Genomic DNA, 228,211 nt, shown 5'->3' with positions numbered 1-228,211 from the left:
TCGACAACTACGTCAACGACCTCGACGACGGCTTCGCGCAGTACTTCCTCAACACGGCGATCGTCACGGTCTGCGTCGTCGGCATCGTCCTGCTGCTCGTGCCGCCTCTCGCGTACGCCATCGTGCGCAGCGACGGCAAGGCCACCGGCCGGGTCTTCCGACTCTTCCTGCTCGGGCTTGCCATCCCCTCCCAGGCAGTGATCGTCCCGATGTTCTACCTGATCAACGAGGCCGGCCTCTACGACAACCTCCTCGGCGTCATCCTGCCGACCGCCGCCTTCGCCATGCCCGTCTGCGCCCTGATCCTCTCCGGCGTCATGCGGGACATCACGCCCGAGCTGTACGAGGCCATGACGGTCGACGGGGCAACACCCTGGCGGATCTTCCTCCAGTTGGTGCTGCCCCTCTCGAAGAGCGGTCTGTCCACGATCGTGGTGTTCTCCTCGCTCCAGGCCTGGAACGGCTTCCTGTTCCCGCTAGTCCTCACCCAGTCCTCGGAGAACAAGGTCATCACGATGGGCCTGTACGACTTCCAGACGGAACACGGCGTCGACATTCCCGGCCTCCTGGCGGCGGTCGTCCTGTCCATGCTCCCCATCCTGCTCGTCTATCTGTTCGCCCGTCGTGCCCTGGTCCAGGGGCTGATGGGAGTCGGAGGAAAGTGACCGACGACGTGGCCACACAGCCCGAAGCCCCGCACTCCGCCTGGCAGGACCCCGCGCTGACCGCGGAAGCCCGTGTCGACGCGCTGATCCGTGAGATGACCCTGAAGGAGAAGACCGCCCAGCTGTACGGCGTGTGGGTCGGTGCCTCCGACGAGGGCGCCGAGGTCGCACCGCACCAGCACGACATGGAGGAGCCGGTCGACCTCGACGATCTGCTGCCCGACGGTCTCGGCCAGCTCACCCGGCCCTTCGGCACCGTCCCCGTCGACCCCGCGCTCGGCGCCCTGTCCCTGATGCGGACACAGGCGCGGATCTCCGCCGCGAACCGCTTCGGCATCCCGGCCGTCGCCCATGAGGAATGCCTCGCCGGCTTCGCCGCCTGGGGCGCCACCGCCTATCCCGTCCCCCTCTCCTGGGGAGCCACCTTCGACCCCGCGCTCGTACGGGAGATGGCCGCCGCGATCGGCCGCGACATGCGCGCGGTCGGCGTGCACCAGGGGCTCGCCCCCGTCCTCGACGTCGTCCGCGACGCCCGCTGGGGGCGCGTCGAGGAGACCATCGGCGAGGACCCGTACCTCGTCGGGACGATCGCCACCGCCTACGTCCAGGGGCTGGAGTCCGCCGGCGTCGTCGCCACCCTCAAGCACTTCGCCGGCTACTCGGCGTCCCGGGCGGGCCGCAACCTCGCCCCGGTCGGCATGGGCGCCAGGGAACTGGCCGACGTGATCCTGCCGCCGTTCGAGATGGCGGTCCGGGAGAGCGGTGTCCGGTCGGTGATGCACGCCTACACGGACACCGACGGGATTCCCTCGGCCGCCGACGAGCAGCTCCTCACCGGACTCCTGCGGGACACCTGGGGCTTCACCGGCACCGTCGTGGCCGACTACTTCGGAATCGCGTTCCTCAAGACCCTGCACGGCGTCGCCGGCACGTTCGGCGACGCGGCCGGCACCGCTCTCACCGCAGGAGTGGACGTGGAGCTCCCCACGGTCAAGACCTTCGGGGCGCCTCTCCTGGACGGGGTCCGGCAAGGACACGTCTCCGAGACGCTCGTGGACCGGGCTGTACGGCGAGTCCTCCTCCAGAAGGCCAGGCTCGGGCTTCTCGACCCCGGATGGGACCCGGTACCGCCGGCGCTGCGCGGGGTCGACACCACTGCAGGCCCCGACTCCCTCCGGGGCACGGTCGACCTGGACCCGGCCGCCAACCGTGAGCTGGCCGGCCGCATCGCCGAACGGGCGGTCGTGCTGCTCCGCAACGACGGCACCCTGCCGCTCGACCCGCGCACTCCCCGCCGGATCGCCCTGATCGGACCCAACTCCGAGGCCCCCACGGCCGTCCTCGGCTGCTACTCCTTCCCCGTCCACGTCGGCGGACAGCACCCCGACGCCCCTCTCGGCATCGACCTGCCCACCCTGCGCGAGGCCCTCGCCGAGGAGTTCCCCACCGCCGAGGTGCTCGTGGCGCACGGAACCGGCATCGACGACGCCGGGACCGAGGGCTTCGCCGAGGCCCTGGCACTCGCCCGCCGCGCCGATGTCGTCGTGGCGGCCCTCGGTGACCGCGCGGGGCTCTTCGGGCGGGGCACCAGCGGCGAGGGCTGCGACGCCGAGTCCCTCGTCCTCCCCGGAGCGCAGCAGCAGCTGCTCGACGCCCTCCTCGACACCGGGACACCGGTCGTGACGACCCTGCTGACCGGCCGGCCCTACGCGCTCGGCCGCGCGGCCGACGAGTCCGCCGCCGTCCTGCAGTCCTTCTTCCCCGGCGAGGCCGGGACGGCCGCCATCGCCTCCGTCCTCAGCGGACGGACCGGCCCGAGCGGCCGACTGCCCGTCAGCGTGCCCCGCCACCCCGGTGCCCAGCCGTCGACCTACCTGGCCTCCCGCCTCGGCCACACCAGCGAGGTCTCCAGCATCGACCCCACTCCGGCTTTCGGCTTCGGTCACGGCCTCACCTACACCTCCTTCGCCTGGAGCGACCTGACCGTCGAGGACACCGAAGTCCCCACGGACGGCGCGGTGCGGCTCGCCTTCACCGTGGCGAACGCCGGTGACCGCGCCGGCACCGAACTCGTCCAGCTGTATCTGCACGACCCGGTGGCCTCCGTGGTCCAGCCCCTACAGAGACTCGTCGGGTACGTACGTCTCGATCTGGCCCCCGGAGAAAGGAAGCGGATCCACGCGGTCGTCCCCGCGGACCTCGCGTCGTTCACCGGCAGGACGGGGACGCGCACCGTCGAACCGGGAGAGCTCGAGCTGAGGCTCAGCGCCTCCAGCACGGATCCGCGGCTGACCGCCCAGGTGACCCTGACCGGTCCGGTGCGGCCGCTGGACCACCACCGGCGCCTGCATGCCGACTTCGAGGTCCGCCCGCACGCCGTCCGCTGATTCCGCCTGGCCGGCCCCGCTGCCCGTTCGGGCGGCGGGGCCGAAACTTTCGAAACCCTGCCGGAGCTCAGAGAGCGGGCACCGAGTTCGCGCCGATGGCCCTGGCGTACCAGCGGGCACTGGCCTTCGGGGTGCGCAGCTGGGTGGCGTAGTCGACGTGGACGACTCCGAAGCGCTTCTCGTATCCGTACGCCCACTCGAAGTTGTCGAGGAGGGACCAGAGGAAGTAGCCGCGTACGTCGGCACCGTCGCCGATGGCCTGGTGGACGGCGGCGAGGTGGCGGTGGAGGTAGTCGATCCGGTCGTGGTCGTGGATCTGGCCGTCCGCCGTGAGTGCGTCGGGGAAGGCGGCGCCGTTCTCGGTGATCGCCAGGGGGAGGCCGGGGTGGGCACGGGATGTGGCCATGAGGAGGTCGTACAGACCGGTGGGGTCGATGCTCCAGCCCATGTCGGTGGTATCGCCGGGCGGGAGGTGGAAGTTGACGTCCTCGGAGCCGGGCCACGGGGAGTGGTCGCTCTCGCCGTGGGCGTGGTTGACCGCTGCCGTTCCCGGAGTGGGAGCCGAGACCACGGCGGGGGTGTAGTAGTTGATGCCGAGGAGGTCGATGGAGGCGGCGATGGCGGCCTCGTCCCCGGGCCTGACGAGGGTGTTCCAGTCGACGACGTGAGCGGTGTCGGCGAGGAGGTCCGCAGGATAGCCGCCGGAGAACATCGGGCCGGTGAAGACGCGGTTGCCGACGGCGTCGATGCGGCGGGCCGCGTCGAGGTCGGCGGGATCCGTGGTGAGCGGGCGGACCTGGTGAAGGTTGAGGGAGGCCGCGACCTGGGCGTGGGCGGGCAGTGCCGCACGCAGGGCGGCGGTGGCGCGACCGTGGCCGAGGTTCAGGTGATGGGCGGCGCGCAGGGCGTCGGCAGGGTCGGTACGGCCGGGAGCATGGACGCCGGAGCCGTAGCCGAGGAAGGCCGAGCACCACGGTTCGTTGAGGGTCGTCCACAGCGCGACCCGGTCGCCGAGGGCCTCGGCCGCCAGGATGGCGTACTCGCCGAAGCGTTCGGCGGTCTCGCGTGCCGTCCAGCCGCCGGTCTCCTCCAGCGCCTGGGGGAGGTCCCAGTGGTAGAGGGTGGCCACCGGCTGGATGCCGGCGTCGAGGAGTTCGTCGACGAGCCGGCGGTAGAAGTCGAGGCCGGCGGAGTTGGCGGGGCCCCGGCCGCCGGGCTGGATGCGGGACCAGGACAGGGAGAAGCGGTAGGCCTGGAGTCCGAGCTCGGACATCAGGGTGACGTCCGTGCGGTAGCGGTGGTAGTGGTCGCAGGCGATGTCGCCGGTGTCTCCGTTCGCGACCTTGCCGGCGGTGCGGGAGAAGGTGTCCCAGATGGACGGTGTTCGGCCGTCCTCGGCCGCGGCGCCCTCGATCTGGTAGGCGGCGGTGGCCGCGCCCCACAGGAAGCCCGGCGGGAAGGGCAGTCGGCGGACGGCGGCTGGGGCGGTGACGGGGGTTGCGGGCATGACGAAGTCTCCCTTTGGCGGAGGTTGTCGGACGAGAGAGGAAGAGCGCGGAGGTCAGCCCTTGATGGCGCCCTGGGTGATGCCGCCGACGATGTGGCGGCCGAAGAGGGCGAAGACCAGGAGGAGAGGCAGGGTGCCCATGAGTGCTCCGGCGGTGATGACGGACCAGTCGGTGGACCAGCCGGTGCCCAGTCCGGCGAGGGCGACCTGGACGGTGGGGTTGGTGGAGCCGTTCATGACGATGATCGGCCAGAGGAAGTCGTTCCAGGACTGGACGAAGGTGAGCATGCCCAGGACCGCCATCGCCGGGCGGGCGACGGGAAAGACGACGTGCCAGATGACACGCAGGGAGTTGGCGCCGTCGACGCGGGCGGCTTCGAGGAGCTCGGAGGGCAGCGCCTGGGACAGGAACTGGCGCATGAAGAAGACGCCGAAGGCGGTGACGAGGACGGGCAGGATCAGCGCCCCGAGGTGATTCCCCAGCCCCAGGTTCTTGGTGAGGATGAACAGGGGTACGACGCTGAGCTGCGCGGGCACGGCGAGGGTGGACAGGACGAGCCCGAGCAGGACCTTCTTCCCCCGGAAGCGGAGCTTGGCGAAGGCGTATCCCGCGAGGACCGAGAAGGTCACCGTGCTGACGGTGACGGCTCCGGCGACGAACGTGGAGTTGAGCAGGGCGACGCCCATGCCGCGCCCGCCGGCGTTGTGCCATACGTAGCCGAGGTTGTCGAAGAGGTTGCCGCCGGGCAGCATCGGAGGCGGGCTGGAGACGACGGCGTGGCTGTCGGTGGAGGCCGCGACCAGAGTCCAGTACAGCGGGAACAGCGAGGCCAGGGCCGCGAGTGCCAGGACGATGTGTGCGATTCTCCCGGCCCGGTGCTGGCCACCGGCCCTGCCGGCGCGGGCGGACGGCCGCGTCGCCGCGTGGTGACGACTTTCGGGGACGGATGCGGTGGTGGTCATGTCGTACTCCACGTCACTGGGAGCCGCGCAGGCGGCGGGTGATCAGCGCGTTGACGAGCCCGATGAGCAGCAGCAGGCCGAACATGATCCAGGCGACCGCGCTGGCGCGCCCGAGCATGCTGGAGTGGAATCCCTGGTCGTACATGAGGATGCCGAGGGTCTCGTACTGGTGGTCGGTTCCGCCCTGGTGGCCGCTCTGGCCGCCGAACAGGTAGGGCTCGCCGAAGAGTTGGGTGGCACCGATGGTCGAGACGATCACGGTGAACAGGATCGTTGGGCGCAGGGCGGGGATGGTGACGTGCAGGAACTGCTGCCACCGGCTGGCGCCGTCCAGGGCGGCGGCCTCGTACAGTTCGCGCGGCACGGCCTGCATGGCCGCGAGGTAGATGAGGGCGTTGTAGCCGGTCCAGCGCCAGGTGACGATCACGGAGATCGCGAACTGCGAGCTCCAGCGGCCGGCCTCCCAGTGCACGGGCCCTGCGCCGAACAGGCCGAGGAGCCAGTTGGCCATGCCGCCCTCGGGGCTGAAGATCAGGGCGAAGACGAGCGTGGCGGCGGCGACGGACGTCGCGTACGGAGCGAGCAGCGCCGTGCGCAGGAATCCGCGGGCGCGGAGCCGGTAGTTGAGAAGGTGGGCGAGGCCCAGCGCCATCAGCAGCTGGGGGACGGTGGACAGCACCCCCAGGGTGAAGGTGTTGAGCAGGGCGTTCCAGAAGTAGTGGCTGACCTGGCCGGTGAACAGATCCGTGTAGTTGCGCAGGCCTACCCACTCGGCGCGGTCGACGTTGTAGAGGCTCACCCGGTGGAAGGAGAGCCACCCGGTGTAGAGCAGCGGGAAGAGGCCGAAGGCGGCGAAGACGAGGAAGAAGGGCGCGACGAGGGCGTACGGCGTGCCCTTGGTGTCCCAGCGGTGCAGGCGGCTGCGCCAGGCCACGGGTCCGGCGGGGCGGGCCGGGGGCGGCTGGGTGTCCTGCCGGCCTGCGGGGCCGTTGCGGCTGGGTGCGGTCGTGGAGGCCACGGGCGGGTTCCTTCGGTGGTCACGGCCGGTCGCGTCGGTACGGGGAAGGGGCGGCCGGTCCCCCGGTGACCGGCCGCCGCCTCCCCCGCGGCGGCGGCCGGGGAGGGGCGGGAAGGGTTACTGGATGGTGCTGTCGATCTGGCGCACGGTGGCGTTCCAGGCCTCTTCCGGGTTCTTGCCGTTCTGCTCCATGAGCAGGACGCCGGTGCCGAACGCCCCGGTCAGGTCGCCCGCGCGGGGGCCGGTCTCGGCCGGCTTGATGGCCTGGGCGGCGGTGGAGAAGATCCGGCCGGTGGCGGCGTCGGGGCCGATGTACGCGTTCTTGTAGTCGACGACGCCCGGCAGGTCGTAGGCGGCCTGGTTGGCGGGGATGTTGCCGACCTTCTGGAAGACCTTCGCCTGCTGCTCGGGCGCGGTGAGCCAGGCCACGAGCTTCTTGGCCTCGTCGACGTGCTTGCCGGAGGCGGGCACTGCAAGGAAGGAGCCGCCCCAGTTGCCGGCGGCCGGGGGCTGGGCGATGTTCCACTTGCCCTTGTTGGCGGGGCCGGAGAACTGCTGGATGTTGGCCTGCTGCCAGGAGGGGCAGACCGTGGTGGCGAAGGAGGACTTGGAGAACGCGGTCTGCCAGGGGGTGTCGAACATCTTCAGGCCCTGGCTGGTCTTGCCCTGAACGGCCTTGACCGCCAGGTCCCAGGCGGTCTTGACGCTGGCCGAGTCCTTGTAGGCGAGCTTGCCGTCCTTGTAGTACTGGACGGGGCTGCTGGAGACGACGGCGTTGAACAGTCCGCCGGCGCTGTCCATGAAGTAGGTGCCCTGGGGCGCCTTGGCCTGGTACCGCTTGCCCGCCTCGACGAACTTCGCCCAGTCGCCCGCCCACAGCTTGCCGACCGCGGCGGGGTCGGAGGGCAGACCCGCGGCCTTGAACAGGTCCTGGCGGTAGCAGATGGCCATCGGACCGACGTCGGTGCCGAGGCCGATCGTCTTGCCGTCGGCGGTGGTGGCCTGGTCCCACTTCCAAGGCAGGTAGTCCTTCTTGTCGACGCCGGGGGCGTCGGACAGGTCGGCGAAGGCGCCGGCGAGATCCTCGGAGGTGGCCAGGGAGATGCGGCCGACTTCGAGGGCCTGGACGTCGTCGAGACCTCCGCCGGAGAGCCGGGTCTGCAGGGCGGTCCAGTAGTTGCCCTCGACGGTCGTCGGGTTCTCCTTGATGGTGATCCCGGGGTGCTGCTTCATGTACGCGTCGTACAGACCGGCCTCCTTGTACCCGAAGGTCCCGAAGGTCCCGACGGTCAGGGTGATCTTCCCGTCGGCGGAGACGGACCCGGTGTCGGAGGACGAGCAGCCGGTGAGGGCGAGCGTGAAGGCCACGGCCGCGGAGGCGAGGACGGCGGAGCGGGTGCGGACGCGCGGCACGGACGAGCGGGACATGGCATCTCCTCGATACGTCAACGGGGTTGAGGGGTGTGCGCCGGGCAGAGCCTCGCCTCATCGGCGGTCGGCTCAGGGGGCGGCCTTCGAAGGCCGGGGCCAGAACACGTTCTGGGGCGTGCTTCCCGGATTGGGAGCGCTCCCAAAAGATGGCATCGAAACCCTGCCGCCCCTTTGACGGCCTGTCAAGGGTCGTCTGCAGGGGGCGACAGGGCACTGCTCGCGGGGGGGAGCACAGGGGTGAGTGCAGGGGTGTGCGCAGGGATGCGCACAGAGGCGTACGCAGTGGATAGCGCAGGAATGAGCGCAGGGGCGACCGCGAGGGGGCGACCGCAGGGTGTCCCGTCAGGCGCTGGCGCGGGCGACCAGGCGCGTGGGCAGGATCAGCGGGGTGGGGGCCTGTCCGTTGATGAGCGCGACGAGCATGCGCGCCATCTCCCGTCCGAGACCCTCTATGGGCTGGTGGACCGTGGTCAGCGGCGGGTCGGATATCCGGGCCACGGCAAGATCGTCGAAGCCGACCACGGCGATGTCACCGGGGACCGGCCGGCCGGCCTCGCGCAGCGTGCGCAGCGCGCCGACTGCCATGTTGTCACTGGCGGCGAACACCCCTTCCAGGTCGGGGTGGTCGGCCAGCAGGGCGGCCATGGCGTCGGCTCCGCTGGACTCGGTGAAGTCGCCGGCCTCCGGCGGGTACGGTTCGAGGCCCGCCGCCAGCATGGCGTCCCGGTAGCCGCGGTACCGGGCGCGCCCGACCTCGGTGTCCAGACGTCCGCAGATGGTGGCCACACGGGTCCGGCCGGCCGAGATCAGGTGCTCGGTCGCCGCACGCGCTCCGCCGATGTTGTCGACGTCCACGTACCACCGGGGGTCTAAACCGATGGGGCGCCCGCCGAACACGACGGGCATCTCCGCCTCCTGGGCCATGTGGGCCAGCGGGTCGTCCTGGCGCAGCGCCATCAGCATCACGCCGTCGGCGCCCTTGGACCTCAGAAGCTGCTCCACTCTCCTGCGACCGCGGTCGGAGGCGGCCAGGCACAACATCAGATGCAGATCGGCGTCTTCCAGTGCGGCCGAGGCCCCCACGATCACCTGGGCGAAGAACGGATCCGCGAAGATCGACGGATCCTCACCCGAGACGACCAGGGCCGCCGCGCCGGTCTGACGTGTCGCCAGCGCACGGGCTGTCGGATTCGGTACGTAGTCGAGCCGGTGGACGGCCCGTTCGACCGCCTCGCGTTTGGCGCGGCTGACGTGCGGGGCGTTGTTGAGCACGCGGGATGCCACCGACCGCGAGACACCGGCCAGTTCGGCCACTTCGTCGAGTGTCGACTGCCGGCGTGGCACACCTTCAGCCATGATCTGCCTTCCTGTCGCGCTCTGAACTGATGGAAGACTGGGAGCGCTTCCAGTTCCAGGACTGTAAAGCCTTCTTGCCGCCATGTGAAGTGCGGGTTACATGACGGCTCTTGACAGTGCCTGGCGGTGCGTCACACGATACGGCCACACCCCAGGGATACGGAGCATGCACTGGAACCGCTTCCAGTGGGAGCGCTTCCACGCATCCCCCGCAGGTCCGAGTCGAGCTGTTGTCCCTGCTGTCCCCGCCCGTGTGCCACCACCGCAAGGGGACGCCGTACCACCGCACTTCCTCAGTGCGTCGCGGGCTCCGGACGAGAGACCGCGCGACGCGTCCGCCGTCAGGAAACCGAGGTACCGTCATGCGCCGCAGAATCCGCACCCTCGTGGCAGCCCTTTCCGCGCTGCCGTTGGCGCTCGCCGTCGCGCCGTCCGCCCACGCGGCGGACCCGACCACCATGACCAGCGGGTTCTACGTGGACCCGAACTCCAGCGCGAAGCAGTGGGTCGCCGCCAACCCTGGTGACGGCCGAGCGCCCGCGATCAACGCATCGCTCGCCAACACCCCCATGGCCCGCTGGTTCGGCTCCTGGAGCGGCACCATCGGCACGGCCACCGGTGCGTACGTGGGGGCGGCGGACCACTCCGACAAGCTGCCCGTGCTCGTCGCCTACAACATCTACAACCGCGACACGTGCGGCGGGCACTCCGGAGGCGGCGCCGCCTCCCCGTCCGCCTACGCGACCTGGATCGCGCAGTTCGCCGGCGGGATCGCCGGCCGCCCGGCCGCCGTCGTCCTCGAACCGGACTCCATCGCGGACTACGGCTGCCTGAACCAGGCGCAGATCCGCGAACGCCAGAGCATGATCAGCGGAGCGCTCGCCGAGTTCAACCGCCAAGCGCCCAACACCTGGGTCTATCTCGACGCCGGCAACCCCGGCTGGGTGAGCGCGGCGACGATGGCCCAGCGCCTCCACGAAGCCGGCCTCCGGCAGGCCCACGGCTTCTCCCTCAACATCTCCAACTACTACACCACCGCGCAGAACACCGCCTACGGCAACGCGGTCAACAGCGAACTGGCCGCCCGCTTCGGCTACACCAAGCCGTTCGTCGTCGACACCAGCCGGAACGGCAACGGCTCCAACGGCGAATGGTGCAACGCCGCGGGCCGCCGCATCGGTACCCCCACCCGGCTGGGAGGCGGCGCGGAGATGCTCCTGTGGATCAAGGCCCCGGGCGAGTCCGACGGCAACTGCGGCGTCGGAGCAGGATCCTCGGCCGGACAGTTCCTCCCCGAGGCCGCCTACAAGATGATCTACGGCTACTGACCCCTGACTCCTGTGGCCCGGTTCCCGCCGCCCCGCGACCGGGCCACAGGCACCGCAGCCCCGCCCCTCATCCATCCTTCGACCAGGAGCCCTCATGAAGCCACGCAGCCTACGGCGCCGTGCGACCGCCGTCCTCGCGGCGCTCGCGGCCTGTGCCACCCTCACCGCGACGCAGGGGCAGGCACAGGCCGCGCCCTCCGGGGACGTGATCACCCCGACCACCCGGTTCTACGTGGACCCGCACAGCAAGGCCGCGGAGCAGGCTCTCGCCGACCTCAGGGAGGGCGACTTCGCGAACGCCGTGAACATGGCCAAGCTCGCGAGCTGGCCGCAGGCCGAGTGGTTCACCGAAGGCACGCCCGACGAGGTGCGGGGCAAGGTGAGAACTCTCGTCCGAGAGGCCCGGGCGGTGAACCGGACCCCCGTCCTGGTCGCCTACAACGTGCCGGGCCGGGACTGCACCCAGTACTCCAGCGGCGGAGCCGCGTCCTCGGCCGCCTACCGGCAGTGGATCGACGCCTTCGCCGCCGGTATCGGCGACAGCAGGGCGGTCGTCGTGGTCGAGCCCGACGGCCTGGCCCTCCTCCCCAGGGACTGCGGGCCGGCCGTCGACCCGACCGGCGAACTCACGGCGACCCGCATCGCCGATCTCGCCTACGCCGTCAGGACCATCAAGTCCAAGGCCCGCACCGCGGTCTACCTGGACGCGGGCAACGTCCTGTGGCGGCCCGTCGGTGACATGGCGCGGCGGTTGCTGGACGCCGGCGTCCGGTACAGCGACGGCTTCGCCCTCAACGTGTCCAACACCCACCCCACCGACCACAACGCCAGGTACGGCACCTGGATCGCGAAGTGCATGTGGTTCGCCACCGAAGGACCCGAGGAGGCGCGCGGCCACACCGACTGGTGCGCCACGCAGTACTACTCGCCCGCCGCACCCAACGACGGCTCCCCCGGCAACGCCGTCGACTCCGCGAATCCCGCCACCTGGCGCTGGACCGACGCATGGTTCGACCAGAGCATGGGCACCCCGCCCACCGACGCGCTGCACCACTTCGTCATCGACACCAGCCGCAACGGTCTGGGCGCCTGGACCCCGGAGCCCGGCAAGTACAGCGGGGACCCGGAGATCTGGTGCAACGCGCCCGGCCGTGGCCTCGGCCCGCGTCCCACCGCCGACACCGGCGTCCCGCTCGTCGACGCCTACCTGTGGGTCAAGATCCCCGGTGAGTCCGACGGCTCCTGCACACGCAACACCGGGGGCACCATCGACCCCGAGTACGGCATCGTCGACCCGCCCGCCGGAACCTGGTGGCCCGCCCAGGCCCACACGCTCGCCCGCAACGCGGCACCGCGCCTGACGCTCAACCGCTGAGCTCAGTCCCTGCCCGGGGAGTCGGCTCGCCCCCGCGCCCGGGGCGGCTCGGGCCGGACGACCAGCGCCGGTCAGGGGGCGTGGTCGACGACGAAGCGTGCGGCGGGGCCGAGGCCGTGCGGACCGAGATGGGTGCGGTCGCCGTACCGGGCCAGGATCAGCAGGCCTCATCCGTCGGCTGCGGCGAGGACCTCGCGCTCGACGCGCCCGGTGCGCTCGGTACGGACGCAGGGGCGGCCCAGACGGTCGGCGGCGTCCTGGAGCAACTGCCGCCCGGAGGCGGCGGCGAGGCTCGCGGGTACCGCGTACACGCCGAGCCGGGTGAACTCCTTCAGCTCCACTTCACCGTCGTGGCAGGGCCGCGGACAGCGCCTCCGTGAGCTGGGCGTCCAGGATCGGATCCTTCCGTGGTGGCGGACGGGCCGTCCGCACCGTCCAGCCGAACGCCACGCCCTGCGACTTCGCGCCCCGCCCACTGGGCTGGTGGCCGACTTCTCGCTGCTCCGGTCGAGCCCGTTGACCGTGTCGAGAGGCGTCGTTACTGTGCGCTCGAGATCTCCGGCCTATCGACCGGTGCTCGACACTCCGTCACCTGGGAGCGCTCCCACGCCCCATGTGCCAGGGCATGGACCCCGCCGCCTGGGGCGACTGCCTCCGCCTGCCCCGGCGGATGGGCCTGCTCACCCGGACCGACTCCCCCTGCCGACCGACCACGACGCCACACAGGAGCCGCTCATGCCCCGCACCAATCCGACGTTACGCCGCCCTCTACGCCTCTCCACCGCGCTGCTGGCCGGGACCCTCCTCGTCGGCGTTCTCACGACCGCACCGGCCGCCGTGGGCGCCACCGCCTCCGCGGCGGCGACCACGGCCGTACGGGTCAACCAGGTCGGCTATCTGCCGGACGGCCCCAAGCGCGCCACCGTCGTCACCACGGCGACGGGCCCGCTCGCCTGGCAGCTGCGGAACGCGTCCGGGGCGGTGGTCGCCTCGGGCTCGACCGTCCCGCACGGCGCCGACGCCCCCTCCGGTCAGTCCGTCCAGGTGGCCGACTTCTCCTCGTACCGGAGCACGGGCTCGGGATACGTCCTGGCGGTGGACGGCAGCGGCAGCGCCCCCTTCGACATCCGCGCGGACCTCTACGACACGCTGCGCTCCGACTCGATGGCGTTCTTCCACCACCAGCGCAGCGGCATCTCCATCGATGCCTCCCTCGTCGGTTCCGCCTACGCGCGCCCGGCCGGACACCTCGGCGTCGCCCCCAACAAGGGCGACACCTCCGTCCCCTGCCAGGCCACCGTGTGCGACTACACCCAAGACGTCAGGGGCGGCTGGTACGACGCGGGCGACCACGGCAAGTACGTGGTGAACGGCGGCATATCCACCTGGCTGGTCGTCAACTCCTTCGAGCGCGCCAAGCGCACGGGCAAGGACGCGGCGCTGGGCGACTCCACCCTGCGCGTACCCGAGCGCGGCAACGGCGTGCCGGATGTCCTCGACGAGGCGCGGTGGGAGCTCGACTTCCTGATGCGTATGCAGGTGCCCGAGGACAAGCAGTACGCGGGCATGGCGTTCCACAAGATCCACGACGCGGCCTGGACCGGTATGCCGATGCGCCCCGAACAGGACGCCCAGCCGCGCGAGCTGCACCGCCCGTCCACGGCGGCGACCCTCAACCTCGCCGCGGCGGCAGCGCAGTGCGCCCGGGTCTTCCGGCCGTACGACTCCGCGTACGCCGACCGCTGCCTGTCGTCGGCCCGCCGTGCCTGGACCGCGGCGCAGGCGAACCCGGCGCTGTACGCGCCGGATTCGGACGGCACGGGCGGCGGTGCCTACGGGGACGCACAGGTCACCGACGAGTTCTACTGGGCGGCCGCCGAGTTGTACGCGGCGACCGGTGAGGGCGCCTACCGGGACGCGGTGACCTCCTCGCCCTGGCACACCTCCGCCACCGCCTTCACCCCCTACGGCTTCGGCTGGGCGGACACGGCCGCGCTCGGCCGGCTCGTCCTGGCCACGGCGCCCACCGGGCTGCCGGCCACCGACGTCGCCCGGGTCCGTTCCTCGGTGACCGCTGCCGCCGACGGCTATCTCGCCAGGATGACCGCCCAGGGGTACGCGGTGCCCGTCCCGGCGGACGGGTACTTCTGGGGCTCCAACGGCGAGGTCGCCAACGACGCGGTCGTCATGGCCGTCGCCGGGGAGCTGACCGGCGACGGGCGCTACCGCGCCGGCGCGCTGGAGACCATGGACTACCTGCTCGGTCGTAACGCCCTCGGTCTGTCGTACGTGACCGGCTACGGCGAGACGTCCGCGCAGAACCAGCACCACCGCTTCTGGGCGCATCAGCTGGACTCCTCGCTGCCCCACCCGCCGGCCGGCTCGCTCGCGGGCGGCCCCAACAGCGCGCTCCAGGACCCCGTGGCGGAGGAGAAGCTGACCGGCTGCGCCCCCGCCGCCTGCTACGTCGACGACATCGGCTCGTACTCGACCAACGAGGTGGCGGTCAACTGGAACGCCCCGCTGGCCTGGCTCGCCGCCTACGCCGCCGAGCGGACCTCCACCGGCGGGGAACCGCCCACCGCTGCCTGCGCGGTGACGTACACGGTGAACAGCGTCTGGAGCACCGGCTTCACCGCGACGGTCACCGTCGGGAACACCGGCCCGACGGCCGTGGACGGATGGCAGCTGGCCTGGACCTACCCGTCCGGCCAGCGCGTCACGAGCGCCTGGAACGCGACCGTCACCCAGAACGGCACCGCCCACAGTGCCCGTAACGCCGACTGGAACCGGACGATCGCCCCCGGCGCGACCGCGAGCTTCGGAGTCCAGGGAACGCACAGCGGCACCAACCCCTCCCCCACGGCCTTCGCGCTCAACGGGAACGCCTGCGCCTGATCCGCTGCCGGCCGGGCCGGGCGGAATCGTCCGCCCGGCCCGGCCGGCGCCGCAAGGAGAATGCAGCACGGCCCACAGCCGCGGCCCCGGTACCCGCGTGGACGGCAGAAGCGCCGGCCCGACCGGCCGGACCCCGTACCAGCAGTTCAACACCGCCTTCGCACCGGACCACACCCGGCAGAACATCCGCCTCACCCCCGCCTTCCTCAAGGCGGTCAAGGGCGGCACACGCGTGAAACTCACGTTTCACTTCTGGAGCGGCGCCACCACGACGTACCACCTGACCAGGTCGGGAGGCACGGTGACCGGCGCGACATCCTGAAGACCCGACGTGTTCGAATGACCTCCTGACAGGGGTGGCGTCGGTCAGTAGCCTGTGTCCGTCATTCCGGTCGGCTGTTGATATGTCGAACACGAAGGAGGGGGCGGGCGTGGGACGTCTCGTACCTGCCGTGGCCCGGGCCCTGGACGTCCTGGAGCTCTTCCTCGACGGGGACGGCACGTACTCGACCCCCGAGATCGTGCGCCGTCTCCGGCTGCCTCGCACCACGGTCCACGAGCTGGTGACCACGCTGACCGCCCGCTCGTACCTGGTGCCGGTCCCGGAGCAGCCCGGGCGCTACCGGCTCGGCGTGCGGCCGTACCAGCTCGGCAGTCGGTACGCCGAGCAGCTCGACCTCGCCGCCGAGGGCGGGCAGGTGGCCCGCGCCGTCGCCGGGACCTGCGACGAGACGGTGCACGTCGCCGTCCTGGAGGGTACGGACGTCATCTACATCGCCAAGGTGGACTCCACACACGCCGTGCGCATGGTCTCGGCCGCCGGCCGTCGCCTCCCCGCGCACTGCACGTCCGTCGGCAAGATGCTGCTGGCCTCGCTCCCCGAGGAGGAACTGGCGGGCCGCATCCCCGACGGCGCCGAACTGGCCGCGATGACCCCGGACAGCGTCACCGACCCGGCCGCGCTGCGCGCGGCGCTGGCCGAGGTACGGCGGCGCGGCATCGCCCTGGAGAGCCGCGAATCCAATCCGGACGTCAGTTGCGTGGCCGCCCCCGTGCGCGACCGGTCCGGCCGGGTGGTCGCCGCCCTGTCGATCTCCGTGCCGATGATCCGCTGGAGCGAGGCGCGCCGCGCCGAGCTGGAGGAGCTGGCCGTCAAGGGCGCCGAGGAGCTCTCCGTGCGGCTCGGCCACCGGGGAGCGGCATGATCGAGATCGCGGTACGAGAGCATGCCGCGCTCGGCGAGGGCCCTACCTGGGATCCGGCCGCCGGGCGGCTGATCTGGGTCGACATCCTGAGCTCCCGGGTGCACACGTACGACCCGGCGTCCGGGCGCCGCACCGTCCTCGCCACCGAGCAGCACGTGGGCGCGGCCAAGCCGCGCACGGAGGGCGGGCTCGTCGTCAACCTCCGTGACGGCGTGGGGATTTACGACGCCCTGGGGGCCTTCAGCTGGCTGCACCACGAGCCTGTGCCCGGCCGCCGGGGCAACGACGCCGCCGTGGCCCCCGACGGGGCACTGTGGGCGGGCACCATGCGCTACGACGAGGCTCCGCGCGGCGGCACCCTGTCCCGCGTGGCGCCCGACGGCACGGTCCACCCGGTCCTCGGCGATGTCGCCGTCAGCAACGGCACCGGCTGGAGCCCCGACGGGCGGCGGATGTACTACATCGACTCGCCGACCCGCCGCGTCGACGTCTTCGACGTCGATCCCGCGAACGCGGCCGCGGTGAACCGCCGCCCCTTGGCCGTCATCGAGGACGGCGCCGGCTTTCCCGACGGGCTCACCGTCGACGCCGACGGCTGTGTGTGGGTGGCGTTGTGGGACGGCGGGGCACTGCGCCGCTACACGCCGTCCGGGACACTCGACCGGATCCTGCCGCTGCCCGTACGCCGGCCCACGGCCTGCGCGTTCGGCGGGCCGGGCCTCACCGACCTGTACGTGACGACGGCACGGACCGGCCTGGACCGTCCGCACCCGATGTCCGGCTCCCTGCTCGTCGTGCCCGGCGTGGGACAGGGTCTTCCCCAACCTCTTTTCGGGGGCTGAGGACATGACGAGGGGCGGCCCTCCCACAGGCCGCCCCTCGCCGTCCGGGTACCGCTATGCGCCGACCCGCCGCTTGTTCCACACGTCGAAGCCGACCGCTGCCAGCAGCACGAGACCCTTGATGACCTGCTGCCAGTCGGTGCCGATGCCGACCAGGTTCATGCCGTTGTTCAACACGCCGAGCACCAGGCCACCGATGATGGCGCCGAGCACCGTGCCGACGCCGCCGCTCATCGACGCGCCGCCGATGAACGCGGCGGCGATGGCCTCCAGTTCGAAGTTGAGCCCGGCCTTCGGAGAGGCCGCGTTGAACCGGGCCGCGAAGACCAGACCGGCGAGTGCCGCCAGCATGCCCATGTTGAGGAACACCAGGAAGGTGACCTTCCGGTCCCTCACGCCGGACAGCTTGGCCGCAGGCAGGTTGCCACCGATCGCGTACACGTGGCGGCCGATGACCGCGTTGCGCATCAGGTAGCCGAAGCCGACCAGAAGCACCGCCAGGATCAGCAGCACCACCGGCGCGCCCTTGTAGCTCGCGAGCAGCAGCGTGAAGATCAGGACCGAGGCCGTCAGCGCGGCGAGCTTCACCGCGAACAGCTTCGCCGGCAGGATCTCCAGCGCGTACGCGCTCTGCCGGCGCCGTTCGCGGACCTCCTGGCGGATCACGACGGAGATCAGCACGAAGCCGAGCACCAAGGTCAGGTTGTGGTAGTTCGTGGCGGGGCCGACCTCGGGCAGGAAGCCGTTGGCGAGCTTCTGCAGGCTGTCGGGGAACGGACCCAGGGTCCGGCCCTCCAGGAAGACCTCGGTCAGGCCGCGGAAGACCAGCATGCCGGCGAGCGTGACGATGAACGACGGCATCCCGGCGTACGCGATGAGCAGTCCCTGGGCTGCGCCCGCCACGGCGCCGATGGCGAGGCAGAGCAGCGCCGCGACCGGCCATGGCAGGTCGTGCTGGACCATCAGTACGGCCGCCACGCCGCCGACGAACGCGGTGATCGAGCCGACGGACAGGTCGATGTGGCCGGCCACGATGACGATCATCATGCCGATCGCGAGGATCAGGATGTAGCTGTTCTGCAGCACCAGGTTGGACACGTTGCGCGGCAGCAGCAGGTCGCCGCCGGTCCACACCGCGAACAGCGCCACGATGACGCCGAGGGCGATCAGCATGCCGTACTGGCGCATGTTGCGGCGCATGCCGTCGAGCAGCGGCCGGGCCGTGCCCCCGGCCGGGCGGGACACCGGCTTCTCGGCCGTGACGTCAGCGCTCATCGTCGTTCTCCCTCGTGTCTTCCTTGGTCATGTGGCGCATCAGCACGTCCTGTGTCGCCTCCGAGCGGGGCACCTCGCCGGTGAGCCGGCCCGCTGCCATGGTGTAGATCCGGTCGCACATGCCGAGCAGTTCGGGCAGTTCGGAGGAGATGACGATCACCGCCTTGCCTTCGGCGGCCAGTTGGTCGATCACCATGTAGATCTCGTACTTGGCTCCGACGTCGATGCCCCGGGTCGGCTCGTCCAGGATCAGCACGTCAGGACCGACGAAGATCCATTTGCTGAGGACGACCTTCTGCTGGTTGCCGCCGGACAGGCGGCCCACCGGCTCGAAGACGGTGGGCGCCTTGATGTTCATGGAGGTACGGAACTCCTCGGCGACCCGCCGCTCCTCGTGGGCGTCGACCACACCGCGCCGGGCGACCCTGCCGAGTGCGCTGAGCGAGATGTTCCGCCCGATGGTGTCGATGAGGTTGAGGCCGTAGTGCTTGCGGTCCTCGGTGACGTAGGCGATGCCGTGCGCGACCGCCTCCGGGACGTTGCGGGTGCGGATCACCTCACCGTCCTTGAGGACCGTGCCGCCCCCGTACCGCCCGTACGAACGGCCGAAGACGCTCATCGCGAGCTCGGTGCGGCCCGCGCCCATGAGGCCCGCGATGCCGACTATCTCGCCACGCCGGACCGACAGCGAGACCCCGTCGACGACCTTGCGCTGCCGGTCGATCGGGTGGAGCACGGTCCAGTCGCGGATCTCCAGGGCCGGGGCGGTGCCCGGCTCGCCCGTGTACGGAGTACGTTCGGGAAAGCGGTGGTCCAGGTCCCGGCCGATCATGCCGCTGATGATGCGGTCCTCGCTGGTGGCCGGGTCCGTCACGTCGAGGGTCTCGATGGTCCGGCCGTCCCGGAGGATCGTCACCGTGTCGGCGACCCGCCGGATCTCGCCCAGCTTGTGCGAAATGATGATCGAAGTGATTCCTTGCTGCTTCAACTCCATTATGAGGTTCAGGAGTTGGCTGCTGTCCTCGTCGTTGAGAGCGGCGGTCGGCTCGTCCAGGACGAGCAGCTTCACCTCCTTCGACAGCGCCTTGGCGATCTCCACGAGCTGCTGCTTGCCGACGCCGATGTCCGCGACGCGGGTCTGCGGGTGCTCGTCGAGGCCGACCCGCTGCATCAGCCGGGCCGCCTCCTTGAGCGTCTCGTTCCAGCTGACGATCCCGCGCGAGGCGCGTTCGTTGCCGAGGAAGATGTTCTCGGCGATGGACAGGTACGGCACCAGCGCCAGCTCCTGGTGGATGATCACGATGCCGTGCCGTTCGCTCGCCCGGATGTCCCGGAAGCCGCAGGCGGCCCCCTCGAAGAGGATCTCCCCCTCGTAACTTCCGTGCGGGTGCACGCCGGAGAGGACTTTCATCAGGGTCGACTTGCCGGCGCCGTTCTCGCCGCAGAGGGCGTGGACCTCGCCCCGGCGGACCGTCAGCGTGACGTCCGACAGCGCCCGGACTCCGGGGAAGGTCTTGCCGATCGCACGCATCTCCAGGACGGGTCCCGTCATGGTCGCCTCCCCCCGGCTACTTCAGGTCCGCGGCGGTGTAGTAGCCGCCGCCGACCAACACCTGCTGGTAGTTGGCCTTGTCGACGCTCACCGGCTGGAGCAGGTAGGCGGGGACGACCTTGCTGCCGTTGTCGTACGTCTTGTCGTCGTTGACCTCGGGCTTCTTGTCGTGCAGCACCGCGTCCACCATGTTCGCGGCGACCTTCGCGAGCTCCCGGGTGTCCTTGTAGACGGTCTGGGTCTGCTCGCTCGCGATGATCGACTTCACCGACGCGAGCTCCGCGTCCTGGCCGGTGACCACCGGCAGCGGCTTGGACTTCGAGCCGTAGTCGTCGGACTTGAGCGCGGACAGGATGCCGATGGAGATGCCGTCGTACGGGGAGAGCACCGCGTCGACCCGCTCGGTCTTGTACGCGGAGGTGAGGATGTCGTCCATCCGCTTCTGCGCGGTGCCACCGTCCCAGCGCAGGGTGGTGACCTGGTTGAGCGCCGTCTGGCCCGAGCCGACCACGAGCTGCTTCTTCTCGATGTACGGATTCAGCACGCTCATCGCGCCGTTGAAGAAGTACTGGGTGTTGTTGTCGTCGTTGGAGCCGGCGAACAGCTCGATGCGGAGCGGGCCCTTCTTCGAGCCGTCCTTCAGGCCGAGCTTCTCGACGATGTACGTGGCCTGGAGCTCTCCGACCTTCGTGTTGTCGAAGGAGGCGTAGTAGTCGACGTTCTTCGTGCCGAGGATCAGCCGGTCGTAGGCGATGACCGGGATGTCTGCGTCGGCGGCCTGCTGGAGCACGTTGTTCAGGGACTTGTTGTCGATCGCGGCGACGACGAGGGCCTTCACGCCCTGCGTGATCAGGTTCTCGATCTGGGCGACCTGCTGGTCCGGGTCGTCCTCGCCGAAGACCAGCTTGGTCTTGTACCCCTTCGCCTCCAGGTTCTTGACGACGTTCTTGCCGTCGGCGATCCACCGCTCGGAAGACTGGGTCGGCATGGCGATGCCGATGGTGGCACCCTCGGCGCCACCCGAGGCGTCCTTGCCTCCGCCCTCGGCGTTCTGCCCGCAGGCAGCGAGCGCGAGGGAGGCGGTCACGGCCAGGGCGCCGGTCACGACGGCTCTGCGGTCACGCATGGTCATCAGTCCTCGTTCTTCTCGTCGTTGAGATCGAAGCGATTCAGGAGCCCCGGCAGCCGGGAGCCGAGCGGCGCCATCGCGCCGTCCGCGCCGTGCCGGGCGAGCAGGTCCAGGGCGAGGCGGCCCCGCCGCACCCGCTCCCGGGCGGTGTCCAGGGCGAGGGTCCGCAGATGCGTGCCGTACGGATAGATCCCGGGCGCCTTGGACAGGCCGAACTTCAGGTAGAGCGGTGCGCCGCGCCGGATCAGCTCGGCGACCTCGTACATCCGCACGTAGCCACCGAGGTCGTCGGGGGCCTCGATGTACATGTCCATGGGGGCGGCGGACACCCGCCGGATACCGGTGAGGTGATCCAGCGTCAGGTCACTGGGCACGTTGATCGAGTCGGCGCCGAGCCGTTCGTACACCGCGTACGAGGCGGGGTTGACCGGGCCGATCAGCGCGGACACCTTGAGCGTGGTGTCGGCCGGGATGACGCCTCGGGCCCTGGCCCGGTGCAGCGTCCACAGCACGCCCTCGTCGGCGACGAGCAGGCACTTCACGCCCAACTCCGTGGCACGTATGGCGTCTTCGACGCACCCGGCGACGGCGTCGTGGCCGCGCGCCCGCAGTCCGGCCCCCCGCGAGTCGGTGCGCACGGAGCCACCGATGTCCCATGTTCCGCGAGGGCCGGTGAACAGGCAGAGCTCTATGGCGCGTTCGTCGGCGGCGGCGACCATCTCGGTGATCTCGGAGTCGGTCAGCATCCACACGCCACTGCCCTGGCTGATCCGGTGCACCGGCACGTCGAGCCGCTCGGCCTCGTCCAGGACGACGGCCAGCGCCTCGGGGCCCTCACAGGACGGGATCTCGGTACGCCAGCGGCCCCCACCGGGGAAGGAGTGCGGCGAGGCGTCGGCGGGGTCCGGGGCGGGCGCCCCCAGTCCGAGCGCGGCGAGCGCCTGCTCGGCGGGCCGGCGGGCGGTCGGAGCGGAAGCGTCGGTCACAGCTTGTCCTTCGCGTTCGAGATATCGGACAGTGTTCGGAAATCTGGATACAGGTCGGATCGGAACGCGCCCGGCGCCTCGACGACGAGGAGCTCGCCACTCATCAGGTCCCCTGCGGGCGGCGCCGCTCCCAGCCCTCGGACCACAGGTCGAACCGGGCCTGCTGCTGCGGGAACTCGGCCGCCGCGTCCACGTCGAGCTCGACGCCGAGGCCCGGCGCCTCGGAGAGGTGGAAGCAGCCCGTCTCCGGGTCCACCTGCGGAGCGCCCTTGACCACCTTCTTGATCTCGGCGTCCGCGAAGTCGTTGAAGTGCTCCAGGACCTTGAAGTTGGGGGTGGTGAAGCCCACCTGGAGGGAGGCGGCGGTGAGCACCGGGCCGCCGACGTTGTGCGGAGCCACCATCATGTAGTGGGTCTCGGCGGTGGCGGCCAGCTTGCGGGTCTCCCAGATGCCGCCGATGTGGCCGACGTCCGGCTGAAGGATGTCCACGGCCTGGTTCTCGAACAGTTCGCGGAACTCGATCCTGTCGTGGATCCGTTCACCGGTGGCGATCGGCATGTCCACCTTGTCGGCCACCTTCTTCAGGGCCTTGAGGTTCTCCGGCGGCACCGGCTCCTCCAGCCAGGCCGGCCGGAACGGCGCGAGTTCGCGGGCCAGGCGCACCGCGGTGGCGGGAGAGAAGCGGCCGTGCATCTCCAGCATCAGCTCGGTGTCGGGTCCGATGGCGTCCCTCACGGCCTCGACGAGCGAGATCGCGTACCGGCTCCGCTCGTGGTCGAGCTCGTAGTGGCCGTTGCCGAAGGGGTCGATCTTCAGGGCACGGTAGCCGCGCTCGACCACGCCCCGGGCGGCCTTGTGGTACGCCTCCGGAGTGCGTTCGGTCGTGTACCACCCGTTCGCGTAGGCCTTCACCCGGTCGGTCACCTTCCCGCCGAGCAGCTGCCAGACAGGAACCCCGAGCGCCTTGCCCTTGATGTCCCAGCAGGCCATCTCCACGACCGCGATCCCGGACATCACGATCTCCCCGGCCCGGCCGAAGTCCCCGTACTTCATGCGTCGTACGAGGTCTTCGACGGCGAACGGGTCCGAGCCGCGGACGTGGTTGGCCTCGGCCTCGCGCAGATATCCGAGGAGAGCGTCGGTGTGCCCCAGCATCCGGGTCTCGCCGACCCCGGTCAGCCCCTCGTCGGTGTGGACCAGGACGTAGGTCAGGTTGCGCCACGGTGTTCCGACGACGTGCGTGCTGATTCCCGTGATCCGCACAGCAGTTGACCCCTTCGCGTTCGAGATTTCGTCATGCGTTCGAAATGCTGGCGTGACAGTAGGGAGGCTGCGCCGGGGCCGTCAAGGGGTCGTGCCCGACCGGGTCCCGGGCGCGCTCGGCCGATCCCGGTCAGGTTCCGGTTCTGCGCGCGGTGCTACGGCGGGACCGGAGGTGCCGTGAGGGTCAGGCCGTAGGTACGCACGGCCGTGCCGGTGAAGACGTCGCCGTGCCCGGCCGCGCCGAGCCCGGCGGTCAGGTCGGCGGCGGCGAGGACGTCGGCGTAGGTGGCGGCGAGCCGGCACACGGGCCAGTCGGAGCCGAACATCAACCGTCCGGGTCCGAAGGCGTCCAGGACCGTGTCGGCGTACGGCCTCAGGTCATCGACCGTCCAGGAGTCCCAGTCGGCCTCGGTGACCAGGCCCGAGAGTTTGCCGACGGTGTCGGGGGCGCGGCGAGGCGCCTGGCCTGCTCCGCCCAGAGGGCGAGTTCGCCGGACGCCATGGGCGGCTTGCCGAGGTGGTCGAGGACGAAGGTGAGGCCGGGCAGGCGCTGCGCGGCCTCGACGGCGGCATCGAGTTGGTGCGGCTTCACCACGAGGTCGTAGACGAGTCCCGCCTCGGCGATCGCGGTCAGGCCGCGCAGTGCGTCCGGGCGCACGAGCCAGCGGGGGTCGGGCTCGCCCTGCACCTCGGTCCAGCCGACGACCCCGGCGACCAGGTCGCTGCGCGCGGCTACGGCCGCGAGGCGACAGTCCTGGTCGCGGCGATCAACGAGTGGCTGTAGTCCTTCACTGAAAAGGCATCGGGGTCCACGGCAACGCCTCCCGCCATCCCTGTCGATCGTGAGCCCAGCCCATCATCACCTTGGCGGTCGACTCTTCCGGGCCGAACACTTCATGGAGCCTTGGAACGTGGGCCTGGTAGTGCTTGTCTGCACTGCCTTCGCGGTACTCGACCTGGTAGCTGAGGTCGTCGTTCAGGTACACCTGAATGTAGTGCTGATCCACAGGCTCCAGATCGAGTCTTTCCAGGATCACAAACCGGTGCGACAGGTTCATCTCGGACAGCAGGTCGTGCAGAGCCTCCTCGGTCGGATCGTCCACGGTACGACCGCCCGCTTCAACTGCACGCAGCACTGGCTTCAGCATGCACGCGACTGTACCGACCCACAGGACTCAACTGCCCAGCAGTGCCTTCCGCAATAGTCCCTAGCGGTGTCCTGCCGATAAGGCCGAGGCGGGCGTACCGGCACCAGGCCCGGACCTGGTCGTCCGCCCGGCGCCGGTCGGTCGGTGAGCGGGGCGGGGCCGAGGCTATGTTGATCACATGACACGCAGTCACCTCGCGATATCCACAGCTCTTCTGGCATGCCTCGCTCTTTCCGCCTGCTCGGCGGAGACGGCGCCGGAGGGCGCACCGTCGCCGCCCGCCGGGGCGCCGTCCGCGAGCGGAACCGGCGAGCCGCAGCCCTTCAAGGACGACACCGACGTTCCGCTGACCAGACAGCTCAGCCGAGGCGAACTCACCCAGGCCGTTCCCGACGCCGAGGACGTGGTCCCCGGCTACTACCCGGGCAGCCTGCACAAGAGCATGCCCGGGGAGCCCGACGACTGCGCCCTCTCGGACGCTCCCGCGCCGGCCGGTTGGCAGCGGGCGGGCAGCGGCGACTACGACTACCGGGGATCGACCGTCTCGCGTGGGATCGACCTGGACGTCTGCCAGTTCGACAACGCCGCCCACGCGAAGACCGCGTACGACCGGTGGCTGGACAAGGACGAGACGGCTCCGGTCAAGATGCCCCGGCGGCTGGGAGAGGAATCGGTCTTCCTCGCGCACAGCGGATCGAGCGGCACGGTATACGGCTACAGCCGGTCCGGCACCGTCGTCGCCCGGGTCCGCGTCGAGGACGCGGGCGGGGACCCCACGGACGCCCATGACGTGCTGGCCGCCACGATCAAGCGACTCCAGCAGGTCCAGGCGGGCCGGCGGGCGACGGCGACCGAGATCGCCGCGGCCGAGGAGGCCCGCGGCTAGGGGGTGTCGTTCGGATCGGGCCCGAGCCCGGCATGCGCCCTGTGGCGGATCGCACGGCTCGCCCCCTGCGGGAGCAGAGCGCCCGGGCCGTTCATCCGGCGGTGACGGCCGCGACGGCCCTGATCGAAGCGCGGCTGACGGAGCCCCTGACGGTGCCGGAGATCGCGAAGGCGGCCGGCGTCTCCCACAACCACCTGACCCGGCTCTTCCGCGCCGCCACCGGGGAAACCGTCGTCGGTTACATCCGGGCGCGCCGGATGGAACGCGCACGCCATTTCCTGCGGGCCACCACGCTCTCCATCCCCGCCGTCGCCGCCTCGGTCGGCGTCCCCGACCTCCAGGCGTTCAACAAGGCCTGCCGCCGCGAACTCGGGGCGTCACCACGCGGCATCCGGACCGCCGGTCCGGCCCCGCGCGACAGCTCGGCCCGGTAGATCTCTCCGGCAACCTTTTCGCCTCCGGCGGCAACCAGGCAGTGCACCAACGACTCGATCCTCCGGACGGCGCACATGCAGACAGCAAGGCAGGAAAACCGGCAGCGCAGGCACAGGCGCAAGCACGGACACGGTCCGATGTGGAGCACGATGGCGGTGCTGACCGCCGCGGGCGCCCTCATCTGCCTGGTGGTGGCGCTGCGCCCCGGCCCCACGACCGATGCGGGGGCGGCCACGACCGTGGCCCCCGTCGTCGGCACCGAAGCGGCGTCCACGACCGCTCCCACGGCTGCTCCCTCGACCGGTTCCGCAACCCCGACCAGCGCCTCCCACGCACAGGCGGCCCCGGCCCCCGCCTCGACCCGGGCCCCGAGCCCGAGCACCACCACCACCACCACGGCACCGAAGCCCTCGCCGACGGTCAGCCCGCGGACGACCGGCCGGGCGGCCCCGCGGACCGGACGCATCCAGCCCCACACCCCCTACAAGGGTGTCGCGACCGCCTACAAAGCCGCGGATGGCGACGGCGCCTGCCTGTTCGGGCCGAGCGACGACCTCATGATCGCGGCGATGAACACCGCCGACTACGAGACGTCCAGGGCCTGCGGTGCGTACGTGCTCGTCCGTGCCTCCAACGGCGCCTCGATCACGGTCCGGATCACCAACGAATGCCCGCTGCCCTGCGCGCCCGGACAACTCGACCTCAGCGAGCAGGCATTCGCCAAGCTGGCGGACCTCAAGGTCGGCAGGCTCCCGGTCACCTGGAACCTGCTGAGCCCCGGCACGCTCGGCCCGCTCTCCATCCGGTACAAGACCGGGTCCAACCCTCACTGGTGCGGCCTCCAAGTGATCGACCACCGCAACCCGGTCGACCGGCTGGAAGTCCGCACCACACTGGGGTGGCGACAGCTGCCGCGTACCGCGTACAACTACTTCCTCTCCACCGACGGTGGAGGATGCGGAAGCTCGATCAGGATCACCGACATCTACGGGGAACGGCTGACGGTCGAAGGGATCGCGCTCCTGCCGGATGTCGCCCAGCCGACCCGCGTCCAGTTCGCCCCGCGCTGAACCCGCCCACCCCGGCCGTCCGCGCACCTTCTCCCGCCTCGACCGGCCCGAGCCCGCGAGCCGTCACCAGCCCGTCGGAAGGCCGGCGACGAACGAGGTGAGCCGTTCGGCGACGAGTCGGTCGTCATGGGCCGAGTAGTGCCAGTCCCAGCCGAGGAAGTCCGGGCCCGAGTCCTCGAGGAACCAGTAGCGGACCCCGTTGTCGCCGCCGTCGTTGCGCGCCTTGACCACCTGCTGGACGTGGCCGGCGTACTGGCCGGCGCCGACTGCCACGATGGTCGCCCGGCCCCGTACCGCGCGCAGCTTCTGGAGGAAATCGCCGTAGACGCTGCGGTAGCCGGCCACGAGGCTGTCGGGCGTCCACGGCGTCCACGCCTTCGCCGACGGAGCCGAGCGCACCGTCGTGATTCCCGGCACCGACGGCACCGGTGAGACTGCCCGCTTCGAGCTGCGTCGCCAGGGCGACCGCCTGCACGTGACCTCCGACAGCCCGCACCCGTGGCAGCTGCGGATCGGCACCCCGAACGCAACCGCGCACACGAGGCCGGCGGGCACGTCGGAGGCCGATCTCCCGTACCCGGGCTGAGCGAGGCAGTCAGGGCAGGAAGGGGACGCCACATTCAGTCGTCGGCAGTGGGTGGCGTCCGGCGGTCGATGACGACGTGCAGGGTCTTGCCCTCAGGGCAGGGGCAGATGGTGACCTCTCGTGCCAGCCGGGCCACGATGCCGGAGCCGAATCCGCCCGTCCCGTCGAGCAGGTCCGGAACACGGGCTCGGGGTGGCGTCGGGTCGCTGTCGGAGACGGCGACCTCGACGCAGTGGGCCGAGAGCATCACTCTCAGCGTGAACGACCCACCGGCGTGCCGAATGGCATTGGTGACGAGCTCGGACACGACCAGCAGCACCGAATCCCCGCACTCCTCCGAGACATCGTGACGTCGGAGAAACGATCCGGTGGCCCTGCGCGCGTCCCGTCCGCCGGCCGCGCCGCCCGAGAACTGCATGGAGGCGGTGATCACTCTTCGACCGGTATCGGGCAACGTCGTGGTGGGGTTCATCGACAGGGTCGCCTTCCCTTGTCCGCCGGGTACGGCTTCGCCCACACTGCTGCCGGTGTGGCCCTTTGGGTATTGGGGAAAACCCTTGTTCTTCCGGAATTCCCGCCAGGGCACCACTGCCGCGGCGGTGCCCGGACGGTTCTGGAGGCCTTCGGCGGGAGACCGTCCGTGTCGCCGTCCCTCCGGCTGGTGCCGACCCGACGACTACCGGTACGACTGCGCTCGCTCCGAGCCCGCCCCATCTCGCCGGTCGGGGGCACGCAGCGTGGCACGGTCCTGCTCGCAGACGTCCGGACGATCCGCTCCTCCTGGAGCAGTGCCCGCCGCTCAGCGGTGGCGTCAGACGAGGGCGGCGACCAGAAGGGTGAACGCGGCGACGATGACGGCGACGCGGATGTAGTGGTAGCGGCTCCAGCGCTGCAGCTGCTCCTTCCAGTCGGCGGGCCGGTTCTCGGGGGTCCAGGCCTTGTTCCGGTTGTTGATCGGGACGAGCAGCAGGATCGACATGACCACGCTGAGGATCAGGAGTCCGGCGGCCGTGACGACGAGTCCGGTGCCCTCGTGGCGCCTTCCGGCGACGGCCCAGATCGCGATGAGGACGAGCGAGCCCATGTACCAGAAGGGCATCAGGGTGCCGAGCATCCGGCCGCCGTGGGCGTGGCCGAGCTGGCCGCTGTCCTCGGGAAGCGCGTCCAGGATCCGGTTCATGATGAAGGCGACGGAGAACTCCACCCCCACCATCAGGCCGACGACGACGGTGGTGACGACCTGGAGCGTGTCGAGCATGACGAATCCTCCGTGAACTAGCGCCGCTAGATGATGAGGCAACGCTAGAGCTTCTCACGCTCGCTTGTCTAGCGGTGCTAGGATCAATTCATGTCAGTGAAGGAACGCAAGGAACGCGAACGGGCTGAGCGCGAGCGCCTCATCGTGGCGACAGCCCGCGAACTCGCCGAGCAGCAGGGCTGGGACGCGGTCACCACCCGCCGGCTCGCCGAGCGCATCGAGTACAGCCAGCCCGTCCTCTACAGCCACTTCCGCGGCAAGCGCGAGATCATCGGCGCCGTCGCCCTGGAGGGCGCCACCGAGATGGCCGCGGCGCTGCGGGCCGCGACCTCCGCCACGGACGGCCCACGCGAGCGGGTCGCCGCCCTCGCCCGCGCCTACCTCGACTTCGCCGAGCGTCACCCGGCGGTCTACGACGCCCTGTTCCAGCTCGACGGCGGCCTGGCATACGCACAGGAGGACACCCCCGAGCAGCTGAAGGACGCCTTCGCCGCCCTGCTCGAGTCCCTCACCGAGGTCGCCGGCGACGGCGTCCACCCCGGGCTGTTCACCGAGGTGTTCTGGTCGGCTCTGCACGGCCTGGCGACCCTGACCCGGACGAGCCGCCTGCTGCCCGAGGACGCCGAGCAGAGGCTGGAGCTGCTGGTGGACCGGCTCGCCGTGATCTGACACGCCGTCCCGACGGGCACGCAGCCGGGGCTTTCGGGCCCCTGCCTGGCTCCGGCAACCTTCCGGCCACTCGCCTCCACGCGGCGCATCGGCGGATCACCAGAAAGCCGTTCTGCAGCGTTTCCGTGAGTTCCTGCGGAGCCGCCTCGAGAACCGGCTCGCCCCGTACCGGGGGATCCGCGGAAGCGAGGAAGAGGAGGGCGAAGTGCCCGACGGGGGACGGCAGGCACCTCTCCCTCCTCCCTCCCTCCTCGTCGGAGGGACCCGCCTACCGCTGGTGGAGGTCGGGTCGGCCGTCGTGGCCCTGCTGTTCCTGCGGCGGCCGGCCCTGCGGCGGGCCGTACGAATCCTGCGGGGCGTACGGCTGCCGGTGCTGTCGGGGCGCGTACGCCTGCTCACGGGAGGAAGTGTGCTCCTGGCCGTAGTGCGTCGCGCCGGCCGGCACCGGCTGCGGGAGTCGCAGCTGCCGGGTCTCCTCGGAGCCGGCCGCGTGCCGGCCGCGGCGGGCGGAGTTCAGGTTGCCCGGCCACCAGTTCCACCGGCCGAGGGCCGTCATCAGGGCCGGCAGGACGAAGACGCGGATCACCACGGCGTCCAGCAGTATCGCCGCGGCCAGGCCCACACCCAGCTGCTTGAACTCCACCATGCTGAGGGTGCCGAAGACCGCGAACACGGCCACCATGACGATCGCCGCACTGGTCACGACGCCGGCGGAGCGGGTGATGCCGTCCCGGACGGCGTCGCGGACGTTCGCCCCGTCGAGGGCGGCCTCCCGGATCCGGCTCACGACGAACACGTGGTAGTCCATCGAGAGGCCGAACAGCACGACGAAGAGGAAGAGCGGGAGCCAGGAGACGACCGCCCCGGAGCTGTGGAAGTCGAGCAGGCCCTCCGCCCAGGTGTTCTGGAACACCGCGACGATGGCGCCCAAGGAGGCTGCCGCCGACAGCAGGTTGAGGAGGATCGCGGAGAGTGCCACGGCGAGGGAGCGAAAGATGATGACCATGGTGGCGAAGGTCAGCAGCAGGACGAAACCGACCACCCACGGCATCCGGTCCTTCAGATGGACGGTGAAGTCGGCGCCCTGGGCGACTTTGCCGCCGACGGCGCCCTCGGAGTCCTGGACGGGTGCGATCGCCTCGGGCAGCCAGGCCCGCAGCAGTTCGAGGGACTTCCGGGCCCCGTCGCTCTTCGGCGAGTGCGGGGTGGCGACCGCCACGGTGTGCACGCGCTTGTCGCCGGACGCGCGGATCGTGGGCGTCCGGTCGTGGGCGAACAGCTCCTGGTCCTCGGTGCGGCTCAGCAGGGTCTCGAGCGCGTTCTCGACCTCACCGGCCCGCTCGGCGGGGGCCCGCACGGCCACCTGGTGCATGGTGCCCCTGCTGGGGAAGGCTGAGGTCAGCCGGTCCATGGCCTGGACGACCGGGATGTCGCGTGACAGGTCGTCGGAGCCGGGCTGCTTCAGCTTCATGCCCAGGGCGGGCAGGGCGAGGGCGAGCAGGGCACCGACGGAGACCACGAGGGTGAGCACGGGCCGTACGAGGGCGGGGCGCAGCAGCACGGGCCAGAGCCGGGACTCGTCGGAACGCGTCGTGAGCCGCCGGAGGAGCGGGACCTTCGGCCGGTCGACCCAGCGGCCGAGCTTGGCGAGGAGCGCGGGGAGCACGGTCAGCGAGGCCAGGACGGCGACGGCCACGACGATGATCGACCCGGTGGCCAGGGAGGCGAAGGTGGCCTCCTGAGCGAGGTAGAGGCCGGCCATGGAGACGACGACGGTCGTGCCGGAGACGACGACGGTGTGGCCGGAGGTCTCGGCGGCGATCTCGATGGCGTCCAGGTGCGAGGCGCCCTTGTGACGTTCCTCCCGCTCCCGCTTGAGGTAGAAGAGCGAGTAGTCGACGCCGACGGCCATGCCCATGAGCAGGATGACGTTGCTCACCGCACTGGTCTCGGGGAGGACGTGCGAGGCCAGGGTCGACAGCCCGATCGCGGCGCCGACACAGGACATGGCCAGCAGCACCGGCACACCGGCGGCGATGACCGCGCCGAAGACGACGAGCAGGATCAGCAGTGTCAGCGGAAGGCTGATCAGCTCGGCCTTCTTGAAGTCCTCGCCCAGGGTCTCCCCGAGCCCCTTGGCGGTGGATCCGGTGCCGATCTGGTCGATCCTGATCCCCTCGTGGGCCTTCTCGGTCGCCGCGCTCGCGTCGAGCAGCGGCTGGACACGCGTGTCGGCGTTCTCGCTGTCGCCCTTCATGGTCACGGGGAGCAGCAGGGCCTCGCCGTCGGGGGAGGAGAAGGCGGTGCCGACGCTCTCCACCTCGGGCAGGGCCTTCATCTTCCCGGCGAGCTCCTCGGCGGCCTTCCGTGCGGTGGCGACGTCGAGCTCCCCGCCGATCGCGGCGCTGATGAGGACGCTCTCCTCGGGCTTCTCGATGAAGTGCCCCGAGGCCGTGATCCGGCCCGCCCGGCCGGCCTCGCCGACTCCCGACTCCTCGTCGCTGATCTTGTTCGTACCGGCGGCGCCGCCCAAGAAGAGGCACAGCACGACGAAGACCACCCACAGGCCGATGGCGGACCACGGATGCGTGGCGCTCCATAACGCGATCCGTACCGTTGCCGGCTTCTTTCGCACCTTCTGTTCCCTTCCATTGCTGTGGAAACCGCCGGGGCGGCTGCCGTTCCGCGACGAAAGGAACGCTAGTCATGGGCGGAGGACGGGGGCACGGGGTAAACCGCCTGAGCAGGACCGGTTTTCCGCAGTCTTGACCCTGCGGATTCCCGTAACGAGGACCTGTGGATTCCCGTGACACACCCTACAGAAGCATCTTTGCATGAGTAAAAAGAGATGGACTGTCTTCATCTTTCGATTCACCCTTCGAGGCTGCACGGCGAATCAAGTCGGCGACACGGAAATGCCGCTTCCATGACGATTGAGGGCGCGCCGGTGGCGGCATCGAAGGGCATCACCCGAATCCGACCACTGACGCACCGGTGCGCGACCGCGACCTCGAGTCGACAATTGCACAATAATGCGCATTCGCAAAGAGCGCCCGCAGCCTTGAGGCGGGGCAGGCGGCTCAGCGGCCCGAAGGTCAGGACACGGTGCCGGTTGGAGGCTGAGGGGGCGTTCGCCGTGCGCGTCGGCTGGGACCAACCAGTACGTCTTTCATCGGCAGCAGTCGGCCTTGCCATGCGGCCCTTGCCCGCACCCGCGAGCTCGGACTGTTCCTGGAACGCCTGGACTCTTCCCCCTACGACTTCGAGCCCGACGGGGAGGGCGTTCGACGCCCGGGCGACGACGAATTCTGGGCCGGCCTGCAGGAGGCGGTTGCCAGCGGCCGCGCGGGACTTCGGGAAGAGATCTACGTCCAGATCGCCTCACGATGGCATCGCTTCACCAGCGGGAACGGTTCGTAGCAATCTCGCGTTCGCCCAGCAGATCACCGAAAGCCGTAATGATGCCGGGGTGTTCACCCCTGCCGGTGCGGCCGTGCCGGAGGCCGCTGAGGGGCAGGAGCGCCCGGAGCTGTGGAGGGCCGTCGAGGAGATGGTCGAGGCCGGTTTCACCGACGACTGCTCAACAGGGGGCTGGGTTCGGTCCGCCGTGGCGGCGGAGGTAGGCCAGGACGGCGCGGACGCGGCGGTGGCCGCTGTCGCCGGCCGACAGGCCGAGTTTGAGGAAGACGTTGCCGATGTGTTTGTGGACGGCGTTGTCGGTGATGAAAAGCCGCTGGGCGATCGTGGCGTTGTCGTGCCCTTCGGCCATCAGGGCCAGAACCTCGCGTTCGCGAGGGGTGACGGCATCGACGGGATCGTTGCGGACGGCGAGGAGCTGGGCGATGACCTCGGGGTCCATCGCAGTGCCGCCGGCGGCCACGCGGCGCAGTGCGTCGGTGAACTCTGCGATACGGCTCACCCGGTCCTTGAGCAGATAGCCGATGCCGCCGCGGGTGTCGGAGAGGAGGCGGCCGGCGTATTCCTGCTCGACGTACTGGGACAGGACCAGGACGGGAAGTCCGGGGTGGTCGCGGCGGGCCTGGAGGGCGGCGCGGATACCCTCGTCGCGGAAGGTCGGGGGCAGCCGCACGTCGACGATGGTGACGTCCGGGCGGTGGGTCTCGACGGCGGCGAGGAAGCCGGGGACGTCATCCGTGATCGCGGCGACCTCGAAGCCCTGCGAGCCCAGCAGGAGTTCGAGTCCGGAGGACAGCAGGACGTTGTCCTCGGCGATGACTACACGCACGGCAGCTCCACGGTGACGGTGGTCGGCCCGCCCGGCGGGCTGCTGATCTTCATGGTGCCGTCCAGGGCGGCGGCGCGGCGGCGGATTCCGTCCAGGCCGCTGCCTCGAGACGAGTCCGCCCCGCCTGTCCCGTCGTCGGTGATCTCCGCGGACAGCATCGCGCCGGTGCGGGCGACGTGGACGGCGGCCTTGGTGGCTCGGCTGTGCCGGGCGATGTTCGCCAGCGCCTCGGTGACGGCGAAGTAGGCGACCGCTTCGACCGCGGCAGGGACCTCACCGAGCTCGCCTATGTCGATGCGGGTCGGCACGCCGGCCCTGGTGGCCAGGGTGTGCAGCGCGCCGGCGAGGCCCTGGTCGGCCAGGACCGGAGGGTAGATGGTGCGGATGACGGAGCGCAGTTCGGTCATGGCCTCCTCGGTCTCGGCTCGGGCTTGCCGTACGAGCGCAGCGGCCGCGCCGGGGTCCTGGGAATAGCTCTCCCCGGCTACGGCGAGCCGCACGGCGATGGCCACCAGCCGGGCCTGGGTGCCGTCGTGCAGGTCGCGTTCGATCCGGCGGAGTTCCGCGCCGTGCGCCTGCAGGACGTCCGTGCGCGTCCGGGTGAGTTCGGTGACGCGTGCGGCCAGTTGTTCCGCGGGAGTCGGTGCCAGGACTGCCAGGCAGCATCGCGCGTGCACCCGGGCGAGCGGTGGCAGGGCGATGGTCACCAGCGCCGCAAGAACCAGGAACTGCGCCGGACCGATCGTCAGCGCGGTGGCCCAGCTGTCGATACGGACATCGAGCAGCGGCAGCCGTGGCGGATCCGACGGGGGAAAGGCCCACCACGCCACGATGATGCAAAGGACGAGGAGCAGGTTGCCCAGGCACAGCAGGGCGAGTAAGCCCGCGGGCAGGCCGGTGGCCACCTGTGCCACGAGCCACCCGAGGTCGCGGCGCAGGGCGCGCGGGCGCTGCTGCACCGGTCGGCCCAGCAGCGCCCCGGCGCGGCGGCGGTGGCGCTCCGCCCAGGAAACCGCCAGCGACGGTACGCACAGGAGTGGCGCCGCCACGAGCGTCACCGTCGCGGTCATCAGGGTGCCGAGCAGGTAGCGTCCGCTGCGCCTGGCCTGGATCAAGGCCTGGACCAACCGCGCGCGGGCCTTGCCGTTCACACCGTGCACTGGCTCGCCTTCGTCTGTCGTACGGGACCGGGAGCACCCCTCGGACGCGCCACGGTACGTGCCGGGCGTCCCTGCGGCACTACAGCCAGCTGTAGGTTGCGATCGGCCGCCTGCGGTAGGGACCCGCAACTCGACGCTTGCCTAGCGTGGGATCCATGAGATCCACGATCCCGGCCTCCGCGCCGAAGCACCGCCCGTCCCAGCAGCGTCACCGCCGGATCGGCCGAGGGTGGCTGGCCGTCGCGGCGGCCGCACTCGGCACAGCCGGTGTGGCCGCAGCCGCCCAGCCTCCGGACGGCGCGGCCGCAACGTCCCCGCCCGGCTACCAGCAGGACGACCTGCGCCGGGATACCTCTGCCCTCCAAGCGCTGGGGATCACCGGCGTCCAGGCGCGGGTGACCACCGCCTCCGGCCGGGACCTGGTCTCCGTCGCCGGCGTCGCCGTGGCGGGCACGAACCGCCCGGTGCCCCGCGACGGCTACTTCCGGATGGCCAGCACCGGCAAGGCGGTCATGGCCACTGTGGTCCTGCAGTTGGCCGGCGAGGGCCGGCTGTCACTGGGCGACACGGTGGACCGCTGGCTGCCCGGAGTGATCGACGGCAACGGCAACGACGGACGGAAGATCACTCTGCGCCAGCTCCTGCAGAGCACGAGCGGCCTCCACGACGACCTTCCCGGCTTCGACACCCCGCAGGACTACTACCGGCACCGCTACGACAGCTACACCCCCGAACAGATCGTCGCCCGGGCGATGAAGCACCGGCCGGACTTCCAGCCCGGCACCGGCTGGAGCTACTCCAACACCGGGTACGTCGTCCTCGGCATGATCGTCGAGAAGGCCACCAACCGCCCGTGGCAGGAGGAGGTCGAGAGCCGGATCCTGAAACCGCTCGGCATGAACCACACCTACCTGTCGGGCGACACGTCCACCCTTCGTCGCCCGCACGCCGACGGCTACCAGGTCTTTGCCTCCGCCGAACGGACCGACGTCACCGAACAGATCGTCCCCGACCTCGGCGGCTATGTCTCCACCACGGCGGACGTCAACCGCTTCTTCCAGGGACTGCTGGGCGGCAGGCTGCTGTCCGAGGCGCGCATGGCCGAGATGAAGGACACCGTCCCGGTCGCCAAGCAGTTCGAGGCATTCTGGCCCGGCGGACGCTACGGCCTCGGCTTGGCCAACCGCCCCCTGACCTGCGGCGGCAGCTACTGGAGCCACCAAGGAGGAGAAGCCGGCTACATCACCCTGAACGGCGCCACCGACGACGGCAGCCGCGCCGTCACCGTCTCCATGTCCACCAGCTTCACTGACCTCGACAGAACGATCCGGCAGCAGAAGGCCGCGAGCGGCCTCGTCGACCGCGCGCTGTGCGACACCCCCAGCAACAGCCAGGGAAAGTGACCGCCCGGGGCGTTCGTGCCGGCGGACGGCCGCAAGCTGCTCCCTGCAGCGGCACCGGCCGGCACGGGCGGTTGTTCAAGGGCCCGTGCACGCCGGCGTCCACGCCGCCGAGACCGACGAGTTCCACGACCAGGAGCGGTTCGCCTGGTTCGTCGGCCACTGGAGCGGCCTGCCCGGCTTCGACTGCGTCATCGCCCCACGACGGCGAGACACCCGCCGGCTATGCCTACGGCGCCCCGGCCGTGCACGAGCGGGAGTGGTGGCGCGAGTACCTCTCCCCGTGTTGCTCTTCCCCGAAGGAGTGGCTGCGCAGTGGTTGGATCGGGATCGCGGCGAACTTGCGACGCAGGCGGGGTATGCGGGGATCCATGGTGCATCTTCTCTCGTCCCCGTCACCCTTCTGAGCCAGTTCAGGAATGTCCCATGCACTGGGTCAGCCCTACTCTCAAGCCCCCGGCCTCCGGCAACCTGGAACCGCCCGGTGCACCGAATGTCTCACCGGCGCGCGCCGGCCAACGACACCGGACGGACGCGAGCCTGGTTCCGTGCATGGCGGCCTTGGCGCCATCTGGTGCGACAGGAAGACACTCGCAGGAATCAGTCTTGCCCATGCGCTCTTTGCGGCGGCAAGGTCGATATCGTCCGAGCCGGGAATCTCGATCGCCATCTACCACAGCAACGCGCATAACTGACGCACCATCACATAAGTCGGCACCGGATCAGCACCGGCAGAAGGCGCTTCCGGCCGTCACGCAACGCCAAGGTCATCTACCTCGGGAACGCCACCTGATCTGCGAAGACACAAGTCAAAGGCCCTTCCGCTCGAATCACAAGGAGACACACGTGAGGATGCTGATCAATGTTCCGGAGACCGTCGTCGCCGACGCTCTGCGAGGGATGGCCGCCGCTCACCCGGAGCTGACCGTGGACGTGGAGCAGGGGATCGTCGTGCGGCGGGACGCTCCCGTGGCCGGGAAGGTCGCCCTGGTGTCCGGGGGCGGGTCCGGGCACGAGCCCTTGCACAGCGGGTTCGTGGGGCCGGGGATGTTGTCGGCCGCGTGCGCCGGGGCCGTTTTCACGTCGCCCGTTCCCGATCAGATGGTGCGGGCCGCGGCTGCCGTCGACAGCGGCGCCGGAGTGCTGTTCGTCGTCAAGAACTACACCGGTGACGTACTCAACTTCGAGATGGCGGCGGAGCTCGCCGAGGACGAAGGCGTCCAGGTCGCGAAGGTTCTCGTCGACGACGACGTCGCGGTGACGGACAGTCTGTACACGGCCGGGCGGCGCGGGACCGGGGGCACCCTGTTCGTGGAGAAGATCGCGGGGGCCGCCGCCGAGGAGGGTGCCCCGCTGGAGCAGGTGGAGGCGATCGCCCGTCGGGTGAACGCGCGCTGCCGGTCCTTCGGGGTCGCGCTGAGCGCCTGCACCACCCCTGCCAAGGGCGGTCCGACCTTCGAACTCCCTGAGGGTGAGCTTGAGTTGGGTATCGGGATCCACGGCGAGCCCGGGCGGGAGCGGCGCGGCATGATGACCTCGCGGGAGATCGCGGACTACGCCGTCGACGCGGTGGTCGAGGACCTGCGCCCGTCCGGTCCGGTGCTCGCGCTCGTGAACGGGATGGGCGGGACCCCGCTGCTCGAACTGTACGGGTTCAACGCGGAGGTGCAGCGCGTGCTGGCCGAGCGCAGGATCCCGGTGGCCCGGACCCTCGTCGGGAACTACGTGACCTCGCTCGACATGGCCGGCTGCTCGGTGACCCTGTGCGAGGTGGACGAGGAGCTGCTGCGGCTGTGGGACGCGCCCGTGCGGACGGCCGCGCTGCGCTGGGGACGGTGAGGCGACGCATGGGAGAGGGAGTGGGAGTGAGTAGGGGCGAGACGTTCGGTGCGGGGTTCTTCGTGCGGTGGCTGGAGGGCACCGCCTCGGCCGTGGACCGTGAGGCCGGGCTGCTCACCGAGCTCGACTCGGCGATCGGCGACGCCGACCACGGCGTCAATCTGAAGCGCGGTTTCGCCGCCGTGGCGGAGCTGCTCGCGAAGGAACCGCCCGCGACGCCCGGCGCGGTCCTCGTCGCCGCCGGGCGGCAGCTGATCTCCACGGTGGGAGGGGCTTCCGGGCCCTTGTACGGGACGCTGCTGCGCCGCACGGGGAAAGCTCTGGGCGAGGACGAGCGCGTCGGGAGGGAGCGGCTCGCGGAGGCGTTCGGTGCCGGCGTGGCCGCCGTGTCCCAGTTGGGCGGCGCCCAGGTGGGCGACAAGACGATGCTGGACGCGCTCGTTCCGGCCGTGGAGGCGCTGTGGACCTCCTTCGGGGCCGCGCGCACGGCGGCCGAGGAGGGCGCCCTCGCGACCGTACCCCTCCGGGCGCGCAAGGGAAGGGCCAGCTATCTCGGCGAGCGGTCGATCGGTCATCAGGATCCCGGGGCGACGTCCTCCGCGCTGCTGTTCGCGGAGCTCGCCGGGACCGCCCGCGCGGAGGGTGCCGCGTGAGCCCGGCCGCGCCCGTCGGCATCGTCCTGGTCTCGCACAGCGCGGACGTCGCGGCCTCGGTCGCGGCGCTGGCCGTGGGCCTCGCGGGCGGTGGCGGGACCGCGCCGATCCTTCCCGCGGGCGGCCTTCCCGACGGTGGCCTCGGGACGAGCGCCGAGCTGATCCGCTCTGCGGCGGAGGCCGTCGACGGCGGCGCGGGGGTCGCGCTCCTGGTGGACCTGGGCAGTGCGGTCCTGACCGTGAAGGCGCTGCTCGCCGAGGGCGACGAGCTGCCGGAGGGCGCCCGGCTGGTCGACGCGCCGTTCGTCGAGGGCGCGGTCGCCGCCCTGGTCACGGCGAGCGCGGGCGGGGATCTCGACGCGGTGGCCGCCGCGGCCTCGGAGGCGTACGCCTATCGCAAGGAGTGAGGACCGCAAGAGCGCATGCTCGACTTGATAGGCAAGTGAACAGTTACCTATCCTGGAGTGGTGGCCGACGACCTCTTCAAAGCATTGGCCGACCCCACCCGCCGCACGATCCTCGACGAGCTCACCGAGAAGTCCGGGCAGACACTGTTCGAGATCTGTGCGCGACTGAGCATGAAGCACCAGCTCGGCATCTCGCGCCAGGGGGTCTCCCAGCACCTCGCGGTGCTGGAGGCCGCCGGACTCGTCGAGACCAGGCGGGAGGGGCGCTACAAGTTCCACGACCTGAACACGGCCCCGCTGCGGCACATCGCCGAGCGGTGGCCCGTGCGCGACACACCCGGACCGGAGAAGAGCACCTCATGAAGATCCAGCTGACCAGCGTCTTCGTCGACGACCAGGCCAAGGCCGAGCGTTTCTACACCGAGATCCTCGGTTTCGTGAAGAAGCACGACGTCCCGCTGGGCGAGACGGACCGGTGGCTCACCGTCGTCTCGCGCGACGACCCCGCGGGCGTCGAGCTCCTCCTGGAGCCCTCCGGCCACCCGGCGGTCAAGCCCTACCGTGACGCGCTCGTCCAGGACGGGATCCCGCTGGCCCAGTTCGCGGTCGAGGACGTGCAGGCGGAGTACGACCGCCTGCGCGGTCTCGGGGTCCGTTTCACGCAGGAACCTCTGGAGATGGGCCCCGTCACCACCGCCGTCTTCGACGACACCTGCGGCAATCTGATCCAGATCGCCACCGTGCCGAAGTAGGTGGCGGAAGCAGTCCGGGCGAGCGGGCCGGCCGACGGCCGGCCCGCTCGCCCCGCCTTCAGTCGAGGACGGCGTCGGCCTCGATCTCGACGAGCCACTCGGGATCGATGAAGCGTGAGACCTCGACGAAGGTCGTGACCGGGCGAATCTCCGCGAAGCGTTCCCCGTGGGCGCGCGCGGCCTCCTTCCAGCGGGTCACGTCGGTGAGCATGATCCGCGTCCGGACCACGTCCTCCAGCGACGCCCCCGCGGCCTTCAGCGCCGCCTCGGCGATGTCCAGGCACCTGACGGTCTGCCCGTACACGTCTCCTCGCGCCACGTCGGTCCCGTCGTCGCCGATGGGGGCCGTCCCGGCGACCGCCACGTGCGCCCCTTTTCGAACGGCCCGGGAAAACCCGATCTCCGGTTCGAGTGGTGAGCCGGAACTGACCGTCTGTCGGACATTCTCCATCGCTTCGTTCCCCTTCGCGTTGTGATGTACCTGGTCAACGCACTAGTGTCACAGGGCCTTGGTGTACGGGAAACCGGTGCAGTACCGGTGCGGCCCTCGCCACTGTGATCGGGAGTTCCGGCTCCACACCCGCGGGAGACACCCTCGGGCAAGCCACTGGACCGTTGCGGGAGACCGCTGCGGTGTGGGAAGGCGGAGTCGGGACGCATGACCGTCAGCCAGGAGACCGGCCAGGGTGCGTTGTCCATCCACGAGGTGCTGGAGAGGGTCTCCCAACCATGCATATAGCCGAGGGGTATCTGCCCCCCGTACACGCCGCCGCCTGGGGCGTCGCGGCCGCTCCGTTCGTCGTCCACGGGGTCCGCGCGCTCACCCGCGAGGTGCGGTCCAACCCCGAGTCCACCCTGCTGCTCGGCGCCTCCGGCGCCTTCACGTTCGTCCTGTCCGCGCTCAAGCTCCCGTCCGTGACAGGCAGTTGCTCGCATCCGACGGGTACGGGGCTCGGCGCGATCCTCTTCCGGCCGCCGATCATGGCGGTCCTCGGGACGATCACCCTGCTCTTCCAGGCCCTGCTGCTCGCCCACGGCGGGCTCACCACGCTCGGCGCGAACGCCTTCTCCATGGCGATCGTCGGACCCTGGGCGGGGTACGGGACCTATCTGCTGGTGCGCCGGCTCGGCGCGCCGCTGATGGTCGCCGTCTTCTTCGGCGCCTTCGTCGCCGACCTGTCCACGTACTGCGTCACCAGCGTGCAGCTCGCGCTGGCCTTTCCCGACCAGGGCAGCGGCGTCATGGGCTCGCTGGCCAAGTTCGGCGGCATCTTCGCCGTGACCCAGATCCCGCTGGCCGTCAGCGAGGGCCTGCTCACGGTGCTCGTGATGCGCCTGCTCACGCAGTCCAGCAAGGGCGAGCTGACCCGACTGGGCGTCCTGACCCGGTCCGCCACGAAGCGACACGAGGGGGCGGCCGCGCGATGAGCTTCACCGTCAGCCGGAACACGAAGATCAACGCCCTGCTGCTGCTCGTCGTCGCCGCGCTCGCGGTGCTGCCGCTCGCGCTGGGGCTCGGCGACCACAAGGAGGAGCCGTTCACCGGGGCGGACGCGGAGGCCGAGACCGCGATCACGGAGCTCCAGCCCGATTACGAGCCCTGGTTCAGCCCCCTGTACGAGCCGCCGTCCGGGGAGATCGAGTCGGCGCTCTTCGCGCTCCAGGCGGCGCTGGGCGCCGGTGTCCTCGCGTACTACTTCGGTGTGCGGCGCGGGCGTCGGCAGGGTGAGGCCCGTGCCCTCGCGAGGACGGCCGGCGAGGGAGGAGTCGGGGACCCCGGGGGCGCCGAAGCCTCGGTGCCTTCGGTCCCCGCACCCGGCAGCAAGGACGCGTAGCCGCCCATGCTGCCGATCGACGCGGCGGCGCACAGCAGTCGGTGGCGCCGCCGCCATCCCGTCGAGAAGGCCCTGCTCGGCTTCGGTCTGACGCTGTGCGCGGTGTGTCTGCCGCCGTGGCCGGGTGCCGTGCTCGTCGCGGCGGCCACGCTCATGGTCCTGCTCGGCCCGGCCGGGGTCGCGGGCCGTCAGCTGTGGCGGGCCTTCCGCGTGCCGCTCGGCTTCTGCGTGACCGGTGCGGTGCCGCTGCTCTTCGAGGTGGGCGGGGCGCGGGGCTTCGTGGCCCTCGCGCCCGGCGGGCCCGTCCATGCGGGCGAGCTGCTGCTGCGGACCGCCGCCGCCTCGCTGGGGGTGCTGCTCTTCGCCTTCACGACGCCCGTGTCCGACGTGCTCCCCCGGCTCGTCCGCGCGGGGGTGCCGGCTCCCGTGGTGGACGTGGCGCTCGTGATGTACCGGATCATCTTCCTCCTCCTCGACTCCCTGTCCAAGATCCGGCAGGCGCAGGCCGCCCGGCTCGGGCACACCACCCGGGCGGCAACCTGGCGTTCGCTCGCCGGGCTCGGCGCGACCTCGTTCGTCCGCGCCTTCGACCGGGCGCAACGCCTGCAGTCGGGGCTCGCCGGACGGGGCTACGACGGGACCCTGCGGGTGCTGGTCCCCGCCGCCTCGGTCTCCCGCCGGTTCCTGGCGGCGGCCGTGGCGCTGCTCTGCGGGCTCGTCGCCCTCACCCTCGTACTCGAAAGGTTCCTGCCGTGACGTCTCCGACGACCCCCACGAGCCCCGCGACCCCAGTGGTGGAGCTGGTGAAGGCGGGTTTCGCCTACGAGGACGGGCCGGCGGTCCTGTCCGGCGTCGACTTCGCGGTGGCGGAGGGCCGTGCCATCGCGCTCCTCGGGCGGAACGGCAGCGGCAAGACGACGCTGCTGCGGCTGCTCAGCGGCGGGCTGCGGCGCGGGAGCGGCTCACTGCTCCTGGACGGGACGGAGGTGGCGTACGACCGGAAGGGGCTGACCCGGCTGCGGACGACCGTGCAGCTCGTGGTGCAGGACCCGGACGACCAGCTGTTCGCGGCCTCGGTCGGTCAGGACGTGTCCTTCGGGCCGATGAACCTGGGGCTGCCGGAGGAGGAGGTGCGGCTGCGGGTGCGTGAGGCCCTGGAGGCGCTGGACATCGTGGCCCTGGAGGACCGGCCGACGCACCTGCTGTCGTACGGGCAGCGGAAGCGGGCCGCGATCGCCGGTGCCGTGGCGATGCGGCCCCGGGTGCTGATCATGGACGAGCCGACGGCCGGGCTCGATCCGCACGGGCAGGAGCGGCTGCTCGACGCCCTCGCGCGGCTCCGCGCCTCCGGTACGACGGTGGTGATGGCGACGCACGACGTGGATCTCGCGCTGCGGTGGGCGGACGAGGCCGCGGTGCTCTCCCCCGCCGGTCTGCGGACCGGTCCGGTCGCCGAGCTCCTCGGGGACGACGCCCTGCTGGACGCGGCGCGGCTGCGGCGGCCGTGGGGTACGTCGGTGGGCCGGCTGCTGCGGGCCCACGGGCTGCTCGCCCCGGACGCGGCGGAGCCGCGGACACCGGAGGAGCTGGATGCCTGGGCGGCCGCTCCGCCACTTGCTACCGAGTAGTAGACATCACGTTCCGAATCTTCTGCAACTAGTTGCAGAAGGATGGGGGGTCCCTGAGACTGAGGTCGACTGATCCTGCGCGAGGAGGCGCCCTCATGACCGCGACCCCGACCCCCACCACCCCGTACCCGCATCTGCTGAGCCCGCTCGACCTCGGGTTCACGACCCTGCCCAACCGGGTGATCATGGGTTCGATGCACGTCGGCCTGGAGGAGACGGAGCACGGCTTCGAGCGCATGGCCGCCTTCTACGCGGAGCGCGCCCGCGGCGGCGTCGGCCTCATCGTCACCGGCGGCATCGCGCCCAACGAGGCCGGCCGCCCCTGGGACGGCGGGGCCAAGCTCACCACGGCGGAGGAGGTGGCCGAGCACCGGCTGATCACCGACGCCGTGCACGACGCCGGTGGCCGGATCGCGATGCAGATCCTGCACTTCGGCCGGTACGCGTACCACCCCGCCCTCGTCGCGCCCAGCGCGATCCAGGCCCCGATCAGCCCCTTCGTACCGAACGAGCTGACCGACGCCGAGGTCGAGCAGACCGTCGAGGACTACGCCCGCTGCGCCGAGCTCGCCAAGGAGGCGGGCTACGACGGCGTCGAGGTCATGGGCTCCGAGGGCTACCTCATCAACGAGTTCATCGCCGCGGCCACGAACCAGCGCACCGACCGGTGGGGCGGCTCGTACGAGAACCGCGTCCGCTTCCCGCTGGAGATCGTCCGCCGGATCCGCGAACGGGTGGGCGAGGACTTCATCCTCGTCTACCGCCTCTCCATGCTGGACCTCGTCCCCGGCGGCTCCACCCTGGAGGAGGTCGTCCGGCTCGCCAAGGAGATCGAGGCGGCCGGCGCCACCATCATCAACACCGGCATCGGCTGGCACGAGGCACGCATCCCCACCATCGCCACCTCCGTGCCGCGCGGCGCGTACACCTGGGTCACGAAGAAGCTGATGGGCGCGGTCTCCGTCCCGCTCGTCACCAGCAACCGCATCAACACCCCCGAGGTCGCCGAGGAGATCCTCGCCGACGGCCGGGCCGACCTGGTCTCGCTCGCCCGCCCCTTCCTCGCCGACCCCGCGTTCGTCGCGAAGGCCTCCGAGGACCGCGCCGACACCATCAACACCTGCATCGGCTGCAACCAGGCCTGCCTCGACCACACCTTCAACCTGAAGATCACCTCCTGCCTGGTCAATCCGCGCGCCTGCCACGAGACCGAGCTCGTCCTCTCCCCCACCCGGCTCGCCAAGCGCGTCGCGGTGGTCGGCGCCGGCCCCGCCGGACTCTCCTGCGCGGTGTCGGCGGCCGAGCGCGGCCACGCGGTCACCCTCTTCGACGCCGCCGCCGAGATCGGCGGCCAGCTCAACGTCGCCAAGCGGGTCCCCGGCAAGGAGGAGTTCGACGAGACGCTGCGCTACTTCCGCGTGCAGCTCGCCGAGCGCGGGGTCGACGTCCGCCTCAACACGTACGTGTCCGCCGGCGATCTGGACGGCTACGACGAGGTCGTCGTCGCGACCGGCGTCTCCCCCCGCACCCCCGACATCGCGGGTGTGGACCACCCGAGCGTCGTCAGCTACCTGGACGTGCTGCGGGACGGCGCGCCGGTCGGCGAGCGCGTCGCGATCATCGGCGCGGGCGGCATCGGCTTCGACGTCGCGGAGTTCCTCACGGACGGCGGGGAGGGGGCGAGCCAGGACCCCGAGACGTACTTCCGCCAGTGGGGCGTGGACACGTCGTACGAGAACCGGGGCGGACTGCGCGCCCCCGAGCGCACCGCGCCGCCGCGCCAGGTGCACCTGCTCCAGCGCAAGACCTCCAAGGTCGGCGCGGGCCTCGGCAAGACGACGGGCTGGATCCACCGCACCGAGCTCAAGCACCGGGGCGTCGCCATGGTGGCGGGCGTGTCGTACGAGCGGATCGACGACGAGGGCCTGCACCTCACCATCGACGGGGAGCCCCAGCTCCTGCCCGTGGACACCGTCGTCCTCTGCTCCGGCCAGGACCCCCAGCGGGCCCTCCACGAGGAGCTGGTCGCCGCCGGGCGCTCGGCGCACCTGATCGGTGGCGCGGACGTCGCAGCCGAGCTGGACGCCAAGCGGGCGATCGACCAGGGCACGCGGCTGGCAGCGGCGCTGTGATCCCGGCCCGGTGATCCGTGTGGCCGGCCGAACCTAGGATGCGAGCATGTCCCTCCCGCACGCGATCCTCACCGCGTTGCTCGAGAAGCCGTCCTCCGGCCTCGAACTGACGCGCCGCTTCGACAAGTCGATCGGCTACTTCTGGTCGGCCACGCACCAGCAGATCTACCGCGAGCTGGGCAGGCTGGAGCAGGCGGGGCACATCCGCGCCCTGCCCGCTCCGGTGCCCGCGCGGGGGCAGAAGAAGGAGTACGAGGTGCTGCCCGCCGGCCGGGTGGAGCTCGGCGACTGGGTCGCCAGGTCCGAGGACCCGAAGCCGATGCGGTCCGCCCTGCTGCTGCGGATGCGGGCGGCCGCGATCGTCGGGGCCGAGGGGCTGCGCGCCGAACTGGAGCGCCATCTCGCGCTGCACCGGGAGCAGTTGGACGAGTACCTCGCGATCGAGGAGCGCGACTTCCCGGCGGAACGGCGCCGTACGGAACCGGACCGGCTGCGCCATGTCGTCCTGCGCGGCGGGGTGGACCTGGAGCGGTTCTGGGTGGAGTGGCTGACGGGGGCGCTGGCGGAGCTGGGGCGGTCGGAGGCGTGACCGGACGACTGGCCGGGGCCTGAGCCCCAGGCCTGACCCGGGACCTGGCCCGAGGCGTCACGCGGGGTGCCCCGGCGCCAGATCGCGGACGTCGCCGTACCGCAGCGGTGCTGTCGGCGGCTCGTCGACGGGGTCCGCCTGCTCGACGGGGCTGAGGAGGAAGCCCTCGTGATCGCCGCCCGGGAGGACCGCCTCGACCCGGCCGGTGAACCAGACCCGTACCTCCGACAGGACGGGGCTGCCGTCGCGCCCGGGCCGCCATGCGACCCGGGCGAACTTGTCGACGCGGTCCCCGGTCTCACCGCCGAAGAGCTCGGCGAGGGCCCGTTGCTCGCGGGCGAGCACATGGACCGTGAGGTGGTGGGCTCCAAGTGCCACACGGTGCGTGTGATTCACGGTGGACAGCCACACCACGAACCGTGGCGGCCGGATGGAGCAGGGGGAGGCGAAGCCGACGAGGCAGCCTGCCCGCCGCCCGCCCGAGGCCGCGGTGACCACGTACATCGTGTCGTCCAGGGCGGTGGCGAAATCGCCGAGGTCCGGCATCTCGCCTCCTCGGGCTCGTGCTGCCGGCAGGAGGCGGCTCAGTAGTAGTGGCGTCGGCCCCCCACTTCGTGGCCGACGGCTCCGAGGATCCAGAGGACGGCCCCGATGACGAGCAGGACGATCCCGATGGTCCAGATGATGGAGACTCCCGTGAGGAATCCGATGAGAAGGAGGATGAGGCCGACGAGGATCATGGTGTGTCCCGGTCTCTCGTAGGGGGCCCGGCTCGTGGTGGGACCACGGGCTCGTGGCCGGTGGTGTCGCTGTGTCGCGCCACCCATGGACCGCGTCTGCCCGCGATCCCAGGGATGTATGGGTCCGAAGTCGTACGTTCTCGAATTCGGTGCGCGATCCCGTCCTCGTCCGGCGCCGGTGGGGCGCTTCGCGCGCGACATCGTGGCCGGTCGCCGGTATGGGACGAATCCGGTCGGGTGCGGCCCCGGTCCGCCGCCCTCGTCGGCGATGCCGCCCGGGACGCCTGTGCCGGCGACCGTCTGTGCCGACCGTCCGGACGGCGACGAATGACCCGTGTGTCACGGGGTACGCGCGAGGCGACCCCGCATTGTCCCTCGACGACGAGCAGGAGGAAGCGCCATGAGCATGGTGAAGCAGACCATCGACGTCGACGTTCCGCTGCGGAACGCGTACAACCAGTGGACCCAGTTCGAGGAGTTCCCGAACTTCATGGAGGGCGTCGAGGACGTCACACAGCTCGACGACCGGCACTGCCACTGGCAGACCAAGGTCGCCGGCGTCCGTCGCGAATTCGACACCGAGATCATCGACCAGCTGCCCGACGAGCGCATCTCGTGGCGCACGGTCGGGGGTGACGTCCGGCAGAAGGGCGTCGTCACCTTCCAGCGTCTCGACGAGAGCCACACCCGGGTGAGCCTGGCGATGGACATGGAGCCGAGCGGTATGGCGGAGAAGGCCGGCGACGCGCTCGGAGTCCTGGACCGGCGGGTCAAGGGCGACCTCAAGCGGTTCAAGGGCTTCATGGAGGAACACGAGCACGAGACCGGCGCCTGGCGCGGCCGGATCCGGCCTTCGGACGCCGCCGACGCACCGCCGACACCGACCGACGCGCCCGTACGGGAGGGTCCCGGACCGATGCGTACGCCCGACCCCGGGAGCATGCCCTCGCGCGGGCAGGAGTCCTGGCCGCTCCCCGGTGAGCCCGGCGACCCCGGACTGCGCTGACCGTCTGCGCCGGCAGCCTGATGACCTCCGCCCCTCCCCCAGGGCGACCGTCCCCGCTCGGACGCGTACGCAGTGGGATCCGCCGGTTCCGGGCCGGGCACCACTGGGGCCCCGTCAGCGAATTCGCGCTGTGGCAGCGCTCACTGGGATTCGCGTCACTGGCGTTCCTCACGCTCGTTCCGCTCCTGATCGTCGTGTCCGCGGCGGGCGCGGGCAGCGGGCAGGGCTTCGCGCAGTGGCTCGGTGACGCCCTCGGGGTGTCGGAGGCCGCCAGAGAGGAGATCGGGCGGCTGTTCGCGCTGCCGGGCCAGGTGCGGAGGACCACGACGGCTTTCGGGCTCGCTCTGCTCGCCGTGTTCGGGCTCTCGTTCGGCACGGTGGTGCAGAGCGGCTACGAGAAGGTCTGGGACCTTCCCCCGGCCCGGTGGCGGGCGCGTTGGCGGCACGTGCTGTGGCTCGCCGTCCTCATCGGGACCCTCTATCTCTTCGCGGTCTCGTCCTTCTGGCGCGGTGTCCCGGTCCGTGGCGCTCTCACCCTGGTCGGCGGCACCCTCTTCTTCTGGTGGTCGCAGCGGCTGCTGCTCGGCGGACGCGTGGCGTGGCCGGCGCTGCTGCCCGGAGCGCTCGCGACGGTGCTCGGGCTGTTCGGGCTGAGGGTCTTCTCGCGGTTCGTCTTCTCCCCGCTGATCGCGTCCAGCGCGGTCACCTACGGTCCTTTCGGCGCGTTCCTCGTCATCCAGACCTGGCTCGTCGCCGTCGGCGTGGTCGTGTTCGGGGGTGCGTTGGCAGGCCGTCTGCTCGCCGACGAACTGCCCCGCGCGACAGACGGGCTGAGGCCGTGGCGGAGGTGAACCGGCGGTTCAGGCCGTGGCGTTCTCCGCTCGGCGCCAGGCCGCTTCCCGCAGCAGCCGCAGGCCGTTGAGGCCCACGAGGACGGTCGAGCCCTCGTGGCCGGCGACGCCCAGGGGCAGCGGCAGGTGGCCGACCAGGTCCCAGACGACCAGGGCGCCGATGCAGACGCCCGCGATCACCAGGTTCTGGACGACCAGTCGTCGCGCGCGGCGCGAGAGGGCCACGACGGCCGGGATCGCGGCCAGTTCGTCGTGGACGACGACCACGTCGGCGGTCTCCAGGGCGAGGTCGGAGCCGGCCCGGCCCATGGCGACGCCCGTGTGGGCGGCCGCGAGGGCCGGGGCGTCGTTGACGCCGTCGCCGACGAGCAGGACCTTCGCGCCCGCCCGCTTCCACTCCCGTACCGCCTCCGCCTTCTCGTGCGGGAGGAGTCCGGCGCGGACGTCGTCGATGCCCGTCTCCGCGGCGATCCTGGCGGCGGCGCCCTCGTTGTCGCCGGTCAGCAGCGTGGGGGCCGTTCCGGCGAGCCGGCCGAGGGCGGCGACGGCCCCGGGGGCGCCTTCGCGGAGCCGGTCGGAGAATTCCAGTACGGCGGCCGGGGCGCCGTCGACGACGACCTCGACGGCGGTGTCGCCGTGGCTGCCGGAGGCCCGGTGGACCCGTACCTCATGGCCGTCGACCACGGCCCGTACGCCCCGGCCGGGCTCGGCGGCGAAGCCGGTCGCCTCGGGCAGGCGCAGTCCGCGTGCGCGGGCCTCGGCGACCACGGCGCGGGCCAGCGGGTGCTCGCTGGGGAGTTCGGCCGCGGCCGCGAGCGCGAGGGCGGTACCGTCACCGCGTACGGCGGTCACCCGGGGCGTGCCTTCGGTGAGGGTGCCCGTCTTGTCGAGCGCCACCCGGTCGACCGCGCCGAGCCGTTCCATGACGACGGCGGACTTCACGAGGACGCCGTGCCGGCCGGCGGTGGCGATGGCGGAGAGCAGGGGCGGCATCGTGGCGAGGACGACCGCGCAGGGCGAGGCGACGATCATGAAGGTCATCGCGCGCAGGAGGGCCTCGGTGAGGTCCGCGCCGAAGGCGACGGGCAGGCCGAAGAGCACGAGGGTGGCGACGACGACGCCGACGGAGTAGCGCTGTTCGATCTTCTCGACGAAGAGCTGGGTGGGGGCCTTGGTGGCGCCGGCCTCCTCGACGAGGGCGACGATCCGGGCGACGACGAACTCGCCGGGGTCCTTGTCCACGCGGACGCGCAGCGCCCCGGTGCCGTTGAGGCCGCCCGCGAAGACCTCGTCGCCGGGTGCGGCGGGTGCCGGGAGCGGTTCGCCGGTGATGCTCGCCCGGTCGACGTCGCTCGTACCGCTCAGGACGGTGCCGTCGGCGGGGAGGCGTTCCCCCGGCCGTACGAGGACGATGTCGCCGGGGCCGAGCGCGGTGGCTTCGACGGTCTCCTCGCGCGCCACCGCTCCCGCTCCCGTGAGGCGTACGGCGGTGGCGGGCGCGAGGTCGAGGAGGCCCCGTACCGAGTCGGCGGTGCGGCGGGTGGCGAGGGCCTCCAGAGCTCCGGAGACGGCGAAGATCACGATGAGGAGCCCGCCGTCGAGGTACTGGCCGATGGCGGCGGCGCCGAGCGCGGCGACCACCATCAGCAGGTCGACGTCGAGGGACCGCTCGCGCAGCGCCCGGAGGCCCGCGAGGGCCGGCTCCCAGCCGCCGGCGGCGTAGCAGACCGCGTAGAGCGGCCCCCAGGCCCAGGCCGGAGCGCCGGCCAGGTCGAGGGGGAAGGCCGCGAGGAAGGCGAGGGCGGCGAGCGCGGCCCAGCGCACTTCGGGGAGCGCCGTGGCGCGGGTACGGCCGACGGCTCGGCCGGGGGCCCGCGCGGGGGCCGTGGCCTGAGGGGTGTCCAGCTCCGGGAGGGCCATGGGGCGAGCACCTCATTCTTGGGGGCGTGCGGGGGCTGTGCGGGCCGTGAAAGCCATGCGGGGCCATGCGGGGCATCACCATACCCGAACACATGAAGAGGTCTTCACGTATTGACATACAAGCGCGGCTACGATGAGCGCATGGGACACGGAGTGAACGGCGAGACGACCCCCGCAACCCACCTGGACGCCGAGTCCGCGGCGACCATCGCCGCCACCCTCCAGGCCCTCGCCACCCCGTCGCGGCTGATGATCCTGACCAAGCTCCGCCAGGGCCCCTGCGGAGTGACCGAGCTCGCCGCCGCCGTCGACATGGAGCAGTCCGCCGTCTCCCACCAGCTCCGCCTGCTGCGCGCGCTCGGCCTGGTCAGCGGAGTCCGCCAGGGCCGCCGGATCGAGTACAGCCTGTACGACAACCACGTCGCCCAGCTCCTCGACGAAGCCGTCTACCACATCGAGCACCTGCGTCTCGGCGCACGCGACGCGGCCCGCGCCTCCGTGGATACTGGGCAGTTGTAAATCCACGCAACGAAAGGGCGGGCATGGGCGACGACTTGGGGCGCCGCACGACACGTCACGCGGTGGTCATCGGGGGAAGTCTCGCTGGACTCCTGGCCGCACGGGTCCTCGCGGAGCACGCGGAGAAGGTGACGGTCGTCGAGCGCGACCGCTTCCCGGAGGGCCCGGAGGCCCGGCCGGGCGTGCCGCAGGGGCGGCACATCCACGTCCTGATCTCGGGCGGACAGCGGGCGTTCGACGAGCTGCTCCCGGGGTTCACCGACGAGCTGCGGGAGCTCGGCGCACCCAAGGTGGGCGTGCCCGAGGACATGGTCCAGTGGCAGAACGGCAAGTGGTTCGACCGCACGCCCCCGACCCTGCACTTCTACGCGGGTCCGCGCCCGCAGCTGGAATGGCTGGTACGCCGGCGCGTGTTCGCCGACCCCCGCGTGGAACTGGTCGAGGGCCACGAGACGGTCGGCCTGATCGGCGACTCCTCGCGCGTCCGCGGAGTACGGCTCCGGGAGCGCGGCGCGGGCGCCGAGAAGGAGACCCACGTCCTGGAGGCCGATCTGGTCGTGGACGCCTCCGGCCGGTCCACGAAGGCGCCGGACTGGCTGGCGGCGATCGGCGCCGAGGCCCCGCACGAGGAGACCCTCGACACGGGCCTCGCGTACAGCACCCGGGTCTACCGGGCGCCGGACGGCGCCCTGGGCAGCGACACCATGGGCTACTTCATCGTGCCCAACCCCTCCCAGCAGTACGGCGCCGTGGTGCTGCCCGTCGGTGACGGGCACCATCTCGTGACGTTGTCGGGGCTGCGCGACGACCGGCCGCCGACGGAGGAGGGCGCCTTCGAGGAGTACACGAAGCGGATGCCCCACCCGGTGATCAGCGAATGGCTGGCCACGGCCGAACCGGTGTCGCCGGTCTACGGTTTCCGGAAGACCGCGAACATCCGCCGCCGGTACGACCGTCCGGGCCGCCGTCCGGCCGGCTTCCTCGCCACCGGCGACGCCCTCTGCGCCTTCAACCCGATCTACGGGCAGGGCATGGCGGTCGCCGCGATCACCGCCCTCGCCCTGCGCCGGGCGCTCGCCGATCCGAAGCGGACGCCGACCACCCAGCGGGTGCAGCGCGCCCTCCTCGACGCCTCGAAGCCCGCCTGGGACATCTCGGCGGGCTCCGACAAGAAGATGCCCGGTGCCGTCGGCGACACGACGAAGCCCGGGCCGCTGGACAAGGCGGTCGGCTGGTACCTGGGCCGGGTGCAGGAGCGGGCGGCGGGCGACCCGGTCGTCGGTGCGGCCTTCAGGGAGGCTCTCCACCTCACCGCCCCGATGACCGGGCTGTTCGCCCCCGCGGTGGCGCGGGCGGTGCTCTTCGGGCCGGTGGCCGAGTCCCCGGCCGGGCCGCCGCTGCGCCGCGGCGCGTAGCGGTCGCGACACACGGAGGTGGAGCGGCGGTCCCGGGTACCGGCCTGTTCAGGCGCCCGGGGCCGCCGTCACCACGCCGGCCGCGATGGCCGCGCCGAGCGCCGCGTAGTCGTCGGCGTTCTGGCCGGCGTAGGCGAGCGAGAAGTCGGCGACGGAGCGGTCGAAGACGTCCGAGCTGCCCAGGTAGCCGGCGATGGCGATCCGGTCGCCGGAGCGGGCGTGGGCCCGGGCCAGCGCCCTGCCGCAGAGCCGCGCGTAGGTCCGGAGCATGGCCGGGGTCATGGTCTCCACCTCGGCCGAGCCCTTCATGTCGCGCAACTGGCGCCAGTAGAAGTGGCGTTGCTCGGGTCCGGTCATCCAGCCCAGGAAGATGTCGCTGGCGGCCTGGGTGAGGCGCTGCCCGCAGACCACCCGGCGGCCCTGGTGGTCGTACTCCGTCGCCGGCAGATAGGGCTCCAGGACCGAGGGGCCGGCCTCCTTGATCTGCAGCATGAGCGGGTCGCCGTCGTCGCGGCCTTCGAGGAGGAGGACGAAGCAGCGGGTGCCGACGCTGCCGACTCCGACGACCTTCCTGGCCGCGTCGACGAAGCGGTAGCGGTCGAGCAGGATGCGCCGCTCCTCGGAGAGCGAGCTGCGGTAGTCGCTGAAGATCTTGCCGAGGGTGACGCGGTCGACGTCCGTGGTCCGCTCCAGGAGGGGCGGGTCCTCGACGATGCGCCGCGCTCCGGACGCGTCCGTCTCGGTGAGCTTGCTGAAGGCCTGGAGGCTGGTGCGGCGGCGGGCCTTGGCGATCCGGTCGGCGACACGGGCGCGGGCGCCGCGACCGACCAGGGGAAGCAGGTCGTCGGCGGCTATTCGCGCGTACCAGACGTCGAGTTCGCCGAGCTCCGCCAGGCGGCGCATGGTCGTGCGGTACGACTCCGTGGCCACGAGCGCGGCCCGGTGGGCCTTGGCCTTCGTGCTGCCGTTCTGGAGGGCGGCGACGGTGACGCTGGCGGCGAGCCGCTTGACGTCCCACTCGAAGGGCCCGGGGAGGGTCTCGTCGAAGTCGTTCACGTCGAAGAGGAGCGTCCGTTCGGGTGAGGCGTACACCCCGAAGTTGAGCAGATGGGCGTCGCCGCAGAGCTGGACGGTGAGGCCCGTGTGGTGCTGGGCGCCGAGGTCGGCCGCCATGACGCCGGCGGCGCCGCGGAAGAAGGCGAAGGGGGAGACCGCCATGCGGCCGTAGCGCAGGGGTACGAGGCCGGGCAGGCGGTCCTGGGACTCGCGCTCCAGGACGGCCAGCGCTTCGGGGCGCTGGGAGGAGGGGATCCAGCGGCCGTGCGAGGAGCGGGGGACGCGCTTGCGGGCCTGCCGGCCCCTTGCCGCGCGCTCCGACGGTGTCGTCATCCGGCCTCACCCGCCTCTTCCGCCGCCGCGGCACTGTGCCCGCCGCCTGGACCCCATTACACGGTGCGGCGCTCGTTTCGGCCACTCTGCCGGGCCGCTCTAGCGGAATGGTTTAGACCAATGATAGGAATTGATCACCGATACGGCCCATGCGGTCACGCTGTGCTTAGAGAGGGTTTGATCATGGCCGAGCCCGATGCCGCGGCGGCGGAAGTGCCGCTCTACCTCCGGGTCGCCGCCGTCCTGCGCGAGGACCTCGCCCACCGGCGCATCTCTCCCGGGAGCCGGCTCCCTTCGGAACGTTCCCTGTCCCAGCGCTACCACGTCAACCGGCAGACGGTCCGCAGCGCGCTCCAGCTCCTGCGGGAGGAGCGCCTCGTGGTCACCGACCGGCGCGGGACGTTCGCCGCGGCCGCCGGCGCCACCGAGCCCGTACCGCCGCCGCTCACGGCCCGCCGGCCGACCTTCCCCGGCGGTCCGCGCGTGAGCGAGGCCCTGGTGCGGGCCTCGCTCACCTGGGAGCCGCCGCCGACCCCGCTCACCTCCCGGCTGCTGCTCGCCCCCGGCGAGCCGACGCTCGTCCACCGCCATCTGGTGTTCGGGCCCCAGGGGGCGGCGCTCCAGCGGGCCGTGTCCTGGTTCTCCCGGCCGGCACTCTCCGAGATTCCCCAACTCGCCCGCTACCGGCGGATCAAGGACCGCCATCACCAGCCCGACCTGCGGCTCCTCTACCACTGGATGCACCAGGCGGGGCTGCGGGTCACCCACCGGGAGTCGATCGGCGTGCCACCCGTCCCGGCCGGTACGGCAGCGGCGAACGACGGCCCGGCCCGGCTGGTCGTCCACCGGGTGGTGAGCGACCAGCACGGGCACGCGCTGGAGATCACGGACATCGACTTCTCGGCGCGGTCGGCGGCCTGGACCTACGAGTTCAGCGCCTGACCAGCAGGTGCCCTCGCCGGCGCCCCGTCCCGCCCCGCTACGGGGTCGTGACCAGGGGCCTCGGCGGGGTCCGCATGCCGTTGCCGATGTGGAAGCTCGGGTGCGGGGGCTGGTTGTAGGCGGTGTTCTGCCAGGCCAGCCCCGTGCGGTACATGGTGTCGTGCAGCAGGGTCGTGATCCGGGTCCCCGTCTCGTACGGCGTCGAGTGGATCCGCAGCGCGGTGTTGTCGGTCGTGCGCCACACGACCTCCTCGCGCCAGTCGCCGAGGATGTCCCCCGAGAGCGCGGGCGTCGCCTTCGTGGTGTTGTTCGACGCGACCGAGGCGCCGGTGAGGAGCCGGGTCTCGCCGGCGGTCCCGTACTTGTCGATCCGGGTCCCGTCGAGGAGTTCCCGCGTGGTGTCGCCGTCCCACCAGTTCAGGAAGTTGGCGGACGAGGGCTCGCGGCCCTTGGCGGCCCCGGCCTCGTCCCGTACCGAGGTGTCGGACGAGGACCACACCTCCGCCCCGTCGTTCCCGGCCCAGATGTCTCCGGCGACGCCGCGGCCGTTGTCGCAGCAGGCCGCGAGCTGCCAGCGGACGGTGCCGTTAGCCGGGTCGATGTACAGCTGCGAGGGCTGTGAGGAGGACTCCGAGACCTTGAAGTACTCCAGGCCCGCCTTCCCCGGGTCGAGATCGCCGAGGTGCTGGGCGTCGCCGTGGCCCGTCCTGGTGGTCCACAGCCCGTTGCCGTTGTCGTCCACGGCCATCGCGCCGTAGACGATCTCGTCCTTCCCGTCGGCGTCCACGTCGCCCACGGAGAGGCTGTGCGAGCCCTGGCCGTCGTAGCCCTTCCCCGTGTTCGTGGAGCTCGAGGAGTCGAAGGTCCAGCGGCGAGTGAAGGCGCCGTCGCGCCAGTCCCAGGCGGCGATCACGCTCCGCGTGTAGTAGCCGCGCGCCATGATCAACGAGGGCCGGGCGCCGTCGAGGTACGCGGTGGCCGCGAGGAAGCGGTCGACCCGGTTGCCGTAGCTGTCGCCCCAGGAGGAGACGGTCCCGCGCGCCGGGACGTAGGCGGTGCTGCCCATGGCGGCGCCGGTGCGCCCGTCGAACATCGTCAGGTACTCGGCTCCCGCCAGGACGTACCCGCTGCTGTTGCGGTGGTCGGCGGAGGCGCTGCCGATCACCGTGCCGCGTCCGTCGACGGTGCCGTCGGCGGTCTTCATGGCCACCTCGGCCCTGCCGTCGCCGTCGTAGTCGTAGACCTGGAACTGCGTGTAGTGCGCGCCGGAGCGGATGTTGCGGCCGAGGTCGATCCGCCACAGGCGGGTGCCTTCGAGCGTGACACCGTCCACGACGGTGTTGCCGGTGTAGCCGGACTGCGAGTTGTCCTTGGCGTTCGTGGGCTGCCACTTGAGGACGAAGTCCAGGTCGCCGTCGCCGTCGAGGTCGCCGACGGAGGCGTCGTTGGCCTCGTAGGTGTACGCCACGCCGTCGGGTGTCGTGCCGCCCGCCGGCGGGGTGATCGGCACGTCCTTGTAGCCGGTACGGAACTGCACGGCGTGGACGGAGTCCGTCTGTTCGACGCCGCCGATCACGGCGCGGACCGTGTAGTCGGCGTGGCTCGGCGCGCCGGCGTGGAAGTAGTTGGTGGACGCGGTGACGGGGGTGGCGTTGACCTTTGTACCGGCCCGGTAGACGTTGAAGGCGACGGAGTCCGGGTCGGTGGCCAGCCAGCGCCAGCTGACGAGGTTGCCGGTGCCGGTGTGGACGCTCACCACGCCCCGGTCGAGCCGCTCGACCTGCCGCGCGGTGGCGGCGGACGCGGTTCCGGTGGTCGCGGTGAGCGCGGCACAGGTCATCGCGCCGGCCACGAGCGCGGTGGCCAGACGGCGGGCGACGACGGGTACTTGCGGGTGCTGCACGAGTCCTCCTGCGGGGGAAGAGAGCCGTTGCGTACCTCCCAGTCGTCGCCGCCGCGGGATCGGTTGCCGTCAGTCGGTGTCGCGCGGGTCGAAGGACTCCGTGTCGACGCGCAGGGACCGGGGGAAGGCGCCGGCGACCGACTCCCAGGGCGTGAACTTGAAGTTCGTGCTCTCTCGGTCGCCGTCGGCGGGCGCGGCCTCGCCGTCGTGGGTGACGACCAGGCCGCGGGGGAAGCTCCGGCCGAGCGGGACGTTGATCACGGCGGTGCCGTCGGAGTGCTGCACCCCGTCGGTGGCGGATCCGTCGCCGATCGCGAACGAGCCGAGGTAGGTGTTGCCGCGCTTCCGGTCGTAGGCGGCGAAGGTGTTGTCGCCCTGGCTGGACGCGAGGACGTAGCCCTCGCCGTCGCCCGCGTGGTAGACGGTGACGCCTTCGGCGTCGGCGCTCAGGTGCTCGCCGCCGAAGCCGGGGTCGTGGGCGGTGTCGAGGACGCATTCCTCCTCGGCGCTGTCGTACGTCCACGGGGTGCCGTACTCACGGACCCGGTCGAGGAGTACGGGCTTCTCGAACTCGGCGTCGTCGAGCTCGACGCGCCACAGGCCGACGGCCTCCTGCGCCGCGTAGAGGACGTGCTCCTCCTGGTCGACGGCCATGCCCTCGACCTGCGGCCGCTCGCCGGGGTCGGCGCAGGGCCGCCAGGAGGTGCCGTCGGGGAGGGTGAAGGAGGCGGGCAGGTCGAGGGTGTCCTCGGTGCGGTAGCCGACCCGGCCGCCCCGGTCCTCCAGTTCGAGCAGGCGCAGGCTCGTCTCCTCGCGGCGCGAGACGACGACGTACGCCTCGTCGTCGTCGCTGTACGCGGCGAGGCCGTACGTGGTGCGCTGCTCGTCCACCTCGGCCTCGTCGGCGGCGAAGACCGGAGCCACGTCGGCGGCGGTCACGTCACGCAGGGGCGGGCGGCCCTTGGCGACGGCGACGGGGTCGATGGCGTAGGCCCTGACGCGGTCGCGGCCCCGGTCGCTGACGAGGGCCAGGTCCGTCTTCCGGCCGGCGAGCTCGAAGCCGTAGACGACGTCGACGTTGTTGAAGCGGCCGGGTGCGGCGTCCTCGCCGGGGGCCTGCGGCGCGGCGATGTGCTGGAGCCGGCGTCCGTCGAGGCCGTAGACGTCGAGCCCGGCCTCTTTCAGGGTGCCGATCACGATGCTGCGGCCGGGGCTGGTCGGGTCGACCCAGACGGCCGGGTCGTCGGCGTTCGCGTTGCCGCCCGCCTCGTCGTCGTACACGGCGGGCGTCTCGACGCGCGCCGTGACGGTGACGGGGACGGGCTGGGTGGTCGCGGAGGCCGCGGTGACCACCGCGAGGGCGGTGGCGGCGAGAGCGGTCAGAGCGGAAGCGCTCACGGTACTCCTCGGTAGCGTGGACGGACGGGCGAGACGCTACGGACGGAGGGTGGAGCCCCGGGGGCCCCGGCGTGAACACCGGATGCACCGTGAACCCCCGCCGGGTGTGCGGGTGTTCACGGTGGCGGCAGGGGCCTGGCAGGGCCTAGACGATTCCCTCGGAGATGTCCGCTTCCTCGCGGGCCGTTCCGTACGTCGTCGGGGTGCCGTACGAGCGGCGGGCCACGTACCACCAGATGCTGGCCAGGACCAGGACGACGGCGAGCGCGATCACGGCGTAGTTCATGGTGTCGACCGTCACCGGGGACTTCTGCGGCAGGCAGTAGAGGACGGTCACCAGGGCCACCCACACGACGGCGGTCCAGCCGATCGGCTTGCTCCAGCGGCCCAGGCTCCACGGCCCGGGGGTGAAGCGCTTCCCGGCGCGCAGGCGGAGGTAGATCGGGATGGCGTAGGCGGGGGTGATGCCGATGACGTTGATCGCGGTGACCGCGCCGTAGGCGGTGGCGGAGTACAGGGCGGGGGCGGCGAGCAGCGCCGCCACGGCGACGGCCAGCCAGACGGCCGGGACCGGGGTCTGCGTACGGGTGCTGACCTTCCGCCAGATCGCGGAGCCGGGAAGGGCGTTGTCGCGGCTGAAGGCGAAGACCATGCGGCTCGCGGCGGCGACCTCGGCGTTGCCGCAGAAGAGCTGGGCGACGATCACCACGAGCAGGAGGGCGGTGGCGCCTCCCGAGCCGAGTGCGTCCAGGAGGATCTGGGCGGGCGGGACTCCTGTCGCGGAGTTCTGCGCGGCCGCGTAGTCCTGGATGGCGAAGCTCAGTCCGGCCAGGAGGGCGAAGCCGGCGATCCAGGAGACCCAGATGGCCCGCACGATGCCCTTGGCGGCGGCGACGGAGGCGTTGGAGGTCTCCTCGGAGAGATGGGCCGAGGCGTCGTAGCCGGAGAAGGTGTACTGGGCGAGGAGCAGGCCGATCGCCGCGACGTAGAAGGGGTTGGCCCAGCCGGTGTCGTTCACGAACTCGGTGAAGACGAACCCGGCGGACTGGTGGCGGTCGGGGATGAAGGCGAGCGCGCCGACGATGAGCGCGACGCCCGCGAGGTGCCACCAGACGCTGATCGAGTTGAGGACGCTGACGAGGCGGACGCCGAAGAGGTTCAGGACGGCGTGCAGGAGGAGGATCGCCAGGAAGATGAGGAAGGTGGAGCCCGCGGTGGGGACGAATCCCCACTGGAGGTTGAGGAAGGCCCCGGTGAAGAGGGCCGCCCCGTAGTCGATGCCGGCGATGGCCCCGACCAGGCCCAGGAGGTTCAGCCAGCCGGTGTACCAGCCCCAGCGGCGCCCGCCGAGCCGGTCCGCCATGTAGTAGAGCGCTCCGGACGTGGGGTAGGCGCTGGTCACCTCGGCGAGGGCGAGGCCCACGCACAGGACGAAGAGGCCGACGCCGGCCCAGCCCCAGAGCATGACGGCGGGGCCGCCCGTGCCCATGCCGAAGCCGTACAGCGTCATGCAGCCGGAGAGGACCGAGATGACGGAGAAGCTGATCGCGAAGTTGCCGAAGCCGCCCATGCGGCGGGCCAGGACCGGCTGGTAGCCGAGCTCTCTGAGCCGCGCCTCCTCGTCCTGGGCGGGGGGTGGCTTGCGTATCGCGTCGGTCGGGGCTGCGGTGCGGGACATGGGGACCTCCGGGGGGAGCGAGCGGTGAGCGGGGGCAAAGACTGGGCGCGGGGGCCCTCAGTGCGCCTCAGCCGGTGAGGCAGCGGGTTCTGGCGCGCACGAAGACCTCCTCCGCCAGGGCCCGGTCGTCCGGCCGGGCCGTGCGGTAGGCCCACGGCAGCGTCACGTAGTACGGGCCGAGCGCTGTGAAGACCCGGGCCGCGTCGTCGAAGCGGAGGGCTCCGTAGAGGGCGTGTGCCAGGTGGTTCAGGTCGAGCAGAGAGGCCTCTTCGGTGGCGCAGAAGAGGAACCAGGAGTCCAGGGCGCGCTCGGCGTCGCGTACGGCGTCCTCGGCGACCCAGTGGAGGTCCAGGGCGCGTTCGTGGCCGCGCTCGCGCCGGTAGCGCTCGACCCGCACATAGAGCGGCAAGGCGTGCAGGGCGGAGCCGACGGGTGCGGAAGTGGCGGCCCACTGGGCGTAGTTGACGGCCTCGGAGAGCGGTCCGGGGCTGCGGGCGTAGACGAACTGGAGCATGCGGTGGTGCGCTTCGCGGTTGTGCGGGTCGCGCTTGTCCGCCTCGGCGAGCAGTCCCCAGGGACCGGGGGCCAGCATGGGGGCCGGCGGGGAGAGCCGGTGCTCGGCCATGCGCTGGCGGCCGTCGAGGGCGGCGAGGGCGAGGAGGCCGATCCAGGGCACGGGGTCGGCGGGGGCCAGTTCGGCGGCCTCGCGGCACCCGGTCCAGGCCTCCTGCCAGAGTTCGCGTGTGCGGGCGTGGCCGGCTCGGTGGGCACGGACGGCCCGCTCGACGGCGACGCGGCTGTGCATCACCGTGGCGGGGATGCTGCCGGGCTGTTCGGTGCGCCAGGCGTGGACGACGTCGGTGCCCGCGGCGACGGCGGCGAGGACCTGGGTGCGCCGGGTCCAGGCATCCCATCCCGAGGTCTCGTCGAGCAGGCGGGCCATGGCCACCCAACGGCCGGTGCGCAGGTCCTGGACGGCGTTGCGCAGGGCGTGGTCGTGTCCCGCGGGGTGGTAGACGGGCCGGAAACCCTGTGCGGCCATCAGGGGGTGGGGCCAGGTGTGGATGACATGCTTCCTCGGTGGATGGAGGGGGGTGGTCAGTCCCCCGACGGCCTTCCTGCCGTTGATCGGCGATCACTATAGAGGGCACTGGACGCGACCACTCCACTCTTCTCCGTGACGGTAACTATTAAGACAGCGACTGGATTTGACTTACTGTCAGGTAGGCGGGACCGACCTGACGGTGTCGTTCGGCGACACTTGACGCGGGCCCCTGGCAGCGGGAACCTGACCCCTTTCGGTGATCGGACGATCACCTTCCGATCCGGCGACGGGGGCAGTGGGATGACGGGCGGTCCGGTACTGGCCGTGGACCAGGGAACGTCGGGAACCAAGGCACTCGTCGTCTGCCCGGAGCGCGGGGTGATCGGCACCGGCACGGCTCCGGTCCGGCCCCGCTACCTCCCGGGCGGCCTCGTCGAGGTCGACCCCCGTGAGCTGTACGGCTCCGTCGTCGCGGCCGGGCGGGCGGCGCTGGCCGAGGCCGGCACCCCGGTCACGGCCGTGGGGCTCGCCAACCAGGGCGAGACGGTGCTCGCGTGGGACCCGGCCACGGGCGATCCTCTGACGGACGCGCTGGTCTGGCAGGACCGCAGGGCCGCCTCCGTCTGCGACGGACTCGCCGACCACGCCGAGCTGTTGCACCGGCTGACCGGTCTGCCCGTGGACCCTTACTTCGCCGCGCCCAAGATGGCCTGGATCCGCCGTCGCGCCACCGGCGCCGGGGTGGTCACCACCAGCGACGCCTGGCTCGTCCACCGGCTGACGGGCGCCTTCGTCACCGACGCGGCCACCGCCGGACGTACCGGGCTGCTCGATCCGGACACGGTCGCGTGGTCGGAGACGGCCCTCGACCTGTACGGCCTGGGCGGCGAGCGACTGCCCCGGGTGGTGGACTGCGACACCCCGGTCGGCACCACGACGGCCTTCGGCCCGCCGCTGCCGCTGACCGGCCTCCTGGTCGACCAGCAGGCCGCGCTGCTCGCGCAGAGCGCGGGCGAGCCCTCCGCCGCCAAGTGCACGTACGGTACGGGCGCCTTCCTCCTCGCGCGGACCGGTCCCGAGCCCCGGCGCGGCACTTCGGGCCTGGTGAGCTGTGTCGCCTGGCGGCTGGGCGGACGCGTCGAGCACTGCCTGGACGGCCAGGTGTACACGGTGGCCTCGGCCGTCCGCTGGCTGACCGACCTGGGCGTCCTCGCCGGGGCCGGGGAGATCGACACGGTCGGCGGAAGTGTTCCGGACACCGGCGGGGTCACGTTCGTGCCCGCACTGGCCGGCCTCGCCGCGCCGTGGTGGCGGGGGGACGTGCGCGGCTCGCTGACCGGCCTCGGCCTGGACACCTCCCCCGGCCATCTGGTGCGCGCGCTGTGCGAGGGCATCGCCGCCCAGGTGGTGGAGCTCGCCTCGGCGGTCGCCGCCGACCGGGGAGCGCCACTGACCTCGCTGCGCGCGGACGGGGGCCTGACCCGGTCGGCACTGCTCATGCAGACCCAGGCCGATCTGCTGCAACTCCCCGTCGAAGTGGCGTCGTCGCCCGATGCCACGGCCCTCGGGGTGGGCGCGGTGGCCCGCCTCGGCCTCCACCCGGGGCTCGCGCTCCGCGAGGCGGTGCCGGAGTGGAAGCCCTCGGCCGTCTACGAACCCCGCATCGGCACCGACGAGGCCGCCGCACGCCTGGCCGCGTTCCGCGCGGAGGTGTCGTCGCTGCTCGACCGCGGCGGGGCGGGGGCAGGCGGTGCCGCGGGCGCGGGTGACGCCGCAGGCGCGGGGAGCGCCGCGTGACCGTCACCCGTACCGGCCCGTTGCCCACCGGGCCCGAGGCCGAGTACGACGTCGTGGTCGTCGGCGCGGGAGTCGTCGGCTGTGCCATCGCGCGCGCTCTCGCCCGCCACCCGCTGCGGGTCGCGCTCGTGGAGGCCGCGAGCGACGTCGGTGACGGTACGTCGAAGGCCAACACCGCCATTCTGCACACCGGTTTCGACGCCGCTCCGGGCACGCTCGAAGCGCGGATGGTCCGCGAGGGCCATCGGCTGCTCGGCGCGTTCGCGAGCGAGGCGGGCATTCCCGTCGAGCCGCTCGGCGCGCTGCTCGTCGCCTGGGACGAGCAGCAGCGGGCCGCGCTCCCCCGCCTCGCGGAGAAGGCGGAACGCAACGGCCACCTCGCCACCCGGCTGCTCTCGGCCGACGAACTGCGCGCCCGGGAACCGCACTTGGGGCCGGGCGCACTGGCCGGGCTCGCCGTTCCCGGCGAGTCGGTGATCTGCCCGTGGACGACGACCCTCGCGTATGCGACGCAGGCCGTACGCTCCGGGGTCGACCTGCATCTCGACTGCCGGGTGGAGAAGGTCCGCACGGGCGATCCGTGGCACCGGCTCGTCACGCGGCGCGGGGCGCTGCGGACCCGCCACCTGGTGAATGCCTGCGGGCTCCACGCGGATGCCTTCGACGCGCTCCTGGACCGCCGCGACTTCACCGTCACCCCCCGCCGGGGCCAGCTGCTCGTCTTCGACAAGTTCGCCCGCGACCTGGTCCGGCACATCCTCCTTCCCGTGCCCGGGCCGCTCGGCAAGGGGGTGCTCGTCTCGCCCACGGTGTACGGGAACGTCATGCTCGGGCCCACCGCCGAGGACCTCGACGACAAGACCGCCACCGGCACGACGGCCGAGGGACTGGCCGGGCTCCGCGAACAGGGCGGCCGGATCGTGCCCGCGCTGCTCGACGAGGAGGTCACCGCGGTCTACGCGGGGCTGCGGGCCGCCACGGGACAGGAGGACTACCGGTGCACGGCCCACCCCGCGCTGCGGTACGTCACGGTGGGCGGGATCCGCTCCACCGGGCTCTCCGCCTCCCTGGCGCTCGCCGAGCACGTGCTGGGGCTCCTCGCCGACTGCGGTCTCGACCCCGGGCCGGAGCGTCCGCTCGCCCCGGTCCGTATGCCCAATCTCGGAGAGGCCTTCCGCCGCCCGTACCGCGACGCCGAACTGATCGCGCGGGACCCGGAGTTCGGGATGATCGTCTGCCACTGCGAGCGCGTGACGCGCGGGGAGATCCGGGCCGCCTACGCGTCGGAGATCCCCCCGGCGGGGCCGGACGGGCTGCGGCGCCGGACGCGTGCCCGGGGCGGACGGTGCCAGGGGCACTTCTGCGGCGCGGAGGTAAGGGCGTTGAGCGAGTCGTACGGGAAGGGGGCCCGGTGAACCGCGTGGTCGACGTGCTGGTCGTGGGCGCGGGGCCCGCCGGGCTCGCCGCAGCGGCGCGGCTCGCGGCGGCGGGCGCGGGGCGGGTCGAGGTGCTGGAGCGGGAGCGCGCGGCCGGGGGTGTGCCCCGGTACTGCGGGCACCCGGGGTTCGGCGCGGACCGCCGGGGACGGCCGCTGGACGGTCCGGCGTACGCGCGCCTCGCGCTCCGGGCGGCGCTCCGCTCCGGCGCCGTCGTCAGAACCGGGGTGTCCGCCACCGGCTGGGCCGGACCGCTCACCCTGGACGTCACCGCGCCGACCGGGCTCGAACGGATCCGGGCGCACGCCGTGGTCCTCGCCACGGGCGCGCGCGAACGTCCGCGCAGCGCCCGGCTCGTACCGGGCACACGGCCGGCCGGAGTGCTGACGACGGGCGAACTCCTGCGGACGGCAGGGACGTTCGAAGGCGAGCGCGGGGTCCTGCGCGAGCGCATCGGCAGGCGGGCGGTGGTCGTCGGCGGCGAGCCGGTGGCCCGGCACGCGGTGGGGGCGCTCCGCGCGGCCGGCGTGGAGGTGGCCGCGGTCATGACCGAACTCCCGCGCACGGCTCAGGGGTTCGGAGCCGTACCCGTCCTCACGCGGACGTCGGTGGTCGAGCTGCTGGGGCGGGGGCGGCTGACCGGGGTCGCGGTCCGGGGGCGGGACGGGCGGACGTCCGTGCTGCGCTGCGACACGGTGGTGTTCACCGGGGACTGGATCCCCGACCACGAGCTGGCCCGGGCCCGCGGTCTCGCACCCGCGCCGGGGACCCGGGGGCCCGTCACGGACAGTGCCTACCGCACGGCCGAGCCGGGGGTCTTCGCCGCCGGCAACCTCCTGCGCGGGGTGGAGCCGGCGCAGGTGGCCGCCGCCGAGGGCCGCGCGGCCGCCGGCTCCGTCCTCGGCCTGCTCGCCGGGCGGGCCTGCCCGGCCGCCGGCGTGCCGGTGCTGACGGCGGGGCCCTTGCGGTGGGTGACACCGGGGCTCCTCGGTCCCGCGCCCGCCGTCCCCTTGCTCGTACGGCCGGACCGGCGGCTCGTACGACCGCTCCTGACCGTCACCCAGGACGGCTCGCCGCTGCGGCGGGAGCGGTTGCGCGGGGAGCAGGCGCCCTGGCGTTCGGTGCGGCTGGGGCCGGAGTGGACGAGCGGCGTGGATCCGGCGGGCGGCCCGGTGATCGTCGGCACGGAGGAGTACGCACCGTAGGGACCATCGGCCAGACTGGGGTGCATGCCGGACAAACGCAGCGCGGGTCTCCTGGTCTTCCGTCACACGGCGGGCAGGGGCGTCGAAGTCCTCATCGGCCACATGGGCGGGCCCTTCTGGGCCTCCCGGGAGCAGGCGGCCTGGTCGATCCCCAAAGGGGAGTACGAGCCGGACGAGGCTCCCGAGGTGGCGGCGCGACGGGAGTTCCTGGAGGAACTGGGGCTCCCGGCGCCAGAGGGCGCGTGGATCGACCTCGGGGAGGCCCGGCAGCACAGCGGGAAGCTCGTCACGGTCTGGGCGGTCGAGGGTGAACTCGACCCGGGGGCGGTGGTGCCCGGCACCTTCACCATGGAGTGGCCGCCCCGGTCCGGCGTCCACCAGGAGTTCCCGGAGATCGACCGGGTCGGCTGGTTCACCCCGGAGGAGGCCGACCCGCTGCTCGTCGCCGGACAGCGGGTCTTCCTGGAACGGCTGAGGGCGCATCTGGGCGCACCATAGGGGGCTCCGGACAGGCCCTGACCCCCGTTGTCAGACCCGTGCGAGAAGGTGGTGGGCGTAGACCTGTCGAGAGGGAGCCCGACATGATCACGATGACCGCCACCGAGCGCGCCGCGGCCCAGGCGTACCTGCGGCTGCTGGAGTCCACCCAGGCCGTGCTGACCGATCCGCAGCTCGCGCCGTACGCCGGGGTGATGCTCACCCATCCGATGGCGGAGGCCGACGAGGCGCTGCGCGCGGCGGGGCTCTCGGGGAACGAGGACCGGCTGTTGCGCCTCGTCTCCTCGCTGCGGGCCTCACCGGCGAGCGTGTGGGGGTGGAGCGGGTAGCTCCGCAGACTGCGGGCCGTCAGGGGGTCGGGCGGACCGGGAGGGTTCGGACGCTGTTGCCGACGAAGCCGGCGTGGCTGGGAAGCTCGGTCTCCGGGACGGCCAGGTCCAGGTCGGGGAAGCGGGTGAAGAGCGCCTCCAGGGCGATCGCGGCCTCCATGCGGGCGAGCGGGGCGCCCAGGCAGTAGTGGGGGCCGTGCCCCAGGGAGAGGTGCTTCGTCGTCGTGGCGCGGGTGATGTCGAAGCGGTCGGCGTCGGGGCCGTGCGCCTTCGCGTCCCGGCCCGCCGCCGAGTAGCCCGCGAGGACGGGGGTGCCCTGGGGGATGAGGGTGCCGTCGACCGTGAGGTCGCGGGTGGGGTAGCGGAACGGGAAGTAGCTGACCGGGCTGTCCCAGCGCAGGGTCTCCTCCACCACGTCCGCCCACGCGGCCCGGCCTTCGAGGACGAGGGCGAGCTGCTCGCGGTGGCCGCAGAGCGCCCGCACGGCGTTGGTGACGAGGTTCAGCGTGGTCTCGTGGCCCGCGATGATCATCAGGAGCAGGGTGCCGATCAGCTCGGGCTGGCTCAGTCGGTCGCCGCCCTCGTCCCGGGCGGCGATGAGGGCGCTGGTCAGGTCGTCGCCGGGGGCCCGGGCCTTGTCGCCGGCGATGGAGGTGAGGAGCTCGACGAGTTCGCGGTTGGCGGCGAGGGCCCGCGCGGGCTCGGTGTCGGTGGCGACGACGAGGCTGGACAGGTGGTGCAGCCGGTCCTGATGGGCGGGGTCGACGCCGAGGAGTTCGCAGATGACGCCGAGGGGCAGCGGGAGCGCGTAGTGGCGGCGCAGGTCGGCGATGCCTCCGCCGGTGCGGGCCGCTTCGGCGAGGCCGTCGAGGAGTCCTGCCGTGACGGCCTCGACGCGCGGGCGGAGCTCCTCGACCCGGCGTGCGGTGAAGGCGCTGCTGACCAGGGTCCGCAGGCGGCGGTGGTCGGCGCCGTCCGCCGTGGTCATGCCGGGCACGGTGGCGAAGGTGCGCAGCGGCCAGCCGTCGGGTATCCGGCCGTCGGTGAGGGCGGTGAAGTGCCGGGCGCCCTTGGCGACGTCGGGGTGGGAGAGGAAGTCACGGAGCGCGTCATGGCCGAGGACGGCCATGCCCTCGATCTCGCCGGGCAGGACCACGGGCGTCACGGCCCCCTCGGCGAGGAGCCGGGCGTTGGCCGCGTGCGGGCAGCCGCCGGCCGCGTCCATGCGGTGCGGCGGCCGGCCGGGTGCGGCGCTGTGCGGGGTGTTCACGGATGGCACTCCTGACTGCGACGGCGGGCCGGTGCGGCACGCAGGCGGTCAGATCCTACGGTCAACCTCCGGACGGGAGTGAGGAGTTGTCCGGGGTGCGGCCCTCTGTGACGCTGCGGCCCAGGAGTTCCGCCAGGCCGCGGCGGGTCGCCGCCACGATCACCCGGTCGTCCGGGCCCAGGATCCGCTCCGGGGCCAGGCGCCAGTCCTGGGCGGATGCCCCGGCGCCGTACGAGCCGGCCCTCCCGGCAAGGGCGATGACCCGCCAGGCTCCGGGGGTGAAGGCCGCGGCGACCGAGCGGCCGTCCAAGAGCGGGTGGTCGGCGACGTCGACGGCGGCGAAGAGCAGGACGCGCCGCTCGACGGGTACGGCACCGAGGACCTGGCGGCCCATCATGGCCCCGGCGAAGGCGGGCGCGGCGAGGTGGGAGACGCTGCGGCTCCGGGTGAGGGCCTCGGGGTGGGCGGTGCGCAGGGTGCGGTAGACGGCGGTGGCGAAGTCGTCGTCGTACAGGCGGAGCACGACCCGCAGGTCGGGGGCGACGGAGCGGGCGGAGAGCGCGGCCTCCAGGTTGGTGATGTCGACGCTGGTCAGGGCGAGGAGGGCGTGGGCCCGGTGGACGCGGGCGGCCTCCAGGACGCCCTCCTCCGTGACGTCGCCGATGACGGTGGGGACGCGCAGCCGGCGGGCCAGGGCGATGCCGCGCGCCTCCGGGTCGGACTCGACGCACACGACGGGGATCCCCATCCGGCGGAGCCGGCCGAGAACGCGGGTGCCGACCTTGCCCAGGCCGAGGAGGACGACGTGGCCGTGGAGCCCGCGGGGCGGCCGGCGCAGGGTGGTCGCCGTGCGGAAGGTGCCGAGGCCTTCGAGGAGGGCGGCGACGATCACCGGGAGCAGGAGCAGTCCGACGAACCCGGCGAGGATCTGGAGGACCTGACGGCCGGTCGGCTCGCCGATCGCCGGGTCGCCGATGGCGAAGATGTCGAGGAGCGTCAGATAGGCGGCGTGCAGGGGGTGGTCGCCGGTGGTGAAGGTCGAGGCGAGGGCCAGGGCGAGGACGGCGGCGGCGGCTCCGGCGAGGGACCACCGCAGGCGGCGGGAGAAGAGCGAGCCGACGGGCAGTCCGGAGCCTCCGAAGCGGCTCGCCGGGACGGTCGGGGCGGCCGGGGTGACCGCTTCGAGCGTCACGGCGGCCCGGCCGGTCGCCGCGGCCACCGTACGGTCGTCGGGCAGGAGGCGCGGGCCGTCGTCGCCGCTGCGCTCGGAACCCTCGCAGCCCGCCGGGTCGCCCGCCGTGGCGGAGAGCAGCGCGAGCGTGCACCGGCCGGGATCGGGGGCCTGGCCCGCGGGCGGTGTCCGCTCGACGGCGTGCAGCAGGAGTCCGCCCGCCTGGACGACCTTGCTGGTGCCGGCGACGGCCGCCGCGGCGAGTCCGGGGGCCGCGGTGTCGGCGTCGGAGAGGACGGTGGTGGCGGCGTCGAGCTTCTCGGGGTCGAGGCCGGGCTCGGCGACGGCCGCGGCCTGGTCGAGGAGGTTCTCGAGGTGCTGGCCGAGCTTGCGGTTGTAGAGCCGGATGACCAGGCGCAGCCGGGGGTTGAGCCGGCGGGCGGTCAGCGCGGCCCTGATGTTGGTCTCGTCGTCGTCGTGGACGAGCGCGAGCGCGGCGGCGCGCTCGACTCCGGCGTCCACGAGGGCCCGGTCGTCGGCCTCCGCGGCTTCGACGATCCGCAGCGTGCCGGCCGGCTCGCCGCCGGCCGCTTCGCCTCCGGACGCTCCGGTGGCCGCCGCTCCGGTCGCGGCTCCGGTCGCCGAGGTGGTGCGGGTGACGGCGGCGGTGACGCGGCCGAAGAGGGCGAGCGCCCGGCCGCCCGTGCGGGCGGCGGCGGGGGTGGGCGGGGCGTCGGGCCGTGCGGGCACGAGGAGCGTGACCCGCTCTCCGTACACCCCGTGCAGTTCGCCCGCGAGGCGGTGGGCGAGGGCATCGTCCCCGCAGACGATCATGTGTCCGGCGGGGGCGGTACGGGGCTGCCGCTCGGTCCGGAACGAGGGCGCGCCGAAGGGGCCGCCGAGAGCCCCGCCGGCCGGGCCTCCCGGAGCGCGCGCGGGACCGGGCACCGGCCTTGCGGGCGCGCCGGTGGGAGGCGAACCTGCGGGAGGCGCTCCGGCGGGCGGGGCGGTCCCGGGAGGGGCGCCGGCGTCGGCGGCCGGAACGGCGTTGTTCTGGTTCGGGTGTGAGGGCACGTCACCAGGATGCCCTGTGGCACCGACAGCAGCCGTGGGAGCCGGTGCGGCTCCGCCCTCCCCCGGGCGGGCGCACGGCGTGCGGCCGTACGCCGGAACCTCTACGCCGGTCGGCGCACTCCGATCTGCGCGGGCCACCCCTCCTTCCTACGGTGGCTGAATGATCGTCACGTCAGCTGTCCGTCATGCTGCCGCCGGAACCGCGGCGCTGCTGTTCGTGCTGCCCGCTCCGGCGGCCACGGCCTCCCCCGCTCCTCCCCGCTCCCCGGGCTCCTCCCTCGGAGAGCCGACGCCGCCCACGCCGAGGTTCGTCGACCCCGCGCGGCTCGACCGGAAGGGCACGCAGGTGCAGCGGCTGCCGGGGGCGCCCTCCGTCCCGGAGGTGTCCGCGCTCTCGTGGGTGGTGGCGGACGCGTCCTCGGGCGAGGTCCTCGCCGCGCGGAACGCCCACCGCAAGCTGCCGCCGGCCAGCACCCTCAAGGCGCTCTTCGCCCTCACCGCGCTCCCCCGCAACCACCCCTCCGAGCAGCACACCGTGGCCGATTCCGAGCTGACCGGGATCGGGGCGGGCAGCAGCCTCGTCGGGATCAAGGAGGGGTACACGTACAAGGTGTCGGACCTGTGGAACGGGGTCTTCCTCAGTTCGGGGAACGACGCCGTGCACGTCCTCGCCGCGATGAACGGCGGCTGGAAGTCGATGTCCCGGCAGATGCAGGCGAAGGCCCGCTCCCTCGGCGCCCACGACACCCACGTGGTCTCCCCCGACGGGTACGACGCTCCGGGGCAGGTGTCCTCCGCGTACGACCTCGCGGTCTTCGGGCGGGCCGGGCTGCAGGATCCCGCCTTCACGCGGTACTGCTCCACACCGTACGCGGACTTCCCGGCGGGTTCCTGGTCGTACGGCATCGCCAACACCAACCGGCTCCTCACGGGCGCGGACGGCGTGGCCCGCTATCCGGGGCTCATCGGCATCAAGAACGGCTACACCACGAACGCGGGCAACACCCTGATCTCCGCCGCGCGCCGGGACGGCCGGACGCTGGTCGTCTCGGTGATGAACCCGCAGGGCGGCGGCGGGCTCACCGTCTACGAGGAGGCGCGCTCCCTGCTCGACTGGGGCTTCGAGGCCGCGGGGCGGGTGCAGCCGGTGGGCTCGCTGCTGCCGGAGCGGACGAAGGCCGCCACCGATGCGGGCACCCGGGCCGTGGCGGCGGCGCGTGCCGGCGGCCGTAAGGACGAGGACGTCCCCGTCGCGGCCGCCGGGGCGCCGCGCGCCGGAGCGGAGGCGGCGGTGGCCGCGCCCCGCGAGGGCTCCGCGGACGAGGACGGACCGTCGGCCGGGCTGCCGCTGACGCTGGTGGGCTCGGCCTGCGCGGCGGCGCTCGCGCTGTGGGCCTTGCGGCGCAGGGCGGCCCACCGGGCCTGACGACGGCGTCGGACCGGAGACCGCAGACCGCGGGGCACGGGGGACGGGGAACGGGGGACGGGGAACGGGGGTCAGGAACCGCCGGTCGTGCGGCGCCACTGGAGACATCGGACGGTCGTGTCGGCGACCGTCCGGTGGGCGCCGCACGGTCCGGCTGCCGGAGGGGTGCCCGATTGATCCGCCGGGCACCCCCTGGGGGTGTCCTGCCCGATCGGGCCGGACTCGCGGCCTGATCGACAGCACACCCCCTGAGCTGTGAGGTCAGGCCCCCACGTAGGCCGCGAGGTGCTCGCCGGTGAGGGTCGAGCGGTCGGCGACCAGCTTCGCGGGCGTGCCCTCGAAGACGATCGTGCCGCCGTCGTGGCCGGCGCCCGGGCCGAGGTCGATGATCCAGTCGGCGTGGGCCATGACCGCCTGGTGGTGCTCGACGACGATGACCGACTTCCCGGAGTCGACGAGCCGGTCGAGCAGGCCGAGGAGCTGCTCGACGTCGGCGAGGTGGAGGCCGGTGGTCGGCTCGTCGAGGACGTAGATCCCGCCCTTGTCGCCCATGTGCGTGGCCAGCTTGAGCCGTTGCCGCTCGCCGCCGGAAAGCGTGGTGAGCGGCTGCCCGAGGCTGAGGTAGCCGAGGCCGACGTCGGCGAGCCGGTCGAGGATCTTGTGCGCGGCCGGTGTGTGCGCCTCGCCTTCGCCGAAGAACTCCTCGGCCTCGGTCACCGACATCGCGAGCACCTCGCTGATGTCCTTGCCGCCGAGGTGGTACTCGAGGACCGAGGCCTGGAACCGCTTGCCCTCGCAGTCCTCGCAGGTCGTCGCGACCCCGGCCATCATCGCCAGGTCGGTGTAGATGACTCCCGCGCCGTTGCAGGTCGGGCAGGCCCCCTCGGAGTTGGCGCTGAAGAGCGCCGGCTTCACGCCGTTGGCCTTGGCGAAGGCCTTGCGGATCGGTTCGAGCAGCCCGGTGTACGTGGCCGGGTTGCTGCGGCGCGAGCCGCGGATGGCGCCCTGGTCGACGGAGACGACTTCCGCGCCGGGCGGGATCGAGCCGTGCACGAGCGAACTCTTGCCGGAGCCGGCGACTCCGGTGACGACCGCGAGGACGCCGAGCGGGATGTCGACGTCGACGTCGCGGAGGTTGTGCGCCGACGCGCCGCGGATCTCCAGGGTGCCCGTGGGCGTCCGTACGGTGTCCTTGACGGAGGACCGGTCGTCGAGGTGCCGCCCGGTGATGGTGTCACCGGCCCGCAGCGCCTCGACGGTGCCCTCGAAGCAGACCGTGCCGCCGCCCGTACCGGCGCCCGGGCCGAGGTCGACGACGTGGTCGGCGATCGCGATCGTCTCCGGCTTGTGCTCCACGACGAGCACCGTGTTGCCCTTGTCGCGCAGCCGGAGCAGCAGGTCGTTCATCCGCTGGATGTCGTGGGGGTGCAGGCCGATGGTGGGCTCGTCGAAGACGTACGTGACGTCGGTCAGCGAGGAGCCGAGGTGGCGGATCATCTTGACGCGCTGCGCCTCGCCGCCCGAGAGCGTGCCCGCGGGCCGGTCGAGCGAGAGGTAGCCGAGGCCGATCTCGACGAACGAGTCGAGGGTGTCCCGCAGGGCGGTGAGCAGCGGCGCGACCGAGGGCTCATCGAGGCCGCGGACCCACTCGGCCAGGTCGCTGATCTGCATGGCGCAGGCGTCGGCGATGCTGACCTTCTTGATCTTCGATGCCCGGGCCCCTTCGCTGAGCCGGGTGCCGTCGCACTCGGGGCAGGTGGTGAAGGTGACCGCCCGGTCGACGAAGGCCCGGATGTGCGGCTGCATGCCCTCCTTGTCCTTGGCCAGGAAGGACTTCTGGATCCGCGGGACCAGACCCTCGTAGGTCATGTTGATGCCCGCGATCTTCATCCGCGTGGGCTCGTGGTGGAGGAAGGCGTGCAGTTCCTTCTTGGTGTACTTGCGGATCGGCTTGTCCGGGTCGACGAGGCCAGACTCGCTGTAGAGCCGGTAGTTCCAGCCGCCCGTGGTGTAGCCGGGGATCGTGAGGGCGCCGTCGGCGAGCGACTTGGAGTCGTCGTAGAGCTGGGTGAGGTCGATGTCGGAGACGGAGCCCCGGCCCTCGCAGCGCGTACACATGCCGCCGGTGCGCTCGTAGGTGGCCTTGACGGCCTTCTTGCCGCCGCGCTCGACGGTGATCGCGCCGCTCGCCCTGACGGAGGGGACGTTGAAGGCGTAGGCGCTGGGCGGGCCGATGTGGGGCTTGCCGAGGCGGCTGAAGAGGATGCGCAGCATCGCGTTGGCGTCGGTGGCGGTGCCGACGGTGGAGCGGGGGTCGGCGCCCATCCGCTGCTGGTCGACGATGATCGCGGTGGTGAGCCCTTCGAGGACGTCGACCTCCGGCCGCGCGAGGCTCGGCATGAAGCCCTGGACGAAGGCGCTGTACGTCTCGTTGATCAGGCGCTGGGACTCCGCCGCGATCGTGTCGAAGACGAGGGAGCTCTTGCCCGATCCCGAGACGCCCGTGAAGACCGTGAGCCGGCGCTTCGGGATCTCGATGCTGATGTCCTTGAGGTTGTTCTCGCGGGCTCCGAGCACTCGGATCGTGTCGTGGCTGTCGGCGGCGTGCGGCGCGACCGCCCGCTTGCCCGTCCTCTGGTCTCCCGTCCTCGGGGCAGCCTGGCTCATCGTTTCTCCTCTGTCGGACGGGCCGAATCATGATCATCGCGATCATTGCACCGCTTCGTCCCCGGCGCCCGGGAAACCGCGATGTCCACGACGGCCACGCTAGCCGGGGCCCGACGGCCATGCTTCTCGATTCCTGACCGGACCCGCAGGTCAGCTCCCCGCCAGGCCCTCCAGGGCCTCCCTGGGCGCGGGCCCGCCCTGGGCGACGTACCGCTCGGCGGCGCGGACCGCCTCGTGCGCGGTCCGCTCTCCCATCAGGACGCAGAGGGTGTACGCCGTGTCCTCGAAGCGCCGGCGGACCGACAGGTCGCACGGCCTGGCGAGCACGGACCGCTCCTGGGTGCGGTAGTGGCGGAGCAGCCGGTCGACCGTGTTCGCGTCGGGCAGCAGCATCGGGTTACTCCTGTCTCATGGCTCCCGAGTCGCTCCATCCTGCCGTTCCTCGGCCACGCCCGCGACCCGCACGGGCACGGTGCGTGACGGGGCGTGTCCCGGAGTGCGGTTCCGCCGTCCATGGCGGAGGGTCGGAGACATGAACCCGAGCGCGCAACAGCGGGTGGTCGTCACCGGCGCCACCGGCAACGTCGGCACGAGCCTGGTGCGGGCACTGGCCCGCGAACCGCGGGTCGGCTCCGTCCTCGGCCTCGCCCGCCGCAGGCCGGGCCTGGAGCTGCCCGGGGTGGAGTGGGCCGAGGTCGACCTCTCCCTTGAGGGGGACGAGCCCCGGCTCGCGCAGTACGTGGCGGACGCGGACGCGGTCGTGCACCTGGCCTGGCGCTTCGGCCCGACGCACGATCCGGTGGAGACCTGGCGGACCAACGTCCTCGGCGCGGTGCGCGTCTTCGACGCGGTCGCGGCGGCGCGGGTGCCGGTCCTCGTGCACGCCTCCTCGGTGGGCGCGTACTCCCCCGGCCCGAAGGGAGGCGCGCCGGTGTCCGAGGCCTGGCCGACGCACGGCTGGCCCGGCGCCGCGTACACCCGGGAGAAGGCCTACCTGGAACGGGTCCTCGACACCTTCGAGCGCGACCATCCGCTGACCCGGGTGGTCCGGATGCGCCCCGCCTTCCTCCTCAAGGAGGAGTCGGCGAGCGGGCAGCGGCGGATCTTCGCGGGCCGGTTCTTCCCCGGTCAGCTGATGCGGCCGGAACTGCTGCCGCTGCTACCGGAGTTCGAAGGGCTCCGCTTCCAGGTCCTGCACACCGAGGACGCCGCCGACGCCTATCGGAGGGCGATCCTCCGGGACGTCCGCGGCGCGTTCAACCTCGCCGCCGACCCGGTGCTCGACGCCGGCAACCTCGGCCGGCTGCTGAAGGCCCGGCCCGTGAAGGTCCCCGCCGGGGCGGTACGCGGCGCGCTGTCGGCGGCCTGGAACCTGCGGCTCGCCCCGGCCTCCCCCGGGCTCTTCGATGCGCTGCGGCACATGCCCCTGCTGTCCACCGAGCGGGCCCGGCGGGAGCTGGAGTGGGAGCCGTCGGCGAGCTCGCTGGAGGCCGTGGAGGCCTTCCTCCGCGGGGTCCGCGCGGGCACGGGCGACGACACGGCTCCCCTGGCGGGCCACCGCATCGGCTGAGAGGGCTGGGACCGGCGCCGGTCCGAGGAGGCTGTCGTCAGCCCGAGGCGCCCGACCAGTCGACGATCCTGATCCCGGCGCCGGCGGCCTCGTGGCCGCGACAGTGGGCGCGGTGCCGGCTCAGTACGGCGTCGATGTCGAGGTGGCGGGCGAACTCGGGGCGGGCGGCGAGGCGTTGGGCGTAGGCCCAGAGGGCGGGGTGGCCGGCGACGCGGTCCATCGCGGCGGCGTCGAGATGCCAGCGGTGGACGGTGTCGAGCTGGACGAGGGTGACCCAGACCTGCACGTCGGCGGCGGTCGGGCGGTCGCCGAGGACGTACGGGCGACCGGTGAGGCGCCGCTCCAGGGAGCCGAGCGCCGCGAAGAGCACACCGAGCGGGTCGTGGTGGGCGGCGTCGCCGTCGAGGCCGAGTTCGCCGGCGCGCTGGGCGGCCCTGTTGATGCTCCGCTCGCACAGGTCGGCCATGGCCTCGATCTCGCCCCGGTGCTCCTCCGGCAGCAGGTCGGGGCCGTCCCCCCGGAAGCGCAGGGCGAGGTCCCGCAGGATGTCGGGCACATGGGTGCTGACGATCCGCCCGGTCCATCCGTCGCTCAGGACGGGCGCGGCGGCCGGCCCCGCGTACAGGTGGGCGCTCGCCTCGTACAGCGGGCGGAGCGCGGCGTAGCCGCCGTCGGGCGTGTCGGAAGTTGCGGGGAGCACGGTCAGCGGGAGCGTGTCGTCGAGGCCGAGCAGGCCGTGGGTGAGGGCGATGCTCAGACAGCCGGGGCCGGAGGGCGCCAGATGGAGGCGGTAGCAGTGCGGGACGGCATAGTGGCCGCTGCGCACGTCGCGGCCGATCCGGCCCCGGAAGGCGGGCACGGCGGAGACGGGCAGGAGCGAGGACGGGACGACGGACATGCTTCTCCCTGGAGGGTGCTCGGTGCTGGGTCGGGGCGGTGCGCGACGGCGACGGCGACAACGGCGAGGTCGTGGTGTCACGACGGCGTCGGCGCTGCCACGCAGGGCCCTGAGGCAGCAGAGGAACGGGAAGGAGGAGGCGGACGGACCCGGATGGCGGGCGGACCGAGGAGCGGTGTGTGGGGCCGGGCCGACAGGATCAGCGGCCGCGGCGGACGCCTCGGCGGGTACGGCGACTACGCGGCGCTGCAGACCCGCAGCAGGTCGATGTGCCGCCGCGAGGTGAGGGGCACGGAGCGCGGGAGGGGCGCGGCGTGTGCGGTGTCCCGCCGGCCGGTGCGTCCCATGTTTCCCTACCCGTTCGCTCGGATTCCCCCTTTCACGAGTCTCCGACCGGTCACCCGCGACGTCAAGGGTGCGGGACGCGCCGCCTCCGGGGCGCACGTATCGGGCCGGGGGCGTACGGAATAATGCGCGCATGCGCATTTCAGCCAGAGCCGACTACGCGGTGCGGGCCGCCCTCCAGCTCGCCGCAGCCCAGGACGCGGGGCCGCTGAAGGCCGAGGCGATCGCCGAAGTCCAGGGGATCTCGCACAAGTTCCTGGAGGGCATCCTCGGCGACATGCGCAAGGGCGGGCTCGTCCAGAGCCAGCGCGGCGGCAACGGCGGGTACTGGCTGGCGAGGCCGGCCGAGTCGATCTCGGTCGCGGACGTCATCCGCTGCGTGGAGGGCCCCCTGGTCTCCGTACGCGGGGAGCGGCCGCCGGACCTCGCGTACACAGGGCCCGCCGAGTCGCTGCTCCCGCTGTGGATCGCGCTGCGCGCCAGCGTGCGCGAGGTGCTCGGGGTCTCACTCGCGGAGGTCGCGGCGGCCGAGCTGCCGACGGGGATCACCGCGCTCGCGGACGATCCGGAGGCCTGGACCAACCCCTGAGCGGGTGTCTGAAAATCTCCTATCCGGCCGGTTCTCGCGGTGCAGAACTCCGCACGACCTGCAACGACATGACGGCGTCTCATCGGTCAAGACGCTCGTGTCCAGCTCTCGGACGCCTCTTGGGTGCACGCGACCGCCTCTGCCACTATCCCTAGTGATTCAGTGGGAATACGAGGGAGCGGGTGAGGTGACGTGAGTACACCGAGGAAATCGGTCAGGAGAACCGCGATACGCATCGTCCCTTCACCGGCCGACCGGCCCGCGGACGACGAGATCTGGCCCCGCGTCACCCGCGAGCTCGCCGACGACCTCGCGGTCGACGCGCCCGCGCGGGACCGGGCCGGCAAGGCCCCCTTCGACGAGGTCGCCCGGCTCCAGGAGGCCGGACTGCCCGCCCTCCTCACGGCGCCCGGGGCGAACCGGCGGGGTGCGGACTGGCGGGCCGCGTCCGCGGTCGTCCGCGAGATCTCCGCCGCCGACAGCTCGGTCGGCGAACTCCTCGCCCACCACTACGTCCTGTCCTGGAGCAGCCGCTTCTTCGGCCCGGCCGAGGACCCGGAACCCGCCCGCACCGGCGCCGGCCCCACCACCCTCGACGTCCGGACGGCCGAGGAGCACTGGCTGCTCGCCGGGGGCGTCGAGCCGCCGCGCACCGAGAAGGACCCCGGCCTGCGGCTCACGCCCGACGCGGGCGGCTGGATCCTCGACGGGCGCCGCACGTTCGCCTCCGGTGTCGCCGTGGCCGACCGGCTGGTCGTCGGCGCACGGCCCGGCGGGACCGGGGACTGGCTGATCGCCCTGGTGGACCCGGCGCATCCCGGCGTGTTCACCGACGCCGGCACGGACCGGGTCGGGCAACGGCTCTCCGGCGCGGGCACCGTCACGTTCGACCACGTCCCGGTCCCGGCCGGCGACGTCCTCGGTGTGCTCCCCCACGACGAACACGCCGTCACCTCCTTCGCCGGCCTCGCCCCGCTCGCCCTGCGGCTGCTCCTCGTCCAGGTCGCGCTCGGCATCGCCGAGGGGGCGCTCGCCGAGGCCAGGGACATCAGCCGCGCCGGGCAGGTCGGACCGGCCCCGGGGCACCCGGCGGACGGCGGGCCGTCCACCGCCGGCACGGAGCTGGGAACGGGCGACGACCCCTACCTGCTCCTGGCCTACGGCGAGCTGGCCACGACCGCGCACGCCGCCTCGGCGGTGGTCGAGCGGGCGACGGACGCCCTGGCGCGCGGCCTCCTCGCCGGACGCACGCTGAGCCCCGAGGAGCGCGCCGACATCGCCGTCCTGGTCTCCGCCGCCGAGACGATCACCAGCCGGGCCGCCGTCCGGGTCACGACCCGCGTCCTCGAACTCGTCGACGGAGCCGAGGGCGCCGACGCCCGGTCAGGGGGGCCGGGATTCGACCGCTTCTGGCGCAACGCCCGTGCGCTCACCGCCCACACGCAGCCGGCGCACCGGCTCCGCGACATCGGCGACCACTACCTCAACGGCACGCACGCGCGGCTCACCCTGCCGGCCTGACGGCACGGGACGGCACCGGACGGCACCGCAGAAGGGACGGACGGCACGGCATGTCGGGACGTCCGTCCCTCTCCTCCGGCTGCCGATGGGCCCAAGCTGGAGGGAGGAGGGCCCGGCCACCCGGCGGGCCCGGCACGCTAGCCACGGAGGCATTCCGATGAGTCGTGAGATCGTCGCAGGAGTGGACGGTTCCCCGGAGAGTCTCGCCGCGGCCGACTGGGCCGCCCGCGAGGCCCTGCACCGGGGACTCCCGCTGCGGCTCGCCCACGCCTGGCGCTGGGAACCCCTCGACACCCCTCTCGTCCAGGACCCGGCGGGGCAGGAGCGGGCCGCCGAGGAGGTCCTGCGCGAGGCCGAGGCGACGGTCGCGCGAAACCACCCGGACGTCACCCTCACGGCCGAGGTGCTCCACGACACCCCGGTCGCGGCACTGCTCGGCACCGAACAGCGGGCCGAGATGCTCGTCATCGGCAGCCGCGGCCACGGCGCCGTCGCGGGCTTCCTGCTCGGCTCGTACGGGCAGCAGATCATCGCCGCCGCCGGCCGGCCCGTGGTGGCCGTCAGGTCCCGCGACGGCCAGCCCGCCGAACCGCCGGTCGGCGACGTCCTCGTCGGCCAGCTCGGCAGTCCCGAGGACAGTGCCGCGGCACTCGGCTTCGCCTTCGCGACCGCCGCCGCGCGCGGGGCGTCGGTGCGGGCCGTCCGCGCCTGGAACCTGCCGCCCCTCTACGCGTACAGCCCGTCGTCGATGCGGCTCGCCGACGAGGCCGGCGGTCTCGTCCCGTACGAGGAGAAGGCGCTGCGCGAGGCCCTGGCGCCCTGGCGGGAACGGTTCCCCGAGGTGCCGGTGTCGGAACACGTCGAACTGGGCAGCGCGGGGCAGGTGCTGCTCTCCGCCTCGGGGGCCGCGCAGCTTCTGGTGGTCGGCCGGCGGGCCAAGCGCGGCGCCATCGGCCCGCGCATCGGCTCCGTGGCCCACGCGGCGCTCCATCTCGCGCCCTGCCCGGTGGCGGTGATCCCGCAGGGCTGAAAGCCTCGGACGTGCATTGACACGTCGAGTTGACGAGGAGTGTCGGGGCGTCCGGGGCCGGAAAGTGTTACCGCTGTCGTCCCGGTGGCTCTCCCCAGCGCCGGACCGTCCGGCGGCCTCGGCGAGAGAGCGGAGCTCCATGCGGCACCACGACCATCCCGGTCACCCCGAAGACCCCGAACACGTCCACCTGAACGGACACCCTGATCACCCGTATCACTCGGATCTCCCGGATCACTCGTCTCTCCCGGAACACGACGAGCACCTCGTACGGCTCGACCCGCCCGCGCGGGACGGCGGGCGGCACCGGAAGGGCACTCCGGGCCGCGGCTCGCGGCGGCGCGCCCCGCAGCGGCCGGGCTTCCGCACCGCCGTCACCGCCGCCGGGGCCACGGCCGTCGCCCTGACGGTGGCGGCCGGCGTGTACGTCGCCTCCCCCGCCCCGGCCGCCGGCCCCTCTGCCGTCGCCGCTCCCGCCGCCCCGGACGCCGCCGGAGCCTCGCCCGGCGCGGCCACCACGGTCCGGGAGGCCGTGACCCCCTCCGCGCCTCCCTCCGCCCCCGCGACCGCGCCCACGTCCGCCCGCTCCGCACCGAAGACGCCGACGGCCCGGACCACGCCCCCTCGGGCGGAGCCCCCACCGGAGACGAAGGCAGCGACGACGCCGCCGCGGACCGGTGCTCCCTCCGCGCCCGCACGGGAGCAGCCCGGGCACGGGACCGAGCGGGGGCGGCAGCCGGGCGAGTCCACGGGCTCCGGGTCCGGGTCCGGGTCCGGGTCCGGGTCCGGCAGCGGTTCCGAGCCCAAGTCCGGGTCCGAGGCCGGGACCGGGTCCGGGTCCGAGGCCGTCGGCGGGCAGGTCTCCGAGTACGTCCAGCAGGTCGTCGCCCTCGCCAACGCCGAGCGGGAGAAGGCCGGCTGCGGGCCGCTCCGTGCCGAGAGCCGCCTGCGGACCGCCGCCCAGGGGCACTCCGACGACATGTCCGCGCGGGACTACTACGACCACGACAGCCCGGAGGGCCGTTCCGCGGGCGACCGGATGACCGGCGCCGGGTACAGGTGGTCGACGTGGGGCGAGAACATCCACCGCGGCCCGAAGACCCCGGCCCACGCGATGGAAGACTGGATGGACAGCCCGGGCCACCGCGAGAACATCCTCAACTGCTCCTTCAAGGACATCGGCGTCGGGGTGACCCTCACCGCCAACGGCCCTTGGTGGGTACAGAATTTCGGCGCGAAGGGATGATCGGCACGCCTCGGGGTGCCGCGCGGGTTCAGGAGGCCGGGGCCGCCAGCTTCTGCACCCAGATCGTGCCGCCGGGGCCGGGCGCCGACGCCACACCGGTGTCCCGGTACCGGCAGTCCAGCATGTTCTCCTCGTGCATCGCCCCGTCGGTCCAGTCCTCGACGACGGTCTCCGGGTCCTTCGCCCCCCGGGCCAGGTTCTCGGCCCAGGCGCTCCAGTCGTACCCGGCGGCGGTGATCCGCGCGTCGGCGAATTCGCCCTCCGGGCTGTTGTGGGCGTAGTAGCCCCGCGCGACCATGTCGCGCGCGTACCCCCGGGCCGCAGCGACCAGTCGCGGGTCGGTCCGCAGCGGGGCGCAACCCGCGGCCGCCCGGAGCCTGTTGACCCTCTCGGTCACCCGTTCCTCGGCGGTGGGCACGGGAGCCGACGGTGTGGTGCGGCGGGGTGCCGGTGTACGGGTCGTGGGCGCCGGGGCGGCGACGGTCGCGGCCCGGGTCGTGGGAGGCGCCGGGGTGACCGGGGGCGCGGGTGCCGGGGTCGCCGCTCGGGGCCGGTCGGGTGTCACGCGTACCTCCTCCTGCCTCGGTACGAGCACGGCGAGCGCGCCGAGGACGGCGACGGTCGCGGCTCCGGCGAGGCAGGCGCGCCGGATCGGCGTCCACCGGCCCACGGGCTCGGCGGCGAGGGGTTCGGCGCCGCGCCGGGCCGCGGCGGCCACGGCGACCGGCGGGACCAGCCCGATGCCGACGAGGAGGCCCTCGACGGAGGCGAAGCCACGGCCGCCGGCCATCTGCCCCGTACAGGCGGCGCAGGTGCGCAGGTGGCGGGCGATCCGCTTGCGCCAGAGGGGCGAGGGGCGGCCGTCCCAGGCGGTGAGGGAGTCCATGAGTGCGGGGCACGCGGGGTCCGTGTCGAGGGCGCGGACCACGGCCCGGCCGGTCTCCAGGCGTTCCTTCATCCGCTGGACCCGGACGGCGGCGTGCTGCGGGGAGACACCGAGGCCCTCGGCGAGTTCGGCGCGGGTCAGCTCCCCGGCCGCCTCCAGCCACCACAGGGTGAGGAGTTCACGGTCCTCGTCGTCGAGCCAGCGGGTCGCGCGGGCCACGTCGCGGCGCTCCCCGGAGAGGCGCAGGCGCAGGATGGTGAGCTCGGTGAAGTCGCCGGCGGGGTCGGCGAGGCCGGCGGCCCGGTCGAGGCCGGGCACGGGGGCCTGCCGGTTCTCGCGCCAGCGCCGGCGTATGCCGTTCATGGCGATGGCGACGAGCCAGGAGCGGAAGCGGTCCGGGTCGCGCAGGCCCGCGAGGCCGTCGAGGGCGCGGACCATCGTCTCCTGGACGATGTCGTCGGTGTCGGCGTGGCCGTCGAGGGCGCGGCCGACGACATTGTGGACGAGGGGCAGGTAGGCGCGTACCAGCTCGTCCCTGGCGTACGTGTCACCGGCCCGGGCCGCCTCCACCAGTGCGGTGGTGCGGCGCTCGTCGCTGTGCATGGGTCTGCTCCCTCATCCGTGGCCCGAGTCCCCCGTCGTTCGGAGACCCGTGGGGGCGGGAGGGATAACACTTCTCGGTCGTGAATCTGCGGTCGGGGCAGATTACCTCTGTGGTCGGGGCAGGTTCGGGACGGTGGCCCCGGCGCCCTTCCGGACGGCTTCCACGACGGCTTCGTGGAGGTCGCGGCTCTCCTCCTCGGTGCTGCACGGAACAGGACTGCCCGACATGGTGAACCAGTCGGATGCGCCGCTGTACTGCACGGCCACGCGTGCCTCGCGCTCGGTCCAGGTCGTGTGCACGGTCACATCGCCCGTCACGACGCCGGCCTCGTCGGTCAGCACCCCACCTCGCCCGGTGTAGACACCGGCGGTCGTCCAAGATGCCCAGCTCATCCATCCAGGTTCACACCCGGACGCCGGATGCGCCACCGACGGGACCGCCCCGGCCGGAATCGTTCCGGCCGGGGCGGTACGTGTCGTCCGCCGGGGCGGGCGAGGGCGTCGCGCGCCTGATCAGGCGAGGGTCGCGAGGGCCTCGTTCAGCGTGGCGGACGGGCGCATCACGGACTCGGCCTTGGCCGGGTCGGGCTGGTAGTAGCCACCGATCTCGGCCGGGGAGCCCTGGACGGCGACGAGCTCGTCGACGATCTTCTGCTCGTTGGCGGCCAGCGTCTCGGCGAGCGGGGCGAAGGCCTTGGCCAGCTCCGCGTCCTCGGTCTGGGCGGCGAGCTCCTGGGCCCAGTAGAGGCCGAGGTAGAAGTGGCTGCCGCGGTTGTCGATGCCGCCGAGGCGACGGGTCGGCGACTTGTCCTCGTTGAGGAAGGTGCCGGTGGCGCGGTCCAGCGTGTCGGCGAGGACCTGGGCGCGGCCGTTGCCCGTGGTCGTCGCGAGGTGCTCGAAGCTGGCGGCCAGGGCGAAGAACTCGCCGAGGCTGTCCCAGCGGAGGTAGTTCTCCTTGACGAGCTGCTGGACGTGCTTCGGGGCGGAGCCGCCGGCGCCGGTCTCGAAGAGGCCGCCGCCCGCCATCAGCGGGACGACCGACAGCATCTTGGCGCTGGTGCCCAGCTCCAGGATCGGGAAGAGGTCGGTCAGGTAGTCGCGGAGGACGTTGCCGGTGACCGAGATGGTGTCCTCGCCGCGGCGGATGCGCTCCAGGGAGAACTTGGTGGCCTCGACCGGGGACAGGATCTTGATGTCCAGGCCCTCGGTGTCGTGCTGCGGCAGGTACTGCTCGACCTTGGCGATCAGCTGGGCGTCGTGGGCGCGCGCGGCGTCCAGCCAGAAGACGGCCGGGGCGCCGGTGGCGCGGGCGCGGGTGACGGCGAGCTTGACCCAGTCCTGGATGGGCAGGTCCTTGGTCTGGCAGGCGCGGAAGAGGTCGCCCTCGGCGACTTCCTGCTCCAGGACGACGTTGCCCGCGGAGTCGACGAGGCGGACGGTGCCGGCCTGGGCCATCTCGAAGGTCTTGTCGTGGGAGCCGTACTCCTCGGCCTTCTGCGCCATGAGGCCGACGTTCGGGACGGAGCCCATGGTCGACGGGTCGAAGGCGCCGTGGGCGCGGCAGTCGTCGATGACGACCTGGTAGACGCCCGAGTAGCTGTGGTCCGGGAGGACCGCGAGGGTGTCGGCCTCCTGGCCGTCCGGGCCCCACATGTGGCCGGAGGTGCGGATCATGGCCGGCATCGAGGCGTCGACGATGACGTCGGACGGCACGTGCAGGTTGGTGATGCCCTTGTCGGAGTCGACCATCGCCAGGGCGGGGCCCGCGGCGAGCTCGGCCTCGAAGGAGGCCTTGATCTCGGCGCCCTGCGGGAGGGACTCCAGGCCCTTCAGGACGCCGCCGAGGCCGTCGTTCGGGGAGAGACCTGCGGCGGCGAGGACCTCGCCGTACTTGGCGAAGGTCGCCGGGAAGAAGGCGCGGACGACGTGGCCGAAGACGATCGGGTCGGAGACCTTCATCATCGTGGCCTTGAGGTGCACGGAGAAGAGCACGCCCTCGGCCTTGGCGCGGGCGACCTGCTCGCTGAGGAAGGTGCGCAGGGCGGCGGCGCGCATGACGGCGGCGTCGACGACCTCGCCGGCGATGACCTTGAGCGGCTCGCGGAGCTCGGAGACGGTGCCGTCGGCGGCGGTGAACTCGAAGCGGAGGGTGTCGTCCTGGGCGATGACGGCGGACTTCTCCGTGGAGGCGAAGTCGTTGTCGCTCATGGTGGCGACGTTCGTCTTCGACTCGGGGGTCCAGGCGCCCATGCGGTGGGGGTGGGCCTTGGCGTAGTTCTTGACCGAGGCGGGGGCGCGGCGGTCGGAGTTGCCCTCGCGCAGGACCGGGTTGACGGCCGAGCCCTTGATCTTGTCGTAGCGGGCGCGGACGTCCTTGTCCTGGTCCGTCTGCGCGTCGTCCGGGTAGTCCGGGAGGGCGTAGCCCTGCGCCTGGAGCTCGGCGATCGCGGCCTTCAGCTGCGGGATGGACGCCGAGACGTTCGGCAGCTTGATGATGTTGGCGCCGGGCGTCTTGGCGAGCGCGCCGAGCTCCGCGAGGGCGTCGGGGATGCGCTGGCCCTCCTCCAGGTACTCCGGGAAGACGGCGATGATGCGGCCCGCGAGGGAGATGTCCCGCGTCTCGACCGTGACGCCGGCCTGCGAGGCATACGCCTGGATCACGGGCAGGAACGAGTACGTCGCCAGGGCGGGCGCCTCGTCAGTGTGGGTGTAGATGATGGTCGAGTCAGTCACCAGGGTTCTCCAGCTCCACGTCTGCGTATGCGAGATTGCTCGACATCAAGATATCTCGTGATCGCGGTCCTCCGTAAAGGGCCCCACGACCTCGCCGTCGCGCGGAGCCCCCGCGGCCTCCACGAAGGGGCCGCCGAGCCGGTACGGGGAGGGGGCCCGGTCCATGTCGACGCGGCGGAGCAGGGCGAGCAGGAGCAGTCCGGCGGCGGCGGTGACGCCTGCGGCGAGGGCCTGTCCGCAGCGGTGCGCGAGCCGGAGCTCGGCCGGGTCGTAGGGGGCGGTGGCGGGGAGGGTGAGGGTGTCGCCGAGGAGCCAGAAGCCGGCGCCGAGTCCCACGGCCGCGAGGGCGGCGAGCGGGACGCCGGCGAGGAGGGCGCGCGCGAGGGGGCCTCTGCGGGCGGGGCGGACCTTGCCCCTGCGGGCGAGGAAGGTGGCCAGTCCGCAGAAGACGGCGAGGACGACGAGGGTGGCGGCGATGAGGTCGCCGGGGCGGTGGTCGCCCGCCGCGACGGTGTAGGCGCCGACGCCTCCGGCCCAGAGGGTGCCGGCGAGGACGGTGAGTCCGCGCAGCCGGTACGGGACGAGGAGGGCGAGGCCGAAGGCCGTGCCGAGGGCGAGGGTGCTCTGGGCGCTGGGGAAGCCGCTCTGGAGGAGGGCCCCGCCGGAGTCGAGCAGCCGGGGGCGTGGCGCGTACCGCTGGAGGAGTCCGGTCAGCGCGAGGGAGGTGACGAGGGCGCCGGCGACGGCTCCGGTGAGCGCGTACCGCTTACGCAGGAGACCGGTGGCGAGCAGCAGGACGCAGCCGAGGACCAGCGAGAGCGTGGTGAGTCCGGCGAGCGAGGGATGCTCGCGTATCAGGGTGGCGGCGGCGGTGTCGGCGCGCCGTCCGGTGAGGGCCGCGTCGCCCCAGCGACGGCCGGTCGCGGTGAGCACGAGGCCCGCGTAGACGACCGTGAGGAGGAGGACGGTCCCGAGGCAGCCACGCCGGGTCCGGGTGCGGACCCTGGTGCTGAAGGAGCCGGCGGCCTCGCCGGCCACGGCGGCGTACCACCACGTGTCACCGGTCTCCAGCGGCCTCGGGGTGCCGCCGGCGCGGAGCCTGTCGTAGGAAGCCATGCCCCGATTCGAACCCACGCGCGGCGGACCCGCCCGCTGGATGCACCCGAACGACACGCCGAAGGCGCCGGCGGGGGCGGTGCGCTCACGCCACGGCGAGGCGCGGGGTGGCCGTGCGGCCGCGCCGGCGCGTGCCGTAGAGCGTGAAGGCCGTGTTCACCAGGGCCACGTGGCTGAGCGCCTGCGGGGTGTTGCCGAGCTGGCGGCCGGCCACCGGGTCCCATTCCTCGGCGAGGAGCCCGACGTCGTTGCGGATGGCGAGGACCCGCTCGAAGACGGTCCTGGCCTTGTCCGGGCGGCCGGTCGCGGCGAGGGCGTCGGCGTACCAGAACGTGCAGGCGACGAAGGCGCCCTCGGTGCCGCCGAGGTCGTCGAGGTCGTGCGTCCCGCCGTCCCTGACGTCGCCGTACCGGCGGAGGAAGCCGTGCTCGTCGAGCCGTTCCATCGCCTTGACGGTGCCGAGGATCCGGGGGTCGTCGGCGGGGAGGAAGCCGAGCCGGGGGATCAGCAGGGCGGTGGCGTCGACCTGGTGGCCGCCGTAGTACTGCATGAACGACTGCTGCTCCTCGCTCCAGCCGCGGGCGCAGATCTCGGCGTGGATCTCGTGGCGCAGGGCCTGCCAGCGACGAACGGAGCCGCGGAGGCCGGCGACGCGGGCGAGGCGGACGGCGCGGTCGGCGGCGACCCAGGCCATGACCTTGGAGTGCACGAAGTGGCGGCGCGGGCCGCGGACTTCCCAGATGCCCTCGTCGGGTTCCTGCCAGCGCGTGCCGAGGTACTCCAGGAGCTCGGCGACCAGGGCCCAGGCCGGCGGGTCGAGGGCGACCCCGGCCCGGACCGCCGAGTAGACGGTGTTGAGCACCTCGCCGTAGATGTCGAGCTGGAACTGGCCGACGGCCGCGTTGCCGAATCTGACGGGGCTTGAACTCTCGTAGCCGGGCAGCCAGTCGGCGTGCGTCTCGGGGAGCCGGCGCTGTCCCTCGACCCCGTACAGCGGCTGGAGGTCGGCGGGATCGCCCGCGACGGCCCGGAGCAGCCAGTCCTTCCAGGCCATGGCCTCCCGGTGGTATCCGCCGCGCAGCAGGCAGGAGAGCGTGAAGGTGGAGTCGCGCAGCCAGCAGAAGCGGTAGTCCCAGTTGCGCTGTTGACCGATGCTCTCGGGAAGGGAGGCCGTGGCCGCCGCGACGATGCCGCCGGTGGGGGCGTAGGTGAGGGCCTTGAGGGTGAGGAGGGAGCGGAGGACGGCTTCCCTGGCCGGACCTTCGTAACGGAGCGCGTCCGCCCAGTCGTTCCAGAAGGCGAGGGTCCGCAGGAGGGTGGCGTCGATCTCGGCCGGTGAGACGGTGGGGGGCGCGGCGGTGTGTGAGGGACGCCAGCCGAGGACGAAGGCGACGCTGCTCCCGGCGGAGACGGTGAACTCGGCGGTCGTACGGTCCGGGGTGACGGTGGGGTCGACACCGGGGCCGCTGGACAGGTAGGCGGCGTCCGGTCCCGCGACGGAGGCGACGGTGCGCCGGTCCACCGCGCGGGTCCAGGGCACGATGCTGCCGTGATGGAAGCGGAGTCTCAACTCTCCCCGCATGGCGACCCGTCCGGAGATCCCCTCGACGACGCGGACGATGCTCGGCCCTCCCTGGGCAGAGCCCGGGTATTCCGGGGAGTCCGGGGAGCGCGGGGGCATGAAGTCGGTGACGCGGACGGTACCGGTGACGGACTCCCAGTAGGTGTCGAGGACCAGCGTGTCGCCCCGGTAGCTCCTGCGCGTGCAGCGGGCCCTCCCGACCGGGGCGAGGAGCCACCGGCCGTGGGCGGGGTCGCCGAGGAGGGCCGCGAGGCACGCGGGCGAGTCGAAGCGGGGCGCGCACCACCAGTCGACGGACCCGTCGGTCCCTATGAGCGCAGCCGTCTCCAGGTCCCCGACGAGGGCGTAGTCCTCAATTCGCCCTGCCATGACCGGATTGTATGCCGCTCAGGATTCTCGCGCAGAAACAGGGAGGGCAGGAAGGGGCATTTCGGAGGCGATTCGGGCGGGATTCAGAGGTGATTCGCAGGTTATTCGCAGGGGTCATTCGCAGTCATTCGCAGGTCATGCGAAGGTATTTATTCACGGCGCTCCGCATACTCTTCCGGATTTCTTGACGCCGTCACCTACGGCGCAGGATTCTGAGATGCGCGGTATGCAGCAATGCGCGGTCCGCCGCGCGGAAGGCCGTACCCATGAGCAGTGACGCGCACCCCCTCCGCCGGTCGACCGACCGGGTGCCCGGCTCCGGCACCAGCACCGTGAGCCTCGTCCTGACGGTCCGCCCCGACGGACAGGACCCGGGGAACGCGCTCGACCTGCTGCTCGGCCAGATTCCGGAGTACGTGCGGGACGTGGTCCTCATCGGCGGGCCGACGGGCGCGGGACCCGCGCGGGACGGGATGACCGTCCGGGCGCTCGGGGCCTGGGACTTCACCAGGGGCGACATTCCGCACGCGGGGCTGCGCGCGGCCACCGGTGATCTGATCGTGCTGATGGACGCCGACGGCAGCATGTCGCCGCACGAGATTCCGCACTACCTGCATTACCTGGAAAGCGGATTCGACTTCGTCAAGGGCTCCCGTTTCATCGCGGGCGGGGCCGTCGCCGACTATCCCCTCGGGCGACGCCTCGGCCACCGTGCTCTCCTGCGCGTCGCACGCCGGCTGTACGGTCAGCAGCTCACCGATCTCTGGTACGGGTTCTGCGCGTTCCGGCGGGGTTTCGTCGACCTCCTCGACCTGCGCGAGGACGGCGTCGAACTCGGCGCCGAACTCGTGACGCACGCCCTGCACTACGGGCTGCGCGTCGCCGAGGTGCCCAGTCGCGAACTGCCGAGCGGCCACGGCCCCTCGCACCCGCGCACGGTTCGTGACGGTGCCCGCATCCTCGGCACGCTCCTCGACGAGCGGCCGCACAACGCCCTCTCGCGGTTCGCCCACGGCAGCCTCCGGCGCGCCCGCGCCGGCCCCTCTCCGGTTGACGAATCACGTCCCGGGGGCTGAGTCTGGAAACAGCATCAATGTCGACCTGAGCAGACCCTCGGTCGGGTCGGTTGCCGGAAGAGGCTCGTCGTGACCTCACTCCACATCAACCGCGTGCCGGCGGCACCCGCTCCGCATCCTCTGCGGCGGGTGACCGACTGGCCCCTCTCCGAGGCCCGGCGCCGTCGGGTCTGCCGCAGTCCGCACCCCCCGACCCCCCACCCGGTCCGCCGGACCTCCGACCGGCTCCGCGCCGCCGCCCCCCCGCCCGTCAGCCGGGCGTGCAGGCCCCGTGGCGCCGCCCGGCGCCGACGCGCCCGTACGGTCAGGACGCACGCGCCGCGACGCGCCGGTTCCGGTAAACCCTCCGGATCCGACGGCCCAGCGGAGTCCCCCGGTCCGACCGCTCCGACCCATGGCGGCCACCACCGTGGCCGACAGGCCGCCCTCGTCGTGGTGAGGCGGCGGGTGCCGTGACAGGTACACGGAACGTCATCCTCGTCGCTGTGTCCGGTCCGGACGGCGCGGCCACGTCCTCGCTGGTCCACAGGCTGGCGACGCTGCTGCGCCAGCGGAGCGTCCCGGTCGTCACCGCACAGTGCCAAGGCTGCTTCCTGTGCCGCAGGTTCCCGGTTCCGCCACGGGTGAGGGATGCGGGGGAACCGGGTGAGCTGTGGGCACGGCGGGCTTCGGACCCCGAGCGCCGTGGGTCCCTCCTCCGCCGTGCCCACGCGTCCCTCGACGCCGCCGAGTCGGCGGTCCGGATCGCGGTCGCCCTGCTGACGGCGGCCGCACGGGCGCACGGCGGGCAGGCCGTGGTCCTGACCGACCGGGGGCCCCTCGACGGCCTGGCGACCTTCGACCCGCCCGCCTCGTCGGTGGCCGCGCGCGTCCTCCGCCGGATCGCGGAGCGGTGCGGTCTGACGCTGCTCGTGGAGACCGGGCCCGAGGCGCTGCCCGGACACGGCCGGCGGGAGGCCCCCGCCGCTGCGGCCGGCCGGTGGTACCGCTACCGGGCCTGGTCCGTACGGCTGCCGCGAGTGGCGCGCGTCGACAGCGGGCGGGCCCCGTCGCTCCTCGCCGCCGCCGCCTTGGAGCAGGTCCTCGACGTGGTGCGGGAGCGGGCCGCGAGCGGCGCGGAGGAGACCGACGGGGGCACGAGCGGGGGCGGCTGGAGCGGGGGCCAGAAGGACGCCGTCGAGCACACGGGCCCGAGGAGCGCGGGCACCGGGCTCGGGGGCCTGACGTGCGGAGGCACCGAGCGCGGAGGCGAGGTGCCTCCGCACGTGGTCGTGTCCGTCTACGACGACGCCGGGGACCGCGGCCACCACGGCGGCGGCGCCGCCCTGATCGTCGGCAAGGTGGTCCGCAGGCTGGCGGAGGACTTCTGTGTGACGGTCGTGACGGCGAGCCGCCGCGCCGGGACCGAGTACCGGGACGGCGTCCGGTACGTCCGACTGCCGGTGCGCCGGGCAGGCCCGCGAGCCGGGCGGCTGGCGTTCCTGGCTCTGCTGCCGTTCGTGGCCCGCCGCATCCGGCACGACCTGTGGCTGGAGAGCTTCACTCCCCCGTTCTCGACGGGCTTCCTGCCGCTGGCGACCCGCGCGCCGGTCGTCGGCATCGACCGGGGCGGCGGCGCCGCCGTGCCACGGCGCCGCTCCCCCGTGTCGTTCCTCCGGCGGCTCGGGCTGCGCCGCTACCGGCACATCGTGGCGATGAACGCGGCGGACGGCTCGGCGATCCGGCGGCTCAGCCCCCGGGCCGACGTCCAGGTCTTCGCCGAGGGCGTGGACCCGCGCCTCCCCGACGAGTCCCGGCTCGGCAACGGGCAGTTCATCCTCTTCCTGGGACGGATCGACACCTGGGCCAAGGGCCTCGACCTGCTCCTCGACGCCTACGACCGGGCCCGCCCGCCCCTGGACCTGCTGCTCGCGGGCAGTGGCACGCCCGCCGAGGAGCGCCGGCTCGCGGCGCTCCTCGCCGCCCGGCCCGACCCGCGGATCCACTGGGTCGGGTACGCCGACGAGAAGCGCAAGCGGCAGCTCCTGCGCGACAGCGCCTTCCTCGTGCTGCCCTCCCGCCACGAGACGTTCGGCCGGGTGGTCCTCGAAGGGATGTCGTACGGCAAGCCCGTCCTCCACTTCGACCTGCCCGCCCTGCGGTGGACGCGCGACGGCGGCTCCGTGGCGGTCCCGCCGTTCGACGTGGTGGCCTTCGGCGAGCGGATGGGCGAGCTCGCCCGCGAGCCGGCCCTCCGCCGCGACCTGGGCCGGCGCTCCGCGCTCGCCTCCCAGCACTGCACGTGGGACGAGATGACGGGCCGCTGTCTGGCCCTGGCCCACCGGCTCCTGGACGCACCCGCCGCCGCACGGCTGCCGAGGAGGGGGACGTCATGTCGGACGACCCGCTGACCAGCTTCGTCCGGACCGTCGTCGGATCGGGCGCCCCCATGCTCGTGCTCTCGCCGCACCTGGACGACGCCGTGCTGTCCTGCGGCGGACTGCTCGGCTGGGCGGGGCGGCGGGCGCCGGTGACCGTCGCGACGCTGTTCACGGAGGCCGCGCCACCGCCGTACGCCCTCTCGGCCCGGCAGTACCTGAAGCGGACGGGGACCGAGGACGCGGAGGAACTGTTCGCAGCCCGGCGGGCCGAGGACCGGCACGTCCTGGAGCTGCTCGACGTCCGCTCGCGCCACATCGGCCTCGTCGACGGCCTGTTCCGCCGCCTTCCGCGCCCGCGCGCCGGTACGGAACGGCTCGCCCGGCTGGTGCCCGAACTGGCCCTCGTCTACCCGACGTACCGGCTCCACCTGGCGCGGGGCCGGATCTCCGCGGGCGACGCCGACACCCTGCGCGCGGTCGGCGAGACCGTCGAGTCGCTGCTGCCCGCGCGCTCCGGCGGCGTCCTGCTGGCCCCGCTGGGCGTCGGCGGACACGCCGACCACGTCCTGTGCCGCACCGCCGCCGAACTGAGCGGCCGCCGGGTCGTCTACTACGAGGGGCCCTTCGCGGGGCCCGTACCGCCGGAGGCGTGTCGTGACGGCCGGAAGGGGCGCCTCGGGGGCGGAGGTGCGTGATGCTCCCCCGTGAGCGCCCACGCGTACTTCTCCTGACCAGCCGCCCGCTCGACGGGGCGGAGGGTTCGGACGTCGGGCTCGCCTCCGACGTCCTCGAAGCGCTGCCCGACGTCGACTTCGTCTGGTTCGCCCAGTGGCCGGACCGCCGGCAGCACCCGCCGCGCCGCGGGCGCCCCGCCCGCATCCTCACCCGGAGCGGTGCCGCCCACACCCCGCACCGGGTCCAGGCCGCGCTCGCCGGGGCCGTGTTCGCGCGCCGGGTCGACCTGGTCCATGTCTTCCTCACCGTGGGCCGTGCTTTTCCCCTCTTCTCCCGGCTCCGACCGCTGTTCCTCGGGGGGCGGCCGGTCGTCCACACCGTGACCGGGGTGATGGACCCCGGCTTCCTGGACCGCGCCAGGCCCCTGGGGGTGACGGTCGCCCTGTCGGAGTCGATGGCGCGGCGGCTGCGGGCCGCGGACTTCGGGGACGTACGGGTCGTCCCGCCCATGATCGACCTGGACGCCTGGCCGTACCTGCCGCGTCCGAAGGGCTATCCGGTGGTCCTCTTCGCCGGGTACCACGGTCCGCGGGGCGGTGCGGAGACGGTGATCGACGCGGCGGCCGAGGCGTGGCGGGAGGGGGCGCGGTTCCGGCTGGTGCTCGCGGTGCGCGGGCGGCCGGGGCAGCGCGCCGGTCTCCTGGACGAGGCGCTGCGGGAGCGGGCCGGCGCGGCGGGGCTGCCCGACGTCGAGGTCCTCGGCCACGTCGAGAACATGCGGGACCTGATCACCTCGGTGCACGTGCTGCTCTATCCGCCGGACTCGCTCGGCGGGAAGGCGGACATCCCGCTGACCGTGCTCCAGTCTCTGGCCTCGGGGCGTCCGGCGATCCTGAGCGACCTGCCGCAGTTCGCGGACTTCGGCCACGCGGTGCTGCGGGCGCCGGCGGGCGACGCGCGCCGCACCGGGCAGCAGCTGGCGTGGCTGCTCGACCAGCCGCGCTCCTGGGACGTGCTCGCGGAGCGGGGCCGGTCGCTGGCCGAGGACCACTTCGGTCCCGAGCGGTTCGCCGCCCGGTACGCGGCGCTCTACCGGGAGCTCCTGGCCTGACCGGCCGGCTCCGGCCGGCCCTACGGGATGGGACCGTCACGCCGCAGCGCGGTCAGGAGCAGGACGCCGGTGTCGCCGTACTCCGGCAGGGTGCGGTCCTTCGCGAGCCGCTCGATCCGCAGGCCGGTGGTGCGGGGCGCGAAGACGGACCGCAGGGCCGCCCCGTCGACGGGGCAGGCCGGCCAGACCGGTCCCGTGCCGATGCGGTAGCTCGGCATGCGTTCCATGAAGGAGGCGACGAGCCGGCCGCCGGGGCGGACCGCCCGGACGAAGGCGTCGCAGAGTGCGGTGAACTCGGCGAAGTCCTCGGTGACGCTCTCCGCGACGAAGTTCATCGACGCCAGGGCGTACGTGCCGTCCGTCAGCTCCTCCGCGACGCCGGGCACGACCCGGACCCTGCGGAGCGCCTCCGTACAGCTCTCCGGGAGCGCCGGGTCGAGGCTGCGGCACAGGGTGTAGAAGGGCTGCCAGCTGTCGTCGGGGCCGTCGTCGAGCTGCTGCCGCAGGTAGCGGACGTTGGCGGCGCTCGGTTCCAGGGCGTCGACCCGGAGGCTGGCGGCGCCCGCCTGCATGAGGGGGTACAGGTTCGGTCCCGCGCCCAGTTCGAGGGTGCGGCCGAGGGCGCCGGGGGCGAAGGTCCGGTAGACGGCGGCGTGGTGGCGGATGACGCCGACGTCGCAGGGGTGGAGCCTGCGGTAGTTCTCGGCGAGGTAGTCGGCGACGGGCCAGGCGTTCCAGTCGGCGTCACGGTTGCGGCGCGGTCCCAGCACCCGGCCCTGCGGACGCGAGGGGCCGGGCGACCCGGCCGTGTCCATCACCGCTCCGGCGGCCGGTGGCCGGCCAGGACGGGACCGGGGCCCGGGGCCTCGGTGTGCTGGAGGCTGAACCGCTCGGCGAGCGCCGTGAGGGCCTCGCACAGCTGGTCGATCTCCTCGTCGGTGTTGGCGGCGGTGATCTGGATGCGGAAGCCGACCCGGTCGCGCGGGACGAGCGGGTAGGACGCGAGGGTCACGTAGATCCCGTGCTCCCAGAGGAACGCGGCGACGGCGTCGAGGTCCTCGGCGTCGGCGAGCGGGATCTCGACGATCGGCAGCCCGTCGGTGTTCGGCGTCGCGAGGCCGAGGCCGCGGACGTGGGCGAGGACCCGGGCCGTCATCCGGAAGAGGTCGGCCCTGATCGCCTCGCCGCGCTCGGCGTTGACGTCGAGCCCGGCGAGCGCGGTGGCCAGCGAGGCCGTCGGCGAGGGCCCGGAGTAGAGGTACGGGGCCGCGGCCACCTTCAGGTGGTCCTTGAGCCACTTCGGGACGGCGAGGAAGGCGAGCAGCGAGGAGAACGCCTTGGAGAAGCCGCCGACCAGCACCAGGTCGTCGTAGGTCTCGCCGAGGTGGCGGACGATGCCGTTGCCGCGCGAGCCGTACGGGCTGCTCTCGTCCGGGGAGCGCTCCCCGATGACGCCGAAGCCGTGCGCGTCGTCGACGTACAGCAGCGCGCCGTTCTCCCGGCAGATCCGGGCCAGGGCCGGCAGGTCGGGGAAGTTTCCGGTCATGCTGTTGACGCCGTCCATGCAGACGAGCCGGCCGCCGTCGCCGGGTGCGCCGCGGAGCAGCGTCGCCAGCTCCTCGGGCCGTTCGGAGCGGAAGCGGTGGATCTCGGCGCCCTGGCCGCGGGCGACGACGCAGCCGTCGTACACGGTGCGGTGGGCCTGCGCCTCGACGAAGATCTGGCCGGTGCCGGCGAGGAGCGGGATGACGGACTGGTGGATGAGGGTGATCGTGGGCAGCAGGAGGGTGTCGGGGGCTCCCAGGAGCTCGGTGAGCCGCTCCTCGATGCGCGGGTAGAGCCGGGGGCTGCCGATGAGCCGGGACCAGCTGGGGTGGGTGCCCCACTGTCTGACCTCCGGTTCGATCGAGGCCATGATCGTGGGGTCGAGGTCGAAGCCGAGGTAGTTGCAGGAGGCGAAGTCGACGAGCCAGTCCTCGCCGACCCGGATACGGCGGCCGTCGACCTCGTCGATGACGGCGTCGCACATGAGGCTGGTCCGCTGGAGGTGCTCCAGGTCGCGCCAGCGGGACGGGCGCGGCGGCCGGCTGGTCCGGGCGGCCGTGGTGGCGGCGGCCGTGGTGGTGGCGGCGACGGTGGCGGGCACGGTTCCCGGGGAGCCCCGGACGGCCGGGGAGGCCGTGGACACGGGCGGCGCCGGGCGGACGGCTGGGCCGGCGCCGGGGGCCGCGGCGTGGTGCAGGTACGACTCGGCCTGGTGGGCGGTCATCGGCCGGGCGAAGAGGTAGCCCTGTCCGTAGCGGCAGCCCATCTCGGCGAGGAGCTGCCGCTGCTCCTCGTGTTCGATGCCCTCGGCGACGACGAGCAGGCCGAGGACGTCGGCGATGCGCACGATGCCCTCCACGAGAGCGACCTGCTGGGGGTCGGTCGTGATGTCGTCGATGAACGACTTGTCGACCTTGAGGATGTCGATCGGGAACTCGCGGAGGTAGCTGAGCGAGGAGAAGCCGGTGCCGAAGTCGTCGATGGCGATGGAGACCCCGAGGTCCTTCAGGGCGGCCATGGTCGTACGGATCTGGGCGTCCTGGCGCATGAGGACGGTCTCGGTGAGTTCCAGGACGAGGGAGCCCGGCTCGAGACCCGAGGAGCGCAGGGTGCGCCGTACCTCTTCGAGGAAGCCCGGGTCGCGGAACTGGCGGGCGGAGACGTTGACGTTGGCGTACAGGGGCGGCTGGCGCGGGCGGGAGCGCTGCCAGCGGGCGATGTCGAGCGCCGCGTGTTCGAGGACCCAGGCGCCCAGCGGCATGATGTGGCCGCTCTCCTCGGCCAGGGTGATGAACTGGTCGGGCGGCACCATCCCGCGCCGGGCGTGCGGCCAGCGGATGAGGGCCTCCAGGCCGGCGGTGGCCCCGCCGTCGACCTCCACGATGGGCTGGTAGCGCAGGGCGAAGGCGTGGTCGGCGATGGCCGTGTCCATGCCGGCCTGGAGTTCGTGCCGGGCGACGAGCCGGGAGTGGAGCTCGGGGTGGAAGAGCCGCCAGCGCTTCTTGCCGGCCGCCTTCGCCGCGTACAGGGCGAGGTCGGCGTGGCCGAGGAGCTCCTCGGCGTGGGCGCTGTCGAGGACGGTCGCGATGCCGACGCTGGTGGAGACGGAGACGGCTCCGTCGGTGAGGTGGAAGGGCTGGCTGAGGGTGTGCACGATCTCGGCGGCGAGGGTCTCGGCGTCGCTGGCTTCCCTGGCCCCTTCGATGAGGACGGCGAACTCGTCGCCGCCGAGCCGGGCCGCGGTGTCGGTGAGCCGCAGGACGGAGGTGAGGCGGCGGGCCACGGCGACGAGGAGCTCGTCGCCGACGGAGTGCCCCATGGTGTCGTTGACGACCTTGAAGTCGTCGAGGTCGACGAAGAGCATGCAGGTCAGGGTGGATTCGCGGCGTCCGCGCAGCAGGGCGCGCTCGATCCGTTCGAGCAGCAGGACGCGGTTGGGAAGGCCGGTGAGGGAGTCGTGGAAGGCCCGGTGGGTGAGCTCCCGTTCCAGCTTCCGCTGCTCGGTGACGTCCCTGAGGGTCAGGACGAGGCCGTGCACGGTGCGTTCGTTGCGGAGGTTGCTGCACCGGACCTCGACCTGGAGGTCGGAGGAGGAGCCGGAGCCGCCCGGGCCGCCGTGGAGCAGCTTCCAGTCGTCGCGGGCGTCGACCGTGTCACGTGACCGGGCGTCGGCGAGGAGGCGCAGGGCGCCGGCCTTGTCGGTGGGCGCGAGCAGCTCGGTGAGGGGGGTGCCGGGGATCAGGGAGTGGCCGAACATGGACTCGGCGGAGGGGCTCGCGTACCGCACGGTGTCGTCGTCGTCGACGATCAGGATGACGTCCGAGGTGTTGTGCACGAGCGTCCGGAAGTAGGCCTCGCTCGTCCGGCGGTTGACCTCCTCGCTGAGACCGAAGCGTTCCAGGGCGAGGGCCGCCTGGGAGGCGAGGGACTGGGCGGGGCCCGCGATCTCGGAGAGCTTCTTCTCGGGTCCGGCGAGGAGCAGCACGCCGAGCAGCGGTTCGCGTCCGGCCGGCGTCTGGAGCTCCAGGGGGCAGAGGAGTGCGTGGGGCTCGGGCGCCGCCTCGGCGGCGACGGCGGGGTCGAGGCGCTTCACGGCGACGAGCCGGGTGCCGTGGGCGACGAGCTCGGGCCAGGCCGTGGCAGGCGGGCGCGTCAGTGTGTCCGTGTGGCAGCTCCACGGGTGGGCCGCGGTGGCGACCGCGGTGAGGCCGCCCCGGCGGTCCCGGGTGAAGAGGAGGACCCGGTGGTCGGTGCCGGGGCCGAAGAGCGTGGCGGAGGCCGTCTCCACCGCGCCGGCGACCTCGCGGGGGCTGAGGGCGGCGACGAGGGAGGCGGCGGCGACCCTGAGGCTGCGCTCCCGGGCCTCGGCCTTGCCGTGGGCACTCATCATGCTCCACAGCCGGGCGAGGACGAGGAGGAACATGAGGGCCGAGAAGATCGCGATGACGGCGATGTCCTGGTCCTTGTCCTGGCGGAGCGACTGGAGGAGCAGCAGGGCGGGGGCGACGAGGGAGGCGCCGGCGAGGAGCGCGAGGCGACGCTCGGCGACGCGCGGTGCCGGTTCGGGGGCGCGCTCGGTCAGCCCGGTCATCGAGGGGTGGAGGGCGGCGAGGCCCCAGGCGGTGAAGAACACGACCCAGCCGAGGTCGAGGGGTGTGCCGACCTGCCAGGTGCCCTTGAGCTGGAGGGTGCCGTAGATGACGTCGGAGGCGAGGATGCCGCACGTGCCGAGGGTGAGGAGCTGCACGGACCGGGAACGCAGTCCGCCGGGGACGAGCAGCCGGGCGAGCATCGCGAGCATCAGGACGTCGCCGAGGGGATAGGCGATGGAGATGGCCTTCTCGATCCAGGTCATGTCCTCGCTCCTGGCGAGCGGGGTGATGAGGTTGACCCAGGAGAGCAGCGCGAGGCCCGAGGTGAGGATCAGCGCGTCGAGGACGACCGCGAGGTCGCGGCCGGCGGCCCGGTAGCGGATGAAGCCGAACAGACCGATGGCGAACAGCGGGTACGTTGCCAGGTACAGGGCGTCGGCGACGGAGGGAAAGGGCCTGGTCTGCCCGAAGAATCCCTCCAGGGCGTTGTAGGCGGTGTCGCCGGCGACGAAGGCGAAGTTGGCGGCGGCGAGCACGAGCCAGGGCCAGCGGCGGGCGGGCCGGTGCAGGTGGACGCCGACGAGGATGGCGGCGACGCCGCCCAGTCCGATGAGTGCCCAGAGGACGGTGTGACGGGCGGGGAACTGCAGGTACGCGACGGTGAGCAGAGTCACGACCAGGAGATAGACCAGCGTCCACGTGCGGAGTGACCCGGACGCCTTGCGTGACCGGATCGGCTGACGCAACGCCATCGTCGACCGCCCCCTAGCGGGTCGGACGCCGTGGAGCGCCCTGGTCGCGGATTCGGACTCCGTACCGTGTCCATTCTCCGGGGGGCCGGAGCGGGCTGCACCTCGGAGCCCCGCGGACCGGGGCCTGGAGGGGGCTGCACCTCGGACCCCGCGGACCGGGAGGCCCGGCGGGGGTCGCGTCAGGAGGAGGCGCGGACGACCAGCTCGATGGGGAGCATCCGGCGGGGCTGCGCGTCGGGTTCGCTGGGCGCGGCGATCTCCTGGAGGAGCAGGCGGGCCATCGTCCGGCCCATCTCCTCGATGGGCTGCCGGACGCTCGTGAGCGGCGGGTCCATGTGCCGGGCGACGGCGGAGTCGTCGACGCCGACGAGCGCGACGTCCTCGGGGACCCGGCGGCCCGCCTCGCGCAGCACGCCGCGCGCCCCGGCGGCCATCACGTCGGAGGCGGCGAAGACGGCGTCGAGGCCGGGCCTGCGGTCCAGCAGTTCCCGCATGGCGCGCCGGCCGCCCTCCTCGGTGAAGTCGCCGTTGGCGACGAGGCCCTCGTCGGGCGCGAGTCCGGCCTCGGCCAGGCCTTCGCGGTAGCCGTCGAGGCGGCAGCGGGCCACGTACATGTCGAGGGGTCCCGTGATGGTGGCGACGGAGCGCCGGCCGCGGGCGGCGAGGTGGGCGACGGCCGTCCGGCCGGCGCCGGTGTTGTCGGAGTCGACGAAGGAGACGCGCTCGTCCTCGCGGCGGCGGCCGTTGAGGACGGCGGGCAGGCCGAGGGCGCGGACCTGGTCGGGCAGCGGGTCGTCGCCGTGCACGGAGACGAGCAGGACGCCGTCGACACGCTGGGCGGCGAGGTACTGCTCGAAGCGCTGGCGCTCCTGGTCGCTGCGGATCAGGGTGAGGAGCAACTGCTTGTCGGCTTCGGCCAGTTCGGCGCTGACGCCGCGGATGATGTCGAGGAAGTACGGTTCGGCGAAGAGCCGCGCCTCGGTCTCGGGGATCACGAGGGCGACGGCGTCGGTGCGGCTGCCGGCGAGGGCACGGGCGGCGCGGTTGGGGACGTACCCGAGCTCTGCGACGGCCTGCTCGACGGCGGCCTTGGCCTGTTCGCTCACCTTCGGGGAGCCGTTGATGACCCGTGAGACCGTGCCGCGGCCGACTCCGGCCCGGGCCGCGACCTCTTCCAGGGTGGGCCTGCCGGTCTGCCGTCCGCTCACCGCCATGTGCCGGTTCTCCCCTCGGGCCGCCGCCCCGCCTGCGTTTCCCGCGAACCTATCAGGCGGGAGGGCGGCGGCCCGGGGCGCTCAGGCGTCGGCCGGGGCGAGTTCGGCCATGGCGCCCCAGCCCTGCTGCGGCACCTCGACGTTGATGATCTCGGGGGTGGTGGCGATGGCGCCCGCCATGGCGGCGAGGCCGGCGGTGAAGTGGGCGGAGGCGACGTGGGCGGCGCCGGCCTCGGCGTCGGCGAAGGCCTCCAGGAGGACGAAGACGTTCGGGTCGTCGACGCTGCGGGACCAGTCGAAGAAGAGGTTGCCGGGCTCCTCGCGGGTGGCGCGGGTGAAGTCGGCGCCGGGTCGAGCCAGCGGTCGGCGTGGTCGGGGCGGGCGGTGAAGCGGACGGCGATGAAGATCATGCGTCCACCCTGCGGCGGTCCGCCGGACGGGACCAGCCGGGCCGGTCAGGATTCCGGCAGGGCCGGAAACTCGGGTACGGCGCGGGCGAGGGCCGCCCGGAGCTCTCCCTGGCGCCGCGCGAAGTCGGCGGTGGGGAGGGAGACGGAGAGCGCGTGGACGATGCCGTCGCCGCGCTCGGGGAGCGCGACGGCGAGGCAGGTGTAGGCGAGGTCCGCCTCGCCCACGGAGACGGCGAAGCCCTGGCCGCGCACCCGGGTGGCCTCCGCCTCGAAGCGTTCGGCGCTGGTGATGGTCCGCTCGGTGAAGCGGGCCATGCCGTGCTCCGCGAGGTAGCGGCGGCGCAGCGGGCGCGGGAGCGCGGCGAGGAGGGCCTTTCCGTGGGCGGTCGCGTGCGCGCGGTCCTCGGGGCCGGGGGTGAAGGGGTGGGTGGTGTCGGTCACCGGGGCGGTGGTGTCGACGACGGTGATCAGGCCGTCGCGGTAGGCGGTGTGGTACGCCTCCGCTCCCGTGGCGCGGCGGAGCCGGCCCAGGAGGTCGCCGGTGCCGGCGCCGAGTCCGTGGTGGCGCTGGTGGGAGCGGTGCAGGGCGGGGACGCGGGGCCCGGGGGCGTACCCCTCGGCGGTGCGGGCGAGGTAGCCGCGCGCGAGCAGGGGCCCTGTGACGTGATACACGGTCGAGAGTGCGCAGCCGAGCTTCCGGGCCAGGGTCTTCGCCGCGACGGGCCGGTCGGCGTCGGCGACGGCGTCGAGCACCGCGAGGGCCCGGTCGACGGTCTGCGGGCCGGGGCTCGGGCTGGGGGTGGCGGGCATCGTTCCAGGTTAGGGCCTGTCCGGTGCCGTCCCTCCCCGGGCCGCGGGCGGACCGCGACCCGCCCCGGGAGGGTCTCCGCCGCGGGGCTGCCGGAACACTCCGTACCGGCTCCACCGCGCTCCGTATCCCCGCAGGTCATCATAGCTTTATGTGCATTTGACACTCTTTCGGCGTACCGTCGTGGAGATCCCCCCATCCTCGATGCCCCGGGAGAGCGTGTGCCCCGCTCCAGGACCGACCATGCCCCGACGCCCCGCGAGGGGCGCCGTCCGCTCCTCCGGACGGCGGCGATCGCGACGGGTGTGGTCGCCGTCGCCGTGGGCGGCCTGTACGTGGCGGGGCTCGTCACCGCCGGGGACGACATATCCGCCGGCACCAGCGTCGCCGGCGTGGACGTGGGCGGCATGAGCCGCGCCGAGGCGCGGGCGAAGCTCGCGGCCGAGGCCCCGGCCGCCTGGACCGCACCGATACCCGTCCAGGTCGGCGACCGCGAGACCACGGTCTCCCCGGCCGCCGCGGGCATGACCGTGGACGTGGAGAAGACCGCCGACCTCGCCGCCGACCCGTCCCGGGACCCCGTGACCGTCATCGGGCGGCTGTTCTCCTCGGGCGAGCGGGAGATCCGGCCGGTGTTCGCCTACGACGAGGCCAAGGCGAAGGCCGCCGTCGCCGAGCTGGCCGAGAAGAACGACCGCAAGGTCCGTGAGGGCTCCGTCGCCTTCCGCGCGGGCGAGGCCGTCGCCACCCGGGCGGTGACGGGCCAGAAGCTGGAGACCGGACGGGCCGTCGAGACCCTGCGCGCCGCCTATCCCGCCGCGTCGGGCGCCACGGCCGTGACCCTTCCCGTCACCCTCACCGAGCCGAAGCTGGGGGACTCCGAGGTCACCCGCTTCCTCGACACGTACGCGAAGCCCGCCGTCTCGGGCCCGGTGACGCTCACCGCCGGCACCGAGCGGCTGCGGATCTCCCCCGCCACCCTCGGCGACCACCTCTCCGTGAAGTCCGAGAACGGCCGGCTCAGCGCCGCGCTCGACGCCGAGGCCCTCCTCCGCGACCCGGACGTCGCCGAGCCCCTCGCCTCCATGACGGGCGCCCCGGTCGAGGCGACCCTCGGGGTGCGGGACGGCAAGGTCGTCGTCGAGTCGGAGGGCAGGCCGGGGCAGGAGGTCACCGCGAAGGCGCTGGGCGACGCCGTGCGCCCGCTGCTCACCAAGGACGGTGCCGCGGCCCGTACGGCCACGGTGGCCACCAAGGTCACGCAGCCCGAGCTGACCGCCGGCTCGCTGGCCCGCCTCGGCATCACCGAGCAGATGTCGACGTTCACGGTCGACTTCCCCACCGCGCCCTACCGGACGACGAACATCGGCCGGGCCGCCGAGCTGATCAACGGCTCGGTCGTGCAGCCCGGCGAGGTGTGGAGCTTCAACGAGACGGTCGGCGAGCGCACCCCGGACAACGGGTTCGTGGACGGCACGATGATCCTCGACGGCCGGTACCAGTCCGCGCCGGGCGGCGGCGTCTCGGCCATGGCGACCACCGTCTTCAACGCGATGTTCTTCGCCGGGGTCAAGCCCGTCGAGTACGGCGCCCACTCCTTCTACATCGAGCGTTACCCGGCCGGCCGCGAGGCCACCGTCGCCTGGGGCAGCCTGGACCTGAAGTTCCGCAACGATTCGGGCAAGCCGATCTACATCAAGGCGGGCGCGACGGACTCCTCGGTCACCGTGAGCTTCCTCGGGACGAAGAAGTACGACTCCGTGGAGGCGGTGGCGGGTCCGCGCACCAACGAGACGGAGCCCGTGAAGCGCGAGGGCACCGGCGAGACCTGTGTGGCGCAGCCGCCCCTGGAGGGCTTCGACATCTCGGTGGACCGGGTCTTCAAGGACGGCGGCGCCGAGGTGAAGCGCGAGACCTTCACGACGCACTACACCCCGCGTGACGAGGTCACGTGCAAGTGAGGTCCTGGGACAGGAGCTGACGGAAGGGTGTCTTCCCCCACAGCCCGGGCATGACTCCGGAGCGCGGCCCGTCAGGGAGCGGACGCGTGCTGCCCGTCCGCTCCGGACGGGTCCTGCCCGCCGGCCCCCGGTCGGGCCCGCCCCGATCCGCCGGAGGCACGCCTTGGCCCAGAGCAGCGAACCCTTCGAGCGGCTCCTCGACGACGGCGTGCGCGCGGGCGTGTACCCCGGCGCCGTGTGGGCCGTGGGCGATGCCCGTACCACCCTCTGCGAGGGGTCCGTCGGCGCGCTCGATCCCGCGCGACCGGGCGGGCCGATGCTCCGGGACACGCTCTTCGACGTCGCGAGCCTGACCAAGATCCTCGCGGTATGGGCCGTGGTCGGCACCCTCGTCGACGCGGGGAAGCTGGAGCCGGAGGCGCCGCTCGGCGCGTACTGGCCGGAGGCCGTGGGGCGGCCCCTCGCCGGCGTCACGGCCCTGAACCTCCTCACCCACACCGCGGGGCTGCCGCTGCGCGCCAATCTGCGGCCCCTGTACGGCTCCGACCCGCAGGACGTCCGGGACGGGGTCCTCGCCGAACCGCTGCGGCACCGGCCCGGGGAGGCCGTCGCCTACACCGACCGGGCGGCGCTCATCCTCGGCTACCTCGCCGAGCACCTCACGCGCCGCTCGCTGACCCGGCTCGCGGAGGACCGGGTCTGGACACCGCTCGGCATGACGGAGACGCGGTACGGGCCCCTGCCCGCCGAGGGCGTGGAGCGGTGCGCGCCCACCGAGTACGACGAGGAGAGCGGCGCCCCGCTCCGGGGGACCGTGCACGACTTCTCGGCCCGGCTGCTCGGCGGCGCCTGCGGGATCGCGGGCGTCTTCACCACCGCCGGCGACATCGGCCTGTTCCTGCGCCACCTCCTCGCCCCGGTGCCCGGCACCTTCTCCGCCGAGTGGACGGCGGCCTCGCTGCGCGTCCGCACCGGCCCGCTCACCCCGCCGCGCGGGCTCTTCTGGCACCCGGCGCCGGGCACGGAGCCCGAGGACGACGTCTGGGCGCACTTCGGCTTCACGGGCACGGGCCTGTGGGTCTCGCCCGCGCGCGACCGCTGGGCGGTGCTGCTCACGAACCGGCTGTACTTCACCCGGGATCCCGGTCCGCTGGCCCGTGTCCGCGAGGTCTTCCGGACCCTCGTCTTCCCCTGACGGCCGGACCCGGTCCCGCCGGGCCGTGACCAGCCCGTGGAACGGCCGTGCTCGGACGCCGGGACTCTGCGAGCCTGCTCACCGCGGCCGGACGTGTGATGCGCCACCCCTCTGAGGCACCGCACGGACCTGGGGTTACCATATGAGCGCCGCCTAGCTCGAAAGATAAACTTGTGACTGTCAATGACGACTCGTTCACCAGCTGGAAGAACCGCGAGGAGATCGCGGAGTCGATGATCCCGATCATCGGGAAGCTGCACCGGGAGCAGGACGTCACCGTCCTGGTCCACAGCCGCTCCCTGGTGAACAAGTCGGTGGTCAGCATCCTCAAGACCCACCGCTTCGCCCGGCAGATCGACGGCGAGGAGCTCTCGGTCACCGAGACGCTCCCCTTCCTCCAGACGCTCACGACCCTCGACCTCGGCCCGTGCCAGATCGACATCGGCGTGCTGGCCGCGGACTACAAGACCGACGACCGCGGTCTCTCCGTCGCCGAGTTCACGGCCGAGGCCGTCGCCGGCGCCATCGGTGAGAACAAGATCGAGCGCCGCGACGGACGCGACGTCGTCCTCTACGGCTTCGGCCGCATCGGCCGCCTCGTCGCCCGCCTCCTCATCGAGAAGGCCGGCTCCGGCAACGGTCTGCGCCTGCGCGCGATCGTCGTCCGCGGTGGTGGCGAGCAGGATCTCGTGAAGCGCGCCTCGCTGCTGCGCCGCGACTCGATCCACGGCCAGTTCCAGGGCACGATCACGGTCGACGAGGCGAACAGCACGATCGTCGCCAACGGCAACACGATCAAGGTGATCTACGCCAACGACCCCTCCGAGGTCGACTACACGGCGTACGGCATCGACAACGCCATCCTCATCGACAACACCGGCAAGTGGCGCGACCGCGAGGGCCTCTCCAAGCACCTGCGCCCCGGCATCGACAAGGTCGTCCTGACCGCGCCCGGCAAGGGCGACGTGCCCAACATCGTGCACGGTGTGAACCACGACACGGTCAAGCCGGACGAGAAGATCCTGTCCTGCGCGTCCTGCACGACCAACGCGATCGTCCCGCCGCTGAAGGCGATGGACGACGAGTACGGCGTGCTCCGCGGCCACGTCGAGACGGTCCACTCGTTCACGAACGACCAGAACCTGCTCGACAACTACCACAAGGCCGACCGTCGCGGCCGCTCCGCGCCGCTGAACATGGTGATCACCGAGACCGGTGCCGCCTCGGCCGTCGCGAAGGCGCTGCCGGACCTCAAGGCCCCCATCACCGGCAGCTCGATCCGCGTCCCCGTCCCGGACGTCTCGATCGCCATCCTGAGCCTGCGCCTGGGCCGTGAGACCACCCGTGACGAGGTCCTCGAGTACCTCCGCGACGTCTCGCTGCACTCGCCGCTGAAGCGCCAGATCGACTTCACCACGGCCCCCGACGCCGTCTCGATGGACTTCGTCGGCTCGCGCCACGCGTCGATCGTCGACGCCGGCGCGACCAAGGTCGACGGCGACAACGCGATCCTCTACCTGTGGTACGACAACGAGTTCGGCTACTCGTGCCAGGTCATCCGGGTCGTCCAGCACGTCTCCGGCGTGGAGTACCCGACCTTCCCGGCTCCGGCGGTCTGATCCCCCGGCACCGACAGCACGGCGGCGCGCCGCACTTCCCGTACGGGGGGTGCGGCGCGCCGCGTTTCCGGCGCACGGGTAGCATCGTGACCGCCGCGACTGGCGAAGGTGGATCACCACCGGGGAGCGGCAGTTGGTCGCTTTCCCGTGTGCGCGTCGACCGCCTGGGCGCCTGCGTCAGTGATGTCCCGCTGACCCAGGAGGTCCTCAGATGGAACTGCGTTACGGCATCAATCCCCAGCAGCTGGTGGCGACCGCCGCGCCGGTGGAGCCCGGGAGCCGACCGGTCCGGGTGGTGAACGGCAGCCCGTCCTACATCAATGTCCTCGACGCGCTGAACAGCTGGCAGTTGGTGCGGGAGGCGAGCCGGGTCCTGGGCCGGCCGGCCGCCGCCTCCTTCAAGCACGTCTCGCCGGCCGGAGCGGCGGTGGCCGGGCCGGTCGACGAGGTGACCGCCGAGCTGTACGGCGTCGGCCGCGACGGCGTCGGCGCGCTCACGAGCGCCTATCTGCGGGCCCGTGACGCCGATCCGAAGTCCTCGTACGGCGACTTCGCCGCCGTCTCGCACCCGGTCGACGCCGAGCTCGCCGAGCTGCTGACCCGGGTGGTCTGCGACGGGGTCATCGCCCCCGGCTACGCACCGGGCACCGTCGAGACCCTCAGCCGGAAGAAGAGCGGCCGCTTCCTGGTCATGGAGGCCGACGAGGCCTTCACCCCGTCGAGCCACGAGGCCCGGGAGGTGTTCGGCGTCCGGCTGACGCAGCAGCGTGACGACGTGCCGCTGTCCCCCGCCCTCCTGGACGACGTCGTCTGCGGTGAGCTCACGACGACGGCCGCGGAGGACCTGCTGCTCGGACTCGCGGTACTGCGCCACACCCAGTCCAACTCCGTCTGCTACGTGCGCGGCGGGGCGACCCTGGGGATCGGTGCCGGGCAGCAGTCCCGGGTGGACTGCACCCGGCTGGCGGGCGCGAAGACCGACACGTGGTGGCTGCGCCGCCACCCCGCCGTCCGGGCGCTCGCCTTCCGGCCGGGCGTCCGCCGGCAGGACCGGATCAACTGGCAGATCAGGTTCGTCGAGGGCGACCTCACCCCGGACGAGCGCACGCGCCTGTCCGGGGCCCTGTCCGTGCCCGCCCTCGACCTCGACCACGACCAGCGCGCCGGGTGGCTCGCGGAGCTGACCGGGGTGGCGTTCGCCTCGGACGGCGCGCTGCCCTTCCGGGACAACGTCGACCACGCGCACCGGCACGGCGTCACCGCCATCGCCGAACCCGGCGGGTCGATCCGCTCGACCGACGTCGAGGACGCCTGCCGGGAGCACGGGATCGCTCTCGCGCGCACCGGGCTGAGGCTCTTCCACCACTGATGGGCGCGACGGCCCCTACGGGACCCAGTGGTTGCCCGAGGCTGTGATCATGACCTGGAGCTGGATGCTGGCCGAGAAGTAGCTGCTCGTGTCGACCGGGGTGGTCAGCATCTTGTTCCAGAGGGCGTCCAGCCATGCCTGGCTGCCCGGGTCGGTCATGGCCGCCACGGCGAACGGCGCGAAGAACGCGGCCTCGCTGCCCGCCGATATCTGGGTGCCGTTGAGCCTGTAGCCGATGGCGATCTTGTTCGGGTCGCCGCCGGTCTTCGACTTGATCCAGCTGTTGAGCTTCCGCGCCGCCGCGAGCGACGTGGCGTCGCCGCTGGTCACCGCGTCGTCCGCGATGCGCCACGGGGTACGGCACGCGTTCCACCAGTACGCGCCGTCGTTCGGGTCCTCCAGGACCTGGCCGGGGGCCGGCTTGGGCGTGGTGTTCGTGTCGACGACGAAGTCGGGCAGCAGGCCGGTGCCGGAGGCGTACGTCGACTGGAGCCGCGAGATCTGCGTCTGGTGCGCGCTGCGCACGGCGTCCCAGGTGGTGTCGCCGGAGGCCGTACGGAATGCGCGGAAGTGGTCGACCATCCAGTCCGAGGTGCGGGAGATGTAGTAGTACTGGTCGCCCGAGCTGCTCCAGTCGCCCAGCTTGAGGAGCTTGGTCGTGGGGTTGAGCTCGTCCTTCTTGATCGCGGCGATGTGCTTGAGCGCGAGGTCCTTGTAGTTGTAGGTGCCGGCGCTGCCCCACTGCTTGTCGGCGAGGAGCAGGCCGTAGGCCACGTCCATGTCGCCGTCGGTGGCGCCGTCACCGCCGTTGACGCTCCTGCAGGCGGCGTCCTGTTCGGCCGCGAGGAGGTCCGGGTTGATCGAGGACGGGTGGTCGATCTTCCACTTCACGAGACCGTCGAAGATCTTCTTCGCGTCGGGGTCGGCGCCGGCCATCGTCGCGGTGACGACCATGCCGTAGCCCTGCGCCTCGGCGACGTACGGGTGGTCGGCGTCGGGCGAGATGACCTGGTACCAGCCGTTGCCGCAGTTCTGGCGGACGAAGGCGGCCTTCCACTTGTTGTAGTAGTCGACGACCTTCTGGTCGATGGCGGCCTGCGTGCCGGAGGGCTTCAGCGTGCCCGCCGCGTACGGCTTCAGGTGGCTGCCGAAGGGGACGGCCGGTCCGCCGGGGACACCGCCGCCGCTCGGGGCGCCGTAGACCTCGAACTCCCAGAGGGAGTAGCCGTACGGGGTGCCGCGCGAGGTCCCGTGCATCCGGAGGTACCGGCCGCTGCCGGAGACCGCGAGGTCGTCGACGCCGCCGTCGCCGGTCGTGGTCGCGTAGACATCGGTCCAGGTCGAGCCGTCGGCCGAGGTCTGGATCCGGTACGCCTTGCCGTAGGCGGCCTCCCAGTTGAGCTTCACCCGGGAGACGGTGTGCGTCGCGCCGAGGTCGATCCTGACCCACTGGGGGTCGACGCCTTCCAGGCTGGCCCAGCGGGTGGCGGTGTTGCCGTCCACCGCGCGGCCGGCTTCGAAGCCCGTACCCTCGATCGAGGAGGCCGTCACCGGCTTTCCGGCGGAGACGAGACCGTCGGCGGCGGCCTGGTCCTGTGCCTGCGCACGCGGCTGCGCCGGTGCCTGTGCCTGTGCCTGCGGGATCGACGTCAGGGGCAGCACCAGCAGTCCGGCGAGCCCGAGAAGCGAGACGCTTCGACGACGCATGACAACTCCCTTTCCTTCGCGGCTCATTCGTTAGGAAGTTTTCCTAACCATTGAGCCGCGAGGGTAGAGAGGGTCGGGGGTCCGCGCAAGACCCCCGACACCGGTCATGTCCGCGCTACGGGACGAGCCGCAGCAGGCGGTTGGGCGAACCGCTGCCCGGGCTGGTCACCTTGTTCGGGGTCGAGCCGTTCACCAGAGCGGTCGCGACCTGCGCCGGAGTGGCGGAGGTTTGGCCCGCGAGGTAGACGGCGGCGGCGCCCGCGACGTGCGGGGTGGCCATCGAGGTGCCCGAGATCGTGTTGGTGGCCGTGTCGCTCGTGTGCCAGCCCGCGGTGATCGACACGCCGGGGGCGAAGAGGTCGAGCACCGAACCGTAGTTGGACCAGCTCGCCTTGGCGTCGGTGTTGCTCGTGGCGCCGACCGTGATGGCGGCGGCGACCCGGGCGGGCGACGAGGAGGACGCGTTGACGCCGGAGTTGCCCGCGGCGACGGCGTAGGTGACGCCGTCCGCGATGGAGTTCTTCACCGCGTTGTCGAGGGCGGTGGAGGCGCCGCCCCCGAGGGACAGGTTGGCGACGGCCGGGGCGCCCGCCGCGTGGTGGGAGGTGACCCAGTCGATGCCCGCGATGACGCCGGCGGTGGTGCCGGAGCCCGCGTTGTCGAGGACCCGGACGGCGACGATCTTCGCGGCCTTGGCCACGCCGTACGTCGATCCCGCGATGGTGGTGGCGACGTGCGTGCCGTGGCCGTTGCCGTCCTGGGCGACGGTGTCGCCGTCGACCGCGTCGTAGCCGTTCACGGCCCGCCCGCCGAACTGCGCGTGCGAGACGCGGACGCCGGTGTCGATGACGTACGCGGTGACGCCGGCGCCCGCCGAGTCGGGGTACGTGTACGTGCCGTTGAGCGGCAGGTTCGCCTGGTCGATGCGGTCCAGGCCCCAGGGCGCGTTGGTCTGCGTGGCGTCGGCGCGGAAGACCTGGTTCTGCTCGACGGAGGCGACGGCGGGGTCGGCGGCGAGGCGGCGGGCCTCCGCCGCGCCGAGGGTGGCCGTGTAGCCGTTGAGGGCGGAGCCGAAGGTCTTGCGGACCGTGCCGCCGTAACCGGATATCAGGTCCCGGCCCTTGGCGGAGGCCGCCTTGAAGCCCGCGCCCTGCTTCAGGGTGACGATGTAGCTGCCGGGCACGGCGTCGGCCGACCCGGCCGCGAGGACGACGCCTTCGGCGGGGGCCGCCTGGGCGGGGACGGCGGCGAAGGTGCCGAGCAGGGCGGCCGCGGTCGCGGCCGAGACGGCCAGCGCGAGCCGGGCCTTGGTGTGCTGAGGGAGTGCCATACGAGGGAGTCCTCCTCTTCGGCGTCGCGCCTCGTGTGGGGCGGCGCGACAGTGGGGGGCGCGTGTGGGTCACACGCACGGCCGGGAGCCGTGTGGGGCGCTCCGGGTGATCAGCAGACTGTCCGGTCTACGGGCGTAGCTCAAGGGAGTTGAGCGCTTGTCATGCATCTGCCACACTCCCGCAATCGAACTCCCGTCGAACCCACGGAAAACGCCCACCGGCGCGTCGGGGACACCCCCTCCGCACCCCCCGGCACGGACACCGAACCACCCCGCCACGTTGGGCGGAATGCCCGTATTCGCCTGATACCTTCGGCTTGCCTTGACCGACCGTCGGCACGCCTTCGTGCCGCCCGCCCGACGGGATCAGACATGACCGGTGGACCCGAGCCCCTCAACGCCGTCGCCCGTGCGGCGTTCGCACGCGAACTCGCCGATCTCCGCACCGAACGCGAAGCGGTCGCCGTGACCCTGCGCCACGGCGGGGGCGATCAGCCCGGCGACCGCGCCGACCAGGCCGACGAGTTGCAGCGCGTCACGGAGCTCCAGCGCCTGGACGCCCGCATCACCCTGATCGAGGGGCGGCTGCGCGAGGGTTCGGTCGCCGGGCCGCCGAGCACCGACACGGTCGGCGTCGGCAGTTCCGTGACCGTACGGTTCGCGGACGCCACGGAGGCGACCGTCCAGATCGGGGAGGTCGCCGAGGTGCTGGACGCGACCATGGTGACCGGCGACAGCCCGCTCGGCCGCGCGCTGCTGGGCCACCGCGCCGGCGACACCGTCGAGTACGACACGCCGGAGGGCCGGACGACCGCGGTGGTGCTGTCGCTCGGCGACGCGTCATAGCCCCGCGGCCCGAGCCGTCCGCGAGGAGAGCCGCTGCGTTCGCGAGCCCTGGTGGCGCACCTGACCGGACGCCGCCCGCTCAGCCCGCGCCGCCGGCTCAGCCCGTGACGATGCCGGTCACCAGGTTGATGGTGGTGGCCAGGATGCTGGCGCCGAAGACGTACGACAGCAGGCAGTGCCGGAGGACGGTCGCGCGGAGGGACGACGTCGAGACGTTCGTGTCGGAGACCTGGTAGGTCATGCCGAGGTTGAAGCTGAAGTACAGGAAGTCGCTGTACCGCGGCGGGGCGTCGGTGTTGAAGTCGATCCCGCCGCCGGGGTGCAGGGCGTAGTAGTCGTACGCGTAGCGGGTCGCGTACATCAGGTGGAGCGCCGCCCAGGCCATGAACACGCCGCAGAGCGCCGTCGCGGCGGCGGCGTGGCCCAGGTCCGACCGGCCGGCCATGAGCATCACGATGATGCCGACGAGGCCGCAGACGGCGGTCCCGACGACGACGAGTTCCTCGACGACGGGCCGGAACTCCTCCCGCCGGACGTTGCGATGGGTGGCGGCCGCGTCCATGGGCCAGAGCACGAGCCACCCCACGGCGACGAAGAGGGCCTCCGCCGCGGCGATGCCGGCGAGGATGCCCAGCGGCGGGTCCGAGAGGGAACCGACGAGCACGCCGGTCGCCGCCCCGGCGACCGCCGTTCCGACGAGACGCGGGACGGCGTCGGCGAGCAGGCGGTTCACGGGTCAGGCCTCCAGGACGACCACGGCCTCGTCGGTGTGGGCGAGGAAGGTCAGCGTCTCGTGGAAGTACAGGTCGATGCCGTGCGCGTCGTGGCCCGCGTATCCGATCGCCACGTCCTGGCCGAGCAGCAGCTCGAAGTCGCCGCCCCTGGTGGAGAGGACGAAGCCGCCGCTGAGGGCCGGTGCCCAGATCGGGGAGCCGTCGAGCATCCGGCCCAGGTGGGCGGCGACCGGGTAGCCGTGGTCGGAGGTCTCGCTGACCGCCCGGTACTGGTCGGCGCCGAGGAGCAGGGCGTACGGACCGTCGACGCCCACGAGCCGCAGTGCCGTCAGGGCGCGGCTGACCGCGTCGGGGTACTCGCGCGGCTCGGCGGGCAGCCGCAGCACCGGGTTGGAGGACCGGGAGCGCAGTCCGTCGACGCCGGCGGCGCCGTACCCGTCGAAGATCGTCCGGTCCTCCACGTACGCCATCGTGCGCGCCGCGTCCTTGACGGGCTGCCAGTCGGAGTCCTTGGAGCCGCGCTCGACGTCGTCCACGGCTGCCCGGGAGACGGTGAAAGGCACCCTCAGCTCCACGATCGGCCGCGCCTCGCGCAGCCGCGCCGAGACGCCGGGCGCGGGCGGCTCGATGTCGGTGAGGTGGCCCACTCCGACGGCGGCGAGTCCGGGGCCCGCCGGGTCGGGCACGTCGACGACCCGACGGCCGGCGACGTGGCGCCGGAAGGTGCGGCGGGCCTCCTCCTCGATCTCCGCCCAGGCCGCGGGGGTGATCGGGGCGAGTTCTCGGTGCAGGTTGTTCGTCACGTCGGGAGTCGTCATGACGCGGGGGCTCCTTTCAGACTGCCGATGCCCAGGGACTCCCCGGGGCTCGCGGCGGCCGAGTCCGGGGCGGCGGGGAGGTCGTCGAGCAGGTCGGCGCTCGGCACGAAGAAGAGGCAGCCGGTGACGGCGCGGGAGAAGTCGAGGATGCGGTCCGTGTTGCCCGGGGGATCCCCGAGGAACATGTTGCGCAGCATCCGCTCGGTGACGGCGGGCGTGCGGGCGTAGCCGATGAAGTACGTGCCCAGCTCGCCGCTGCCGACCCGGCCGAACGGCATGTTCTGGCGCAGGATCTGCCGCTCGGTGCCGTCGTCCTCGACGATCGTGGTGAGCGCGACGTGCGAGTCGGACGGCTTGACGCCGTCGGGCAGTTCGACGTTGGCCTGCTTGGTGCGGCCGATGACGTGTTCCTGCTCCTCGACGGTGAGGGCGTCCCAGGCCGTCATGTCGTGCAGGTACTTCTGCACGACGACATAGCTCCCGCCCCGGAAAGCCGGATCCTCGTCGCCGATGTGCACCGCCTCTGTGGCGGCCGAGCCCGCGGGGTTCTCGCTGCCGTCGACGAATCCGAGCAGGTCGCGCTCGTCGAAGTAGGTGAAGCCGTGGACCTCGTCGACGACCGTGACCGCGCCGCCCAGCCGGTCCAGGATCAGCCGGGCCAGTTCGAAGCAGAGGTCCGTGCGCCGGGCGCGCAGATGGAACAGCAGGTCGCCCGGGGTCGCCGGCGCGCGGTGGCGGGGGCCGCGCAGGGGCGTGAAGGGGTGCAGGTCGCGCGGACACGGATCGCCGACGAGCCGGTCCCAGGCCTCCGACCCCACTCCGGCGACGCAGCGGAGCCCGGATTCGGGGGACCGGAACGCCACCGAACGGGTCAGGCCCGACAGGTCCCGCAGTGCCTCCCGTGCGACCGTCTCTCCGCCGGGGGCCACGGTGGCCACCAGGAAGACGGCCGCCTGGGAGGGGGGTGTGAGGACGGGCTGCGCGTCGACCATGGGACTCCCGATCGAAGGGGACAAGAAGGTGCATATCGAAGCAGTGGGGCGGCGTCAGCGTATCCGCGCGCCGAGCGGTCCGCCCGGCCGGACGCGGCGGTCGGGAGGGCCCCGGTGGTCGAGTGGCAGGGGCCCCGCACCGGACCTAGCCTGCGGAGGAAAGCCGTGTCGCCTCCCCGTGCCCGCAGGCCGGAAGGGTGGAGAGTCGTGAATGCCGTCGACGACGACCAGGGACGCCCGGAGCACCCCGCACCCCCTGAACGACCGGAGCACCCGGAAGCCCGTGTGGGGCCCACTCCCCAGGGCGACCCGGAGTTCCACCCGTACCACCACCCCGCGGCGGGCTGGGGCGCCGCGAAGAGCGTGACGCGCTTCCTCGTGGCCGAGCGCGCGCTGGTGGACGGGCCCCGGGCGATCATGCGGATGAACCACGAGAACACGGGGTTCGACTGCCCCGGCTGCGCGTGGCCGGACGACACCAAGGGGCTGCGGCTCGACATCTGCGAGAACGGCATCAAGCACGTCACCTGGGAGATGACGAGCAAGCGGGTCGGACGCGAGTTCTTCGCCGCCCACTCGGTGACCGAGCTCGCCGGGTGGAGCGACTTCGACCTGGAGAACCAGGGCCGGCTGACCGAGCCGATGGTCTACGACCCGGACACGGACCACTACGTCCCGATCGACTGGAAGGACGCCTTCGAGACGGTCGGCCGCGCCCTGCGCGAGCTGGACAGCCCGCACCGGGCGGCCTTCTACACCTCCGGCCGGCTCGGCAACGAGGCGACGTTCCTCTACCAGTTGATGGCCCGCGAGCTCGGCACGAACAACCTGCCGGACTGCTCCAACATGTGCCACGAGGCGAGTGGCCGCGCCCTCCAGGCCTCACTGGGCACGGGCAAGGGGACCGTCGACCTCAAGGACTGGGAGAGCGCCGACGCGCTGTTCATCCTCGGGGTCAACGCCGCCTCCAACGCGCCCCGGATGCTCACCGCCCTCGCCGAGGCGCACCACAGGGGCGCGAGGATCGTGCACGTCAACCCGCTGGTCGAGGCGGCCGCCACCCGCGCGATCGTCCCCCATGACTTCCTCGACATGGCCCTTCTCAAGACGACGAAGACCAGCACACTGAACCTCCAGCCGCGCATCGGCGGCGACATGGCGCTGCTGCGTGGCATGGCCAAGGCGATCCTGGAGCAGTCGGAGACCGATCCGAGGGCCCTGGACCGGGAGTTCATCGACCGTCACACCTCCGGCTTCGACGAGTACCGCGCGGTGTGCGAGGCCGCGTCGTGGGAGCAGCTGGAGAAGCAGTCCGGGCTGAGCCGTGCCGAGATCCTCGCGGCGGCGCGGGTGTACGGGGAGGCCGACCGCTCCATCGTCAGCTGGTGTCTGGGCGTCACGCAGCACGAGCACGGCGTCGACACCGTCCGGGAGATCGTCAACCTCCTTCTGCTGCGCGGCAATCTGGGGCGTGAGGGCGCGGGACCCTCCCCCGTCCGCGGCCACAGCAACGTCCAGGGCAACCGCACCTGCGGCATCGACCACCGCCCCTCCGACGCGTTCCTCGACCGCCTCGCGGAGGCCTGCGGGATCGAGCCGCCCCGCGAGCACGGCCTGGACACCGTCCGCGCGATCAAGGCGATGCACGAGGGCGACGTCACGGTGTTCGTCGGGATGGGCGGCAACTTCGCCCTGGCCGCCCCGGACACCCCGTACACGTACGCCGCACTGGCCAACTGCGACCTCACCGTGCAGGTGAGCACCAAGCTCAACCGCAGCCATGTCGTCCACGGCCGCCGGGCGCTGATCCTGCCGTGCCTCGGCCGGACCGAGAAGGACCATCAGCGCAAGGGGATCCAGAGCACGTCCGTCGAGGACTCGATGAGCATGGTCCACCTCTCCGTCGGCATGAAGCGCCCCGCGTCGCCGCACCTGCTCTCCGAGCCGGCCATCGTCGCGGGCATGGCGCGCGCGGCGCTGCCCGGCAGTGCGACGCCGTGGGAGTGGTACGTCGAGGACTACGACCGCATCCGCGACACGATGGCCCGCGCCCTCGACGGCTTCGAGGACTTCAACCGGCGGGTCCGGCTGCCCCTCGGCTTCCGCATCAAGCAGCCCGCCCGCGAACTGGTCTTCCTCACGCCGTCCGGGCGCGCCGAGTTCTCCTCGGCCGTCCTGCCCGACGTCGTCCCCGCGCCCGGCACCCTGGCGCTGGGCACCATGCGGTCGCACGACCAGTGGAACACCACGATCTACTCCGACAACGACCGCTACCGGGGCATCAGGAACCTCCGCACGCTCGTCTTCATGAACCGGGCCGACATGCGCGAGCGCGGCATCCCCGACCTCGGGCCCGTCGACATCACGAGCATCGCGAAGGACGGCAGCCGGCGGTTCCTCAAGGGCTACCTCGCCGTCCCGTACGACATCCCCCGGGGCTGCGCCGCCGGCTACATGCCGGAGATGAACGTGCTGTGCGCGCTCGGCGACTACAGCACGCAGAGCGACCAGCCGATCATGAAGCACGTCAAGGTCGTGATCGGCCCGGCGGCCTGACGAGCCGTTCGGGGAGCCGGTATCTGCGCTGCTCCGCGGCGGCGAGGGCGCGTTCCGCGGAGTCGGCGGCTTCCATCGGTGCTCCACGGGGGGCGCTGCTGGTTCTCAGGGTCCGGGTACGTCCAGGACCTCGACGTCGGCCCCGGCCGGCACGCCGCCGGGCGGGACGACCGCGAGGCCGTCGGCGACCGCGAGCCCGCGCAGCATCGCCGGGCCGTCGAAGGGGAGCGGCAGGATCCCGTGCGTCACACGCCGCACAGGGAGGAGCCGGGTGTCGTGCGGGTGCCCGGGCAGTGCCGAGGCGGTGGTCGTCCGGTACGACTCGGGGTCCCGGTCCGCGTGGCCGCCGAGGCGGCGCAGCAGGGGTACGGCGAGGGTGACCGCTCCGGCGACGGCTGCCAGGGGGTGTCCGGGCAGCCCGACCAGGAGGCGGGGCCGGCCGTCGGGGGGCGGTGGCAGCTCGGCGAGCAGCATGGGGTGACCGGGCCTCACGGCGACGGAGTCGACCAGGAGCCGTGCGCCCGACTCCGCGAGTACGGCGTGCAGGGGGTCCACCGCCCCGGCGGCGGTACTGCCGGTGGTGACGACGACGTCGGCGGTGGAGCCGCGCAGGGCGTCCCGCAGCCGTCCGGGGTCGTCCGCCACGGGACGGCGGCAGATCACCTCCGCGCCGTGGCGGGCCAGCCACGGCGGGAGGAGCGGGCCGAGCGCGTCCCGGACGCGACCGCCCCTCGGCGGGCCGGACTCCGGCAACTCGTCGCCGAGGATCAGGAGTTCCACGCGCGGGCGACGGTGGACGAGGAGCCGGTCGTGCCCGGCGGCGGCCGCCAGGCCGACGACGGCCGGGGTCACGGCCGTCCCGGCGGGAAGCAGCACCTCCCCCGCACGACACTCCTGCCCCCGCATACGGACGTCGCGGCCGGGGCCGCCGGCCCCCGGATTCCCCGAGCGGTCGCCCAGCAGGCCGTCGTCCGCCCCTACATCCCCGTGCTCACCGCGCAGTACGGCACTGGCCCCCGTCTGCACACGGGCGCCGCCGCCCATGGCCGACGTGTCGAACGGCGGCAGGTCGGTGAGGGCCGTCAGCGGTCCGGCGAGGGCGTGGCCGAGGGCCGCGTCGAGCTCGCGGGTGACGCCGGGCAGCGGCTGCCCGGCACTGTCCTGGGCACGGGCGCGCGCCCGGTCCCACGCCACGGCCTGCCGCCCCGGTCCGCGATGGGTGGTCCGCTTCGGTGCAGGTGCAGGTGCAGGTGCAGGTGCAGGCGACCGTCCAGTGGCCGAACCGAGCAGCCTTTCGAGGGCCCGTTCCCTGTCCAGTTCGGCCTCGACCGCGGCGATCCATTGACGCATCCGATACATCCGACGCCCCTTTTTCCCTCGGGTCCTGTCGCCCTTCCCACCGGCAGGCGAATCCGGAACAATCACCCGCCGATCACCTTCGGCACATTCCTTCGGGAAGTCGGAGGGGGACTCTCGATGGCGTCATCGGCGGCGCCCATCCGACCACAGACCCCCTGTACACAGCCGTGCGACACATCGAGGACCCGCGGCCCGGCCCTGGTTCCGCCGGGACGGTGACGCCGATCGGCGTTCCGCAGGGCACCCGCGCCGCGGCCGCCACAGAAGGGGCACGGACGGCAGGGCGTCGGCTAGCGTCGTCAGGCGAGCGGGGCCGGTGTCCGGTACCGGCCCGCGACGCGGACGAAAGGACAGTCATGCCCCTCGAAGGTGAGTACGAGCCCAGTCCGACGGCCTGGGTGCGCAATCAGGTCGAGCTGTACGAGTCGTCCGGCGGTACGAAGGGCACCACGATGCGGGGCCTGCCCGTGGTCCTGGTGACGAACGTCGGAGCGCGTAGCGGCAAGCTCCGCAAGACGCCGCTGATGCGGGTGGAGCACGAGGGCGCGTACGCGCTGGTGGCGTCGAACGGCGGGGCGGTGGAGCACCCCGTCTGGTATCACAACCTGGTCGCCACTCCCCTGGTCGAGCTCCGCGACGGCACGCGGACCTGGGACATGAAGGCCCGGCTGGTCACGGGCGAGGAGCGGCAGGCGTGGTGGGAGCGGGCCGTCGAGGCCTTCGCCGACTACGCGGACTACCAGCGGAGGACGGACCGCGAGATCCCGGTCTTCGTGGTCGAGCCCGTCGTCCAGGAGCCGTAGGGGTCTTCCCGTCGGTGCGGCCGTTCCCTGCCGGCGCGGCCGCCGCCGGCGTCGCGTCAGCCGAGGGCCGCGCGGGCGCGGTTGAGGAGGTCGCGGAAGGCCGCGCGCTCGCGGGCGGTGAAGCCAGTGAGCATCTCGTCCTCCAGGTGCTGGACGGCCGGCGCGTGGAGGGCGAGCAGGGCGCGGCCCTCGTCGGTGAGGCTGATGACGTGCCGCCGCCGGCTCGCCCGGTCCGGGGAGCGGGCGATGAGGCCACGCCGCTCCAGGGCGCCGACCAGGTCGGACATCGACTGGGGCGTGACGAAGGAGTTGCGGGCGAGCTCCGCCGAGGACATGCCGTCCCGGCGTTCGAGCACGGTCAGGGCCGTGTACTGGAGAGCGGTCACGCCCGAGGGCCTGAGCAGCTCGTCGAGCCGGGCCCGGGTGGCCAGCTCGACCTGTTTCACCGAGTACAGCAGAGACGGCGGAGCGGCGTCCGTCACATCCCCTCCCCTTCTCACCATCATCAGGAATCCTGTCGAAAATTCTAGCGCAAACCCCCTTGTGTGGCGGCGGGGCACCCTCCGATACTCAGGATTCCTGATGATTGAGGAGCCCTTCTTGAGCACGCTTTCGATCGACCGCCGCGACGGAGTGGCGGTCCTGACGCTCTGCCGCCCGGCCAAACGCAACGCCCTCGACGACGCCACCGTCCTGCGTGTCGAGGAGTTCTTCCGCAGGCCTGGCCCCGACGTCCGGGCCGTCGTCCTGGACGCCGAGGGCGACCACTTCTCGGCCGGGCTCGACCTCGGCGAGCTGACCGAGCGGTCCACCGAAGAGGCCCTGGAGCACTCGCTCATGTGGCACCGGGTGTTCGACACGATCGAGGGCGGACGGGTCCCCGTGGTGGCCGCGCTGAAGGGCGCGGTCATCGGCGGCGGTCTGGAGCTGGCGGCCGCCGCGCACCTCCGCGTCGCCGAACCGACCACGTTCTACGCCCTGCCGGAGGGGCAGCGTGGCCTGTTCGTCGGCGGTGGCGGCTCGGTCCGCGTGCCCCGGCTGATCGGGGCCCACCGGATGGCGGACATGATGCTCACCGGCCGCGTCCTCGACGCCGCCGAGGGCCAGGCCGTCGGCCTCTCGCACTACCTCACCGACGAGGGCGGCGCGCGCGCCAAGGCCCTGGAGCTCGCGGAGCGGATCGCGGCCAACGCCCCGCTGACCAACTTCGCCGTCCTCCAGGCGCTCCCCCGCATCGCCGAGGCCTCGCCCGCCGGCGGCCTCCTGCTCGAGTCCCTCATGGCGGCCGTCGCCGCCGGCAGCGCCGACGCCCAGGAGAGGATGCGGGCGTTCCTCGACGGCCGCGCCGGAAAGGTCGCCCGATGAGCGAGATCCTCAGCATCCCCGGCCCCGGGGTCAGGGACGAGTCGGAGATCGGGCGGTACCTCCGCTGGCTGGAGTCGGAGCGGCAGCTGTCGTTCCCTGACTACGACAGCCTGTGGCAGTGGTCCGTCACGGATCTGGAGGGCTTCTGGTCCTCGATCTGGGAGTTCTTCGACGTCCGTCCGCACACGCCGCCCACCGCCGCCCTGGGCCGCAGGTCCATGCCGGACACCGAGTGGTTCCCGGGCGCGACCCTCAACTACGCCGAGCACGCGCTCGGGCGGGAGGGCTCCGCCGAGGACGCCGCCGCCGTCGCGGTCGTCGCCCACTCCCAGACACGGGCGCCGATCGAGCTGACCTTCGGCGAGCTCCGCGAGCAGGTCGCCCGGGCCCGGGCCGGGCTCCTCCGCCTCGGCGTCCGCAAGGGCGACCGGGTCGTCGCCTATCTGCCGAACATCCCCGAGACGCTCGTCGCCTTCCTCGCCACGGCGAGCATCGGCGCGGTCTGGGCGGCCTGCGCACCGGAGTTCGGGCCGCGCAGCGTCGTCGACCGGTTCGCCCAGCTCGCACCGAAGGTGCTGCTCACCGTCGCCGGCTACCACTACGGGGAGCGGGACGTCGACCGCCGGAGCGAGGTGGAGGAGATCACCGCGCAGCTCCCGACCGTGGAGCGGGTCGTCCACGTCCCCTACGGCCCGCACACCGTGCCCGGCGCCCTGGGCTGGGCGGAGCTGCTCGCGGAGCCGGCGCCCGGTCCCGTCCCCTTCGAGCCGGTGCCGTTCGACCATCCGCTGTTCGTGCTGTTCTCCTCCGGCACCACCGGCATCCCCAAGGCGATCGTCCACCGCCACGGCGGGATCCTCCTGGAGCACCTGAAGAACAACGCGCTGAGCTGGGACCTGAAGCCGGGCGACCGGATGCTCTGGTTCAGCACGACCGCCTGGATGCTGTGGAGCACCCTGGTCTCGGCCCTGCTCGTGCGCGCCTCGATCGTCATGATCGACGGCAATCCGGTCCACCCGGAGCTGCGGGAGCAGTGGCGGATCGCCGAGGAGACGGGTGCCACGCTCATGGGCGTCAGCCCCGGCTATCTGATGGCCTGCCGCAAGGCCGGTGTCCGGCCGGCCGAGGAGTTCGACCTGTCGCGGCTGCGGCAGCTCGGCGCGGCGGGCAGCCCGCTCGCGGCCGACGGATTCCGCTGGGTGGCCGAGCAGTTCGGCGACCGGGTGCTCCTGAACGTCGGCTGCGGCGGCACCGACGTGTGTACCGGCATCCTCCAGGGCAGCCCGCTCCAGACCGTGCGCGCCGGGGAGATCTCCGGCCCTTGCCTCGGGGTCGCGGCGTACGCCTACGACGGCGAGGGGAAGCGGGTCGTCGGCGAGCTGGGCGAGCTGGTGATCACCGAGCCGATGCCGTCGATGCCGGTCGGCTTCTGGGGCGACACCGACGGGTCCCGCTACCGGGCCGCGTACTTCGAGGAGTACCCGGGCGTGTGGCGGCACGGCGACTGGGTGCGGTTCGCGCCCGAGGGCCACTGCGTCGTCGCCGGACGCTCCGACGCCACCCTCAACCGCGGCGGCGTCCGGCTGGGCACCGCCGAGTTCTACGCCGTCGTCGAGGACCTGCCCGAGGTCGACGACAGCCTCGTCGTCCACATCGAGGACCCCGAGGGCGGCAACGGCGAACTGCTGCTGTTCGTCGCGGGCCCCGCCGAGCTCGACGACGGACTCCGGACGAGGATCGCCCGGACACTGCGGTCGGCGCTGTCGCCGCGGCACGTCCCCGACGTGATCGAGCGGGTGCCCGCCGTCCCGCGCAACCGCACCGGCAAGAAGCTGGAGGTGCCCGTCAAGCGGATCCTCCTCGGCGCGGCCCCCGAGTCCGTCGCGAGCACCGACGTCCTCGCCGACCCCCGCTCGCTCGACGCCTTCGTCGCGTACGCCGCCACCCGCGGCGGCACGGCGCGGCCCGGGAGCGCGTCATGAAGGTCGCCGTCGTCGGGACCGGCGTCATCGGGGCCTCCTGGACCACTCTCTTCCTCCGGTACGGGCACGACGTCGTCGCCACCGACCCGGCGCCCGGCGCGGAGGCCCGGCTGCGCGCGGCCGTCACCGCCGACCAGTCCCGGCTGACGTTCACCCCGGACCTCGCCGGGGCTGTCGCCGACGCCGGCTTCGTCCAGGAGAACGGGCCCGAGCGGCCCGACCTGAAGGACGAGCTCTTCGCCGCCCTCGACGCCGCCGCCCCGCCGGAGACGGTCCTGGCGAGCAGCTCCTCCGGGCTGCTCCCGTCCCGGATCCAGCGGGCCTGCGCGACCCACCCCGAACGGGTCCTCGTCGGGCACCCGTTCAACCCGCCGCACCTCGTCCCGCTGGTCGAGGTCGTGCCGGGCGAGCGGACGGCCGAGGCCGCCGTCGAGGCGGCCATGCGGTTCTACCGCGGTCTCGGCCGACGGCCGATCCGGCTGCGCCAGGAGCTGCCCGGGCACGTCGCGAACCGGCTCCAGGCTGCGCTGTGGCGCGAGGCCTACTCGCTGGTCGACCGGGGCGCGGCAAGCGTCGCCGACATCGACACCGCCATCGCGCACGGCCCCGGTCTGCGCTGGGCGCTGCTCGGGCCGTTCCTCAACCAGCACCTCTCGGGAGGTGCGGGCGGCATCGCGCACGTACTCGAACACCTCGGCCCGCCCATGGAGGAGTGGTGGGCCGACCTCGGCGCGCCGCGCCTCACACCCGAGCTGACCGACAAGATCACCCAGGGTGTCGCGGAGGAACTGGCGGGGACCGCCGAGGCCGGGCTCGTCGCCGAACGCGACGCGCTCCTCGCCCTCCTGCTCGACGCCAAGAACCGGACCGACCACCTGTGAGCACGCCGATGAGTCCCGTGAGCCCAGTGAACCCTTTGCCCCCCTTGGACCCCGCGGATCTGACGGCGATCGACTTCCACGTCCATGTGGAGCAGGACGCCCACGGCCATCTCGCGCTCGACGCCGAGCTGATGAACGCCTCGGCCGCGTACTTCAGGTCCGGCCAGGACCGCACGCCGACCGTCGAGCGCCTCGCGGCCCACTACCGCGAGCGCCGGATGGCCGCCGTGATCTTCACCGTGGACGCCACGACGGGCCTCGGCCACCCGGGCCTGTCCAGCGAGGAGATCGCCGCCGCGGCGGCCGAACACCCCGACGTCCTCATCCCCTTCGGCTCGGTCGACCCGCACCGTCCCGACGCCGTCGACCGCGCCCGCGCGCTCGTCCTCGACCACGGCGTCCGCGGCTTCAAGTTCCACCCGAGCCTCCAGGCCTTCGCACCGAACGCACCCGAGCACTACCCGCTCTACGAGGCGCTCCAGGAGCTGGGCGTCCCCGCGCTGTTCCACACCGGGCAGACCGGCATCGGCGCGGGCCTGCCCGGCGGGCGCGGCATCAAGCTGCGCTACTCGGACCCGATGCTCCTGGACGACGTCGCCGCCGACTTCCCCGGCCTGACGATCATCCTGGCGCACCCGTCGGTACCGTGGCAGGACGAGGCGATCTCCATGGCCACGCACAAGGCCAACGTCCACATCGACCTGTCGGGCTGGTCACCGAAGTACTTCCCGCCGCAGCTCGTCAGGGCGGCCGGCTCCTTCCTCCGGCACAAGGTGCTGTTCGGTTCCGACTTCCCCGTCGTGACCCCGGACCGGTGGCTGGCCGACTTCGACGGGCTCGACATCAAGCCCGAGGTCCGGCCGCTCATCCTCAAGGAGAACGCGGTCCGGCTCCTGGGCCTCTGACCCGCCGGCCGACGGCGCCTCAACTCTCCTGCTCACCCGGGTGAGTACGCGTACTCAGGTGCCGTCGGCCGGACTCCCCCATGCTGGTGCGCGAACACCGGATCTTCACAAGGGGACACGCATGGACCGCACGAACCGCGGTGAACGGACAGGCCACGCCTTGCAGGTGCGCATCGCCACGCCGCAGGACCGCGACTGGATCCACGAGCTCCGCCATCGTGTGTACGCGGAGGAGCTCGGCCAGCATCAGGTGGACCCGTCGGGGCGGCTGAGCGACGGGCTCGACGGCGAGAACGTCTACCTCGTGGCCGCGCGCGGCGAGACGCGGATCGGGTTCGTCAGCCTCACTCCGCCGTGGGTCGGCCGCTACGGCCTGGACAAGTACCTGACGCGCGAGGAGCTGCCGGTCCTGACGGAGGAGGCGCCGTTCGAGATCCGCGTCCTGACCGTCGAGGAGCGGTGGCGGTCGACCGCGGCGGCGCCCCTCCTCATGTACGCGGCGCTGCGCTGGGCCGCCGCGCGGGGCGGGCGCGTGGTGGTGGCGATGGGACGCACGGAGCTGCTCGACATGTACCTCGCCACCGGCTTGCGGCCGGTGGGGCGCACGGTCCGCTCGGGCGCCGTCTCCTTCGAGGTGCTGAGCGGCTCCGTGGCCGAGCTGACGAGGACGGTCGGGGAGCGCCACGGCCGGACCCTGGAGCGGCTGCGGGCGGGCCTCGACTGGCGGTTGGACGTGCCCTTCGCGCCTCGCGCGGACGGCTGCGAGCACGGCGGCGCCTTCTTCTCGGCCATCGGTACGGACTTCCGGACGCTGCCCCGCCGTCACGAGGTCGTCCCGGCCGATGTGCTGGACGCCTGGTTCCCGCCGTCCCCGGACGTCCGCGCGGTCCTGTCGGAGGATCCGGGGTGGGCGGCCCGGACCTCACCGCCGACCGGCGCCGAGGGACTGCTCGCGGAGATCGCCGCGGTCCGCGGGCTGCCGGTGGAGTCGCTGGCCGTCGGGGCGGGCTCGTCCGACCTGGTCTTCCGGGCGTTCGGCCGATGGCTGACGCCGGCGAGCCGGGTGCTGCTCCTCGACCCGAGCTACGGCGAGTACGCCCATGTCACCGAGCGGGTCATCGGCTGCCGGGTCGACCGGCTGCGGCTGCGCCGGGAGGACGGCTGGGTGCTCGATCCGGCCCGGCTCGCGGCCGCGACCAGGAGCGGACGGTACGACCTCGTGGTGGTGGTCAACCCGAACAACCCGACCGGCCGCCACGCTCCCGCCGACGCGCTGCGCGCGGTGATCGCCGACTCGCCCGCGCGGACCCGGTGGTGGATCGACGAGGCGTACCTCGGCTACGTCGATCCGGCGGACTCGCTGGCCGGGCTCGCCTCCGTCGACCCCCGGGTCGTGGTCTGCACCTCGCTGTCGAAGATGTACGCGCTGTCCGGGATGCGCGCCGCGTATCTGGTGGCCGACCCGGAGACGGCCGCGGAGCTGCGCCGCTGGACGCCGCCGTGGCCGGTGAGCCTGCCGGCCCAGCTGGCCGCCGTCACCGCGCTGCGCGACCCCGCGTACTACGCGGAGCGCTGGGCGCGCACCGCGGTGCTGCGCCGTGAACTCGCCGCCGGGCTCCTGGATCTCGACGGATTCGCCTCGGTCGACGAGGGGGTGTCGAACTTCCTCACGGTGACGCTGCGGCGGGGCGGGCCGAGCGCGTACCGCCTGGTGGGCGAGTGCCGCCGCCACGACGTGTACCTGCGGGACCTGTCGCCGATGTCCCCCTCGTACGAGGGACGGACCGTCCGCATCGCCGTCCGCGACAGGGTGGAGAACGCGCGGATCGTGGCGGCGTGCCGGAGCGCCCTGGAGGTGCTGGAGGCGGAGACGGTGGCGCCGGTGGCCGGCGGGCGGGGCGCCCTGTGACGACGACGACCGTCGCCGGTCTCGTGCCGTACCTCGGTGGGGCGCTGGCGGCCGGAGGGCTCGCGGTGGCGGCGACCCGGCGCCGCGAGCTGATGGTCCGGTGGTGCGTGTGGGCGCTCGGAGTGCCCCTGGTCACCGCCGCGTTCTGGCTCGGTCCGGCGGGGATCGCGGTGCTCGCGGCCGTGGTCGCGGTGGTCGCGGTGGCGGAGTACGGGGGCCTGCTGCGGCTGGGTCCGGTGGACCGGGTGGTGCTCGGCGCGGCCGTCGTCGCGCTCGTCCTGACCGCCTGGCTGGCACCCGGGGAGATCCTCCGGGTGGCGGCCGTCGGGGCGCTCGTGATCGCCGGGGTGCCGCTCCTTGCGGGCGACGCGGAGCACGGACTCCGCCGCCTCGGGGCGGGCCTGCTCGGGCTCGTGTGGCTGGGCGCGCTGGCCGGTCTCGTGCCGTCCGGCGCCCTCGGGCTCGTCCTGTTCGTGGCCGTGTCGATCGCCGACATCGTCGCGTACGCGGCGGGTTCCCGGTTCGGCGGCCCCCGGCTCTCCCCGCTCTCGCCCGCCAAGCGGTGGAGCGGCACGCTCGCCGGAGCTGCGGCCGGTATCGGGGCGCTCGCCGTGCTGTCGTCCCTGACGTGGCAGACGGCGGTGGCCGTGGCGGTCGGCGGCCCGCTCGGGGACCTGCTGGAGTCGATGGTCAAGCGCGGTGCCGGCGCGAAGGACGCCGGCCGGTGGCTCGCCGGCTCGGGCGGCCTGCTGGACCGGATCGACTCCCTCCTCGTGGCTCTGGCGGTGCTGCTGGTCCTGAGCTGAGCCGAGCTGAATCCGAGCTGAACTGAGCCGATCCGGACCGGGCCGATCCGGACCGCGACAACTTGCTGAAATTTTCCGCAAGTTCTTGCTTCACTCTGCGGTCGCTGCTTGACTCGCGTCCGTTCGGCGGGAGTTGTGCCACCTCCTCCGACCGCCGCGATCCCGTCGAGAGGAACAGCGATGAGCAGCGAGTACGACGTCCTCGTCCTGGGAGGGGCCGGTGTCGACACGATCGTCCACGTCCCCGAACTGCCCCTGCCGTACGCCGACAGCTACATGATCCGGCCGGGCATCGAGACCCGCGCAGGGCAGACCGGCGACTTCGTCGCCCTGGGCCTGAGCTCCCTCGGCCTGCGGACGCACCACCTCGACATGATCGGCGACGATCCGTACGGCGATCTCGTCCGCGCCTTCCACCGCGACCGGGGCATCGGCTTCACCGAAGTGCCCCTGCCCGGCGGGACGAAGCGGGCCGTCAACCTCGTCGGCCCCGACGGCCGGCGGCTCTCGCTCTACGACGACAGCCGCTCCCGGGAGTCGGACCGGCTACCCGAGGAGCTGGTCCGCTCCCTGGCCGCGGCGAGTCGGCACGCGCACCTCTCGATCACCTACCCGTGCGCCTTCGCCCTGCCGCAACTCCGCGAAGCGGGTCTCACGATCTCCACGGACCTGCACAACTGGGACGGCGAGAACCCCTATCACGAGCCCTTCGCCTACGGCGCCGACCTCGTCTTCGTCTCCACGACGGCCCTGGTGGACAAGGAGAAGACCATGCGCCGGATCATGGAGCGGGGGCGGGCCGAGGCCGTCGTCGCCACCGCCGGTGCGGAAGGCGCGTACCTGCTGACCGCCGGCGGTCTCACGCACGTCCCCGCCGTCACGCCGCGCGCCCCGGTGGTCGACTCCAACGGCGCGGGCGACGCCTTCGCCGCCGGCTTCCTCTTCGGCCGGCTGACCGGCGAGGACCTGGGCCGGTGCGCACTGTACGGGTCGGTGGCCGGCGCCTACGCGTGCACCGTACCGGCGACCGGCAGCGACGCCATCGACCGCGCGGAGCTCCTCCGCGAGGTCTCCGCGCTGCTGCCCCGTCCCTGAGGCTCGGCCGGCCTCCCGGCCCGCCGCCGGACGGCCTTCAGCCCTTTCCCTCCAGGGCGCGGTGACCGTCCACGTACGTCGCCACGATCTCGATGTCCCCGATCCGGGCCGGGTCGACGCGCCGGGGATCGTCCCCCAGGACCACGAGGTCCGCGCGCTTGCCCGGACTCAGGCTGCCCGCGGTGTCGTCCCAGCGGCAGGCGTACGCGCCCGCGGCGGTGTAGGCGTGCAGGGCCTCGTCGACCGTGACGGCCTCGTCAGGACCGATCCGGCCGCCGGAGAGGGAGGCCCGCTCGACCATGAACTGCACGGCCCGCAGCGGCGAGCCGTCCGTGACCGGGCGGTCCGAGCTGCCGACGAGGGTGACGCCGTGGTCCAGGAAGCCCCGGCCCCGGTACATCCACGGCGCCCGCCGCTCCCCCATGATCTGCGCGTAGTCGTCGCCGAAGTAGCGCAGGAAGTTGGGCTGGACGACGGCGCTGAGGCCGAGGCGGGCGAAGCGGGGCAGCTGGTCGGGCCGGATCAGCCCGGCGTGCTCGATCCGGTGCCGGGCGTCGGGGCGGGGCCGCAGGTCCTGGGCCCGCTCCAGGGCGTCGAGGGCGAGATCGGCGGCACGGTCCCCGATGGCGTGGACGGCGAGCTGCCAGCCGGCGAGGTGGCCGTCCACGATGAGCTCCGCGATCCGCTCGGGGTCGTCCTGGAACTGGCCGGTGGTGGACATGCCCTCGTACGGGGCGGTGAGCGCCGCCGTACGGGCCATCATGCCGCCGTCGGTGTAGATCTTGAGTGCGCCCAGGGACAGCCAGTCGTCGCCGAAGCCGGTCCGCAGGCCGAGGTCGAGGGTGCGGGGGATGCCGTCGTCGCGGTGCGCGGCGAGCGGGCGCAGGGTGTCGCCCGCGGCCATCAGCTGGACCCGCAGGGGCAGCCGCCCCTGGTCCCTGAGCAGTTGGTAGGCGCCGAGCTCGACCGGGCTGTGGCCGAGGAGCCCGCCGCCGATGCCCGCCTCCGCGACGGCGGTGATGCCCTCGGTGAGGCAGGCGCGGGCCGCGAGCTCGACCGCGTCGGCGATCTCCTCCTGGGAGTAGGGCAGCCGGAGACGGCGTACGGCGGTCATGGCGCTCTCGACGAGGAAGCCGTCCTGGTGCGGTACGTCGGCCGGAAGGAGCTCCAGGACGGCGCTGTTGACGACACAGGCGTGGCCGGAGTCGTGCATGACGAACAGTCGGCGTCCGTGACCGACCCGGTCGAGCTCGGCCGCGGTGAGGTGCCGGCCCAGGGCCCGCTGGTCGTATCCCGCGATGTCCACCCACGCGCCGGCCGGCTTGCGCTCCGCGGCGTCGGCGACGACGGCGAGCACGTCCTCGACACGCTCGCACGGGGCGATGCTCGGGGTGTTCGCCTTCAGCCCGGCCCACGCCAGGTGCACATGGCTGTCGATGAAGCCGGGCAGCACGGTGGCGCCCTGGAGGTCGAGGACCTCACGGGCGGGCAGCGAGGTCACTGCCTCGTCGAGGCCGACGATCCGGCCGCGCCAGATCCCGAGGTCGTGGGCGACGGGGTGGTCCGGGTCCATCGTGAGGATGTGCGCGTTCGTCAGCCTCGTACAGAGCATGGGCGGTCCGTCCGGGTCGTTGTCGGCGCTGTCGGCAATGTCGGCGGTGGCGTCGGCGGCTGTGTCAGGGGGCCGGGGCGAGTGCGGTGGCCCCGGTCGTGGGCGCGTACCGCTTGGGCGCCGCCGGCACCATCAGCGGGGTCCCCGTCTCCGGGTCGTCGATGATCCGGCAGGGCAGGCCGAACACGTCCTCGACGAGCTCGGCGGTCATGACGGTCGACGGGTCGCCCTCGGCCGCGATCACGCCTCCGGGCCGCATCACGATGAGGTGCGTGGCGTAGCGGCACGCCTGGTTGAGGTCGTGGAGGACCGCGACGACGGTCTGGCCCCGGCGGGCGTGGAGTTCGGCACACAGGTCGAGGACCTCGACCTGGTGGGCGATGTCCAGGAAGGTCGTCGGCTCGTCGAGCAGGAGGATCGAGGTCTGCTGGGCCAGGACCATGGACAGCCACACGCGCTGGCGCTGGCCGCCGGAGAGGTCGTCGACGGGGCGGTCGGCGAGTTCGAGGACGCCGGTCTGCCGCATCGCCTCGACGACGGCCGCCTCGTCGTCGGCCGACCACTGCTTCAGCATGCCCTGGTGCGGGTACCTGCCGCGGGCGACGAGGTCCCCGACGGTGATGCCGCCGGGCGCGGTCGAGGACTGCGGGAGCAGCCCGAGGCGGCGGGCGACCTCGCGGGAGCGGTACGAGCCGATGGCGCGGCCGTCGAGATGGACCTGTCCGGCACGGGGCTTGAGCATCCGGGCGAGGGCGGTGAGGAGCGTGGACTTGCCGCAGGCGTTCGGGCCGATGATCACAGTGAAGGAGTGGTCGGGGATCTCGACGTCGAGGCCGGTGGCCACGGTCCGCTGGTCGTAGGAGAGGGTCAGGTTCTCGGCGCGCAGGCGGGAGGCCGGAGGGTTCGCCGGACCCGCCGACGGACCGTTCGTCGGACCGTTCGCCGGACTGCTCGCCGGAGTGCTCGTCGGACTGCTTGTCGGACGCTTCGCTGTTGCTGTCATGCGCGGCTCTTTCGCGACTCGGTGACCAGTAGCCAGATGAGATAGAGCCCGCCGACGCAGCCGGTCGCCGTGCCGACGGGGAGGAGCGCGGGGGCGAAGAGGCGCTGCACGGCGAGGTCGCTCAGGGCGAGCATGACCGCGCCCATGAGGGCGGACGGCAGCAGGGCGGGCCCGGACGAGCGGGTCAGTTTCCGGGCCACCTGCGGCGCGGCCAGGGCGATGAACCAGATGGGGCCGGTGACGGCGGTGGCGAAGGCGGCGAGGGCGACGCTGATGACGAGGAGCAGCGTGCGCGTGCGGGCCACGTCGACACCGAGGGCCATGGCCGTGGTGTCACCCATCTCCACCATGGAGAGGCGGCGGGAGAGGAAGAAGGCGAGCGGCAGCAGGACGGCGACGGCGATGCCGATGGCGGTGGCGTGCGTCCAGAGCCGGTTGCCCAGGCTGCCGATGAGCCAGGCCTGCGCCTCCAGGGCCTCCTGGAAGGTTGCCCGGGTGATCAGGTACGAGTTGACGGCGAGGAGCAGGGCGCTGACGCCGATGCCGACGACGACCAGCCGGAATCCCTGGATGCCCCGGCCGAGCATGAGGAGGTGGACGGCGAGGGCGGTGGCGAGGCCGCCGGCCAGCGCGCCGATCGCGATCTGCGTCATGCTGCCGTGGAGCACGACGATGACGACGAGCGCGCCCACGGCCGAGCCGTTGGTGAAGCCGATGATGTCGGGGCTGCCGAGGGGGTTGCCGGTGATGCTCTGCAGGATGGCCCCGCTGACGGCGAGCGCGGCGCCGACGCAGAGCGCGGTCAGGAGCCGGGGCATGCGCAGGGTGTTGACGACGAAGTCGGCGATGCCCGAGCCGTTGCCGGTGAGCGCCTCGACGACCTCTCCGACGGTGAGGTCGAAGTCGCCGGTGGTGAGGGTGACGCCCGCGACGGCGAGGAGCGCGACGAGGAGGGCGGCGGTGACGGCGACGGTCCGGCCCCTGACGAGCAGGGACACGGCCCCCGAGGGCGTACGGACGACCCGGCCGCTGACCACACGGGCCGGGGCGGAGTCGGCGGCGGGCCCTCTCCCGGAGCCGGGCGGGGGTCCGGAGGCCTTCGCCTCCCGTACGGCAGTCACAGCATGACCAGCTTTCGGCGGCGGCACAGGGCGATGAAGAGGGGCGCTCCGACGAAGGCGGTGACGATGCCGACCTGCACCTCGCCGGGGGCGCCGAGGATCCGGCCGAGGACGTCGGAGCCGATGAGGAGGACGGGGGCGATGAGCATCGAGTACGCGAACACCCACCGCTGGTCGGGGCCGACGACGAAGCGGGCGACGTGCGGGACGGCGAGCCCCACGAAGCCGATCGGTCCGGCGGCGGCGGTCGCGGCGCCGCACAGGAGCATCACGGCGACGGCGCCGAGGGCGCGGGTCCGGCCGACGTTCACGCCGAGGGCCCGGCCCATCTGGTCGCCCATGGCGAGGGCGTTGAGCGAGGGGGCGAGGACGAGGGCGATGACCAGGCCGGCCCCGATGAAGGGCAGGGCCATCAGGACGATGTCGTAGTAGCGGCCCGCGAGGGAGCCGACGGTCCAGAAGCGGAACTGGTCGAAGGCCCTGGGGTCGAGCAGCAGGATCGCCCAGTTGAAGGCGTACAGCACCGCGGTGACCGCGGCGCCGGCGACGACGAGCCGCTCGGGCGAGGCGAGTTTCCGGCCGGAGGAGCCGAGCAGGTAGACCCCGACGGACGCGGCGGCGGCGCCGGCGAGCGCGAACCAGACGTAGCCGAGGGGTGTCCCGATGCCGAAGAAGGCGATGGCCACCACCACACCGGCGGAGGCGCCGAGGTTGACGCCGAGCATGCCGGGGTCGGCGAGCGGGTTGCGGGTCAGGGCCTGCATCAGGGCGCCGGCGAGTCCGAGCGCCATGCCGACGAGCATGCCGAGGAGAGTCCGGGGGATGCGGTAGTCATGGACGATCACCGACGTCTCCGAGCCGTCGGGGTTCCACAGGACGTGCCAGGTGGCGGTGAAGGGGATGCCTCGGGTGCCGACCCAGACGCTGACGAGGGAGACGAGGACGAGAGCGGCGACGCCCAGCAGAAGGCCGAGGCTCCGGAGCGTGGCACCGGTGCGGCCCGATGAGGGTGCGGCGTCGACGGCCTTCCCGACCTGTTCGCGGGACTGGACGGACAACGACAGCTCCCCTTACGGCAGTTGGCGCGTGGGTCGAGCCCCGCGGTACGCGATCTGACAAGCCGGTACTTAGGTGAGCCTAACTGAACCGGTACAGCCGGTCAACGCTCGTCAGGTCAGAGTAGGCTTACCTAACCATTCACTCGTCTCCGTGGAGGAGCCACATGCCAACGGGCGTACCGACAGGGGCAGTTGTCCTCGGTCGAGCGATCAGAGGGCAACGCCCCCGCGTCATCGCGGCTTCCCTGCTCGGCATGACCCACCAAGGCTGCGAGGCCCTGGTCCCGGTCGTCATCGGCGTCATCATCGACTCGGCGGTGGCGACCGGCTCCTCCGCGTCCCTGCTGCGCTGGCTCGTCGTCCTCGCGGTCCTCTTCCTCGTCCTCTCCACGTGCTACCGCACCAGCGCGCGCATCACCGAGGGCGCGGGCGAGCAGGCCGCGCACCGGCTCCGCCTGGAGCTGGCGGCGCGCGTCCTCGACCCGCGGGGCGGCGCCGAGACGAACCGTCTCCCGGGCGCCCTGACCAGCATCGCCACCAACGACGCCCGCCGGGTCGGCTCCGTCGCGACCGCCATCTCGTACGGAGTGTCGGCGGTCGCCGCCCTCGTCATCAGCGCCGTCGCCCTCCTCAGGATCTCCGTCCCGCTCGGCCTGCTCGTCCTCCTCGGCATCCCGCCGCTGCTCTGGCTCGGGCACCGCATCAGCCGCCCGCTGGAGCGGCGCAGCGAGACCGAGCAGGAGCGCGCCGCCCACGCCTCGGGCGTCGCCGCCGACCTCGTCGCGGGACTGCGCGTCCTCAAGGGCATGGGCGCCGAGTCCGCGGCCGTCGCCCGCTACCGCACCACGAGCCAGGACTCGCTGGCCGCCGCCCTGCGCGCGGCCCGCAGCCGGGCCGGGCACGAGGGCGCGGTCCTCGCCCTGACGGGCGTCTTCATCGCCGTGATCGGCCTGGTGGGGGCCTACCTCGCGATGGACGGCAGCATCAGCGTCGGCGAGCTGGTGGCCGCCGTGGGTCTGGCGCAGTTCCTTCTCGGACCGTTCCAGCTCCTCACGTACGTCAACGCCGAGATCGCCCAGGGGCGGGCCTCCGCCCGGCGCATCGCGGAGGTGCTGGCCTCGCCCGTCACCGTCGAGGGCGGCGAAGCCGTCCCGTCCGACGCGGCCGCCGGACACCTCGCCCTGCGTGGCGTGTCGCTCGGCGCCCTGCGCGGGGTGGACCTCGACCTGCCCGCCGGCGGCCTGACCGGCATCGTCACCCGGGACCCGGCGGCCGCCGCCGACCTGCTGCTCTGCCTGGCCCGGGAGAAGGACCCCGCCGAAGGCACGGTCGAGCTCGACGGCGTACCTCTGACCGGGCTCGACCCGGACGCGCTGCGCCGGGCGGTCCTGGTCGCCCACCACGACGCGGACCTGTTCGAGAGCACCCTCCTCGACAACGTCAGGTCCGGGGCCGACGGCGACACGACGGCGGTCGAGAGCGCCCTCGCGGCTTCCGCCGCCGACGACGTGGCCCGGCTGCTGCCGGACGGCGTGGACACCCTCCTCGCCGAGCGCGGCCGGTCCCTCTCGGGCGGTCAGCGCCAGCGCGTGGCGCTCGCCCGCGCTCTCGCCGCCGACCGGCCCGTGCTCGTCCTGCACGATCCGACGACCGCCGTCGACACCGTCACCGAGTCGCGGATCGCGCACCGGCTGCGGGAGGTCCGCCGGGGCCGTACGACCGTCCTGGTCACCACCAGCCCCGCGCTCCTCGCGGTGACGGACCGGGTGGTGGTCCTGGAGGACGGCGCCGTACGGGCGGACGGCCACCACAACGAGCTGCTGGCCGCGGACGAGACGTACCGAGCGGCGGTGCTGGCATGACGACCGACGAGAGCGCGCTCACGACATCGCCCGAGGAGACGGAACAGACCATGAGCGGAACCACCCAGGACCGCGCGCTCCTGCCGACCGCGACCGGCGCCGAGTCCATGGCGGCGCTGCGCACCATGCTCCACGGCCACCGGCTCCTGGCCGTGGGCGCGCTCACCGTCCTCGTCGCCGGGACCGCCGTCGGGCTGCTGACCGCTCCCCTGCTCGGGCGGATCGTCGACCTGGTGGTGGAGGAGCGGGGCGCCCAGGCACTGACGGTGCCGCTCGTCCTGCTGATCGCCGTCGCGGTCGCCCGTGGATTGGCCACCGCGGTCGGCGGCACGCTCGTCGCACGGCTCGGCGAGACCGTGCTCGCCGCGCTGCGCGAGCAGTTCATCGAGCGGGCGCTGCGGCTGCCGCTCGAACGCGTCGAGGCGGCCGGCTCCGGGGACCTCGTCTCCCGGGTGACGAGCGACGTGACCATGATCGCGAAGTCGGTGCGGCAGGCCCTGCCCGAGTTCAGCCGGTCCGCGCTCACGATCCTGCTCACCTTCGCCGGACTCGCCGTGCTCGACTGGCGGTTCCTGCTCGCCGCGCTGCTCGCCGCGCCGGTGCAGGTCCTCTCCGTGCGGTGGTACATGCGCCGTTCCTCCCCCGTGTACGGCGCACACCGCATCGCCACCGGCGCGTTGCAGCACCAGCTGCTCGACAGCGTCGGCGGCGCGCGGACGGTACGCGCCTTCCGGCTCGGCGGGACGCACACCGGCCTCCTGGAGGAGCGGTCGGCCGCGGCGCGCGACCTGGGACTGCGGGGCATCCACCTCGTCTCCGGCTTCTTCTCCCGGCTGAACCTCGCCGAGTTCATCGGCCTGGCCGCGATGCTCGCCACGGGCTTCGTCCTGGTCGACGGCGGCTCGGCGAGCATCGGAACGGCGACGGCCGCCGCACTGTACTTCCACAGCCTCTTCAACCCGATCAACGCGACGCTGTACCTCCTGGACGACGCCCAGTCCGCAGGCGCGAGCTTCGCCCGCCTGGTGGGCGTCTCGGCCCTCCCGGCCGAGTCCGCGCCGCAGGGTGCCGACACGCCTGTGGACGGCTCGGTGACGGTCTCGGGGATCAGCCACGCCTACGGCACCGGCGCTCCCGTGCTGCACGAGATCGACCTGACGGTACGGAGCGGGGAGCGGGTCGCCCTGGTCGGCGCGAGCGGGGCGGGCAAGACGACCCTCGCGAAGGTCATCGCCGGGGTCCACGAGCCGACCTCCGGCTCGATCACCCTCGGCGGGGTGCCCGTCGGCAAGCTCGGCCCGGCCGGGGTCCGGCGCGCGGTCACCCTCATCAGCCAGGAGGTCCACGTCTTCGCCGGCCCGCTCGCCGAGGACCTGCGCCTGGCCCGCCCCGAGGCCGACGACGAGGAACTGCGCGCGGCCCTGGACAAGGTGGGCGCCCTGGAGTGGGCGGAAGCACTGCCCGAGGGCCTGGCCACGGTCGTCGGGGAGGGCGGCCACCGGCTGACCGTGACGCAGGCGCAGCACCTCGCCCTGGCCCGACTGGTCCTCGCCGACCCGCCGGTCGCCATCCTCGACGAGGCGACGGCCGACGCGGGAAGCGCGGGCGCCCGCGTCCTGGAGGACGCAGCGGCCCGCGCCCTGGAGGGCCGCACGGCCCTGGTGGTGGCCCACCGCCTCCCCCAGGCGGCGACCGCCGACCGCGTCGTCGTCCTGGACGGGGGCCGCGTGGTGGAGAACGGCACCCACGAGACGCTGACCGCGGCGGGCGGCCACTACGCCGACCTCTGGACAGCCTGGTCGGCCACCCGCCGACACCCCACGGAGAAGATCCCGAACCCCGCCTCGACCACCGAGACCCCGGTGTCACCGGCCGTCTGACGATCCGGCCGTAGGCACGGTCGGGCAGAACGCGGGCGGCGTGCTCTCCCACCCTGGTGGCCGGGCTTCCTCCCGGCATGAGTGCGGGCGCGAAGGAGGGGTGTCACGACGGATCGTCGTGACACCCCTCCTTCGTTCTTCCTTGCCGGGACCTTCCCGGATCCGTCAGCTCTGCCGGGCGACCAGGCTGGCCGGGCGGAGGTCGGTCCAGTGGGACTCCACGTAGGTCAGGCACGCTTCTCTCGTGTCCTCGCCGAACGCGGTTCGCCAGCCTGCGGGGACCGCGGCGAAGGCGGGCCACAGTGAGTGCTGGTTCTCCTCGTTCACCAGGACCAGGAAGCGGCCCTGCGGGTCCTCGAAGGGGTTGGTCGTCATGCGTTGTCGCTCCTCATGGATGTGGCGGGGAACAGCTCGGAGAGCGGCTGTTCGGGGTCGGCTGCCACGGTGCGCAGCAGGGTCTGGAGTTCTTCGGCCAGGCGGCGGGCCGTCGCGTCACTGAGTCGCCCGGGCGCGTGGATGAGGCCGCAGTGCACGGGCCCGTCGCCGAGCGGCTCGTAGAAGGAGAGCGTCAGGTCCGCACTCGTCCTTCCGGTCTGTACGGTCCGGAGGGCGCCCACGCCACCCTCCAGGCGGTCGAGGTCGGCCTGTTCGTGGTGGACGACCATAACCTGCGGGCCCTCCGGGCGCAGGCCGGCCGTCCGGACCACCGCGTCGAAGGGGACGTCCTGCTGGTCGAGCGCGCTGAGTGTGGTCTCCCTGACGCGGGCCAGCAGCTCGGCGAAGGCCGGGTCTCCCGCCGTGTCGGTGCGCAGCACGACCGTGTTGAAGAAGCAGCCCACCAGGTCGGCGAGTTGGTCGTCGGTGCGCCCGGCGACCATGGTGCCGATCGGCAGGTCCGTGCCCGCGCCGTGGGCGGTGAGCAGCGTCGCAAGGGCCGAGTGCAGGACCATGAACATGCTCGTGCCGGTCGCCCGGGCGAGACGGTCGACGTCGGCGTGCAGGCGGTCGTCGAGGGTGAATTCGACGACCCCTGTCGCCGCCGCCGCGGAGGCGGCGTTCCCGGTCGGCAGAGTCAGTTCGCGCGGGGATCCGCTCAGCGTGCGGCGCCAGTAGGCAAGTTGGCGTCCGCCCCGGCTCTCCCGGTCCTCCGGGTCGCCCAGTACCTCGCGTGCCCAGCGGGTGTAGTCGGTGTACGTCACCGGCAGCGGTTCCCAGGCCGGTGACCGGCCGGCCGTGCGCGCTGCGTACGCCGTCGTGAGGTCGCGCAGGAGCGGGACCACGGACCATTCGTCCACCGCGAGGTAGTGCATGGCGAGCAGGACCGCCTGCGCCCCGTCGGGGGCGGTGAGCAGCCGGACGCGGAGTGCAGGTTCCTCTTCCAAGTCGGGCTTTTGTCCGGCCAGTTCACGCAGTCGGGCGTCCAGGTCCGCGCAGCGCTCCGAGGCGAGGGTCGGTGCCTCGGCGGCCCGGCGCAGCACCGTCCCGTCGGGCTGTTCGGCGAAGGCCGTGCGCAGGGGCTCGTGCCGGGCCGTCACGTCGGCCAGCGCGACGGCGAGCGCCTCCGCGTCGAGCCCGCCGGGCGAGCGCAGCACCAGCGCGTGGTCGAAGCCGGGGTTCCTGCGGTGGGTGTGCCACTGCCACTGCTGGACGGGGGCCACGGAGAGGTCGGCCGCCGCGTCCTCCATCGGGCGCAGGGCCGGCCGCGCGGCCGTGGCGCCGTCCAGCTTGGCCGCGATGCCGGCGACCGTCAGGGCGTCGAAGACGTCCCGGATGCTGAGCTCCGCGCCGAACTCGGAGCGGATCCTGCCGAGCAGCCGCATCGACGCCATCGAGTGGCCGCCGAGTGCGAAGAAGCTGTCGTGGACGCCGACTTCGTCCAGCTTGAGGATCTCGCAGAACAGCTCGGCGAGCCGGGCCTGCGTCGGCGTCGCCGGGTGGGCGTCGCCGGTCATCGCCGACCACTCCGGCGCGGGCAGCGCCTTGTGGTCGAGCTTGCCGTTCGGCGTGAGCGGCAGCGGGCCGTCCAGGGCGACGACGAGCGCGGGGACCATGTACTCGGGCAGCAGCCCCGCGACATGGGCGCGCAGCTCCCCCGGGTCGAGTTCCCTCGGCGCTCCCTGGACCGTCTCCGGCACGGCGTAGCCGACGAGCCGCACGATGTCGCCGTCGCGGTCGGGCAGGACGGCCGCCTGGGCGACGGACGGGTGGCCGGCGAGCGCGGCCTCGATCTCGCCCAGCTCGATGCGGAAGCCGCGGATCTTCACCTGCGTGTCGACCCGGCCGAGAAAGTCGAGGTTGCCGTCGGAGCGCCAGCGCGCGCGGTCGCCCGTGCGGTACATGCGGCTGCCGGGCGCGCCGAACGGGTCGGCGACGAAGCGCTCCGAGGTGAGACCGGGCTGCCCCAGGTAGCCCCGGGCGAGGCCGCGCCCCGCGACGTACAGCTCGCCGACGACGCCGGGCGGCACCGGCCGCAGGTGCTCGTCGAGGACGTAGCAGCGGGTGTTCGGGTCGGGGCGGCCGATCGGCACCCGGCCGGGTGCCCGGCCGCCGTGCTCGCGCGCGGGCCAGAGCGTGGAGTTGACCGTCGCCTCGGTGAGTCCGTACGCGCAGATGAGGTTCGCCGTGGCGCCGAACCGCTCGAAGAGGTCCGGCGGCACCGTCTCGGTGCCGACGAGGACGGTCGAGCCCTCGGGCAGGGCGCAGCCCGGGGGCAGCGCCGACACCAGCGACGGCGGCAGGATCATGTGCGTGATCCGCTGGTCCGCGAGGAAGTCGGTGAGCGCGGGGCCCGCGACCCTGGCCTCGTCGGTGATCAGGACGAGCCGGCCGCCGTGGCAGAGGGCCATGGCCAGTTCGAAGGCGAAGACGTCGAAGCCGATCGAGGCGAACTGGAGGACGCGGCTGTCGTGTTCCAGACCCATCCGGTCGACGGCGGTCGCGACGAGGCTGGCGATGCCCTCGTGCGGGACGACGACGCCCTTGGGGCGGCCGGTGGAGCCGGAGGTGTAGATCACGTACGCGGCCTGGTCCAGACCGGCCGGGCCGGCGGACGGCGGCGGGGCGTCGAGCGTGTCCAGTTCGGCCGCGGTGTCCGGGGCGTCGAGCAGGAGCACCGGGACGCCCGGCACTTCGGGGATCTTGCCCGCGACGGGCTCGGTGCCGACGACGACGGCCGCGCCCGAGTTCTCGATCATGTACGTGAGCCGGTCGCCCGGGTGGACCAGGTCGAGCGGCAGGAAGGCGGCGCCCAGCTTCAGGGCGGCGACGACCGTCGCGATCATGTCCACCGAGCGCGGGACGGCCACGCCGACCACGCTCTCGGCGCCGACACCGCGGGCGGCGAGCAGGCGGGCGAGGCGGTCCGCGCGGGCGTCGAGCTGGGCGTACGTCACCGACCGGGAGCGCTCGACGACGGCGACGGCGTCCGGCCGTTCGGCGACCCAGCGGGCGAACAGCGCGGGCAGCGTCTGCTCCTCGACCTCGCGGGGCCCGCCGTTGAAGCCTTCGAGGACCAGCCGGCGTTCCTCGGCGGAGAGGATCTCGGCCCGCGACACGGGCTGGTCGGGGGCTGCGACGAGGGCCGTGACCAGCCTGCGGAGGCGGTCGGCGACGAGCTCGGCGGTCTCCCGGTCGAAGAGTTCGGTGGCGAACTCCAGACGGCAGCCCAGCGAGCCGGCACCGTCGCCGCTGCCGGCGAGGGCGGTCGTGTGTTCCGTGAAGCTGAAGACCAGGTCGAACTTGGCCGTACCGATCCTGAAGGGCACGTAGGAAGCCTGGAGGCCCGGCAGGCGCAGCTCGTCGTCGGTGCGGGCGTGGTAGCCGACCATCACCTGGAAGAGCGGGTTCCGGGAGAGCGAGCGGGTCGGGTTGAGGTTCTCGACGACCGACTCGAAGGGGACGTCCGCGTGGGAGAACGCGGCCAGGTCGGTCTCCCGCACCCGGGCCAGCAGCTCGGTGAAGGTGGGATCGCCGGCGAGGTCGGTGCGCAGCACCAGGGTGTTGACGAAGAAGCCGACCAGCTCGTCCAGGGCCTCGTCGCCCCGTCCGGCGATGGGTGCGCCGAGGGGGATGTCGGTGCCCGCGCCGAGCCGGTGCAGGAGGGCGGCGACGGCCGCGTGCACCACCATGAACATGCTGGCGCCGGTCTCGCGGGCGAGCCTCCTGAGGCCCTCGTGGACCGTCCGGTCGAAGGCGATGTCGACCTCGGCCCCGGTGAACGCCGGGCGGGCGGGGCGCGGCCGGTCGGTGGGCAGTTCCAGCTCCTCCGGGGCGCCGGCCAGCGCCGTGTCCCAGAAGTCCAGTTGCCGCGCAGCCAGGCTGTCGCCGTCCGACGGGTCGCCGAGGAGGCTCCGCTGCCAGAGGGCGTAGTCGGCGTACTGGACGGGGAGCGGCTCCCAGGCGGGGGCGGCGCCGTCCAGACGGGCCGTGTAGGCGGTGGTCAGGTCCCGCAGGAAGGGGCGGTCGGACCACTCGTCGGTGGTGATGTGGTGCAGGAGCAGGACGACGACGTGGTCGCCGGGTGCCACTTCCACGATCGTGGCGCGGACGGGCAGTTCGGCGGCGAGGTCGAAGGGCCGGCGGACGGCGGCGTCCACGATGCCGGGCACCTCGTCCTCGGTGGCGCGCAGGTGCTCCACGGCCGGGAGGACACCGGCGGGCAGGACCCGCTGGAACGCCTGCCCCTCGCGCTCTCCGAAGACCGTGCGGAGCGCCTCGTGGCGGGCGGTGACGTCGGCGAGGGCGGCGCTCCAGGCCGTGCGGTCGAAGGCGCCGCGCAGGCGCATGACGAGCGGGAAGTTGTACGCGGCCGAGGTGCCCTCGATCTGCTGGATGACCCACAGGCGCTGCTGGGCGTGCGAGAGCGGCAGTTCGGCGGGCCGCTCGGCCGAGGCGAGCGCCGTCAGGGCGGGGCGGGCGGCGCCGCGCGAGGCTGCGGCGCGCTCCACGAGTTCGGCGACGGTGGGCGCCTCGAACAGGTCGCGGATCGCCAGCTCGGCGTCGAGCGCCGTACGGGCGCGGCTGACGAGCCGGGTGGCGAGGAGCGAGTGGCCGCCGAGGTCGAAGAAGTCGCTGTCGACGCCGATGCTGCCCTCGGCGAGGCCGAGGACCTCCGCGAAGAGCGCGCACAGCGTCTCCTCCTGGGGCGTGCGCGGCGCCCGGGTCTCACCGGTGCCGGCGAAGTCGGGGGCGGGCAGGGCCTTGACGTCCAGCTTGCCGTTCACGGTCAGCGGCAGTGTGGCGACCGTGACGAGCGCGGACGGCACCATGTAGTCGGGCAGGCCGGCCTTCAGGTGCTCGCGCAGCCGCGGGACGAGCGTCTCGTCGTCGGGCCCGGCGCCTTCCTCCCGTACGACGTACCCGACCAGGCGCTTCGTCCCGGCAGCCTCGTGGACGACCACGGCGGCGTGGGCGACCTCCGGGTGCGCGGACAGGGCCGTGGCGATCTCGCCGAGTTCGATGCGGTAGCCGCGGATCTTCACCTGGTCGTCGGTGCGGCCGAGGAAGTCGAGCAGGCCGTCGGGGCGCTGCCGTACGAGGTCGCCCGTGCGGTACATGCGCTCGCCGGGCTCGCCGAACGGGTCGGCGACGAACCGCTCGGCCGTGAGGCCCGCCCGGTCGTGGTAGCCGCGGGCGAGGCCCGTGCCGGCGATGTACAGCTCGCCGGGGCAGCCCGGCGGCACGGGGCGCAGCATCGTGTCGAGCACGTGGGCGCGGGTGTTGCGGATGGGTACGCCGACGGTCGGCGTCGCGCTGTCGGTGGTGGAGCCGCCGAGGGTGTTGATCGTGTACTCGGTCGGGCCGTACAGGTTGTAGCCGTAGGTGTCGTCGGTGTCGCGCAGGCGCGACCAGACCGTGTCGGACACGGCCTCGCCGCCGAGGAGGACCAGGGCGGGCCGGTGCCGGCCGGTGGTCGCGTCCTCGTCGTCCCGGTCGAGCAGGCCCTCCTCGATGAGGAGCTGGGCGTAGGTGGGGGTCACGTTGACGACGTCGACGCGGTGCTCGTCGCAGTAGGCGACGAGGGCCTCGGCGTCGCGGCGGAGCTCCTCGTCGCAGACGTGGACCTCATGGCCCTCGACGAGCCAGAGCAGCTCCTCCCAGGACATGTCGAAGGCGAAGGAGACGGTGTGCGCGATGCGCAGGCGCCGTCCGCCGGCCGAGGCGATGGCCGGGTCGAAGATCTCCTTCTGGTGGTTGAGCTGCATGTTCGTCAGACCCCGGTAGGGGGTGACGACGCCCTTGGGGCGGCCGGTGGAGCCCGAGGTGTAGATGACGTACGCCGGGTGCTCCAGGCGGTCCGGCACGCCGCGCGCGAACGCGGGCCGCTCGGCGTCCGTGAGGTCGCCGCCGGACAGCGCGGCCAGCTCGGCCTTCAACGCCGGTTCGTCGAGGAGGATTTCGGGGGCCACGGGGCCGTCCTCGCCGCGCAGCGTCGGGGCGACGGCGGTCGTGGAGAGCAGGCACAGCGGCCCGGTGTCCTCGGCCATCAGGCGGAGCCGGTCGGCGGGGTGGTCGAGGTCGAGCGGCAGGTAGGCGGCGCCGGTCCGCAGGACGGCGAAGAGCGCGGCCACCATCTCGATGGACCGGGGCAGCGCGAGCGCCACGACCGTCTCGGGTCCGGCGCCGCGCGCGAGGAGCAGCCGGGCGAGCCGGTTGATCCGCGCGTCGAGTTCGGCGTACGTGAGGGCGCGGTCGCCGAAGACGAGGGCCACGGCGTCGGGGGTGCGGGCGACCTGGGCCGTCAGCATGTCGGCGACCGTCTCGTCCGGGACGTCCTCGCGGGTGGCCGCCCTGCCGGACTCCAGCGCGGCGCGCTCCTCCGGCAGCAGCAGGTCCACGCCGGCGGTACGGGCGGCCGGGCCTTCCGTCTCGTCCGGGGCCCCGTCCAGGGCCTCGCCCAGCCGGTCGAGGACCGTCGTGAAGCGGGCCAGGATCGTGGCGGCGGCCTCGGCGTCGAAGAGGTCGGGCCTGGCCGCCAGGGTCACCCGCAGCCGCGTGCCGGGCGTGACGATCAGGGTGAGCGGGAAGTGGGTGCCGTCGACGTTGGAGACGCCGGTGATGCCGTGGCGCGCCCGGAGCTCCGCCGCGCGGTCCTCGCCGTCGGCGGAGCGGAGCACGAAGAGGGTGTCGAAGAGCCGGCGGTGGCCGGTCTCCTGCTGGAGCGTGCCCAGGCCCACGTACTCGTACGGCATGACGGAGGCGCGCTCGGACTGCATCCGCCGCAGCAGGTCGAGCAGCGGCTCGTCCGGGGCGAAGGCGATGCGGGCGGGAACGGTGTTCAGGAACATGCCGATGATGCCGGCCACGTTCGGCACGTCCGCCGGGCGCCCGGCGACCGCCGTGCCGAAGGCGACGTCCCCGCGGCCCGTCATCGCCGAGAGCACCAGGCCCCAGGCGGCGTTCAGGACGGTGTTCAGGGTGAGTCCGTGGCGCCGGGCGAGGGCGCGGAGCCGGTCGCTGCTCTCCTGGCCGAGGAGGGCGTCGAAGTCGGCCGGGATGACCGGGCCGGCGTCCCGTCCGGACGGAGCGACGAGCGTCGGCTCGTCGAAGCCGTCGAGCGTGCCGCGCCAGGCGTCCAGGGCGGCGGCGGTGTCCTGGGCGTCGAGCCAGGCCAGATAGTCGCGGTACGAGCCGGGCAGCGGCAGACCGGTGGCGTCGCCGGCCCGCTCGTACAGCGTGAACAGCTCCTCCAGGAACAGCCAGGCGGACCAGCCGTCCCAGAGGATCAGGTGGTGGGTGACGACGAGCCGGTCGCGGCCGTCTCCGAGGCGGATCAGCAGCAGGCGGCAGAGCGGCGCGGCGGACAGGTCGAAGCGCTGTCTGCGGTCGGCGGCGAGCAGCTCCTCCACCCGGGCCCGCCGCTCCTCCTCGGGCAGATGGGTCAGGTCCTCCACGGACAGCGGGATCTCGGCGCCGTCCGCGATGAACTGCACGGGCCGGGGCAGGCCGTCGCTGGTGAATCCCGCGCGCAGGCTCGCGTTGCGAGCGAGGAGCGCGCGGCAGGCGGCCCGCAGCCGGTCGGCGTCGACCTCGCGGTCGAAGTCCAGGACCTCCTGGGACTGGTAGACGTCGAGGGCGTCACCCGCGTCGTAGGTGGCGTGGAAGTACATGCCCTCCTGGAGCGGGGAGAGCGGCCAGACGTCCGCGACCGGGAGCCCGGCGGCGGTGTGGACGCGCGCGGTCTCCTCCGCCGTGAGGACGAGTCCGCCCAGGGGGCCCTGCTCGGGAGCCGGGGCGGGCGCCGGGGGCGCGGCGGCGGTCAGCTGGTCGAGCAGGGCCTTCAGGGCCGGGTCGACGGCCGCGCCGGACTGCTGCTGGAGCGCCAGGACGGCCTGGAGGGCGGCGGCTGCCTGCCCGGCGTCGCCGGCGGAGACGGTCACGCCGTCTGAGTGCACGGGTACCTCGGGTGTCTCGGGTGTCACGGGTGTGGGGGGATCGGCCGGGGCCGCGGCGGCGGCCGCCTCGGCGAGTGCGGCGGGCGTACGGCAGACGAACACGTCGCGCGGGCTGAGCGTCAGCCCGCGCTCGCGGGCACGGGTGGCGACGGTGATGGAGGTGAGGCTGTCGCCGCCCAGGACGAAGAAGTCGTCGTCGACGCCGATCCCCGGGACGCCCAGGACGTCGGCGAAGATCGCGCACAGGTCCCGCTCGCGCTCGTCGCGGGGCGCGCGGCCGTCCGCACGGGGCGCGGCCTCGGGGGCCGGCAGGGCGTTCTGGTCGAGCTTGCCGCTGGGGGTCAGCGGCAGTTCCGCGAGGACGACGACGGCGCCGGGCACCATGGGCGCGGGAAGCGCGTCGGCGAGCGCCGCGTGCAGCGCCGCGCCCTCCGGGGCGGCGCCGGCGGCCGGGACGGCGTACCCGACGAGTGCGCCGTCGCGGACGGCCACGGCGGCGCGGGCGACGCCGGGGAGGGCCGCGAGGGCGCTCTCGATCTCGCCCGGCTCGATGCGGTTGCCGCGGATCTTGACCTGGCGGTCGGTGCGTCCCAGGTACTCGACCGCCCCGTCGGCGCGCCGCCGCACCAGATCGCCGGTGCGGTACATCCTCCCTCCTTGCCCGCCCTCGGGCAGGAGGGGCCCACCCGGCGCCCCGAACGGGTCGGCCACGAACCGCTCGGCGGTCAGCCCGGGCCGCTCGTGATAGGCCCGCGCGAGCTGGACGCCCGCGAGGTACAGCTCGCCGGGGACCCCGTCGGGCACCTGCCGCAGGAACGGGTCCAGGACGTGGAGCCGGGTGTTCCACACGGGGTGGCCGATCGGCACGGCCGGCTCGTCGTGCCCCTCGCCGCCTCCCTCGTACGGGAAGTACGTGACGTCGACGGCCGCCTCGGTGGGGCCGTAGAGGTTGTGCAGCGGCACGGGTCCCCGCCCGTCGCGGGCGGCCCGCGAGGTGAGGTCCCACCAGCGGCGGGCGTCGGCGGTGGTGAGCGCCTCGCCGCTGCAGAACACGCGGCGGAGGCCGACCGCCCAGCCGGGGAGGTCCGTGGCGGCCTCCATGACCTGGACGAACGCGGCCAGCATCGAGGGCACGAAGTGGACCGTGGTGACGGCCCGGTCGTGGATCAGGCGGGCGAGATAGGCCGGGTCGCGGTGGCCGTCGGGGCGGGCGAGGACGACGGTCGCGCCCTCGGTCAGCGCCCAGAAGAACTCCCACACCGACACGTCGAAGCTGGACGGGGTCTTCTGGAGCACCCGGTCGTCGGCGGTCAGCCCGTATGCGTGCTGCATCCAGGCGAGCCGGTTGACGATGGCCCGGTGGGTGACGGCGACGCCCTTGGGGCGGCCGGTGGAGCCCGAGGTGTAGATCAGGTACGCGGGGTGGTCGGGTCCGGCGACCGCCGGGGCGGGCTCGGCGGGCAGGGACGCGTCCCGCTCGTCCTGGGCCGGCTCCGGGTCCGGCTCCGCGTCCACCAGGACCCGGTCGAGGCCCGGGACGGAGGGCAGCCGTCCGGCCGACTCCCCCGTCGTCACGACCGTGCGGGCGCCCGAGTCGGTGAGCATGAACGCGACCCGGTCGGCCGGGTAGTCGAGGTCGACGGGGAGGTAGGCGGCGCCCGTCCTGAGGACGCCGAGGAGCGCGACCATCAGCTCGGCCGAGCGCGGCACCGCGACGGCGACGTACCGCTCGGGGCCCGCGCCGTGTGCCCGGAGCCGCCGGGCCAGAGCCTCGGCACGCCGGTCGAGTTCGGCGTACGTGAGGGTGGTGTCCTCGAAGACGACGGCCGGGGCGTGCGGTGTCCGCGCCACGCTCGCGGCGAAGAGGGAGGCGAGAGTCGCCTCGGGAACGGGGTGCGCGGTGGCGTTGAGTTCCGCGAGGTGTTCCCGCTCGCGGAGGGAGAGCAGTCCGGTCCTGCCGACGAGCCGCGAGGGTTCGGCCACGACGGTCCGCAGCAGGGCGGCGAACCGGCCGGCGAGAACGGCGACGGCCACCTGGTCGAGGCGGGCCGCGTCGTGCTTGAACCGCAGCAGCAGGCTGCCGTCGGTCGGCTCGACGACGAGCGCGAGCGGGTAGTGCACGGCGTCCAGGACCTCGGCGCCGGTGATGCGCAGCTCCTCCGGCCCCGCTCCGTCGGCGGGTCGGGCGGTCGGGTAGTTCTCCAGCACCACGAGCGTGTCGAAGAGTTCACCGCCTCCCGCGACGCGCTGGATGTCGGCGAGGCCGAGGTGCTGGTGGTCGAGCAGGGCCGTGTGCTCGTCCTGGACGCGCCGCAGGAGGTCGGTGAGCGACTCGTCGGCGCGCAGGGTCACGCGGGCGGGGACGGTGTTGATGAAGAGGCCGACGGCGGAGTCGAGGCCCGCGACCTCGGTGGTGCGCCCGGACACGGTGGTGCCGAAGACGACGTCCTGGCTGCCGGTGAGCGCGCCGAGGAGGAGGCCCCAGGTGCCGTGGAGGACGCTGCTCAGGGTCAGGCCGTGGGTCCGGGCGTAGGCGGTCAGCTCGGCGGTGAGGTCCTGGGGAAGCCGGGTGTCGACGTGCTCGGGCCGGGCGGGCGCGTCGGCCACACCCGTAGGGGCCTCGGTCCCGGAGACCTCGGGCAGCCGGGTAGGTCCGGTGATCCCGGCGAGGGCGCCGCGCCAGGCCTCGCGCGCGGCGGACCGGTCGCGGCCCGCGAGCCACGCCAGGTACGGCTCCGGGGGGACGGGCTCCGGCAGGGCGTCTCCCCGGTAGGCGGCGGCCAGTTCCCGGAGGAGGACGGAGACGGACCAGCCGTCGGCGACGATGTGGTGCAGGGTGAGGAGGAGCCGGTGGCTCTGCCCGTCCCTGACGAGGGTGGCGCGCAGCAGCGGCGGCCGGTCGAGGGCGAACCGCTCGGCGCGGTCGGCGCGCAGGAGTTCGTCGAGCGGGGTGGCGGCGGTGTCGGCCTCCCGCCACGGCAGGGTCACGTCGTCGGCGAGCCGCTGGACGATCTCGCCGCCGGGCAGCTGGCGGTACGAGGCACGCAGCAACGGGTGCCGGTCGAGAAGCAGTTGGAGCGAGCGGCGCAGCCGTTCGGGGTCGACGGGGCCCGCGAGGTCGAGGAGTTCCTGGACGACGTAGAGGTCCGGGGCGCGGTCGTCGAACTCCGCGTGGAAGAAGAAACCTTCCTGTAGTGGGGAGACGGGCAGCGCGTCCGCGTCGAGCCGTACCCGAGGAGCCGGGACGGTGACCGTCTCAGCGGCGATCCGGGCGAGCGCCGCGACGGTCCTGTTCCGGAACACCTCGCGCGGGGTGATCGCGAGACCGGCATCGCGGGCGCGGTTGACGAGCTGGATGGCGACGATGCTGTCGCCGCCCAGCTCGAAGAAGCTGTCGTGGACGCCCACCGACGGCAGGCCGAGGACCTCGGCGAACAGCGCGGCGAGCGCGGTCTCGGCCGGGCTGCCGGGGGTGTCGGCGCCGGTCATGGCCGTCCACCGCGGCTCGGGCAGCGCCTTGCTGTCGAGCTTGCCGTTGGGGGTCAGCGGGAGCGGTCCGTCGAGGACGACGACGGCCGACGGGACCATGTGGTCGGGCAGCGCCTCGGTCACGTGGGCGCGCGCTGCGGCCACGGCCGCCTCGGCCGCCGCGCCGCTCGCCTCCGCCACCAGATAGGCGACGAGGCGCTTCACGCCCCGGTGGTCCTCGCGGGCGAGTACGGCGGCCTGGGCGATGCCCGGGCAGGCCATGAGGGCGCTCTCGATCTCGCCGGGCTCGATGCGGTGGCCGCGGATCTTGAGCTGACCGTCCGCGCGGCCGAGGAACTCCAGGTTGCCGTCGGCGCCCCAGCGGACCCGGTCGCCCGTGCGGTACATGCGGGTGCCGGGCTCGCCGTACGGGTCGGCGACGAACCGCTCGGAGGTCAGCCCGTGGCGGCCCAGGTAGCCGCGGGCGAGGCCGCGTCCGGCGACGTACAGCTCGCCCTCCGTGCCGACGGGCACCGGGCGGAGGGCCGTGTCGAGCACGTAGGCGCGGGTGTTGGGGTCCGGCCGGCCGATGGGCGCGGGGCCGGGCCGGTCGGGCTCGGCGAGCCAGAGCGTGGAGTTGACGCTCGCCTCCGTGAGGCCGTACGCGACGACGACGCGGAGCCTGCCGTCCCAGCGGGCGATCAGTTCGCCCGGGACCGCCTCGGTGCCGACGACCAGCACGGAGCCGGGGGGGAGTTCACACTCCTGCGGCAGCGCGGAGACGAGCGAGGGCGGCAGGATCATGTGGGTGGCGCGGTGGTGGGCGATGTAGTCGGTGAGCGCGGGGCCCGCGACGCGGCGCTCGGCGGGGACCAGGATGATCCGGCCGCCGACGCACAGCGACATGACGAGGTCCCACACCGTCACGTCGAAGCCGACGGACGCGAACTGCACGACCCGGCTGTCGGCGGTGATGCCGATCCGGTCGGTCGCGGTGGCGATGAGGCTGCCGACGCCGTCGTGCGGGACGACGACACCCTTGGGGCGGCCGGTCGAGCCGGAGGTGTAGATGACGTACGCGGCCTGGTCGAGGGCGACCGGGACACCCGGGTCGGTGCCGGCCTGGGCGGCGAGGGCGTCGGTGGTCGCGGGGTCGTCGAGCAGGAGGTGGGCGGCGTCTCCCGCCCCGGGGAGTTCACCGGCGAGCTCGCGCACGGTGAGGACGGTCCGCGCCCCGGCGTCGGCGAGCATGTAGGCGATGCGGTCGCGGGGGTGGTCCGCGTCCAGCGGCAGGTAGGCGGCGCCCGCCTTCATCACGGCGAGCACGGCGACGACGAGCTCCGGCGAGCGGGGCAGGGCGACACCCACGACGTCCTCGGCGCCCACGCCGCGGGCGGCGAGGAGGCGGGCGAGCCGGTTGGCGGAGGCGTTGAGTTCGGCGTAGGTCAGCTCGCGGTCCTCACAGACGACGGCCGTGGCGTCGGGCCTGCGTCGGACCTGGCGCTCGAAGGCGGCGGGCCAGGAGAGCTCCGGCACCTCGCGCGGCGCGACACCGAACTCGGCGAGGACCAGGGCCTGTTCGACTGCGGAAGCGATGTCGAGGTGGCCGATGGGGCGGTCGAGGTCCTCGGTGAAGGCGTCCAGCAGGGCGAGGAAACGGCGTTCGTGGTCCGCGAGCGCGGCCTCGTCGCAGACGTCCGCATCCGCGTCGAGGTGGACGGTGAGGCCTCGGCCCTGCCGGGTCTCGGCGAAACTGAACGCGAGGTCGCTCACGGGCCCGAGCCACTCCGGGCGCAGCTCGGCCTCGTGCTCGGCCCCGTCGGTCGCGAAGCGCAGCCCCTCGGGGCGCGGCAGGATGTTGACGGTCGGTCCGACGAGTTCCGGTACGCCGTCGACGAGGCCGAGGTCCCTGGCCAGGTCCTCGGCGCGGTAGCGGCCGTGGGCGACGGCGTCGGCGACCGCGTCGCGGACGTGGGCGACGAGGGCGGCGGCGGTGACGGCGGGCCCGGCGGCCAGGCGCAGGGGGACGATGTTGGACACCATGCCGGGGACCGTCGCGGCGACCTCGCCCTGTCGGGCGGTGACCGGCAGGCCGAGGACGAGGTCCTGTTCGCCGCTGACGCGGTGGAGGTAGGCGGCGACGGCCGCGACGAGCACGCGGGACGGGCGGACGCCCGCGCCGCGGGCGGCGGCGTGCAGCCGGTCGACGTCCTGGGGGGCGAGTTCCGTCGTACGTCGCAGGCGTCGCGTCATCGGGGAGGCACCGCGCTCGACGAGGCGTACGGGCTCGGTCCGGCCGGCCATGCGGCGGGCCCACCAGTCGTGGTCCTCACCGTGCCGTGCCGACGTGCGGTACGCGCGGTCGGCGGCGACCAGGCGGGCGAGGGACCGCTCGCCGGGCGGCGGCGCCTGCTCCCCCACCGTGTAGAGCTCGCCGGCGCGCCGGGTGACGAGGGCGGCGCCCATGCCGTCGGCGACGATGTGGTGATAGCGCTGGACCCACAGGACGTGGTCGTCGGCGAGCCGCAGCAGGGCGTGGCCGGTGAGCGGTCCGTGGGCGAGGTCGACGGGCCGGTCCCGGTCGGCGGCGGTCCACGCGGCGGCGGCCTCCTCGGGGTCGGCGGCGGCGCGCAGGTCCACGACGGTGATGTCGACGGGGAGGGGCCGGGGCACCTGGCGCGGCCCGTCCTTCCCGGGGACGATGTTCACCCGCAGGCACTCGGCCTCTTCGACGGCCCCGTGGACGGCGGCGGTGAGCCGGTCGATGTCGAAGCCGCCGCGGAGGTCGAGCGTGAACACGATGTTGTAGGCAGAGCTGTCCGGCTCCAGTTGCTGGGCCAGCCAGATACCGGACTGCCCGCCGGTGAGGGGGATCCCGGAAGCGGACGTCCGGTCCGACTCGACGTCAAACATCGTACGAAGTGGCCTTTCCCTGGAGGTGCGTCGGTGTGGGTGGTCCCGGGCGCGGCTCGGCACCCCTCCGTGCGCGGGGTGCGGCTCGATCGCCGACGGCGGGGCGGGGCCGCCCGCCACGCCGTCGGTTCCGGTCGACACACCCTGACGCCGCGTCAGCGGCGGGTGCGGCAGCGGTGCGCCGTCACTTGACGGCCGCGAGCAGCGGCTCGATCTCGTCGATCGCGTACGGGATCGACAGGACGGTGTTGAAGGAGAACGCGGCGCCGATGTCCGGGTCCTGGTAGGGCACGAACAGGTCGCGCTTCTCCTGGTTGACCTTCAGCTTCTTGTAGAGCGGCTCGGCCTTGATGCGGTCGTTGGCCTCGGTGCTGGAGGTGACCCAGACGAGCCGGTCGACGTCGAGGATGTTCAGCTTCTCGGCGCTGAGTTCGGCGACGTTCCACCCCGGCTTGGCCAGGCCGTCGATCTCGGGCTTCAGCTTGAATCCGAGCTCGGAGAAGAAGATCGCCTTGGGGTCGGTCTTGGTGAACGCCGAGTACTTGCCGGCCTCGAAGGAGTCGGCGACGGCCAGCGTCTTCGTCGCGAACTCGGGGTGCTTCTCGCGGACGGCCTTGAAGCGGGTGCCGATGTCGGCGATCAGCTTCTCGGCCTCGGCGTCCTTGCCGAGCGCCTTGCCGATCTGCCGGGTCATGACCTGCCAGGGCGCCCCGTAGTCGGGGTGCTCCTTGGGCTGGGCGACGACCTTGGTGAACTTGGAGAGCGTGTCGTACTGCTCCTTCTTCATCCCCGAGTACTGGGCGATGACAAGGTCCGGCTTCAGCTGGGCGATCTTCTCGATGTTGTACTCGTCGCGCTCACCGACGATCACGGGCTTGACGGAGCCCCACTTGTCCTTGGTCCAGGGCCACTTGCCGTACGGCTGCTCCTTGAACCAGTCGACCGAGCCGGCCGGCTTGATCCCGAGCGCGAGGACCGCGTCCTGGTCGGAGAGGCCGAGGGTGACGATCGTCTTCGGCTCCTTGTCGATCGTCGTGCTGCCGTACTTGTGCGCGACGGTGACGGGGAACGCGGCGGGCTTGTCCGCTCCGCCGGCCGATGCCGGGGCGGAGGGGGAGGAGGACGACCCGGTTTTCTCCGTACCGCCCCCACAGGCGGCGAGTGCGAGCGCCGCCACCGCGAGGACGGCAACACGGGGAGCGGATCTGGCGAACCGCACAAGGGCGGTGGGACGTGCACCAGTTGACACGGACTTTCCTTTCACGGGGATTCACAGTGCGTGCCGCTGCCGCCGGGCGGGAGTCCGTCCGGCGGAGGGGCGGCGGGTGCCGCGTGGGGGGCGCGGAGACGTGACCGAGGTGCGACGGAGGCGCCGGCCTAGCGGGCCGTACCGACTCCGTCGACGACCGGCCGGCCCTCACCGACGGCCGGGGCCGCGGCGCCGGCGGGAGCGGGGACCGGCACCGAGGCGGACACTCGGGAGGAGGCCGAGGCGGTGACGTCGGCCTGGCGGTGTCCGACGACCGATTCGAGGATCTCCCCCACCCTGATCGCGGTGTTGGAGAGCAGCGAGGACGTGATGCCGTGGGTGTGTTCCGTACCGCCCTGGAGGTAGATGCCGCAGCGCAGTTCGGGGTCGGTGGCGACGCGGTAGTCGCGTGCGACGCGGATCCGGCCCTGCTCGTCGCGGTGGCACTGCCGGGCGACGTCGCCGAGGAGGCCGAGCGGGTCGGCGGGGCTGTAGCCGGTGGCGAGCACGACCACGTCGGCGTCGAGTGTCGTCTCCTCGCCGCTGACCAGGGACTTGACGGTGGCACGGGCCCCGTCGGGGCCGTCCTCGACGCCGACGAGCCGGGAGATGTTGAGGAAGCGGAGCCGCTCGGTGCCGAGGACCTTCTCCTGGTACGACTGCCGGTACAGGTCGTCGATGAGGTCGATGTCCACCACGGAGTAGTTGGTGTTGCCGTGGTACTCCATCAGCTTGCGCTTGATGTCCTCGGGGGCGGTGAAGTACTCGTCGACCGCCTCGGGGTCGAAGATGCGGTTGGCGAAGGCGCTGTCGTCGGCGGGGCTGTAGCCGTAGCGGGAGAAGACGGCGCAGATCTCGGCGTCGGGGAACCGGCGGTGCAGATAGGCCACGTTCTCCGCGGCGCTCTGCCCGGCGCCCACGACGACGAAGCGCTCGGGGGCGGTGCCCTCCAGGCCGTCCACCTTGGCCAGCAGCTCGGAGTTGTGCCAGACCCGTTCGCTCCGCTCGATGCCCTCCGGCATGCGGGGGCGCAGCCCGGTGCCGAGGACGAGGTTGCGGGCGCGGTGCACGACGAGCTCCGTGCCGGCGCGGGCCGTGACCTCCAGGTACTCCACCACGCCGTCCTGGACGACGGGTTCGACGGCGATGATCTCGTGGCCGTACGAGACCATGTCGTCGACCTTCGCCGCCGCCCACTCGAAGTAGTCGTGGAACTCCACGCGCAGCGGGAAGAGGTTCTTGTGGTTGACGAAGTCGATCAGTCGGCCCTTGCTCCGCAGGTAGCAGAGGAAGCTGTACTCGCTCGCCGGGTTCCGCAGCGTCACCAGGTCCTTGAGGAAGGACACCTGCATGGTCGCGTCGTCGATCAGCATGCCTCGGTGCCAGCCGAAGGACGGCTGCCGCTCGAAGAAGTGCGCGGTCACCGCCTCCTCCCTGTCGACCTGTGCGTTGTGCTCGCTGAGCGCCAACGCCATGGCCACGTTGGACGGCCCGAAGCCGATTCCAATGAGGTCGTGGACCAGAGGTGTGTCGCCAGGAAGAACCTGAGACATGTCACTCCCATCGTGCGTGCCGCCTGTGGGGGGCGTGGGCCGGGAACAGGACGTCGGGGCACACCGGAGGCGGCGACCCGAGTCGAACTTAGGTAAAGCTAACCTGATCTGACGGTGCCTGTCGACGGGCAGCTGCGAACGGCGATGAAGAAGTGGCCCTGAACAGCCTTGAATCACAGCCCAGTTGTCATGTTAGGTAAGCCTTGCTTTACTGGCATCGATCAATCGCTCTTCCGAGGAGGAAGCCCATGCGGGTCGTCATGTTCGGTTATCAGACCTGGGGCCATCGGACCCTCCGAGCGCTCCTGGACTCCGAGCACGACGTGGTGTTGGTCGTGACGCACCCCAAGAGCGAGCACGCGTACGAGAAGATCTGGAGCGACTCGGTCGCCGATCTGGCCGCGGAGCACGGCGTCCCCGTCGTCATCCGCAACCGGCCAGACGACGAGGAGCTGTTCGAGCGCCTCAAGGAGGCGGATCCGGACATCATCGTGGCCAACAACTGGCGTACGTGGATCCCGCCGCGCATCTACACGCTGCCGCGCCACGGCACGCTCAACGTCCACGACTCGCTGCTGCCGAAGTACGCCGGCTTCTCGCCCCTCATCTGGGCGCTGATCAACGGCGAGCCGGAAGTGGGCGTCACCGCCCACATGATGGACGAGGTGCTCGACGCCGGCGACATCGTCCGGCAGGAGTCGGTCACCGTGGAGCCGACCGACACCGCGACGGACCTCTTCCACAAGACGGTCGACCTCATCGCCCCGGTCACGATCGGCGCGCTCGACCTGATCGCCTCCGGGCAGACCGAGTTCACGCCACAGGACAGGTCCCAGGCCACCTTCTTCCACAAGCGGGCCGAGGAGGACATCCGCATCGACTGGAGCTGGCCCGCCGAGGTCCTGGAGCGCCTGGTCCGCGCCCAGTCCGAGCCGTATCCGGCAGCCTTCACGTTCCATCGGGGCCGGCGCCTGGAGATCCTCTCCGCCGTCGTCTCCACGGGCCGTTACGGCGGAACTCCCGGCCGGATCTTCTACCGCGAGGGCGACGGCGTCGTCATCGTCGCCGGAGCGGACGCCCGCACGGGCCGCAACCGCGGACTCGCCGTCACGCGCGTACGGACCGACGACGGGCGCGAGTTGGCTGCGGCCGAGTACTTCACCTCCATGGGCGGCTACCTCACCGGCCGCCCCTGACCCTGCCCCCGACCACGAGGACCCTTTCCATGCGTACCGCACGGCCTCGGCACTACCTCATGTGCCGGCCCACCCACTTCGACGTGGTCTACTCCATCAACCCCTGGATGGACCCGGCGAAGCCCGTCGACACCCAACTGGCCATCACCCAGTGGGAGAAGCTGCGCGAGGTCTACCTGAGCCTCGGGCACACCGTCGACACGATCGACCCCCTCCCCGGCCTCCCCGACATGGTCTTCGCCGCCAACGGCGCCACCGTGATCGACGGCCGGGCGCTCGTCGCGAGGTTCCGCGACGCCGAGCGCATCGCGGAGGGCCCCGCCTACCACGACTGGCTGCGCGACAACGGATTCCCGGATCTCCGCACCGCCCATGTCGTCAACGAGGGCGAGGGTGACTACCTGCTGGCCGGCGAGTGGCTGCTCGCCGGTACGGGCTTCCGCAGCGACCCGCGCTCGCACGACGAGGCGCAGGAGTACTTCGGCCGCCCCGTCATCGGGCTGACGCTCGTGGACCCGGACTACTACCACCTCGACACCGCGCTGACCGTGCTCGACGAGCAGACGATCGCGTACTACCCCGCGGCCTTCTCGCCGGGCAGCCTCGCCGTGCTGCGGCGCCTGTTCCCGGACGCCGTCATCGCCACGGCCGAGGACGCGGCGGTCTTCGGCCTCAACGCGACCTCGGACGGCCTCAACGTCGTGCTGCCGCACAACGCCACCGGCCTGACCGGGCAGTTGCGCGACCGGGGCTTCCACCCCATCGGCGTGGACCTCTCCGAACTCCTCAAGGCGGGCGGCAGCGTCAAGTGCTGCACGCTCGAACTGCGCCCCGCCGCGACAAGCCACAGCCCCGCATAGCCACTGACGTGCCCCGGACGGTCCCGGGGTGCGTCGGTGGACGGATATTAGGTTCACCTCACCCAAGGATCACTCGATGGAGCAGCCGGTCGTCACGGGGACGGCACAGGACCCGGAAGGCGAGCGATTCGCCTTCGTCGCGATTTCGAACGTCCCGACCGACTGGGCACGGGTCCTCGCGGCACTCACCGATTCCGGCCTGACTCTCAGCACGCTCCCGAGCGGATCCCCGGCCGCACCGGCCGGCGCCCCTCCCTCCACGACGCCGACGACGCGCATGACACCACCGAGCGTCCTCGACCTCCACGCGTATCTCCTGACGGCGATCGGCAAGGCCGCGCGCCGACGCCTCACCGAGCGGCTGACCGCGCGCGGGCTCCGCCTCTGGCACCTCACCGTGATGGCGCTGCTCGCCGACCTCGGCCCGCAGATGAAGACGGCCCTGGCCACCCGGCTCGACATGAACGCCAGCGACCTCGTGAAGATCGTGAACGACCTGGACCGGGCCGGACACGTGGACTGCGTCCGGGACACCGCCGACCGGCGTCGCGTCGTCGTCAGGCTGACCGACGAGGGCAGGACCGCGCTGGCCGAGCTCAGCGCGGACATCGCGTCGGCGGACGACGACATCCTCGCCCCGCTCAGCCCGGCGGAGCGCGACCAACTGGGCTCCCTTTTACGGCGCGTCCACCGCCACCTCGAACCGGAGCCAGCCGGCGTGGTCCACGGCCCCCCGGGGCGCGTCGGCCCCGGCACCGGCTCCCCCGCACGGACCCACTCCGTCGAGGACCGCCGGATCGACTGGTCGCTTCCGGCGGAGTCCCTCGCACCGTTCGTCGCCTCCCGGCGCGCGTCCTACCCGGCCGCCTACACCCACCACCACGGCCGCCGTCTGGAGATCCTCGCGGCCGAGGTGACCCGCCGCACCTATGCCGGGACACCCGGCCTCGTCCTCCACACCGAGGACGAGGGCATCGTGATCGTCACCGGACCCGCCGCCCACACGGGCCGCAACCGCGCCCTCGCCCTGACCCGCGTCCGTACGGAGGAGGGCCGGGAGTCCGCGCCCGAGGAGTGCTTCGGGGAGACGGCCCCGGAGCTCTCCGACGAACTCTGAACCGTCAGCGGCGGGTGAGGACTTCGGCGATCCGGGTGAAGCCGTCGGCGCCGTGGCCCAGGCCGACCGTGCGGCGCGCGAGCCCCTCGGCCGCCCGCATCACCCCCGCGTCGATGCCGTGGGCCTCGGAGGCATGGACGATGTGCGCCATGGACGACACCGCTGACGTCAGCGGATTGCCCTCGCCCGAGTAGGTGCCGCTCTCCATGTCCTCGGCCATCTCCTGGAAGAGCGGCGGCAGGATCGCACCGATGCCCTGGGCGAACGGGGCCAGTTCGCGCGGCGAGACGCCCTCCGCTCCGGCCACGGCGAGGGCATGGACGTACCCCGCCGCCGACGTCCAGAAGATGTCGAGCAGCGCGATGTCGTACGCCGCCGCCCGCCCGATGTCCTCGCCGAGGTGCGTGTGGGAGCCGCCCAAGGCGTCCAGCGCCGCCCGGTGATCGGCGTACAGCTCCTCCGGGCCGCTGAACAGGAACACGGCCTGCGGCGTGCCGATGGTCGGGGTGGGCGTCATGATGGCGCCGTCGAGATACCGGATGCCGTGGTCGCCGGCCCAGCGACCGGTGTCCCGGGCCCGGTCCGGGGTGTCGGCGGAGAGGTTCACGAGGGTCCGGCCCTTGAGCGCGGTGGTGACGGCGACCTGACGGAGTACGGCATCCGTCGCGTCGTAGTTGACCAGGCAGACCACGGTGAGCGGACTCGCGGCGACCGCCTCCGCGACGCTCGCCGCACTGACCGCGCCGCGCGCGACGAGCTCGCGGTCCCGGCCCGGGGTCCGGTTCCACACGGTGGTACGGACTCCGGCGTCCAGGAAGGCGCCGGCCAGCGCGCGGCCCATGGGCCCGAGACCGATCACCGTGACGGAGGGGGACGGAGACGTCGGGGAAGAAGGCACGGCGGAACTCCCTTGTAGATGAGGTAAGAAGAAAGACGTGACCGAGGAGACGGAGAAGACGGACATGGCCGGGGGGCGAGCACGATGACGCGCGGCCGAGCGCACGACACGGAGGTCTGCGGCGTGACCGCCGCCGTAGCCGTGATCGACGGCAAGTGGAAGACCCTGCTGCTCTGGATGCTCGAATCGGGGCCGCACCGCCCCGGCGAACTGCGGCGCCGGATTCCGGCGATCAGCGAGAAGGTGCTCACCCAGGCCCTGCGGGAGATGGAGGCGGACGGCCTCGTGCACCGCGAGGTGCACGACGTGGTGCCGCCGAAGACCGTCTACTCGCTGACCGGCATCGGACGCGAACTCTCCGACGCGCTGGCGCCCCTCTCCGACTGGGGCCACCGCCGGCTCGACCGGCTAGCCGAGGAGCGCGCCGCGTCCTGAACGCTCGTCCGGCTCCTTTCCCCCTCCGTCTCCGTCTCCGTGTCCTCGGTCACCACCAGGTTCTCCCGGCGCCGGTCACGCGACAAGTACCCACAAAAAGGTGGGTGCCCCTCCTCTCCGTCAACCGGCCCGCTCGGGTTCCTCCGGGAGAGTGTTCCTGTTTGCCACCGAGATCTGCCGCCCCCTAGGGTTCTGACCTGCTGGAACACCGTTTGCCCCTCCTGCGAAGGGCGCCATCATGGCTGCCGTCCGGCCTGACGACCAGGAACCGGCCCGCGCGCTCGGCAGGGCGCTGCGCGACCTCCAGCGACGCTCGGGACACACGCTGCGAGCCCTCGAGACGAGCGTGCGCATCAGCGACTCGTCCCTGTCGCGGTACTTCCTCGGCGTCACCGTTCCCCCGTGGGAGACGGTCCGTGACCTGTGCGAGGCCCTCGACGCCGACCCCTCCGAGTACCGGCACCTGTGGCTTGCCGCCGAGCGGAGCCAGCGCAAGCCGGTCCGGCGCCAGAAGGACGCAGAGGTCCGGGGCGAGCCTGTCCAGGGCGAACCGGAACAGGCCGAGTCGGTCCGGGACGTGCCGGTCCCTGGCGAATCGGTCCCAGACGTGCCGGTCCCAGACGTGCCGGTCCCTGGCGAATCGGTCCCGGACGAGTCGGTGCGGAGTGTCGGTACGGCGGAGGCGGGCGTCCCGACCGGTCCCGCGCGGCGGTGGCTCTCCCTGCGGCGAGGGCCCACGGGCTGGGCCCTCGCCGGGGCCGTGATCGGCCTGGTCATCGGAGCCGTGAGCACCGTTCTCCTCCGGCCCGGTCCCCCGGCGGGCGGCGATGACCCGTCGGCCGCGCCCAGCGGGCACAGCGCACACGGCGCGTCGGCCGCGTCGCCCGCACCCAGGATCTTCGTGAGCCGTGCGACGGGCGCCTGCCTCGACGACAGTCTCGACATGGGCACCCGGTCCTTCGCCTGCAACGGCATGTCGTACCAGCGCTGGACCGTCCGCACGACGCCGGACGGCGGCACGCAGCTCAGGAACCACGCGACGGGAGAGTGCCTCGACCACCTCCCCGGCGGCCTGTCCACGACGCCCTGCGGCCCGGCGGCGTCGCAGCGGTGGACCGTCAGCGCACGGGACGACGTGGCCGTCGAGATCCGGAGCACGACCGCCCGGCGCTGCCTCGCCGACAGCGCGGGCGGTCTGCGGGTGTCACCGTGCGACGGGACGGCACATCAGAAGTGGGCCTGACAGGGCGGGTCGGGGCCTACGCCACCTCCACGGCGTCCAGCTCCGCGTAGCGCTCGCCCTTCGTGAGACGGAGGGTGTTCCACCCGGCTCGCAGGTCCACCGGGACGTCGGTCGAACGCCACTCGTCCCAGCCGGTGTACGGGTAGCCGACGGCGCCCGCGGCCCGGCCGTCGACCGTCAGGCCGTGCGAGGCGGCGGCCGGTGCGCCCGAGGCGTCCAGCGAGCCGTTGCCGTAGCGCACGCTCATCGTGTGACGGCCCGGAGAGGCGGCGTAGACCCGGAACTCCACGAAGCTGCCGGGTTCGTCGATGTGCCCGACAGCCCGGTCACCCCAGGCGTTGCGCGCTTCGCGGACGGACGCCAGGTGCACCTGGGCGAGCTCCGCCTCGTACACCGTCCGGCTGCCTCGCACGACCGGACGGCCGTCGGCGAAGCCGAGGTCGGCGGCGTACAGGACCCGTCGTGAGCCGTCGGCGCCGCGGCCGTGGAAGAGGATGCGGTCCTGGCCGCCGGGGCCGGTCACGACGTCCTGACCGCCCGGCCCGCCGATCGCGCCGGCGAAGGACGTCGTGGTCATGAAGGGACCGCTCCCCTTCACGTACGGGCCGGTGAGGGCGTCGGAGGTCGCCCAGCCCGCCGCGTACGCGTCGGTGCGGTAGTCGCCCGCCGAGAAGAGGAGGACGTAACGACCGTCCCGCTTGACGAGTGTGGGCGCTTCGACGAGGCCCTGCTCCCAGTTGTGGGGCTCGTCCTGCTTGACGAGCCGGACGGGGTCGCCGGTGACGCGCGTGCCGTCCCATGAGACGCGCTGGAGGTGGAGCCAGGTGTCGAGCCCGCAGCAGTTGCCGTCGCTCTTCCACAGGAGGTGGCGGACGCCGTTCTCGGTGTAGCTCGACGCGTCGATCGCGCCGCCCTGCTCGGTCGGGCAGACCAGCGGGCCGTCGCCGACCGGCCGGAACGGGCCGCCGGGCGCGTCCGCGAGCGCGACGCCGATGCACTGGCGCCCGCCGGCCCGGTCGCGGGCCGTGTAGTGGAGCGTGAATCCGTCGCCGTTGTCGAAGACTTCCGGCGCCCAGACGTGGCCCGGCGGATCGAGCGTGACCCACGCGCCGACCTCGGGCAGCACGTCCGTGCCGTCGACCGTCCAGTGGACGAGGTCGGTGGAGGTGGCGTGCTGGATGTTCCTGCCGTGGGCGTTGGTGGCGTAGGCGTGGTGGATCCGGCCGACCCGCACGACGTCCGGATCGGCGAAGTCCTGGTCGAGGACGGGCCCGGGAGGCACGGCCGGCGCGGCCGGCGCTCGCGACGCGGACCGCCCGGACGGCGTGGACCGCCCTGACGGCGTGGACCGCTCGGACGGCGCGGGCACCTGGGCCGCGGCCGGGACGAGGACGGGCGGTACGGCTCCGGGTGCGAGGACCTCCACGCGCGGCGGGGCCGTCACGGGGGTGCCGACACCGACGCCGCCGCCGGTGAGCGCGGCGAGGCAGGCGGTAACGCCCAGCGTCAAGGCCGCGACGAACCCTCGGCGGGAGGCGGCCCGTTCCCGTTCGCCGGCGATCGGCGGGTCTGCTCGGCGGCTTCTCGCGTCCGCGTGGCGGGGAGGTCCGTCCCCGTGCTCGTTCCGGTGGTCCACGGATCCGCTCCCTCGGTTCTGGCCGGCCCGCCGCCGCGGACGACGACGGTGCCGACGGTCGGCACACCACGAGAACGACGCGGCGCCCGTCGCGTTGCGCCGGCCCGAGCCGTGTCCCGGGGTCGTTCCTGTCCCGGGACAAGCAAGTCCCCGCAGGTCAGAAGGGTGGGGATCCCGACTTCGGCGAAACGGCCGGGACATGGTTGCGGGCCGCTTCCCGCCCGCCGCAGACTTCCGTTGTCCGACCGGGACGCCGCTCGGCAGCGGCCCCCGGAGCGGGCTTCCCGCCCCGGTGCGCCCCCGCGCCGTACGTCGGAGCCACGCACCGCACGGATGCTCCGACGCCTTCCCCACGTCTTCCGATGTCGCCCGACGACACCACCGCCTTCTCCGCCTCCTGGCCCACGGGTCCGGGGCCCCAGGCCTCGTCGTCGGCTGCTCGTCCCCGACCACCGCAGGAGATCCCCCATGCCCCGGCACAGCCCTGCCCACAGCTCCCCCCTCGCCACGGCCGTGGCGGTCACCAGCGCCACGATCGCCCTCGTCGCGACCCTGCTGGCCGGCCTCGGTGAACCACCCTCCGGTGAACGCCCGCCTCCCGAACGTCCCGGTTCCGCGGGGGCGGTCACCGCGGACGACCGGCTGCTCCACGACGCCGAACAGCGGCTGCTGCGCGACTGCATGCGGCGGCACGGATTCACGTACGAGGTGTTCCCGCTCGACGAGGACTCCGGGGCCACGGCCTTCGTGTACGTCCTCGACGACGCGGACCGGGCCCGCCGCCACGGCTACGGCTCCGAGCTGCGGCGGCAGCGGGACGCCCGTGCAGCGAGCGATCCGAACCGCGCCTACTTCGCGGCGCTGCCGACGGACCGTAAGGCCGCGGCGCTCGCCGCCGCCAACGGCACCTCGCCCGACGGACTGACCGTCACCCTCCCGGGCGGCGGAAGCGTCCGGCGCAGCGACCGGGGCTGCGTCGCGGAGTCCCAGAAGGGTCTGTACGGAGACCTCGGCGCCTGGTTCCGGGCCTCCACCCGCGTCGACGCGCTGGTCCAGATCCGCCGGAGCCGTGTCGTGGCCGACCCCGGTTACCGGGGACGGCTCGGTGCGTGGCGGGAGTGCATGCGGCGCGCCGGACACGCGTTCGCGGCGCCGGCGGACGCCCGGGCCGCCGCGCTCTCCCCCGAACGCCCCCTCGGCAAGGAACGCGAGGTCGCCCTCGCCCTGGCGGAGGTCCGGTGCGGCGGGGAATCGGGGCTGGCCGGCACGGCCCGTGACCTCGACGAGCACCACGGCAGGCTGCTGGCCGGCGAGTACCGCGCGGACGTCGAGACGCGGGACCGGCTGAGGGCGGCGGCGCTGCCCCGTGCTCACCGGATCCTCGACGCCGACGAGCGGGCCTGACCGCCCGCCCCAGAACTCCGCCGTGTGCCACGTGCCACACGGCGGCCCAACGGCCGCGCCGCGAACGGCGGCACGGCGACCACCCCAGAAGGAGACACACCATGCGTATCAAGCGTGCCCTCGCGGCGGCACTCACCGTCGGATCCCTCACCCTGCTGACCGCCCCGGTGGCCGATGCCCGCGTCGCCGTCCCCGAGACCAGGGCGGCCGTCGCGCCGGCGGCGGTCCCCGCACCGGACGGCTTCCTCTACGCCTGGGAGCACCCCCACGCGGGCGGAGCCCACTGCAAGTGGAGCGGGCCCAACGGCAACTGGGCGGGCTGCCAGAACAAGATCTCGGACATCTGGAACAACGGCTTCCCCGGCCGTAGCGAGGACGTCAAGCTCTTCCGCGGCGTCTCCTGGACCGGCTCGTGGGTCTGCCTCCACCAGGGGCACTCCATTCCCGACCTCGGCGCCCACGGCCTGAGGTTCTTCGGCCCGGGCGAGGGCCAGGGCGAGCCCGTCAACGACCGGGTCGGCTCCCACCTCTGGGTCGACGCCTGCTGACGTCACCCACCCCGGCGCCGGCCCGACGGGACTCCCCCGCCGGGCCGGCGCGCGTGCCTGCGACCGGCCGAGGACGGGAAACCGGGTGGCCGCCGGGTCCGCGGCGCGGCTATCGTCCGGGTCCCCGCCGGCCGTACCTTCGGCCGCCCCGGCCGAGAGAGAGGGACGCGCATGACCAGCCGCCAGGCGACGACGACCCTGTGGCGCCCCACCGGTCCCGTGGAGCTGGACCTCGTCCGCGAGCTGAACTGGCGTGCGTGGCCGCCGCGTCTGCCCGAGCAGCCGATCTTCTACCCGGTGCTCGACGAGGACTACGCGATCCGGATCGCCCGGGACTGGAACGTGAAGCACGACGGCGCGGGCTTCGTCACCCGGTTCGAGGTCGACTCGGAGTTCCTGCGCCGGTATCCCGTCCAGCAGGCCGGCGGGCGGACGATTCTCGAGCTCTGGGTGCCGGCCGGGGAGCTGGACGACTTCAACGCGCACGTCGTCGGCGAGATCCAGGTGATCCACGAGTTCCGCTGACGGCCACGTGTGCCGTGCCGGTCATGCTCCTGCTTCGCCGCTCGCGCGGAGTGGCTCGGCGGTCCGGTACTTCTCGTCCGCGACGAGCACCGACGTGAAGCGGATCGGGAGGCCCGTCGCGTCCCGTGGCACGTCCTGCGAGGTGGCCCGGGTGAAGGCCAGGGTGACTCCGGGGACGTACGGGGCCTCCGGGTCCTCGTCGTTGACGTGCCGGCCGTTTCGCGCGGCGTGCGCGAGGATCTCGTCGGCCGGGGTACGGAAGACGTCCAGGCCGTCCAGCAGGACCTGCACGTCCAGGGCCTCGTCCTCGTCGGGCGCCCACACGGTGACGGCGGTGACCCGGTGGTCGCGCTCCAGGGCCGCCTGGAACCCGATGCCGTGGTACTCGGTGGAGACCAGGTCGAAGTCGCGTACCGCGTCGGCCCCGTACACCCGTGGTTCGCCCCATGCGGACACGGCGGCGACCGCTTCGTCGAGCGTCATCCCCAGCCGGACGGGGGCCACTCCGCGGGGCGGGTCGAGTACCAACTGCATGGGTGATTCCTTCTGGTCGGTTGCGACCACTTCACCATGCCGGGCGGCATGCGCGTGGCCCGTGTCATGACGTCCAGAGGCGGAGGAGCGCGGTGACGGCCACCGCGCCCAGGAGGGTCACTGGCAGCGGTGCCCGGTAGTGGCGGAGGACGGCCACGGTCGCGAGGCCGCCGAGCAGGGTGAGGTCCACGGCGCTCCAGCCCGGTCCGGCGAAGGCCGTCACGATGAAGCCCGCGAGCAGGGCCGGTGCCACGAGGGCGAGTACGGACCGGGTGCGTACGGGCAGTTCGCGGCCGCCCAGGACCGCCGGGCCGATGGCCTTGAAGGCGAAGCTGATCAGGGCGATGGCGCCGATGGCGATCCAGAGGCTCATCCGGCCACCTCGGCTGCCGAGTCGGCGTCGGCCGGACGGGCCGATGTCCTCGGGGCGGGTCTGACGAGGGCGACGAGGGCGGCGGTGGCCGCGCCGATCAAGGCCGGTCCGGTGGGCAGGACCAGTATCAGCGCTGCCGCGATGATCGCGCCGAGCAGGGCCGGCAGCCGGTTGGCCCGCTCCTTGCGGACCTCGTCGATCAGGAACGTCACGAGCAGGGCGGGGGTGATGACGTCCAGCCCGAGGGTGTGCAGGAGCTCCGGTTCAGGGGCGACGACGACACCGAGCGCGGTCCCTGCGACCCAGGCCGGCCACTGGACAGCGGTCGCGCCGAAGAGCACGTACCGGTCGAACCGTCCGCCGCCGAGGTGCGCCGCCGCCCAGGAGCCGTCCACCACCGCCTGGCCTTCCAGGGCCCTGCGCAGCCGGCCGCCGCGCAGGTCGCCGGCGATGGCCATGCCCATGGGGAGGAAGCGGCTGTTGATGAGGGCCGCGGCGGTGACCGCGGAGGCCACGCCCCCGCCCGTCCCCAGGGCCGCCACCAGGGCGAACTGCGCGGAGCCGGAGAAGACGACCACGGAGCACAGGATCGGCGCGAGGGTGCCCCAGCCCTGTGCCTGCGTCAGCGCGCCGAAGCTGGTGGCGAGCAGGAACGAGGCGGCTGCCAGTCCTGCCCCGACTTCGAGTCCGGAGCGGAAGCGCTCTCGGGGTGTGGCGACGCCTCGTGGCGCCGGCAAGGAGTTGTCCATGGCCACAACCTAACAGGCATAAGCCTGTACGCCTGTTAGATGGCTACACTGGTGGGGTGACAGTGGAGAACGTGGAGAAGTACGACCCCGACGCCCCCGACGCCGTCCCTGGTACGGCCGCGGGCGTGACGCTCATGGGCGGGCACCCGGTGCTGGACTTCGCCAACACCGTCGCCTGGCGGACCGACCCCGCCCGCCACGCCGAGCGGGTGCAGAGCGCCACGGCCTGGGCGAGATGGGCGGTCGCCGCCGGGCTGCTCACCTCGCAGCAGTCCGCCGCCCTCCAAGAGGCGCTGGGGGAGGCCGAGACGGAGGAGACACAGCGCCAACTGGCCGCGCTACGACACCTTCGCGCCCTGCTCTGGCCGGTCCTGGACTCACTCACCGAGGGCGGGCCCCCGCCGCCCGAGGAGTGGAGCGAGCTCCGTCAGGTGATCCTCCGGGCCCGCGAGAACGCGGAGCTGCCGCCGGCGTTCCCGCTGCGCTGGCAGCCCGGCACGGAGCGGCTCGCCGACCTGGGCCACTCCCTCGCCCTCCAGGCCGAAGCGCTGCTGAGCGGCCCGGGCCTCGAACGGATCCGGCGCTGCGGAGGACCCGGCTGCGGATGGTTCTTCCTCGACCGCAGCCGCAGCGGCACCCGGCGCTGGTGCAGCTCGGGCGACTGCGGCAACCGCGACCGCGCCCGCCGCCACTACGCCCGCTCGAAAAACGCCCGGTGACCTACCGGAAGCCCCGGGAGCCCGGACGCCCGGCTCCGGCATAGGCTGAGGACCGGACGAGCGCGACATGCGGGACAGGAGGCCCCAGGTGAGCGGGACGAAGGCGGCCGAGGCCACGGTGACCGACGCGACCGTGACCGAGGTGCTGGCCGAGCTGGCCGGACTCGATGACCCGAAGATCCGCGCGGTGAACGAGCGGCACGGCGACGATCACGGCGTGAACCTCGGCAAGCTCCGCGCGCTCGCGAAGCGGCTGAAGACCCAGCAGGAACTCTCGCACCGGCTGTGGGCGACGGACGACACGGCGGCGCGGCTGCTGGCGATCCTGATCTGCCGCCCGAAGGCGTTCCGGCGGGACGAGCTGGATTCCATGCTGCGCGAGGCGCGCACACCCAAGGTGCACGACTGGCTCGTGAGCTACGTGGTGAAGAAGAGCCCGCACTCCGAGGAGCTGCGCCTGGCCTGGACCGCCGATCCGGATCCCGTGGTCGCGAGCGCAGGCTGGGCGCTGACCACCGAGCGCGCGGCGAGGAAGCCCGAGGGCCTCGACCTCGGAGGGCTGCTCGACGTCATCGAGGCGGAGATGAAGGACGCCCCGGACCGGCTCCAGTGGGCGATGAACCACTGCCTGGCCCAGATCGGGATCGAGCACCCCGGGCTCCGGACCCGTGCGATCGACATCGGTGAGCGCTTGCAGGTGCTGAAGGACTACCCCACTCCCCCGGGCTGCACGTCGCCGTTCGCGCCTGCCTGGATCGCGGAGATGGTGCGTCGGCAGCAGGCCGAGTAGCCCGTCCCGACCGAGCGCACCCGCACGGCACGGACTGGCGCCACCTGGCATTGCCTGGCACCGCTTGGCGCAGAATGGCGCCACACAGCGCCACATGGCGCCACAGGGACTTGCAATGGCGCCACAGTGGTGCCACTATCTCCTCATGGACCTGACTCCCTACGTCGACCACCTCCGCAGCGAGCTCGCGGTCGCCGCCAACGCCGGCGGCGACGAGGCGCGCGCCCTGGCCGAGCGGCTGACCGCCCCCCTGGAATCGGCCGCCCGCCTGACACTCCTGAACGCCCTGTCCGCGGCCTCGGAGGAGATCACCCGCGAACTGGCGCCGGGCTCGGTCGACGTACGGCTGCGGGGAACGGATCCCGAGTTCGTGGTGACGTCCCCGCTCACGACCGAGGCACCGAACGACGACACCACCATGGCGGCACCGATGGCGCCACGTACGGCCCCGGTGGCGCCGCCCGTCGGGGACGGCGACGAAGGGGGCACCGCCCGCATCAACTTCCGCCTCCCGGCCCACCTCAAGGCCCGGGTGGAGGACGCCGCCGGACAGGAGGGCCTCTCGGTCAATGCCTGGCTCGTCCGGGCGGTCGCCCTCGCCCTGGAACCGGCGGGACCGGCCCAGTCCGCCCCGCGGTCCGGCCGAACGGGCCAGAGCTACCGGGGCTGGGTCCGCTAACCGGCCCCCGCCCCCGCCATCACCCGCACCACCTGCGCGAACACCCACCAGAGCCAAGAGGACGGGACAGCCATGCCTTCTTTCGAAACGCCCGAGCCCATCACCGCGATCCTGGACTTCGAGGTCGGAAACGTACGCCTCGCGGCGAGCGACCGTACGGACACGGTCGTCGAGGTGCTGCCGAGCAACGGAGCCGAGGACGTCGACGTGCGCGTCGCGCAGCAGACCAAGGTCACGTACGCCAACGGCACGCTGACCGTGAAGGGACCCAGGAAGCGCTCGCCGTTCGGCAAGCACGGCTCGATCGACATCACCGTCGAGCTCCCCGCGGGCTCACGCCTCAACGGCACCGCCCCCATCGGGGACTTCATCAGCGAGGGGCCGCTCGGCGAGTGCCGCGTGAAGGCCTCCCTCGGCGACATCCGGCTCGACGAGGCCGGCGTCACCCACCTGCGGACCGGCCACGGCGACATCCGCGTCAACCGCGCGACCGGCCAGGCCGAGATCCACGGACAGGGCCGCGTCGAGATCGGCGAGATCAAGGGCGGGGCCGTCGTCAAGAACGGCAACGGCGAGATCACGATCGGCGAGATCACCGGCGACCTCAAGGCCAACTCCGCCAACGGCCGCATCACGGTCGGCCTCGCCCACGCCTCCGTGGACGCCAGGTCCGCCAACGGCGCCATCCGCATCGACGAGGTCGTCCGGGGCGTGATCCAGCTCCAGGCCGCCGCGCACGACCTGGAGATCGGCGTACGGGAGTCCACCGCGGCGTGGCTGGACGTCAACACCCGGGTCGGCACCGTGCGCAACTCGCTCGGCGCCGCCGAGGGCCCCGACAACGCCGCGGAGACCGTCGAGATCCACGCCCGCACCGGAGTCGGCGACATCGTGATCCGCCGCGCCTGACCCGGCCCGCACCCTCCCCCTGCGGGCCTCACCTCCCCCGGACCCGGCCTCCCTCAGGCCTGACTTCCCGGGCCGCTGTCGCCACCCTCGCGGCGGCGACCCGCAACCCCGCAGGCAATTTCACATGTGCCATGTCACACCTCACACCTAGGGAGACGCACGCCATGACCGCGACACCCCTCACCACCCAGGCCACCGCCCAGGCGATCTCGGCCCTCGGACTGCGCAAGTCCTACGGCGAGAAGGTCGTCCTCGACGGCATCGACCTGACCATCCCCGAGGGCACGGTCTTCGCCCTGCTCGGACCCAACGGCGCCGGCAAGACCACCACCGTCCAGATCCTCTCCACGCTGATCGCCCCCGACGGCGGCCGGGCCCAGGTCGCCGGTCACGACCTCGCCGAACGGCCCGAGCGCGTCCGGGCCGCCATCGGCGTGACCGGCCAGTTCGCCGCCGTGGACAACCTCCTCACCGCCGAGGAGAACCTGCTCCTCATGGCCGACCTCCGGCACCTGCCCCGGCCCGAGGGCAGGCGGCGCGCCGCCGAGCTCCTGCGCCGGTTCGACCTCACCGAGGCCGCCCGGAAGCCCGTCAGCACCCTGTCCGGCGGCATGCGCCGCAAGCTCGACCTCGCGATGACCCTGGTCGGCGACCCCCGCATCATCTTCCTCGACGAACCGACCACCGGGCTCGACCCCCGCAGCCGCCGCACCATGTGGGAGATCATCCGCGAGCTGGTCACCGACGACGGCGTGACGATCTTCCTCACCACGCAGTACCTGGAGGAGGCCGACCAGCTCGCCGACCGCATCGCCGTCCTCGACCAGGGCCGGCTCGTCGCCGAGGGCACCTCCGAGGAGCTCAAGCGCATCGTCCCCGGCGGCCACATCCGCCTCCGGTTCGCGACGGCCGACGAACTCGACGCCGCGGCACGTCACTTCGGCGCTGCGGCCCGTGACCCGGAGGAGCTCACGCTGCGCGTCCCCAGCGACGGCGGGATCGCCACCCTGCGGGCCGTGCTCGACGTCCTCGACGCCGCGGACGTCCGGGCCGAGTCGCTGACCGTGCACACGCCGGACCTCGACGACGTCTTCCTGACCCTCACCGGGCACGGCACGCCCGCCACCGCTACGGAGATGACCCGATGAGCTCCCTCTCGTACGCCGCCGCCGACTCGATGACGATGCTGCGGCGCAATCTCAAGCACGCCATGCGCTACCCCTCGATGACCCTGTCCACCGTCATCATGCCGGTGATGATGCTGCTGCTCTTCAACTACGCCTTCGGGGGCGCCCTCGGCAGCGGGATCGCCGGCGCGCCCACCGGCGGCGGCGCCTACATCGACTACGTCGCTCCCGGCATCATCCTGATGGCCGCGACGGCCGGCGCGGTGGCGACGGCGGTCGGTGTCTGCGTCGACATGACCGAGGGCATCGTCAACCGGTTCCGTACGATGTCGATCTCGCGGGCCGCGTTCCTCACCGGGCACGTCGTGGGGAGCGTCATCCAGACCATGATCGCCATCGCCCTGGTGATCGGCATCGCGCTCGCCATCGGCTTCCGGCCCGACGCCTCCGCCGTCGAGTGGATCGCCGCGATCGGCCTCCTCGCCCTCCTCACGACGGCGCTGACCTGGTTGTCGGCCGGCATGGGCCTGGTCGCCAAGACCCCCGAGTCGGCGAGCAACGCACCCCTGCCGCTGACCTTCCTGCCCTTCCTCGGCAGCGCCATCGTGCCGACCGACTCCATGCCCACGGGGCTGCGCTGGTTCGCCGAGTACCAGCCCTTCACCCCCGTCATCGAGACCCTGCGCGGCCTGCTCATGGGCACCGGGATCGGCAACAGCGGATACCTCGCGCTCGCCTGGTGCGTCGGCCTCACGCTCGTCGGCTACCTGTGGGCGCGCTCCGCCTTCGGCCGCACGGCCACGCTCTGACACCCCGCCACCGCACGTCACTCACCACTCACCACTCACCCAGGAGGACGCCATGCAGCACGAACCGTCGACCCGCCCCGACACCGCCCGGACCTTAGCGGCCGGCGAGCCCGCAGACGCCGCGGCCCCGGTCACGCTCCCCACCGGACGATCCGCCGGCTGCCCCTTCGACCCGCCCGCCGGCCTGGCGGAACTGCGCGAGGAGAGGCCGCTCGCCCGCATGACGTACCCCGACGGGCACGTCGGCTGGCTCGCCACCGGCTGGTCCACGGTCCGCTCGATCATGGGCGACAGCCGCTTCAGCTCGCGCTACGAGCTGATGCACTACCCGCTCCCCGGCGGGCCCGAGGGCCCGCTGCCGCCCGCCCCGCTCGGCGACATGACCGGGATGGACGCGCCCGAGCACACCCGCTTCCGGCGCATCCTGACGGGCAAGTTCACCGTCCGCCGCATGCGGCAGCTCTCCGACCGGGTCGCGGAGATCACCGCGGAGCACCTGGACGCCATGGAGCGCGGCGGCCCGGGCGTGGACCTGGTCGAGGCGTTCGCCCGTCCCCTTCCCGCCCTGATGATCTGCGAGCTGCTCGGGGTGCCGTACGCCGACCGCGAGCGGTTCCAGGGGCACGCGCACACGATCATGTCCATGGACGTGACGCCCGAGGAGCGGTACGGCGCCTTCGTCGGGCTCCAGGAGTACATGGCCGAACTGGTGGCGGCCAAGCGCGCCGCGCCCGCCGACGACCTGCTCGGCGACCTCGCCAGGGACTCCGACCTCACGGACGAGGAACTGGTCGGCATCGGGGGCTTCCTGCTGGCGGCGGGGCTCGACACCACCGCCAACATGATCGCCCACGGGACGTTCGCCCTGCTCACCGAGCCGGCCCAGGCCGACGCGCTGCGGGCGGACCCTGAGCTCGCCCCGCAGGCCGTCGAGGAGCTCATGCGCTATCTGACCGTCGCCCACACGAGCGTGAAGTCCGCGCTGGTGGACGTCGAGCTGGACGGGCTGGTCGTCAAGGCGGGCGAGAGCGTCACCCTGTCCCTGGAGGCCGCCAACCGGGACCCGGAGCGGTTCCCCGGTCCCGACGTGCTCGACCTGCACCGCAAGGCCACGGGACACCTGGGCTTCGGGCACGGCATCCACCAGTGCCTGGGGCAGCAACTGGCCCGCGTCGAGCTGACGGTGGCCCTGCCGGCGCTGCTGCGTCGGTTCCCCACGCTGCGGCTCGACGTGCCGGCCGAGGAGGTGCCGCTGCGGACGGACATGAGCATCTACGGTGTGCACCGGCTGCCGGTGACCTGGGACGAGGTCTGATCCCGTGGACGTCCATGTCGACCGCGACCGCTGCCTCGGCGCCGGAATGTGCGCCCTGACCGCGCCTCGGGTCTTCGACCAGGACGAGGAGGAGGGCCTGGTCGTGCTGCTGGACGCCCGGCCGCCGGAGGAGCAGCGGGCGGCGGTCCGCGTCGCGGCAGGTGTCTGCCCCGCCTCGGTCATCACCCTCACGCAGGACGGGTCCTCCCCCGCCTCGTGACACCGAGGGCGAGACGCGTGCATCCCCGAACACGGGGCGGCCCCTGGCGAGTTCCTCTCGTCAGGGGCCGCCCCGTCCCTTCCTGCGCGGGCGCTACGACGTGGACCTCGTCGTCGCCCACCTGCGTGACAGCATCGCCGAGGTGCTGCGGGCCGCGAACGTACCCTCGGCACCCGCGCCCGCCTGGCGCGCCTGCCCTCCAGAACCGTGTGTGACACGCGGAACGGGACCGCCGGCCGGCGCCGCTTGACCTTGACACCGTGACAAGGCCTTCACTGGGGCCGAGGAGGTGGTCACGATGACCGAGCGGAAAGACGCCGCACGCACGACCCGAGTCCTACGAGGGCTGGAGCACGACAGCCCGTCCGTACGGCTGCGGGCGGCGCTGGAGGTGGGGACGAGCCCCGACCCGTGGTGCGTGGACGCGCTCATCGGACGGAGCGCGGTCGAGCCCGACTTCTCCGTCCGCGAGATGCTCACCTGGGCGCTCACCCGCCATCCGGCGGCCGCGACGGTCCCCGGGCTCGTCGGCGAACTCCGCTCGGAGCACGGCCAGGCGAGGAGCCAGGCGCTCCACACACTCTCCAAGATCGGGGACCGGCGGGCATGGCCGGCGATCACCCGGGCGCTGCTGGCCGACGCCGACGACGAGGTCGCGCGGAGCGCCTGGCGGGCGGCGGTCGCGCTCGTGCCCGAAGGGCAGGAGGCCGAGCTGGCCGGAGTGCTGGGCACACAGCTCGGGCGCGGCGGACGCGAGACGCGGTTGAGCCTCAGCCGGGCGCTGATCGCGCTCGGCGAGGCGGCCGCGTCGACGCTGCGTGCCGCGACGGGCCATCCGGACCCGGAGCGGCGCCGGCACGCGATCGCCACGGAACGGCTGGCGCGCGACCCGGATGCCGGATTCGATTTCGCGATCGAGGAGGCGAAGCGCATCGTGGCCCTCGGCACGACCGGCCGGGAGGAGTGAGCAGACGGTGTTGATCGGTGAGGTGGCACGACGGTCCGGGGTCAGCGCCCGCATGCTGCGGCACTACGAGTCGCTCGGCCTGGTGCGGCCGACGGGGCGCACCGACGGCGGCTATCGCGAGTACGCGGACGAGGACATCCGGCGGATCTTCCACATCGAGAGCCTGCGCTCGCTGGGGCTGTCGCTGCGTGAGGTCGGGCGGGCGCTCGACGATCCCGGCTTCACTCCCTCGGAGCTCGTCGACGACCTCATCCGCCAGGCGCGGGAGCGCGTCGCGGCCGAGACGGAGCTGCTGACGCGGCTCCACCGGATCGGGGCCGCCGAACCCGCCGGCTGGGAGGACGTCCTGCGGACCGTCGCCCTCCTCCAGGCGCTGGGCTCGAAGAGCGCCGGCACCCGGCAGCGCGCGGCCCTGTCCTCGGGCCCGGGCGAACCGGTTCCCGTGGAGGCGCTGGTCGAGGCGGCGCTGGGCGAGCCCGACCCGGTGGTCGCCGGAGCCCTCCGCTGGGCGCTGGCGCACGGGGCCGAGGGCGGACCGGCGCTCCTCGCGGAGGGTCTCGACTCACCGGCGGCCGAGGTACGGGAGCGGGCCGTGCGCTCCCTCGCCGAGTTCCCGGACGAGGAGGCGACCGCCCTGCTGCGCGAGGCGCTCGCGCATCCCGACGTGGTGGTCCGGGGGCACGCGGCGCTGGCGCTGGGGGCCCGTGGTCTGGCCGAGGCGGTCCCGGTGCTCATCGACATGATCGTCGAGGAGACGAACGACGTGGACGCGGCCGACGCGCTGAGCGCGCTGGCGAGCCGTCCCGGCTCGGCGGACGGGATCGCCGCCGGACTCGTCGACCGCCTCGGCCACGCCGGCGCCGGGGCGCCCGCACGCCGTCGGCTGGCGCAGGCCCTCGCGGACATCCCGGGAGCCACGGCGGCCCGCGCCCTCGCGGAGCTCGCGCGCGACGAGGACCCCTCCGTCGCGCTGACCGCGGCGTACGTCCTCGCCCTGCGGGAGGAACGGTAGCGGGGACACCGACACGCACACCGCGCGAGAGGCGGTGACGGGCGCGCTGTCGACCGGTTCGTGCGGCGCCGACGGGTGCACATTCGAACGGTGCGATGAGCGGTGGCGGCCGCGTCCCGGCTGTCGTCACGCTCCGTGTCCGGCCTGCGCTCGCGCGAGCGGTGCGCGCGCGTGGGCGGCCCGGTCGGGGGCCGGGATCCTCGTACGCTCCCCCCGTAACCATTCACGGGAACAAGGGAGTTGTGGTGTCCACAGCAGTCGTGGTCGGTGCCGGGCCGGGGATCGGGAAGGCCGTGGCCTCGCGGTTCGCCCGTGAGGGGTACTCCGTCGCCGTGATCGCGCGGAGGAAGGAGACCGTGGCCCGGGTCGCCGGGGAGATCGGGCGGGACGGCGGCAGGGTGCTGGCCCTGACGGCCGACAGCACGGACGAGGCGGGGCTGCGGGCCGCCCTCGACACGGTCGGGGAGGAGCTCGGACCGGTCGACGCCGCCGTGTACAACGCCGCGCTCATCCGGCGCGACGGCCCCGGGGAGCTCGACGCGCGGGGGCAGTTGGAGGCCTGGGCCGTGAACGTGGTGGGCGCGCTCACCACCGCGAGCCACGTGGCCCCGGGCATGGCCGAGCGGGGCAGCGGAACGATCCTGGTCACGGGCGGAATGCCCCGGATCGACCCGGGCTACGTGAGCCTGGGTCTCGGGAAATTCGGTGTGCGGACCCTGGTCGACCTGCTCGACGCGCAGTACGGTCCGGCCGGGGTCCACGTGGCGTCGGTGACCGTTCCGGGGGCCGTGGCGCCCGGGACGGCGTACGACCCGGACGACATCGCGGAGCACTACTGGCGCCTGCACACCCAGCCGCGGGACGGTTGGGAGCGCGAGGTCGTGCACGGCGGCGTGCCGGTGGCGGGCTAGGTCCTGTCCGGGCGCACGCGCGCCCCCGCCGTCAAAGCATCCTTTCCGGACTCCGCGCCCCGGGAGGGCCCGGGATCACGCCCCGAGTGCGCCCGGGACGTGCCCGTACGCCCCGGGCAGGAAAGCAAGGGCCCCTTCGGTCAGGCACCGACGGGGCTTCGGCCATGTCCGGGACGACCCGGCCTTCGTGAATGTTCCATGAACTACACAGCGCGACACAGGTCGCATCCCCTTCTCGTGGATATACACGAAGCAGGAATCCTTGTTCGAGCTGCGCTGACGCAAATCCAACTGCCGGGCGTGCGAGCCGATGCAGCAGGATGAGGAGCATCTGTGAAGAGAGCCGGTATCGGTCCTCAGGAAAGGAGAACTCCATGCCCCGCGATCCCCAGGGCAAGTGCATATCTCTTTCGGCGGCACCTGGACGATTCACATGAGCACGGTCCTGCTCGATCCGCCCGGACCGGTGCGCACCCTGCGTACGGGGGAATCCGATCTGCAGCGGGGATTCCACGCCTGGGGTGATCTCGTCACGGACACCTGCGGTCCGCTGCGCGTCTACCGCACCGAACCCGGCCACTTCGAAGGGGCCATCGCCACGGGCACCTTCGGCACCGTGCAGCTCGCCGAGGTCCAGGCCGGGCCGCACGCCGTGGAGCGCACCGCGCTGCTCGCCACCAAGGCGGCGACCGCACCCCTCTACCTCGTCTGCGTCCTGGACGGAGAGGTCCGCGTCCGCCAGGGCGACCTCACGGCCGTCGCCCGGGCCGGCAACCTCTTCTGCTACGACAGCTCGCTCCCCTTCTCGCTCTGGATGCGCCAGCCCATCCACATGGTCACCGTGAAGTTCGACCACCAGCTGGTCGACCTCAGGGCCGGGGCCGAGCATCCGCTGCGCGCGGCCACCTGGTCCGGCTCCGAAGGGGCCAGCGTGCTCCTCGCCGACCTGCTCCGCAGCGCCGCGCGGAACATGTCGCGGCTCGACCCGGCGATAGCGGACCACCTGGGCAGCAGCGTCGCCAGCCTGGTCGGCGCCGTCTGCTCGGAGAAGCTCGGCGAGGCGGTGCCCGACCCCGTCCTGGCCCGCCGCGCCCTGCTCCACCGGATCAAGACCTTCGCCCGTGCCCGCCTCGGCTGCTCCGAGCTGAGCCCCCGTCTCCTGGCCAGGACGCACAAGATCTCCCTGCGCTATCTCCAGCTGCTGTTCCAGGACGAGGACAGCAGTCCCGCCCTGTGGATCCGCAACGAGCGGCTGCGCCGCTGCCGGGACGACCTCTCCGACCCGCGCACCGCCCATCTGACGGTGGCCGGCATCGCGGAGCGCTGGGGCCTCGACAGCGCGTCGCACTTCAGCAAGCTGTTCCGCGAGCGCTACGGGGTGGCCCCCCGCGAGTGGCGCCGCCAGTCGGCGGGCGGACTCCCCTAACGGGTGTCCCGCCCGCCCCACTGACACCCTCTCCCCCACCCTTCCCGTTTTCCGACTCCCTTCCCGTACCGGCGCGCACGCCGAACGAGCGTGCGCAAACCCGTTATGCCGCATGCGTGTTCGCGCCAACGGCGCCGACGGGAAGCCAGGAGACTGGGGACCGATTTCACAGGTTTTGCGGTTCGGTTCTCCCGATGCTCCGGTCCATGCCTTCCGCATTTCTTTCCGCACCTGTTCCGATCGGTATTCCCTCGGTAAAAGAACGGACATCATCCGCGCCATTGAACGGGGTTCGCTCGAATGTTGTTTCCTGCGAGAATCGGCATCATCGGAGGCGGCGCCTCCGCCGTATGCCTGCTCGACACTTTGAGCCAGCGCGACGCAATTCCCGAGTCGGTCACGGTGTTCGACCCCTCCCCGCACCTGTGGCGGGGCCGTGCCTACCAACCCGACGCGGCGACCCTGCGGGTGAACGCCCCGCCCGAGGACATGACCGTGCGGGCCGGCGACCCGGAGCACTTCACCCGGTGGCTGGAAGCGCGGGCCGTGGTCCTGGGCCCGGGCGCCGACCACGTCGACGCCCGGTCGGGCATCACCTTCCCTCCTCGTGCCCTGTACGGCGACTACCTGGAACAGTGCGCCCGCAGCGCGCTGAACCGGCTCGCCGCCCGCGGCTGCGCCATCCGCCTGGTCCGGGCCGCCGTGGTCGATCTGGCGCGCGAGGACGGCGCCCTCGTCGCCCGTACCGCCGACCGCACTCCGTACGCCGTCGACCACGCGGTGCTCTGCGTGGGCACCGGGGAGCCGGCCGACCCGCACGGGCTGACCGGCACGCCGGGTTTCGTCGCCGATCCGTACCCGGTGGCGTGGCGGCTCGCCGGCATCGGCGAGCGGGACCGGGTCGTCGTGGTCGGCAGCGGGCTGACCGCCGTGGACGTGGTGCTGCACCTGACCGCCGCCGGACACACCGGCGAGATCCTCATGGCCTCCCGGCGCGGGGTGCTGCCGAGCGTCCGCCAGCGGCCGGTGGAGCGCCACCCGCGCCACTTCACCGCCGCGCGCTTCCGCGCGATGGCGGCGCGGGGCGAGCGGCTCTCCGTCGCCGACGTGGTCGCCCTCATGGGCGCCGAACTCGCGGACGCCGGGTCGTCGCTCGACTCCGTCGCGGCCGAGGTCGCCACGACGGGCACCGAGGACCCCGTCGAGCGGCTGCGGCGCCAGTTCGGGCTCGTGGACGGCGCCGACCCGGGCCTGCGGCTCCTCCAGCACGCCGTCCCTGACACGGGCCCCGACGTCTGGCCGCTGCTGCCCGAGCACGAACGGACCCGGCTGCTGCGGGACCACTACCGGACCGTGATGAGCCTGTGCTGCCCCATGCCGCCGGCCAGCGCGGCGACGCTGCTCGACCGGGCCGACCGGGGCCTGCTGCGGATCGTCCGCGGCGTCGAGCGGATCGCCGCCCGGCCCGCGGGCGGCTTCCGCCTGGTCGGCGACGCGGGCGTCCAGGACGCCGACGTCGTCGTCAACGCCGTCAGCCCCGCCTCGCACCGCGTACCGCGCGGGGCGTCGGCGCTCGTCGACGCCCTGGCCCGCAGGGGACTCGCCGTCCGGCATCCGCGCGGCGGCGTGCACGTCGCCCGGTCGACCAGCGGGCTGCTCGCCGCCGGTGAGACCGACCGGCGGATCCACGTCCTCGGCGACCTCGCCTCCGGATCGCTCTTCTTCACCTTCGGCGTGCCCTCCCTGGTGGACCGGGCCGTCGACATAGCGGATGCCGTCCACGCGGAGGCGGCCCGCACGCCCGTCGGGTCCGCGGACCCGGTCCGCGCCCTGTGACGCGGTACGGCCCACTCCCCCCCTCTCGACCGCCCCCACGCCCGGCCGGAATCCGGCCGCCCCACACGACGAGGAGCCCCCGCATGACTGACATCGCCACGCAGGAACGGCAGGAGCAGCAGGAACGGAAGGAGCAGCAGGAACGCGCCGGCTACCTGGCCGACACCCACACCGGCCTGCCCATGCCCACCGAGCCCGTCTTCACCTCCGTCGAGGACGACCGCAGGCACCGCAAGCAGCGTCTGACCGCCGCGCTGCGGCTGTTCGGCAAGTACGGGTACGGGGAAGGCGTTTCGGGACACATATCGGTGCGGGACCCCGAGGGCGACGACCTGTTCTGGGTCAACCCCTTCGGCGTCCCCTTCAGCCGGGTGAGGGTCCGCGACCTGATCCTGGTGAACTCCGAGGGCCGTGTCGTCGAGGGCCGCCACCGGCTCAACCCCAGCGCCTTCGTGATCCACTCCGCCATCCACCGCGCCCACCCCGGGGCCGTCGCGGCCGCGCACGGCCACACCCCGCACTCGCGGGCGCTCGGCGCGCTCGGCAGGCTCCTCGAACCGCTCGACCAGGAGTCCGCCGCCTTCTACGGCGACCAGGTCCTCTACAGCGACTACGAGGGCCCGTCCATCAGCCTCGCGCAGGGCGAGGACATCGCCGACCGGCTCGGCGACAAGCGGGCGATCCTGCTGCGGCACCACGGCCTGATCACCGTCGGCGGCTCGGTCGACGAGGCCGTGCACTGGTTCTTCACGTACGAGGCCGCCGCCCAGGTGCAGTTGCTCGCGTCCGCCGCCGGGGAGGTGAAGCCGATGAGCCACGAACAGGCCGAGGCGGCCCGCGACGGCTTCGGGGACCGCCACCTCGGCTGGTTCAGCTTCCAGCTGCTCTGGGACGAGATCGTGCACGAGCAGCCGGACCTGCTCGACGAGTGACCCCGGCCGGGCCGGCCGGTCCGTGACAGGCGCGAGAGGCCGCTCCCCCGTGGGGGGGAGCGGCCTCTCGCGCACCGGTGACCGGCCACCGACGACCGGTCACCGTCGGTCCGCCCCGGCCCGGGTCAGCGCCCGGACCGGCCGGCGGACTCGGCCGTACGGCCGTCCGCCTTCTCCGCGTTGCCCGCACCGGCGGAACCGGCCTCCGCGGAACCGACCTCCGGGGAGCCGGCCTTCGAGGAGCTGCCGGCCTTCCGCCGGGCCGCCGCCGCGGCGATCGGGACCGAGAAGGCCGAGACCGCGGCGATCAGGACGATCACCCAGATGCCCTGGTGGTACCCGGTGAGCGACTCGGCGTGCGAGGGACTGTCCTCGCCGCCCATCCGTACGGTCACGACGGCGAGCACCACCGCGGCACCCACCTGGTAGCCGGTCTGCAGGATGCCCGCGGCGAGGCCCTGCTCGGACTCGTCGACGCCCGAGGTGGCCGCGACGTTGGCCGCGGTGAAGGCGAAGGGGAAGCCGACACCGATGAGGACCATGCTCGGCAGGATGACGAACCAGTACGAGGAGCCCTCGCCCACCCGCAGGAAGAGCAGGAAGGCGACGGTGTAGGCGAACATGCCGCCGAAGACCGGCCAGCGCAGTCCGGTACGGCCGAGCCACTTCCCCGCGCGGGGCGCGAAGGTGAGGATCATGAGGCCGATCGGCAGGAAGGCGAAGGCCATCTCCAGCGGGGACCAGCCCCGGTAGGACTGGAGGTAGAGGCTGCCGATGAACTGGTAGCTCATGTAGGTGCCGAGGATCGCCGCGGCGATGAGACTGGCGCCCACCAGCGACTTGTTGCGGAGCAGACCGAGCCGCAGCAGCGGCTGCGGGCTGCGGGACTCGATCGCCACGAAGGCGGCGAGCAGCAGGGCGGCGGCGGCGAGGACGCCGAGGGTGACGCCGGAGAACCAGCCCGAGGACGGGGCCTGGACGATGCCGTAGACGAGGAGCAGCATCGCGGCGGTGACCGTGATGGCGCCCGCGGCGTCGAAGTGCCGCTTGGAGCCGTCGTGCGCCGGGTCCTTGGGGACCAGGATCAGGGCTCCGATCAGGGCGGCGATCGCCACCGGTACGCCGAGCACGAAGGTCCAGCGCCAGCTGGCCTGGGTGAGGGCGCCGCCGACGACCACGCCGATCGAGTACCCGATGGCGCCGCAGGCCGTGTAGATGCCGAGGGCGCGGTTGCGCTGCGGTCCCTCGGGGAAGTTCCCGACGACGATCGAGAGGGCGGAGGGGGCGGTCAGTGCGGCGCCGATGCCCATCACGAGCCGGCCGACGATGACCAGGAGGCCGCTGTTCGCCAGCCCTCCGAGGAGGGAGCCGGCCGCGAGGACGGTGAGGCCGACCAGGAAGACCCGCCGCCTGCCGAGGAGGTCGGACATCCGGCCGCCGAGCAGGAGGAAGCCGCCGAAGCCGAGGACGTACGCGCTCACCACCCACTGGGCGGCGGACGTGCTCATGCCGAACTCGTCCTTGATCTGGGGGGTGGCGATGCCGACCATGATGTTGTCGAGCGCGTCGAGGGAGAACGCCCCGCACACCACCACGAGCATCAGCCATTCCCGCAGGCCCCACCGCACGCGGGGTTCGGGGTCGCTCGTACCGGGTAACGCGCCGTCCGCCGTGGCGTCGTCCGCGATAGTCATGAACTGGATCTCCTTGTCGGACCGACCGTAGAGTCGAGGGGAAGGACGAGGGCAGGACGGAGTGACCGCGTATTTCCCGTACCGGGGGCAGCGGACAACACCACTTCTGTACTAACCTCTACAGAAGAGGCTATCGACCGGCTGATCGGCCGTCAAGGAGGACATGTGGCCCGCACCGGACGCCCCCGCAGCTTCGACCGGGACGCCGCACTGCACACGGCGATGCTCGTCTTCTGGGAACGCGGGTACGCCACCACGTCGACCACCGACCTGAGCGCCGCGATGGGCATCAACCCGCCCAGCCTGTACGCCGCCTTCAAGAACAAGGAGCAGTTGTTCCGCGAGGCCATCGAGCTCTACGAGCGCACCGAGGCGGAGTCCTCGCGCCGCGCCATGGACGAGGCCCCGACCGTGCGCGAAGCCGTCGCCGCGCTCCTGCACGGAAGCGTCGACCGCTTCACCGCCGCCGACCGGCCGCGCGGCTGCATGATCGTGCACGCCGCGAGCAGCTGCACCACGGACCACGAATCCGTGCGGGACTTCGCGCTGCGCTGCCGGGCCCGGACCAAGTCCACCCTCATGTCCCGGCTGGACGCCGCCGTGGCGGGCGGGGAGCTCGCCGAGGGCACGGACACCGACCGGATCGCCGCCTTCTACACCACGTTCCTCAACGGCCTCTCGCTGCAGGCGCGGGACGGGGCCGAACGCGCGCAACTGCACGAGCTGGTGGACATGGCGATGTCCGTCTGGAGCCCCCGGACGGGCCCGCTGGTCGCCGCGTAACGCGGAAGGACGAAGGGAAGCGCGCACGGCCCGGCCGTGCGCGCTTCCCTCCGCCGGACGGTCTTCCGTCACCCGGCCCCGGTGATCCTGTCCAGCCAGGCCCGCGTGGCGTCCGGTGTCCTGACGGCCTCCCACATGTCGGCCGGGTGGTTGAAGTTGGCGACGAACGCGTCGGCGACGCGCTGGTCGTCCGTGGCGGTCACGAAGATCCCGCCCAGGTGCTCGACCGGAGGCGCGACGTTCAGGTTCGACCAGGCGACGACCGGTTCGGCGATCCGCCACAGGCGCTCGGCCGCCCGCTCGGCGAAGGCCTCGTCGAACGGTCCGCCGGCGACGATGAGTTCGGCGATCTCGAAGGCGATGCGGGAGCCGAGGTTGGCGCCCTGCCCGGCGAGCGGGTCGTTGACGATCCAGGCGTCCCCGAGGGCCAGCGCGATCCTGCCGGAGTCGAGCGCGGCCCAGCCGCGGCGCACCACCGGGGTGAGGCCGCCCTGGATCACGTCGCCGGGGCGGCGGATCCCGAACTCCCGGTCGGAGATGCGCTCGCGCAGGTCCGGCGCGTACTCGGCGACGAGCGACAGGAGGGTCTTCTCGAAGCCGGCGGGGTCCTCGGCGTGGTCGTAGGAGGCGAGCTGCTCCAGGGCTCCGCCCGGATGGCCCTCCACGACGATGCCGTGCACGGGTCCTTCGGCGGTCAGGATGCGGGTGGAGAAGATCTCGCCCGCCTCGGAGACCTGGAAGTGGATGTGGCCAGGGTCGACGGGCGCGATGCCGTGGAAGAGGCCGGCGGTGAGGACGCGCTGGGGCGCCGTGTACGGCGAGCGCTCCGGGTCGCGCGGGAACAGGCCGGTGGTGGCGGCCCGCCCGGTCGCCACCACGACCAGGTCGTGGTCGCGGGAGATCCGCTCGATCTCGGCGGCGTCGGGCCGCAGCACGACCACCTTGCCGCCGCGCTCCAGGTAGTCGGCGGTGAGCGTGGGCAGGTAGAGGCGCAGGTCGACGCCGCTCGCGGGGGCGTCGAGGCGGCCGAGGAAGCCGATCCCCGCCCCGCGCGCCACGAGGCGGACGCCGAGGGTGTCGTGGTCGCCCCCCTCCCAGTGCGAGACGCCCAGTTCGCGCTCCCGGTCGCGGGTCCGCCCGAAGCGGACGGGGAGGCTCAGCGGGCGCCCCGCCGCGAGGTCCTCGGTGCTGCGCTCGGCGTAGACCGTCGTGGCCACTCCCGCCTGCTGGAGTCGCAGGGCGAGGTGCAGGCCCGAGATGCCTGCGCCGACGATGGCGATGTCTGACATGGTGCTCCTTGCTCCTTCTGGGGTCGGGCGCGCGGGAGCGGCCGTCGGCCGGCGCGCTCGGGCGGACTGTCAGGCGAACTGCGGCAGGACGTGCTCGGAGAACAGTTCGAGGGAGCGGCGGGCCCGGTCGGCGGGCAGCCCCGGCGCACGGCCGAAGAAGATGACGCGCTCGACGTCGCCCAGCGGCTTGATCCGGTCGCGCAGCCCCTCGGCGACCACGTCCGGCGGGCCCACCAGGAACAGTTCGCGCGGCAGGTCGTCCACGGACGGCAGCCCGGGGTTGCCGAACCACTCCTGGAACTTGTTCAGCAGGTACCAGTAGTGCTCCCTGATCTCCTGCCAGCCCTCCTCGGCGTCCTCGCACACGTAGACGCCCGGGGTGACGATGGCCGTGAGGGCGAAGGCGGCCGGGTCGTGCCCGTGCTCGGCGAGGGTGCGCCGGTACAGGTCGAGGATCTCCGGCGGGGTGCCGAGGTCGGGCAGGAAGCGCAGCCCGTGGCGGCCCGCCCGCCGCGCCGCGGCCTCGCTGCCGCCGCCGATCCACACGGGCGGCGGGCTCTGCGGGACGGGGGTGACGACCACGTCGTCGAAGGCGAAGTGGTTCCCGGCGTACGAGAACGGTTCACCGGTCCAGGCACGGCGGAGGATCTCCACGGTCTCCTCGGTACGCGCGCCCCGCCTGGCCCGGTCGAGGCCGAGGGCCTCGAACTCCTTCTCCCGGTAGCCGGGGGCGATGCCGAGCTCCAGCCGGCCGCCGGAGAGCAGGTCGGTGACGGCCGCGTCCTCGGCGAGCCGCAGCGGATGGGTGAGGCCGGCGAGGACCATGGCGGTGCCGAGCCGGACCCGGCTCGTGCGGGCGGCGATCGCGGCGAGCGCGGGGAACAGGGACGGCAGGTAGCCGTCGTCGGTGAGGTGGTGCTCGGACAGCCAGACGGACTCGAACCCGAGGGTCTCGGCGTCGGTGGCCAGCGACAGCGTCTCCTCGTAGACGTCGGTCCAGGGCCGCCGTCCGGCCGGGTTGCGGAAGTCGAGCCAGATGCCGAATTTCACTGTTTCTCCTGGGAGTTCGGGGTGGATGCGGTCGGGCGGGCGGGACGGCCGGCGGGAGCGGGGGCCGGGGCCGGGTCAGGCTTCGGAGAGCGCGCGCGGGCCGCCGTTGACGAACACGAGCGGGGGCCGCCGGTACCGGCCGCCGGTGGCCAGCACCTCCCCGATCAGGACCGTGTGGTCGCCGGTGTCGTGGCGGTCGTACAGGGTGCACTCGAGCCAGCCGGGTGCGTCGAGGACCAGCGCCCCGGTGCGCTCCCCGGGTATGGCCGTGCAGGTGAGCAGGGCCCGGGCCCGGGTCTCCCGGTCGCCGTCCAGGGCCTCGGCCATGTCGATGCCGGCGACGTCGAGGATCGACACCGCCCAGACCTTGGCCGTGAGCAGGGTCGCGAGGACCTCGGAGTCGCGGGGGACGGCGAGGGAGACGAGCGGTGGGTCCAGGGAGACGGAGGTGAAGGAACGGACGGCCACGGCGTCGTGGCGCCGCCGGTCCCCCTCCTCCTCGTAGGTGGTCACGACGCAGATGCCGGTGGCGAAGGTGCGCATGGTCGCGGTCAGGTCCAGGGACATGTCAGGCCTCTCGGTGGGGGGAACGTGCGCCGCCCGCTGTGCCGTGCCGAGCGGAGGCGAAGGCCGGGAGCCGGAGCTTTCCGGTGGGGGTCCTGGGCGCCTCGTCCGCGCTCAGGACCTCGACGTGCACCGGGTCGGCCCCGAAGCGCCGTCGCACCCGCTCGCGTACCCGCTCCGCCGCCTCGTCCGGCGAGACCCCCGGCCGGGGCCGGAAGAGCACCGCGAGCCCGGCGGGGCCGGTGGCGGCGGCTTCCTCGCTGGCCGCGGCGAGCCGGCGGGCGACGGTGAAGGACGGGAGCACGCACGGGAGTTCCTCGACGGCGTCCTCGATCTCGTGGCCGTGCCACCGTCCGCCGACGGTCTCGACGAGGCCGTCGGCCCGGCCGGTGACGGTGAGTTCGCCGTCCGCCACGAAGGCCAGGTCGTCGGTGACGAGCCAGCCGTCGGCCGAGAGCGGGGCCGGGCGCGCCTCCCCGCCCACGAGGTACGTGGCCGCGACCGGTTCCCCGGTGATCTGGAGCCGGCCCACGACCCCGGCCGGCACCACCCGGCCCGCCTCGTCCACGACCCGTACGGACACGCCGGGCTGCGGCGTCCCCACCGGTACGTGGCGGCGGGGCGGTCCGTCGGCGGGGCGGAAGACGCCGTCGACGACACCGGAGGCCGTCTCCGGCATGCCCCACCCGGGGTGCACGGCGGTGGCCGGCAGCCCGTGGGGGGCGAGCGACTCGACGAACCGCCGTACGACACGGTCCTTCACCGCCTCGCCGCCGTTCATCACGTACCGCAGGCGGCTCAGGTCCCAGGACCGGTCGGGTACTTCGGCGAGCCGGTCGACGAGGAGCGCGAGGACGCGGTTGGGCGCCCAGGTCGTGTCGATCCGCTCGGCCTCGGCCACGTCGAGCCAGCGCAGCGGGTCGGCGCGGACCCAGGCGGCGTCGGCGTGCACCTGGTGGCAGCCGAGGTAGACGTCCCGTACGTGGAACATGACGATCCCGCTGACATGGTCGAGCGGCATCCGGTTGAGGCTGCGGGTGTCCGGGCCGAGGCCCCGCACGAGCGCGGTGCCGTGGGCCCTGGCGAGCACCTGGCGGTGGGTCAGCGGTACGGCCTTGGGTCGGCCGCCGCTGCCCGAGGTCAGGGTGAGGACCGCCGGATCGTCGGGCCGCGCCGCGACCGGCTCACGGGATCCGGTGGACGGACGGGGCCCCTTGTAGAGCGGGCGCAGCCCCCGCGGGCGCGGGCCGGGCGGCTCGTCACCGAGCAGCCACGCCTCCCCGACGGCCTCGGCCGCCTCGGCGAGCCCGTCGGCGCCGGAGCCGTACGACACGGGCAGCGGGACGAGCCCGCCGAGCACGCACGCCCAGAAGGCGGTGAGCAGGTCGCCGGTGCGGTTCGTGCGCAGGATCACCCGCGCGCCGGGCCGCGCACCCGCGGCGGCGAGGTCCGCCGCCGTCCGTGCCGCGTCCGCGTACAGCTCGGCGTACGACCTGTGGGCGGGCGTGCCCGTACCGTCGATCACGACGACACCGTGCGGACCGCGTGCGGCACGCCGCAGCGCCTCGCCGAGCGTGCCGGCCGACGGCGCCGGCAGCGGCCCTCCGCTCAGCTCGGCCCGGTCCGCGCGCGGGTGTCCGCTCATGCCACGATGCCCAGGCTGAAGGGGTTGGACGGGGTGCCGCCGAGCAGGTGCGCGCCGGCCGACTGGAGCACCTGGTCCTGTGCGATCACGTGCTGGCGCATCGTCGTCAGGTCGCGCAGCCAGCGGTCCAGCGGCGAGGGCCGGTAGACGGCGGTGGTCGCCACGAGGTCGTACAGCCGGGTGACGATGGTCCGGGCGACCCGGAAGGCGTTGACGCGCGCGAGGACGGTGTCCACCCGGGCGTCGCGGCCGATCTCGCCGCCCTTCTCCAGGATCTCCGCCTGCCTGCGCAGGCTGCCGTAGACGGCGTGCCGGGCCGCGCCGAGCTCCATCTCGGCCTCGGCGATGGTCATCTGTACGCGGTAGGTGTCGGCCCAGGGTGTGGCGGCGGCGCGGTCGACGCGGCCGGCGGCCAGTTCCCGTACGTGGTCGAGCGCGGCCCGGGCCACGCCGAGCGGCACGCCGGGCATGTTGCGCAGGATCGCCTCCGCCGTGGAGTGCGGGCCCTCGACGCGCGGGGCGCCGAGGCTGAAGGAGTGCTCCTCGGGGACGAAGAGCTCCGTCGCCTGGTAGTCGTTGCTGCCGCTGCCGGCGAGGCCGGTGGTGTGCCAGGTGTCGAGGACCTCGAACTCGTCGCGGCGGGCCAGCATGATGCGCCAGTGCCGGGGCGAGCCGTCGGGTCCGGGCTCGGGCTGCCCGTCCCGGTGGACGAAGCAGCCGGCCACGACCCAGTCGGCGTGGGTGATGCCGCTGCCGAACCCCCAGCGTCCGGTGACCCGGTAGCCGCCGGGCACCCGCTCGGCCCGGCCGAGCGGCAGGATCAGTCCGGCGGTGATGGCGTCGGGGTCGCTGAGCTCCTCCCGGGCGACGGACTCGGGCAGGAACTGGGCGTAGAGGGGTGTGTCCATGCCGATCATGGCGCACCAGGCGGCGGAGGCGTCGCCGCGGGCGAGGGTCTCCACCACCTCCGTCTGCTGGACGGAGTCGAGGCCCGGGCCGCCCTGTTCGGTGGGCACGCCCATGCGGAAGACGCCCGCGTCGCGCAGCTTCTCCACGACGGTGTCGGGCAGCCTGCGGGCCCGCTCGATGTCGTCGGAGAGGCCCCGCAGCACCGGGACGAGGTCCTCGGCGCGCCTGAGGAGCTCCTCCGGGGTGGTCGGCCGGGCGGGCTCGGGACGCCGGGCGGCGACCTCCTGTGAAGTGACCATGTGCTGTAGTCCCCTGTCTCACTGGTGTCCGGTGGGCTTCCGCGGTCAGCGGTAACGTCCCGGCGCGATGGCGTTGTTGGGGTCGAATACGGCTTTGAGCCGACGGGTCAGGGCGAGGGCTCCGGGGTCGGCGGCGAGGGCGTCGCGCCGGTGGGAGTGGTCGACGTCCAGCCGGTACGGCGCGAAGCCGGCGTCGGCGAACGAGGTGTGGAGCAGGTCGAGGGCACGGTGGGCCCGCTCGGGCGCGTCCCCCTCGCGGGGGAACTTCATCGCCACCACGCAGTCGATGAGGTCGGGGCCGAGGAGGTGCAGTGTCGCCGAGAGGCGGGTGCCGGTCGCGGCGGCCGCTTCCCGCAGCAGTCCGTCCGCGCGGGAGACGTCGGTGCCGGTGAACGGCAGCAGCGGCAGGAAGAAGACGAACCCGGCCTCCGCGTCGACGCGGTCCGCGGACACGCCCATCTTGGCCCGGAAGAGGACGTCGGCGATGTCGGGGTCGCCGGCGTAGCCGCGCTCCACGAGCCGGGCGACCTCGTGGTTCGGGTGGCCGGGGTCGATGGCCTCGGTGGCCGTGACCTGGGTGAACAGGCCCGAGCGGCGGGCTTCGGCGGTCAGGATGCCGGTGAGGGCCTCCACGGCCTCGGCCGTGCCGTCGACGGGGAGGTGCACCAGGAACTCGCCCTCGGAGCCGCCGTACGAGCGGCCCGCCGCCGGATCGTAGATCCTCGGGACGCCCCGTGTGAGGCCCTGGGCGACCCAGCGGCGCACCGCGTCGGTCGCCGCGCTCAGCGCGGACTGCGGGAAGTCGAGCCGGACCACGCTCAGGGCCTCGGGCCTGGGGGCCAGCCGGATCACCGCGGCCGTGACCACGCCGAGGGAGGACTGGACGAAGAGCGGCAGCGGCGACGGGCCCAGGCCGTGCGGGTAGACCGGTGCGGTGCGGTCCTTCGTGGGCCACCAGCCGACCCGTACGGTCTCGCCGTCCGGCAGCACCACCTCCAGGCCCGCGAGGTCGTCGGTGCGCTGGCCGCGCAGGCCGACGCCGCGGTCCAGGGCGTTGCCGAGGACGCTGGTGGCGGCGGCGGAGACCGTGACGTTGACGAGCCGCGGGGTGTGGGCGAGGAGCCGGGAGAGGTGGCCCTGGGTGACCCCGGGCTCGACGACGGCCCAGCCGGCCTCCAGGTCGAGCTCGCGGACCCGGTCGAGACCGCCGAGGTCGAGGACGACGACGTCGTCGTCGGCCGGTTCGCGGGAGCCCAGGCCCCAGTTGCGGCCGGTGCTGACGACATGGAGGCTGCCCGACTCGGGTTCCCTGGTGAAGAGTTCGACGAGCTCGGGGACCTGTCCGACGGTGGCGGGCCGCAGGACGGCCGCGATCCGGCGGGCGCGGAAGAGGCTTGCGTTGGGGCCGAGGAGCCGGCTCGGCGGCTCGTCGCTCCCGGGGCGCAGCACCCGGTCCTCGCCGAGGATGCGGGCGGCCGCGTCCAGCGCCTTGCGCAGTGCGGGGCTCGCCGTCGTCGGCGGGGTGGAGGGTGTGTCGACGGCCCTGGGCTGTTCGGTCATGGTGGTCTCCCTGGTCTCTCTGATCTCCCTGGTCCCTCTGGTCTCCCTGGTCCCTCTGGTGGGCCGGGGCCGGATCACAGGCCGGTGGCCGGGGTGAGCGCCCCGTGCAGGAACACCAGGGGGTCCTGCGGTGCGCGCACCCCGGTGGCCAGCACGGTGCCGATCACCATGAGGTGGTCGCCGACGGTGAACGAGTCGGCGAGCGCGCACTCCAACCAGCCGGGCCCGTCGAAGAGGAGGGCACCGGTGTGCGGCCCCGGGACGGCGGGCAGGGCGGCCAGCGCCTCCGTCCGGCTCTCCCGTGAACCGGCCAGACGGCGGGCGGTCTCCGCGCCGTCCGCGGCCAGGATCGACACGCCCCACCGGCCGGAGGCGAGGAGGTCGGTGAGGAAGGCCGACCCGTGGCGCAGGGAGAGCGACACGAGCGGGGGCTCGAAGGAGACGGGGACGAGCGAGTTGACCGTGATGGCGTCGTGGCGACGCCCGTCCGGGACGCCGGGGGTCTCGGTCCAGGTGCTCACCACCCCGACGCCGGTGGCGAAGTGCCGCATCACCGTGCGCAGATCGAGTTCCACGGTGTTCCTCCTTCGTTCGCTGACGGCCCCTTGGCGACAGCAAGTTATGGGTCGCCGCCGGGCGACGGTGCTGTCCCCGCGCATGCGCTCTGTCGCGTTCGCGAACGCCCGAAGTGCGCTGATGCGGTACTTGCCGTGCGCGGTCGGCCGAGAACCGGGCACCCGGTTGCGGTCAGACTGCGACGGAGAATCCGGCCATGAGGGGGAACAGTGATTCGCACTGCGGCAGTGGTGGGGACCGGGCTGATCGGCACGTCCGTGGGACTCGCGCTGACCCGCCGCGGCGTCCACGTCCATCTGCTCGACGCCGACGAGTCGGCGGCGCGGGTGGCCGCGGCGCGCGGCGCCGGCGTCTTCGGCCCGCCTCCCGAACCGGTCGACCTGGCCGTCGTCGCCGTACCGCCGACGCGGGTGGCGCAGGTCCTCGCGGACCAGCAGCGCCGTGGCCTCGCCCACGCGTACACCGATGTGGCGAGCGTCAAGTCGGCGACGGCGCTGGCCGTCTCGCACACGGGGGTGCACCGTCCGAGCTATGTGGGCGGCCATCCCATGGCGGGAAGCGAGCGGTCCGGCCCGCTGGCGGCCCGTGCCGGACTCTTCGAGGGGCGCACCTGGGTCCTGGCCCCCGGCCCCGAGACCTCATCGGGCACGCTGAACCGGGTGCTCGCCGCCGTCGCGCTGTGCGGTGCCGTGCCCCTGGTGATGGAGCCGGGCGTGCACGACCGGGCGGTGGCCCTCGTCTCCCACGCTCCGCACCTCGTGGCGACGCTGATGGCGGCGCGCCTCGGCGGGGCGTCCCGGGAGGCCCTCGCCCTGGCAGGGCAGGGGGTACGGGACGTCATCCGCGTCGCCGGGGGCGCTCCGACGCTGTGGACGGACATCGTCCGGTCCAACGGCCCGGCCATCGCGGAGATCCTCGGCGACCTGCGCAAGGACCTGGAGGCGCTGACCCGCGCGCTGAACGCCCTCGAGGTGTCCGGTCCCGAGTCGGAGGAGGCCCTGGCCTCGCTCGCGGACCTGTTGGAGCGGGGCCGGGAGGGCTGGGAGGCGGTGTACGAGCCGGGGGGCCGGGCCGCCGTGGAGCGGGTGACGCTCGCGGTCCCGCTCGACGGCGGGCCCGGTGAGGTCGACCGGCTGCTCGACGCCGCGGAGGGCTCGGGCATCGACGCGGACGGCATCCGTCTGACCTGGTCCGCCGCGGACACGGAGCTCTCGGCCCTGCTCGCGGCGCCCGCCCCCACGGCCGAGGCGGTCCGCCGCCGGCTCGCGGACGACGGCTGGCGGGTCACGGTGGCGGCGGGGTCCTGAGCGGACCGCGACGCCGGGCCGCCGCACCGGCCCGGCGTCGTCGTGTCCGCCCGCCGTCGCGTCAGTCCGTCGCCGCGTCGGCCGGCAACCCGTAGGCGTCGGCTATGAGTTCGTAGGAACGCACGCGGAAGTCGGGGCCGTGCGAGTTCATGGCGAGCATCAGCTCGTCCGCGCCGGTCCGCTTCTGGAGCTCGTCCAGGCCGGCCCTGACCTCGTCGGCCGTGCCGTACAGGGCGTTGTCGAGCCAGGTGCCGAGGACCGCGCGCTCCTGTTCGGTGAAGACGTGCCGGTCGGCCTCCTCGGGTGTCGGGACAAGCCCCGGCCGGCCGCTGCGCAGCCGTACCGTGGCGAGCGCCCCGGTGAGTGCCTGCCGCCGCGCCTCCTCGGCGTCGTCCCCGGCGAAGGCGAAGACGCCGAGCACGACGTACGGCTCGGCCAGGGTCGCGGAGGGCCGGAAGCTCGACCGGTACAGCTCGAGCGCCGGGAGCGTGTTGCGCGCGGAGAAGTGGTGGGCGAAGGCGAACGGCAGGCCCAGTCGGCCGGCGAGGCGGGCGGAGAAGCCCGAGGAGCCGAGCAGCCACACCTGCGGCTGCCCCACCTCGCCCTGTACGGGCCCGGGCACGGCGTGGATGCGTCGGTAGGGGTGACCGTCGGGGAAGTCGTCGCGGAGGAAGCGGATGAGCTCGGCCACCTCGGCCGGGAAGTCGTCGGTCTCCGCGCCGCCGGCCCGCCGCAGCGCCGCCGCGGTGGCGCCGTCGGTGCCGGGCGCACGGCCGAGGCCGAGGTCGATGCGCCCCGGCGCGAGCGCCTCCAGGGTGCCGAACTGCTCGGCGACCACGAGCGGGGCGTGGTTGGGCAGCATCACGCCGCCGGAGCCGAGCCGGAGGGTACGGGTCTGGGCCGCCAGGTGGGCGAGGACGACGGCCGGGCTGCTGCTGGAGATGCCCGGCATGGAGTGGTGTTCGGCCACCCAGTACCGGAGCAGGCCGCGGGCCTCGGCGAGTCGGGCCAGCCGGGCCGAGGCCTGGAGCGCCTCCCGGGCCGTGGTGCCCTCGCCGACGGCCGCGAGGTCGAGTACGGACAGCGGGACGGGGGCCGATCCCCGGGCCGTGCCACGGATGAATTCGCTGTGGGACGCAGTCATGCCCGCGACAACGGACGACCTTCGCGCAACATTCCCAACTCACCTGGTAGGGAAGGAAGTCTGGCCGAACACCACACCTGGAGCGGCCGGTCCGCCCGTCTTGCGGAAGCGAGCGGAAGAGAGGTGAATCCTTTCCGGACCTCCCCGCCTCCTATGTGCGTGTACCGGCCGCACGGGCCGGTGTGAACCAGGAGGAGACACACCATGACGGTCATCGCACTCGTCGCACTCGGAGTCGTGCTCGTGGGCGCGTGCAGCTGGCACCTGACGCGCCGCTACAGGAGCCGGGGCTGACCGGCCCCGCACCACGGGCCGTCCACCGAGCATGAGTTATGAGTAGGACATGAACCGACGCTTCACCTGGCCGGACGAGCGGCTGATCAAGGCCGCCCAGGACGGCGACGTCACCTCGCTCACCACCGTCGTCGTGCAGTCGCAACCGCACGTGCGCAAGTTCGCCCTGTCGCTCTGCGCCTCCCCGCAGGACGCGGAGGACGCCGCGCAGGAGGCGCTGATCATCCTCTACCGGAAGATCGGCACCCTGCGGGCGACGGGCGCGCTCGCGTCCTGGATGTTCCGGATCGTCCGGAACGAATGCCTCCGGCAGGTACGGCTGCTCGCCGCGCGGCGCGAAGGGGCACAGGGCGAACCGGAGGCACCCGAGGGGCCGTCCGCCGAGGAGTCGGTGCTGCACAGGCTGGAGGTGGAGCGGATCGCCGCCGCGGTCGGCGCCCTCCCCCGTGACCAGCGGCAGGTCCTGATCATGCGGGACATCCAGGGCCTGCCCGGCAGGACCGTCGCCGACGCGCTCGGCCTGAGCGGGGCCGCGATGAAGTCACGCCTGCACAGGGCCCGCACGACCCTGCGCCACTCCCTGGCGACGACCGGCCGGGCGGCCGGTCCCGCCGTCGACCCACCAGTGGGAGGAGACCCACGACCGTGAAGACACTGAACGCCGTGAAGCCGGTGGATCCCGCGCGGCCCGCGCGCACCACGCACTCCGCCCCTCCCGGGAGGAACTTCGCCAGCACGTCCGTCCCGCGCCATCTGGCGCGCGGCGCCGTCGGTTTCGGGCTGATCATCGGCTCGATCGCCCTGGTGCCGGTCGCCGGCCCGGCCACCCTGCTGGCGGCCCCGCTGGCTCTGATCGCCTTCCGCGGCTGCCCCACCTGCTGGCTCGTGGGCCTGGCTCAGACCGTCTCGCGCGGCCGTCTGGAGCGTCAGTGCGAGGACGGGGTCTGCACCATCGCGAAGGCGCAGCCGGCGGCGAAGTAGGCGGCGAATCAGGCGAACAGGCGGGCAAGGAGGGGACCCGGCGTCGGGCGACGACGGGTCCCCTCGCCGCTGTTCGTCGGCGTTGTCAGTGGGCGGTTGTAGCTTCGGAGACGTTCGAGAGCGTGTGCGAGAAAGGTGGATTCGTGGGTGCCGAACGCACGTTGAAGGTCGTTCTGGTCGATGTCAACGACGAGGTGGTGGCGGCCTGGCGCTCCGCCTTCGCGGACACGCCCGAGGTCGAGATCCGGCAGGGCTCCCTCCTCGACGTGGATGTCGACGCCTGGGTCTCCCCGACCAACGCGCGGGGCCGGATGGACGGCGGCGTCGACGCGCTCGTGAAGCGCCGTCTCGGCGCCGGGATCCAGGTGCGGGTGCAGCGGGCGATCCGCGAGCGGTTCGGCGGGAGTCTGCCGGTGGGGAGCGCGGTGTGCGTCCCGTCGGGGGCTGCCGTGCCGCGGTATCTGATCTCGACGCCGACCATGCGGGAGTCCTCGCAGAACGTCAGCGCCACCATGAACGTGGCACTGGCGTGCGCGGCCGCGTTCCAGGCGGTGCACCTGCAGAACCGGGCGAAGCCCGGCAGCATCCGGTCCGTGGCGCTCGTCGGGCTGGGCGCGCGGACGGGGCGGGTGCCCGCGACGGTGTGCGCCAATCTGATGTGGACGGGCCACACCCTGTTCCACGACCACGGGTTCGCGGACTACGACGAGTTGCGGGCGGCCGTGCTCGGGCAGCTCGACGACATCGAGGGCGCGGGGCCGGCGCAGCGGGTACGGATCAACGTTCCGGCCGCGGGCGGGGCGGTGTCCGCGGCGGCGGGTGTCTCCGCCGGGGACCCGTTGGGGCTGACCGAGCTGTTCGCCGGCGGCGGGGAGCCGTGGCTGCCGTTGCTGGGTCCGGTGATCGAGGCGCAGCACGGAGCCGCCGGCTTCATCGGTCCGAAGCGGAGTCCGGAGGTCGTTCCGGTACGTGAGCTCACGTTCCAGGCGCTGAAGCCGCATCCGCCGCAGAAGTGGAAGGTCGTCGCCTTCGGGCAGAACCCCTATCCACGGCCGGAGAGCGCGACCGGCATCGCGATGTTCGACAACACCTTCGGCGACTGGAAGGACAGCCAGTTCGGCCGGGTGGTCAGCATGCGCTGCCTCATCAAGGCGGCCGCGATGTGGAAGTACGGCATCGCCAAGAAGACGCCGATCGCCGACGTCCGGGCCCTGCTGAAGAAGGAGGACACGGTCCAGCCGCCGGAGTGGTTCCAGGCGATGCTCACGCAGGGCGTGCTCCTGCTGAACGCGTCCCTGACGGCGAGCGCGGACGGGGCGGTGCCGACCGACCGGCACACGGCGTTCTGGCGGCCCGTGGCCGAGCAGATCGTCGAGGAGATCCTCCGGGCGAAGCAGAACGGCCCGGAGGAGGACCGCGGTGTGGTGTTCGCCTGGTGGGGTGCCCATGCCCGCAGTCTGAAGAGGGTCGTCCAGCGGCTGGAGAAGAAGTATCCGGGGGTCGAGGTCCGGCACCTGGACCACGCGAACCCGGCGGCCCAGGGTGACATCTTCTGCGAGGGCGACCACTTCGCCCGGGTGAACGACGCCCTGGCGGCGGTGGGTGCGGAGCCGGTCGACTGGTTGCCGCGCAAGGGCTGGGACCAGGACGCGGGCGGTGCGGGCGGTGCGGCCGGCGGCGGTGTCTCGGAGCGGATGGGCGCCTTCATCGCGTCGACGATGGAGCTGCACCAGCTCTATCTGGAGCGGCTCACGAGCGTCAAGGACGAGGGGCTCGTCCTGCCGCCGATCACCGGGGTGTTCGACACTCCGGTGATGGACTTCCGCAAGGCCGTCGAGCCGGTGTCGCGGGTCCTTGCCAACCTGGACCGGCACATCGAGCGGTCGAGCCGGTTCGCGGAGGCCAAGGTCGCCGAGGTCGCCGGGGCGGCGGAAGGGGCGGCCGGACCGTCCGTGGAGGGGCTGTCCGCCGACGCGATCTCGGCGCTGTACCTGTACACGTGCGAGTCGGCCTTCTACCGCGAGATCAACGCCGTGCTGCGCTCCCCGGACCGGGAGCGGCTGGTGCCGTATCTGCCGTACCTGCGCCTGCTGTTCTCGGCGGTGGCCGGGTTGCCGGCGCGGACGGAGCCGTTGTGGCGCGGTGTGGCGCTGGACCTGCGGTCGCAGTACCCGCTGGGACGGACGGTGACCTGGTGGGGGGTGTCGTCGTGCACGTCCGAGTTGAGCGTGGCCCGGGCGTTCCTCGGCAGCCGCGGCCGGCGGACCCTGTTCGAGGTGACGCCGGCGCGTGCGGTGGGAATCCGGCGGTTCTCCGCGTTCACGGGCGAGGAGGAGTACCTCCTCGCGCCGGGGACCCAGTTGAAGGTGACGGAGGTGAAGGCGGAGCGTGGGGGGCTGTGCACGGTACGGCTGACCGAGCTGGAGGGACAGGGACTCGTGTCCTGACGCCAGGGGGGCCGGTTCCGCGCCGGGGAAGCCACACCCCGGCGGCGGAGCCGGCTCCGTGCGCCGCTGTCCGCGCCGGGCGTACCCGTCGAGGCCGCCGCAGCGCCGTGCGCTCGCCGGATCAAGTGAATCCGGGGGGCTGTGTGTTGGTCTGCCTATGCCATCGGGCACGTTCCGACCAGCGGTACTCACCGTTGAGAGGGACAGGCAATGACGAGCGACGTCACCGGAGTTGATCTGGAAGGCCTTCTCGGCCAGGCCCTGCGCGCCACGGACGGCGAGGGGCGCTGGACGGCCGATTCGGACGAGATGTGGTGCCGTGTCGCGCCCCGGACCAGGGCGCGGCGCGAGCAGGGGTGGAAGCTGCACCTGTCGGCGACGGCCGCCTCGGCGGAGGCCGTCCTCGGCAAGGCCCTGGAGGTGCTGCTGCCGGAGGAGTCGGCGTTCAAGTTCGCCCGGTCGCTGGAGCAGGTGAGCGCGCTCAACTCCCGGGCCACGCCGAGGGGAAGCTCCGGAAAGTTCCTCACCGTCTACCCGCGCTCCGACACCGACGCGGCGCGGCTCGCCCGGGACCTGCACCGGGCCACGGCGGGGCTTGCCGGTCCGCGGATCCTGTCCGACCAGCCGTACGCCGCGTACTCCCTCGTGCACTACCGGTACGGCTCCTTCGTCGGCCGCCGGAGGCTGTCGGACGAAGGCCTGCTGGTGTGGTTCATCGAGGACCCCGACGGCAATCCCGTCGAGGACCGGCGCACCGGCCGGTACTCTCCGCCTTCCTGGGCCGTCTCCCCGTTCCCCTCCTCCGTGCCCGTCTCGCCTCCGCCGGCGCGCACGGCCGGAGACGCCGCCGACGGGCCGGTGGTGCTCGGCGGTCGTTTCGCCGTACGGGAGGCGATCCGGCACACGAACAAGGGCGGCGTCTACCGGGGCAGCGACGTCCGTACGGGCGACCTCGTGGTGATCAAGGAGGCCCGGCCGCATGTGGAGGCCGACGCCGCCGGCCGCGACGTCCGCGACTGGCTGCGCGCCGAGGCCCGCACGCTGGAGAAGCTGAGGGGTACGGGGCTGGCGCCGGAGCCGCTGGCGCTGTTCGAGCACGGCGGGCACCTGTTCCTCGCCCAGGACGAGGTGCCGGGCGTGACCCTGCGCACCTGGGTCGCCGAGCACTTCCGCGACGCCGGAGCCGAGCGCTACCGCACCGACGCTCTCGCGCAGGTCGCACGCCTGGTGGACCTGGTCGCGGCGGCCCACGCCCACGGCTGTGTCCTGCGGGACTTCACACCCGCCAACGTCATGGTCCGCCCGGACGGAGAGCTGCGCCTCATCGACCTGGAGCTCGCCGTCCTGGACGACGCGACCGCACTGCCGACCCGCGTCGGCACGCCCGGTTTCAGCGCCCCCGAGCGGCTGGCCGACGCGCCTGTCCGGCCGTCGGCCGACTACTACAGCCTCGGCGCCACCGCGTGCTTCGTCCTGGCCGGGAAGGTGCCCGACCTGCTGCCCGAGGAGCCTGCCGACAGGACTCCGGAGCAGCGGCTCGCCGCCTGGCTGGCCGCCTGCACCCGGCCGCTCGGACTGCCCTCCGGCCTCGCCGAGTTGGTCATCGGGCTGATGAGGGACGACCCCGCCGAGCGGTGGGACCCCGCCCGGGCGCGCGAGGCTCTCCGCAGGGCTCACCTGGTGCGTCCGGGGAACCGCGCCGCCCACCGGGCGGCGCGGGACGCCGCACCCCACGATCCGGTGGCCGGAATCGTGGACCACCTCGTCGACTCCATGACCCCGGAGGACGACCGGCGGCTGTGGCCCGTGTCCACCACGGCCGGGGAGAGTGATCCGTGCACGGTTCAGCAGGGCGCGGCCGGTGTCCTGGCCGTCCTGACGCGGTACGGGGAACTCACCGGCGACGCGCGCATGCCCGGCCTGATCTCCACGGCGGGCCGCTGGATCGCCGCCCGCACCGATCCGAGCTCTCCGCCACGCCCCGGCCTGCACTTCGGAGGCCGCGGCACCGCGTGGGCCCTGTACGAAGCCGGGCGCGCCGTCGGCGACCGCCGGCTCACGGACCACGCCCTGGCTCTGGCGCTGGCCCCGCAGCAGGTGACGCTCCATCACGACATCACCCACGGGACGGCGGGCAGCGGGCTCGCCGCTCTCCACCTGTGGCACCGCACCGGCGATCCGCGCTTCGCCGAGCTGGTCGTCGACGCGGCCGACCGGCTGACCGCCGCCGTACAGCGCGACGCGACGGCGGTGAGCTGGCCGGTCCCCGGGGAAGCCGGTTCCACGGAAGCCGGGTCAACGGAAGCCGGGTCAGCGGAAGCCGGGTCAGCGGAAGCCCGTCCCTCGGAGGCCGGCAAACGCTACCTCGGCTTCGCCCACGGCCTGGCCGGCATCGGCTGCTTCCTCCTCGACGCCTCGGCCGTCTCGCGGCGCCCGGAGCACAGGGAACTGGCCGTGGCGGCCGGCGAGCATCTGCTGGCCGAAGCCGTACTCGTCGGGGAAGCCGCCCAGTGGCCCGCCCAGGCCTCGGACCCTCCGACGGCCCCGTACTGGTGCCACGGCTCGGCGGGCATCGGGACCTTCCTCGTCCGGCTCTGGCAGGCGACCGGCGACGACCGGTTCGGCGACCTCGCCCGCCGCAGTACGCGCGCCGTCATGGAACGCGCCTCCCGCGCCCCCCTCACCCAGTGCCACGGGCTCGCGGGCAACGGCGACTTCCTCCTCGACATGGCCGACGCCACGGGCGACCCCGTCTACCGCGCCATGGCCGCGGACCTGTCACGCCTCGTCCTCGGCGAGCGGGCCCACCGGAACGGCCACGTGGTCTTCCCCAACGAGTACGGGGACGTCTCGACCAGCTGGAGCGACGGATCCGCCGGAATCCTGGCCTTCCTCGTACGCCTCCGGCACACCGACTCCCGGCACTGGACGGTCCGGATGCCGGGCTGAGCGGCGGAAGACCCGCCGCTCCCCCACAGGAAATCCTCACAGGAAATCCCCTCAGGAACGAAAGAAGGAGCACCCCATGGAGAACAACGACCTCGAACTGCTGGCCCGGCTCCACGCTCTTCCGGAGACCGACCCCGTCGGTGCCGACGGAGAGGCATTCGGCGCGACGTGCGAGTGCGTCGGCCTGCTGACCCTCCTCAACACCGTCTGTATCGGCATCAGCTGCGCCTAGGACAGTCGGCACCGTCCGGCCGGCGGCTGTCCCGGGACAGCCGCCGGCCGGAGCGACGGCCCGGGGCGGGCCGCGTGGCGCGGCCCGCCCCGGGCCGAGAAGAGAGGACCGGACCACATGCAGTCATCCACGGGCGACGAGGGCCTCCCCCTCACGCCCCGCGCTCCCGAGGCCGTCCACGCCGTCAGCACACGCGGCCTGGTCAAGACCTACCCGGGCCCGCGGGGCACCACCACCCATGCCGTACGCGGCCTGGACCTGGACGTGCCGCAGGGCGAGACCTTCGCCTTCCTCGGCCCCAACGGCGCGGGAAAGTCCACCACCATCGCCCTGCTGTGCGCCCTGGCCCGCCCCACCTCCGGTCACGCCACGGTCGCGGGCGCGGACGTGCTCACCCGGCCCGACCAGGTACGGCGCCACGTCGGCATGCTCTTCCAGCACAGCACGCTGGACGCGGACCTGACGGCCGAACAGAACCTCCGCATCCACGCGCGCCTCCACGGACTCCCCCGCCGCCTGGCCCGCCGGCGCACCGCCGAGGTGCTGGACGCGGCCGGACTGACCGACCGGCGGCGCTCCCCGGTGCGCACCCTGTCGGGCGGCATGCGCCGGCAGCTGGAGATCGCCCGAGCCCTGCTGCACTCCCCCCGGGTGCTGTTCCTCGACGAGCCGACGACCGGACTCGACCCGCACGCCCGCGCCGAGGTCTGGGAGCGGCTGCGCGCCCTGCGCGACCGGCACGGGAGCACACTGTTCGTCACCACCCACTACCTGGAGGAGGCGGAGAACTGCGACCGCATCGGCATCATCGACCGCGGCCGCCTGGTGGCACAGGGAGCCCCCCTCGCGCTGAAGGCGGCGATCGGGGACGACCGGGTGGTGCTGCGCACGAGCGACGACTCGACGGCACGCGAGGTCGTGTGCGGCACCGCGCCGCAGGGCTGCGCCGTCACGGCGGACACCGGCGGCATCGGTCTGCGCGTACCCGACGGGAGCGCCTGGATTCCCCGCCTCTGCACGGCCCTTGAGCGTGCGGGCATCGCCGTCCACACGGCTTCCGCGTCCCGGCCCACGCTCGACGATGTCTTCTTCCACCACACCGGCCGCAGCCTCCACACGGCGGGCGGCGGCCGATGACCACCTCCGCGCTGCGGACGACGGACGCGGCCGACGCCCCCGGCACCGCTGCCTCCGTCGACGTCTCCGACACCTCCGGCGGTGGAAGGACGGCCCGCCTGCGCCTCGAACTCCGCGCGATCCACGCCCTCGTCCACCGCGACCTGCTGCGGCTGGCCGGCCAGCGCGTCCACACCGCGCTGCTGCTGCTCCACCCCGTGCTCTACCTCCTCGTCCTCGGGGGCGGACTGGCCGCCCTCATCCCCCGCTCGTCCCTGGGCGTCGACTACCGGACGTATCTCTTCCCGGGCATGCTGATGATGACGGTGCAGACGCCGGCCGTCATGGTCGGCATCCGGCTCATCACCGACCGGGAGAGCGGCTACCTGCGCGAGCTCCTCATGGCTCCGGTCGGCCGCTCGACCCTCCTCCTGGGGAAGTGCGCCGGCGGCACCCTGGCCGCCACGGTCCAAGGGGCCGTACTGCTCGGCCTCGCCGGTGCGGTCGGACTGCCCTACGACCCGCTCCTCCTGGCCGCGCTCCTGGCCGGGATGGTCCTGGCGTCGTTCACGATCACCGCCCTGGCCCTCGCCCTGGCCGTGACGCTCCGCAGGGCGGAGACGTTCCACACGCTCCTCGGCGTGGTGATGATGCCGCTGCTGTTCCTCTCCGGCGGCTTCTTCCCCCTGGACGCCCTGCCCGGCTGGGCCGGCACGCTGGCCGCTGCCAACCCCCTGGCCTACGCGGTGGACCTCCTGCGCCGCTGCGTCGCCCACCACGTGCCCGGCGGGCCCGGTACCTCCGGCATCATGTGGGCAGGCTGGCAGCCCCCGGTCCTCCTCGAAGCCGCCCTCCTCTTCACGAGCGGCGTCCTCGCCCTGCTGTGGGCCGCGCGCCGCTTCAGCCGCCCGGAATGACCCGCCCGTCCCCCACGTCCCCCGGAACTCTCCCGTCCGTGCGACGGGCACCCTAGCGTGCTTGTCATGACCTCGATCAGGTACTGGCGTGCGCCGCTGCTCGCCCTCGCTGCCGTCCTGCTGCTCGTCCCGCACCCGGCCTCGGCGCGGGACCCCGGGGACTCCGCCGGCCCCGCGCCGGTCGCGGCGACACCGGACCGACCGTCGTACGACGTCGAGCTGCGCGGCGACGCGGACGGCTCGCGGTGGACCGGCCGCCAGACGGTGTCCTTCCGCAACGCCGCCCGCACTCCCCTGCGTTCGGTCGACGTACGGCTCTGGGGGAACGGCTCCGACGGCTGCGGCGCCCGCGACAGACCGTCTCCGGTCCAGGTCGACAGGGTCGAGGGCGGCACCCCCGGACCGCTCACCGTCGACTGCACCGCGCTGCGGATCGACCTGCCCGCGCCACTGCCGTACGGGGCGCGGACGAGCATCTCCTTCGACGTCGACATCACCGTCCCGGACCGCGTCCACCGCTTCGGCAGGGACGGCGCCCACCGCTACCTCGGCAACGCGCTGCCCCTCCTGTCCGTCCGCGACGCGCAGGGCCGGCACCTCGACCCGGACGTCGGCTTCGGCGAGAGCTTCCACACCCTGGCCGGTGACTTCCGGGTCGTCCTCGACCACCCCGAAGCGCTCGTCGTACCCGCGACGGGCACCACCACCCGCCGCGCGGGCGCGCCCGGCCGCACGGTCAGCACCAGTGTCGCGCGCGGGGTGCGGGACTTCGTGTGGGCGGCGGGCCCCTTCCGGTCGACGTCGGTGACCACGCCCGGCGGGGTCCGGCTGAACGCGTACTGGACCGCCTCCACGCCCCCGGAGGGCATCGCCCTCGACCTGCGGAACGCCGTCGCCTCGGTCGACGAGTTCGGAAAGCGGTTCGGACGCTACCCGTACGGCGAGCTCGACCTCGTCATGAGCGACAACCTGGACGACTTCGGGAGCATGGAGTTCCCGGGACTCGTCCTGCTGTGGACCGAGCCGGAGGGTTCGGCCGTCGTCCACGAGATCGCCCACCAATGGTTCTACGGCATCGTGGGCAACGACCAGTTCGCGGCGCCCTGGCTCGACGAGTCCTTCGCCCAGTACGCGACCCAGCTGTACTACGGGGAGCCCACCGCCACCTGCTGGGAGGACCTGGGGATGTGGCCCAGCGACACGGCCGCCCTCACCCGCTCGATGGCCTACTACGCGGACGGCCACCGCACGGAGTTCTTCCGCGTCGTCTACCCGCGCGGTGCCTGCGCCCTGCACGACCTGGAACGCGAGCTGGGCGGACCGGCGATGGCCTCGATGCTGCGCGGCTATGTGCGGGACCACTGGCTGGGCGTCGCCACCACCGCCGCCTTCAAGCGCGCGGCCCAGGCCGCGACGGCGAAGGACCTCGGCCCGTTCTGGACGGAACACAGGATCCACTGACGGACGGCCGCGGACCCGGCGCCGCCTCAGCCGCTGAACCCCGGCACCACCAGACCGGACTCGTACGCGATCACCACCGCGTGGGTCCGGTTCTGGGCGCCGAGCTTGGTCAGCACGTTCCCGACGTGCGTCTTCACCGTCTCCAGACTCACCGTGAGGGACCCGGCGATCTCCGGGTTGGACAGGCCCGTGGCCATCAGCCGCAGCACCTCCTCCTCCCGCACCGTCAGCGCGGCCCTCGGCAGCGCCTCGGCGGATTCCAGGGGCCGGGCGGCGACCATCCGGCGCAGGGTCGCAGGGAAGAGGATCGCCTCCCCCGCGGCGACGACCCGGACCGCCTCCGCGATCTGCCGGACCGGGAGCCGTTTGAGGACAAAGCCGCTCGCCCCTGCGCTCAGGGCGGCGGTGACGTAGTCGTCGTTCTCGAAGGTCGTGATCACCACGACCTTCGGCGGCGCGCCCGACGCCGCTGCCCGGGCCTCGGAGAGGAGTTCGCGGGTCGCCTCGATCCCGTTGCGGCGGGGCATGCGTACGTCCATCAGGACCACGTCCGGACACAGCCGCCGCGCCTCGTCGACCGCCTCGACGCCGTCGGCCGCCTCACCGATCACCGTGATCCCCGGCTGCGCGGCGAGCAAGGTGCGCAGACCGCTGCGGGTCACCTCGTCGTCGTCCGCCACGAGGAGGGTGACGGTGCTGTCCGCCGTGACGGGTGAGACGGATGCACCCGTCGCGGCGCCCGCGCTCACCTCCGGGCCGTTCACGCCGACATCCGTACGGGCAGCCGGACGGCCAGCCGCCAGTGCCGCGGCCCGTCGGGGCCGGCCTCGAACTCGCCGTGCAGCAGCCGCACACGCTCGGCGAGACCGGGCAGACCGTGCCCGGACGTGCGGAAGGCACCCCGGCCCGTCCCCGTACGCGCACCGTCCCCGGTCGCATTCACCACCACGAGCTCCAGCCCCTCCGCCGTCACCGCCACCCGGACCTCGACGGGCCCGCCCCCTCCGTGCCGCACGGCGTTCGTCAGCCCTTCCTGCAGGATCCGGTACGCCGCCCGGGAGAGCGTCCCCTGCACCTGCACCGGCTCCCCCGAGAGCTCCAGCTCCACCACGGCGCCCGTGTGCCGCAAGCGGTCGAGCAGTTCGGGCAGGTCGGCCAGGGTGCGGGCGGGCGCCGCCTCGGCCGGGGCCGCCCCGGACTCCTTCTCGCGCAGCACGCCCAGGACGTAGTCCAGGTCTTCGAGCGCCGCCCGGGCCGACTCCTCGATACTGCGCAGGGCGGCACGCGCCGCCGCCGGGTCGGCTGACATGAGCTCTCCCGCCACCGCGGCCTGGATCGTGGTGGTCGTCAGCGTGTGCCCGATGGAGTCGTGCAACTCGTGGGCGAGCCTGTTGCGTTCGGCGAGGCGCAGTTCCCGTTCGGCCGCCAGCGCGAGCCGTTCGGCCGACGACGGCCCGAGGAGCCGGGGCGCCGACCACCTCAGGGCCTTCGTCACCCCCGCGCACACGGTCGCCGCCAGCAGCAGGCAGCAGAGCCCCACCACCCAGCTCTCCCAGCCACCCGAGACCCGCACCGACCGCCCGAAGAGGCTCAGCCCGGCCTCGGCGTCGAGCCATCCCCCGGGCAGCGTCAGGCCGGCGAACAGCAGCACACCGCTCGCCAAGGCCCCCGTCCACCCCAGCGTCACGTGCAGCACGAGCCAGAGAGGGGTCCGCCAGCGGTCGGCGCGCGGCGGCGCGACGAACACCGGGCCGGTGCCGGTGCCGGTGCCGGGCGCACTCGTGAACGTCCGTACGGCGACAGGCTCGGGCAAGGCCACGCCCAGGAGCCGGCGGGCCGACAGGACGAGCACGCGTCGCGTGGTGCGGGCCAGTCCGACGAGGCCGATCAGGGCCGACCAGACGAGCAGCACCACGACGATCTGCACGCCTTCGGGAGCGGACCGCCAGGCCAGCGCGGGCAGCAGCGCGAAGGACAGCAGGGGCAGGCTCGCCAGCACACCGGCGTAGGCGAAGAGCGCACCCGCGTACGTGGAACGGCTCAGCAGCGGCCGGATTCCTTTGATCATGATCAGCCAGTATGTACGGGCGGCCGGCCGACGGCCTCCCCCGATCGGGGGAACAACCTCTCCCTCTGTACCGCGATGCGCTCCCCAGCCCTCGAAATCCATGATCGTGTCCAGCCCGACCAACGGGCGGCGCGACCGAGAGCGCTGCGTGATTCCACACGATTCCCAGGGAGTTGACCCATGCGAGAGCAGACGTGGCACGGACCTCGTTCCACCGAGCGACGGCGGCGGGGAGGGCGGCGCGGGGCGATGGCGGCCGCGGCGGCGATCGTCGTCGCCGTCATGACGACGGGCGCACTGGCTCCGGCATCGGCTTCGCCGTCGGCCTCGGCGTCCGCCACGCCCCGGCCCGACCGCGTACAGCAGGGCCTGAACGCGCTGGTGCGGGAGGGCCAGCCCGCCGCGCTGGCGAGCGTCGAGGACCGCGACGGCCGTACTCGTACGTACACGGCGGGTGTCGGGGACCTGGCGACCGGCGCGAAGGTGCCGAAGGACGGTCAGGTGCGGATCGGAAGCAACACGAAGACGTTCACCGCGGTGGTCGTGCTGCAGCTGGTGGCCGAGGGCAGGATCGCCCTCGACGCCAAGGTCGACACCTACCTCCCGGGCCTTGTGCGCGGCAAGGGCATCGACGGCCGCCGGATCACCGTCCGTCAACTCCTCCAGCACACGAGCGGCATTCCCGAGTACGGGGCTCACATCAGCGACGAGGAGATGAGGGACCGGTACTTCGAGCCCCGCGACCTCGTCGACATCGCGCTCAAGCAGAAGGCCGAGTTCGCCCCCGGTGAGAAGTGGGATTACAGCAACACGAACTACGTCCTGGCCGGTCTGATCATCCAGAAGGTCACCGGCCGACCTCTCGCGGAGGAGATGGACCGGCGCGTCATGAAGCGCGTCGGCCTGCGCCACACGTACTTCCCCGCGCCCGGCGACAGGACGATCCGGGAGCCGCACCCGAAGGGGTACGCGCGGACTTCGGCAGGCGCGACCCCGATCGACTTCACGGAGGTCGACCCGTCGGCGGGCTGGGCGGCGGGCCAGCTGATCTCCACCAACTCCGACCTCAACCGCTTCTTCACCGCACTCCTCGACGGCCGCCTCCTCCCCGCGGCCCAGCTCGCCCAGATGCGGACGACCGTCCCGGTCGGGGACACGGGCAGTCACTACGGACTGGGCCTGATGAGCAGGCAGTTGTCGTGCGGCGGCGTCTACTGGGGCCACGGCGGCGACATCGTGGGCTACGAGACCCGGGGCGGTGTCACGGACGACGGCCGCGCCGTCAACGTCGCGGTGACGAGCATCCCCCCGGACGAGGCGGGCGCGAAGGGCGTCGCGAAGGTCGTGGACACGGCCTTCTGCCGCTGAGCCGGAGGACACCCTCCCCGGTGTGCCCCGGACGTGCTCTATACGCGTCGTCCGGGGACGTCCAGCACCATCGTGTCCGAGCCGCCCACGCGCCCGACCCGGGCGAACCCGAGGGAGGTGTAGAGGTGCGCGGCGGGGTTGCCGTCCTCGACGCTGAGGCTGAGTCGGGTGACGGGTCCGGCCTGCTCGGCGGCGGCCCGGATCAGCGCCTCCATGAGCGCCCGGCCGTGCCCACGGCCGCGGTGCGCGGACAGCACGCCGAGGGTGAGCTCGGGGACGTCCGCCGCGACGAACCCGTACCCGGGCCGGTCCTCGGGCAGGCACCGCGCCCAGGCCGCACCGACCGGTTCGCCGGCGTCGGTCTCGGCGACGACCCCGAAGTCGCCGCCGCGGGGCCAGCCGTCGACGTATCGCGCGGCGTGCGGGTCGGCGGCGAGCTCCTCGGCGGTGAACCGCTGCTCGCCGTTCCAGTTGTACGCCTCCCGCAGGATGCGCCGGAGGAAGCCGGCGTCGCGGGCGGTGGCGGTGCGGACGGGCACGGGCGGTCTCCGGGGCGGGAGCGGGGCGCGAGCGGCGCCGGACCGGCCGACGGTAGACCGCCGTCGGCGTGGACGGCAACAGGATTGACGCCCCGGACGGGCGCCCCACGCGGGCGCGCCGCCGGGCCTCGCCCTACGGACCCCGGCGGCCTCAGCCGGCCGCCGCCAGTGCGGCGAGCCCCGGGCCGCCGAGGTCGTCCAGGGCCGGGCGGCGGCCGGACACGGCCAGGAGCAGGGAGAGTGCGGGGCCCGTCGCCTCGGGGCCGGTCCCGAGGGTCAGGTCGGTGTCGGTCGCCGTGAGCCGGACGCGGGCCAGGAGCTCCTTGGCCCCGCCGAACGAAGCCGGGGTCCGTGCCTGCAGGCGGAGCGACCTGGCCACGGCCTCCGCCGGATAGGTGCGGGTGAGGCCCAGGGGGCGGCGGATGTCCTCACCGTGGACGATCTCCTCGACGAGCCGGCTGTCGAGGGGCGCCGGCGGGGTCGAGGTCCGCGAGGCCGCGCGGCGCAGTCGTTCCAAGGTCTCCTGCGGTGTGGCCCCGCGCTCGCGGGCCACCCCCACGGAGTTCTGGCGGTCGAAGTCGAACCGTGCCCGGGCGAGGCCGACCACGAAGCCCAGGCGTGTCGTCCGGTACGTGTCGACCAGGTGGGCGGCCACGTCGTGGACCGTCCATCCGGCGCAGAGGGAGGGCTGTTCCCATTGCCGGTCGTCGAGGCGCGCGAGGTCCTCGACGAGCGCCGCGCGCTCCGCGTGGACCATCGCCCAGACGTCGTCCTTCTCCGCCATGCCTTCTCCTTCGTCGGCCACCGTGTGTACCAGTGTCAGCCGCCGTTCAGCGTGTCCGCGACCGCGACCGCGAAGGCTTCGGGGTTGTCGAACATGATGTTGTGGCCGCAGTCGGGGATCGCCCGGAGGGTCACGCCCGAGGCACGCAGGCCCGCCGCGTCCGCCGGTTCGCCGTCCGCCTCCGGGTGGAGGCAGGTGCGGGGGACGGACAGGCCGGCCAGCTGTTCACGCAGGGTGGGCGAGGTCCCGCGAGCGCGGTGGACCGTGGTGCGGTACAGGGCTTCGCGTCCCGCGAGCCGCATCGTGGACCACCAGAACGCGCCGACCCGCTCCTCGGTGCGCTGCCAGCCGTCGGCCAGGAACTCCTCCTCCGTGTAGGCGGCGATGCCGCTGCTGCCGGGGGCGGGCTCCGGCGGAGAGGGGTCCAGGACGGAGTCCACGAGGACCAGGTTCGCGACGAGCCGCGGGTGCCGGGCGGCGAGCAGGATCGCCACGGCTCCGCCCAGGCTGTGCGCGACGACCTCGGCGTCGGTCACCTCGGCGGCCTGCAGGGCCGCGGCCACGGCGTCCGCGTGCTGTTCCAGCGTGTATCCGAAGTCCGTGGGACGGTCGCTGATGCCGAAGCCGAGCAGGTCGAGCAGCAGGGACCGGCGGCCGGTCAGCAGGGGGTGCGCGGCGGCCGCGGCCCAGTAGACCGGCGACGTGGCACCGAGTCCGTGCAGGTAGACCCTGGTGGGTTCGGCGCCGGGGATCTCGACCCAGCGGATCAGGTCGCCGTTCGGTGTCACGGGGGCATGGCGCATGGCCGACTCCTTGCTCGTGGGCTGACACCCGACGATACCTCGATGCCGAGGTATAGCGGTACCGATATACCTCGCACCTTCGCCAGTTCTGTCACCATGGACCCATGCTCAAGCTCGCGATCCTCGGGTTCCTCCGGGACCGGCCGATGCACGGCTACGAACTGCGCCGGCATCTGACCGCCCTGACGGGCCACATCCGTCCCCTCAGTGACGGCACCCTCTATCCGGCGATCAAGCGCCTGGAATCCGACGGCCTGCTCGTCCGCGAGACCGAGCCCGGATCGACCGCCGCACCCCGGCACACCCTGCACCTGACCCCGGCGGGGCAGGCCGTGCTGCTCGAACGGCTGCGCACGCCCGAGCAGTTGGACATCAGCGACGAGAACCGCTGGTTCACCGTGCTGGCCTTCCTCCGCCACCTCGACGACCCCGCCGGTCAGGCCGCCGTGCTGCGCCGGCGCCTCGCCTTCCTCGAGGAACCGGCGAGCTTCTTCCACGACGAGACCGGGCCGCTCGACGCCGAGCGGGTCACCGACCCCTTCCGCAGCGGCATCCTGCTGATCGCCCGGGCGACGTCCCGGGCCGAACTCGCCTGGCTGCACGACATGATCGCCGCCCTGGAAGCCCCCGGCGGTCAGGACCTCACGGCAACGGGCGCGTGAGCCACACCACTTCGCCGTTCTCCTCCATGGAGAGGTGGTCCCGCTCGAAGTCGAGCTTCTCCAGGACACGCAACGACGGTGCGTTCCACGTGCCGACGGTCGACCAGAGCCGCTTCCGCCCGGTCGCCGCGGCGGCCTCGACGACCGCCGCGGCCGCCTCCGTGGCATAGCCGCGCCCGTGCGCGTGCCGGAACAACTCGTACGCGATCTCGGGCTCGTCCAGGGTGGCGCGGCCGATGATCAGCCCGCAGTAGCCGATGAAGTCGCCCTCCTCGCGGCGCTCGATGGGCAGCAGGGCGATCCCCGTCTCCTCCGTCGCCGCGAGCAGCTCCGCGATGCCCGTGCGGGTGCGCTCGACCGTGAAGGTCCCCTTGTCACGTTCGGAGAGAAGGGCGGTGAACTCGACGGCATCCGACTCGGCCCACGGCCGCAGTGTCAGGCGCTCGGTCTCCAGGTGGAACGACATCGTCTTGTACGTGGTCATGGCGCTCACTCTGCCCCACGCGTCACGTGTGACACTTCCGGACCCCTGCCCGCTCAGGAAGCGAGGGAACCGAAACCGTCGGCTCCCCATCGACTCCCAAGGGGCCGGCATGCATCGACACGGCATCACCGCGGCGGAGATGCCGCGACACTCCGCGGGGCTCCTCAGGGAACTCGCCGTTCGCCGCTCGGTCACCGCCCGCGGACCGCTCCCGCTGGACTACTCGACCGCGAGTCTGCGGGTGGTGGACTTCCTCATCGACGGCCTGCGCCGGGACCGTGACGCACGGGCCGAGACACCGCGGCCGCTGCTCTTCGGACTCGGCTCGTACGTCGGTGAGGTCCTCGTGCGGCAGGCGGGCGCGGTCTGGGTGGATCTGGACGCCCCCCAACGCGAGTACTTCGGCCAGCGGGTGGGGGTGCGGATGCCGGACGGACGCATACGCAGCCCGCTCACCAAGGTCGAGAACCGCTACCGCCTCGGGCCCGCGGAATCCCTGTACCAGTTCTACCTGACCCTCCCCGGCCGCTCCCGCACCAGACGGGTCCGGGTCTGATCCCGCCCCCTCAACCGGCCTGTGGAACAGCTGTGATAGTCCTGTGGCGGGAAGATCACTCGGCTCGGCCAGGGGTGGCGGGGAAGACGCGAGGAATGGGATTCAGGGGTGTACCAGCAGAAACCGGCGACCGGACACGGGAGTCGGGACGGCGGGGCCCACGACAGAGAACTCGAGGAGGCGGTGAAGCGGGCCCAGCAGGGTGACGAGGACGGCTTCACACTCGCCTACCGCCTCGTGAACCCCCTCCTCATCGGCTACCTGCGCGGTCTCGTCGGCGAAGAGGCGGAGGACGTCTGCGCCACTGCCTGGCTGGAGATCGCGCGTGACCTGGGACGCTTCCGCGGCGACGGAGCCGGCTTCCGGGCCTGGACCGTCTCCATAGCCCGCCACCGGGCCCTGGACCTCCTGCGGCGCGAGAAGGTCCGCCCCCGGAAGTCCTCCACCGCGCTGGACGACCTGCCCCATCCCGCTTCCCCGGACCTCACCGACGACCAGGCACTCCAGGCCCTCGCCACCGAACGGGTGCTGGCTCAGCTCGCCGAACTGCCCCGAAGCCAGGCGGAGGCGGTACTCCTGACGACGATCGTCGGTCTCGACAACCCGTCGGCCGCGCGCATCCTCGGGAAGCGCCCCGGCGCCGTGCGGATGGCCGTGAGCCGCGGGCTCGCGACCCTGCGCCGGCGTCTCCCCTTACCCCTTACAGGAGACCGACCTCCGTCCGACCACCCGACAACGCCCCGCAGTGCCGACCCCTGGAGGACTCGATGACTGAGCGCCCCGCCGCCGCCGTCCCCTCCTCCGCCTCGGACCCCGGGATCGAGCGCCTTCTGACCGAGGCCCTGGTCCCCGCGTCCCCACCCTCCTCCGCCGCTGCCTCCGAAGCCGAGGCGGCCGAAGCCAGGGCCGCCGAAGCCGAGGCCGCGGCCCTCATGGCCTTCCGCGCGGCCCGGGACTCCGGCGCCCTCGACGCCCGCCCCCGTCCCTCGGACGACTGGCGCCCGCGTGGTGCGGCCGCGTCCTCCCGCCTCTCCCTGCGCACCTACGTGGGTGCCGCGCTCGCCGGGCTCTCCCTGAGCGGCGTCGCCGTGGCCTCGACCCCTCTCCCCGCCGAAGCCGACCAGTCCCCCGAGAAGCCCGCGCCCGTCGGCGGTACCCCGTCCCCCGGCTCCGCGTCCCACGCCGGCCCGGGCCCCTCCGCCACTCCGGTGCGGCGTCCCGCCCCGCCGTCACCTCCCGCCGCCCCCGGCCCCGCCGCCGTGCCGGAACCCGCTCGGGAGCCCGTGCATGCCGACAACTTCACCTCCCTGTGCCGGAAGCACCTGCGCCACGGCTCGGCGGAAGCGGCCGACCCTTCGCACAACTCCGCGGCCTGGCAGCGGCTCGTCGCGGAAGCGGGCGGCGACTCACAGATCGACACGTACTGCGCGCGGGCCCTGGCGAAGGAGAAGCCCCGCGAGAAAGCGACCCCGCCCGCCGCTTCCCGGGGCGGGAAGAAGGCTCCGGCCGGCCCCGGGTCACGGCCCGCGAAGGGGGCGCCGGCAGGAGCGAAGGGCTTCTCGAACCGGCCTGAGCGTCATCAGGTCCCGGGCGCGGAGCCGTACGCGAAGGACGGGGCCGGGGAGAAGCGGCTCACCTCGAACGGCAAAGACCCCGCAGCCGAACGCAGCGGCACGCTCCCGGCAGACGAGAACGCCCCCATGGCGGCCGGGCGCATGCCGGCGAAGTGAACTATGGTGTCCCACCACATACGACGCTGACCTGCCACTTCCTACGGTGTGGCGACACCGAATCGTCCCCGCCCTTGCCTGGAAGTGGTGCACATGGCCGCCGCAACAACCTCCCCGACGCCACCCGGTTCCCTCAAGCGGATCGTCGCCGCCAGCCTCATCGGCACGACGATCGAGTGGTACGACTTCTTCCTGTACGGGTCCGCCGCGGCGCTCGTGTTCAACAAGCTGTTCTTCCCCGAGTCCGATCCGCTCGTCGGGACCCTGCTGTCCTTCCTGACGTACGCCGTCGGGTTCGCCGCCCGGCCGCTCGGGGCGCTGGTGTTCGGGCACTACGGGGACCGGCTCGGGCGGAAGAAGCTGCTCGTCCTGAGCCTGCTCCTGATGGGCGGGGCGACCTTCGCCATCGGGCTGCTGCCGACACACGCGACCATCGGCTCCGCCGCCCCGGTGCTGCTGACCGTCCTGCGCCTCGTCCAGGGCTTCGCGCTCGGCGGTGAGTGGGGCGGGGCCGTACTCCTCGTGTCCGAGCACGGCGACGCGAAGCGGCGCGGCTTCTGGGCCTCGTGGCCGCAGACCGGCGCGCCCGCCGGACAGCTGCTCGCGACCGGTGTGCTGTCCGCGCTCACCGCGCTGCTCCCGGACGCCGCCTTCACCTCCTGGGGCTGGCGCATCCCGTTCCTCCTCTCCGGCGTCCTCGTGATCGTCGGGCTCTGGATCCGGCTCTCCGTCGACGAGTCGCCCGTCTTCAAGGCGGCGCTCGCCGCGGCCGAGGAGCGCAAGGCGGCCGGCGGACAGGTCGAGAAGCTTCCGCTGGTCTCGGTCCTGCGCCACCACTGGCGGGACGTGCTCATCGCGATGGGCGCCCGTATGGCCGAGAACATCTCGTACTACGTGATCACCGCGTTCATCCTGGTCTACGCGACCACCCAGGTCGGTCTCTCCAAGCAGACCGCGCTGAACACCGTCCTCATCGGCTCCGCCGTCCACTTCGCGGTCATCCCGCTCTGGGGCGCGCTCTCCGACCGGCTCGGCCGCCGTCCCGTGTACCTGATCGGCGCGATCGGTGTCGGCGCCTGGATGTTCCCGTTCTTCTCGCTGATCGACCGGGGCACCTTCGGTTCGCTGCTGCTCGCCGTGACGGTCGGCCTGGTCCTCCACGGGGCGATGTACGCGCCGCAGGCCGCCTTCTTCTCCGAGATGTTCGCGACCCGCGTGCGCTACTCCGGCGCCTCCATCGGGGCGCAGTTCTCCTCCGTGGCCGCCGGCGCACCGGCGCCGCTCATCGCGACCGCGCTGCTCGCCGACTACGGCGACTCGACGCCGATCGCGCTGTACGTGATCGCCGCCGCGCTGCTCACCGTCGTCGCCATCGCCTGCGCCAAGGAGACCCGCGAGCGGGACCTCGGAGAGATCGCCGAGCGGACCTCGGAGAGGTCCCGGGTCGGCGCCGACGCCTGACGGCTGCCCGAGCGCCCCGTGCCGCGCTCCTCACGAGCCCGGCACGGGGCGCTTCTCACGTCACTTCCCCGGGACCGCCCCCGCGAGCGCGTGCAGGCGCAGGGCCAGCTGGATCTCCAGGGCGCGGGCCGGGGACTGCCAGTCCGGGCCGAGGAGCCGGCCGACCCGGTCCAGGCGCTGGGCCACGGTGTTGACGTGGACGTGAAGCTCTTCCTTCGTACGGGCCGGGCTCATGCCGCTCGCGAAGTACGCGTCCAGGGTGCGGACGAGATCGGTGCCCCGGCGGCGGTCGTACGCGACGACCTGGCCCACGGTCCGGTCGACGAAGCCGTCGACGTCGCGGCTGTCCGCGAGGAGCAGCCCGAGGAAGCCCAGGTCCTCGGCGGCCGCGCCCTGGCCGGAGCGGTGCAGGAGCCGGAGCGCGTCGAGGCAGCGGCGGGCCTCCTCGTAGGCGACGCCGACCTCGTCGGGGCGGTCGAGGGGCGCGCGTACGGGGGCGGAGGCGCCGACGGTCACGGGCTCGCGCAGGGTGTCGCCGAGGTGGCGGGCGGTCTGGCGGGCCAGGTCGGCGGCGCTCTCGCCGGGGCCGAGCGGCAGCAGCAGGACCGTGCCGCCGTCGCGGGCGGAGGCGAGTCCGTGGCGGGTGGCGGCGAGGTGCGAGGCCGCCGCCCCGAGGCGGCGCCGGTCGGCGCTCTCCCGGCGGCCGGCGTCGGTGTCGGCCGCGCCGCCCGCCCGGTCGACGCGGGCGGCGAGCACGACGTGGGGCGCGGCGCTGTCGGTGCGCAGCCGGGCGGCGCGCTCCCGCAGCAGGCGGCGGTCGCGGTCGGGGGCGTCGAGGAGGTCGTCGAGGAGTTCGCCGCGCACCCGCTGCTCGGCCTCTCCGGCCGAGCGTCGGGCGAGCAGCAGCAGGGAGGTGACGAGCGCGGCCCGCTCCAGGGTCCGCTGGTCGACGGGATCGAGCTCGGGCTGGCCGTGGAGGACGAGGGCGCCGAGCGTCTCGCCGCCGGCGGAGACGGCCGCCACCCAGTCGTCGCCCTCGCGGACGGCGTGGCCCTCCGCGCGGCGGACCGATCCGGCGTCGGCCTCGGTGAACTCGACGGTGCCGCCGAGGACCTCGGAGACCGCGTCGGCCACGTCGTGGACGCCGCCGCCGTGCAGGACGAGCTCGGAGAGCCGGTCGTGGACCTCGGAGGCCCGCTCGATGACACCGCTGTGCTCGCGGATGATGTCGTTGGCCCGCTCCAGCTCGGCGAGGGCCGAGCGGGTCTCGCCGAGCAGGTTGGCCGTGTCGATGGCGACGGCGGCGTGCGCGGCGAAGGAGCAGAGCAGGGCGACCTGCTCGCGCTCGAAGACCCTGGCCCTGCGGTCGGCGGCGAAGAGGACGCCGATGACCTGGCTGCCGAGGCTGAGGGGGACGCCGAGGATGGCGACGAGGCCCTCGTCCCGTACCGCCGTGTCGATCGTCCGGGTGTGCTGGAAGCGCTCGTCCTCGAAGTAGTCGTCCGTGACGTACGGCCGGGCGGTCTGGGCGACGAGGCCGCCGAGTCCCTCGCCCATGCCGAGCCTCACCTGCTGGAAGCGCGCGGAGACGGAGCCCTCGGTGACCCGCATGTACGTGTCGCCCGCGACCGGGTCGTTGAGGCTCAGATAGGCGACTTCGGTGCCGAGGAGCGAGCGGGCGCGCTGGACGATGGCGCGCAGCACGGCGTCGAGGTCGCGGAGGCCCGCGAGGTCGTGGGCGGTCTCGATGAGCGCGGACAGCTCCGCCTCACGGCGCCGCCGCCCCTCCAGCTCGGCCCGGACGCGCAGGGCGAGCGCCTTGGCCTCTTCGAGCCCGGCCAGCGCCTCGGGGCCCGCGCCGCTCGCACGGGCGAGCAGCACGGGCCGGTCGTAGGCCTCCGTCGCGGCTCCCCTCGCGAGGAGTTCCAGGTAGGAGACGTGTTCGTGGGACATGGACACAGGGATACCTGCCGAACGTGTGGTCGCACCACCCCTGTGGACAGGCTTCACCACCGCGACCGCGGGGTGTTCCTCAGTGGGCGGTCCAGCCGCCGTCGAGCGTGAGCGAGCTGCCGGTGATGAACGAGGCCTGCGGGGTGCAGAGGTAGAGGACGGCCTCGGCGACCTCCTCGGGCTCGATGAGCCGCTTGAGCGCCGAGTCCTTGAGCAGCACCTCCGAGAGGACCTGCCCGCGGGGGATGCCGTGGGCGGCGGCCTGGTCGGCGATCTGCCGCTCGACGAGCGGGGTGCGTACGTAGCCGGGGCTGACGCAGTTGGAGGTGACCCCGTACGGGGCGCCTTCGAGGGCGGCGGTCTTCGAGAGGCCTTCGAGACCGTGTTTGGCGGCCACATAGGCGGACTTGAAGGCGGAGGCGCGCAGCCCGTGGACGGAGGAGAGGTTGACGATCCGCCCCCAGCCCTGGGCGTACATGTGCGGCAGCGCGCCCCTGATCAGGCGGAAGGGTGCCTCCAGCATCACCGTGAGCACGGTGTGGAAGACGTCCGGCGGAAAGTCCTGGATGGGGCGGACGAGCTGGAGTCCGGCGTTGTTCACGAGGATGTCGGCTCCGGCGGCGGCGCTTTCGGCCGCGTCCAGGTCGGTGAGGTCGAGGAGCCGGGGGTCGACGCTCCCGGGAAGACCGGCGGCCTCGACCGCCAGCGTCTCCAGGCCCTCGGCCGCCCGGTCGACGGCTCTGACCCGGGCCCCGGCGGCGGCCAGCCGCAGCGCGCAGGCCCGCCCGATGCCGCCGGCCGCGCCGGTGACGAGCGCGGTGCGGCCGGTGAGGTCGAGGGCGACGGCCCCGGGCAGCGGGGCGGGCGAGGCCGGGTGGGACACGGAGCCGGGGGCGGTGCTGATGGGGGCGCTCATGCTCCGCACCCTACGAACGGGCCACTCCCCCACCGATGTGGTCTCCGCCTACAGTTCAGCCGGTCTCTGTGGTGCGGAACCATGTGGGGTCGTCGGCGAGCGCCTTCTCGATCCGGAGGTACGAGAAGCGCTTCATCTCCGGCAGGTCGTCCACCTCGAACCAGCCGACCTCGGTCGACTCGTCGTCGTTGACCCGGGCCTCGCCGCCCACCGCCCGGCAGCGGAAGGCGACGTCCATGTACTGGCAGGTGTCGCCGTTGGGGTAGACGACGGGCTTGCGCAGGGTCTCCACGAGCACGATCCGCTCCGGTACGCAGCGCACGGCGGTCTCCTCGTACACCTCACGGACCGCGCAGTCGGCGGGCTGCTCGCCGGGCTCGACGATGCCGCCGATGACCGCCCACATGCCGTTGTCCGCGCGCCGGCCGAGCAGCACCCGGCCCCGGTCGTCGAAGACCACGGCGCTCACCCCGGGCAGGAAGAGGAGCTGGTGTCCGGCGGTCTCGCGCAGCGTACGGATGAAGTCAGGGGTAGCCATGGCTCCGACCCTAGATCATCCGCGATCCGGGGCCGGGGCCTCCGCGGCCGGCTTGCGCCGGGCCCGCGCGGAGCGGAGCGCCGACCAGCCGAGGCCGGCGGCGGCGAGGGCCACGAGCAGGGCCTCGGGCAGGGTGCCCATGCGGGTCGCCGGGGTGAGCGAGGAGCGCAGCGGCACCTCTTCGACGAGGACGTCGGGGGTGAACATCTTCGTCTGCGAGACGATCTCGCCGTCGGGGCGGATGACCGCGCTGACCCCGCTCGTGACGGGCACGACGACGGACCGGCTGTGCTCGACGGCCCGCACGCGGGACATCGCGAGCTGCTGGTAGGTCATCTCGCTGCGGCCGAAGGTGGCGTTGTTGCTGGGGACGGTGATGAGCTGCGCGCCGTGGGTGACGGTGTCCCGCACGGCCCAGTCGAAGGCCGCCTCGTAGCAGGTGGCGAGGCCGACCTTGGTACCGGCGAGGTCGAAGACACCGACCTCTGAACCGGCTCCGAAGTCGCGGCTGACCCGGTCGACGTTGCTGTTGAAGAGCCGTACGAAGGACCGCATCGGGATGTACTCGCCGAAGGGCTGGACGTGCCGCTTGTCGTACGTGGCCACGGGGCCGCGCTCCGGGTCCCACTGGATGAGGGTGTTGCGGAGCTTGCCGGTCGGCGGGGCGAGGACCGCGCCGATGACGGTGGGCGCCCCGATGGCCCGGACGGCGCCGTCGATGACATCGGCCGCGTCGCCGTTCGCGTACGGGTCGATGTCCGAGGAGTTCTCCGGCCACAGGACGAAGTCGGGCTGCGGTTCGCGGCCCGCCTTGACGGCCTCGGCGAGCTCGCGGGTGCGGGCGGCGTGGTTGTCGAGGACGGCGCGGCGCTGGGAGTTGAAGTCGAGGCCCAGGCGGGGCACGTTGCCCTGGATGGCGGCGACCGTCGCGGTGCCGTCCTCGGCCGAGTCGTCGACGAGCGGCAGCGCGGCGGCCGCGCCCGTGACCGGCAGGAGCACGGCGAGCGCGGCGGCGGCGAGCGGGCCGCGCGGCACGGCGCCGGTGGCGCGGTGGGCGCGGAACCGCCTGTACACCTCGAACAGGCCGAAGCCGCAGAGGGCGACCGCGAAGCCGAGCACCGGGGTACCGCCGACGGCGGCGAGCGGCAGGAAGACGCCGTCCGCCTGCCCGAAGGCGATCTTGCCCCAGGGGAAGCCGCCGAAGGGCACGCGCGCGCGTGCCGCCTCCGCGAGGATCCACACCCCGGCCGCGAGGAAGGGCCACCACGGAAGCCGGGAGACGGCCGCGATGCCGAGGCCGGCGGCGGCCACGAAGAGCGCCTCGATCGCGGCGAGGGCGACCCACGGGGCGGGGCCGACCTCCTCTCCGGTCCAGATGAGCAGGGGGAGCATGAAGCCGAGACCCGCCAGGTAGCCGAGGCCGAACCCGGCGCGGAGGCGACGGCCCCGCAGGGTCCAGCCGAGCAGCGCGAAGGCGGGCAGGGCGAGCCACCACAGGGGGCGCGGCGGGAAGCTCAGGAAGAGCAGGAGCCCGGACAGCAGGGCCGTCGCGGGCCGCACGAACCGTCGCAGCGGGGAGCCCGGCGCGGGCGAACCCTCGGCTCCGGACGCGGGGGCGGGTGCGGGGGTGATGGTGGTGCTCACCTTGCGGAGTCTACGGGGCGTCCCTGTGGGTACCGAGGCCGGTACGAGCCCGGTGAGCGGCGTTCTCCGCCCGCCGTCCGGAGGGGGCTCAGACGCCCGTCGTGGCGGGCGGGCCGGGCGGGGCCGGGTGGCGGAGGCGGTCGCGGATGACCCGGACCGCGGACTCGGCGTCGTCGACCGTGACCGTGAACGTACGGCCGTCGCCGAGCCGCAGGACGAGGCCCTCGCCCCGTCGGACGATCACCGCCGTGCCCTTCTCGGGGCGCCAGCGGTAGCCCCAGCCGCCCCACTGACGCGGGTTCACGCTCGGGGCGAAGTCCGCGCCGACGACATGGGAGAGGGGGATGCGGCGGCGCGGCAGGCCGATGTGGCCGCAGCGGACCTCCATGGCACGGTCGTCGACCTTGACGGCCACGTGGACGAAGGCGAGCGTGCCGAAGAGGACGAGGACCCCGGCCGCGACGCAGCCGATGACCGCCATGAGGAGGGCGGCGATCCCGGAGGTCCACGCCGACTCGACGGCGATCGTGATGCCGAGGGCCATGCAGGCGGCGCCGGCCAGGGCCGCGAGCCACTGGACGCGATTGGTGGCGCGGCCGGTCCAGACGGCGGGTGTCCGCTCGTCGGCGTGCCGGTCCCGGGGATACTGCCTCATGTCAGGAAGAGTACCCAGGAATGCCCGGCGCAGCCCGCCGGAGCGCGGCCACTCGCGCACGGTCAGTGAGCGGGTGCGGTGGCCCCGAGGAGACGACCTTCGGCATAGCCGAGGGTGGTGGCGGGGAGCTGCCCGGGCCGGCCGCTGAGCAGCACGGAGAGGCCGCCGGTGGGGTCCGCGTCGGGCGCAGGCTCGGCACCGATCCGGCGCAGCGCCTGGGCGGCGACGGCGTCGGCGGAGCCGTGGAAGACGATCGGCGGCAGCCCGTCCTGGCGGCGCGCCTCCAGGGCGGCGAGGATGCGCTCCTCGACGAGCTCGTAGTGGGTGCAGCCGAGGACGACGGCGCGGACGTCCGTCGGGGTGAGGGCGGCGGCCGCGGCGACGGCCGCGTCCACGGCGTCCCGGTCGGCGTGCTCCACGGCGTCGGCGAGCCCCGGGCAGGGCACCTCGGTGACCTCGGCGCCGTCCGCGAAGTCGCGGATGAGTCCGCGCTGGTAGGCGCTGCCGGTGGTGGCCGGGGTGGCCCAGATGGCGACCTTGCCGCCGCCGGCGGCTGCGGGCTTGATGGCCGGGACGGTGCCGATGACGGGGATGTCCGGTTCGAGTGCGGCGCGCAGGGCGGGCAGGGCGTGCACGGTGGCGGTGTTGCAGGCCACGATGAGCGCTTCCGGCCCGTGCTCGGCGGCGGCGAGGGCGACCGCGAGGGCGCGCCGGGTGAGGTCCTCGGGCGTACGCGGACCCCACGGCATGCCGTCCGGGTCGTTGGAGAGGAGCAGATCGGCGTCCGGCCGCAGCCGGCGCACCGCGGCAGCCGCCGGGAGCAGGCCGATTCCGGAATCCATGAGCGCGATCTTCACCCGGTCACCCTAGCCGATGGGCCTCGTACGCCCGGCGATCTGGGGCAGACTGCGGCAAATGAGCACCCTTGCCTGGTTCGCGATCGCTTCCCTGGCCATCTGGCTCTGGCTGCTGCTCGGCCAGGGCTTCTTCTGGCGCACGGACCAGCGTCTGCCGCCGCTCGGGGAGGTCCGCGCCGCGCCCGCCGGGGGCGGGTGGCCGCGGGTGGTGGTCGTCGTACCGGCGCGGGACGAGGCCGAGGTGCTGCCTCTGAGCCTGCCGTCGCTGCTGGCGCAGGACTATCCCGGCGAGGCCGAGGTGATCCTGGTCGACGACGGCAGCACGGACGGCACGGGTCGCGTCGCCACGGAACTGGCGGAACGGTACGGGGCGGCTGCCGAGCAGCAGCGCGGGCTGCCGTTGACCGTCGTGTCGCCGGGCGAGCCGGAACCCGGCTGGACGGGGAAGCTGTGGGCGCTGCGGCACGGCATCGCCCTGGCACGCGCGCGTGAGCCGGAGTTCCTGCTCCTCACGGACGCGGACATCGCCCATGGGCCGGACAGCCTGCGACTGCTGGTCGCGGCGGCCCGGGCCAACGACCTGGACCTGGTCTCGCAGATGGCCCGGCTGCGCGTCGAGAGCCGCTGGGAGCAGCTCGTCGTGCCCGCGTTCGTCTACTTCTTCGCGCAGCTCTACCCCTTCCGCTGGATCAACGGGGCGCGGCCCCGCGCGACGGCCGCGGCGGGCGGCTGCGTGCTGCTGCGGACGGAGACGGCGGTGGCGGCCGGCGTGCCGGAGGTGATCCGGCGGGCGGTGATCGACGACGTGTCGCTCGCACGGGCGGTGCGGCGGTCGGGCGGCCGGATCTGGCTGGGCCTCGCGGAGCGGGTCGACAGCATCCGCCCCTACCCGGGCCTCGGCGAGTTGTGGCGGATGGTCTCGCGGAGCGCGTACGCGCAGCTGCGCCACAGCCCGCTGCTGCTGGCGGGGACGGTGGCCGGTCTCGTCGTGATCTACCTCGTGCCGCCGGCGGCCCTCGTGGCGGGTGCGGTGACGGGGGACTCCGCGGCGGCCTGGGCGGGGGGTGCGGCCTGGGCCGTGATGGCGGGGACGTACCTGCCGATGCTCCGCTACTACCGGCAGCCGCTGTGGCTCGCGCCGCTGCTGCCCTTCACCGCTCTCCTCTACCTCCTGATGACCGTGGACTCGGCCGTGCAGCACCACCGGGGCCGCGGGGCGGCGTGGAAGGGGCGTACGTACGCCGGCAATTACGTTTCCCGACACGGGGAGTAACGCCGTCAATTCGGCGCGTGCACAGGGACGCCGGGCGCCATGGATTGACGCTTAAGCATGCCCATGATCACTTCTTCCACGCCTTCCCGGCATCTTTTCTTTATGCGTTCTTCACGCCGCCGTACACAGCGGGGCCCACCTGAGCGTGACCCGCCGGTAACCCCCTCCGAACTCGGCTTTTACACGATCTTGGCGATCGACGCCGCCCGTTTTTGTCACGTTCGCTCGGATTGGGGATCCACCTCTTCACGAAGCCCGTCAAACAACCCTCTAATCAGGCTCCCCAACCAGCACATCGTGGGCTTAACTTATGTGCCATGACCTCCCCCCGCTCCATCTATGGAGGCGGTTACCAGACCGCGCCGTCCTTCCCGGACACCCCGATCTACGACTCCCTGGTCGCGGAGCGGGGCACGCCTCAGATCGCCCCGATCCGAGTGCCCGCCGCCTACGACACCGGCAGCAGCTTCCCCGTCGGCAACTCCTACCTGCCGGCGCTCCCCGCGGCCCTGCCCGCCCTTCCGGCGGCGCCCACCCCGCAGCCCGCCCCCGCCTACGGCGGCGGTGGGTACGGCTATCCGCAGCCCTCCCCGCAGATGGCCCCCGCACCGCTCCAGCACGCCCCCACTCCGTACATCCCGCAGCAGCCGGTGGCCCCGCGCGGCTACCAGGGCGGCGGGTACCCGCAGCAGCCCCGCCCGGCCGCCGCGGGATACGAGGCGATGCGGCCCGCAGCCCCGCGGCCCGTCCCGGCACCGGCCCCGGCGGCGCCGATGTACAACGACCCGTACAACCGCCCCTACCAGGGCGGGGGTTACTGAGAGCGGCGAAATACCGGCCGACGAGGGCCGGGGCGGCTGGCAGGATGACGGCATGTCCAATCCTGTACTCCGCTCCGTCCACGTCCACCCGGTGAAGGCCATGCGCGCGCTGGCACCCACGGAGGCCGAGGTGGAGCCCTGGGGGCTCGCCGGCGACCGCCGCTGGACCGTCGTCGACGCCAAGGGCAAGGTCGTGACCCAGCGCCGTCACCCCCGGATGGCGCTGGCCACGGCGGAGCTCCTGGCGGACGGCGGTGTCGCGCTGTCCGCGCCCGGCCTGCCGACACTGGAGGTCGCGGTGCCGTCCCCCACCGCCACGGCCACGGTGGAGATCTTCGACAAGTTCGTGGAGGCGGTCCCCGCCGGCGACGAGGCGGCCGCCTGGCTCTCCGCGTACCTGGAGACGGACGCCCGGCTCTTCCACATGGACGCGCCCGAGCACCGGCGGCCGGTCGACCCCGCCTACGCGCTGCCCGGCGAGACGGTGAGCTTCGCGGACGGCTACCCCCTCCTCGCCGCCACCACGGCCTCGCTCGACGCCCTCAACGCCCTGATCGAGGCCGGCGACCACGCCCACGAGGGCCCCCTGCCGATGAACCGGTTCCGGCCGAACCTCGTGATCGAGGGGACCGGTCCGTGGGCGGAGGACGGCTGGACCCGACTCGCCGTCGGCGAGGTCACCTTCCGTGTGGCCAGGCCCTGCGGGCGCTGTGTCGTCACCACCACGAACCAGTCCACCGCCGAGCGCGGCAAGGAGCCGCTGCGCTCCCTCGCCCTGCACCGCAAGCGCGACGGCCGCGCCGTCTTCGGCCAGAACCTCGTCCCCGAGCACCGCGGCACGGTCCGGGTCGGCGACCCCGTGAAGATCCTCGACTGAGGTCCGAGGACCGGGTCCGACGCCGGAGGACGGCGGTCCCGGCGCCCGACAGGCGGGGAACGCCTGCCCGGGGCAGACTCGTTGGAGCAGCGGCGAACAACGAGGGGGTCCTGACGTGCGTGCGGCCACCGGAGTCTGGCGCTGGCGGCGCAATCCACTCCGCCGGACCACGGATCTGGTCGAGGCCTGGGTCGCCCTCACGGCGGCCGCGCTCCTCTGCTTCCTCGTGCCCCTGGTCGGCTGGGCCGCGGGCTCGTCCGCGAACGGCTCGCTCCAGCGCGCGGTCCGCACGCAGCAGGAGCAGCGGCTGCCGACGACGGCCCGGGTCGTGCGTCTCGCCGACGGCCCCGCGAGCGGCCTCCGGACGACCGAGGCCGCCGGGGAGCAGCGCCTGCGGCGGTCCGTCGTCGCCCGCTGGACCGCCCCGGACGGCACGACCCGGACGGGCACGGTGCCCACGGCGAGGCGGCACTCCACGCCGGGTGGCACCTTCGCCCTGTGGACCGACCGCGACGGACGCCCCGTATCGCCGCCCATGCCGCCCGGCACGGCCCGCGCGCACGCGCTCATCGCCGGCCTGATGGCCGCACTCCTCACCGGTCTGCTGGTGGAGACCCTCCGCCGGCTCGTCGTCCGCCGGCTCGTCCTGCGGCGGTACGCGCGCCTCGACCGCGCGTGGGCCTCCGCCGGTCCCGACTGGGGCCGCGCGGACACCGGCAGCTGACCCCGTACCCCTCCCCCGGTCCCCGGTTCGGGTCAGCCCTCACGACCCGTCATCCCCGACCCCCCGCGCGCGCTACGGTGGGGCATCGGTTCAGCGGCGAGGCATCAGGCGGGGGCAGGGCACACCCATGGCACAGGGCACGGTCCAGGTGACGCACACCGGCACATCGCGGTGGCGGCGCCGCACGGGTGAGTACGCCTCTCTCGCCGCCGCCCTGGAGGCCGCGAGCGACGGGGACGTCCTGACCGTCGCGCCCGGCACGTACCGGGAGAACCTGGTCGTGCGACGAGCCGTCACCCTGCGCGGGCCCGAGGGGTCGGTCGGCTCGGTGCGGATCGCGCCGCCGGACGGGGTGGCGCTGACCGTCCGCGCCTCCGTCACCGTCCAGGACCTGCACATCGAGGGGCAGGACGTCGCCGCGCCCGCGCTGCTCGTCGAGGACGGCACGCCCGAGCTGCTCGACCTGCGGATCATGACGCGCTCGGCCGCCGGGATCGAGGTGCGGGGCGCCGCCCGCCCGACGGTCCGCCGGTGCACGATCGACAACCCGGCCGGGGTCGGCATCGCCGTGGTCGACGGCGCGGGCGGGGTGTTCGAGGAGTGCGAGGTGGTCTCCGCCGGCCAGGCCGGCGTCTCGGTCCGCGGCGGGGCGCATCCGCGCCTGGAGCGCTGCCGGGTGCACCACGCCTCCGGGGCCGGGATCGCGGTCACCGGAGAGGGCAGCGCCCTCGAGGGCCTCGGCTGCGAGGTGTACGAGATCAAGGGCGCCGGTGTGCAGATCGCGGCCCGCGCCACCGCGCACCTCACCGACTCCTCGGTGCACCGCACGTCCGCGGACGGCATCACCCTCGACACGGACGCCGTCCTGACGCTCTCTGACTGCGACATCCACGACGTCCCGGAGAACGCGGTCGACCTGCGCTCGCGCTCGGTGCTGACCCTGACCCGGTCGACGGTCCGCCGGTTCGGCCGCAACGGCCTGTCCGTGTGGGACCCGGGCACGCGCGTGGACGCCAACCAGTGCGAGATCCACGACAGCACGGGCGACTACCCCGCGGTGTGGGTGAGCGACGGTGCGACCGTCGTCCTCGACGCCTGCCGCGTGCACGACGTGCCGGACGCGCTCTTCGTCCTCGACCGGGGCTCGCGCGTGGACGTGGTCGACAGCGATCTGTCGCAGGTGCGGAACACGGCGGTGTCGGTGAGCGACGGGGCGACGGCGCAGCTCGACGACTGCCGGATCCGGGAGGCGTCCACGGGCGCCTGGTTCCGGGACCACGGCAGCGGCGGCACCCTCGCGGGGTGCACGATCGACGCCGTGCAGACCGGGGTCATCGTCACGAAGGGCGCCGACCCGACGATCGACCGGTGCACGGTCACCTCGCCCGCCGAGGCCGGGTTCTACGTGTCGGCCGAGGGCCGCGGCTCCTTCCACGGCTGCCGGGTCACGGGCAGCGGCGGGTACGGCTTCCACGTCACGGACGGCTGCCGGACCAGCCTGCGCAAGTGCCGTACGGAGCGGTGCGCGCGCGGCGGGTACGAGTTCCCGGAGGAGGGCGCGGTCGCCGAGGACTGCACCAGCGACGAGAGCGCGGTCCGCTCCTCCGTGCCCGACGGCGGCACCGTCCTGACGGCCACGCAGTCGGCGGGGCTCCTCGGGGCGGTCCCCCCGCCCCGTACCCGGCCCGTCCCCGCCCCGCCGGTGGCCCCGGCGCCCGTCGCGGAGGCCCGCTCCTCGCAGGACGTGCTCGGTGAACTGGACGCGCTGGTGGGCCTGGAGAGCGTCAAGCACGAGGTGCGGACGCTCACCAACATGATCGAGGTGGGGCGCCGTCGTCAGGAGGCGGGCCTCAAGGCGGCCTCGGTCCGACGGCATCTGGTCTTCACCGGCAACCCCGGCACCGGCAAGACGACCGTGGCCCGGCTCTACGGCGAGATCCTCGCCTCCCTCGGTGTCCTGGAGCGGGGCCATCTGGTGGAGGTCTCCCGGGTGGACCTGGTGGGTGAGCACATCGGCTCGACCGCGATCCGTACGCAGGAGGCGTTCGACCGGGCGCGCGGCGGCGTGCTGTTCGTCGACGAGGCCTACGCCCTGTCGCCGGAGGACTCCGGCCGGGACTTCGGCCGTGAGGCGATCGACACGCTGGTGAAGCTGATGGAGGACCACCGGGACGCGGTGGTCGTCATCGTCGCCGGGTACACGGCGGAGATGGAGCGCTTCCTGACGGTCAACCCCGGTGTGGCGTCTCGTTTCTCACGGACCATCAGCTTCGGCGACTACGAGCCGGAGGAGCTCCTGCGGATCGTGGGCCAGCAGGCCGACGAGCACGAGTACCGGCTCGTGCCGGGCACGGACGAGGCGCTCCTCACGTACTTCGCGAAGCTGCCGAAGGGGCCGGCCTTCGGCAACGGCAGGACGGCGCGGCAGACCTTCGAGTCGATGGTGGAGCGGCACGCGGGCCGGGTCGCCGCGCTCGCCGAGCCGAGCACGGACGACCTGACCCTGCTCTACCCGGAGGACCTCCCCGAACTCCCCTGAAGGTCGGGATCGTTCGGGTCGCGCTGGCGCGGGACGGCCGGCGGCAGCCGGTCGAGGAGGGCGGAGCGCCGCCGGGCGAACTCGGGGTCGGCCTGGTAGTCGGAGTGGCCCAGGATCGGTTCCGGCAGCGGGTGTTCGCGCGTGCGGCCGTACGCGACGGGGTCGAGGAGCACCTCCGCGTCGACGCTCGGCCGGTCCGCCTCGGCGGGGACGCGGACGGGGCCGCCGATGGGGTCGGTGGCGCGGTGGAGGTTGCTCCAGCAGTGGATCGTGCGGTGGAGGGCGCGGAGCGCCTCCGGGCCGAAGTAGGCGGGGAACCAGCGTCCGTAGAGCCGCTCCAGCGGTGAGCCGTAGGTGAGGAGCGCGACCCGGCCGCGGGTTGCGGGCGGCAGCTGCCAGACGGCGGCCGCGGCGAGGACGCTGCCCTGGGAGTGGCCGGAGATGACGAGCCGGCCGCCGGTCCGGCGGGTCCAGGAGCTCATGCGCCAGGTGAGGTCGGGGACGGCCCGTTCGGCGTAGCAGGGCGGGGCGAACGGGTGGGCGGCGCGCGGCCAGAAGGTCCCGACGTCCCAGAGGATGCCGATGGTGCGGCGGGCCGAGGCGTCCTTGTAGGCGCGGCGGCCCCAGGTGACGAAGAGCAGGAAGCCGAAGCCGATCATCCAGGAGCCGAGGGCCTGGGCGGCTGAGGCGGCGGAGGCGATCGCGGGGTGGGCGCCGTCGAAGGCCCGGCCGGGGACGTTTCCGCTGACCCAGGCACCGGCGACGGAGGCGGCCCCGAGGAGCAGGGTCGCTCCGGAGACGACGCCGACGAGGACGGGCGCGGAGTCGGTGAGCCCGGCCCGGGCCCGGCCGGCCGCGATCCTGCCGGTGCGGACCGGGTCCGGTTCGTCCTCGGCGTCGTAGTCGGCCTCGACGGCGGGCCGCAGTCGCCGGGCGTCGAGCACGGTCCGAACGGCGAGGAGGGCGGCGGGCGCGAGCAGCAGGAGGAGCAGGACGGGGATCACGGACGCCTGCCAGCTGAGCAGGACGGGCGGGCCGATCCGGGGGCCTACGCCCGCCCCTGTGCCGTCGAGCCAGTCGGCGACGCGCTGGGCGACGCCGCCGGACATGACCCCGGCGAGGGCGCAGGCGAGCATGGCGACGGCGGGGCCGCCGAGCCCGCGCAGTGCGGTGCGCGGGTCCCTGCGGGGCCGCTGGAGGAGCAGGGCGACGGCTCCGAGGGCGACGACGAGGGCGCCCTGGGCGAGGGTGAGGGCGCCGAAGGCGGCGTCTCCGGGGAGGGTGCCGGTGGAGACCCAGCCGGGCCGGGCCCAGCCGGCGTGCAGGGCGGTGAGGGCGAGCACGCCGAGGGCGGTGCCGGGCAGCCCGGACACGAGGGCGCGCTCGACGCGCAGGTCGACGCGGCGCTCGCTGCGGCCCCGGCGGCAGACGACCCAGAGGACGACGACGCCGAGGGCGGCGAGGGCGGCCTGGAGAGCGAGACCCAGGGCCGCGCGCCCTCCCGTGTCGTGGCGGGAGGTGGCGGTGGTGAGGGCCGCGGCGACGGTGAGGAAGCCGGCGGCGGTGTGCGCGCCCCGGAGCCGGGCGACGAGCCGCCGCCCGTACCAGAAACCGGGGCGGCCGAGCGCGGGGCGGAGCTCGACGGGGGTGGGATCGGGCGCGTCCGAAACGGGTCCCGGGGCGGCCACGGCGGGTCCGGGCGCGACCGGGGCCGGCTCCTGCGCGGGGGCGTCGTAGCCGGTGGGCGGGCGCTGGGCCTCGTAGGCGCTCCAGGTCCGGTTGGAGAGGTACCAGAGCAGAGCGACCAGCGCCGTCGGCACCAGCGCCGCGAGGGCGAGGCGGCGCCCCGGCGGGGACCACCAGCCCCCGCCCTCGGCGGCGAGGAAACCGAGCCAGGAGTATGCGTCGGAGCAGGCCGCCATGCCCGCGCACTGCCAGGCCGTCAGATCGAGCGCGACCTCGCAGGCCGCGGCGGTGAGGAGCACGGTGAGGGTGAGGGCGACGAGCCGGACGAGGACCCCGTACAGCCTGACGAGTCCCGGCCGGCCCTGGGCGGGCGGACGCATCCAGTGGGCCAGATTGGCCACCATGAACGGCAGGAGCAGCAGCCACAGGGCGCGGGTCCCGTCGCCGGAGGTGAGGTTGGACCAGCAGTACGCCTCAGGGACCGGCCGTGCCGCATACCGCTCGGGGTGGTCCTCGGCGTCCAGGTCCTCGGTCCGCCGGTACACGGCGGCGGTCGCGTCGCCGGTGACACGCACGGTCCTGGGGTCGTCGAGCATGGACTGCGGAGTGGCTCCGCCGACTCCGTGGACGAGGAGTTCGAGCGCCGCGCCCCCGGTCTCCGGGGCGGGTGTGGCAGGGGACACTTAGGGGACTTCCTCTCTGGGTGGGAGGATGCGACGTCGGAAACAGGATCGCTGACGGCCGCGCGCCCGCGCACGGTCTCTCACCGAATCCGACACTGATCCCCTCGTCCCCTGCGGAAGGACCGGCCCCGGCGGTGACTGACAACCAGAACCTCCTCGCGGAGCAGCGGCGTGCCCTGATCCTGGACGAGGTCCGGCGGCGCGGCGGTGTACGGGTCAACGAACTGACCCGTCGGCTCAATGTCTCGGACATGACGATCCGCCGCGACCTGGACGCGCTCGCCCGGCAGGGCATGCTGGCGAAGGTGCACGGCGGGGCCGTGCCGGTGGTCGAGGCGAGCACCCACGAGCCGGGCTTCGAGGCCAAGTCGGTGCTCGAACCGAGCGCCAAGGACGAGATCGCGCGGGCCGCGGCGGCGCTGGTCGCGCCGGGCACGGCGATCGCCCTGTCCGGCGGGACGACGACGTACGCGCTGGCCCGCCAGCTGCTCGACGTGCCGGATCTGACGGTGGTGACGAACTCGGTGCGGGTCGCGGACGTGTTCCACGAGGCGCAGCCGGCGGGCGGCGCGGGCGAGGTGCGGCGCGGGGCACCGACCGTCGTCCTGACGGGCGGGGTGCGCACGCCGTCCGACGCACTGGTCGGGGCGGTGGCGGACCGGGCGATCCGCTCGCTCCACTTCGACCTGCTCTTCCTCGGGGTGCACGGCATCTCGGTCGAGGCCGGCCTGTCGACGCCGAACCTCGCGGAGGCGGAGACGAATCGCTGTCTGAT

Annotated in this window: 186 protein-coding genes, 4 pseudogenes and 2 riboswitches (2 of these 192 cut by a window edge); of the genes and pseudogenes, 105 read left to right on the top strand and 85 right to left on the bottom strand. The window is 73.0% G+C overall.

Annotation, left to right across the window (positions count from 1 at the left end; all coding sequences use genetic code 11):
• On the top strand, nucleotides 1-665 hold the 3' portion of the coding sequence (locus tag DEJ46_RS35855; protein ID WP_150273114.1) for a carbohydrate ABC transporter permease. The gene continues 154 nt to the left of window position 1, outside the view; only the last 665 of its 819 coding nucleotides appear in the window; its start codon lies beyond the left edge, outside the window; its stop codon occupies nucleotides 663-665.
• The gene (locus tag DEJ46_RS35850) at nucleotides 662-3,052 is read left to right on the top strand and encodes a beta-glucosidase family protein (protein ID WP_223835350.1); all 2,391 of its coding nucleotides are present in this window, start codon (nucleotides 662-664) and stop codon (nucleotides 3,050-3,052) included. Before DEJ46_RS35855 ends, DEJ46_RS35850 begins: the two co-directional genes overlap by 4 nt.
• Nucleotides 3,053-3,119: 67 nt before the next feature.
• Here DEJ46_RS35850 and DEJ46_RS35845 read toward each other — a convergent pair whose 3' ends face one another.
• The 5 genes from DEJ46_RS35845 to DEJ46_RS35825 form a co-directional block, all read right to left on the bottom strand.
• Entirely contained in the window at nucleotides 3,120-4,559 is a 1,440-nt protein-coding gene (locus DEJ46_RS35845; protein ID WP_150273112.1) for a GH1 family beta-glucosidase, read from the bottom strand.
• Nucleotides 4,560-4,613: 54 nt separating this feature from the next.
• Nucleotides 4,614-5,522 (bottom strand): carbohydrate ABC transporter permease, encoded by a 909-nt coding sequence (locus tag DEJ46_RS35840; protein ID WP_150273110.1) that lies wholly within the window; start codon nucleotides 5,520-5,522, stop codon nucleotides 4,614-4,616.
• A 13-nt stretch (nucleotides 5,523-5,535) separates the two neighbouring features.
• Nucleotides 5,536-6,540, bottom strand: a complete 1,005-nt coding sequence (locus DEJ46_RS35835) for a carbohydrate ABC transporter permease (protein WP_150273108.1) — start codon at nucleotides 6,538-6,540, stop codon at nucleotides 5,536-5,538.
• Nucleotides 6,541-6,657: 117 nt separating this feature from the next.
• Nucleotides 6,658-7,968, bottom strand: coding sequence for an ABC transporter substrate-binding protein (locus DEJ46_RS35830; protein ID WP_150273106.1), 1,311 nt, complete (start codon nucleotides 7,966-7,968; stop codon nucleotides 6,658-6,660).
• A 345-nt stretch (nucleotides 7,969-8,313) separates the two neighbouring features.
• On the bottom strand, nucleotides 8,314-9,327 hold the full coding sequence (locus DEJ46_RS35825) for a LacI family DNA-binding transcriptional regulator (RefSeq protein WP_150273104.1): 1,014 nt from the start codon (nucleotides 9,325-9,327) through the stop codon (nucleotides 8,314-8,316).
• 362 nt (nucleotides 9,328-9,689) lie between these two features.
• Between DEJ46_RS35825 and DEJ46_RS35820 the strand changes: the two genes are divergently transcribed.
• Nucleotides 9,690-10,655, top strand: a complete 966-nt coding sequence (locus tag DEJ46_RS35820; RefSeq protein ID WP_150273102.1) for a glycoside hydrolase family 6 protein — start codon at nucleotides 9,690-9,692, stop codon at nucleotides 10,653-10,655.
• Between the two features lie 94 nt (nucleotides 10,656-10,749).
• Entirely contained in the window at nucleotides 10,750-12,030 is a 1,281-nt protein-coding gene (locus DEJ46_RS35815; protein WP_150273100.1) for a glycoside hydrolase family 6 protein, read from the top strand.
• Nucleotides 12,031-12,104: 74 nt separating this feature from the next.
• Here the strand turns inward: DEJ46_RS35815 and DEJ46_RS35810 are convergent.
• Nucleotides 12,105-12,320 (bottom strand): annotated as a pseudogene (locus DEJ46_RS35810) (universal stress protein); the annotation flags it as partial.
• A 445-nt stretch (nucleotides 12,321-12,765) separates the two neighbouring features.
• On the opposite strand from DEJ46_RS35810, the gene DEJ46_RS35805 reads away from it, so the two are divergent.
• The 4 genes from DEJ46_RS35805 to DEJ46_RS35790 all read left to right on the top strand — a co-directional run bounded on the left by DEJ46_RS35805 (nucleotide 12,766) and on the right by DEJ46_RS35790 (nucleotide 16,975).
• Nucleotides 12,766-14,928 (top strand): glycoside hydrolase family 9 protein, encoded by a 2,163-nt coding sequence (locus DEJ46_RS35805; protein ID WP_150273098.1) that lies wholly within the window; start codon nucleotides 12,766-12,768, stop codon nucleotides 14,926-14,928.
• Nucleotides 14,929-15,025: 97 nt separating this feature from the next.
• A complete protein-coding gene (locus tag DEJ46_RS35800) occupies nucleotides 15,026-15,250 on the top strand; it encodes a hypothetical protein (protein WP_223835349.1) in 225 nt (74 codons plus the stop codon).
• 109 nt (nucleotides 15,251-15,359) lie between these two features.
• Nucleotides 15,360-16,133: an IclR family transcriptional regulator gene (locus DEJ46_RS35795; protein WP_150273096.1), complete on the top strand. Its 774-nt coding sequence runs from the start codon at nucleotides 15,360-15,362 to the stop codon at nucleotides 16,131-16,133.
• A complete protein-coding gene (locus DEJ46_RS35790; RefSeq protein WP_150273094.1) occupies nucleotides 16,130-16,975 on the top strand; it encodes an SMP-30/gluconolactonase/LRE family protein in 846 nt (281 codons plus the stop codon). The genes DEJ46_RS35795 and DEJ46_RS35790 overlap by 4 nt, the downstream gene beginning before the upstream one ends.
• Nucleotides 16,976-17,029: 54 nt before the next feature.
• Here the strand turns inward: DEJ46_RS35790 and mmsB are convergent, their stop codons facing one another.
• The 7 genes and pseudogenes from mmsB to DEJ46_RS35755 form a co-directional block, all read right to left on the bottom strand.
• The gene (gene mmsB / locus DEJ46_RS35785) at nucleotides 17,030-18,250 is read right to left on the bottom strand and encodes a multiple monosaccharide ABC transporter permease (protein ID WP_150273092.1); all 1,221 of its coding nucleotides are present in this window, start codon (nucleotides 18,248-18,250) and stop codon (nucleotides 17,030-17,032) included.
• Nucleotides 18,240-19,802, bottom strand: a complete 1,563-nt coding sequence (mmsA, locus tag DEJ46_RS35780; RefSeq protein WP_150273090.1) for a multiple monosaccharide ABC transporter ATP-binding protein — start codon at nucleotides 19,800-19,802, stop codon at nucleotides 18,240-18,242. Before mmsA ends, mmsB begins: the two co-directional genes overlap by 11 nt.
• A 16-nt stretch (nucleotides 19,803-19,818) precedes the next feature.
• Nucleotides 19,819-20,928 carry a multiple monosaccharide ABC transporter substrate-binding protein gene (gene chvE / locus DEJ46_RS35775; protein ID WP_190623064.1) on the bottom strand — a complete coding sequence of 370 codons (1,110 nt, stop codon included), beginning with the start codon at nucleotides 20,926-20,928 and terminating at the stop codon, nucleotides 19,819-19,821.
• 5 nt (nucleotides 20,929-20,933) lie between these two features.
• Nucleotides 20,934-21,917, bottom strand: a complete 984-nt coding sequence (locus DEJ46_RS35770) for a hypothetical protein (protein ID WP_150273085.1) — start codon at nucleotides 21,915-21,917, stop codon at nucleotides 20,934-20,936.
• A 103-nt stretch (nucleotides 21,918-22,020) separates the two neighbouring features.
• Complete coding sequence (locus tag DEJ46_RS35765) at nucleotides 22,021-23,181, bottom strand: mandelate racemase/muconate lactonizing enzyme family protein (protein ID WP_150273083.1); 1,161 nt, start codon at nucleotides 23,179-23,181, stop codon at nucleotides 22,021-22,023.
• A gap of 155 nt (nucleotides 23,182-23,336) precedes the next feature.
• A pseudogene (locus DEJ46_RS35760) lies at nucleotides 23,337-23,920 on the bottom strand (amidohydrolase family protein); the annotation flags it as partial.
• A 49-nt stretch (nucleotides 23,921-23,969) separates the two neighbouring features.
• A complete protein-coding gene (locus DEJ46_RS35755; RefSeq protein WP_223835348.1) occupies nucleotides 23,970-24,329 on the bottom strand; it encodes a hypothetical protein in 360 nt (119 codons plus the stop codon).
• Nucleotides 24,330-24,507: 178 nt separating this feature from the next.
• Here DEJ46_RS35755 and DEJ46_RS35750 point away from each other — a divergent pair, with 178 nt between their 5' ends.
• From DEJ46_RS35750 to DEJ46_RS35740, 3 genes are all read left to right on the top strand, one after another.
• Nucleotides 24,508-25,215: a hypothetical protein gene (locus DEJ46_RS35750; protein WP_150273081.1), complete on the top strand. Its 708-nt coding sequence runs from the start codon at nucleotides 24,508-24,510 to the stop codon at nucleotides 25,213-25,215.
• 41 nt (nucleotides 25,216-25,256) lie between these two features.
• Nucleotides 25,257-25,649 carry a helix-turn-helix transcriptional regulator gene (locus DEJ46_RS35745; RefSeq protein WP_317852208.1) on the top strand — a complete coding sequence of 131 codons (393 nt, stop codon included), beginning with the start codon at nucleotides 25,257-25,259 and terminating at the stop codon, nucleotides 25,647-25,649.
• A 150-nt stretch (nucleotides 25,650-25,799) separates the two neighbouring features.
• On the top strand, nucleotides 25,800-26,720 hold the full coding sequence (locus DEJ46_RS35740) for an expansin EXLX1 family cellulose-binding protein (protein WP_223835347.1): 921 nt from the start codon (nucleotides 25,800-25,802) through the stop codon (nucleotides 26,718-26,720).
• A gap of 63 nt (nucleotides 26,721-26,783) precedes the next feature.
• On the opposite strand, the gene DEJ46_RS35735 is transcribed toward DEJ46_RS35740, so the two are convergent.
• On the bottom strand, nucleotides 26,784-27,119 hold the full coding sequence (locus tag DEJ46_RS35735; protein ID WP_223835346.1) for a hypothetical protein: 336 nt from the start codon (nucleotides 27,117-27,119) through the stop codon (nucleotides 26,784-26,786).
• A gap of 4 nt (nucleotides 27,120-27,123) precedes the next feature.
• Here DEJ46_RS35735 and DEJ46_RS35730 point away from each other — a divergent pair, with 4 nt between their 5' ends.
• Nucleotides 27,124-27,306, top strand: coding sequence for a hypothetical protein (locus DEJ46_RS35730; RefSeq protein ID WP_223835345.1), 183 nt, complete (start codon nucleotides 27,124-27,126; stop codon nucleotides 27,304-27,306).
• Between the two features lie 34 nt (nucleotides 27,307-27,340).
• Here DEJ46_RS35730 and DEJ46_RS35725 read toward each other — a convergent pair whose 3' ends face one another.
• Together DEJ46_RS35725 and DEJ46_RS35720 are read right to left on the bottom strand one after the other, a co-directional pair.
• Nucleotides 27,341-27,895 carry an ATP-binding protein gene (locus DEJ46_RS35725; RefSeq protein WP_223835344.1) on the bottom strand — a complete coding sequence of 185 codons (555 nt, stop codon included), beginning with the start codon at nucleotides 27,893-27,895 and terminating at the stop codon, nucleotides 27,341-27,343.
• A 222-nt stretch (nucleotides 27,896-28,117) separates the two neighbouring features.
• Entirely contained in the window at nucleotides 28,118-28,564 is a 447-nt protein-coding gene (locus DEJ46_RS35720; RefSeq protein ID WP_150273078.1) for a DUF1772 domain-containing protein, read from the bottom strand.
• A gap of 90 nt (nucleotides 28,565-28,654) precedes the next feature.
• Between DEJ46_RS35720 and DEJ46_RS35715 the strand changes: the two genes are divergently transcribed.
• The gene (locus DEJ46_RS35715) at nucleotides 28,655-29,233 is read left to right on the top strand and encodes a TetR/AcrR family transcriptional regulator (protein WP_150273076.1); all 579 of its coding nucleotides are present in this window, start codon (nucleotides 28,655-28,657) and stop codon (nucleotides 29,231-29,233) included.
• A 268-nt stretch (nucleotides 29,234-29,501) separates the two neighbouring features.
• On the opposite strand, the gene DEJ46_RS35710 is transcribed toward DEJ46_RS35715, so the two are convergent.
• From DEJ46_RS35710 to DEJ46_RS35700, 3 genes are all read right to left on the bottom strand, one after another.
• Nucleotides 29,502-31,868 carry an MMPL family transporter gene (locus DEJ46_RS35710; protein WP_223835343.1) on the bottom strand — a complete coding sequence of 789 codons (2,367 nt, stop codon included), beginning with the start codon at nucleotides 31,866-31,868 and terminating at the stop codon, nucleotides 29,502-29,504.
• Nucleotides 31,869-32,813: 945 nt separating this feature from the next.
• The gene (locus DEJ46_RS35705; RefSeq protein WP_150273074.1) at nucleotides 32,814-33,479 is read right to left on the bottom strand and encodes a response regulator; all 666 of its coding nucleotides are present in this window, start codon (nucleotides 33,477-33,479) and stop codon (nucleotides 32,814-32,816) included.
• Nucleotides 33,470-34,639 carry a sensor histidine kinase gene (locus DEJ46_RS35700; RefSeq protein ID WP_223835342.1) on the bottom strand — a complete coding sequence of 390 codons (1,170 nt, stop codon included), beginning with the start codon at nucleotides 34,637-34,639 and terminating at the stop codon, nucleotides 33,470-33,472. Before DEJ46_RS35700 ends, DEJ46_RS35705 begins: the two co-directional genes overlap by 10 nt.
• A 155-nt stretch (nucleotides 34,640-34,794) precedes the next feature.
• On the opposite strand from DEJ46_RS35700, the gene DEJ46_RS35695 reads away from it, so the two are divergent.
• The 6 genes from DEJ46_RS35695 to DEJ46_RS35660 all read left to right on the top strand — a co-directional run bounded on the left by DEJ46_RS35695 (nucleotide 34,795) and on the right by DEJ46_RS35660 (nucleotide 39,690).
• Nucleotides 34,795-36,042, top strand: coding sequence for a serine hydrolase domain-containing protein (locus DEJ46_RS35695; protein WP_150273072.1), 1,248 nt, complete (start codon nucleotides 34,795-34,797; stop codon nucleotides 36,040-36,042).
• 843 nt (nucleotides 36,043-36,885) lie between these two features.
• Entirely contained in the window at nucleotides 36,886-37,878 is a 993-nt protein-coding gene (gene dhaK, locus DEJ46_RS35680) for a dihydroxyacetone kinase subunit DhaK (RefSeq protein WP_150273070.1), read from the top strand.
• A gap of 8 nt (nucleotides 37,879-37,886) precedes the next feature.
• On the top strand, nucleotides 37,887-38,531 hold the full coding sequence (gene dhaL / locus DEJ46_RS35675) for a dihydroxyacetone kinase subunit DhaL (protein WP_150273068.1): 645 nt from the start codon (nucleotides 37,887-37,889) through the stop codon (nucleotides 38,529-38,531).
• A complete protein-coding gene (locus DEJ46_RS35670) occupies nucleotides 38,528-38,938 on the top strand; it encodes a PTS-dependent dihydroxyacetone kinase phosphotransferase subunit DhaM (RefSeq protein WP_150273066.1) in 411 nt (136 codons plus the stop codon). Before dhaL ends, DEJ46_RS35670 begins: the two co-directional genes overlap by 4 nt.
• Nucleotides 38,939-38,998: 60 nt before the next feature.
• The gene (locus tag DEJ46_RS35665; protein WP_150273064.1) at nucleotides 38,999-39,301 is read left to right on the top strand and encodes an ArsR/SmtB family transcription factor; all 303 of its coding nucleotides are present in this window, start codon (nucleotides 38,999-39,001) and stop codon (nucleotides 39,299-39,301) included.
• A complete protein-coding gene (locus DEJ46_RS35660) occupies nucleotides 39,298-39,690 on the top strand; it encodes a VOC family protein (protein ID WP_150273062.1) in 393 nt (130 codons plus the stop codon). Before DEJ46_RS35665 ends, DEJ46_RS35660 begins: the two co-directional genes overlap by 4 nt.
• 58 nt (nucleotides 39,691-39,748) lie before the next feature.
• Here the strand turns inward: DEJ46_RS35660 and DEJ46_RS35655 are convergent, their stop codons facing one another.
• Complete coding sequence (locus DEJ46_RS35655) at nucleotides 39,749-40,141, bottom strand: RidA family protein (protein ID WP_150273060.1); 393 nt, start codon at nucleotides 40,139-40,141, stop codon at nucleotides 39,749-39,751.
• A 14-nt stretch (nucleotides 40,142-40,155) separates the two neighbouring features.
• Nucleotides 40,156-40,391: riboswitch (cobalamin riboswitch) on the top strand.
• A gap of 28 nt (nucleotides 40,392-40,419) precedes the next feature.
• Between DEJ46_RS35655 and DEJ46_RS35650 the strand changes: the two genes are divergently transcribed.
• From DEJ46_RS35650 to DEJ46_RS35625, 6 genes are all read left to right on the top strand, one after another.
• Nucleotides 40,420-41,118 (top strand): energy-coupling factor ABC transporter permease, encoded by a 699-nt coding sequence (locus DEJ46_RS35650; RefSeq protein ID WP_150273058.1) that lies wholly within the window; start codon nucleotides 40,420-40,422, stop codon nucleotides 41,116-41,118.
• Complete coding sequence (locus DEJ46_RS35645) at nucleotides 41,115-41,525, top strand: energy-coupling factor ABC transporter substrate-binding protein (RefSeq protein WP_150273056.1); 411 nt, start codon at nucleotides 41,115-41,117, stop codon at nucleotides 41,523-41,525. Before DEJ46_RS35650 ends, DEJ46_RS35645 begins: the two co-directional genes overlap by 4 nt.
• Before the next feature lie 6 nt (nucleotides 41,526-41,531).
• Nucleotides 41,532-42,281 carry a cobalt ECF transporter T component CbiQ gene (gene cbiQ / locus DEJ46_RS35640; RefSeq protein WP_150273054.1) on the top strand — a complete coding sequence of 250 codons (750 nt, stop codon included), beginning with the start codon at nucleotides 41,532-41,534 and terminating at the stop codon, nucleotides 42,279-42,281.
• Complete coding sequence (locus tag DEJ46_RS35635) at nucleotides 42,278-43,153, top strand: ATP-binding cassette domain-containing protein (RefSeq protein ID WP_150273052.1); 876 nt, start codon at nucleotides 42,278-42,280, stop codon at nucleotides 43,151-43,153. The genes cbiQ and DEJ46_RS35635 overlap by 4 nt, the downstream gene beginning before the upstream one ends.
• Before the next feature lie 95 nt (nucleotides 43,154-43,248).
• Nucleotides 43,249-45,285, top strand: coding sequence for an NADPH-dependent 2,4-dienoyl-CoA reductase (locus DEJ46_RS35630; protein WP_150273051.1), 2,037 nt, complete (start codon nucleotides 43,249-43,251; stop codon nucleotides 45,283-45,285).
• A gap of 46 nt (nucleotides 45,286-45,331) precedes the next feature.
• Entirely contained in the window at nucleotides 45,332-45,874 is a 543-nt protein-coding gene (locus DEJ46_RS35625; protein WP_150273049.1) for a PadR family transcriptional regulator, read from the top strand.
• Between the two features lie 57 nt (nucleotides 45,875-45,931).
• Here the strand turns inward: DEJ46_RS35625 and DEJ46_RS35620 are convergent, their stop codons facing one another.
• Together DEJ46_RS35620 and DEJ46_RS39385 are read right to left on the bottom strand one after the other, a co-directional pair.
• A complete protein-coding gene (locus DEJ46_RS35620; protein ID WP_150273047.1) occupies nucleotides 45,932-46,420 on the bottom strand; it encodes a flavin reductase family protein in 489 nt (162 codons plus the stop codon).
• A gap of 38 nt (nucleotides 46,421-46,458) precedes the next feature.
• Nucleotides 46,459-46,614 (bottom strand): DUF6131 family protein, encoded by a 156-nt coding sequence (locus DEJ46_RS39385; RefSeq protein WP_190623062.1) that lies wholly within the window; start codon nucleotides 46,612-46,614, stop codon nucleotides 46,459-46,461.
• 400 nt (nucleotides 46,615-47,014) lie between these two features.
• Between DEJ46_RS39385 and DEJ46_RS35615 the strand changes: the two are divergent.
• Together DEJ46_RS35615 and DEJ46_RS35610 are read left to right on the top strand one after the other, a co-directional pair.
• A pseudogene (locus DEJ46_RS35615) lies at nucleotides 47,015-47,476 on the top strand (SRPBCC family protein); the annotation flags it as partial.
• Nucleotides 47,477-47,640: 164 nt separating this feature from the next.
• Nucleotides 47,641-48,471: a YhjD/YihY/BrkB family envelope integrity protein gene (locus DEJ46_RS35610; protein WP_150273043.1), complete on the top strand. Its 831-nt coding sequence runs from the start codon at nucleotides 47,641-47,643 to the stop codon at nucleotides 48,469-48,471.
• A 9-nt stretch (nucleotides 48,472-48,480) separates the two neighbouring features.
• Here DEJ46_RS35610 and DEJ46_RS35605 read toward each other — a convergent pair whose 3' ends face one another.
• The gene (locus tag DEJ46_RS35605; RefSeq protein ID WP_150273041.1) at nucleotides 48,481-50,391 is read right to left on the bottom strand and encodes a heavy metal translocating P-type ATPase; all 1,911 of its coding nucleotides are present in this window, start codon (nucleotides 50,389-50,391) and stop codon (nucleotides 48,481-48,483) included.
• Nucleotides 50,392-50,532: 141 nt separating this feature from the next.
• Here DEJ46_RS35605 and DEJ46_RS35600 point away from each other — a divergent pair, with 141 nt between their 5' ends.
• Together DEJ46_RS35600 and DEJ46_RS35595 are read left to right on the top strand one after the other, a co-directional pair.
• Nucleotides 50,533-50,910, top strand: coding sequence for an ArsR/SmtB family transcription factor (locus tag DEJ46_RS35600; protein WP_150273039.1), 378 nt, complete (start codon nucleotides 50,533-50,535; stop codon nucleotides 50,908-50,910).
• 23 nt (nucleotides 50,911-50,933) lie between these two features.
• Nucleotides 50,934-52,325: an NAD(P)/FAD-dependent oxidoreductase gene (locus tag DEJ46_RS35595; RefSeq protein ID WP_150273037.1), complete on the top strand. Its 1,392-nt coding sequence runs from the start codon at nucleotides 50,934-50,936 to the stop codon at nucleotides 52,323-52,325.
• Nucleotides 52,326-52,373: 48 nt separating this feature from the next.
• Here the strand turns inward: DEJ46_RS35595 and DEJ46_RS35590 are convergent, their stop codons facing one another.
• On the bottom strand, nucleotides 52,374-53,714 hold the full coding sequence (locus DEJ46_RS35590; RefSeq protein WP_150273035.1) for a DUF2252 domain-containing protein: 1,341 nt from the start codon (nucleotides 53,712-53,714) through the stop codon (nucleotides 52,374-52,376).
• Nucleotides 53,715-53,897: 183 nt separating this feature from the next.
• Between DEJ46_RS35590 and DEJ46_RS35585 the strand changes: the two genes are divergently transcribed.
• Complete coding sequence (locus DEJ46_RS35585) at nucleotides 53,898-54,656, top strand: GntR family transcriptional regulator (RefSeq protein ID WP_150273033.1); 759 nt, start codon at nucleotides 53,898-53,900, stop codon at nucleotides 54,654-54,656.
• Nucleotides 54,657-54,693: 37 nt separating this feature from the next.
• Here the strand turns inward: DEJ46_RS35585 and DEJ46_RS35580 are convergent, their stop codons facing one another.
• The 4 genes from DEJ46_RS35580 to DEJ46_RS35565 all read right to left on the bottom strand — a co-directional run bounded on the left by DEJ46_RS35580 (nucleotide 54,694) and on the right by DEJ46_RS35565 (nucleotide 60,677).
• The gene (locus DEJ46_RS35580; RefSeq protein ID WP_411757801.1) at nucleotides 54,694-56,559 is read right to left on the bottom strand and encodes a rhamnogalacturonan lyase; all 1,866 of its coding nucleotides are present in this window, start codon (nucleotides 56,557-56,559) and stop codon (nucleotides 54,694-54,696) included.
• A gap of 69 nt (nucleotides 56,560-56,628) precedes the next feature.
• A complete protein-coding gene (locus DEJ46_RS35575; RefSeq protein WP_190623061.1) occupies nucleotides 56,629-57,957 on the bottom strand; it encodes a phytase in 1,329 nt (442 codons plus the stop codon).
• Nucleotides 57,958-58,102: 145 nt separating this feature from the next.
• Nucleotides 58,103-59,635, bottom strand: a complete 1,533-nt coding sequence (locus tag DEJ46_RS35570) for an amino acid permease (protein WP_190623059.1) — start codon at nucleotides 59,633-59,635, stop codon at nucleotides 58,103-58,105.
• A gap of 67 nt (nucleotides 59,636-59,702) precedes the next feature.
• Nucleotides 59,703-60,677 (bottom strand): hypothetical protein, encoded by a 975-nt coding sequence (locus DEJ46_RS35565; protein WP_150273031.1) that lies wholly within the window; start codon nucleotides 60,675-60,677, stop codon nucleotides 59,703-59,705.
• Between the two features lie 303 nt (nucleotides 60,678-60,980).
• Between DEJ46_RS35565 and DEJ46_RS35560 the strand changes: the two genes are divergently transcribed.
• From DEJ46_RS35560 to DEJ46_RS35540, 5 genes are all read left to right on the top strand, one after another.
• The gene (locus DEJ46_RS35560; protein WP_150273029.1) at nucleotides 60,981-62,477 is read left to right on the top strand and encodes an FGGY family carbohydrate kinase; all 1,497 of its coding nucleotides are present in this window, start codon (nucleotides 60,981-60,983) and stop codon (nucleotides 62,475-62,477) included.
• Nucleotides 62,474-63,892, top strand: a complete 1,419-nt coding sequence (locus DEJ46_RS35555; protein WP_150273027.1) for an FAD-dependent oxidoreductase — start codon at nucleotides 62,474-62,476, stop codon at nucleotides 63,890-63,892. The genes DEJ46_RS35560 and DEJ46_RS35555 overlap by 4 nt, the downstream gene beginning before the upstream one ends.
• Nucleotides 63,889-65,118 carry an FAD-dependent oxidoreductase gene (locus DEJ46_RS35550; protein WP_150273025.1) on the top strand — a complete coding sequence of 410 codons (1,230 nt, stop codon included), beginning with the start codon at nucleotides 63,889-63,891 and terminating at the stop codon, nucleotides 65,116-65,118. The genes DEJ46_RS35555 and DEJ46_RS35550 overlap by 4 nt, the downstream gene beginning before the upstream one ends.
• Before the next feature lie 24 nt (nucleotides 65,119-65,142).
• Nucleotides 65,143-65,616, top strand: coding sequence for an NUDIX domain-containing protein (locus DEJ46_RS35545; protein ID WP_150273023.1), 474 nt, complete (start codon nucleotides 65,143-65,145; stop codon nucleotides 65,614-65,616).
• 92 nt (nucleotides 65,617-65,708) lie between these two features.
• Nucleotides 65,709-65,945, top strand: coding sequence for a hypothetical protein (locus tag DEJ46_RS35540; protein WP_190623309.1), 237 nt, complete (start codon nucleotides 65,709-65,711; stop codon nucleotides 65,943-65,945).
• A 19-nt stretch (nucleotides 65,946-65,964) separates the two neighbouring features.
• Here the strand turns inward: DEJ46_RS35540 and DEJ46_RS35535 are convergent, their stop codons facing one another.
• Together DEJ46_RS35535 and DEJ46_RS35530 are read right to left on the bottom strand one after the other, a co-directional pair.
• Nucleotides 65,965-67,170: a cytochrome P450 family protein gene (locus DEJ46_RS35535; RefSeq protein WP_150275053.1), complete on the bottom strand. Its 1,206-nt coding sequence runs from the start codon at nucleotides 67,168-67,170 to the stop codon at nucleotides 65,965-65,967.
• Between the two features lie 106 nt (nucleotides 67,171-67,276).
• Nucleotides 67,277-69,220, bottom strand: a complete 1,944-nt coding sequence (locus DEJ46_RS35530) for a potassium channel family protein (RefSeq protein WP_150275051.1) — start codon at nucleotides 69,218-69,220, stop codon at nucleotides 67,277-67,279.
• Nucleotides 69,221-69,620: 400 nt separating this feature from the next.
• On the opposite strand from DEJ46_RS35530, the gene DEJ46_RS35525 reads away from it, so the two are divergent.
• Nucleotides 69,621-70,886, top strand: coding sequence for a D-alanyl-D-alanine carboxypeptidase family protein (locus tag DEJ46_RS35525; protein ID WP_150273020.1), 1,266 nt, complete (start codon nucleotides 69,621-69,623; stop codon nucleotides 70,884-70,886).
• Nucleotides 70,887-71,147: 261 nt separating this feature from the next.
• On the opposite strand, the gene DEJ46_RS35520 is transcribed toward DEJ46_RS35525, so the two are convergent.
• Entirely contained in the window at nucleotides 71,148-73,553 is a 2,406-nt protein-coding gene (locus DEJ46_RS35520; RefSeq protein WP_150273018.1) for an ATP-binding cassette domain-containing protein, read from the bottom strand.
• 150 nt (nucleotides 73,554-73,703) lie between these two features.
• Nucleotides 73,704-73,946 (bottom strand): DUF5133 domain-containing protein, encoded by a 243-nt coding sequence (locus DEJ46_RS35515; RefSeq protein WP_150273017.1) that lies wholly within the window; start codon nucleotides 73,944-73,946, stop codon nucleotides 73,704-73,706.
• A gap of 139 nt (nucleotides 73,947-74,085) precedes the next feature.
• On the opposite strand from DEJ46_RS35515, the gene DEJ46_RS35510 reads away from it, so the two are divergent.
• Nucleotides 74,086-75,123, top strand: coding sequence for an NAD-dependent epimerase/dehydratase family protein (locus DEJ46_RS35510; RefSeq protein ID WP_150273015.1), 1,038 nt, complete (start codon nucleotides 74,086-74,088; stop codon nucleotides 75,121-75,123).
• A 37-nt stretch (nucleotides 75,124-75,160) separates the two neighbouring features.
• Here DEJ46_RS35510 and DEJ46_RS35505 read toward each other — a convergent pair whose 3' ends face one another.
• Nucleotides 75,161-76,021, bottom strand: coding sequence for a glutathione S-transferase C-terminal domain-containing protein (locus DEJ46_RS35505; RefSeq protein WP_150273013.1), 861 nt, complete (start codon nucleotides 76,019-76,021; stop codon nucleotides 75,161-75,163).
• 478 nt (nucleotides 76,022-76,499) lie between these two features.
• On the opposite strand from DEJ46_RS35505, the gene DEJ46_RS35500 reads away from it, so the two are divergent.
• The 4 genes from DEJ46_RS35500 (at nucleotide 76,500) to DEJ46_RS40240 (ending at nucleotide 80,752) form a co-directional block, all read left to right on the top strand.
• Entirely contained in the window at nucleotides 76,500-76,955 is a 456-nt protein-coding gene (locus DEJ46_RS35500) for an RrF2 family transcriptional regulator (protein WP_150273012.1), read from the top strand.
• A 192-nt stretch (nucleotides 76,956-77,147) separates the two neighbouring features.
• On the top strand, nucleotides 77,148-78,476 hold the full coding sequence (locus DEJ46_RS35495; RefSeq protein ID WP_150273010.1) for an acyl-CoA dehydrogenase: 1,329 nt from the start codon (nucleotides 77,148-77,150) through the stop codon (nucleotides 78,474-78,476).
• A 157-nt stretch (nucleotides 78,477-78,633) separates the two neighbouring features.
• A complete protein-coding gene (locus DEJ46_RS35490; RefSeq protein WP_150273008.1) occupies nucleotides 78,634-79,506 on the top strand; it encodes a universal stress protein in 873 nt (290 codons plus the stop codon).
• Between the two features lie 139 nt (nucleotides 79,507-79,645).
• Nucleotides 79,646-80,752 (top strand): CAP domain-containing protein, encoded by a 1,107-nt coding sequence (locus DEJ46_RS40240; protein WP_223835341.1) that lies wholly within the window; start codon nucleotides 79,646-79,648, stop codon nucleotides 80,750-80,752.
• Between the two features lie 28 nt (nucleotides 80,753-80,780).
• Here the strand turns inward: DEJ46_RS40240 and DEJ46_RS35480 are convergent, their stop codons facing one another.
• The 5 genes from DEJ46_RS35480 to DEJ46_RS35460 all read right to left on the bottom strand — a co-directional run bounded on the left by DEJ46_RS35480 (nucleotide 80,781) and on the right by DEJ46_RS35460 (nucleotide 88,041).
• Nucleotides 80,781-82,241 (bottom strand): sigma-70 family RNA polymerase sigma factor, encoded by a 1,461-nt coding sequence (locus DEJ46_RS35480; protein ID WP_150273007.1) that lies wholly within the window; start codon nucleotides 82,239-82,241, stop codon nucleotides 80,781-80,783.
• Nucleotides 82,242-82,343: 102 nt separating this feature from the next.
• The gene (locus DEJ46_RS35475) at nucleotides 82,344-82,634 is read right to left on the bottom strand and encodes a hypothetical protein (protein ID WP_150273005.1); all 291 of its coding nucleotides are present in this window, start codon (nucleotides 82,632-82,634) and stop codon (nucleotides 82,344-82,346) included.
• 120 nt (nucleotides 82,635-82,754) lie between these two features.
• On the bottom strand, nucleotides 82,755-84,974 hold the full coding sequence (locus DEJ46_RS35470) for an NADP-dependent isocitrate dehydrogenase (protein ID WP_150273003.1): 2,220 nt from the start codon (nucleotides 84,972-84,974) through the stop codon (nucleotides 82,755-82,757).
• 45 nt (nucleotides 84,975-85,019) lie between these two features.
• Nucleotides 85,020-86,090 (bottom strand): phosphatase PAP2 family protein, encoded by a 1,071-nt coding sequence (locus DEJ46_RS40630; protein ID WP_150273002.1) that lies wholly within the window; start codon nucleotides 86,088-86,090, stop codon nucleotides 85,020-85,022.
• Between the two features lie 85 nt (nucleotides 86,091-86,175).
• On the bottom strand, nucleotides 86,176-88,041 hold the full coding sequence (locus tag DEJ46_RS35460; RefSeq protein ID WP_150273000.1) for a glycoside hydrolase family 15 protein: 1,866 nt from the start codon (nucleotides 88,039-88,041) through the stop codon (nucleotides 86,176-86,178).
• A gap of 266 nt (nucleotides 88,042-88,307) precedes the next feature.
• Here DEJ46_RS35460 and DEJ46_RS35455 point away from each other — a divergent pair, with 266 nt between their 5' ends.
• The 4 genes from DEJ46_RS35455 to DEJ46_RS35435 all read left to right on the top strand — a co-directional run bounded on the left by DEJ46_RS35455 (nucleotide 88,308) and on the right by DEJ46_RS35435 (nucleotide 93,263).
• The gene (locus tag DEJ46_RS35455) at nucleotides 88,308-89,117 is read left to right on the top strand and encodes a glycosyltransferase family 2 protein (protein WP_150272998.1); all 810 of its coding nucleotides are present in this window, start codon (nucleotides 88,308-88,310) and stop codon (nucleotides 89,115-89,117) included.
• A gap of 452 nt (nucleotides 89,118-89,569) precedes the next feature.
• Nucleotides 89,570-91,507: a glycosyltransferase family 4 protein gene (locus DEJ46_RS35445; RefSeq protein ID WP_150272996.1), complete on the top strand. Its 1,938-nt coding sequence runs from the start codon at nucleotides 89,570-89,572 to the stop codon at nucleotides 91,505-91,507.
• Nucleotides 91,489-92,172 carry a PIG-L deacetylase family protein gene (locus DEJ46_RS35440; RefSeq protein WP_150272994.1) on the top strand — a complete coding sequence of 228 codons (684 nt, stop codon included), beginning with the start codon at nucleotides 91,489-91,491 and terminating at the stop codon, nucleotides 92,170-92,172. The genes DEJ46_RS35445 and DEJ46_RS35440 overlap by 19 nt, the downstream gene beginning before the upstream one ends.
• Nucleotides 92,172-93,263 carry a glycosyltransferase family 4 protein gene (locus DEJ46_RS35435; RefSeq protein ID WP_150272992.1) on the top strand — a complete coding sequence of 364 codons (1,092 nt, stop codon included), beginning with the start codon at nucleotides 92,172-92,174 and terminating at the stop codon, nucleotides 93,261-93,263. Before DEJ46_RS35440 ends, DEJ46_RS35435 begins: the two co-directional genes overlap by 1 nt.
• Nucleotides 93,264-93,283: 20 nt before the next feature.
• Here the strand turns inward: DEJ46_RS35435 and DEJ46_RS35430 are convergent, their stop codons facing one another.
• The 5 genes and pseudogenes from DEJ46_RS35430 to DEJ46_RS35410 form a co-directional block, all read right to left on the bottom strand.
• Nucleotides 93,284-94,078 carry a class I SAM-dependent methyltransferase gene (locus DEJ46_RS35430; RefSeq protein ID WP_223835340.1) on the bottom strand — a complete coding sequence of 265 codons (795 nt, stop codon included), beginning with the start codon at nucleotides 94,076-94,078 and terminating at the stop codon, nucleotides 93,284-93,286.
• Nucleotides 94,078-98,652 (bottom strand): aminotransferase class I/II-fold pyridoxal phosphate-dependent enzyme, encoded by a 4,575-nt coding sequence (locus DEJ46_RS35425; RefSeq protein WP_411757800.1) that lies wholly within the window; start codon nucleotides 98,650-98,652, stop codon nucleotides 94,078-94,080. Before DEJ46_RS35425 ends, DEJ46_RS35430 begins: the two co-directional genes overlap by 1 nt.
• A 179-nt stretch (nucleotides 98,653-98,831) precedes the next feature.
• Complete coding sequence (locus DEJ46_RS35420; protein WP_150272990.1) at nucleotides 98,832-99,866, bottom strand: LacI family DNA-binding transcriptional regulator; 1,035 nt, start codon at nucleotides 99,864-99,866, stop codon at nucleotides 98,832-98,834.
• 81 nt (nucleotides 99,867-99,947) lie between these two features.
• A pseudogene (locus DEJ46_RS35415) lies at nucleotides 99,948-100,276 on the bottom strand (putative quinol monooxygenase).
• A 45-nt stretch (nucleotides 100,277-100,321) separates the two neighbouring features.
• Nucleotides 100,322-101,086 carry an IclR family transcriptional regulator gene (locus DEJ46_RS35410; protein ID WP_150272988.1) on the bottom strand — a complete coding sequence of 255 codons (765 nt, stop codon included), beginning with the start codon at nucleotides 101,084-101,086 and terminating at the stop codon, nucleotides 100,322-100,324.
• 219 nt (nucleotides 101,087-101,305) lie between these two features.
• Here DEJ46_RS35410 and DEJ46_RS35405 point away from each other — a divergent pair, with 219 nt between their 5' ends.
• The 4 genes from DEJ46_RS35405 to DEJ46_RS35390 all read left to right on the top strand — a co-directional run bounded on the left by DEJ46_RS35405 (nucleotide 101,306) and on the right by DEJ46_RS35390 (nucleotide 107,228).
• Nucleotides 101,306-103,045, top strand: coding sequence for a VanW family protein (locus DEJ46_RS35405; RefSeq protein ID WP_150272986.1), 1,740 nt, complete (start codon nucleotides 101,306-101,308; stop codon nucleotides 103,043-103,045).
• Nucleotides 103,046-103,208: 163 nt separating this feature from the next.
• The gene (locus DEJ46_RS35400; RefSeq protein WP_150272984.1) at nucleotides 103,209-104,240 is read left to right on the top strand and encodes a serine hydrolase domain-containing protein; all 1,032 of its coding nucleotides are present in this window, start codon (nucleotides 103,209-103,211) and stop codon (nucleotides 104,238-104,240) included.
• A gap of 173 nt (nucleotides 104,241-104,413) precedes the next feature.
• On the top strand, nucleotides 104,414-105,859 hold the full coding sequence (locus DEJ46_RS35395; protein WP_150272982.1) for a glyceraldehyde-3-phosphate dehydrogenase: 1,446 nt from the start codon (nucleotides 104,414-104,416) through the stop codon (nucleotides 105,857-105,859).
• 85 nt (nucleotides 105,860-105,944) lie between these two features.
• Nucleotides 105,945-106,036: riboswitch (ZMP/ZTP riboswitch) on the top strand.
• 34 nt (nucleotides 106,037-106,070) lie between these two features.
• Entirely contained in the window at nucleotides 106,071-107,228 is a 1,158-nt protein-coding gene (locus DEJ46_RS35390) for a phosphoribosylaminoimidazolecarboxamide formyltransferase (protein ID WP_150272980.1), read from the top strand.
• A 15-nt stretch (nucleotides 107,229-107,243) separates the two neighbouring features.
• On the opposite strand, the gene DEJ46_RS35385 is transcribed toward DEJ46_RS35390, so the two are convergent.
• Both DEJ46_RS35385 and DEJ46_RS35380 read right to left on the bottom strand, forming a co-directional pair.
• Nucleotides 107,244-108,935 carry a glycosyl hydrolase family 8 gene (locus DEJ46_RS35385; RefSeq protein WP_150272978.1) on the bottom strand — a complete coding sequence of 564 codons (1,692 nt, stop codon included), beginning with the start codon at nucleotides 108,933-108,935 and terminating at the stop codon, nucleotides 107,244-107,246.
• Between the two features lie 115 nt (nucleotides 108,936-109,050).
• Nucleotides 109,051-110,265 carry a S8 family peptidase gene (locus tag DEJ46_RS35380; protein ID WP_150272976.1) on the bottom strand — a complete coding sequence of 405 codons (1,215 nt, stop codon included), beginning with the start codon at nucleotides 110,263-110,265 and terminating at the stop codon, nucleotides 109,051-109,053.
• Nucleotides 110,266-110,637: 372 nt separating this feature from the next.
• Here DEJ46_RS35380 and DEJ46_RS35375 point away from each other — a divergent pair, with 372 nt between their 5' ends.
• A complete protein-coding gene (locus DEJ46_RS35375) occupies nucleotides 110,638-111,111 on the top strand; it encodes a GreA/GreB family elongation factor (protein WP_150272974.1) in 474 nt (157 codons plus the stop codon).
• A 97-nt stretch (nucleotides 111,112-111,208) separates the two neighbouring features.
• On the opposite strand, the gene DEJ46_RS35370 is transcribed toward DEJ46_RS35375, so the two are convergent.
• The 3 genes from DEJ46_RS35370 to DEJ46_RS35360 are packed head-to-tail and all read right to left on the bottom strand — an operon-like array spanning nucleotide 111,209 to nucleotide 113,655.
• A complete protein-coding gene (locus tag DEJ46_RS35370; protein WP_150272972.1) occupies nucleotides 111,209-111,844 on the bottom strand; it encodes a DUF1345 domain-containing protein in 636 nt (211 codons plus the stop codon).
• A 3-nt stretch (nucleotides 111,845-111,847) separates the two neighbouring features.
• Complete coding sequence (locus DEJ46_RS35365; RefSeq protein WP_150272970.1) at nucleotides 111,848-112,663, bottom strand: family 1 encapsulin nanocompartment shell protein; 816 nt, start codon at nucleotides 112,661-112,663, stop codon at nucleotides 111,848-111,850.
• Nucleotides 112,660-113,655, bottom strand: a complete 996-nt coding sequence (locus tag DEJ46_RS35360) for a Dyp-type peroxidase (protein WP_150272968.1) — start codon at nucleotides 113,653-113,655, stop codon at nucleotides 112,660-112,662. Before DEJ46_RS35360 ends, DEJ46_RS35365 begins: the two co-directional genes overlap by 4 nt.
• 285 nt (nucleotides 113,656-113,940) lie before the next feature.
• On the opposite strand from DEJ46_RS35360, the gene DEJ46_RS35355 reads away from it, so the two are divergent.
• Nucleotides 113,941-116,211 carry an FdhF/YdeP family oxidoreductase gene (locus tag DEJ46_RS35355; protein WP_190623308.1) on the top strand — a complete coding sequence of 757 codons (2,271 nt, stop codon included), beginning with the start codon at nucleotides 113,941-113,943 and terminating at the stop codon, nucleotides 116,209-116,211.
• 105 nt (nucleotides 116,212-116,316) lie between these two features.
• Here DEJ46_RS35355 and DEJ46_RS35350 read toward each other — a convergent pair whose 3' ends face one another.
• A complete protein-coding gene (locus DEJ46_RS35350) occupies nucleotides 116,317-117,405 on the bottom strand; it encodes a molybdopterin molybdotransferase MoeA (RefSeq protein ID WP_223835339.1) in 1,089 nt (362 codons plus the stop codon).
• A gap of 521 nt (nucleotides 117,406-117,926) precedes the next feature.
• On the opposite strand from DEJ46_RS35350, the gene DEJ46_RS35345 reads away from it, so the two are divergent.
• A complete protein-coding gene (locus DEJ46_RS35345; RefSeq protein ID WP_150272962.1) occupies nucleotides 117,927-118,373 on the top strand; it encodes a nitroreductase family deazaflavin-dependent oxidoreductase in 447 nt (148 codons plus the stop codon).
• 56 nt (nucleotides 118,374-118,429) lie between these two features.
• Here the strand turns inward: DEJ46_RS35345 and DEJ46_RS35340 are convergent, their stop codons facing one another.
• Nucleotides 118,430-118,855, bottom strand: a complete 426-nt coding sequence (locus DEJ46_RS35340) for a MarR family winged helix-turn-helix transcriptional regulator (RefSeq protein WP_223835338.1) — start codon at nucleotides 118,853-118,855, stop codon at nucleotides 118,430-118,432.
• A gap of 118 nt (nucleotides 118,856-118,973) precedes the next feature.
• On the opposite strand from DEJ46_RS35340, the gene DEJ46_RS35335 reads away from it, so the two are divergent.
• From DEJ46_RS35335 to DEJ46_RS35305, 7 genes are all read left to right on the top strand, one after another.
• Entirely contained in the window at nucleotides 118,974-119,738 is a 765-nt protein-coding gene (locus DEJ46_RS35335; protein ID WP_223835337.1) for a crotonase/enoyl-CoA hydratase family protein, read from the top strand.
• The gene (locus DEJ46_RS35330) at nucleotides 119,735-121,720 is read left to right on the top strand and encodes an acetoacetate--CoA ligase (RefSeq protein ID WP_150272958.1); all 1,986 of its coding nucleotides are present in this window, start codon (nucleotides 119,735-119,737) and stop codon (nucleotides 121,718-121,720) included. Before DEJ46_RS35335 ends, DEJ46_RS35330 begins: the two co-directional genes overlap by 4 nt.
• Entirely contained in the window at nucleotides 121,717-122,601 is an 885-nt protein-coding gene (locus DEJ46_RS35325; protein WP_150272956.1) for a 3-hydroxyacyl-CoA dehydrogenase NAD-binding domain-containing protein, read from the top strand. Before DEJ46_RS35330 ends, DEJ46_RS35325 begins: the two co-directional genes overlap by 4 nt.
• Nucleotides 122,602-122,645: 44 nt before the next feature.
• Nucleotides 122,646-123,506: an amidohydrolase family protein gene (locus DEJ46_RS35320; protein ID WP_150272954.1), complete on the top strand. Its 861-nt coding sequence runs from the start codon at nucleotides 122,646-122,648 to the stop codon at nucleotides 123,504-123,506.
• A gap of 121 nt (nucleotides 123,507-123,627) precedes the next feature.
• Nucleotides 123,628-125,415: a pyridoxal phosphate-dependent aminotransferase gene (locus DEJ46_RS35315; protein ID WP_150272952.1), complete on the top strand. Its 1,788-nt coding sequence runs from the start codon at nucleotides 123,628-123,630 to the stop codon at nucleotides 125,413-125,415.
• 65 nt (nucleotides 125,416-125,480) lie between these two features.
• On the top strand, nucleotides 125,481-126,221 hold the full coding sequence (locus DEJ46_RS35310; protein ID WP_150275043.1) for a phosphatidate cytidylyltransferase: 741 nt from the start codon (nucleotides 125,481-125,483) through the stop codon (nucleotides 126,219-126,221).
• 180 nt (nucleotides 126,222-126,401) lie between these two features.
• Nucleotides 126,402-127,316: an adenosine kinase gene (locus DEJ46_RS35305; protein ID WP_150272950.1), complete on the top strand. Its 915-nt coding sequence runs from the start codon at nucleotides 126,402-126,404 to the stop codon at nucleotides 127,314-127,316.
• 37 nt (nucleotides 127,317-127,353) lie between these two features.
• Here the strand turns inward: DEJ46_RS35305 and DEJ46_RS35300 are convergent, their stop codons facing one another.
• The 4 genes from DEJ46_RS35300 to DEJ46_RS35285 all read right to left on the bottom strand — a co-directional run bounded on the left by DEJ46_RS35300 (nucleotide 127,354) and on the right by DEJ46_RS35285 (nucleotide 132,116).
• Nucleotides 127,354-128,928, bottom strand: a complete 1,575-nt coding sequence (locus tag DEJ46_RS35300) for an amidohydrolase (RefSeq protein ID WP_150272948.1) — start codon at nucleotides 128,926-128,928, stop codon at nucleotides 127,354-127,356.
• Between the two features lie 64 nt (nucleotides 128,929-128,992).
• On the bottom strand, nucleotides 128,993-129,931 hold the full coding sequence (locus DEJ46_RS35295) for an ABC transporter ATP-binding protein (RefSeq protein WP_223835336.1): 939 nt from the start codon (nucleotides 129,929-129,931) through the stop codon (nucleotides 128,993-128,995).
• On the bottom strand, nucleotides 129,928-131,052 hold the full coding sequence (locus DEJ46_RS35290) for a FecCD family ABC transporter permease (RefSeq protein ID WP_190623054.1): 1,125 nt from the start codon (nucleotides 131,050-131,052) through the stop codon (nucleotides 129,928-129,930). Before DEJ46_RS35290 ends, DEJ46_RS35295 begins: the two co-directional genes overlap by 4 nt.
• Entirely contained in the window at nucleotides 131,049-132,116 is a 1,068-nt protein-coding gene (locus tag DEJ46_RS35285) for a FecCD family ABC transporter permease (protein ID WP_411757845.1), read from the bottom strand. Before DEJ46_RS35285 ends, DEJ46_RS35290 begins: the two co-directional genes overlap by 4 nt.
• 158 nt (nucleotides 132,117-132,274) lie before the next feature.
• Here DEJ46_RS35285 and DEJ46_RS35280 point away from each other — a divergent pair, with 158 nt between their 5' ends.
• Both DEJ46_RS35280 and DEJ46_RS35275 read left to right on the top strand, forming a co-directional pair.
• On the top strand, nucleotides 132,275-133,972 hold the full coding sequence (locus tag DEJ46_RS35280; RefSeq protein ID WP_150272946.1) for an ABC transporter ATP-binding protein: 1,698 nt from the start codon (nucleotides 132,275-132,277) through the stop codon (nucleotides 133,970-133,972).
• A complete protein-coding gene (locus DEJ46_RS35275) occupies nucleotides 133,969-135,852 on the top strand; it encodes an ABC transporter ATP-binding protein (RefSeq protein WP_150272944.1) in 1,884 nt (627 codons plus the stop codon). Before DEJ46_RS35280 ends, DEJ46_RS35275 begins: the two co-directional genes overlap by 4 nt.
• A 165-nt stretch (nucleotides 135,853-136,017) precedes the next feature.
• On the opposite strand, the gene DEJ46_RS35270 is transcribed toward DEJ46_RS35275, so the two are convergent.
• The 4 genes from DEJ46_RS35270 to DEJ46_RS35255 all read right to left on the bottom strand — a co-directional run bounded on the left by DEJ46_RS35270 (nucleotide 136,018) and on the right by DEJ46_RS35255 (nucleotide 153,428).
• The gene (locus DEJ46_RS35270; RefSeq protein WP_150272942.1) at nucleotides 136,018-136,227 is read right to left on the bottom strand and encodes an MbtH family protein; all 210 of its coding nucleotides are present in this window, start codon (nucleotides 136,225-136,227) and stop codon (nucleotides 136,018-136,020) included.
• A complete protein-coding gene (locus DEJ46_RS35265; protein WP_150272940.1) occupies nucleotides 136,224-150,626 on the bottom strand; it encodes a non-ribosomal peptide synthetase in 14,403 nt (4,800 codons plus the stop codon). The genes DEJ46_RS35270 and DEJ46_RS35265 overlap by 4 nt, the downstream gene beginning before the upstream one ends.
• 184 nt (nucleotides 150,627-150,810) lie before the next feature.
• On the bottom strand, nucleotides 150,811-151,875 hold the full coding sequence (locus DEJ46_RS35260) for an iron-siderophore ABC transporter substrate-binding protein (RefSeq protein ID WP_150272938.1): 1,065 nt from the start codon (nucleotides 151,873-151,875) through the stop codon (nucleotides 150,811-150,813).
• A gap of 128 nt (nucleotides 151,876-152,003) precedes the next feature.
• Nucleotides 152,004-153,428 (bottom strand): lysine N(6)-hydroxylase/L-ornithine N(5)-oxygenase family protein, encoded by a 1,425-nt coding sequence (locus DEJ46_RS35255; protein ID WP_150272936.1) that lies wholly within the window; start codon nucleotides 153,426-153,428, stop codon nucleotides 152,004-152,006.
• Nucleotides 153,429-153,676: 248 nt separating this feature from the next.
• Here DEJ46_RS35255 and DEJ46_RS35250 point away from each other — a divergent pair, with 248 nt between their 5' ends.
• The 3 genes from DEJ46_RS35250 (at nucleotide 153,677) to DEJ46_RS35240 (ending at nucleotide 156,601) form a co-directional block, all read left to right on the top strand.
• Nucleotides 153,677-154,624: a methionyl-tRNA formyltransferase gene (locus tag DEJ46_RS35250; RefSeq protein ID WP_150272934.1), complete on the top strand. Its 948-nt coding sequence runs from the start codon at nucleotides 153,677-153,679 to the stop codon at nucleotides 154,622-154,624.
• 29 nt (nucleotides 154,625-154,653) lie between these two features.
• Nucleotides 154,654-155,484 (top strand): dimethylargininase, encoded by an 831-nt coding sequence (gene ddaH, locus DEJ46_RS35245; protein WP_150272933.1) that lies wholly within the window; start codon nucleotides 154,654-154,656, stop codon nucleotides 155,482-155,484.
• Nucleotides 155,485-155,560: 76 nt separating this feature from the next.
• A complete protein-coding gene (locus tag DEJ46_RS35240) occupies nucleotides 155,561-156,601 on the top strand; it encodes a winged helix DNA-binding protein (RefSeq protein ID WP_190623052.1) in 1,041 nt (346 codons plus the stop codon).
• Nucleotides 156,602-156,605: 4 nt separating this feature from the next.
• Here DEJ46_RS35240 and DEJ46_RS35235 read toward each other — a convergent pair whose 3' ends face one another.
• Nucleotides 156,606-157,499: an NAD(P)-dependent oxidoreductase gene (locus DEJ46_RS35235; protein WP_223835334.1), complete on the bottom strand. Its 894-nt coding sequence runs from the start codon at nucleotides 157,497-157,499 to the stop codon at nucleotides 156,606-156,608.
• Between the two features lie 84 nt (nucleotides 157,500-157,583).
• On the opposite strand from DEJ46_RS35235, the gene DEJ46_RS35230 reads away from it, so the two are divergent.
• Both DEJ46_RS35230 and DEJ46_RS35225 read left to right on the top strand, forming a co-directional pair.
• The gene (locus tag DEJ46_RS35230) at nucleotides 157,584-157,934 is read left to right on the top strand and encodes a winged helix-turn-helix transcriptional regulator (RefSeq protein ID WP_150272929.1); all 351 of its coding nucleotides are present in this window, start codon (nucleotides 157,584-157,586) and stop codon (nucleotides 157,932-157,934) included.
• Between the two features lie 238 nt (nucleotides 157,935-158,172).
• Nucleotides 158,173-159,177: a helix-turn-helix domain-containing protein gene (locus DEJ46_RS35225; protein WP_150272928.1), complete on the top strand. Its 1,005-nt coding sequence runs from the start codon at nucleotides 158,173-158,175 to the stop codon at nucleotides 159,175-159,177.
• A 16-nt stretch (nucleotides 159,178-159,193) separates the two neighbouring features.
• Here DEJ46_RS35225 and DEJ46_RS35220 read toward each other — a convergent pair whose 3' ends face one another.
• The gene (locus DEJ46_RS35220; protein ID WP_223835333.1) at nucleotides 159,194-160,687 is read right to left on the bottom strand and encodes a family 43 glycosylhydrolase; all 1,494 of its coding nucleotides are present in this window, start codon (nucleotides 160,685-160,687) and stop codon (nucleotides 159,194-159,196) included.
• 594 nt (nucleotides 160,688-161,281) lie between these two features.
• Between DEJ46_RS35220 and DEJ46_RS35215 the strand changes: the two genes are divergently transcribed.
• The 3 genes from DEJ46_RS35215 to DEJ46_RS35205 all read left to right on the top strand — a co-directional run bounded on the left by DEJ46_RS35215 (nucleotide 161,282) and on the right by DEJ46_RS35205 (nucleotide 163,290).
• Entirely contained in the window at nucleotides 161,282-162,217 is a 936-nt protein-coding gene (locus tag DEJ46_RS35215; protein ID WP_150272924.1) for a hypothetical protein, read from the top strand.
• A 101-nt stretch (nucleotides 162,218-162,318) separates the two neighbouring features.
• Nucleotides 162,319-162,765 carry a peptidase inhibitor family I36 protein gene (locus tag DEJ46_RS35210; protein ID WP_150272922.1) on the top strand — a complete coding sequence of 149 codons (447 nt, stop codon included), beginning with the start codon at nucleotides 162,319-162,321 and terminating at the stop codon, nucleotides 162,763-162,765.
• 171 nt (nucleotides 162,766-162,936) lie between these two features.
• Nucleotides 162,937-163,290: a hypothetical protein gene (locus DEJ46_RS35205; RefSeq protein ID WP_150272920.1), complete on the top strand. Its 354-nt coding sequence runs from the start codon at nucleotides 162,937-162,939 to the stop codon at nucleotides 163,288-163,290.
• A gap of 21 nt (nucleotides 163,291-163,311) precedes the next feature.
• On the opposite strand, the gene DEJ46_RS35200 is transcribed toward DEJ46_RS35205, so the two are convergent.
• The 3 genes from DEJ46_RS35200 to DEJ46_RS35190 all read right to left on the bottom strand — a co-directional run bounded on the left by DEJ46_RS35200 (nucleotide 163,312) and on the right by DEJ46_RS35190 (nucleotide 164,946).
• Nucleotides 163,312-163,824 carry a hypothetical protein gene (locus DEJ46_RS35200; RefSeq protein WP_150272918.1) on the bottom strand — a complete coding sequence of 171 codons (513 nt, stop codon included), beginning with the start codon at nucleotides 163,822-163,824 and terminating at the stop codon, nucleotides 163,312-163,314.
• A 64-nt stretch (nucleotides 163,825-163,888) separates the two neighbouring features.
• Complete coding sequence (locus DEJ46_RS35195) at nucleotides 163,889-164,197, bottom strand: AzlD domain-containing protein (RefSeq protein ID WP_150272917.1); 309 nt, start codon at nucleotides 164,195-164,197, stop codon at nucleotides 163,889-163,891.
• The gene (locus tag DEJ46_RS35190) at nucleotides 164,194-164,946 is read right to left on the bottom strand and encodes an AzlC family ABC transporter permease (RefSeq protein ID WP_150272915.1); all 753 of its coding nucleotides are present in this window, start codon (nucleotides 164,944-164,946) and stop codon (nucleotides 164,194-164,196) included. The genes DEJ46_RS35195 and DEJ46_RS35190 overlap by 4 nt, the downstream gene beginning before the upstream one ends.
• Before the next feature lie 56 nt (nucleotides 164,947-165,002).
• On the opposite strand from DEJ46_RS35190, the gene DEJ46_RS35185 reads away from it, so the two are divergent.
• The 14 genes from DEJ46_RS35185 to DEJ46_RS35120 all read left to right on the top strand — a co-directional run bounded on the left by DEJ46_RS35185 (nucleotide 165,003) and on the right by DEJ46_RS35120 (nucleotide 178,598).
• Nucleotides 165,003-165,665, top strand: a complete 663-nt coding sequence (locus DEJ46_RS35185) for a CGNR zinc finger domain-containing protein (protein WP_150272913.1) — start codon at nucleotides 165,003-165,005, stop codon at nucleotides 165,663-165,665.
• An 88-nt stretch (nucleotides 165,666-165,753) separates the two neighbouring features.
• Complete coding sequence (locus DEJ46_RS35180; protein ID WP_223835332.1) at nucleotides 165,754-166,455, top strand: DNA alkylation repair protein; 702 nt, start codon at nucleotides 165,754-165,756, stop codon at nucleotides 166,453-166,455.
• A 145-nt stretch (nucleotides 166,456-166,600) separates the two neighbouring features.
• Entirely contained in the window at nucleotides 166,601-167,134 is a 534-nt protein-coding gene (locus DEJ46_RS35175; RefSeq protein ID WP_150272908.1) for a hypothetical protein, read from the top strand.
• A 72-nt stretch (nucleotides 167,135-167,206) separates the two neighbouring features.
• Nucleotides 167,207-168,043 carry a DUF4097 family beta strand repeat-containing protein gene (locus DEJ46_RS35170; protein WP_150272906.1) on the top strand — a complete coding sequence of 279 codons (837 nt, stop codon included), beginning with the start codon at nucleotides 167,207-167,209 and terminating at the stop codon, nucleotides 168,041-168,043.
• Between the two features lie 164 nt (nucleotides 168,044-168,207).
• The gene (locus DEJ46_RS35165; protein WP_150272904.1) at nucleotides 168,208-169,191 is read left to right on the top strand and encodes an ATP-binding cassette domain-containing protein; all 984 of its coding nucleotides are present in this window, start codon (nucleotides 168,208-168,210) and stop codon (nucleotides 169,189-169,191) included.
• The gene (locus DEJ46_RS35160; protein WP_150272902.1) at nucleotides 169,188-169,979 is read left to right on the top strand and encodes an ABC transporter permease; all 792 of its coding nucleotides are present in this window, start codon (nucleotides 169,188-169,190) and stop codon (nucleotides 169,977-169,979) included. The genes DEJ46_RS35165 and DEJ46_RS35160 overlap by 4 nt, the downstream gene beginning before the upstream one ends.
• 52 nt (nucleotides 169,980-170,031) lie before the next feature.
• Nucleotides 170,032-171,294 (top strand): cytochrome P450, encoded by a 1,263-nt coding sequence (locus DEJ46_RS35155; RefSeq protein WP_150272900.1) that lies wholly within the window; start codon nucleotides 170,032-170,034, stop codon nucleotides 171,292-171,294.
• A gap of 4 nt (nucleotides 171,295-171,298) precedes the next feature.
• Nucleotides 171,299-171,514, top strand: a complete 216-nt coding sequence (locus DEJ46_RS35150; protein ID WP_150272898.1) for a ferredoxin — start codon at nucleotides 171,299-171,301, stop codon at nucleotides 171,512-171,514.
• Between the two features lie 298 nt (nucleotides 171,515-171,812).
• Nucleotides 171,813-172,481, top strand: coding sequence for a HEAT repeat domain-containing protein (locus tag DEJ46_RS35145; protein WP_150272896.1), 669 nt, complete (start codon nucleotides 171,813-171,815; stop codon nucleotides 172,479-172,481).
• Nucleotides 172,482-172,488: 7 nt separating this feature from the next.
• Nucleotides 172,489-173,493, top strand: coding sequence for a HEAT repeat domain-containing protein (locus DEJ46_RS35140; protein WP_150272894.1), 1,005 nt, complete (start codon nucleotides 172,489-172,491; stop codon nucleotides 173,491-173,493).
• A gap of 245 nt (nucleotides 173,494-173,738) precedes the next feature.
• A complete protein-coding gene (locus tag DEJ46_RS35135) occupies nucleotides 173,739-174,404 on the top strand; it encodes an SDR family NAD(P)-dependent oxidoreductase (protein WP_223835331.1) in 666 nt (221 codons plus the stop codon).
• 433 nt (nucleotides 174,405-174,837) lie between these two features.
• A complete protein-coding gene (locus tag DEJ46_RS35130) occupies nucleotides 174,838-175,830 on the top strand; it encodes a helix-turn-helix domain-containing protein (RefSeq protein WP_150272891.1) in 993 nt (330 codons plus the stop codon).
• Nucleotides 175,831-176,130: 300 nt separating this feature from the next.
• Complete coding sequence (locus DEJ46_RS35125; RefSeq protein ID WP_150272890.1) at nucleotides 176,131-177,666, top strand: FAD/NAD(P)-binding protein; 1,536 nt, start codon at nucleotides 176,131-176,133, stop codon at nucleotides 177,664-177,666.
• An 83-nt stretch (nucleotides 177,667-177,749) separates the two neighbouring features.
• Nucleotides 177,750-178,598, top strand: coding sequence for a class II aldolase/adducin family protein (locus tag DEJ46_RS35120; RefSeq protein ID WP_150272888.1), 849 nt, complete (start codon nucleotides 177,750-177,752; stop codon nucleotides 178,596-178,598).
• A gap of 125 nt (nucleotides 178,599-178,723) precedes the next feature.
• Here the strand turns inward: DEJ46_RS35120 and DEJ46_RS35115 are convergent, their stop codons facing one another.
• Nucleotides 178,724-180,292 (bottom strand): MFS transporter, encoded by a 1,569-nt coding sequence (locus tag DEJ46_RS35115; protein WP_150272886.1) that lies wholly within the window; start codon nucleotides 180,290-180,292, stop codon nucleotides 178,724-178,726.
• 165 nt (nucleotides 180,293-180,457) lie between these two features.
• On the opposite strand from DEJ46_RS35115, the gene DEJ46_RS35110 reads away from it, so the two are divergent.
• On the top strand, nucleotides 180,458-181,075 hold the full coding sequence (locus DEJ46_RS35110) for a TetR/AcrR family transcriptional regulator (RefSeq protein ID WP_150272884.1): 618 nt from the start codon (nucleotides 180,458-180,460) through the stop codon (nucleotides 181,073-181,075).
• Nucleotides 181,076-181,143: 68 nt separating this feature from the next.
• Here DEJ46_RS35110 and DEJ46_RS35105 read toward each other — a convergent pair whose 3' ends face one another.
• The 7 genes from DEJ46_RS35105 to DEJ46_RS35075 all read right to left on the bottom strand — a co-directional run bounded on the left by DEJ46_RS35105 (nucleotide 181,144) and on the right by DEJ46_RS35075 (nucleotide 188,966).
• Entirely contained in the window at nucleotides 181,144-182,364 is a 1,221-nt protein-coding gene (locus tag DEJ46_RS35105) for a styrene monooxygenase/indole monooxygenase family protein (protein WP_150272882.1), read from the bottom strand.
• 69 nt (nucleotides 182,365-182,433) lie between these two features.
• A complete protein-coding gene (locus DEJ46_RS35100; RefSeq protein ID WP_190623049.1) occupies nucleotides 182,434-183,414 on the bottom strand; it encodes an LLM class flavin-dependent oxidoreductase in 981 nt (326 codons plus the stop codon).
• 75 nt (nucleotides 183,415-183,489) lie between these two features.
• Complete coding sequence (locus DEJ46_RS35095) at nucleotides 183,490-183,981, bottom strand: flavin reductase family protein (RefSeq protein ID WP_150272879.1); 492 nt, start codon at nucleotides 183,979-183,981, stop codon at nucleotides 183,490-183,492.
• Between the two features lies 1 nt (nucleotide 183,982).
• The gene (locus DEJ46_RS35090; RefSeq protein WP_150272878.1) at nucleotides 183,983-185,623 is read right to left on the bottom strand and encodes an AMP-binding protein; all 1,641 of its coding nucleotides are present in this window, start codon (nucleotides 185,621-185,623) and stop codon (nucleotides 183,983-183,985) included.
• Complete coding sequence (locus tag DEJ46_RS35085) at nucleotides 185,620-186,831, bottom strand: acyl-CoA dehydrogenase family protein (RefSeq protein WP_150272875.1); 1,212 nt, start codon at nucleotides 186,829-186,831, stop codon at nucleotides 185,620-185,622. Before DEJ46_RS35085 ends, DEJ46_RS35090 begins: the two co-directional genes overlap by 4 nt.
• Before the next feature lie 45 nt (nucleotides 186,832-186,876).
• The gene (locus DEJ46_RS39380) at nucleotides 186,877-188,391 is read right to left on the bottom strand and encodes an FAD-binding oxidoreductase (protein ID WP_190623048.1); all 1,515 of its coding nucleotides are present in this window, start codon (nucleotides 188,389-188,391) and stop codon (nucleotides 186,877-186,879) included.
• A 74-nt stretch (nucleotides 188,392-188,465) separates the two neighbouring features.
• Nucleotides 188,466-188,966, bottom strand: a complete 501-nt coding sequence (locus DEJ46_RS35075) for a flavin reductase family protein (RefSeq protein ID WP_150272874.1) — start codon at nucleotides 188,964-188,966, stop codon at nucleotides 188,466-188,468.
• 210 nt (nucleotides 188,967-189,176) lie between these two features.
• Between DEJ46_RS35075 and DEJ46_RS35070 the strand changes: the two genes are divergently transcribed.
• Nucleotides 189,177-190,274 carry a prephenate dehydrogenase gene (locus tag DEJ46_RS35070; RefSeq protein WP_150272872.1) on the top strand — a complete coding sequence of 366 codons (1,098 nt, stop codon included), beginning with the start codon at nucleotides 189,177-189,179 and terminating at the stop codon, nucleotides 190,272-190,274.
• A 61-nt stretch (nucleotides 190,275-190,335) separates the two neighbouring features.
• Here the strand turns inward: DEJ46_RS35070 and DEJ46_RS35065 are convergent, their stop codons facing one another.
• Nucleotides 190,336-191,418: an LLM class flavin-dependent oxidoreductase gene (locus DEJ46_RS35065; protein WP_150272870.1), complete on the bottom strand. Its 1,083-nt coding sequence runs from the start codon at nucleotides 191,416-191,418 to the stop codon at nucleotides 190,336-190,338.
• Nucleotides 191,419-191,761: 343 nt separating this feature from the next.
• On the opposite strand from DEJ46_RS35065, the gene DEJ46_RS35060 reads away from it, so the two are divergent.
• The 8 genes from DEJ46_RS35060 (at nucleotide 191,762) to DEJ46_RS35030 (ending at nucleotide 201,815) form a co-directional block, all read left to right on the top strand.
• Entirely contained in the window at nucleotides 191,762-192,361 is a 600-nt protein-coding gene (locus DEJ46_RS35060) for an RNA polymerase sigma factor (protein WP_150272868.1), read from the top strand.
• Between the two features lie 5 nt (nucleotides 192,362-192,366).
• Nucleotides 192,367-192,693 (top strand): hypothetical protein, encoded by a 327-nt coding sequence (locus tag DEJ46_RS35055; protein ID WP_411757844.1) that lies wholly within the window; start codon nucleotides 192,367-192,369, stop codon nucleotides 192,691-192,693.
• 143 nt (nucleotides 192,694-192,836) lie between these two features.
• A complete protein-coding gene (locus DEJ46_RS35050; protein ID WP_150272865.1) occupies nucleotides 192,837-195,140 on the top strand; it encodes an ADP-ribosyltransferase domain-containing protein in 2,304 nt (767 codons plus the stop codon).
• A gap of 210 nt (nucleotides 195,141-195,350) precedes the next feature.
• Nucleotides 195,351-198,089, top strand: a complete 2,739-nt coding sequence (gene lanL, locus DEJ46_RS35045; RefSeq protein ID WP_150272864.1) for a class IV lanthionine synthetase LanL — start codon at nucleotides 195,351-195,353, stop codon at nucleotides 198,087-198,089.
• A gap of 76 nt (nucleotides 198,090-198,165) precedes the next feature.
• Entirely contained in the window at nucleotides 198,166-198,321 is a 156-nt protein-coding gene (locus DEJ46_RS39375) for a VenA family class IV lanthipeptide (RefSeq protein WP_190623046.1), read from the top strand.
• 117 nt (nucleotides 198,322-198,438) lie between these two features.
• Nucleotides 198,439-199,458 (top strand): ATP-binding cassette domain-containing protein, encoded by a 1,020-nt coding sequence (locus DEJ46_RS35040; protein WP_150272862.1) that lies wholly within the window; start codon nucleotides 198,439-198,441, stop codon nucleotides 199,456-199,458.
• The gene (locus DEJ46_RS35035; protein ID WP_150272860.1) at nucleotides 199,455-200,354 is read left to right on the top strand and encodes an ABC transporter permease; all 900 of its coding nucleotides are present in this window, start codon (nucleotides 199,455-199,457) and stop codon (nucleotides 200,352-200,354) included. The genes DEJ46_RS35040 and DEJ46_RS35035 overlap by 4 nt, the downstream gene beginning before the upstream one ends.
• A 66-nt stretch (nucleotides 200,355-200,420) precedes the next feature.
• A complete protein-coding gene (locus DEJ46_RS35030) occupies nucleotides 200,421-201,815 on the top strand; it encodes a M1 family metallopeptidase (RefSeq protein ID WP_150272858.1) in 1,395 nt (464 codons plus the stop codon).
• 26 nt (nucleotides 201,816-201,841) lie between these two features.
• On the opposite strand, the gene DEJ46_RS35025 is transcribed toward DEJ46_RS35030, so the two are convergent.
• A complete protein-coding gene (locus DEJ46_RS35025) occupies nucleotides 201,842-202,564 on the bottom strand; it encodes a response regulator transcription factor (protein ID WP_150275035.1) in 723 nt (240 codons plus the stop codon).
• 11 nt (nucleotides 202,565-202,575) lie between these two features.
• On the bottom strand, nucleotides 202,576-203,883 hold the full coding sequence (locus DEJ46_RS35020) for a histidine kinase (protein WP_150272856.1): 1,308 nt from the start codon (nucleotides 203,881-203,883) through the stop codon (nucleotides 202,576-202,578).
• A 180-nt stretch (nucleotides 203,884-204,063) separates the two neighbouring features.
• Here DEJ46_RS35020 and DEJ46_RS35015 point away from each other — a divergent pair, with 180 nt between their 5' ends.
• Nucleotides 204,064-205,251 (top strand): serine hydrolase domain-containing protein, encoded by a 1,188-nt coding sequence (locus tag DEJ46_RS35015; protein WP_411757799.1) that lies wholly within the window; start codon nucleotides 204,064-204,066, stop codon nucleotides 205,249-205,251.
• A gap of 38 nt (nucleotides 205,252-205,289) precedes the next feature.
• Here DEJ46_RS35015 and DEJ46_RS35010 read toward each other — a convergent pair whose 3' ends face one another.
• The 3 genes from DEJ46_RS35010 to DEJ46_RS35000 form a co-directional block, all read right to left on the bottom strand.
• On the bottom strand, nucleotides 205,290-205,790 hold the full coding sequence (locus DEJ46_RS35010; RefSeq protein ID WP_150272854.1) for a GNAT family N-acetyltransferase: 501 nt from the start codon (nucleotides 205,788-205,790) through the stop codon (nucleotides 205,290-205,292).
• A gap of 151 nt (nucleotides 205,791-205,941) precedes the next feature.
• On the bottom strand, nucleotides 205,942-206,574 hold the full coding sequence (locus DEJ46_RS35005; RefSeq protein WP_150272852.1) for a maleylpyruvate isomerase family mycothiol-dependent enzyme: 633 nt from the start codon (nucleotides 206,572-206,574) through the stop codon (nucleotides 205,942-205,944).
• 35 nt (nucleotides 206,575-206,609) lie between these two features.
• Complete coding sequence (locus DEJ46_RS35000; RefSeq protein WP_150272850.1) at nucleotides 206,610-207,377, bottom strand: alpha/beta fold hydrolase; 768 nt, start codon at nucleotides 207,375-207,377, stop codon at nucleotides 206,610-206,612.
• A 104-nt stretch (nucleotides 207,378-207,481) separates the two neighbouring features.
• On the opposite strand from DEJ46_RS35000, the gene DEJ46_RS34995 reads away from it, so the two are divergent.
• Nucleotides 207,482-208,039 (top strand): PadR family transcriptional regulator, encoded by a 558-nt coding sequence (locus DEJ46_RS34995; RefSeq protein WP_150272848.1) that lies wholly within the window; start codon nucleotides 207,482-207,484, stop codon nucleotides 208,037-208,039.
• Here the strand turns inward: DEJ46_RS34995 and DEJ46_RS34990 are convergent.
• The gene (locus DEJ46_RS34990; protein WP_150272846.1) at nucleotides 208,020-208,523 is read right to left on the bottom strand and encodes a GNAT family N-acetyltransferase; all 504 of its coding nucleotides are present in this window, start codon (nucleotides 208,521-208,523) and stop codon (nucleotides 208,020-208,022) included. The genes DEJ46_RS34995 and DEJ46_RS34990 overlap by 20 nt on opposite strands.
• Before the next feature lie 109 nt (nucleotides 208,524-208,632).
• On the opposite strand from DEJ46_RS34990, the gene DEJ46_RS34985 reads away from it, so the two are divergent.
• The 4 genes from DEJ46_RS34985 (at nucleotide 208,633) to DEJ46_RS34970 (ending at nucleotide 212,270) form a co-directional block, all read left to right on the top strand.
• A complete protein-coding gene (locus tag DEJ46_RS34985) occupies nucleotides 208,633-209,079 on the top strand; it encodes a hypothetical protein (RefSeq protein ID WP_223835330.1) in 447 nt (148 codons plus the stop codon).
• A gap of 183 nt (nucleotides 209,080-209,262) precedes the next feature.
• Nucleotides 209,263-209,850 (top strand): RNA polymerase sigma factor, encoded by a 588-nt coding sequence (locus DEJ46_RS34980; RefSeq protein WP_317852206.1) that lies wholly within the window; start codon nucleotides 209,263-209,265, stop codon nucleotides 209,848-209,850.
• Nucleotides 209,847-210,809 carry a hypothetical protein gene (locus tag DEJ46_RS34975; RefSeq protein ID WP_150272842.1) on the top strand — a complete coding sequence of 321 codons (963 nt, stop codon included), beginning with the start codon at nucleotides 209,847-209,849 and terminating at the stop codon, nucleotides 210,807-210,809. Before DEJ46_RS34980 ends, DEJ46_RS34975 begins: the two co-directional genes overlap by 4 nt.
• 93 nt (nucleotides 210,810-210,902) lie before the next feature.
• Nucleotides 210,903-212,270 carry an MFS transporter gene (locus DEJ46_RS34970; protein ID WP_150272840.1) on the top strand — a complete coding sequence of 456 codons (1,368 nt, stop codon included), beginning with the start codon at nucleotides 210,903-210,905 and terminating at the stop codon, nucleotides 212,268-212,270.
• A 60-nt stretch (nucleotides 212,271-212,330) separates the two neighbouring features.
• Here the strand turns inward: DEJ46_RS34970 and DEJ46_RS34965 are convergent, their stop codons facing one another.
• From DEJ46_RS34965 to DEJ46_RS34940, 6 genes are all read right to left on the bottom strand, one after another.
• Nucleotides 212,331-214,223, bottom strand: a complete 1,893-nt coding sequence (locus DEJ46_RS34965; protein WP_150272838.1) for a helix-turn-helix domain-containing protein — start codon at nucleotides 214,221-214,223, stop codon at nucleotides 212,331-212,333.
• A 79-nt stretch (nucleotides 214,224-214,302) separates the two neighbouring features.
• Nucleotides 214,303-215,139: a 3-hydroxybutyrate dehydrogenase gene (locus DEJ46_RS34960; RefSeq protein ID WP_190623044.1), complete on the bottom strand. Its 837-nt coding sequence runs from the start codon at nucleotides 215,137-215,139 to the stop codon at nucleotides 214,303-214,305.
• A 55-nt stretch (nucleotides 215,140-215,194) separates the two neighbouring features.
• Nucleotides 215,195-215,677, bottom strand: a complete 483-nt coding sequence (locus DEJ46_RS34955) for an NUDIX hydrolase (protein ID WP_150272836.1) — start codon at nucleotides 215,675-215,677, stop codon at nucleotides 215,195-215,197.
• Between the two features lie 15 nt (nucleotides 215,678-215,692).
• Nucleotides 215,693-217,321 carry an apolipoprotein N-acyltransferase gene (lnt, locus tag DEJ46_RS34950; protein WP_190623043.1) on the bottom strand — a complete coding sequence of 543 codons (1,629 nt, stop codon included), beginning with the start codon at nucleotides 217,319-217,321 and terminating at the stop codon, nucleotides 215,693-215,695.
• Between the two features lie 88 nt (nucleotides 217,322-217,409).
• Nucleotides 217,410-217,976 (bottom strand): hypothetical protein, encoded by a 567-nt coding sequence (locus tag DEJ46_RS34945; protein WP_150272834.1) that lies wholly within the window; start codon nucleotides 217,974-217,976, stop codon nucleotides 217,410-217,412.
• A 62-nt stretch (nucleotides 217,977-218,038) separates the two neighbouring features.
• Nucleotides 218,039-218,833: a glutamate racemase gene (locus tag DEJ46_RS34940; protein ID WP_150272832.1), complete on the bottom strand. Its 795-nt coding sequence runs from the start codon at nucleotides 218,831-218,833 to the stop codon at nucleotides 218,039-218,041.
• Nucleotides 218,834-218,891: 58 nt separating this feature from the next.
• Between DEJ46_RS34940 and DEJ46_RS34935 the strand changes: the two genes are divergently transcribed.
• The 5 genes from DEJ46_RS34935 (at nucleotide 218,892) to DEJ46_RS34915 (ending at nucleotide 225,067) form a co-directional block, all read left to right on the top strand.
• Nucleotides 218,892-220,106 carry a glycosyltransferase gene (locus DEJ46_RS34935; protein ID WP_150272830.1) on the top strand — a complete coding sequence of 405 codons (1,215 nt, stop codon included), beginning with the start codon at nucleotides 218,892-218,894 and terminating at the stop codon, nucleotides 220,104-220,106.
• Between the two features lie 317 nt (nucleotides 220,107-220,423).
• Nucleotides 220,424-220,927 (top strand): DUF6643 family protein, encoded by a 504-nt coding sequence (locus DEJ46_RS34930; RefSeq protein WP_150272828.1) that lies wholly within the window; start codon nucleotides 220,424-220,426, stop codon nucleotides 220,925-220,927.
• A 52-nt stretch (nucleotides 220,928-220,979) separates the two neighbouring features.
• Nucleotides 220,980-221,804 carry an MOSC domain-containing protein gene (locus DEJ46_RS34925; RefSeq protein ID WP_150272826.1) on the top strand — a complete coding sequence of 275 codons (825 nt, stop codon included), beginning with the start codon at nucleotides 220,980-220,982 and terminating at the stop codon, nucleotides 221,802-221,804.
• A gap of 115 nt (nucleotides 221,805-221,919) precedes the next feature.
• On the top strand, nucleotides 221,920-222,528 hold the full coding sequence (locus DEJ46_RS34920) for a hypothetical protein (protein ID WP_150272824.1): 609 nt from the start codon (nucleotides 221,920-221,922) through the stop codon (nucleotides 222,526-222,528).
• Nucleotides 222,529-222,655: 127 nt separating this feature from the next.
• Entirely contained in the window at nucleotides 222,656-225,067 is a 2,412-nt protein-coding gene (locus DEJ46_RS34915; protein ID WP_150272822.1) for a right-handed parallel beta-helix repeat-containing protein, read from the top strand.
• Here the strand turns inward: DEJ46_RS34915 and DEJ46_RS34910 are convergent.
• Nucleotides 225,037-227,436, bottom strand: coding sequence for a hypothetical protein (locus tag DEJ46_RS34910; RefSeq protein WP_150272820.1), 2,400 nt, complete (start codon nucleotides 227,434-227,436; stop codon nucleotides 225,037-225,039). The genes DEJ46_RS34915 and DEJ46_RS34910 overlap by 31 nt on opposite strands.
• Before the next feature lie 134 nt (nucleotides 227,437-227,570).
• Between DEJ46_RS34910 and DEJ46_RS34905 the strand changes: the two genes are divergently transcribed.
• Nucleotides 227,571-228,211, top strand: the 5' portion of a protein-coding gene (locus DEJ46_RS34905) for a DeoR/GlpR family DNA-binding transcription regulator (RefSeq protein ID WP_150272818.1). Its footprint extends 187 nt past the window's final position; only the first 641 of its 828 coding nucleotides appear in the window; its start codon is at nucleotides 227,571-227,573; its stop codon lies beyond the right edge, outside the window.

This window comes from Streptomyces venezuelae, from assembly GCF_008642375.1.
Lineage (GTDB): Bacteria > Actinomycetota > Actinomycetes > Streptomycetales > Streptomycetaceae > Streptomyces > Streptomyces venezuelae_G.
The sequence above is the reverse complement of the archived record's forward strand: the minus strand, read 5'-3'. Positions and strand labels throughout refer to the sequence as shown.

Excerpts from the sequence above, each read along its gene's own strand:
- DEJ46_RS35845 (WP_150273112.1), bottom strand. The coding sequence starts at position 4,559 with ATGCCCGCAACCCCCGTCACCGCCCCAGCCGCCGTCCGCCGACTGCCC.
- DEJ46_RS35840 (WP_150273110.1), bottom strand. The coding sequence starts at position 5,522 with ATGACCACCACCGCATCCGTCCCCGAAAGTCGTCACCACGCGGCGACG.
- DEJ46_RS35830 (WP_150273106.1), bottom strand. The coding sequence starts at position 7,968 with ATGTCCCGCTCGTCCGTGCCGCGCGTCCGCACCCGCTCCGCCGTCCTC.
- DEJ46_RS35825 (WP_150273104.1), bottom strand. The coding sequence starts at position 9,327 with ATGGCTGAAGGTGTGCCACGCCGGCAGTCGACACTCGACGAAGTGGCC.
- DEJ46_RS35820 (WP_150273102.1), top strand. The coding sequence starts at position 9,690 with ATGCGCCGCAGAATCCGCACCCTCGTGGCAGCCCTTTCCGCGCTGCCG.
- DEJ46_RS35815 (WP_150273100.1), top strand. The coding sequence starts at position 10,750 with ATGAAGCCACGCAGCCTACGGCGCCGTGCGACCGCCGTCCTCGCGGCG.
- DEJ46_RS35805 (WP_150273098.1), top strand. The coding sequence starts at position 12,766 with ATGCCCCGCACCAATCCGACGTTACGCCGCCCTCTACGCCTCTCCACC.
- DEJ46_RS35790 (WP_150273094.1), top strand. The coding sequence starts at position 16,130 with ATGATCGAGATCGCGGTACGAGAGCATGCCGCGCTCGGCGAGGGCCCT.
- mmsB (WP_150273092.1), bottom strand. The coding sequence starts at position 18,250 with ATGAGCGCTGACGTCACGGCCGAGAAGCCGGTGTCCCGCCCGGCCGGG.
- mmsA (WP_150273090.1), bottom strand. The coding sequence starts at position 19,802 with ATGACGGGACCCGTCCTGGAGATGCGTGCGATCGGCAAGACCTTCCCC.
- chvE (WP_190623064.1), bottom strand. The coding sequence starts at position 20,928 with ATGCGTGACCGCAGAGCCGTCGTGACCGGCGCCCTGGCCGTGACCGCC.
- DEJ46_RS35755 (WP_223835348.1), bottom strand. The coding sequence starts at position 24,329 with ATGCTGAAGCCAGTGCTGCGTGCAGTTGAAGCGGGCGGTCGTACCGTG.
- DEJ46_RS35750 (WP_150273081.1), top strand. The coding sequence starts at position 24,508 with ATGACACGCAGTCACCTCGCGATATCCACAGCTCTTCTGGCATGCCTC.
- DEJ46_RS35740 (WP_223835347.1), top strand. The coding sequence starts at position 25,800 with ATGGCGGTGCTGACCGCCGCGGGCGCCCTCATCTGCCTGGTGGTGGCG.
- DEJ46_RS35720 (WP_150273078.1), bottom strand. The coding sequence starts at position 28,564 with ATGCTCGACACGCTCCAGGTCGTCACCACCGTCGTCGTCGGCCTGATG.
- DEJ46_RS35715 (WP_150273076.1), top strand. The coding sequence starts at position 28,655 with ATGTCAGTGAAGGAACGCAAGGAACGCGAACGGGCTGAGCGCGAGCGC.
- DEJ46_RS35695 (WP_150273072.1), top strand. The coding sequence starts at position 34,795 with ATGAGATCCACGATCCCGGCCTCCGCGCCGAAGCACCGCCCGTCCCAG.
- dhaL (WP_150273068.1), top strand. The coding sequence starts at position 37,887 with ATGGGAGAGGGAGTGGGAGTGAGTAGGGGCGAGACGTTCGGTGCGGGG.
- DEJ46_RS35660 (WP_150273062.1), top strand. The coding sequence starts at position 39,298 with ATGAAGATCCAGCTGACCAGCGTCTTCGTCGACGACCAGGCCAAGGCC.
- DEJ46_RS35655 (WP_150273060.1), bottom strand. The coding sequence starts at position 40,141 with ATGGAGAATGTCCGACAGACGGTCAGTTCCGGCTCACCACTCGAACCG.
- DEJ46_RS35650 (WP_150273058.1), top strand. The coding sequence starts at position 40,420 with ATGCATATAGCCGAGGGGTATCTGCCCCCCGTACACGCCGCCGCCTGG.
- DEJ46_RS35645 (WP_150273056.1), top strand. The coding sequence starts at position 41,115 with ATGAGCTTCACCGTCAGCCGGAACACGAAGATCAACGCCCTGCTGCTG.
- cbiQ (WP_150273054.1), top strand. The coding sequence starts at position 41,532 with ATGCTGCCGATCGACGCGGCGGCGCACAGCAGTCGGTGGCGCCGCCGC.
- DEJ46_RS35630 (WP_150273051.1), top strand. The coding sequence starts at position 43,249 with ATGACCGCGACCCCGACCCCCACCACCCCGTACCCGCATCTGCTGAGC.
- DEJ46_RS35625 (WP_150273049.1), top strand. The coding sequence starts at position 45,332 with ATGTCCCTCCCGCACGCGATCCTCACCGCGTTGCTCGAGAAGCCGTCC.
- DEJ46_RS35620 (WP_150273047.1), bottom strand. The coding sequence starts at position 46,420 with ATGCCGGACCTCGGCGATTTCGCCACCGCCCTGGACGACACGATGTAC.
- DEJ46_RS39385 (WP_190623062.1), bottom strand. The coding sequence starts at position 46,614 with ATGATCCTCGTCGGCCTCATCCTCCTTCTCATCGGATTCCTCACGGGA.
- DEJ46_RS35610 (WP_150273043.1), top strand. The coding sequence starts at position 47,641 with ATGACCTCCGCCCCTCCCCCAGGGCGACCGTCCCCGCTCGGACGCGTA.
- DEJ46_RS35605 (WP_150273041.1), bottom strand. The coding sequence starts at position 50,391 with ATGGCCCTCCCGGAGCTGGACACCCCTCAGGCCACGGCCCCCGCGCGG.
- DEJ46_RS35600 (WP_150273039.1), top strand. The coding sequence starts at position 50,533 with ATGGGACACGGAGTGAACGGCGAGACGACCCCCGCAACCCACCTGGAC.
- DEJ46_RS35595 (WP_150273037.1), top strand. The coding sequence starts at position 50,934 with ATGGGCGACGACTTGGGGCGCCGCACGACACGTCACGCGGTGGTCATC.
- DEJ46_RS35590 (WP_150273035.1), bottom strand. The coding sequence starts at position 53,714 with ATGACGACACCGTCGGAGCGCGCGGCAAGGGGCCGGCAGGCCCGCAAG.
- DEJ46_RS35585 (WP_150273033.1), top strand. The coding sequence starts at position 53,898 with ATGGCCGAGCCCGATGCCGCGGCGGCGGAAGTGCCGCTCTACCTCCGG.
- DEJ46_RS35570 (WP_190623059.1), bottom strand. The coding sequence starts at position 59,635 with ATGTCCCGCACCGCAGCCCCGACCGACGCGATACGCAAGCCACCCCCC.
- DEJ46_RS35565 (WP_150273031.1), bottom strand. The coding sequence starts at position 60,677 with ATGGCCGCACAGGGTTTCCGGCCCGTCTACCACCCCGCGGGACACGAC.
- DEJ46_RS35560 (WP_150273029.1), top strand. The coding sequence starts at position 60,981 with ATGACGGGCGGTCCGGTACTGGCCGTGGACCAGGGAACGTCGGGAACC.
- DEJ46_RS35545 (WP_150273023.1), top strand. The coding sequence starts at position 65,143 with ATGCCGGACAAACGCAGCGCGGGTCTCCTGGTCTTCCGTCACACGGCG.
- DEJ46_RS35540 (WP_190623309.1), top strand. The coding sequence starts at position 65,709 with ATGACCGCCACCGAGCGCGCCGCGGCCCAGGCGTACCTGCGGCTGCTG.
- DEJ46_RS35535 (WP_150275053.1), bottom strand. The coding sequence starts at position 67,170 with ATGGACGCGGCCGGCGGCTGCCCGCACGCGGCCAACGCCCGGCTCCTC.
- DEJ46_RS35530 (WP_150275051.1), bottom strand. The coding sequence starts at position 69,220 with ATGATCGTCTGCGGGGACGATGCCCTCGCCCACCGCCTCGCGGGCGAA.
- DEJ46_RS35525 (WP_150273020.1), top strand. The coding sequence starts at position 69,621 with ATGATCGTCACGTCAGCTGTCCGTCATGCTGCCGCCGGAACCGCGGCG.
- DEJ46_RS35520 (WP_150273018.1), bottom strand. The coding sequence starts at position 73,553 with ATGAGCCAGGCTGCCCCGAGGACGGGAGACCAGAGGACGGGCAAGCGG.
- DEJ46_RS35515 (WP_150273017.1), bottom strand. The coding sequence starts at position 73,946 with ATGCTGCTGCCCGACGCGAACACGGTCGACCGGCTGCTCCGCCACTAC.
- DEJ46_RS35510 (WP_150273015.1), top strand. The coding sequence starts at position 74,086 with ATGAACCCGAGCGCGCAACAGCGGGTGGTCGTCACCGGCGCCACCGGC.
- DEJ46_RS35505 (WP_150273013.1), bottom strand. The coding sequence starts at position 76,021 with ATGTCCGTCGTCCCGTCCTCGCTCCTGCCCGTCTCCGCCGTGCCCGCC.
- DEJ46_RS35500 (WP_150273012.1), top strand. The coding sequence starts at position 76,500 with ATGCGCATTTCAGCCAGAGCCGACTACGCGGTGCGGGCCGCCCTCCAG.
- DEJ46_RS35490 (WP_150273008.1), top strand. The coding sequence starts at position 78,634 with ATGAGTCGTGAGATCGTCGCAGGAGTGGACGGTTCCCCGGAGAGTCTC.
- DEJ46_RS40240 (WP_223835341.1), top strand. The coding sequence starts at position 79,646 with ATGCGGCACCACGACCATCCCGGTCACCCCGAAGACCCCGAACACGTC.
- DEJ46_RS35480 (WP_150273007.1), bottom strand. The coding sequence starts at position 82,241 with ATGCACAGCGACGAGCGCCGCACCACCGCACTGGTGGAGGCGGCCCGG.
- DEJ46_RS35475 (WP_150273005.1), bottom strand. The coding sequence starts at position 82,634 with ATGAGCTGGGCATCTTGGACGACCGCCGGTGTCTACACCGGGCGAGGT.
- DEJ46_RS40630 (WP_150273002.1), bottom strand. The coding sequence starts at position 86,090 with ATGGCTTCCTACGACAGGCTCCGCGCCGGCGGCACCCCGAGGCCGCTG.
- DEJ46_RS35460 (WP_150273000.1), bottom strand. The coding sequence starts at position 88,041 with ATGGCAGGGCGAATTGAGGACTACGCCCTCGTCGGGGACCTGGAGACG.
- DEJ46_RS35455 (WP_150272998.1), top strand. The coding sequence starts at position 88,308 with ATGAGCAGTGACGCGCACCCCCTCCGCCGGTCGACCGACCGGGTGCCC.
- DEJ46_RS35440 (WP_150272994.1), top strand. The coding sequence starts at position 91,489 with ATGTCGGACGACCCGCTGACCAGCTTCGTCCGGACCGTCGTCGGATCG.
- DEJ46_RS35435 (WP_150272992.1), top strand. The coding sequence starts at position 92,172 with ATGCTCCCCCGTGAGCGCCCACGCGTACTTCTCCTGACCAGCCGCCCG.
- DEJ46_RS35430 (WP_223835340.1), bottom strand. The coding sequence starts at position 94,078 with ATGGACACGGCCGGGTCGCCCGGCCCCTCGCGTCCGCAGGGCCGGGTG.
- DEJ46_RS35425 (WP_411757800.1), bottom strand. The coding sequence starts at position 98,652 with ATGGCGTTGCGTCAGCCGATCCGGTCACGCAAGGCGTCCGGGTCACTC.
- DEJ46_RS35420 (WP_150272990.1), bottom strand. The coding sequence starts at position 99,866 with ATGGCGGTGAGCGGACGGCAGACCGGCAGGCCCACCCTGGAAGAGGTC.
- DEJ46_RS35410 (WP_150272988.1), bottom strand. The coding sequence starts at position 101,086 with ATGCCCGCCACCCCCAGCCCGAGCCCCGGCCCGCAGACCGTCGACCGG.
- DEJ46_RS35390 (WP_150272980.1), top strand. The coding sequence starts at position 106,071 with ATGGAACTGCGTTACGGCATCAATCCCCAGCAGCTGGTGGCGACCGCC.
- DEJ46_RS35385 (WP_150272978.1), bottom strand. The coding sequence starts at position 108,935 with ATGCGTCGTCGAAGCGTCTCGCTTCTCGGGCTCGCCGGACTGCTGGTG.
- DEJ46_RS35380 (WP_150272976.1), bottom strand. The coding sequence starts at position 110,265 with ATGGCACTCCCTCAGCACACCAAGGCCCGGCTCGCGCTGGCCGTCTCG.
- DEJ46_RS35375 (WP_150272974.1), top strand. The coding sequence starts at position 110,638 with ATGACCGGTGGACCCGAGCCCCTCAACGCCGTCGCCCGTGCGGCGTTC.
- DEJ46_RS35365 (WP_150272970.1), bottom strand. The coding sequence starts at position 112,663 with ATGACGACTCCCGACGTGACGAACAACCTGCACCGAGAACTCGCCCCG.
- DEJ46_RS35360 (WP_150272968.1), bottom strand. The coding sequence starts at position 113,655 with ATGGTCGACGCGCAGCCCGTCCTCACACCCCCCTCCCAGGCGGCCGTC.
- DEJ46_RS35345 (WP_150272962.1), top strand. The coding sequence starts at position 117,927 with ATGCCCCTCGAAGGTGAGTACGAGCCCAGTCCGACGGCCTGGGTGCGC.
- DEJ46_RS35330 (WP_150272958.1), top strand. The coding sequence starts at position 119,735 with ATGAGCGAGATCCTCAGCATCCCCGGCCCCGGGGTCAGGGACGAGTCG.
- DEJ46_RS35325 (WP_150272956.1), top strand. The coding sequence starts at position 121,717 with ATGAAGGTCGCCGTCGTCGGGACCGGCGTCATCGGGGCCTCCTGGACC.
- DEJ46_RS35315 (WP_150272952.1), top strand. The coding sequence starts at position 123,628 with ATGGACCGCACGAACCGCGGTGAACGGACAGGCCACGCCTTGCAGGTG.
- DEJ46_RS35305 (WP_150272950.1), top strand. The coding sequence starts at position 126,402 with ATGAGCAGCGAGTACGACGTCCTCGTCCTGGGAGGGGCCGGTGTCGAC.
- DEJ46_RS35300 (WP_150272948.1), bottom strand. The coding sequence starts at position 128,928 with ATGCTCTGTACGAGGCTGACGAACGCGCACATCCTCACGATGGACCCG.
- DEJ46_RS35295 (WP_223835336.1), bottom strand. The coding sequence starts at position 129,931 with ATGACAGCAACAGCGAAGCGTCCGACAAGCAGTCCGACGAGCACTCCG.
- DEJ46_RS35280 (WP_150272946.1), top strand. The coding sequence starts at position 132,275 with ATGCCAACGGGCGTACCGACAGGGGCAGTTGTCCTCGGTCGAGCGATC.
- DEJ46_RS35275 (WP_150272944.1), top strand. The coding sequence starts at position 133,969 with ATGACGACCGACGAGAGCGCGCTCACGACATCGCCCGAGGAGACGGAA.
- DEJ46_RS35270 (WP_150272942.1), bottom strand. The coding sequence starts at position 136,227 with ATGACGACCAACCCCTTCGAGGACCCGCAGGGCCGCTTCCTGGTCCTG.
- DEJ46_RS35265 (WP_150272940.1), bottom strand. The coding sequence starts at position 150,626 with ATGTTTGACGTCGAGTCGGACCGGACGTCCGCTTCCGGGATCCCCCTC.
- DEJ46_RS35255 (WP_150272936.1), bottom strand. The coding sequence starts at position 153,428 with ATGTCTCAGGTTCTTCCTGGCGACACACCTCTGGTCCACGACCTCATT.
- DEJ46_RS35250 (WP_150272934.1), top strand. The coding sequence starts at position 153,677 with ATGCGGGTCGTCATGTTCGGTTATCAGACCTGGGGCCATCGGACCCTC.
- ddaH (WP_150272933.1), top strand. The coding sequence starts at position 154,654 with ATGCGTACCGCACGGCCTCGGCACTACCTCATGTGCCGGCCCACCCAC.
- DEJ46_RS35240 (WP_190623052.1), top strand. The coding sequence starts at position 155,561 with ATGGAGCAGCCGGTCGTCACGGGGACGGCACAGGACCCGGAAGGCGAG.
- DEJ46_RS35230 (WP_150272929.1), top strand. The coding sequence starts at position 157,584 with ATGACGCGCGGCCGAGCGCACGACACGGAGGTCTGCGGCGTGACCGCC.
- DEJ46_RS35225 (WP_150272928.1), top strand. The coding sequence starts at position 158,173 with ATGGCTGCCGTCCGGCCTGACGACCAGGAACCGGCCCGCGCGCTCGGC.
- DEJ46_RS35215 (WP_150272924.1), top strand. The coding sequence starts at position 161,282 with ATGCCCCGGCACAGCCCTGCCCACAGCTCCCCCCTCGCCACGGCCGTG.
- DEJ46_RS35210 (WP_150272922.1), top strand. The coding sequence starts at position 162,319 with ATGCGTATCAAGCGTGCCCTCGCGGCGGCACTCACCGTCGGATCCCTC.
- DEJ46_RS35205 (WP_150272920.1), top strand. The coding sequence starts at position 162,937 with ATGACCAGCCGCCAGGCGACGACGACCCTGTGGCGCCCCACCGGTCCC.
- DEJ46_RS35200 (WP_150272918.1), bottom strand. The coding sequence starts at position 163,824 with ATGCAGTTGGTACTCGACCCGCCCCGCGGAGTGGCCCCCGTCCGGCTG.
- DEJ46_RS35195 (WP_150272917.1), bottom strand. The coding sequence starts at position 164,197 with ATGAGCCTCTGGATCGCCATCGGCGCCATCGCCCTGATCAGCTTCGCC.
- DEJ46_RS35190 (WP_150272915.1), bottom strand. The coding sequence starts at position 164,946 with ATGGACAACTCCTTGCCGGCGCCACGAGGCGTCGCCACACCCCGAGAG.
- DEJ46_RS35175 (WP_150272908.1), top strand. The coding sequence starts at position 166,601 with ATGGACCTGACTCCCTACGTCGACCACCTCCGCAGCGAGCTCGCGGTC.
- DEJ46_RS35170 (WP_150272906.1), top strand. The coding sequence starts at position 167,207 with ATGCCTTCTTTCGAAACGCCCGAGCCCATCACCGCGATCCTGGACTTC.
- DEJ46_RS35165 (WP_150272904.1), top strand. The coding sequence starts at position 168,208 with ATGACCGCGACACCCCTCACCACCCAGGCCACCGCCCAGGCGATCTCG.
- DEJ46_RS35160 (WP_150272902.1), top strand. The coding sequence starts at position 169,188 with ATGAGCTCCCTCTCGTACGCCGCCGCCGACTCGATGACGATGCTGCGG.
- DEJ46_RS35155 (WP_150272900.1), top strand. The coding sequence starts at position 170,032 with ATGCAGCACGAACCGTCGACCCGCCCCGACACCGCCCGGACCTTAGCG.
- DEJ46_RS35145 (WP_150272896.1), top strand. The coding sequence starts at position 171,813 with ATGACCGAGCGGAAAGACGCCGCACGCACGACCCGAGTCCTACGAGGG.
- DEJ46_RS35130 (WP_150272891.1), top strand. The coding sequence starts at position 174,838 with ATGAGCACGGTCCTGCTCGATCCGCCCGGACCGGTGCGCACCCTGCGT.
- DEJ46_RS35125 (WP_150272890.1), top strand. The coding sequence starts at position 176,131 with ATGTTGTTTCCTGCGAGAATCGGCATCATCGGAGGCGGCGCCTCCGCC.
- DEJ46_RS35120 (WP_150272888.1), top strand. The coding sequence starts at position 177,750 with ATGACTGACATCGCCACGCAGGAACGGCAGGAGCAGCAGGAACGGAAG.
- DEJ46_RS35115 (WP_150272886.1), bottom strand. The coding sequence starts at position 180,292 with ATGACTATCGCGGACGACGCCACGGCGGACGGCGCGTTACCCGGTACG.
- DEJ46_RS35105 (WP_150272882.1), bottom strand. The coding sequence starts at position 182,364 with ATGTCAGACATCGCCATCGTCGGCGCAGGCATCTCGGGCCTGCACCTC.
- DEJ46_RS35095 (WP_150272879.1), bottom strand. The coding sequence starts at position 183,981 with ATGTCCCTGGACCTGACCGCGACCATGCGCACCTTCGCCACCGGCATC.
- DEJ46_RS35090 (WP_150272878.1), bottom strand. The coding sequence starts at position 185,623 with ATGAGCGGACACCCGCGCGCGGACCGGGCCGAGCTGAGCGGAGGGCCG.
- DEJ46_RS35085 (WP_150272875.1), bottom strand. The coding sequence starts at position 186,831 with ATGGTCACTTCACAGGAGGTCGCCGCCCGGCGTCCCGAGCCCGCCCGG.
- DEJ46_RS39380 (WP_190623048.1), bottom strand. The coding sequence starts at position 188,391 with ATGACCGAACAGCCCAGGGCCGTCGACACACCCTCCACCCCGCCGACG.
- DEJ46_RS35065 (WP_150272870.1), bottom strand. The coding sequence starts at position 191,418 with ATGACTGCGTCCCACAGCGAATTCATCCGTGGCACGGCCCGGGGATCG.
- DEJ46_RS35060 (WP_150272868.1), top strand. The coding sequence starts at position 191,762 with ATGAACCGACGCTTCACCTGGCCGGACGAGCGGCTGATCAAGGCCGCC.
- lanL (WP_150272864.1), top strand. The coding sequence starts at position 195,351 with ATGACGAGCGACGTCACCGGAGTTGATCTGGAAGGCCTTCTCGGCCAG.
- DEJ46_RS39375 (WP_190623046.1), top strand. The coding sequence starts at position 198,166 with ATGGAGAACAACGACCTCGAACTGCTGGCCCGGCTCCACGCTCTTCCG.
- DEJ46_RS35040 (WP_150272862.1), top strand. The coding sequence starts at position 198,439 with ATGCAGTCATCCACGGGCGACGAGGGCCTCCCCCTCACGCCCCGCGCT.
- DEJ46_RS35035 (WP_150272860.1), top strand. The coding sequence starts at position 199,455 with ATGACCACCTCCGCGCTGCGGACGACGGACGCGGCCGACGCCCCCGGC.
- DEJ46_RS35030 (WP_150272858.1), top strand. The coding sequence starts at position 200,421 with ATGACCTCGATCAGGTACTGGCGTGCGCCGCTGCTCGCCCTCGCTGCC.
- DEJ46_RS35020 (WP_150272856.1), bottom strand. The coding sequence starts at position 203,883 with ATGATCAAAGGAATCCGGCCGCTGCTGAGCCGTTCCACGTACGCGGGT.
- DEJ46_RS35015 (WP_411757799.1), top strand. The coding sequence starts at position 204,064 with ATGCGAGAGCAGACGTGGCACGGACCTCGTTCCACCGAGCGACGGCGG.
- DEJ46_RS35005 (WP_150272852.1), bottom strand. The coding sequence starts at position 206,574 with ATGGCGGAGAAGGACGACGTCTGGGCGATGGTCCACGCGGAGCGCGCG.
- DEJ46_RS35000 (WP_150272850.1), bottom strand. The coding sequence starts at position 207,377 with ATGCGCCATGCCCCCGTGACACCGAACGGCGACCTGATCCGCTGGGTC.
- DEJ46_RS34995 (WP_150272848.1), top strand. The coding sequence starts at position 207,482 with ATGCTCAAGCTCGCGATCCTCGGGTTCCTCCGGGACCGGCCGATGCAC.
- DEJ46_RS34990 (WP_150272846.1), bottom strand. The coding sequence starts at position 208,523 with ATGACCACGTACAAGACGATGTCGTTCCACCTGGAGACCGAGCGCCTG.
- DEJ46_RS34985 (WP_223835330.1), top strand. The coding sequence starts at position 208,633 with ATGCATCGACACGGCATCACCGCGGCGGAGATGCCGCGACACTCCGCG.
- DEJ46_RS34975 (WP_150272842.1), top strand. The coding sequence starts at position 209,847 with ATGACTGAGCGCCCCGCCGCCGCCGTCCCCTCCTCCGCCTCGGACCCC.
- DEJ46_RS34970 (WP_150272840.1), top strand. The coding sequence starts at position 210,903 with ATGGCCGCCGCAACAACCTCCCCGACGCCACCCGGTTCCCTCAAGCGG.
- DEJ46_RS34965 (WP_150272838.1), bottom strand. The coding sequence starts at position 214,223 with ATGTCCCACGAACACGTCTCCTACCTGGAACTCCTCGCGAGGGGAGCC.
- DEJ46_RS34960 (WP_190623044.1), bottom strand. The coding sequence starts at position 215,139 with ATGAGCGCCCCCATCAGCACCGCCCCCGGCTCCGTGTCCCACCCGGCC.
- DEJ46_RS34955 (WP_150272836.1), bottom strand. The coding sequence starts at position 215,677 with ATGGCTACCCCTGACTTCATCCGTACGCTGCGCGAGACCGCCGGACAC.
- DEJ46_RS34945 (WP_150272834.1), bottom strand. The coding sequence starts at position 217,976 with ATGAGGCAGTATCCCCGGGACCGGCACGCCGACGAGCGGACACCCGCC.
- DEJ46_RS34935 (WP_150272830.1), top strand. The coding sequence starts at position 218,892 with ATGAGCACCCTTGCCTGGTTCGCGATCGCTTCCCTGGCCATCTGGCTC.
- DEJ46_RS34930 (WP_150272828.1), top strand. The coding sequence starts at position 220,424 with ATGACCTCCCCCCGCTCCATCTATGGAGGCGGTTACCAGACCGCGCCG.
- DEJ46_RS34925 (WP_150272826.1), top strand. The coding sequence starts at position 220,980 with ATGTCCAATCCTGTACTCCGCTCCGTCCACGTCCACCCGGTGAAGGCC.
- DEJ46_RS34915 (WP_150272822.1), top strand. The coding sequence starts at position 222,656 with ATGGCACAGGGCACGGTCCAGGTGACGCACACCGGCACATCGCGGTGG.